This window comes from Pseudomonas fluorescens (assembly GCF_002022275.1).
GTDB classification, from domain to species: Bacteria; Pseudomonadota; Gammaproteobacteria; order Pseudomonadales; family Pseudomonadaceae; genus Aquipseudomonas; species Aquipseudomonas fluorescens_AJ.
The window spans coordinates 1-227,934 of record NZ_MSDF01000017.1 but is presented as its reverse complement, the minus strand read 5'-3'; the positions used below and the strand labels follow the sequence as shown (position 1 = coordinate 227,934).

At 60.0% G+C, this 227,934-nt stretch carries 218 protein-coding genes, 7 tRNA genes, 2 rRNA genes and 3 pseudogenes (1 of these 230 only partly in view); 108 read left to right on the top strand and 122 right to left on the bottom strand.

Annotated elements, in window-relative coordinates; all coding sequences use genetic code 11:
* A protein-coding gene (locus BFW87_RS16095; protein WP_003171811.1) for an ATP-binding cassette domain-containing protein crosses the window boundary here: on the bottom strand, positions 1-263 show its beginning. 547 nt of this gene lie to the left of the window's left edge; only the first 263 of its 810 coding nucleotides appear in the window; its start codon is at positions 261-263; its stop codon lies off the left edge, out of view.
* A gap of 310 nt (positions 264-573) precedes the next feature.
* On the opposite strand from BFW87_RS16095, the gene BFW87_RS16090 reads away from it, so the two are divergent.
* The 10 genes from BFW87_RS16090 to BFW87_RS16045 all read left to right on the top strand — a co-directional run bounded on the left by BFW87_RS16090 (position 574) and on the right by BFW87_RS16045 (position 7,625).
* Positions 574-1,548: a KpsF/GutQ family sugar-phosphate isomerase gene (locus BFW87_RS16090; protein WP_078740747.1), complete on the top strand. Its 975-nt coding sequence runs from the start codon at positions 574-576 to the stop codon at positions 1,546-1,548.
* The gene (locus BFW87_RS16085; RefSeq protein ID WP_016974285.1) at positions 1,549-2,073 is read left to right on the top strand and encodes a KdsC family phosphatase; all 525 of its coding nucleotides are present in this window, start codon (positions 1,549-1,551) and stop codon (positions 2,071-2,073) included. It abuts the gene before it with no gap.
* A gap of 8 nt (positions 2,074-2,081) precedes the next feature.
* Positions 2,082-2,654 carry an LPS export ABC transporter periplasmic protein LptC gene (gene lptC / locus BFW87_RS16080; protein ID WP_078740746.1) on the top strand — a complete coding sequence of 191 codons (573 nt, stop codon included), beginning with the start codon at positions 2,082-2,084 and terminating at the stop codon, positions 2,652-2,654.
* On the top strand, positions 2,641-3,216 hold the full coding sequence (lptA, locus tag BFW87_RS16075; RefSeq protein ID WP_078740745.1) for a lipopolysaccharide transport periplasmic protein LptA: 576 nt from the start codon (positions 2,641-2,643) through the stop codon (positions 3,214-3,216). The genes lptC and lptA overlap by 14 nt, the downstream gene beginning before the upstream one ends.
* Positions 3,216-3,941 carry an LPS export ABC transporter ATP-binding protein gene (lptB, locus tag BFW87_RS16070; RefSeq protein WP_003171806.1) on the top strand — a complete coding sequence of 242 codons (726 nt, stop codon included), beginning with the start codon at positions 3,216-3,218 and terminating at the stop codon, positions 3,939-3,941. Before lptA ends, lptB begins: the two co-directional genes overlap by 1 nt.
* Positions 3,942-4,126: 185 nt before the next feature.
* Positions 4,127-5,620, top strand: coding sequence for an RNA polymerase factor sigma-54 (locus BFW87_RS16065; RefSeq protein WP_058422990.1), 1,494 nt, complete (start codon positions 4,127-4,129; stop codon positions 5,618-5,620).
* A 75-nt stretch (positions 5,621-5,695) separates the two neighbouring features.
* Positions 5,696-6,001: a ribosome hibernation-promoting factor, HPF/YfiA family gene (gene hpf, locus BFW87_RS16060; RefSeq protein WP_078740744.1), complete on the top strand. Its 306-nt coding sequence runs from the start codon at positions 5,696-5,698 to the stop codon at positions 5,999-6,001.
* A gap of 10 nt (positions 6,002-6,011) precedes the next feature.
* Entirely contained in the window at positions 6,012-6,476 is a 465-nt protein-coding gene (gene ptsN, locus BFW87_RS16055; protein ID WP_016974290.1) for a PTS IIA-like nitrogen regulatory protein PtsN, read from the top strand.
* Between the two features lie 2 nt (positions 6,477-6,478).
* Positions 6,479-7,336: an RNase adapter RapZ gene (rapZ, locus tag BFW87_RS16050; protein WP_078740743.1), complete on the top strand. Its 858-nt coding sequence runs from the start codon at positions 6,479-6,481 to the stop codon at positions 7,334-7,336.
* A gap of 16 nt (positions 7,337-7,352) precedes the next feature.
* Complete coding sequence (locus BFW87_RS16045; RefSeq protein ID WP_078740742.1) at positions 7,353-7,625, top strand: HPr family phosphocarrier protein; 273 nt, start codon at positions 7,353-7,355, stop codon at positions 7,623-7,625.
* A gap of 40 nt (positions 7,626-7,665) precedes the next feature.
* On the opposite strand, the gene BFW87_RS16040 is transcribed toward BFW87_RS16045, so the two are convergent.
* From BFW87_RS16040 to pmbA, 6 genes are all read right to left on the bottom strand, one after another.
* A complete protein-coding gene (locus BFW87_RS16040) occupies positions 7,666-8,559 on the bottom strand; it encodes a ZIP family metal transporter (protein WP_078740741.1) in 894 nt (297 codons plus the stop codon).
* 33 nt (positions 8,560-8,592) lie between these two features.
* The gene (locus BFW87_RS16035) at positions 8,593-9,204 is read right to left on the bottom strand and encodes a superoxide dismutase (RefSeq protein WP_078740740.1); all 612 of its coding nucleotides are present in this window, start codon (positions 9,202-9,204) and stop codon (positions 8,593-8,595) included.
* A 1-nt stretch (position 9,205) separates the two neighbouring features.
* Positions 9,206-9,649 carry a hypothetical protein gene (locus BFW87_RS16030; protein ID WP_078740739.1) on the bottom strand — a complete coding sequence of 148 codons (444 nt, stop codon included), beginning with the start codon at positions 9,647-9,649 and terminating at the stop codon, positions 9,206-9,208.
* A gap of 27 nt (positions 9,650-9,676) precedes the next feature.
* Positions 9,677-11,053 carry a class II fumarate hydratase gene (locus BFW87_RS16025; RefSeq protein WP_078740738.1) on the bottom strand — a complete coding sequence of 459 codons (1,377 nt, stop codon included), beginning with the start codon at positions 11,051-11,053 and terminating at the stop codon, positions 9,677-9,679.
* Positions 11,046-11,441, bottom strand: coding sequence for a FagA protein (locus BFW87_RS16020; RefSeq protein WP_078740737.1), 396 nt, complete (start codon positions 11,439-11,441; stop codon positions 11,046-11,048). Before BFW87_RS16020 ends, BFW87_RS16025 begins: the two co-directional genes overlap by 8 nt.
* A gap of 145 nt (positions 11,442-11,586) precedes the next feature.
* The gene (gene pmbA / locus BFW87_RS16015; RefSeq protein WP_078740736.1) at positions 11,587-12,933 is read right to left on the bottom strand and encodes a metalloprotease PmbA; all 1,347 of its coding nucleotides are present in this window, start codon (positions 12,931-12,933) and stop codon (positions 11,587-11,589) included.
* A gap of 108 nt (positions 12,934-13,041) precedes the next feature.
* Here pmbA and yjgA point away from each other — a divergent pair, with 108 nt between their 5' ends.
* Positions 13,042-13,563: a ribosome biogenesis factor YjgA gene (gene yjgA, locus BFW87_RS16010; RefSeq protein WP_017738766.1), complete on the top strand. Its 522-nt coding sequence runs from the start codon at positions 13,042-13,044 to the stop codon at positions 13,561-13,563.
* Between the two features lie 44 nt (positions 13,564-13,607).
* Here the strand turns inward: yjgA and tldD are convergent, their stop codons facing one another.
* From tldD to mreB, 8 genes are all read right to left on the bottom strand, one after another.
* The gene (gene tldD, locus BFW87_RS16005; RefSeq protein WP_078740735.1) at positions 13,608-15,050 is read right to left on the bottom strand and encodes a metalloprotease TldD; all 1,443 of its coding nucleotides are present in this window, start codon (positions 15,048-15,050) and stop codon (positions 13,608-13,610) included.
* A gap of 16 nt (positions 15,051-15,066) precedes the next feature.
* Entirely contained in the window at positions 15,067-15,915 is an 849-nt protein-coding gene (locus BFW87_RS16000; protein ID WP_078740734.1) for a carbon-nitrogen hydrolase family protein, read from the bottom strand.
* A gap of 48 nt (positions 15,916-15,963) precedes the next feature.
* Positions 15,964-19,779: a YhdP family protein gene (locus tag BFW87_RS15995; protein ID WP_078740733.1), complete on the bottom strand. Its 3,816-nt coding sequence runs from the start codon at positions 19,777-19,779 to the stop codon at positions 15,964-15,966.
* Positions 19,780-19,855: 76 nt separating this feature from the next.
* The gene (gene rng / locus BFW87_RS15990; protein WP_078740732.1) at positions 19,856-21,313 is read right to left on the bottom strand and encodes a ribonuclease G; all 1,458 of its coding nucleotides are present in this window, start codon (positions 21,311-21,313) and stop codon (positions 19,856-19,858) included.
* 70 nt (positions 21,314-21,383) lie between these two features.
* Entirely contained in the window at positions 21,384-21,980 is a 597-nt protein-coding gene (locus tag BFW87_RS15985) for a Maf family protein (protein WP_078740731.1), read from the bottom strand.
* 51 nt (positions 21,981-22,031) lie between these two features.
* Positions 22,032-22,520 (bottom strand): rod shape-determining protein MreD, encoded by a 489-nt coding sequence (gene mreD, locus BFW87_RS15980; protein WP_017138250.1) that lies wholly within the window; start codon positions 22,518-22,520, stop codon positions 22,032-22,034.
* A complete protein-coding gene (gene mreC, locus BFW87_RS15975; RefSeq protein WP_078740730.1) occupies positions 22,520-23,632 on the bottom strand; it encodes a rod shape-determining protein MreC in 1,113 nt (370 codons plus the stop codon). The genes mreD and mreC overlap by 1 nt, the downstream gene beginning before the upstream one ends.
* A gap of 139 nt (positions 23,633-23,771) precedes the next feature.
* The gene (gene mreB / locus BFW87_RS15970) at positions 23,772-24,809 is read right to left on the bottom strand and encodes a rod shape-determining protein MreB (protein WP_002555108.1); all 1,038 of its coding nucleotides are present in this window, start codon (positions 24,807-24,809) and stop codon (positions 23,772-23,774) included.
* A 210-nt stretch (positions 24,810-25,019) separates the two neighbouring features.
* On the opposite strand from mreB, the gene gatC reads away from it, so the two are divergent.
* From gatC to BFW87_RS15940, 6 genes are all read left to right on the top strand, one after another.
* Positions 25,020-25,307: an Asp-tRNA(Asn)/Glu-tRNA(Gln) amidotransferase subunit GatC gene (gene gatC / locus BFW87_RS15965; RefSeq protein ID WP_078740729.1), complete on the top strand. Its 288-nt coding sequence runs from the start codon at positions 25,020-25,022 to the stop codon at positions 25,305-25,307.
* A gap of 16 nt (positions 25,308-25,323) precedes the next feature.
* Positions 25,324-26,775, top strand: a complete 1,452-nt coding sequence (gene gatA / locus BFW87_RS15960; RefSeq protein ID WP_078740728.1) for an Asp-tRNA(Asn)/Glu-tRNA(Gln) amidotransferase subunit GatA — start codon at positions 25,324-25,326, stop codon at positions 26,773-26,775.
* Positions 26,776-26,785: 10 nt separating this feature from the next.
* Entirely contained in the window at positions 26,786-28,231 is a 1,446-nt protein-coding gene (gene gatB / locus BFW87_RS15955; protein WP_078740727.1) for an Asp-tRNA(Asn)/Glu-tRNA(Gln) amidotransferase subunit GatB, read from the top strand.
* A gap of 136 nt (positions 28,232-28,367) precedes the next feature.
* Positions 28,368-28,739, top strand: coding sequence for a septal ring lytic transglycosylase RlpA family protein (locus BFW87_RS15950; protein WP_078740726.1), 372 nt, complete (start codon positions 28,368-28,370; stop codon positions 28,737-28,739).
* 58 nt (positions 28,740-28,797) lie between these two features.
* Positions 28,798-29,844 (top strand): calcium/sodium antiporter, encoded by a 1,047-nt coding sequence (locus tag BFW87_RS15945; protein ID WP_078740725.1) that lies wholly within the window; start codon positions 28,798-28,800, stop codon positions 29,842-29,844.
* Positions 29,841-30,224 (top strand): carboxymuconolactone decarboxylase family protein, encoded by a 384-nt coding sequence (locus BFW87_RS15940; RefSeq protein WP_078740724.1) that lies wholly within the window; start codon positions 29,841-29,843, stop codon positions 30,222-30,224. Before BFW87_RS15945 ends, BFW87_RS15940 begins: the two co-directional genes overlap by 4 nt.
* A 110-nt stretch (positions 30,225-30,334) precedes the next feature.
* Here the strand turns inward: BFW87_RS15940 and BFW87_RS15935 are convergent, their stop codons facing one another.
* From BFW87_RS15935 to kdgD, 5 genes are all read right to left on the bottom strand, one after another.
* Positions 30,335-31,276, bottom strand: a complete 942-nt coding sequence (locus BFW87_RS15935) for an AEC family transporter (protein ID WP_078740723.1) — start codon at positions 31,274-31,276, stop codon at positions 30,335-30,337.
* A gap of 165 nt (positions 31,277-31,441) precedes the next feature.
* Entirely contained in the window at positions 31,442-32,995 is a 1,554-nt protein-coding gene (gene garD / locus BFW87_RS15930; protein WP_078740722.1) for a galactarate dehydratase, read from the bottom strand.
* An 11-nt stretch (positions 32,996-33,006) separates the two neighbouring features.
* A complete protein-coding gene (locus BFW87_RS15925) occupies positions 33,007-34,371 on the bottom strand; it encodes an MFS transporter (RefSeq protein WP_078740721.1) in 1,365 nt (454 codons plus the stop codon).
* A gap of 179 nt (positions 34,372-34,550) precedes the next feature.
* Complete coding sequence (locus BFW87_RS15920; protein WP_078740720.1) at positions 34,551-35,996, bottom strand: aldehyde dehydrogenase family protein; 1,446 nt, start codon at positions 35,994-35,996, stop codon at positions 34,551-34,553.
* 53 nt (positions 35,997-36,049) lie between these two features.
* Complete coding sequence (gene kdgD, locus BFW87_RS15915) at positions 36,050-36,961, bottom strand: 5-dehydro-4-deoxyglucarate dehydratase (RefSeq protein ID WP_078740719.1); 912 nt, start codon at positions 36,959-36,961, stop codon at positions 36,050-36,052.
* A gap of 235 nt (positions 36,962-37,196) precedes the next feature.
* Between kdgD and BFW87_RS15910 the strand changes: the two genes are divergently transcribed.
* Positions 37,197-38,351 carry a phospholipase gene (locus BFW87_RS15910; protein WP_078740718.1) on the top strand — a complete coding sequence of 385 codons (1,155 nt, stop codon included), beginning with the start codon at positions 37,197-37,199 and terminating at the stop codon, positions 38,349-38,351.
* A 146-nt stretch (positions 38,352-38,497) separates the two neighbouring features.
* On the opposite strand, the gene BFW87_RS15900 is transcribed toward BFW87_RS15910, so the two are convergent.
* From BFW87_RS15900 to rplM, 8 genes are all read right to left on the bottom strand, one after another.
* Complete coding sequence (locus tag BFW87_RS15900; RefSeq protein WP_078740717.1) at positions 38,498-39,247, bottom strand: FadR/GntR family transcriptional regulator; 750 nt, start codon at positions 39,245-39,247, stop codon at positions 38,498-38,500.
* Between the two features lie 158 nt (positions 39,248-39,405).
* The gene (locus BFW87_RS15895) at positions 39,406-39,825 is read right to left on the bottom strand and encodes a ClpXP protease specificity-enhancing factor (protein ID WP_078740716.1); all 420 of its coding nucleotides are present in this window, start codon (positions 39,823-39,825) and stop codon (positions 39,406-39,408) included.
* 17 nt (positions 39,826-39,842) lie between these two features.
* Positions 39,843-40,460, bottom strand: a complete 618-nt coding sequence (locus BFW87_RS15890) for a glutathione S-transferase N-terminal domain-containing protein (protein WP_005784778.1) — start codon at positions 40,458-40,460, stop codon at positions 39,843-39,845.
* Between the two features lie 148 nt (positions 40,461-40,608).
* Positions 40,609-41,388, bottom strand: a complete 780-nt coding sequence (locus tag BFW87_RS15885) for a cytochrome c1 (protein WP_078740715.1) — start codon at positions 41,386-41,388, stop codon at positions 40,609-40,611.
* A complete protein-coding gene (locus tag BFW87_RS15880; RefSeq protein WP_078740714.1) occupies positions 41,388-42,599 on the bottom strand; it encodes a cytochrome b in 1,212 nt (403 codons plus the stop codon). Before BFW87_RS15880 ends, BFW87_RS15885 begins: the two co-directional genes overlap by 1 nt.
* Positions 42,599-43,195, bottom strand: a complete 597-nt coding sequence (gene petA / locus BFW87_RS15875; RefSeq protein ID WP_078740713.1) for a ubiquinol-cytochrome c reductase iron-sulfur subunit — start codon at positions 43,193-43,195, stop codon at positions 42,599-42,601. Before petA ends, BFW87_RS15880 begins: the two co-directional genes overlap by 1 nt.
* A gap of 266 nt (positions 43,196-43,461) precedes the next feature.
* Positions 43,462-43,854 (bottom strand): 30S ribosomal protein S9, encoded by a 393-nt coding sequence (rpsI, locus tag BFW87_RS15870; protein WP_003216038.1) that lies wholly within the window; start codon positions 43,852-43,854, stop codon positions 43,462-43,464.
* A 14-nt stretch (positions 43,855-43,868) separates the two neighbouring features.
* Entirely contained in the window at positions 43,869-44,297 is a 429-nt protein-coding gene (rplM, locus tag BFW87_RS15865) for a 50S ribosomal protein L13 (protein WP_003171742.1), read from the bottom strand.
* A 247-nt stretch (positions 44,298-44,544) separates the two neighbouring features.
* Between rplM and BFW87_RS15860 the strand changes: the two genes are divergently transcribed.
* A complete protein-coding gene (locus BFW87_RS15860) occupies positions 44,545-45,585 on the top strand; it encodes an NADP(H)-dependent aldo-keto reductase (RefSeq protein ID WP_078740712.1) in 1,041 nt (346 codons plus the stop codon).
* Positions 45,586-45,726: 141 nt separating this feature from the next.
* Here BFW87_RS15860 and BFW87_RS15855 read toward each other — a convergent pair whose 3' ends face one another.
* Entirely contained in the window at positions 45,727-46,863 is a 1,137-nt protein-coding gene (locus BFW87_RS15855) for an acyl-CoA dehydrogenase family protein (RefSeq protein ID WP_078740711.1), read from the bottom strand.
* Positions 46,864-47,083: 220 nt separating this feature from the next.
* Here BFW87_RS15855 and BFW87_RS15850 point away from each other — a divergent pair, with 220 nt between their 5' ends.
* A complete protein-coding gene (locus tag BFW87_RS15850) occupies positions 47,084-48,004 on the top strand; it encodes a GlxA family transcriptional regulator (RefSeq protein WP_176159758.1) in 921 nt (306 codons plus the stop codon).
* Positions 48,005-48,144: 140 nt separating this feature from the next.
* Here the strand turns inward: BFW87_RS15850 and zapE are convergent, their stop codons facing one another.
* From zapE to BFW87_RS15835, 3 genes are all read right to left on the bottom strand, one after another.
* Positions 48,145-49,239, bottom strand: coding sequence for a cell division protein ZapE (gene zapE / locus BFW87_RS15845; protein ID WP_078740709.1), 1,095 nt, complete (start codon positions 49,237-49,239; stop codon positions 48,145-48,147).
* 78 nt (positions 49,240-49,317) lie between these two features.
* Entirely contained in the window at positions 49,318-50,673 is a 1,356-nt protein-coding gene (locus BFW87_RS15840) for a tryptophan--tRNA ligase (protein ID WP_078740708.1), read from the bottom strand.
* A gap of 24 nt (positions 50,674-50,697) precedes the next feature.
* Positions 50,698-51,327 (bottom strand): alpha/beta hydrolase, encoded by a 630-nt coding sequence (locus BFW87_RS15835; RefSeq protein ID WP_078740707.1) that lies wholly within the window; start codon positions 51,325-51,327, stop codon positions 50,698-50,700.
* 147 nt (positions 51,328-51,474) lie between these two features.
* Between BFW87_RS15835 and BFW87_RS15830 the strand changes: the two genes are divergently transcribed.
* Positions 51,475-51,912, top strand: coding sequence for a YhcB family protein (locus tag BFW87_RS15830; RefSeq protein ID WP_017138275.1), 438 nt, complete (start codon positions 51,475-51,477; stop codon positions 51,910-51,912).
* Between the two features lie 183 nt (positions 51,913-52,095).
* On the opposite strand, the gene BFW87_RS15825 is transcribed toward BFW87_RS15830, so the two are convergent.
* From BFW87_RS15825 to BFW87_RS15815, 3 genes are all read right to left on the bottom strand, one after another.
* Positions 52,096-53,820: an ABC transporter ATP-binding protein/permease gene (locus BFW87_RS15825; RefSeq protein WP_078740706.1), complete on the bottom strand. Its 1,725-nt coding sequence runs from the start codon at positions 53,818-53,820 to the stop codon at positions 52,096-52,098.
* Positions 53,821-53,919: 99 nt separating this feature from the next.
* A complete protein-coding gene (locus tag BFW87_RS15820; RefSeq protein WP_003171731.1) occupies positions 53,920-54,480 on the bottom strand; it encodes a response regulator transcription factor in 561 nt (186 codons plus the stop codon).
* On the bottom strand, positions 54,473-55,735 hold the full coding sequence (locus tag BFW87_RS15815) for an ATP-binding protein (protein WP_078740705.1): 1,263 nt from the start codon (positions 55,733-55,735) through the stop codon (positions 54,473-54,475). The genes BFW87_RS15820 and BFW87_RS15815 overlap by 8 nt, the downstream gene beginning before the upstream one ends.
* Before the next feature lie 205 nt (positions 55,736-55,940).
* On the opposite strand from BFW87_RS15815, the gene BFW87_RS15810 reads away from it, so the two are divergent.
* The 10 genes from BFW87_RS15810 to BFW87_RS15765 all read left to right on the top strand — a co-directional run bounded on the left by BFW87_RS15810 (position 55,941) and on the right by BFW87_RS15765 (position 69,351).
* Positions 55,941-56,657 carry an SIMPL domain-containing protein gene (locus BFW87_RS15810; RefSeq protein ID WP_078740704.1) on the top strand — a complete coding sequence of 239 codons (717 nt, stop codon included), beginning with the start codon at positions 55,941-55,943 and terminating at the stop codon, positions 56,655-56,657.
* Between the two features lie 91 nt (positions 56,658-56,748).
* Positions 56,749-58,350, top strand: a complete 1,602-nt coding sequence (locus BFW87_RS15805; RefSeq protein WP_078740703.1) for an ABC transporter substrate-binding protein — start codon at positions 56,749-56,751, stop codon at positions 58,348-58,350.
* 258 nt (positions 58,351-58,608) lie between these two features.
* Positions 58,609-60,237 (top strand): ABC transporter substrate-binding protein, encoded by a 1,629-nt coding sequence (locus BFW87_RS15800; protein ID WP_078740702.1) that lies wholly within the window; start codon positions 58,609-58,611, stop codon positions 60,235-60,237.
* Between the two features lie 303 nt (positions 60,238-60,540).
* Positions 60,541-62,145, top strand: a complete 1,605-nt coding sequence (locus tag BFW87_RS15795; protein ID WP_078740701.1) for an ABC transporter substrate-binding protein — start codon at positions 60,541-60,543, stop codon at positions 62,143-62,145.
* A gap of 170 nt (positions 62,146-62,315) precedes the next feature.
* A complete protein-coding gene (locus BFW87_RS15790) occupies positions 62,316-63,713 on the top strand; it encodes an OprD family porin (RefSeq protein WP_078740700.1) in 1,398 nt (465 codons plus the stop codon).
* 80 nt (positions 63,714-63,793) lie between these two features.
* Positions 63,794-65,392 carry an ABC transporter substrate-binding protein gene (locus BFW87_RS15785; protein WP_078740699.1) on the top strand — a complete coding sequence of 533 codons (1,599 nt, stop codon included), beginning with the start codon at positions 63,794-63,796 and terminating at the stop codon, positions 65,390-65,392.
* 76 nt (positions 65,393-65,468) lie between these two features.
* On the top strand, positions 65,469-66,479 hold the full coding sequence (locus tag BFW87_RS15780; protein WP_078740765.1) for an ABC transporter permease subunit: 1,011 nt from the start codon (positions 65,469-65,471) through the stop codon (positions 66,477-66,479).
* A 10-nt stretch (positions 66,480-66,489) separates the two neighbouring features.
* Entirely contained in the window at positions 66,490-67,401 is a 912-nt protein-coding gene (locus tag BFW87_RS15775; RefSeq protein WP_056859205.1) for an ABC transporter permease subunit, read from the top strand.
* 10 nt (positions 67,402-67,411) lie between these two features.
* Positions 67,412-68,380 (top strand): ABC transporter ATP-binding protein, encoded by a 969-nt coding sequence (locus BFW87_RS15770; protein WP_078740698.1) that lies wholly within the window; start codon positions 67,412-67,414, stop codon positions 68,378-68,380.
* Positions 68,380-69,351 (top strand): peptide ABC transporter ATP-binding protein, encoded by a 972-nt coding sequence (locus BFW87_RS15765; protein ID WP_078740697.1) that lies wholly within the window; start codon positions 68,380-68,382, stop codon positions 69,349-69,351. The genes BFW87_RS15770 and BFW87_RS15765 overlap by 1 nt, the downstream gene beginning before the upstream one ends.
* Positions 69,352-69,462: 111 nt before the next feature.
* On the opposite strand, the gene BFW87_RS15760 is transcribed toward BFW87_RS15765, so the two are convergent.
* The 3 genes from BFW87_RS15760 to BFW87_RS15750 all read right to left on the bottom strand — a co-directional run bounded on the left by BFW87_RS15760 (position 69,463) and on the right by BFW87_RS15750 (position 71,907).
* Positions 69,463-69,723, bottom strand: a complete 261-nt coding sequence (locus BFW87_RS15760) for a hypothetical protein (RefSeq protein WP_078740696.1) — start codon at positions 69,721-69,723, stop codon at positions 69,463-69,465.
* A gap of 97 nt (positions 69,724-69,820) precedes the next feature.
* On the bottom strand, positions 69,821-70,066 hold the full coding sequence (locus tag BFW87_RS15755) for a hypothetical protein (protein ID WP_078740695.1): 246 nt from the start codon (positions 70,064-70,066) through the stop codon (positions 69,821-69,823).
* 257 nt (positions 70,067-70,323) lie between these two features.
* Positions 70,324-71,907, bottom strand: coding sequence for a peptide chain release factor 3 (locus BFW87_RS15750; RefSeq protein WP_078740694.1), 1,584 nt, complete (start codon positions 71,905-71,907; stop codon positions 70,324-70,326).
* Positions 71,908-72,239: 332 nt separating this feature from the next.
* Here BFW87_RS15750 and BFW87_RS15745 point away from each other — a divergent pair, with 332 nt between their 5' ends.
* From BFW87_RS15745 to BFW87_RS15730, 4 genes are read left to right on the top strand one after another with little or no spacing between them, the layout of a single operon-like run.
* The gene (locus BFW87_RS15745; protein ID WP_025856261.1) at positions 72,240-72,956 is read left to right on the top strand and encodes an ABC transporter permease; all 717 of its coding nucleotides are present in this window, start codon (positions 72,240-72,242) and stop codon (positions 72,954-72,956) included.
* Positions 72,957-72,976: 20 nt separating this feature from the next.
* Positions 72,977-73,870, top strand: a complete 894-nt coding sequence (locus BFW87_RS15740) for a glycine betaine ABC transporter substrate-binding protein (RefSeq protein ID WP_078740693.1) — start codon at positions 72,977-72,979, stop codon at positions 73,868-73,870.
* 11 nt (positions 73,871-73,881) lie between these two features.
* Positions 73,882-74,535 carry an ABC transporter permease gene (locus tag BFW87_RS15735; RefSeq protein ID WP_078740692.1) on the top strand — a complete coding sequence of 218 codons (654 nt, stop codon included), beginning with the start codon at positions 73,882-73,884 and terminating at the stop codon, positions 74,533-74,535.
* The gene (locus BFW87_RS15730) at positions 74,532-75,689 is read left to right on the top strand and encodes an osmoprotectant ABC transporter ATP-binding protein OsmV (RefSeq protein ID WP_078740691.1); all 1,158 of its coding nucleotides are present in this window, start codon (positions 74,532-74,534) and stop codon (positions 75,687-75,689) included. Before BFW87_RS15735 ends, BFW87_RS15730 begins: the two co-directional genes overlap by 4 nt.
* A 48-nt stretch (positions 75,690-75,737) precedes the next feature.
* Here BFW87_RS15730 and BFW87_RS15725 read toward each other — a convergent pair whose 3' ends face one another.
* A complete protein-coding gene (locus BFW87_RS15725) occupies positions 75,738-77,018 on the bottom strand; it encodes a DUF2599 domain-containing protein (RefSeq protein ID WP_254865896.1) in 1,281 nt (426 codons plus the stop codon).
* Positions 77,019-77,693: 675 nt separating this feature from the next.
* On the opposite strand from BFW87_RS15725, the gene BFW87_RS15720 reads away from it, so the two are divergent.
* Positions 77,694-78,857, top strand: coding sequence for a type III PLP-dependent enzyme (locus BFW87_RS15720; protein ID WP_078740690.1), 1,164 nt, complete (start codon positions 77,694-77,696; stop codon positions 78,855-78,857).
* Positions 78,858-78,916: 59 nt separating this feature from the next.
* On the opposite strand, the gene BFW87_RS15715 is transcribed toward BFW87_RS15720, so the two are convergent.
* From BFW87_RS15715 to BFW87_RS15700, 4 genes are all read right to left on the bottom strand, one after another.
* Positions 78,917-79,192: a type II toxin-antitoxin system RelE/ParE family toxin gene (locus tag BFW87_RS15715; RefSeq protein ID WP_078740689.1), complete on the bottom strand. Its 276-nt coding sequence runs from the start codon at positions 79,190-79,192 to the stop codon at positions 78,917-78,919.
* Positions 79,192-79,458 (bottom strand): CopG family ribbon-helix-helix protein, encoded by a 267-nt coding sequence (locus BFW87_RS15710; RefSeq protein ID WP_078740688.1) that lies wholly within the window; start codon positions 79,456-79,458, stop codon positions 79,192-79,194. Before BFW87_RS15710 ends, BFW87_RS15715 begins: the two co-directional genes overlap by 1 nt.
* 65 nt (positions 79,459-79,523) lie before the next feature.
* Positions 79,524-80,309: a tetratricopeptide repeat protein gene (locus BFW87_RS15705; RefSeq protein WP_078740687.1), complete on the bottom strand. Its 786-nt coding sequence runs from the start codon at positions 80,307-80,309 to the stop codon at positions 79,524-79,526.
* A 1-nt stretch (position 80,310) separates the two neighbouring features.
* Positions 80,311-80,991: a Fe2+-dependent dioxygenase gene (locus BFW87_RS15700; RefSeq protein WP_078740686.1), complete on the bottom strand. Its 681-nt coding sequence runs from the start codon at positions 80,989-80,991 to the stop codon at positions 80,311-80,313.
* Between the two features lie 206 nt (positions 80,992-81,197).
* Here BFW87_RS15700 and BFW87_RS15695 point away from each other — a divergent pair, with 206 nt between their 5' ends.
* Both BFW87_RS15695 and BFW87_RS15690 read left to right on the top strand, forming a co-directional pair.
* Positions 81,198-83,486 (top strand): TonB-dependent receptor, encoded by a 2,289-nt coding sequence (locus BFW87_RS15695; protein ID WP_078740685.1) that lies wholly within the window; start codon positions 81,198-81,200, stop codon positions 83,484-83,486.
* A 136-nt stretch (positions 83,487-83,622) separates the two neighbouring features.
* Positions 83,623-86,157, top strand: a complete 2,535-nt coding sequence (locus BFW87_RS15690) for a PepSY domain-containing protein (protein ID WP_078740684.1) — start codon at positions 83,623-83,625, stop codon at positions 86,155-86,157.
* 145 nt (positions 86,158-86,302) lie between these two features.
* Here the strand turns inward: BFW87_RS15690 and BFW87_RS15685 are convergent, their stop codons facing one another.
* The 4 genes from BFW87_RS15685 to ptsP form a co-directional block, all read right to left on the bottom strand.
* Complete coding sequence (locus BFW87_RS15685) at positions 86,303-87,844, bottom strand: alkaline phosphatase D family protein (RefSeq protein ID WP_078740683.1); 1,542 nt, start codon at positions 87,842-87,844, stop codon at positions 86,303-86,305.
* Between the two features lie 211 nt (positions 87,845-88,055).
* Positions 88,056-89,765 (bottom strand): PTS fructose-like transporter subunit IIB, encoded by a 1,710-nt coding sequence (locus tag BFW87_RS15680; RefSeq protein ID WP_078740682.1) that lies wholly within the window; start codon positions 89,763-89,765, stop codon positions 88,056-88,058.
* Positions 89,766-89,776: 11 nt separating this feature from the next.
* Positions 89,777-90,697, bottom strand: a complete 921-nt coding sequence (gene pfkB / locus BFW87_RS15675) for a 1-phosphofructokinase (protein ID WP_078740681.1) — start codon at positions 90,695-90,697, stop codon at positions 89,777-89,779.
* The gene (gene ptsP, locus BFW87_RS15670; RefSeq protein ID WP_078740680.1) at positions 90,698-93,556 is read right to left on the bottom strand and encodes a phosphoenolpyruvate--protein phosphotransferase; all 2,859 of its coding nucleotides are present in this window, start codon (positions 93,554-93,556) and stop codon (positions 90,698-90,700) included.
* A 294-nt stretch (positions 93,557-93,850) separates the two neighbouring features.
* On the opposite strand from ptsP, the gene cra reads away from it, so the two are divergent.
* Complete coding sequence (gene cra, locus BFW87_RS15665) at positions 93,851-94,846, top strand: catabolite repressor/activator (RefSeq protein WP_078740679.1); 996 nt, start codon at positions 93,851-93,853, stop codon at positions 94,844-94,846.
* Between the two features lie 2 nt (positions 94,847-94,848).
* Positions 94,849-95,625, top strand: a complete 777-nt coding sequence (locus BFW87_RS15660; RefSeq protein WP_078740678.1) for a TatD family hydrolase — start codon at positions 94,849-94,851, stop codon at positions 95,623-95,625.
* Here the strand turns inward: BFW87_RS15660 and BFW87_RS15655 are convergent.
* The 5 genes from BFW87_RS15655 to BFW87_RS15630 all read right to left on the bottom strand — a co-directional run bounded on the left by BFW87_RS15655 (position 95,575) and on the right by BFW87_RS15630 (position 102,125).
* Positions 95,575-96,000 (bottom strand): hypothetical protein, encoded by a 426-nt coding sequence (locus BFW87_RS15655; protein ID WP_078740677.1) that lies wholly within the window; start codon positions 95,998-96,000, stop codon positions 95,575-95,577. The two genes, BFW87_RS15660 and BFW87_RS15655, sit on opposite strands and share 51 nt — an antisense overlap.
* A 126-nt stretch (positions 96,001-96,126) precedes the next feature.
* The gene (locus BFW87_RS32625; protein WP_439848388.1) at positions 96,127-96,831 is read right to left on the bottom strand and encodes a methyl-accepting chemotaxis protein; all 705 of its coding nucleotides are present in this window, start codon (positions 96,829-96,831) and stop codon (positions 96,127-96,129) included.
* Positions 96,832-98,510: 1,679 nt separating this feature from the next.
* Positions 98,511-99,347: a regulatory signaling modulator protein AmpE gene (ampE, locus tag BFW87_RS15640; RefSeq protein ID WP_078740674.1), complete on the bottom strand. Its 837-nt coding sequence runs from the start codon at positions 99,345-99,347 to the stop codon at positions 98,511-98,513.
* A complete protein-coding gene (ampD, locus tag BFW87_RS15635; protein ID WP_078740673.1) occupies positions 99,344-99,907 on the bottom strand; it encodes a 1,6-anhydro-N-acetylmuramyl-L-alanine amidase AmpD in 564 nt (187 codons plus the stop codon). Before ampD ends, ampE begins: the two co-directional genes overlap by 4 nt.
* Before the next feature lie 61 nt (positions 99,908-99,968).
* Complete coding sequence (locus BFW87_RS15630; protein ID WP_078740672.1) at positions 99,969-102,125, bottom strand: DUF1631 domain-containing protein; 2,157 nt, start codon at positions 102,123-102,125, stop codon at positions 99,969-99,971.
* A gap of 244 nt (positions 102,126-102,369) precedes the next feature.
* Between BFW87_RS15630 and nadC the strand changes: the two genes are divergently transcribed.
* Complete coding sequence (nadC, locus tag BFW87_RS15625; protein WP_078740671.1) at positions 102,370-103,218, top strand: carboxylating nicotinate-nucleotide diphosphorylase; 849 nt, start codon at positions 102,370-102,372, stop codon at positions 103,216-103,218.
* A 42-nt stretch (positions 103,219-103,260) separates the two neighbouring features.
* On the opposite strand, the gene BFW87_RS15620 is transcribed toward nadC, so the two are convergent.
* The 3 genes from BFW87_RS15620 to BFW87_RS15610 all read right to left on the bottom strand — a co-directional run bounded on the left by BFW87_RS15620 (position 103,261) and on the right by BFW87_RS15610 (position 104,293).
* Positions 103,261-103,566, bottom strand: a complete 306-nt coding sequence (locus BFW87_RS15620; protein ID WP_078740670.1) for a DUF6388 family protein — start codon at positions 103,564-103,566, stop codon at positions 103,261-103,263.
* Between the two features lie 176 nt (positions 103,567-103,742).
* A tRNA-Thr gene (locus BFW87_RS15615) sits at positions 103,743-103,815 on the bottom strand.
* A 64-nt stretch (positions 103,816-103,879) separates the two neighbouring features.
* Positions 103,880-104,293, bottom strand: a complete 414-nt coding sequence (locus BFW87_RS15610) for a pilin (RefSeq protein WP_078740669.1) — start codon at positions 104,291-104,293, stop codon at positions 103,880-103,882.
* A gap of 203 nt (positions 104,294-104,496) precedes the next feature.
* Between BFW87_RS15610 and BFW87_RS15605 the strand changes: the two genes are divergently transcribed.
* Genes BFW87_RS15605 through yacG form a run of 4 tightly spaced genes read left to right on the top strand, consistent with a single transcriptional unit; the run spans position 104,497 to position 107,385 of the window.
* Positions 104,497-105,705, top strand: coding sequence for a type II secretion system F family protein (locus BFW87_RS15605; RefSeq protein ID WP_078740668.1), 1,209 nt, complete (start codon positions 104,497-104,499; stop codon positions 105,703-105,705).
* Positions 105,702-106,568 (top strand): prepilin peptidase, encoded by an 867-nt coding sequence (locus BFW87_RS15600; RefSeq protein WP_078740667.1) that lies wholly within the window; start codon positions 105,702-105,704, stop codon positions 106,566-106,568. The genes BFW87_RS15605 and BFW87_RS15600 overlap by 4 nt, the downstream gene beginning before the upstream one ends.
* Positions 106,565-107,188 carry a dephospho-CoA kinase gene (gene coaE / locus BFW87_RS15595; RefSeq protein WP_078740666.1) on the top strand — a complete coding sequence of 208 codons (624 nt, stop codon included), beginning with the start codon at positions 106,565-106,567 and terminating at the stop codon, positions 107,186-107,188. Before BFW87_RS15600 ends, coaE begins: the two co-directional genes overlap by 4 nt.
* Positions 107,185-107,385: a DNA gyrase inhibitor YacG gene (gene yacG / locus BFW87_RS15590; protein ID WP_003188437.1), complete on the top strand. Its 201-nt coding sequence runs from the start codon at positions 107,185-107,187 to the stop codon at positions 107,383-107,385. Before coaE ends, yacG begins: the two co-directional genes overlap by 4 nt.
* Here the strand turns inward: yacG and BFW87_RS15585 are convergent.
* Positions 107,382-107,597 carry a hypothetical protein gene (locus BFW87_RS15585; RefSeq protein ID WP_025856597.1) on the bottom strand — a complete coding sequence of 72 codons (216 nt, stop codon included), beginning with the start codon at positions 107,595-107,597 and terminating at the stop codon, positions 107,382-107,384. The two genes, yacG and BFW87_RS15585, sit on opposite strands and share 4 nt — an antisense overlap.
* 74 nt (positions 107,598-107,671) lie before the next feature.
* On the bottom strand, positions 107,672-108,361 hold the full coding sequence (locus BFW87_RS15580) for an energy-coupling factor ABC transporter permease (protein WP_078740665.1): 690 nt from the start codon (positions 108,359-108,361) through the stop codon (positions 107,672-107,674).
* 128 nt (positions 108,362-108,489) lie between these two features.
* Between BFW87_RS15580 and BFW87_RS15575 the strand changes: the two genes are divergently transcribed.
* The 3 genes from BFW87_RS15575 to BFW87_RS15565 all read left to right on the top strand — a co-directional run bounded on the left by BFW87_RS15575 (position 108,490) and on the right by BFW87_RS15565 (position 110,741).
* The gene (locus BFW87_RS15575) at positions 108,490-109,119 is read left to right on the top strand and encodes a DUF1780 domain-containing protein (RefSeq protein ID WP_078740664.1); all 630 of its coding nucleotides are present in this window, start codon (positions 108,490-108,492) and stop codon (positions 109,117-109,119) included.
* An 89-nt stretch (positions 109,120-109,208) separates the two neighbouring features.
* On the top strand, positions 109,209-109,382 hold the full coding sequence (locus BFW87_RS15570; RefSeq protein WP_078740663.1) for a DUF3094 family protein: 174 nt from the start codon (positions 109,209-109,211) through the stop codon (positions 109,380-109,382).
* 60 nt (positions 109,383-109,442) lie between these two features.
* On the top strand, positions 109,443-110,741 hold the full coding sequence (locus tag BFW87_RS15565; protein ID WP_078740662.1) for an NAD(P)/FAD-dependent oxidoreductase: 1,299 nt from the start codon (positions 109,443-109,445) through the stop codon (positions 110,739-110,741).
* 178 nt (positions 110,742-110,919) lie between these two features.
* On the opposite strand, the gene BFW87_RS15560 is transcribed toward BFW87_RS15565, so the two are convergent.
* The 7 genes from BFW87_RS15560 to rluD form a co-directional block, all read right to left on the bottom strand.
* A tRNA-Pro gene (locus BFW87_RS15560) sits at positions 110,920-110,996 on the bottom strand.
* Between the two features lie 94 nt (positions 110,997-111,090).
* A tRNA-Lys gene (locus BFW87_RS15555) sits at positions 111,091-111,166 on the bottom strand.
* Between the two features lie 5 nt (positions 111,167-111,171).
* Positions 111,172-111,248: transfer RNA gene (locus BFW87_RS15550), tRNA-Pro, on the bottom strand.
* A gap of 10 nt (positions 111,249-111,258) precedes the next feature.
* Positions 111,259-111,334: transfer RNA gene (locus BFW87_RS15545), tRNA-Asn, on the bottom strand.
* A gap of 303 nt (positions 111,335-111,637) precedes the next feature.
* Positions 111,638-114,202 (bottom strand): ATP-dependent chaperone ClpB, encoded by a 2,565-nt coding sequence (gene clpB / locus BFW87_RS15540; protein WP_078740661.1) that lies wholly within the window; start codon positions 114,200-114,202, stop codon positions 111,638-111,640.
* Between the two features lie 133 nt (positions 114,203-114,335).
* Positions 114,336-115,061 carry a peptidoglycan editing factor PgeF gene (pgeF, locus tag BFW87_RS15535; RefSeq protein WP_078740660.1) on the bottom strand — a complete coding sequence of 242 codons (726 nt, stop codon included), beginning with the start codon at positions 115,059-115,061 and terminating at the stop codon, positions 114,336-114,338.
* On the bottom strand, positions 115,058-116,020 hold the full coding sequence (gene rluD, locus BFW87_RS15530; protein WP_078740659.1) for a 23S rRNA pseudouridine(1911/1915/1917) synthase RluD: 963 nt from the start codon (positions 116,018-116,020) through the stop codon (positions 115,058-115,060). The genes pgeF (BFW87_RS15535) and rluD overlap by 4 nt, the downstream gene beginning before the upstream one ends.
* Positions 116,021-116,169: 149 nt before the next feature.
* On the opposite strand from rluD, the gene BFW87_RS15525 reads away from it, so the two are divergent.
* Together BFW87_RS15525 and BFW87_RS15520 are read left to right on the top strand one after the other, a co-directional pair.
* The gene (locus BFW87_RS15525; protein WP_078740658.1) at positions 116,170-117,195 is read left to right on the top strand and encodes an outer membrane protein assembly factor BamD; all 1,026 of its coding nucleotides are present in this window, start codon (positions 116,170-116,172) and stop codon (positions 117,193-117,195) included.
* 124 nt (positions 117,196-117,319) lie between these two features.
* A complete protein-coding gene (locus BFW87_RS15520; protein ID WP_078740657.1) occupies positions 117,320-117,553 on the top strand; it encodes a PP0621 family protein in 234 nt (77 codons plus the stop codon).
* On the opposite strand, the gene thiO is transcribed toward BFW87_RS15520, so the two are convergent.
* From thiO to pilV, 5 genes are all read right to left on the bottom strand, one after another.
* On the bottom strand, positions 117,540-118,649 hold the full coding sequence (gene thiO, locus BFW87_RS15515) for a glycine oxidase ThiO (RefSeq protein WP_078740763.1): 1,110 nt from the start codon (positions 118,647-118,649) through the stop codon (positions 117,540-117,542). The genes BFW87_RS15520 and thiO overlap by 14 nt on opposite strands.
* Before the next feature lie 62 nt (positions 118,650-118,711).
* On the bottom strand, positions 118,712-119,113 hold the full coding sequence (locus BFW87_RS15510; RefSeq protein ID WP_078740656.1) for a type IV pilin protein: 402 nt from the start codon (positions 119,111-119,113) through the stop codon (positions 118,712-118,714).
* Between the two features lie 11 nt (positions 119,114-119,124).
* Positions 119,125-119,643: a pilus assembly PilX family protein gene (locus tag BFW87_RS15505; protein WP_078740655.1), complete on the bottom strand. Its 519-nt coding sequence runs from the start codon at positions 119,641-119,643 to the stop codon at positions 119,125-119,127.
* Between the two features lie 9 nt (positions 119,644-119,652).
* Positions 119,653-120,360: a PilW family protein gene (locus BFW87_RS15500; protein WP_078740654.1), complete on the bottom strand. Its 708-nt coding sequence runs from the start codon at positions 120,358-120,360 to the stop codon at positions 119,653-119,655.
* Positions 120,357-120,842, bottom strand: coding sequence for a type IV pilus modification protein PilV (gene pilV / locus BFW87_RS15495; RefSeq protein WP_078740653.1), 486 nt, complete (start codon positions 120,840-120,842; stop codon positions 120,357-120,359). Before pilV ends, BFW87_RS15500 begins: the two co-directional genes overlap by 4 nt.
* A 205-nt stretch (positions 120,843-121,047) precedes the next feature.
* On the opposite strand from pilV, the pseudogene BFW87_RS15490 reads away from it, so the two are divergent.
* Positions 121,048-121,631, top strand: a pseudogene (locus BFW87_RS15490) (GspH/FimT family pseudopilin).
* Here the strand turns inward: BFW87_RS15490 and ispH are convergent.
* The 6 genes from ispH to murJ all read right to left on the bottom strand — a co-directional run bounded on the left by ispH (position 121,585) and on the right by murJ (position 129,109).
* The gene (gene ispH / locus BFW87_RS15485) at positions 121,585-122,532 is read right to left on the bottom strand and encodes a 4-hydroxy-3-methylbut-2-enyl diphosphate reductase (RefSeq protein WP_078740651.1); all 948 of its coding nucleotides are present in this window, start codon (positions 122,530-122,532) and stop codon (positions 121,585-121,587) included. The pseudogene BFW87_RS15490 and the gene ispH sit on opposite strands and share 47 nt — an antisense overlap.
* A 184-nt stretch (positions 122,533-122,716) precedes the next feature.
* Positions 122,717-123,154, bottom strand: coding sequence for an FKBP-type peptidyl-prolyl cis-trans isomerase (fkpB, locus tag BFW87_RS15480; RefSeq protein WP_172979541.1), 438 nt, complete (start codon positions 123,152-123,154; stop codon positions 122,717-122,719).
* 7 nt (positions 123,155-123,161) lie between these two features.
* Complete coding sequence (lspA, locus tag BFW87_RS15475) at positions 123,162-123,674, bottom strand: signal peptidase II (RefSeq protein ID WP_078740649.1); 513 nt, start codon at positions 123,672-123,674, stop codon at positions 123,162-123,164.
* Positions 123,667-126,498: an isoleucine--tRNA ligase gene (ileS, locus tag BFW87_RS15470; RefSeq protein ID WP_078740648.1), complete on the bottom strand. Its 2,832-nt coding sequence runs from the start codon at positions 126,496-126,498 to the stop codon at positions 123,667-123,669. The genes lspA and ileS overlap by 8 nt, the downstream gene beginning before the upstream one ends.
* 14 nt (positions 126,499-126,512) lie before the next feature.
* Positions 126,513-127,451 (bottom strand): bifunctional riboflavin kinase/FAD synthetase, encoded by a 939-nt coding sequence (ribF, locus tag BFW87_RS15465; RefSeq protein ID WP_078740647.1) that lies wholly within the window; start codon positions 127,449-127,451, stop codon positions 126,513-126,515.
* 119 nt (positions 127,452-127,570) lie between these two features.
* Positions 127,571-129,109 (bottom strand): murein biosynthesis integral membrane protein MurJ, encoded by a 1,539-nt coding sequence (gene murJ, locus BFW87_RS15460; protein WP_078740646.1) that lies wholly within the window; start codon positions 129,107-129,109, stop codon positions 127,571-127,573.
* A 253-nt stretch (positions 129,110-129,362) separates the two neighbouring features.
* Here murJ and rpsT point away from each other — a divergent pair, with 253 nt between their 5' ends.
* Positions 129,363-129,641, top strand: a complete 279-nt coding sequence (rpsT, locus tag BFW87_RS15450; RefSeq protein ID WP_003171647.1) for a 30S ribosomal protein S20 — start codon at positions 129,363-129,365, stop codon at positions 129,639-129,641.
* A gap of 300 nt (positions 129,642-129,941) precedes the next feature.
* On the opposite strand, the gene BFW87_RS15445 is transcribed toward rpsT, so the two are convergent.
* A complete protein-coding gene (locus BFW87_RS15445) occupies positions 129,942-130,427 on the bottom strand; it encodes an FKBP-type peptidyl-prolyl cis-trans isomerase (RefSeq protein WP_016976314.1) in 486 nt (161 codons plus the stop codon).
* On the opposite strand from BFW87_RS15445, the gene BFW87_RS15440 reads away from it, so the two are divergent.
* The 3 genes from BFW87_RS15440 (at position 130,426) to BFW87_RS15430 (ending at position 133,795) form a co-directional block, all read left to right on the top strand.
* Entirely contained in the window at positions 130,426-130,716 is a 291-nt protein-coding gene (locus tag BFW87_RS15440; protein WP_139372442.1) for a DUF3565 domain-containing protein, read from the top strand. The two genes, BFW87_RS15445 and BFW87_RS15440, sit on opposite strands and share 2 nt — an antisense overlap.
* A 79-nt stretch (positions 130,717-130,795) precedes the next feature.
* Positions 130,796-132,895, top strand: coding sequence for a phosphate acetyltransferase (gene pta / locus BFW87_RS15435; RefSeq protein WP_078740645.1), 2,100 nt, complete (start codon positions 130,796-130,798; stop codon positions 132,893-132,895).
* Positions 132,896-133,795, top strand: a complete 900-nt coding sequence (locus BFW87_RS15430; protein ID WP_078740644.1) for an acyltransferase — start codon at positions 132,896-132,898, stop codon at positions 133,793-133,795.
* A gap of 173 nt (positions 133,796-133,968) precedes the next feature.
* On the opposite strand, the gene cysN is transcribed toward BFW87_RS15430, so the two are convergent.
* The 3 genes from cysN to BFW87_RS15415 all read right to left on the bottom strand — a co-directional run bounded on the left by cysN (position 133,969) and on the right by BFW87_RS15415 (position 137,809).
* A complete protein-coding gene (cysN, locus tag BFW87_RS15425; RefSeq protein WP_078740643.1) occupies positions 133,969-135,867 on the bottom strand; it encodes a sulfate adenylyltransferase subunit CysN in 1,899 nt (632 codons plus the stop codon).
* A 9-nt stretch (positions 135,868-135,876) separates the two neighbouring features.
* Positions 135,877-136,794: a sulfate adenylyltransferase subunit CysD gene (gene cysD / locus BFW87_RS15420; RefSeq protein WP_003171640.1), complete on the bottom strand. Its 918-nt coding sequence runs from the start codon at positions 136,792-136,794 to the stop codon at positions 135,877-135,879.
* A gap of 256 nt (positions 136,795-137,050) precedes the next feature.
* Positions 137,051-137,809, bottom strand: coding sequence for a Nif3-like dinuclear metal center hexameric protein (locus BFW87_RS15415; protein WP_078740642.1), 759 nt, complete (start codon positions 137,807-137,809; stop codon positions 137,051-137,053).
* 102 nt (positions 137,810-137,911) lie between these two features.
* Between BFW87_RS15415 and algW the strand changes: the two genes are divergently transcribed.
* The 3 genes from algW (at position 137,912) to BFW87_RS15400 (ending at position 142,005) form a co-directional block, all read left to right on the top strand.
* Positions 137,912-139,066, top strand: a complete 1,155-nt coding sequence (algW, locus tag BFW87_RS15410) for a Do family serine endopeptidase AlgW (RefSeq protein ID WP_078740641.1) — start codon at positions 137,912-137,914, stop codon at positions 139,064-139,066.
* A 109-nt stretch (positions 139,067-139,175) separates the two neighbouring features.
* Positions 139,176-141,272 carry a TonB-dependent siderophore receptor gene (locus BFW87_RS15405; protein ID WP_078740640.1) on the top strand — a complete coding sequence of 699 codons (2,097 nt, stop codon included), beginning with the start codon at positions 139,176-139,178 and terminating at the stop codon, positions 141,270-141,272.
* Positions 141,273-141,285: 13 nt separating this feature from the next.
* Positions 141,286-142,005 carry a DUF4198 domain-containing protein gene (locus tag BFW87_RS15400; RefSeq protein ID WP_078740639.1) on the top strand — a complete coding sequence of 240 codons (720 nt, stop codon included), beginning with the start codon at positions 141,286-141,288 and terminating at the stop codon, positions 142,003-142,005.
* A 129-nt stretch (positions 142,006-142,134) separates the two neighbouring features.
* Here BFW87_RS15400 and hemH read toward each other — a convergent pair whose 3' ends face one another.
* Positions 142,135-143,160: a ferrochelatase gene (hemH, locus tag BFW87_RS15395; protein WP_078740638.1), complete on the bottom strand. Its 1,026-nt coding sequence runs from the start codon at positions 143,158-143,160 to the stop codon at positions 142,135-142,137.
* Positions 143,161-143,174: 14 nt separating this feature from the next.
* Complete coding sequence (locus BFW87_RS15390; protein ID WP_078740637.1) at positions 143,175-144,074, bottom strand: TIGR01777 family oxidoreductase; 900 nt, start codon at positions 144,072-144,074, stop codon at positions 143,175-143,177.
* Positions 144,075-144,273: 199 nt separating this feature from the next.
* On the opposite strand from BFW87_RS15390, the gene BFW87_RS15385 reads away from it, so the two are divergent.
* The 12 genes from BFW87_RS15385 (at position 144,274) to BFW87_RS15330 (ending at position 154,269) form a co-directional block, all read left to right on the top strand.
* The gene (locus BFW87_RS15385; RefSeq protein ID WP_078740636.1) at positions 144,274-145,260 is read left to right on the top strand and encodes an NAD(P)/FAD-dependent oxidoreductase; all 987 of its coding nucleotides are present in this window, start codon (positions 144,274-144,276) and stop codon (positions 145,258-145,260) included.
* The gene (locus BFW87_RS15380) at positions 145,257-145,472 is read left to right on the top strand and encodes a TIGR02450 family Trp-rich protein (protein ID WP_078740635.1); all 216 of its coding nucleotides are present in this window, start codon (positions 145,257-145,259) and stop codon (positions 145,470-145,472) included. The genes BFW87_RS15385 and BFW87_RS15380 overlap by 4 nt, the downstream gene beginning before the upstream one ends.
* 112 nt (positions 145,473-145,584) lie before the next feature.
* The gene (locus BFW87_RS15375; protein ID WP_078740634.1) at positions 145,585-146,544 is read left to right on the top strand and encodes a YbgA family protein; all 960 of its coding nucleotides are present in this window, start codon (positions 145,585-145,587) and stop codon (positions 146,542-146,544) included.
* 3 nt (positions 146,545-146,547) lie between these two features.
* Positions 146,548-147,477, top strand: a complete 930-nt coding sequence (locus BFW87_RS15370) for a MerR family transcriptional regulator (RefSeq protein ID WP_078740633.1) — start codon at positions 146,548-146,550, stop codon at positions 147,475-147,477.
* On the top strand, positions 147,478-148,923 hold the full coding sequence (gene phrB, locus BFW87_RS15365) for a deoxyribodipyrimidine photo-lyase (RefSeq protein WP_078740632.1): 1,446 nt from the start codon (positions 147,478-147,480) through the stop codon (positions 148,921-148,923).
* Positions 148,916-149,338, top strand: coding sequence for a nuclear transport factor 2 family protein (locus tag BFW87_RS15360; RefSeq protein WP_078740631.1), 423 nt, complete (start codon positions 148,916-148,918; stop codon positions 149,336-149,338). Before phrB ends, BFW87_RS15360 begins: the two co-directional genes overlap by 8 nt.
* Positions 149,335-150,117, top strand: a complete 783-nt coding sequence (locus BFW87_RS15355; protein WP_078740630.1) for an SDR family NAD(P)-dependent oxidoreductase — start codon at positions 149,335-149,337, stop codon at positions 150,115-150,117. Before BFW87_RS15360 ends, BFW87_RS15355 begins: the two co-directional genes overlap by 4 nt.
* On the top strand, positions 150,114-151,361 hold the full coding sequence (locus BFW87_RS15350; protein ID WP_078740629.1) for an NAD(P)/FAD-dependent oxidoreductase: 1,248 nt from the start codon (positions 150,114-150,116) through the stop codon (positions 151,359-151,361). The genes BFW87_RS15355 and BFW87_RS15350 overlap by 4 nt, the downstream gene beginning before the upstream one ends.
* Complete coding sequence (locus tag BFW87_RS15345) at positions 151,358-152,167, top strand: DUF1365 domain-containing protein (protein WP_078740628.1); 810 nt, start codon at positions 151,358-151,360, stop codon at positions 152,165-152,167. Before BFW87_RS15350 ends, BFW87_RS15345 begins: the two co-directional genes overlap by 4 nt.
* Positions 152,154-153,425: an SAM-dependent methyltransferase gene (locus tag BFW87_RS15340; protein ID WP_078740627.1), complete on the top strand. Its 1,272-nt coding sequence runs from the start codon at positions 152,154-152,156 to the stop codon at positions 153,423-153,425. Before BFW87_RS15345 ends, BFW87_RS15340 begins: the two co-directional genes overlap by 14 nt.
* A complete protein-coding gene (locus BFW87_RS15335) occupies positions 153,418-153,909 on the top strand; it encodes a DUF2878 domain-containing protein (RefSeq protein ID WP_078740626.1) in 492 nt (163 codons plus the stop codon). Before BFW87_RS15340 ends, BFW87_RS15335 begins: the two co-directional genes overlap by 8 nt.
* Before the next feature lie 54 nt (positions 153,910-153,963).
* Positions 153,964-154,269, top strand: coding sequence for a YkgJ family cysteine cluster protein (locus tag BFW87_RS15330; protein ID WP_078740625.1), 306 nt, complete (start codon positions 153,964-153,966; stop codon positions 154,267-154,269).
* A 134-nt stretch (positions 154,270-154,403) separates the two neighbouring features.
* Here the strand turns inward: BFW87_RS15330 and BFW87_RS15320 are convergent, their stop codons facing one another.
* From BFW87_RS15320 to hemA, 6 genes are all read right to left on the bottom strand, one after another.
* Entirely contained in the window at positions 154,404-154,922 is a 519-nt protein-coding gene (locus BFW87_RS15320) for an acyloxyacyl hydrolase (protein WP_078740624.1), read from the bottom strand.
* A 113-nt stretch (positions 154,923-155,035) separates the two neighbouring features.
* On the bottom strand, positions 155,036-155,830 hold the full coding sequence (gene murI, locus BFW87_RS15315) for a glutamate racemase (RefSeq protein WP_078740623.1): 795 nt from the start codon (positions 155,828-155,830) through the stop codon (positions 155,036-155,038).
* A complete protein-coding gene (locus tag BFW87_RS15310) occupies positions 155,823-156,578 on the bottom strand; it encodes a molybdopterin-synthase adenylyltransferase MoeB (protein WP_078740622.1) in 756 nt (251 codons plus the stop codon). Before BFW87_RS15310 ends, murI begins: the two co-directional genes overlap by 8 nt.
* Positions 156,572-157,402: a peptide chain release factor N(5)-glutamine methyltransferase gene (prmC, locus tag BFW87_RS15305; RefSeq protein WP_078740621.1), complete on the bottom strand. Its 831-nt coding sequence runs from the start codon at positions 157,400-157,402 to the stop codon at positions 156,572-156,574. Before prmC ends, BFW87_RS15310 begins: the two co-directional genes overlap by 7 nt.
* Before the next feature lie 12 nt (positions 157,403-157,414).
* Positions 157,415-158,497 carry a peptide chain release factor 1 gene (gene prfA, locus BFW87_RS15300; protein ID WP_078740620.1) on the bottom strand — a complete coding sequence of 361 codons (1,083 nt, stop codon included), beginning with the start codon at positions 158,495-158,497 and terminating at the stop codon, positions 157,415-157,417.
* Positions 158,494-159,783: a glutamyl-tRNA reductase gene (hemA, locus tag BFW87_RS15295; RefSeq protein ID WP_078740619.1), complete on the bottom strand. Its 1,290-nt coding sequence runs from the start codon at positions 159,781-159,783 to the stop codon at positions 158,494-158,496. Before hemA ends, prfA begins: the two co-directional genes overlap by 4 nt.
* A 183-nt stretch (positions 159,784-159,966) precedes the next feature.
* Here hemA and BFW87_RS15290 point away from each other — a divergent pair, with 183 nt between their 5' ends.
* The 19 genes from BFW87_RS15290 (at position 159,967) to BFW87_RS15200 (ending at position 174,357) form a co-directional block, all read left to right on the top strand.
* Positions 159,967-161,691 carry a tetratricopeptide repeat protein gene (locus BFW87_RS15290; protein WP_078740618.1) on the top strand — a complete coding sequence of 575 codons (1,725 nt, stop codon included), beginning with the start codon at positions 159,967-159,969 and terminating at the stop codon, positions 161,689-161,691.
* 4 nt (positions 161,692-161,695) lie between these two features.
* Positions 161,696-162,313, top strand: coding sequence for a lipoprotein insertase outer membrane protein LolB (gene lolB, locus BFW87_RS15285; RefSeq protein ID WP_078740617.1), 618 nt, complete (start codon positions 161,696-161,698; stop codon positions 162,311-162,313).
* Positions 162,314-162,362: 49 nt separating this feature from the next.
* On the top strand, positions 162,363-163,166 hold the full coding sequence (gene ispE, locus BFW87_RS15280) for a 4-(cytidine 5'-diphospho)-2-C-methyl-D-erythritol kinase (RefSeq protein ID WP_254865898.1): 804 nt from the start codon (positions 162,363-162,365) through the stop codon (positions 163,164-163,166).
* Positions 163,167-163,203: 37 nt separating this feature from the next.
* Positions 163,204-163,278: transfer RNA gene (locus BFW87_RS15275), tRNA-Gln, on the top strand.
* Between the two features lie 46 nt (positions 163,279-163,324).
* On the top strand, positions 163,325-164,266 hold the full coding sequence (locus BFW87_RS15270; protein WP_003208392.1) for a ribose-phosphate pyrophosphokinase: 942 nt from the start codon (positions 163,325-163,327) through the stop codon (positions 164,264-164,266).
* Positions 164,267-164,404: 138 nt separating this feature from the next.
* The gene (locus BFW87_RS15265) at positions 164,405-165,004 is read left to right on the top strand and encodes a 50S ribosomal protein L25/general stress protein Ctc (protein ID WP_078740615.1); all 600 of its coding nucleotides are present in this window, start codon (positions 164,405-164,407) and stop codon (positions 165,002-165,004) included.
* 167 nt (positions 165,005-165,171) lie between these two features.
* Entirely contained in the window at positions 165,172-165,756 is a 585-nt protein-coding gene (pth, locus tag BFW87_RS15260; protein ID WP_078740614.1) for an aminoacyl-tRNA hydrolase, read from the top strand.
* A 21-nt stretch (positions 165,757-165,777) separates the two neighbouring features.
* Complete coding sequence (gene ychF, locus BFW87_RS15255) at positions 165,778-166,878, top strand: redox-regulated ATPase YchF (protein ID WP_078740613.1); 1,101 nt, start codon at positions 165,778-165,780, stop codon at positions 166,876-166,878.
* A 291-nt stretch (positions 166,879-167,169) separates the two neighbouring features.
* Positions 167,170-168,120, top strand: coding sequence for a sigma 54-interacting transcriptional regulator (locus BFW87_RS15250; RefSeq protein WP_078740612.1), 951 nt, complete (start codon positions 167,170-167,172; stop codon positions 168,118-168,120).
* A 187-nt stretch (positions 168,121-168,307) separates the two neighbouring features.
* Entirely contained in the window at positions 168,308-168,517 is a 210-nt protein-coding gene (locus BFW87_RS31990) for a hypothetical protein (protein ID WP_176159755.1), read from the top strand.
* Between the two features lie 57 nt (positions 168,518-168,574).
* A complete protein-coding gene (locus tag BFW87_RS32290; RefSeq protein WP_254865893.1) occupies positions 168,575-168,940 on the top strand; it encodes a type III secretion protein in 366 nt (121 codons plus the stop codon).
* A gap of 6 nt (positions 168,941-168,946) precedes the next feature.
* Positions 168,947-169,768 (top strand): type III secretion system inner membrane ring lipoprotein SctJ, encoded by an 822-nt coding sequence (sctJ, locus tag BFW87_RS15235; RefSeq protein ID WP_078740611.1) that lies wholly within the window; start codon positions 168,947-168,949, stop codon positions 169,766-169,768.
* Positions 169,761-170,336 carry a hypothetical protein gene (locus tag BFW87_RS15230; RefSeq protein ID WP_078740610.1) on the top strand — a complete coding sequence of 192 codons (576 nt, stop codon included), beginning with the start codon at positions 169,761-169,763 and terminating at the stop codon, positions 170,334-170,336. Before sctJ ends, BFW87_RS15230 begins: the two co-directional genes overlap by 8 nt.
* Position 170,337: 1 nt before the next feature.
* Complete coding sequence (sctL, locus tag BFW87_RS15225) at positions 170,338-170,952, top strand: type III secretion system stator protein SctL (protein WP_368483947.1); 615 nt, start codon at positions 170,338-170,340, stop codon at positions 170,950-170,952.
* Positions 170,953-171,023: 71 nt separating this feature from the next.
* Positions 171,024-171,245 (top strand): hypothetical protein, encoded by a 222-nt coding sequence (locus tag BFW87_RS15220; RefSeq protein ID WP_078740608.1) that lies wholly within the window; start codon positions 171,024-171,026, stop codon positions 171,243-171,245.
* Between the two features lies 1 nt (position 171,246).
* Positions 171,247-171,639 carry a CesT family type III secretion system chaperone gene (locus BFW87_RS15215; RefSeq protein ID WP_078740607.1) on the top strand — a complete coding sequence of 131 codons (393 nt, stop codon included), beginning with the start codon at positions 171,247-171,249 and terminating at the stop codon, positions 171,637-171,639.
* A 14-nt stretch (positions 171,640-171,653) separates the two neighbouring features.
* Positions 171,654-173,792, top strand: coding sequence for a type III secretion system outer membrane ring subunit SctC (gene sctC / locus BFW87_RS15210; RefSeq protein ID WP_078740606.1), 2,139 nt, complete (start codon positions 171,654-171,656; stop codon positions 173,790-173,792).
* An 8-nt stretch (positions 173,793-173,800) separates the two neighbouring features.
* Positions 173,801-173,989 (top strand): HrpT family type III secretion system protein, encoded by a 189-nt coding sequence (hrpT, locus tag BFW87_RS32285; protein WP_439848387.1) that lies wholly within the window; start codon positions 173,801-173,803, stop codon positions 173,987-173,989.
* Positions 173,986-174,357, top strand: a complete 372-nt coding sequence (locus BFW87_RS15200) for a transcriptional regulator (RefSeq protein WP_176159754.1) — start codon at positions 173,986-173,988, stop codon at positions 174,355-174,357. The genes hrpT and BFW87_RS15200 overlap by 4 nt, the downstream gene beginning before the upstream one ends.
* Here the strand turns inward: BFW87_RS15200 and sctU are convergent, their stop codons facing one another.
* The 11 genes from sctU to BFW87_RS15145 are packed head-to-tail and all read right to left on the bottom strand — an operon-like array spanning position 174,358 to position 184,502.
* Positions 174,358-175,455 (bottom strand): type III secretion system export apparatus subunit SctU, encoded by a 1,098-nt coding sequence (gene sctU, locus BFW87_RS15195; protein ID WP_078740604.1) that lies wholly within the window; start codon positions 175,453-175,455, stop codon positions 174,358-174,360. It lies immediately after the preceding gene.
* Entirely contained in the window at positions 175,452-176,240 is a 789-nt protein-coding gene (sctT, locus tag BFW87_RS15190; RefSeq protein ID WP_078740603.1) for a type III secretion system export apparatus subunit SctT, read from the bottom strand. The genes sctU and sctT overlap by 4 nt, the downstream gene beginning before the upstream one ends.
* Positions 176,241-176,250: 10 nt before the next feature.
* Positions 176,251-176,514, bottom strand: coding sequence for a type III secretion system export apparatus subunit SctS (gene sctS / locus BFW87_RS15185; RefSeq protein WP_078740602.1), 264 nt, complete (start codon positions 176,512-176,514; stop codon positions 176,251-176,253).
* A gap of 8 nt (positions 176,515-176,522) precedes the next feature.
* Complete coding sequence (gene sctR, locus BFW87_RS15180; RefSeq protein ID WP_078740601.1) at positions 176,523-177,176, bottom strand: type III secretion system export apparatus subunit SctR; 654 nt, start codon at positions 177,174-177,176, stop codon at positions 176,523-176,525.
* Positions 177,173-178,186: a FliM/FliN family flagellar motor switch protein gene (locus BFW87_RS15175; RefSeq protein WP_078740600.1), complete on the bottom strand. Its 1,014-nt coding sequence runs from the start codon at positions 178,184-178,186 to the stop codon at positions 177,173-177,175. The genes sctR and BFW87_RS15175 overlap by 4 nt, the downstream gene beginning before the upstream one ends.
* Positions 178,183-178,641, bottom strand: coding sequence for a type III secretion system HrpP C-terminal domain-containing protein (locus tag BFW87_RS15170; RefSeq protein ID WP_078740599.1), 459 nt, complete (start codon positions 178,639-178,641; stop codon positions 178,183-178,185). The genes BFW87_RS15175 and BFW87_RS15170 overlap by 4 nt, the downstream gene beginning before the upstream one ends.
* The gene (gene sctO / locus BFW87_RS15165; RefSeq protein ID WP_078740598.1) at positions 178,638-179,066 is read right to left on the bottom strand and encodes a type III secretion system stalk subunit SctO; all 429 of its coding nucleotides are present in this window, start codon (positions 179,064-179,066) and stop codon (positions 178,638-178,640) included. The genes BFW87_RS15170 and sctO overlap by 4 nt, the downstream gene beginning before the upstream one ends.
* On the bottom strand, positions 179,053-180,411 hold the full coding sequence (locus BFW87_RS15160) for a FliI/YscN family ATPase (protein WP_078740597.1): 1,359 nt from the start codon (positions 180,409-180,411) through the stop codon (positions 179,053-179,055). The genes sctO and BFW87_RS15160 overlap by 14 nt, the downstream gene beginning before the upstream one ends.
* Positions 180,408-181,307 carry an FHA domain-containing protein gene (locus BFW87_RS15155; protein ID WP_078740596.1) on the bottom strand — a complete coding sequence of 300 codons (900 nt, stop codon included), beginning with the start codon at positions 181,305-181,307 and terminating at the stop codon, positions 180,408-180,410. Before BFW87_RS15155 ends, BFW87_RS15160 begins: the two co-directional genes overlap by 4 nt.
* Positions 181,308-181,344: 37 nt before the next feature.
* Entirely contained in the window at positions 181,345-183,432 is a 2,088-nt protein-coding gene (gene sctV / locus BFW87_RS15150; RefSeq protein ID WP_078740595.1) for a type III secretion system export apparatus subunit SctV, read from the bottom strand.
* Entirely contained in the window at positions 183,429-184,502 is a 1,074-nt protein-coding gene (locus tag BFW87_RS15145; RefSeq protein ID WP_078740594.1) for an HrpJ domain-containing protein, read from the bottom strand. Before BFW87_RS15145 ends, sctV begins: the two co-directional genes overlap by 4 nt.
* Before the next feature lie 263 nt (positions 184,503-184,765).
* Here BFW87_RS15145 and BFW87_RS15140 point away from each other — a divergent pair, with 263 nt between their 5' ends.
* The 6 genes from BFW87_RS15140 (at position 184,766) to BFW87_RS15115 (ending at position 190,253) form a co-directional block, all read left to right on the top strand.
* Positions 184,766-185,317: an RNA polymerase sigma factor gene (locus BFW87_RS15140; RefSeq protein WP_078740593.1), complete on the top strand. Its 552-nt coding sequence runs from the start codon at positions 184,766-184,768 to the stop codon at positions 185,315-185,317.
* Between the two features lie 391 nt (positions 185,318-185,708).
* Positions 185,709-185,785 (top strand) — tRNA-Met (locus tag BFW87_RS15135).
* A gap of 191 nt (positions 185,786-185,976) precedes the next feature.
* Positions 185,977-186,810 (top strand): EamA family transporter, encoded by an 834-nt coding sequence (locus BFW87_RS15130; protein WP_078740592.1) that lies wholly within the window; start codon positions 185,977-185,979, stop codon positions 186,808-186,810.
* 99 nt (positions 186,811-186,909) lie between these two features.
* Entirely contained in the window at positions 186,910-188,739 is a 1,830-nt protein-coding gene (ggt, locus tag BFW87_RS15125) for a gamma-glutamyltransferase (RefSeq protein WP_078740591.1), read from the top strand.
* Between the two features lie 24 nt (positions 188,740-188,763).
* The gene (gene pgeF / locus BFW87_RS15120; RefSeq protein WP_078740590.1) at positions 188,764-189,468 is read left to right on the top strand and encodes a peptidoglycan editing factor PgeF; all 705 of its coding nucleotides are present in this window, start codon (positions 188,764-188,766) and stop codon (positions 189,466-189,468) included.
* A gap of 470 nt (positions 189,469-189,938) precedes the next feature.
* Positions 189,939-190,253 carry a helix-turn-helix domain-containing protein gene (locus BFW87_RS15115; RefSeq protein ID WP_078740589.1) on the top strand — a complete coding sequence of 105 codons (315 nt, stop codon included), beginning with the start codon at positions 189,939-189,941 and terminating at the stop codon, positions 190,251-190,253.
* 27 nt (positions 190,254-190,280) lie between these two features.
* On the opposite strand, the gene ddlA is transcribed toward BFW87_RS15115, so the two are convergent.
* Genes ddlA through BFW87_RS15095 form a run of 4 tightly spaced genes read right to left on the bottom strand, consistent with a single transcriptional unit; the run spans position 190,281 to position 192,884 of the window.
* On the bottom strand, positions 190,281-191,375 hold the full coding sequence (gene ddlA, locus BFW87_RS15110; protein WP_078740588.1) for a D-alanine--D-alanine ligase: 1,095 nt from the start codon (positions 191,373-191,375) through the stop codon (positions 190,281-190,283).
* A 44-nt stretch (positions 191,376-191,419) separates the two neighbouring features.
* Positions 191,420-192,058, bottom strand: coding sequence for a LysE family translocator (locus tag BFW87_RS15105; RefSeq protein ID WP_078740587.1), 639 nt, complete (start codon positions 192,056-192,058; stop codon positions 191,420-191,422).
* Between the two features lie 33 nt (positions 192,059-192,091).
* Positions 192,092-192,313, bottom strand: a complete 222-nt coding sequence (locus BFW87_RS15100) for a helix-turn-helix domain-containing protein (protein ID WP_078740586.1) — start codon at positions 192,311-192,313, stop codon at positions 192,092-192,094.
* A gap of 7 nt (positions 192,314-192,320) precedes the next feature.
* Positions 192,321-192,884 (bottom strand): DUF2975 domain-containing protein, encoded by a 564-nt coding sequence (locus tag BFW87_RS15095; RefSeq protein ID WP_078740585.1) that lies wholly within the window; start codon positions 192,882-192,884, stop codon positions 192,321-192,323.
* A gap of 202 nt (positions 192,885-193,086) precedes the next feature.
* Here BFW87_RS15095 and BFW87_RS15090 point away from each other — a divergent pair, with 202 nt between their 5' ends.
* A complete protein-coding gene (locus BFW87_RS15090) occupies positions 193,087-193,908 on the top strand; it encodes an AraC family transcriptional regulator (RefSeq protein ID WP_078740584.1) in 822 nt (273 codons plus the stop codon).
* A 3-nt stretch (positions 193,909-193,911) separates the two neighbouring features.
* Here BFW87_RS15090 and BFW87_RS15085 read toward each other — a convergent pair whose 3' ends face one another.
* The 4 genes and pseudogenes from BFW87_RS15085 to BFW87_RS15075 form a co-directional block, all read right to left on the bottom strand.
* Entirely contained in the window at positions 193,912-194,487 is a 576-nt protein-coding gene (locus BFW87_RS15085) for a flavin reductase family protein (RefSeq protein WP_078740583.1), read from the bottom strand.
* Positions 194,488-194,547: 60 nt separating this feature from the next.
* Positions 194,548-194,979, bottom strand: a pseudogene (locus BFW87_RS32620) (methyl-accepting chemotaxis protein); the annotation flags it as partial.
* Positions 194,980-195,087: 108 nt separating this feature from the next.
* Positions 195,088-195,774 (bottom strand): annotated as a pseudogene (locus BFW87_RS32615) (PAS domain-containing protein); the annotation flags it as partial.
* 195 nt (positions 195,775-195,969) lie between these two features.
* Positions 195,970-196,302: a DUF2790 domain-containing protein gene (locus BFW87_RS15075; RefSeq protein WP_078740581.1), complete on the bottom strand. Its 333-nt coding sequence runs from the start codon at positions 196,300-196,302 to the stop codon at positions 195,970-195,972.
* Between the two features lie 226 nt (positions 196,303-196,528).
* On the opposite strand from BFW87_RS15075, the gene BFW87_RS15070 reads away from it, so the two are divergent.
* The 3 genes from BFW87_RS15070 to BFW87_RS15060 all read left to right on the top strand — a co-directional run bounded on the left by BFW87_RS15070 (position 196,529) and on the right by BFW87_RS15060 (position 200,256).
* Positions 196,529-197,848 (top strand): OprD family porin, encoded by a 1,320-nt coding sequence (locus BFW87_RS15070; protein WP_078740760.1) that lies wholly within the window; start codon positions 196,529-196,531, stop codon positions 197,846-197,848.
* Positions 197,849-198,190: 342 nt separating this feature from the next.
* A complete protein-coding gene (locus BFW87_RS15065; protein ID WP_078740580.1) occupies positions 198,191-198,865 on the top strand; it encodes a response regulator transcription factor PcoR in 675 nt (224 codons plus the stop codon).
* Positions 198,862-200,256 (top strand): heavy metal sensor histidine kinase, encoded by a 1,395-nt coding sequence (locus BFW87_RS15060; protein WP_078740579.1) that lies wholly within the window; start codon positions 198,862-198,864, stop codon positions 200,254-200,256. Before BFW87_RS15065 ends, BFW87_RS15060 begins: the two co-directional genes overlap by 4 nt.
* A 456-nt stretch (positions 200,257-200,712) precedes the next feature.
* Here the strand turns inward: BFW87_RS15060 and BFW87_RS15055 are convergent, their stop codons facing one another.
* The 4 genes from BFW87_RS15055 to BFW87_RS15040 form a co-directional block, all read right to left on the bottom strand.
* On the bottom strand, positions 200,713-203,847 hold the full coding sequence (locus BFW87_RS15055; protein ID WP_078740578.1) for a CusA/CzcA family heavy metal efflux RND transporter: 3,135 nt from the start codon (positions 203,845-203,847) through the stop codon (positions 200,713-200,715).
* A gap of 18 nt (positions 203,848-203,865) precedes the next feature.
* Positions 203,866-204,972 carry an efflux RND transporter periplasmic adaptor subunit gene (locus BFW87_RS15050; protein ID WP_078740577.1) on the bottom strand — a complete coding sequence of 369 codons (1,107 nt, stop codon included), beginning with the start codon at positions 204,970-204,972 and terminating at the stop codon, positions 203,866-203,868.
* Positions 204,973-204,990: 18 nt separating this feature from the next.
* Positions 204,991-206,211 (bottom strand): TolC family protein, encoded by a 1,221-nt coding sequence (locus tag BFW87_RS15045; protein ID WP_078740576.1) that lies wholly within the window; start codon positions 206,209-206,211, stop codon positions 204,991-204,993.
* A gap of 99 nt (positions 206,212-206,310) precedes the next feature.
* Positions 206,311-207,216, bottom strand: a complete 906-nt coding sequence (locus BFW87_RS15040) for a cation diffusion facilitator family transporter (protein ID WP_078740575.1) — start codon at positions 207,214-207,216, stop codon at positions 206,311-206,313.
* Between the two features lie 216 nt (positions 207,217-207,432).
* Between BFW87_RS15040 and BFW87_RS15035 the strand changes: the two genes are divergently transcribed.
* Positions 207,433-208,803, top strand: a complete 1,371-nt coding sequence (locus BFW87_RS15035) for a GntT/GntP/DsdX family permease (protein WP_078740574.1) — start codon at positions 207,433-207,435, stop codon at positions 208,801-208,803.
* A 3-nt stretch (positions 208,804-208,806) separates the two neighbouring features.
* On the opposite strand, the gene BFW87_RS15030 is transcribed toward BFW87_RS15035, so the two are convergent.
* On the bottom strand, positions 208,807-210,096 hold the full coding sequence (locus BFW87_RS15030; RefSeq protein WP_078740573.1) for an MFS transporter: 1,290 nt from the start codon (positions 210,094-210,096) through the stop codon (positions 208,807-208,809).
* A gap of 185 nt (positions 210,097-210,281) precedes the next feature.
* Here BFW87_RS15030 and BFW87_RS15025 point away from each other — a divergent pair, with 185 nt between their 5' ends.
* Positions 210,282-211,700 (top strand): short-chain fatty acid transporter, encoded by a 1,419-nt coding sequence (locus BFW87_RS15025; protein WP_078740572.1) that lies wholly within the window; start codon positions 210,282-210,284, stop codon positions 211,698-211,700.
* 23 nt (positions 211,701-211,723) lie between these two features.
* Here BFW87_RS15025 and BFW87_RS32610 read toward each other — a convergent pair whose 3' ends face one another.
* The 3 genes from BFW87_RS32610 to BFW87_RS15015 are packed head-to-tail and all read right to left on the bottom strand — an operon-like array spanning position 211,724 to position 212,347.
* Positions 211,724-211,837 carry a HepT-like ribonuclease domain-containing protein gene (locus tag BFW87_RS32610; RefSeq protein WP_439848386.1) on the bottom strand — a complete coding sequence of 38 codons (114 nt, stop codon included), beginning with the start codon at positions 211,835-211,837 and terminating at the stop codon, positions 211,724-211,726.
* Positions 211,789-212,091 (bottom strand): HepT-like ribonuclease domain-containing protein, encoded by a 303-nt coding sequence (locus tag BFW87_RS15020; protein ID WP_439848385.1) that lies wholly within the window; start codon positions 212,089-212,091, stop codon positions 211,789-211,791. Before BFW87_RS15020 ends, BFW87_RS32610 begins: the two co-directional genes overlap by 49 nt.
* The gene (locus BFW87_RS15015) at positions 212,057-212,347 is read right to left on the bottom strand and encodes a nucleotidyltransferase family protein (RefSeq protein WP_078740571.1); all 291 of its coding nucleotides are present in this window, start codon (positions 212,345-212,347) and stop codon (positions 212,057-212,059) included. Before BFW87_RS15015 ends, BFW87_RS15020 begins: the two co-directional genes overlap by 35 nt.
* A 158-nt stretch (positions 212,348-212,505) precedes the next feature.
* Between BFW87_RS15015 and acpA the strand changes: the two genes are divergently transcribed.
* The 3 genes from acpA (at position 212,506) to BFW87_RS15000 (ending at position 216,177) form a co-directional block, all read left to right on the top strand.
* The gene (acpA, locus tag BFW87_RS15010) at positions 212,506-214,206 is read left to right on the top strand and encodes an acid phosphatase (RefSeq protein ID WP_078740570.1); all 1,701 of its coding nucleotides are present in this window, start codon (positions 212,506-212,508) and stop codon (positions 214,204-214,206) included.
* A gap of 122 nt (positions 214,207-214,328) precedes the next feature.
* Positions 214,329-215,498, top strand: coding sequence for a hypothetical protein (locus BFW87_RS15005; protein ID WP_078740569.1), 1,170 nt, complete (start codon positions 214,329-214,331; stop codon positions 215,496-215,498).
* A 148-nt stretch (positions 215,499-215,646) separates the two neighbouring features.
* Positions 215,647-216,177, top strand: a complete 531-nt coding sequence (locus BFW87_RS15000; RefSeq protein ID WP_078740568.1) for an SET domain-containing protein-lysine N-methyltransferase — start codon at positions 215,647-215,649, stop codon at positions 216,175-216,177.
* Here the strand turns inward: BFW87_RS15000 and can are convergent.
* Positions 216,174-216,818, bottom strand: coding sequence for a carbonate dehydratase (gene can / locus BFW87_RS14995; RefSeq protein WP_078740567.1), 645 nt, complete (start codon positions 216,816-216,818; stop codon positions 216,174-216,176). The genes BFW87_RS15000 and can overlap by 4 nt on opposite strands.
* 139 nt (positions 216,819-216,957) lie before the next feature.
* On the opposite strand from can, the gene BFW87_RS14990 reads away from it, so the two are divergent.
* Complete coding sequence (locus tag BFW87_RS14990) at positions 216,958-217,362, top strand: serine kinase/phosphatase (RefSeq protein WP_078740566.1); 405 nt, start codon at positions 216,958-216,960, stop codon at positions 217,360-217,362.
* Positions 217,363-217,486: 124 nt separating this feature from the next.
* Here the strand turns inward: BFW87_RS14990 and rimI are convergent, their stop codons facing one another.
* Complete coding sequence (gene rimI / locus BFW87_RS14985) at positions 217,487-217,939, bottom strand: ribosomal protein S18-alanine N-acetyltransferase (RefSeq protein ID WP_078740565.1); 453 nt, start codon at positions 217,937-217,939, stop codon at positions 217,487-217,489.
* Entirely contained in the window at positions 217,932-218,675 is a 744-nt protein-coding gene (locus BFW87_RS14980) for an energy transducer TonB (RefSeq protein ID WP_078740564.1), read from the bottom strand. Before BFW87_RS14980 ends, rimI begins: the two co-directional genes overlap by 8 nt.
* A 187-nt stretch (positions 218,676-218,862) precedes the next feature.
* Between BFW87_RS14980 and mksB the strand changes: the two genes are divergently transcribed.
* The 3 genes from mksB to mksF are packed head-to-tail and all read left to right on the top strand — an operon-like array spanning position 218,863 to position 223,674.
* The gene (gene mksB, locus BFW87_RS14975; protein ID WP_078740563.1) at positions 218,863-220,140 is read left to right on the top strand and encodes an Mks condensin complex protein MksB; all 1,278 of its coding nucleotides are present in this window, start codon (positions 218,863-218,865) and stop codon (positions 220,138-220,140) included.
* Positions 220,130-220,837, top strand: coding sequence for an Mks condensin complex protein MksE (mksE, locus tag BFW87_RS14970; RefSeq protein ID WP_048724390.1), 708 nt, complete (start codon positions 220,130-220,132; stop codon positions 220,835-220,837). Before mksB ends, mksE begins: the two co-directional genes overlap by 11 nt.
* Entirely contained in the window at positions 220,834-223,674 is a 2,841-nt protein-coding gene (gene mksF / locus BFW87_RS14965; protein ID WP_078740562.1) for an Mks condensin complex protein MksF, read from the top strand. The genes mksE and mksF overlap by 4 nt, the downstream gene beginning before the upstream one ends.
* 157 nt (positions 223,675-223,831) lie before the next feature.
* Here mksF and BFW87_RS14960 read toward each other — a convergent pair whose 3' ends face one another.
* The 5 genes from BFW87_RS14960 to BFW87_RS14940 form a co-directional block, all read right to left on the bottom strand.
* Positions 223,832-226,135: a PqiB family protein gene (locus BFW87_RS14960; protein ID WP_078740561.1), complete on the bottom strand. Its 2,304-nt coding sequence runs from the start codon at positions 226,133-226,135 to the stop codon at positions 223,832-223,834.
* Positions 226,128-226,751 (bottom strand): paraquat-inducible protein A, encoded by a 624-nt coding sequence (locus BFW87_RS14955; RefSeq protein ID WP_078740560.1) that lies wholly within the window; start codon positions 226,749-226,751, stop codon positions 226,128-226,130. The genes BFW87_RS14960 and BFW87_RS14955 overlap by 8 nt, the downstream gene beginning before the upstream one ends.
* Positions 226,738-227,397: a paraquat-inducible protein A gene (locus BFW87_RS14950; RefSeq protein WP_078740559.1), complete on the bottom strand. Its 660-nt coding sequence runs from the start codon at positions 227,395-227,397 to the stop codon at positions 226,738-226,740. The genes BFW87_RS14955 and BFW87_RS14950 overlap by 14 nt, the downstream gene beginning before the upstream one ends.
* Before the next feature lie 156 nt (positions 227,398-227,553).
* A 5S ribosomal RNA gene (rrf, locus tag BFW87_RS14945) occupies positions 227,554-227,669 on the bottom strand.
* Between the two features lie 157 nt (positions 227,670-227,826).
* A 23S ribosomal RNA gene (locus BFW87_RS14940) occupies positions 227,827-227,934 on the bottom strand; the annotation flags it as partial.

Here is a 227,934-nt window from a genome sequence, read left to right as displayed (position 1 = left end):
CCCATGTGCTTGCGCGCATCGAACAGATCGCTGCGCGACAGGGTCGGCAAATTCTGCCCGTTGACCCACACTTCACCGGCGCTGGGCCGCAATTGCATGCCCATCAGGCGCAACAGAGTGGTCTTGCCGCAACCGGAAGGCCCCATGATGCCCGTGACCTTGCCGCGGGGAATGCGAATATCGACGTTATTGAAGATGCTCCGCGTCCCGCGCTTGAAGGTAAGACCCTTCAGCTCGACCGCGTAGGCGTTATCGGCACTCATCTAATCTCCTTGGGATGCAGCCTTTCACTCAGACACCATGTTTGCGACTTTCGTTTGCAACGGATGCGCAATAGTTAGCCACATGGGTTGGGCGGACGGAACTGGCGGCGAACTATATCACTGCTGATGCAGAGCCCCCAAGGCCGGAACTGTGCTCGTTCAGATTATGGACAGGGAAAAAACGTTGCCGGTTATGTTGCAAATCATGAATCTCACTGACCTGCCGCACAAAGCCTGACGAACTTACGTGAGGGAATTGATCATTACCGCTATAATCGCCGACTTTTCGTCAGGCTATACGATTTCAGACATGAGCCAATCCAGCGACCTCATTCAATCCGCACAACGCACTATCCGCCTCGAGCTTGAAGCCGTAGAAGGTTTACTGGCTCATATCGACGCGGATTTCGTACGCGCCTGCGAGATGATTCTGGCCAGCAAGGGCCGCGTTGTCGTGGTCGGCATGGGCAAATCCGGCCACGTCGGCAACAAAATCGCCGCCACCCTGGCAAGCACCGGGACCACGTCGTTTTTCGTGCATCCGGCCGAAGCCAGCCACGGCGACATGGGCATGATCACCCGGGATGACATCATTCTTGCGCTGTCCAACTCCGGTACGACCAACGAAATCGTGACCCTGCTGCCACTGATCAAGCGCCTGGGCATCCAGATGATCAGCATCACCGGCAACCCGGAGTCGACGCTGGCCAAAGCTGCCGAAGTGAACCTGAATGTCCACGTGGCCCAAGAGGCGTGCCCGCTGAACCTGGCACCGACCTCCTCCACCACCGCCGCCCTGGTCATGGGCGACGCACTGGCCGTGGCGCTGCTGGACGCTCGCGGCTTTACCGCTGAAGACTTCGCGTTCTCGCACCCGGGCGGCGCCCTGGGCCGCCGCCTGCTGCTGAAAGTGGAAAACGTCATGCACAGCGGTGAGGAGCTGCCCAGCGTGCAACGCGGCGCCCTGCTTAAAGAGGCCTTGATGGAAATGAGCCTCAAGCGCCTGGGCATGACCGCCATCCTGGAAACCGACGGCCGCCTCGCCGGCGTCTTCACCGACGGCGACCTGCGTCGCGCCCTGGACCGCAACCTCGACATTCAAACCGCCAAAATCGACGAAGTCATGACCCCGCACGGCAAAACCGCACGGCCCGACATGCTGGCGGCCGAAGCCCTGAAGATCATGGAAGACCATAAAATTCTCGCGCTGGTCGTCGTAGACCGCGACGACCGCCCGATCGGCGCCCTGAACATGCACGACTTGCTGCGTGCGGGAGTGATGTAAATGACAGCCGACCTGCTGCAACGCGGAAAAAACATCAAACTGGCGATCTTTGACGTCGATGGCGTGCTAACCGATGGCCGCCTCTATTTCCTTGAAGACGGCAGCGAATTCAAGACGTTTAACACTCTCGACGGCCAGGGCATCAAAATGTTGATGGCGGCGGGTGTGCAAACGGCGATTATCAGCGGTCGAAAGACACCGGTAGTGGAACGCCGCGCACAAAACCTGGGGATTCCTCACCTGTATCAGGGCCGCGAGGATAAACTGGTGGTTCTGGACGAGCTTCTTGGCCAACTCAACCTAAGCTATGAACAGGTCGCCTATCTGGGTGATGACCTGCCTGACCTGCCGGTGATCCGCCGGGTCGGCTTGGGCATGGCCGTCGCAAATGCTGCGGCTTTTGTTCGCGAACACGCACATGGCATCACGACTGCACGGGGCGGCGAAGGCGCTGCCCGCGAGTTCTGCGAATTGATCCTGCGTGCCCAGGGCAGCCTTGAAGCGGCCCACGCCGCCTACCTATAGAGCGTTTTATGCTGAGCAAAAAGATTCGCAACTTCCTGCTATTCGGGGTCATCGCCGCGCTGTTCCTGGCGGTGGGCTACTGGAATATCAGCCCGGAGCGCTTCCTCGACAAGCCTGTAGCCCAGGTTGACGAAGGCGTCATCGACTATTACGCAACCAATGCCTACAGCGTGCAGTTCCTGCCGGATGGCAAGGTGCAGTACGAGATGACCGCCGACAAAGTCGACCACATGAAGGCTTCCGAGGTCACTTTGCTGACCAACCCGGACATGAACCTGTACCGCGGCACCGAATTCCCGTGGCATGTCACCAGCAAACGTGGCGAGGTCAACCCGGACGGCACGCAGGTAGAATTGATCGACTCGGTTCGCGTAGCGCGCACCGACGACAAGAACCGCGACACCATTATTACCAGCAGTCGCATGACCGTTTTCCCACAACAGCAATATGCGCAGACCGAGCAAGACGTTAGAATCGACGGCGCTGGCGGTGTATCGACTGGCAAGGGAATGAAAGCGTATTTGAAAGAAAGCAGGATACACCTGCTATCGAACGTAAGAGGACAGTATGAGGCTCGTTAAAACCCTCCCTATTTTGCTCGGTCTGGGCGCAGCACTGGGAAGCGTGAGCGCCTGGGCTCTGCCGAACGATAGCCAGCAACCGATCCACATTCAGGCTGACGATGCTCAACTGGATGACAAGCAAGGTGTCGCGACCTACACGGGCGCCGTGATCATCACCCAGGGCTCGATGAAAATCACCGGTAACACGGTGACCCTCACGCGCACCCCGGCTGGCGACATTGACGTGGTGACCTCGGTGGGCAACCTGGCTTACTTCGAACAGAAGCAGGCGGCTGCAGACCCTGCTCCTATGAAAGGCTATGGCAAGACCATCCAGTACCACGCCCAGCAGAATCGCATCATCCTGATCGATCAGGCTCGGGTTGTCAGCAGTGATGGCAACACCACCGACGGTGAAAAAATCACCTATGACACCGTGAAACAGATCGCCCAGGCCGGCCGTGCCAATGGCGCGAAGATCGGTACTCCGAAGCCGCGCATCGACATGGTTATCCAGCCGAAGCAGAAAGACGCCGCCGCCCAGCCTGCGCTTAAACCCGCTGCGAAGAAGACGAATTAATGGCAACCCTCAAAGCCCAGCATCTGGCCAAGGCCTATAAAAGCCGTCAGGTTGTGCGCGACGTCAGCCTGTCCATCGACAGCGGCCAGATCGTCGGCCTGCTCGGCCCCAACGGTGCCGGCAAGACCACATGTTTTTACATGATCGTCGGGCTGGTCCAGGCGGATCAGGGCCGTGTGTTGATCGACGATCTGGATGTCAGCCACCAGCCAATGCACGGGCGTGCACGGGCAGGCATCGGCTATCTCCCACAGGAAGCGTCGATCTTCCGCAAACTGTCGGTAGCCGACAACATCATGGCAATCCTTGAAACTCGCAAGGAACTCGACCGTGATGGCCGCCGCAAGGAGCTGGAAAGCCTGCTGCAGGAATTCCACATCAACCACATTCGCGACAACCTCGGCATGAGTTTGTCGGGTGGTGAGCGTCGCCGTGTGGAAATCGCCCGGGCACTGGCCACCGCGCCGAAGTTTATTCTGCTGGACGAACCGTTTGCCGGCGTCGACCCTATTTCGGTCGGCGACATCAAGCAGATCATCCATCACCTCAAAGCCAAGGGCATCGGCGTGCTGATCACTGACCACAACGTCCGTGAGACCCTCGACATCTGCGAAACGGCGTATATCGTCAATGACGGCCAGCTGATTGCCGAAGGTGATTCCGCCACTATCCTGGCCAACGAACTGGTCAAGGAAGTGTACCTGGGCCACGAGTTCCGCCTGTAAGCAGTGTGGTGTCACGGCTGAACGCCCGTGCGCGCGGGAGTCAATAAAAACCTCGATTTTTTTATTGTTACCGCGCTCTAGGCAAAGCCCCCGATATCAGGCATATAATTTGCTTATGTTTGGCGCTCACGCGCCCTGTCGTGGATGGCGCATTGCGCCGGCGAATAAGGTGTTAAGCCCCTGCCATGAAACCATCGCTAGTCCTGAGAATGGGCCAGCAGCTGACGATGACACCGCAGCTGCAACAGGCCATCCGCCTGCTCCAATTGTCGACCCTGGACCTGCAACAGGAAATCCAGGAGGCCCTGGAGTCCAATCCGATGCTCGAACGCCAGGAAGAAGGCGACGACTTCGATAATGCAGACCCGCTGGCCGACAACATCGAGCAAAAACCCAACTCCGACGTGCAAGAGCCCTCCTACCAGGAAACCGCCCCAACGGTGGATAACCTTGAGGAAGGTGAATGGAACGAACGCATTCCCAACGAACTTCCCGTGGACACCGCCTGGGAAGACGTTTACCAGACCAGCGCCAGCAGCCTGCCGAGCAATGATGATGACGAGTGGGACTTCACCACTCGCACCTCAGCGGGTGAAAGCCTGCAGAGTCACTTGTTGTGGCAACTGAACCTGGCACCGATGTCCGATACCGACCGCCTGATCGCTGTCACCTTGATCGACTGCATCAACAACCAGGGCTACCTGGACGAAACCCTTGAGGAAATCCTCGAGGCCTTCGACCCGGAACTGGATATCGAGCTGGACGAGATCGAAGCGGTGCTGCACCGCATTCAGCAATTTGAACCCGCCGGTATCGGCGCGCGCACGCTCAGCGAGTGCCTGTTGCTGCAACTGCGCCAACTGCCAGCCAAGACGCCGTGGCTTAGCGAAGCCCAGCGCCTGGTGACCGACTATATCGACCTGTTGGGCAGCCGCGACTACAGCCAGTTGATGCGGCGCATGAAGCTCAAGGAAGATGACCTGCGCCAGGTTATCGAGCTGGTGCAGAGCCTCAACCCGCGTCCTGGCTCACAGATCGAGTCCAGCGAAGCCGAATACGTCGTGCCCGATGTGATCGTGCGCAAGGACAACGAGCGCTGGCTGGTGGAGCTGAACCAGGAGTCGGTGCCACGCCTGCGGGTCAACCCGCAATATGCAGGTTTTGTGCGCCGCGCCGATACCAGTGCCGACAACACCTTCATGCGCAACCAACTGCAGGAAGCGCGCTGGTTCATCAAGAGCCTGCAAAGCCGCAACGAAACCCTGATGAAAGTGGCGACCCAGATCGTCGAGCACCAGCGTGGTTTCCTGGAATATGGCGACGAAGCGATGAAACCGCTGGTCCTGCATGACATTGCTGAAGCCGTGGGCATGCACGAATCGACGATTTCCCGGGTAACCACTCAGAAATTCATGCATACCCCACGGGGTATTTATGAGTTGAAATACTTTTTCTCCAGCCACGTCAGCACCTCCGAAGGCGGCGAATGCTCGTCCACGGCGATCCGCGCGATCATCAAAAAACTGGTTGCCGCGGAAAATCAGAAAAAGCCATTGAGTGACAGTAAGATCGCTGGTTTACTGGAGGCACAAGGCATTCAGGTCGCCCGTCGAACCGTCGCCAAGTACCGCGAGTCCCTCGGGATCGCGCCTTCCAGCGAGCGTAAGCGTTTGATGTGACGGGCGGGCCATAGCGTTCCAGTGGTGGGTATTTCTGCCCACCGCTTTATGCACTGGCAACGAAGGAGAAGCTGTATGCAAGTCAACATCAGTGGACACCATGTAGAAGTCACCCCTCCATTGCGCGAATACGTCGAGCAGAAGCTGAAACGGCTTGAGGGTCATTTTGACAAGATCACCAATGTGCAAGTCATCATGAAGGTCGACAAGCTTCAGCAGAAAATTGAAGCGACCCTGCAGATCCCCGGTGGCGAAGTAGTCGCCAACGCCGAGCATGAAGACATGTATGCATCAATCGATGCCTTGACTGACAAGCTTGACCGCCAACTTAAAAAGCATAAGGAAAAGAATCTGCACCTGATGCAAGGTACAGGTCGTTAACTCTCCCCCCATGATCCGACTTGAAACCATCCTGACCCCCGGCCGTTCCCTTGTGAACGTGCCGGGCGGCAGTAAAAAGCGCGCCCTCGAACAAATTGCCAACCTGATCGGCCGCGAAGTGCCCGAACTGGATACGCAAGCTGTGTATGAGGCGCTTATTGCCCGTGAAAAACTCGGCTCGACCGGTTTTGGCAACGGCATCGCCATTCCTCACTGCCGCCTGCAAGGCTGTGAATCCCCGGTGAGCGCTCTGCTCCACCTGGATGCACCCATTGATTTCGACGCCATCGACGGCGCACCGGTCGACCTGTTGTTCGTGTTGCTGGTCCCGCAAGCCGCCACTGATGCGCATCTGGAACTGCTCCGGCAGATCGCCAGCATGCTCGATCGCAAGGAAGTACGCGACAAACTGCGCAGCGCCAAAAGCAATGAGGCGCTCTACCAGGTTGTATTGGATGAACAAAACGGGCAGTAATCATGCGTTTGATCATCGTCAGCGGCCGTTCCGGCTCGGGTAAAAGCACCGCCCTCAACGTCCTTGAGGACAACGGCTTCTATTGCATCGACAACCTCCCCGCCGGTCTGCTGCCGGAATTGGCGGAACGGGCACTGATCCACACCGAACTGGCGCAGCCGCTGGTCGCCGTTTCGATTGACGCCCGCAACCTGCCCAGCCACCTCTCGCGATTCCCTGAATTGCTCGAAGAAGTGCGGGCCAAGCACATTCATTGTGATGTGTTGTACCTGGACGCGGATGAAGAGACGCTGCTCAAACGCTTCTCCGAAACCAGGCGCCGTCACCCTCTAAGCAGCCCGCATCGTTCTCTGGCGGAAGCCATCAAAGAGGAGACGACGTTGCTGGGGCCGATCATTGACCTCGCAGACCTCAAGATCAACACCACCGGCCTGAACCTGTATCAGCTGCGCGATGCCATCAAGCTGCGCCTGCTGAATCAGCCTGAGCCCGGCACGGCATTTCTGGTTGAGTCGTTTGGCTTCAAACGTGGCATGCCGGTGGATGCTGACCTGGTGTTCGATGTGCGCTGCCTGCCCAATCCGTATTGGAAGCCGGAGTTACGCGACCAGTCCGGGCTGGATCAACCGGTGGCCGAGTACCTCGCAGCACAGCCGGATGTGGAAGAGATGTTCCAGGACATCTCCAGTTACCTGCTCAAATGGCTGCCGCGCTTTGCCGCGAGCAACCGGGCCTATGTCACCATTGCCATTGGCTGCACCGGCGGCCACCACCGTTCTGTCTATCTGACCGAACGCCTGGGCCAAGTGCTGCAACAAACCCTCAAGAACGTCCAGGTCCGCCACCGCGACCTTAGCTGAAAGGAACACCCCCGCGATGCCCGCTCTGGAAATTGAAATCATCAACAAGCTGGGCCTGCACGCCCGGGCTTCCGCCAAATTCGTCGGCGTAGCCGGGCAATTCCCCTGCCAGATTCGCGCCGGACGCACGCCGGAAACCATGGTCGATGGCAAGAGCATCATGGCCATGATGATGTTGGCCGCCGGTAAGGGCACCCGGATTCATTTGAAGACGGAAGGCGAGCAGGAAGATGAAGCAATGGCCGCACTGGTCGCGTTGATCAATAACTTCTTCGACGAAGGCGAATAACGCCTTGCGCAGGAGCCGCCCGCCCTGCACAGGACGGGCTTTATCCCAGCGCGGTATCCATTACCATCATTAAGCAGAACCCAATGCACAGCCCCAGGCTTGCGAGCTTTTCGTGACCATTGCGTCGCGACTCGGGGATGACCTCATGCGTCACGACCAACAGCATCGCGCCCGCAGCCAACGCCAATCCTAACGGCAATAGCACCTCGGCCAGACTCACCAGCCAGGCACAAAGCACGGCAAACACCGGCTCGACCAAGCCTGAAGCCGCGCCAATCAGGAACGCTTTGACCCGCGACATACCTGCACCGGCCAATACCAGCGCAATCACCAGTCCTTCGGGCACATCTTGCAATGCAATGCCCATGGCCAGGCTATCGGCATCTGGCATACCGCCGCCTGCCGAAACGCCCACAGCCATGCCTTCCGGGATGTTGTGGGCGATGATTGCAAACACGAACAGCCAGATACGCGGCGGGATTACCGGTTTATCCGGCGTGCCCACCCACATTTCCGGGCTCGCACCCGAGACCTTTCGATCAACGAGGTACAAGCCAAACGCCCCGAGCATAATGCCAAAACTGATCAGCCCACTGGCGCCCCAAGGCGAAAGCCCCAGGCTTTCAGCGGCTGAAATGCCCGGCACGATCAGCGAAAACGCTGTCGCCGCCAACATCACCCCGGCGCCAAACCCCAACAGCGTATCGCTCAGTGCCACCGGCATCCGGCGAATCACCAGCACCGGCACCGCGCCTAACGCCGTGCCGAGCGCGCAGATTGCACCGCCCTGCAAGGCGCGCAGAATCCGCGGTTCAAGGTCCAGCCAAGCCAGCCCGTGAGCCACCAGCAACGCAGTGCCTGCCAATAGCAACAGCGAGCCAAACGCATAACGAAACATTCGTCCGCTGCTGATCGCCAGTGTTTCAGTGCCCATAGTCGGCCTTAGATCTTGTTATAGGGGTAAATATCAGGCCAGGGCGGCCTGGTAGCGTGCAGCGACTTCCGGCCAGTTGATGACGCTATAAAAAGCGTTGATGTATTCCGGACGGCGGTTCTGGTATCGCAGGTAGTAAGCGTGTTCCCAGACGTCGAGCCCCAGGATTGGCGTGTTGCCACTCATCAGCGGGCTGTCCTGATTACCACTGCTTTCTACCACCAGGGTCTTTTGCGGGGTGACGCTCAGCCAGGCCCAGCCACTGCCGAAACGCGTCAAGGCAGCCTTGGTGAACGCTTCCTTGAAGCTGTCGTAGCCGCCGAGTTGCTCATCAACCGCCTTACCCAGCGCGCCCTCAGGCTTGCCGCCGCCTGTGGGTGACATCACCGCCCAGAACAACGAATGGTTGGCGTGCCCGCCGCCCTGGTTGATCACCGCTGCGCGCAGCTTTTCTGGCAATTGCTGGACACTGGACACCAACTTTTCCACTGGCCAACCGGCGAACTCGGTGCCCTCGACGGCCGCATTGAGGTTGTTAATGTAGGTCTGATGGTGCTTGGTGTAGTGAATTTCCATGGTTTGCGCATCGATATGCGGCTCCAGGGCATCGTAGGCGTACGGCAATGCGGGCAAGGTGTAAGTCATATCAATGAGCTCCGTAATAAGGGCTGTTGCGGGTCGACACATCCGGTTGCGTCGCAGTACCGCCCAGCAGGCGATGGGTACGTGGGTACTCGCCGTGGTCGCTGATGAAATTCAACAATTCAACGTAGGTCTTGCTGCTTTGGCGCAATGCTGCCTCACGCAATTGCGGGCTCAGGCGCGGGTCCTGCATGGTCTGTAAAAGGCGCTGATGGATCGCGCAGAGGTATTCCGCACTCTCTTCCGGCTGATTCAGGCGCAGGTGCAGGTCGGCCAGGTTGTGGTGGGAAATAACGCACGCCGCCACTGCTTCGTCGGCATCCGCCCAGCGCTCGAACAATACTTGTGCCAGGGCCAGGGCTTGCAGATAGGCCTCGCGCGCGTCGACCAATTCACCTGCCATAAAGCAGCGATTGGCTCGTTCGATCGTGCGTTTCCAGTGCTCCATGGTGAGCCTCCAAAGCAGGGTCGGTGATTACACGCCGCCGGCGGTGAGCTTTTCCGGATCCAGCAGGATCTCCAGTTGGCTGCGCGGCAAGTCCGTGTGTTCAAGGGCGACATCAATCACCGGACGCCCCTGCTGATAAGCCTTCTTGGCGATTTCAGCGGCTTTTTGGTAACCAATGATCGGGTTGAGTGCGGTGACCAGAATCGGGTTGCGTGACAGCGCTTCCTTGAGCTTGGCTTCATTGACCTTGAAGCTGGCGATGGCTTTATCGGCCAACAGGCGGCTGGAATTGGCCAGCAGTTCGAGGCTGCTGATGAGGTTCTGGGCAATGATCGGCAACATCACATTCAGCTCGAAATTACCCGACTGGCCTGCAACGGTTATCACCGTGTCATTGCCGATTACCTGAGCGGCAACCATGGCGGTGGCTTCCGGGATCACCGGGTTGACCTTGCCGGGCATGATCGAAGAGCCCGGCTGCAGGCCTTCCAGTTCGATTTCACCCAGGCCGGCGAGCGGGCCGGAGTTCATCCAGCGCAGGTCGTTAGCGATTTTCATCAGCGACACGGCAGTGGCTTTCAATTGGCCGGAGACGGCGACAGCGGTGTCCTGAGAGCCGATCAGCGCGAACAGGTTTTTGCCGGGGGTGAATTTCACGCCGGTCAAGCTGCTCAGTTGCACGCTGAAACGCGCCGCGAATTCCGGGTGTGCGTTGATCCCGGTTCCGACCGCTGTGCCGCCTTGGGCCAGCGCCTGCAGGCTTGGCAGCAAGTTTTGCAAGTGGCCGATATTGGCCTTGAGCTGCTGCGCCCAGCCGTTGAGCACCTGGCTCATGCGCACCGGCATGGCGTCCATCAAGTGCGTGCGACCCGTCTTGATAAACGGGTGGACCTCCTCAGCCTTGTGTTCAATGACCTGCACCAGATGCAACAGGGCCGGCAGCGTTTGCTCATGCAGCACCAGCGCGGCGCTGACGTGGATCGTGGTCGGGATGATGTCGTTGCTGCTCTGGCCGCAGTTCACATGGTCATTGGGGTTGACCGCCTCGCCAAGCAAACGGCTGGCGAGGGTCGCAATGACTTCATTGGCGTTCATGTTGGAACTGGTGCCGGAGCCGGTCTGGAAGATATCCACCGGGAAATGCTGCATGAAATCGCCTTCGAGCAAGCCTTGGGCAGCGTCGACGATGGCTTTGCCCTGCCCTTCGCTGATTTGCTTGAGGTCGACGTTAACCTTGGCAGCAGCGGTTTTCGCCAGGATGAGGGCGCGGATAAATTGCGCCGGCATGCGTTGGTGGCTGATCGGAAAATTGTTCACCGCGCGCTGGGTTTGGGCGCCATACAGCGCTTCGGCGGGCACTTGCAGTTCGCCCATGCTGTCGCGTTCGATACGGGTGTTACTCATCGTTAGATCCTTGCACCAAGTCAGAAACAGAAAGGGAAGGCAGCAATTCGCAGGTCGCCAATTGCCAGGCAAAGGTCTGCCAGCGCTTGAGGCGGCAGGCACAGTGAGAGAGTTTTTCCAGATCACGCAGCGGGCGCCACGCCTGATCCAGGCACAGGGAGCGCCAGTGCCAGGGCAAGGCGATATCGCTGGCGGTATCAATCAGCAGCCGAAACGACGTTTCAGCGATCGTCCACGGGTGGGTCGCCGTGCAACACGCCAGGTACCGACCTTCATTGAGGTAATGCTCGATGAGGCGCGGTTCATTGGGATCGAGCCCGCAGCGAATTTGACGACTCATCCAGCGCCAGCTTTCCAGGTACGGATCCTCATGCAGGACAGAACTCATGATCCACGCTCATTCGGTAATGATATTTATTATTAAATGATATTGAGAATCAAAACAAGCGCAGTGCATTAATCCGCTTATGGAGCGGCCAAAAAAAAGCGCGCCAGCTGAATGATGGCGCGCCTTTCTTGAAGCGTTGTGAGGGTTAGCTGCCCGCGACGGTCATCCGCTCAATCAGCACCGAACCGGTGCGAATGTTGCTGCGCAGTTCCAAATCATTACCCACGGCAACGATCTGCTTGAACATATCGCGCATATTGCCGGCGATGGTCACTTCCTGGACGGCGAATTGGATCTCACCGTTTTCCACCCAAAAACCTGCCGCGCCACGCGAGTAATCACCGGTGACCATATTCAGGCCGCTGCCCATCAATTCGGTCACCAGCAAGCCACGGCCCATGCGACGCAACAACGCCGCCTGGTCTTCGTCGCCGTGGGTGACGAACAGGTTGTGAACACCACCGGAGTTGGCAGTGCTTGGCAGGCCGAGCTTGCGGCCAGCGTAAGTACCGAGCACGTAAGACACCAATTCGCCCTTCTCGACGAATGGTTTGGCATAGGTGGCCAGGCCGTCACCGTCAAACGACGAGCTGCCCATGGCGCGCATCAGGTGCGGGCGCTCATCGATGGTCAGCCACTCAGGAAACAGCTTCTGGCCGATTGCCCCCTCAAGGAACGAAGACTTGCGGTACAGGTTGCCCCCGGAAATCGCCCCCAGGAAGCTGCCGAACAAACCACCGGCCAGTTCTGCGGAAAACAGCACCGGTACTTCACACGTCGGCACCGGGCGAGCGCCCAGTCGGCTTGCGGCGCGCTGTGCAGCCCGCTGACCAATGCTGACCGGGTCGGCCAGCAAATCGCCCTGGCGGTTCACGTCATACCAGTAGTCGCGCTGCATCTGGCCATTGGCCTCAGCGATCATCACGCAGCTCAAGCTATGACGAGTGGAAGCGTAACCGCCGATAAAACCATGACTGTTGCCATACACGCGACAGCCCTGATGGGTGCTCAACGTGGTGCCATCGGCGTTCTTGATGCGGGCATCGGCGTCGAACGCGGCCGCTTCGCAGATCAGCGCCTTTTCAATGGCTTGCTCGGGTGTGATGTCCCAGGCGTGGAACAGATCAAAGTCTTGCAGATCCTTCGCCATCAGCGCCTTGTCGGCCAAACCCGAGCTTTCATCTTCGGAAGTGTGCTTGGCGATCGCCAAGGCAGCGGCGACTGTCTCGCGAATCGCTTCAGGGCCGCTGGCCGAGGTGCTGGCCGAGCCTTTGCGCTGCCCCACGTACAAAGTGATGCCAAACCCTTGGTCACGGTTGAATTCGACGGTTTCCACTTCCCGCTGGCGCACCGATGTCGACAACCCCTGCTCCAGTGACACAGCCACTTCACAGGCACTGGCCCCCTGGCGTTTGGCCTCGGCAATGATCTGCTCGACTTGTTCCTGCAGTGCCGGTAACGCTTGCGGACCGACGCTTTGGGCTGCACTCATGGTTTTCTCCACTCAAATTCTGCTTTCGGTTAAGGCCATCGAACGACCGGGCCGGACAAGCGGCCCCCGACTGGTTATCATGGCGGCGTTTCTTTGCGGACTGCCACCATGGTTGATTCTTACGACGACTCCCTCGATGGGGAGAAAAGCAAAACCCAGGTCAAACGCGAGCTGCATGCTCTGGTTGATCTCGGCGAGCGCCTCACAACGCTCAAAAAAGACTTGATTGCAAAACTGCCACTGACCGACGAAATGCGCCGGGCGCTTGCGGACGCACCCAAGCACACCGCGAATATCGCGCGTAAACGGCACATCATGTTTATCGGCAAGCTGATGCGCGATCAGGACACTGACGCGATTCTGGCATTGCTTGATCAAACCGATGCCTCCACTCGCCAATACAACGAACGTTTCCATAACCTGGAACGTTGGCGTGACCGCCTGATCGCGGGCGATGACGCGGTGCTGGAGAAATTCGTGCTGGACTACCCGGACGCGGACCGCCAGCAACTGCGCTCCCTGATCCGTCAGGCCCAGCACGAGCAGGCGCATAACAAGGCGCCCGCCACCAGCCGTAAAATTTTCAAGTACATCCGTGAGCTGGACGAGACTCAACGCGGCCTGCGCTGATCCTCTTCCCCGGGTGGCGGCCTTCGCCACCCGAAGCTCCCGCTTTACGACCCCGTGCCACCCACGGTGATCGCATCAATTTTCAGCGTTGGCTGGCCGACACCCACCGGCACCGACTGCCCATCCTTGCCGCACGTGCCCACGCCGCTGTCCAGCGACAGGTCGTTACCGACCATCGACACCTTGCTCATGGCCTCAGGCCCGTTACCAATCAACGTCGCCCCTTTGACCGGCGCGGTAATCTTGCCGTCTTCGATCAGGTACGCCTCGCTGGTGGAGAACACGAACTTGCCGCTGGTGATGTCCACTTGACCGCCGCCGAGGTTGGCGCAGTAGATGCCGCGTTTTACCGAGGCAATGATTTCCGCCGGGTCGCTTTCGCCACCGAGCATGTAGGTGTTGGTCATGCGCGGCATCGGCAGGTGCGCGTAAGACTCGCGACGGCCGTTACCGGTACGCGCCACACCCATCAGCCGCGCGTTGAGCTTGTCCTGCATGTAGCCCTTGAGCACACCGTTTTCAATCAACGTCGTGCATTCGGTCGGTGTGCCTTCGTCGTCGACGCTCAGCGAGCCACGGCGACCGGCCAGGGTGCCGTCATCGACAATCGTGCAAAGCTTGGACGCGACCATTTCACCCATGCGCCCGCTGTAGGCCGAACTGCCCTTGCGGTTGAAGTCGCCTTCCAGGCCGTGGCCCACTGCTTCGTGCAACAAAACCCCCGACCAACCCGAACCCAGCACCACCGGCAAAGTACCTGCCGGTGCCGGAATGGCTTCAAGGTTGACCAGCGCCTGGCGCAACGCCTCACGGGCATAACCCATGGCACGGTCTTCCGCCAGGAAATAACGGTAGTCGGTACGTCCGCCGCCGCCATGGCCGCCGCGCTCACGGCGACCGTTCTGCTCGACGATCACGCTGACGTTGAAACGCACCAGCGGCCGCACATCCGCTGCCAGCCCGCCATCGGTGGAAGCCACCAGAATGCGCTCCCACACGCCAGCCATGCTGACCGTGACCTGCTGAATACGCGGGTCGAGGGCGCGGGTGGCGGCGTCGATACGCTTGAGCAAGTCGACTTTTTCAGCGCGGCTGATCACTTCCAGAGGGTTGTCCGGCGCGTAAAGCTGGGCGACGTCCTGGGTGCTGAATGCCTGCACCGTGCCATTCTGGCCGGCACGGGAAATCGAGCGCGCCGCACGAGCGGCCAGCCCCAGGGCTTCAAGGGTGATTGCGTTGCTGTAGGCAAAACCGGTCTTTTCACCGGATTGCGCGCGCACGCCCACGCCTTGATCGAGGTTGAAACTGCCTTCCTTGACGATGCCGTCTTCCAAGGCCCATGACTCGGATATCTGCCCCTGAAAATACAGATCGGCCGCATCGATACCCGGCCCGGCCAGATCGCCGAGCACGGTTTGCAAGCTTTCGATGGTCACGCCACCGGGTGCCAGGAGGTGATCACTGACTGAGGACAACAACTCGCTCATAGGTTTGGCCTTAAATTCATCGTTCCGAAGCAGGTCGCTGTGCGCCCTGCGAGAAAAAGCGCCGGTGGTTGACCACCGGCATGCGCGCCCGTATCGACGCCTGTTCACTGCTGTCGCGATCGGCAAGCAACACCGCTTCGCCTGTATCCTGTTGTGTCAGCACACGCCCCCACGGGTCGACAATCGCCGCGTGCCCATGGGTCTCGCGCGGCCCCGGGTGCACACCACCTTGCGCCGCCGCCAGCACATAGCACTGGGTCTCGATGGCCCGAGCGCGAATCAGCACATCCCAATGGGCGGCGCCGGTCACCGCCGTAAAGGCCGAGGGTGCGGTGATCAATTCAGCCCCGGCTGCGCGCAACTCGCTGTACAGCTCGGGGAAACGCAGGTCGTAACACACCGTCAGGCCCAACCGACCGACGGGCGTATCCGCCACCACCACATTGCTCCCGAAAGCATAGTCATCGGATTCCCGATAGCGACCTCGCGCATCCGCTACATCGACATCGAACAGATGCAGCTTGTCGTAACGGGCAACGACTTCACCGCGATCATCGATCAGCAGCGAGCAAGCGTTGGACTTGGCGTTCGGTTGGCCTTCTGGCGGCAACGGCAATGTGCCGGCCACTATCCATAAGGTGAGGTCGCGGGCGGTCTGTTTCAACCATGGCAGGATCGGGCCTTCGCCCAACGCTTCGGCACGGCCGATATCAGCCACGTCGCGGCGGCCCATGGCAGCAAAGTTTTCCGGCAGCACCGCAAGCTTCGCACCACCCGCCGCCGCTTGCTCCAGCAACCGCCGGGCCTGGGCCAGATTGGCCAGCACATCACTCTGGCTGACCATTTGAATTACCGCAAAGGACATGGGCCAACACTCCGTAATGGGCATGCAGCCATGCTACTCCACAGGCTCTCAGTTTGGCTTTTCAAATGGCTTGTCGAAGGTGATTTTTGGATCCTTCCAAGGCCCTTCGACTTTGTATTGAACACTGGCGAAGCGCGAAACACGGTCGCCGATCAGCTTGTCGATAAGGAACAGCGCACCACCAATGGCGGGCGCGCCGACAATCAGCGCGGCAATCGGCAGGTTGTTGGTCACCGGCAGCGTGACCAGCAGCTTGGCATCGACCCGGTCAGCCACCAGGTCCAGGGTGCCATTGAGCTCCAGATTGGTGGACGGCCCGGTCATGGTGATCGGCTCGCGGGTCACAAATACACCGTTACTGGCCGCCAACAGGCCTTTAACCCGGTCATAGCTCAGGCCCTTGCCGAGCAAGTCCGAGAAGTCCAGGCGCAGGCGGCGGCCGATCGAGTTGAAGTTAAGCAAGCCAAACACCCGCAGGGCTTGGGCGCCGCCTTCTACCTCAACAAACTGGCCTTTGCGGAACGCTGCATCCAGGCTCCCGGAAAAACGCTTGGGCCCGACCCAGGCTGGCGAACCCGGCCAACGACCGTCCACGTCCAGATGGAAGTCCTCGCTGGTCACGGTTGGCGCAAAGCCCCAACCCTTGAGCACATCGGCGATGTTCTTGCCATCCAGGCGGCCTTTGTACCAACTGCTGCTGGCACCTGGTGCGCCTTCCCAACCACCGGCGCCGTTGAGCTGCATGCCTTTGAGGCCCAGGTCCAGGTTGTTGAACGCCAGGCCCTTGGCGGTTGGCCGGATCTTCAGCGACCATGCACCTACCAGGTCCGGCCCCTGGAACAGTTGATTGATCGAGATATCCAGAGCCGGAATGTCTTTGGGATCAATGTCTGCCAATGGATCCGGCGCGTTTTCATCGGCCTGTACCGTTGGGTCCACGGCCGGCAACTTCACGTATTGCAGGTTGATCGCAATCGGCGCGCCCTTAGCGTCGGGCAGGTTGACCGAACCTTTGGCCTGCTGGCTGTCTAGCTGCAACCCCCACGCCGCCAGCTTACGGTCCATCTGCAAGCTCACCTGATCGAATTGGCTGCCAAAGCCGGTCAGCTTGCCCACCTTGAAGTCGGCACTGCTGAGGAGTTGCTTGGCACTGCCGCCCGGATCATTACCGGCGTAGCGATCTACGAGTTTTTTCCACGGATCGATGTCCAGCTCCGATAGCACGCCGCGAATACGCAAGCCTTTGGCGGCAGGCAAAACTGCATCGCCATCACCGAGGAACAGCTCTCCACGACCGTCGTTGAATTTGTCCGGAGGCGACGCAAAGGTGAAACTCGCCAGCTCGCCGTAATCAAACCAGTAACGACGCTCGGCGCCCTGCAAGGTCATGCGGAACACGCTGTCGCGGCCCTGGCTGGCGGGCATGCCAAAGGGCGCAGGCAACTCCACCGCGACGCCCTTCATGCTGGAGCTGACCATCAATTGGCTGTCGGCGCCGTCCAGGGTGAGTTGCAACTGGTACGGAATATCGCCGGACAACGGCAACGGCTGGCTGATTTTTAACCAGTCCGTCAGGCGCTTGACCGTGACCTGGCCTTTCGCGGTGACGCGCGTGCTGATCGCGCCCGGTTTGCCATCGGCCGCAATCTGCGCGGTGATGGGGCGATCAAACGCCTGCGCCGAGATGTTCTGGCCACTCAAACCCTTGGCGCTGTCGAAGCGGAAGTCGCCTTTGAGCTGTGTCAGGTCCAGGGTTGGCTCCGCCAATTGCAGACGAGCTTTGTCGGTCTGGAAGTCCACCACAATTTTGGGTTCGGTGCCCTTGGCCAGCGGGATATCAAGGTCCAGTTTGCCTTGCAGGTCACCGTCACCCTTCCAGCCGGCGAAGGTCGAACCGGTGCCGATCGGCGCTTCCTGGAGAATCTTCAGGCCATCGCCCAAGCCGCCCGCAAACCCGCCGGTGATCAGCAGATGGCTGTCTTTGCCTGCTGGCGCGTGAGGAATATTGACGTAGACATCCTTGACCTTGGTGTCGAGCAATTGGCCCTTGTTCGCCAGGATGCGCACGCCAGTCTCTTCTACAAACACCTCGCCATTGACCTTGCTCACATGCGGCCAGCCCGGCTGGAACGCCAGCTCGGCGTCGTGCACCTTGAAGAACAGGCTGATATTTCGCGCAGCCGGCAGGGCGTCGTGGTTCAACGAGCCTTGGTACTGGAAGAAACCCTGGTCAACCGCGCCCTTGAGAATCGCCGTGCGCAGCCATTCGTCCAGAGACGGGCTCAACACTGCAGGCAAGTACTTGGGCGTAAAGCGGCCATCGCCATCGACCATGCCGACCCGCAGGTCCATGTAGTCTTCCTGGCTGTGGTCAAAATGCAGGCGAATCAGGAAGTCGGCGGCGACCTTGCCCTCCTCCCCCAGCACCTTGATGTAAGGCGCGATCAGGGTGAAGCCTTCTTTATCCAGCTTCCAGGTCAGGCGCGCATTGGCCTGGATGTACTGCCAGGGCTTGGCGAAAATCGGGTACAGGTGCAGGGAAAAATCCTTGCTATCCATGCGCAACTCGCCCTGGCCCAAGTCACCGCTGATGCTGCCGGACACGTTACGCGCGGCCGGTGCGCCGAAATAAGCATCGAAACCGACACGTTCAAGGTTGGCGGCAAAGCTGACTTTCTTGTCGGAGGTGTCCTGAGGGCGAAAATCTACCAGCACGTTGCGCAACAAGCCCGTGGCTTTGAGGTGTTCGATGGTTTTGGCGAACCCGTCCGGGAGTGGCGCCAAGGCGTTCAGCAGCGGCGTAATGGGGGTAAGATCCAGGCGATCGGCCTGCAACTTCCAGACTTCCAGGTCCTTGTCGGTCGCCAGGGTCTGCTGCAGTTGCAGATGCGATTCCCAGCGGGTATCGCCAATGTTCATCGCCAGCGAATCGAGCAGCACCTTAAGGCCAGTGTCACTGCGCTGCAGGTAAGCCGTGAGGCCCAGGTTTTCGATATGAACGGGCTTGCGGTCGGCGTAGCTGCCTTTTACCTGGGGTGAGTTGAGGCGTACCACAGCGCTCTGCACGGTGCCCTTGGCCCAGTCCAGCCAGAATTCGCCACCTGCCTGGAACTGCGTGAGTTTCCATTGCCGGGTCAGCCTTGCCGGAACCCATTTGGCCCAATCGCTCTGGGGCAGGCTCAGGTAGGCGTGTATTTCAGCGTCTTTCCATTGGCTGGCGCGGATCCGGCTACTCAGGCTCAAGGCGAGTGGCTGACCGTCGGGCAACGTAAGGCGTGCATCCAGGCGCTGGCGGGTCATGCCGGTGTGCAAGCTCAGCCCCACATACGTGAGGGTCAACGGCGCCTGATCAAAGGGTTGCAAGGTGACCTGGCTGTCGAGCAACGACACGCGCTTGATCATTTGCATGCGTTTAAGCAACTGCTCCGGGTCAAGTGGCTGGTCATCCTGCACCGGCAGGCCTTGCAGCGCCCAGTGGCCGTCCTTGTCTTCCTTCACACTCAGTTGCAGGCCGCTGACTTCCAGGTGGGCGATGCGCACTTCACGCGCCATCAGGCTGGCCCAGATATCCGGCACCACTTCGACCTGGTCCAGACGCAAGGCACTGCTACCTTCACCAACCATCACATCATGGGCCAGCAATACCGGGGCGAAACCACTCCAGCGCCCTTCAAGGCTGCCTATTTGCAGGGGCATATCAGCCGCGGCCTGGGCCTTGGCTTCGATTTCGGCACGATATTCGGCCACCAGCGGGGTCAATTCACGACCCAGGCTCACGTACACTGCCGCCAATACCAGCAGCAACGCACAGAGGCCCAAGCCCCAACGGGTCAAAGCGGCAAAAAAGCGTATCAGACGCTCCATGTCAGGCGACCCTCAAAGCAGTTGGCGGACGGCAGATCAAGGTCGGCCGGTCTCGAAGAAAGAAAGCGATTGGGGATCAGAGCAGCACCACGTCGTATTGTTCCTGGGAATACATGGTTTCGACCTGAAAGCGAATCGTGCGCCCGATAAAACCCTCCAGTTCCGCGACGTTGCCGGACTCTTCATCCAGCAACCGGTCGACCACTTTCTGGTTGGCAAGCACTCTATAACCTTCGGCCTGGTAGGCACGCGCCTCCCGTAAGATTTCCCGGAAAATCTCGTAGCAAACCGTTTCCGGAGTCTTCAACTTGCCGCGGCCCTGGCAACTGCTGCAAGGCTCGCACAGCACTTGCTCAAGACTCTCGCGGGTGCGCTTGCGGGTCATCTGCACCAGGCCCAGCTCGGTAATGCCGATAATATTGGTCTTGGCGTGGTCGCGCTCCAGCTGCTTTTCAAGGGTGCGCAACACTTGACGCTGATGCTCTTCATCTTCCATGTCGATGAAGTCAATGATGATGATGCCGCCCAGGTTGCGCAGGCGCAGTTGGCGCGCAATAGCGGTAGCCGCCTCCAGGTTGGTCTTGAAGATGGTTTCTTCAAGGTTGCGATGCCCCACGAATGCGCCGGTGTTGACGTCAATGGTGGTCATCGCCTCAGCCGGGTCTACCACCAGATAGCCGCCGGACTTGAGCGGCACTTTGCGCTCCAGGGCTTTCTGGATTTCATCTTCAACGCCGTACAGGTCGAAGATCGGCCGCTCGCCCGGGTAGTGCTCCAGACGGTCGGCAATTTCCGGCATCAGCTCGGCAACAAATTGCGTGGTGCGCTGGAAGGTTTCCCGCGAGTCGATGCGAATTTTCTCGATCTTCGGGCTGACCAGATCGCGCAAGGTGCGCAGGGCCAGGCCGAGGTCTTCATAGATGACGCTCGGGGCGCCGATGGTCTTGATCTGGGCGCCGATCTGGTCCCACAGGCGCCGCAGGTAGCGGATGTCCATGAGGATTTCATCGCCACCGGCGCCTTCTGCGGCAGTGCGCAGGATGAAGCCACCGGCTTCCTTGATGCCTTCGGCAGCCACACAATCGCTGACCACCTTTTTCAGGCGCTCGCGCTCGGCTTCATCTTCGATTTTCAGGGATATGCCGACATGGGCCGTGCGCGGCATGTACACCAGGTACCGCGAAGGAATCGACAGTTGTGTGGTCAGCCGCGCGCCTTTGGAACCGATGGGGTCCTTGGTGACTTGCACCACCAGGCTCTGCCCTTCGTGCACCAACGCGCTGATGCTTTCGACCGCAGGGCCCTCGCGCAGGGAAATTTCCGAAGCATGGATAAACGCGGCGCGGTCCAGGCCAATGTCGACGAAAGCCGCCTGCATGCCCGGCAACACGCGCACCACTTTGCCCTTATAGATGTTGCCGACAATCCCGCGCTTTTGCGTGCGCTCGACGTGCACTTCTTGCAGAACACCGTTCTCTACCACCGCCACGCGCGATTCCATCGGCGTGATATTGATCAGAATCTCTTCACTCATGGCTGGGTCTCGTTCAGGCGTTTTCACAATAGTGACCGATCGCTTATGGCTGGGCGCTGGGATACGGCGTTCAGCGCGCGGTAAGGTTTTGCCAACAGGGTATGCCGAATTGGTCGAGCAGTTGCGCGGTTTCGCACACCGGCAGGCCTACCACGGCGGAATAGCTGCCATTGAGCCCAGCGACGAACACCGACCCAAGCCCCTGGATAGCATAGCCGCCGGCCTTGTCCTGAGGTTCGCCACTGTGCCAGTAGGTTGTAGCCTCTTCGACAGAAATACCGCGAAAACGTACGCGGCTGCTTACACACAACGCCTCATTGCGCTGGCCGTCAGTGAGCGCGACGGCCGTGAGCACCTCGTGTTCACGCCCTGACAGGGCCATCAACATCGCCAGGGCGTCGGCCTGATCGACCGGTTTCCCGAGGATCCGGCCATCAACGATGACGGCTGTATCGGCGCCCAGCACACAGGCGCCGGCGTTTTTTTCGAGCGCAGCAAAACCCGCCGCTGCCTTGCCGCGCGCAAGGCGTTCGACGTAGGCAACGGCGGATTCGTTTGTAAGAGGCGTTTCATCAATGGCTGCGCTGACAGCGGTGAAGGGCACACCGATCTGGGTCAGCAGTTCACGCCGCCTCGGAGAGCCTGAGGCCAGATAAAGCGAATTCATTGCAGACTCTCCCTGTGACGTTCGATAACCAGGCAGAGCCTCGCAATCCATTCAATTGATTTTATAGCGACGACGTAACCCACGCAGACCGAAACTGACCCAAGGCCACAGCAATGCACTGACCAAAGCGGGCAACACCAACGCCAGGGTTGGCTGGCGATTGCCGGTCAAGGCGCTGAGCCACAACTGCACCAACTGCGCCAAACCGAATATCACCAGAATCACCAGACACTGCTGCCACATCGGGAACATGCGCAAACGCTGCTGCAACGACAGCACCAGGAATGTAATCAGGGTGAGGATCAGCGCGTTCTGACCCAGCAAGGTGCCATACAGTACGTCTTCCGCCAAGCCCAGGCACATCGCCGTGACCATGCCGACTTTATGCGGCAGGGTCAGCGACCAGAATGCCAGCAACAGCGCCAGCCAGAGCGGGCGCAGGATTTCCATGAATTGCGGCAGTGGCGACACGCTGAGCAGCAAACCGATAGCGAAGGTCAGCCAGACGATCCAGCCATTACGCGAGTGAGTACCGGCCATTATTCTTCCCTCTGCCGCGTGGTTGCCGGGGCAGTTGCCGGAGGCTTGGCCGCAGGCGTCGTGGTAGCAGGTGTGGTGGCTGCAGGCTTGGCCGCCGGTTTAGCCGGGCGCGCGCTGTGGGCTGCCGGCTTGACTGCGGTTGCCACAGGCGCTGGCGGGGTGACGGGCGGTGCAGGCGGCCCTACAAATGCAGGCTTGGGCACCGTGGCGGGAACAATCGGCCCGGTACCGTTTTGCTTGTCTTCCGCTTCCTGCGCCTGGGCGGCGTCGTTGGCGCGCTCTTCCGGGGTGCGGTTGTCGCTGAACACCAGCAACAGGTAGCGGCTGCGGTTCAGCGCTGCAGTCGGTACGGCGCGCACAATGGCAAATGGCTGACCGGAGTCGTGGATGACTTCCTTGACCGTCGCCACCGGGTAACCCGCCGGGAACCGCTGACCGAGACCGGAGCTGACCAGCAGGTCACCTTCCTTGATGTCGGCGGTGTCTGCCACATGGCGTAATTCCAGGCGTTCCGGGTTACCGGTGCCACTGGCAATCGCGCGCAAGCCGTTGCGATTCACCTGCACCGGGATGCTGTGGGTCGTGTCCGTCAGCAGCAATACCCGCGAGGTGTAGGGCATCAGCTCAACCACCTGGCCCATCAGGCCACGGGCGTCGAGCACCGGCTGACCGAGGACCACACCGTCGCGCTCACCCTTGTTGATGATGATGCGATGGGTAAAGGGGTTAGGGTCCATGCCGATCAGCTCGGCCACTTCGACCTTCTCGTTGACCAATGCGGAAGAGTTGAGCAACTCGCGCAGCCGAACGTTCTGCTCAGTGAGGGCCGCGAGCTTTTGCATGCGCCCCTGCAACAGCAGGTTTTCAGTCTTGAGTTTTTCGTTCTCGGCGACCAGTTCAGTGCGGCTGCCAAATTGGCTGGCCACGCCCTGGTAGAGACGTTGCGGCAGGTCGGTGATCCAGTAAGTCTGCATCAACACCAGCGACATCTGGCTACGCACGGGCTTGAGCAGTGCAAAGCGGGCATCGACCACCATCAGCGCGACCGAAAGCACGACCAGCACCAATAAGCGCACGCCCAATGAGGGGCCTTTGGCGAAAAGCGGTTTAATAAGCCGCTCCTCCCAGGCAAATGTTCTCTTTATTCATACGGCATCAAACCGGCCTGGATGCAGATTGAAGAAGATAAACGCCAACAGGCAGCACTGCAAAGTGCTGCCTGCGGGCGAAGCATGAACCACCCGAGCGATCTTATTCGCTGGAGAGCAGGTCCATGGTGTGTTTATCCATCATTTCCAGTGCACGACCACCGCCACGGGCAACGCAGGTCAGCGGGTCTTCGGCGACGATCACCGGCAGACCGGTTTCCTGAGCCAGCAGCTTGTCGAGGTCGCGCAGCAAGGCGCCACCACCGGTCAATACCAGACCACGCTCGGCGATGTCGGAAGCCAGTTCCGGCGGCGATTGCTCCAGGGCACTTTTCACAGCCTGAACGATGGTGGCCAGGGACTCTTGCAGAGCCTCCAGCACTTCATTGGAGTTCAGGGTGAAGGCACGTGGAACGCCTTCGGCCAGGTTGCGACCGCGAACATCCACTTCGCGCACTTCGCCGCCCGGGTAGGCAGTACCGATTTCCTGCTTGATGCGCTCAGCGGTGGATTCACCGATCAGGCTGCCGTAGTTACGACGCACATAGGTGATGATCGCTTCGTCGAAGCGGTCGCCGCCAACGCGCACGGATTCGGCATACACCACACCGTTCAGGGAAATCAGGGCGATTTCAGTGGTACCACCACCGATATCCACCACCATCGAACCGCGCGCTTCCTCAACCGGCAGGCCGGCGCCGATAGCGGCAGCCATAGGCTCTTCGATCAGGAACACTTCACGGGCACCGGCGCCAAGGGCCGATTCACGGATGGCGCGACGCTCCACCTGGGTGGACTTGCACGGAACGCAGATCAGCACACGAGGGCTGGGCTGCAGGAAACTGTTTTCGTGAACCTTGTTGATGAAGTACTGCAGCATCTTTTCGCAGACGCTGAAGTCGGCGATCACGCCGTCTTTCATCGGACGAATGGCAGCAATATTGCCTGGTGTTCGGCCGAGCATGCGCTTGGCCTCGGTGCCGACGGCAACGACACTTTTCTGATTACCATGGGTCCGAATGGCCACAACCGATGGCTCATTCAGAACGATACCGCGCTCGCGCACGTAAATAAGGGTGTTGGCAGTGCCCAGGTCAATGGAAAGATCGCTGGAAAACATGCCACGCAGTTTCTTGAACATGGGGAAAGGACCCTAGGCAACGCGTGGGTAAAAAAGTGCGGCAAACTCTAACAACGACAGGGATTTTGGGCAAGGCGCCAATGTGCTAAATTGGCCGACTTTCTGTGCACCAACCCCCACAATCGCGGCCTTATGACCGTAGAAATGCGGTAGTGTTCCGACAATCTAACACACGGACGCCCTCCGTTCTGTTTTCCACTGGAGAATCCCATGGCGCTTGAACGCTCCGACGTGGAAAAAATCGCGCATCTGGCCTCGCTTGGCCTGAATGACGCCGATCTTCCACAGACCACCGCAGCCCTGAACCGCATTCTCGGGCTGGTTGACCAAATGCAGGCCGTGAATACCGACGGCATCGAGCCCCTGGCTCACCCGCTGGAAGCCAGCCAGCGCCTGCGCGCAGACGTCGTGACCGAGCGCAATCATCGCGAGGCCTACCAGTCCATCGCACCAGCGGTCGAAAACGGCCTGTACCTGGTACCGAAAGTCATCGACTAAAGGGAAAGAGCCTGCAATGCATCAATTGACTCTGGCCGAGATCGCCCGCGGTCTCGCCGACAAAAAGTTTTCTTCCGAAGAGCTGACCAAGACCCTGCTGGCGCGCATCGCCGCGCTGGACCCCAAGGTCAACAGCTTCATCAGCCTCACCGAAGAGCTGGCCCTGAGCCAGGCCAAGGCCGCCGACGCACGTCGCGCCAACGGTGAGAATGGCGCACTGCTGGGCGCACCGATCGCCCACAAAGACCTGTTCTGCACCCAGGGCATTCGCACCAGTTGCGGCTCGAAGATGCTCGACAACTTTAAAGCGCCCTACGACGCCACCGTGGTGTCCAGGCTGGCTGCCGCCGGGGCCGTGACCCTGGGCAAGACCAACATGGACGAATTCGCCATGGGTTCGGCCAACGAATCGAGCTACTACGGCGCGGTGAAAAACCCGTGGAACCTGGAGCACGTGCCCGGCGGTTCGTCCGGCGGTTCGGCTGCGGCCGTTGCTGCACGCTTCCTGCCGGCGGCCACCGCCACCGACACCGGTGGCTCGATCCGCCAGCCTGCGGCCTTCACCAACCTCACCGGTCTGAAGCCGACCTACGGTCGCGTTTCCCGCTGGGGCATGATCGCCTACGCATCCAGCCTGGATCAGGGCGGCCCGCTGGCACGCACCGCTGAAGACTGCGCGATATTGTTACAAGGTATGGCCGGGTTCGATAAACAGGACTCCACCAGCATCGATGAGCCGGTGCCGGACTACAGCGCCAGCCTTAACACCTCGCTTAAGGGTCTGCGCATCGGCGTGCCGAAAGAGTATTTCAGCGCCGGTCTCGACCCGCGTATCGCCGAATTGGTGCACAACAGCATCAAAGAGCTGGAAAAGCTCGGCGCGGTGATCAAGGAAATCAGCCTGCCGAACAACCAGCACGCGATTCCTGCCTACTACGTAATCGCCCCGGCAGAAGCCTCCTCCAACCTGTCGCGTTTCGACGGCGTGCGCTTCGGCTATCGCTGCGAAAACCCGAAAGACCTCACCGACCTTTATAAGCGTTCGCGTGGCGAAGGCTTCGGCGCCGAAGTACAACGCCGCATCATGGTCGGCGCCTACGCCCTGTCCGCCGGCTACTACGACGCGTACTACCTCAAGGCGCAAAAAATCCGTCGCCTGATCAAGAACGACTTCATGGCCGCCTTTGAAGAAGTCGACGTGATCCTCGGCCCAACCACGCCTAACCCGGCCTGGAAGATTGGCGCCAAGACCGGCGACCCGATCGCCGAGTACCTGGAAGACCTGTACACCATCACCGCCAACCTCGCGGGCTTGCCGGGCTTGTCCATGCCAGCAGGTTTCGTCGATGGCCTGCCGGTCGGCGTGCAATTGCTCGCCCCGTATTTCCAGGAAGGCCGCCTGCTCAATGTGGCGCACCAGTACCAGTTGAACACCGACTGGCACACCCGCACCCCTACCGGCTTTTGAGGAGAACACTATGCAATGGGAAGTTGTGATCGGGCTGGAGATTCATACCCAGCTCGCCACCCAATCGAAGATTTTCTCCGGTAGCGCCACCACGTTCGGCTCCGAGCCCAACACTCAGGCCAGCCTGGTCGACCTGGGCATGCCCGGTGTTTTGCCGGTGCTGAACGAGGAAGCGGTGCGCATGGCGGTGATGTTCGGCCTGGCGATTGACGCCGAGATCGGCCAGCACAACGTGTTCGCGCGGAAAAACTACTTCTACCCGGACCTGCCCAAGGGCTACCAGATCAGCCAGATGGAATTGCCGATCGTCGGCAAGGGCTACCTGGATATCCCGCTGGAAGACGGCACCATCAAACGTGTCGGCGTGACCCGCGCGCACCTGGAAGAAGACGCCGGCAAAAGCCTGCACGAAGAATTTCCGGGCGCGACCGGTATTGACCTGAACCGTGCCGGTACGCCGCTGCTGGAAATCGTCTCCGAGCCGGACATGCGCAGCGCCAAGGAAGCCGTGGCCTACGTCAAGACCATCCACGCATTGGTGCGCTACCTGGGCATCTGCGACGGCAACATGGCCGAAGGCTCGCTGCGTTGCGACTGCAACGTGTCGATCCGTCCAAAGGGCCAGGTCGAGTTCGGCACCCGCTGCGAGATCAAGAACGTCAACTCGTTCCGTTTCATCGAGAAGGCGATCAACACCGAAGTGCGTCGCCAGATCGAGCTGATCGAAGACGGCGGCAAGGTGATCCAGCAAACGCGCCTGTACGACCCGAACAAAGACGAAACCCGCGCCATGCGCAGCAAAGAGGAAGCCAACGACTACCGTTACTTCCCCGATCCGGACCTGTTGCCGGTGGTCATCGAGGACTCGTTCCTCAATGAAGTGCGCGCGACCTTGCCGGAATTGCCGCAGCAAAAACGCGAGCGCTTCCAGGCGCAGTTCGGCCTGTCGGTCTACGATGCCAGCGTCCTGGCCTCCAGCCGCGAACAAGCCAACTACTTCGAAAAAGTGCTGAGCATTGCCGGCGACGCCAAACTGGCGGCCAACTGGGTGATGGTTGAGCTGGGCAGCCTGTTGAACAAGCAGGGCCTGGAAATCGACGAAGCACCGGTCAGCGCCGAGCAGTTGGGCGGCATGCTGCTGCGCATCAAGGACAACACCATCTCCGGCAAAATCGCCAAGACCGTGTTTGAAGCGATGGCCGCAGGCGAAGGCAGTGCGGACGAGATCATCGAGAAGCGCGGCCTCAAGCAAGTTACCGACAGCGGCGCAATTTCGGCCGTGCTGGATGAAATGCTCGCGGCCAACGCCGAGCAGGTTGAGCAGTATCGCGCGGCAGACGAAGCCAAGCGCGGCAAGATGTTCGGCTTCTTTGTCGGCCAGGCGATGAAAGCCTCCAAAGGCAAAGCCAACCCGCAACAGGTGAACGAACTGCTCAAGAGCAAGCTCGAAGGCTGATAGCGCTGAATGATCGTTCCCACGCTCTGCGTGGGAACGCCTCACAGGACGCTCCGCGTCCGCTTTTGTGACGCGGAGCGTCACGGGCTGCATTCCCACGCGGAGCGTGGGAACGATCATTGGGGGTTATCTGAACATGAAGCGTCTACTGGGTCTTTGGACCTTGTTCTCTCTGTTGGCCGGTTGCGCCAGCGGCCTCATCGACCCCAACGGCTACGACGAAACCGGCACCGCCTCCTATTACGGCGCCAAGCACCATGGCAACAAGACCGCCAGCGGTGAACCCTTCAACCAGAACGCCCTGACCGCCGCCCATCGGCGCTTGCCTTTCGGCACGCAGGTCAAGGTGACCAATCTCGATAACAACAAATCGGTCGTGGTGCGCATCAATGATCGCGGGCCGCACACCCGCGGGCGCTTGATCGACGTTTCACGCAAAGCCGCCGAGCAACTGGGTATGCTGAGCAGCGGCACTGCGCGGGTGCGCGTGCAAGCCATGAGTAATTGATGAGGGAGGCCTGACCATTCTCGGATTAACCGCCCTCTCGGCCTGGAGCCTGATCGAACTGGTCAGCGGCCTGGCATTGCTGATCATCGGCGCCGAAATTCTGGTACGCGCCGCGGTGCGCCTGGCGGCCAGCCTGAAGGTGCGGCCACTGATCATCGGCCTGAGCATCGTCGCGTTCGGCAGCAGCGCGCCGCAGATGACTGTCAGCCTGCAAGCCACCCTCGCCGGCAATACCGACATCGCCGTGGGCAGCGTGATCGGCAGCAGCATCTTCAATATCCTCGTGACCCTGGGCCTGTCGGCGCTGATCATTCCACTGCGCGTGTCGCGCCAACTGGTGCGCCTGGATATCCCGGTGATGATCTGCGCCAGCCTGTTGGTGTTCATCCTCTCGGCCAATGAAGCACTGACGCCTGTCGACGGGCTGGTATTGCTCGTGGCCCTGGTGGCTTACCTCGCGCTGCTGCATTACCAGACGCGCCATTCCCGCCGCCCGCGCACCCTGGACACCGTGGCCAACGCGCCTTGGCTCAGCAGCGTGCTGTTGATGCTTGGCGGCTTTCTGGTGCTGGTGCTCGCCGGGCATCTACTGCTCGGCGCGGCAGTGGATGTGGCCGGTGATCTGGGCCTGTCGGAGCGCATCGTCGGCCTGACGCTGATCGGCGTGGGCACCTCGCTGCCGTGCCTGGCCACCTCGCTGATTGCCGCCCTGCGTGGCGAGCGTGAAATCGCCGTGGGCAACGTGATCGGCAGCAACCTGTTCAACCTGCTCGGGGTGCTGGGGCTGACCGCCTTGCTCGCACCGTCACCTCTGTCGGTGTCGCCCAACGCACTGGATTTCGACCTGCCGGTGATGCTTGGCGTGGTGGCGTTGTGCCTGCCGGTGTTCTACAGCGGCTACCGCGTCACACGCGCTGAAGGGCTGTTGTTTCTGGGCCTGTACCTGGCGTACGGCTTGCACGTGGTGTCATTTACCTTTGGCATGCCGCTGGCGACCAAGCTTGAACAATTGATGCTGTATTACGTCCTGCCAGCGCTGGTGGCTTTCCTGTTGTTCACCTCGCTGCGAGCCTGGCGCCGCCAACACAAGAGGGAATCGCAATGACCGATCAGAAAAAGCCCGGGGTTGAAATGCGTCGCCAAGTGATGGGCGATGTGTTCGTCGACCGTGCGCTGAACAACGCCACCGAGTTCACCCAGCCGCTGCAGGACTTTGTCAACGAACACGCCTGGGGCAGCGTGTGGAACCGCGAAGGGTTGCCGCTGAAGACGCGCAGCCTGATCACGCTCGCCGCCCTTACCGCGCTCAAGTGCCCACAGGAACTCAAAGGCCACGTGCGCGGCGCGCTGAACAATGGCTGCACCGTGGAAGAGATTCGTGAGGCGTTGCTGCACTGTGCGGTGTATGCGGGTGTGCCGGCGGCGATTGATGCGTTTCGGGCGGCGCAGGAAGTGATTGAGGCGTATCAGGCGGATAAGCAGTGACTGTCAGATAGCTATCGCAGGCAAGCCAGCTCCCACATATGACTGTATTCACAAATCTAAAATGTGGGAGCTGGCTTGCCTGCGATTGGCCCTCAAAACCACCGCAACATTCAGATCCAGCCACCCGCCTGCAACACAAAGATCCCGATATTGGTGGTCACCGCCGCCATCAAGGTGGTGATCACAATGATCGCTGCCGCCAGCTCATGATTGCCCTCAGCCGCCCTGGCCATCACAAAGCTTGCCGCTGCCGTCGGCGCGCCGAAATACAGGAACAGAATCCCCAACTCCGGCCCTCGGAAACCGAGCAGCCACGCGCCCAGCGTCGCGAATACCGGTAAACCGATCATCTTCACCAGGCTGGCACTCAGCGCCATGCTCCCGCTTTTACGCAACGCCGCCAGTGACAAGGTGCCACCGATGCAGATCAACGCCAGCGGCAAGGTCATGTCCGCCAAATACTGACCGGAAGACTCCAGCCAGCCCGGCAGGCCGATTTTAAAAATGGCGAACGGCGCAGCCACGATCACGCTGATGATCAGCGGGTTGGCCACCACACTTTTGAAAATGCTCCACGGGTCGGACTTGATCACCGGGCTGTACACCGCCAGCACGATGGTGGAGAGCGTGTTGTAGAACAGGATCACCAGCGCCGCGAGGATCGCACCGAGAGAAATACCGTAGTCGCCGTACATGCTGGCGGCCAGCGCCAGGCCGATTACCCCGTTATTGCCGCGAAATGAGCCCTGGGTGTAGATACCGCGGTCTTCACGCGGGCAGCGAAAAATCGCCCAGCCCCAGGCCAGGGCAAAGCTCAACAGCGTGGCGACGGCAAAGTAGATCAGCAAACCCGGCTTGAGCGCCGCGTGCAGGTCGGCGTGGAGGATGCCGAGAAACAGCAGGGCCGGCATGGTGACGTTGAACACCAGGGAGGATGCAGTGTGGATAAAGTTGTCGTTGATCCAGTTGATGCGCTTGAGCAGCACACCCAGGAACAGCATGGCAAACACCGGCGCGGTGATGGTGAGGGTGGTGAGGAAGATAGCCAGCATGCCGGGGAGAACCTTGGTGAGCGTCGTCAGGTGGCTAATGATAAGCCATGCGGCCCAGTGGCGTCTGGTAGGCCGCCTTCGCGAGCAAGCCCGCTCCCACATTTTGAACAGTGTTCACACATCAAATGTGGGAGCGGGCTTGCTCGCGAAGCAGGCGACTCGGTCTCAGGTGATGGGCGCCGGGTTGAACAAGGTGATGTCGTTGTGCAGCTTGTGCTGTTCAGCCCAGGTCTGCTTCTTGCCGCTGGCCACATCCAGATAGAAGTGGAACAACTCCCAGCCCAACGCCTCAATGCTCGCGCGCCCGGTGGCAATGCGCCCGGCGTCGATATCGATCAGGTCCGGCCAACGCTGTGCCAACTCGGTACGTGTCGAGACCTTCACCACCGGCGCCATCGCCAACCCGTACGGCGTGCCACGCCCGGTGGTGAACACATGCAGGTTCATCCCGGCCGCCAGTTGCAAGGTGCCACACACAAAGTCACTGGCCGGCGTCGCGCAAAAAATCAGCCCCTTGCGCTTGAACCGCTCCCCCGGGCCAAGCACGCCGTTGATCGCGCTGCTGCCGGATTTGACGATGGAACCCAAGGACTTCTCGACGATATTCGACAACCCGCCCTTCTTGTTACCTGGCGTGGTATTGGCGCTGCGATCCGCCTCGCCCTTGGCCAGGTAACGGTCGTACCAGTCCATTTCCCTGACAAGCTCCTGGGCAACTTCCTTGGTCTCGGCGCGAGACGTCAGCAGGTAAATCGCATCGCGTACTTCGGTCACTTCGGAAAACATCACCGTTGCCCCGGCGCGCAATAGCAGGTCCGAGGCATAGCCCAGTGCCGGGTTGGCGGTGATGCCGGAAAACGCATCGCTGCCGCCGCACTGCATGCCCAGGATCAGCTCGGACGCGGGCACGGTTTCGCGGCGGCGCTGGTCGAGTTTCTTCAAGCGTGTTTCGGCCAACGCCATGATCTGCTCGATCATCTCGGTAAAGCCGTGGCTGGAATCCTGTAGCCGGTACAGCCACGGCTCGCTCAGGTCGACGGAGCTGTCGTTGTCGTGCATCACCTGCCCGGCCTGCAATTTCTCGCAGCCCAGGCTGATCACCAGCGCTTCGCCGCCCAGGTTCGGGTTGCGCGCCAGGTTGCGCACCGTGCGTATCGGGATGTACGCATCCGTCGCGGTAATCGCCACGCCGCAGCCGTAGCTGTGGGTCAGCGCCACCACGTCATCGACGCGGGGGTACTTGGGCAGCAGCTCGTCCTTGATGCGCTTGACCGCATGGTCCAGCACGCCCGTGACGCACTGCACGGTGGTGGTGATGCCGAGGATATTGCGCGTGCCCACCGTACCGTCGGCGTTGCGGTAACCCTCAAAGGTAAACCCCTCCAGTGGCGCTTCGGTTTCAGGCACCTCGGTGGACAGCGGCAAGCTGTCGAGCGGTGGCGCGGTGGGCATGCGCAGTTGATCTTCCTGCACCCAACTGCCGCGCGGAATCGGCGCCAGGGCATAACCGATGGTTTGCCCGTAGCGAATGATCTGACCGCCCTCGGGGATATCTTCCAGGGTCACCTTGTGGCTCTGCGGGATGAAATCCACGGTCACCAGGCCGTCCGGAAACTCGGTGCCCGCCGGTACGCCCTGGTCATTGACCACAATCACTACATTGTCACGCGCGTGCAAACGAATGGAGCGCGGCGAGTCGGCATGTTCAATCAACTGCATTACATCGTCCCTCAGGAATGCGCTTGGGTCAGATTGGTCAGCTCAGGACCTTTGCTTGGCGGCTCTTTGAGCACCACGCGCTTGATCGGGCCGACGATGACGACGTAGCTGAACACCGCCAACAGCGCGTTGGCCCCCACAAACACCAAGGCCCATTTGAACGAGCCGGTGGTGCTGATGATGTAACCGATCACGATCGGCGTGCTGATGGAGGCCAGGTTGCCAAACATGTTGAACAGGCCGCCACTGAGGCCGGCGATCTGTTTCGGCGAGGTGTCGGACACCACCGCCCAACCCAGTGCGCCAACGCCTTTACCGAAGAAGGCCAGCGCCATGAAGCCTACGACCATCCATTCGATATCCACATAGTTGCAGGCCACGATGCTGCAAGAAATCAGCAGCCCGCCAATGATCGGCGCCTTGCGCGCGAAGGTCAGCGAATGGCCTTTGCGCAGCAGGTAGTCGGAAATGATCCCGCCCAGCACGCCGCCAATAAACCCGCAGATTGCCGGCAACGAAGCAATGAACCCCGCCTTGAGAATGGTCATGCCACGCTCTTGCACCAGGTACACCGGGAACCAGGTCAGGAAGAAATAAGTAATGCCGTTGATGCAGTACTGGCCCAAATACACGCCGAGCATCATGCGGTTGGTGAGCAGTTGGCGGATGTAATCCCACTTCGGCCCGTCGGTTTTCTGGCCGCGGGCTTTGTCCTGATCCATGTCGACCATCGCGCCATTGGCCGCGATGTGGTTGAACTCGGCTTCGTTGATCATCGGATGCTGACGCGGGCTGTGGATAACTTTCAGCCAGATCAGCGAGAACAGGATGCCGATGCCGCCCATCACGATAAACACGTGCTGCCAGCCGAAGGTGTAGACGATCCAGCCCATCAGCGGTGCAAACAGCACGGTGGCGAAGTACTGCGCGGAGTTGAAGATAGCCGACGCGGTGCCGCGTTCGGCGGTAGGAAACCACGCCGCGACAATGCGGGCATTTCCGGGAAATGAAGGCGCTTCAGCCAGGCCTACCAGGAAGCGCAGCATGAACAGCGCAACGATGGCAGTGGAGACGCCGAACTCACCGACATAGCCTTGCAGCACGGTGAACAGCGACCAGGTGAAAATGCTCAGGGCATAGACTTTTTTCGAGCCGAAGCGGTCCAGCAGCCAGCCGCCGGGGATTTGCCCGGCCACGTAGGCCCAACCGAATGCGGAGAAGATGTAACCGAGGGTGACGGCACTGATGCCAAGGTCTTTTTGCAGGCTGGAGCCGGCAATGGCGATAGTGGCCCGGTCGGCGTAGTTGATCGTGGTCACCAGAAACAGCATGAGCAGGATCAAATAGCGGACGTGAGTCGGCTTGGTCGCTTGCATGAAGATGTACTCCCACTAATTATTTTTTTTGCGGGTAATCAAATTGTGCCGTGAGCACCGCTCAATGTGGGAGCTGGCTTGCCTGCGATGACCTCACCTCGGTCACATTGAAGTACCGAGGTGCCCGCATCGCAGGCAAGCCAGCTCCCACAAGAGCCGGTGCCTACAGGTAGTACGTGTTACGAACCGATGTAGCTGGTTTTCACCACGGTGTAGAACTCTTGCGCATAGCGACCCTGCTCACGCGAACCGTAGGACGACCCCTTACGCCCACCGAACGGCACGTGATAGTCCACACCGGCAGTCGGCAGGTTGACCATCACCATCCCGGCCTGGGAGTGGCGTTTGAAGTGGTTGGCGTACTTCAGCGAGGTGGTGGCAATACCTGCCGACAAACCGAACTCGGTGTCATTGGCCATGGCCAGCGCCGCCTCGTAATCCGCCACGCGCACCACGTTGGCCACTGGGCCGAAGATCTCTTCACGGCTGATACGCATGGCGGCTTCGCTGTCGGCAAACAGTGTCGGCGCCAGGTAGTAGCCTTCGGTATCGCACGTCACCAGGCCGCCACCGCTGACCAGCCGCGCGCCTTCGCTTTGGCCGATGTCGATGTATTTCAGGTCCTGATCCAGTTGGGCCTGAGAGACCACCGGGCCGATGTCGGTGCCGCTTTTCAGGGCGTGGCCGACTTTGATCGACTTCATGCGTTCGGCCATAGCCGCGACGAATTGGTCGTGAATACCGGCGGTGACGATCAAGCGGCTGGACGCCGTGCAACGCTGGCCGGTGGAGTAGAACGCGCTCTGTACCGACAGCTCGACGGCCTGCTTGAGGTCGGCGTCGTCGAGAATGATCTGCGGGTTCTTGCCGCCCATTTCCAACTGCACTTTGGCCTGGCGCGACACACAGCTGACGGCGATCTGACGCCCAACGCCGACGGAGCCGGTGAAGCTGATGCCGTCGACTTTCGGGCTGTTGACCAGCACGTCGCCGACCACGCGGCCGCTGCCCATGACCAGGTTGAACACCCCGGCCGGGAAGCCGGCACGGGAAATGATGTCGGCCAGGGCCCAGGCGCAGCCCGGTACCAATTCCGCCGGTTTGATCACCACGCAGTTGCCGTAGGCCAGGGCCGGGGCGATTTTCCAGGCGGGAATGGCAATCGGGAAGTTCCAAGGTGTGATCAGGCCGACCACACCCAGCGCTTCGCGGGTGACTTCAACGTTGACGCCCGGGCGCACCGATGGCACGTAATCGCCGGACAAACGCAGGCACTCGCCAGCGAAAAACTTGAAGATGTTACCGGCGCGAGTGACTTCGCCGATGGCTTCGGGCAGGGTCTTGCCCTCTTCCCGCGCCAGCAAGGTGCCGAGTTCTTCGCGACGGGCGAGGATTTCAGTGCCGACTTTATCCAGCGAGTCATGGCGAGCCTGAATGCCGGACGTCGACCAGGCCGGGAAGGCGGCGCGGGCAGCATCGATGGCGGCGTTGACTTGGGCTACATCCGCCTTGGCGTATTCGCCGATCGTATCGGAAAGCTCCGACGGGTTGATGTTGGCGCAATAGTCGGCACCGGCCACCCACTCGCCGTTGATGTAGTTATCAAAACGTTTGGCTTGGGACACAAATCTCTCCTGACGCAAAAGGCCGCTGAGCGATCAGCGGCCTTGTTGATAAGTTACTGCGGACCTTGCTTGTCGATCAGCGCGGCCAGGGCTTCGTATTCTTCCGGCAGCAGGTCGGTCAACGGGGTGCGCACCGGGCCTGCGTCGTAGCCGACGATTTTCGCGCCCGCCTTGACGATGCTCACGGCATAACCGGCCTTGCGGTTACGGATGTCGAGGTAAGGCAGGAAGAAGTTGTCGATGATCTTGCCTACGGTGGCGTGATCGTCCTGGGCGATTGCGTGGTAGAAGTCCATCGCGGTTTTCGGGATGAAGTTGAACACCGCCGAGGAGTACACCGGCACGCCCAGGGCCTTGTAGGCAGCGGCGTAAACCTCTGCAGTCGGCAGGCCGCCGAGGTAGCTAAAACGGTCGCCGAGGCGACGGCGAATCGACACCATCAGCTCGATATCACCCAGGCCGTCTTTGTAGCCGATCAGGTTCGGGCAGCGCTCAGCCAGGCGTTCCAGCAATGGCGCAGTCAGGCGGCAAACGTTGCGGTTGTAGACCACCACGCCGATTTTCACCGATTTGCACACTGCTTCCACGTGGGCGGCAACGCCGTCCTGGCTGGCTTCGGTCAGGTAGTGCGGCAGCAGCAGCAGGCCTTTGGCGCCGAGGCGTTCGGCTTCCTGGGCGTACTCGATAGCCTGGCGGGTCGCACCGCCCACACCGGCGAGGATTGGCACGCTGGTGGCGCAGGTATCAACAGCGGTCTTCACCACTTGGGAATATTCGCTGGCGGCCAGGGAGAAAAACTCACCGGTGCCGCCGGCGGCGAACAAGGCGGTGGCGCCGTACGGGGCCAGCCATTCCAGACGCTTGATGTAGCCCGCCTGGTGGAAGTCACCCTGGGCGTTGAAATCGGTCACCGGAAAGGACAGCAGACCGTGGGAGAGGATGGACTTCAGTTCTTGTGGATTCATTATTCGAACACCCTGGGCGAAGACTTTCTGTCGAAAGGTTGTTGTTGGTTTGTTGATGTCGTACGTCATCGTACAACTATAAATAGATTCGTCAACTGCAATTCATCGACCTTCATGATTGGCGCGACGTTTAAATCGGGTTTCTTGACGTAGGAAATTATTCCTCTATGCTCGACATAGCTGTATATACATACAGTTATTACGGAAGATTCCTACGACATAGCAAGGAGCTAACATGTCAGGTCTTGAACTCGCTGCACCCGAAAAAAAACCACCTACCCTGCGCTTTGAAGGCGGGGAACACACGGCCATTGGCGACGATACGCTGCTGCGTTTCGTCAAGGACGCCCCGGCTATCCCAGCACGACAAGTCGAGTTACACCTGCCCAACGGGCTCGCGCTAACGTACGGCCAAGTGATCGCCCTGGGCGGTGATTTCTATGGCATTCCGGGCCAGCCCATCAGTGACGGCGCCTCCCCGGCAGATCGTGTGAAACGCTTTACCGCAGCGTTTAATTCGCTGGCAGTGTTGCCCGCTTCACGGGACGAAGCCGGGAAAATCCTCGCGGTGATGCAAAAGGAGATCAACGCAGTCAACCAGGCGATCAGGGATGGCAAACAACCCCACGAAGCCTATGACGCACTGGGTGATACGTTGTCGGAAGAGTGGAACCGCATTACCGGCGGTGGCAGCGCGGTGTCGGCGCTGATCCCCTTGGGGCGCTATTTGAAATTGGCCGCGGACAACGCCGACCACTTCGGCGAATGGGCGCTGTCGGCCTACCTGGCGGGCCACACGGCGGCGCTGCAGCAGGCAGTCGTCGCCCATCAAACCGGCACCGATCAGGCGCTGGAATTGGCCTACGCCATGAACAGCTTCGCTGATCACTTTTTGACCGATCTATTTTCCGCCGGCCATTTGCGCGTGCCGCGTAAGCAATTGGCCGCTGTGGTGACGCCGGGCGAACTGGGTTCTTTGGTCAGCCGCTTCATGCACGATGAAGACAGCAAGTTCGGGCTCAAGGTGCGCAATGCCCTGGGTGATCAATGGCACGCCTACGGGGATAAACGCTACTTCGACAGCATCGACGCGGACAACCGTGCCATGGTCAAACGCGCGGTACAGGCCTCGGCGGATGAAGTCTTCGAGACCTTTATCAGCGGCGTGGCGCCCTCCCCGGCCAGCTTCAAGGCGCCACTGTATGTGCCGGATTTGAACGCAGCGCAGAATCCGGCGAACAACTTCTCGCCGCTGTTCAAGATGGAGGGAGACAAGGTGCTGCGTCGCAAGGACGTGAATGACCTGAACGACAAGCACTGGACCAATGATTGGTGGGGATGGAGCACTTACTTGCTGCTCAAGGACTACAAGCCCAACCAGCCTGCCTGACTGATCGTTCCCACGCTCTGCGTGGGAACGCATCCCGTGACGCTCCGCGTCACCTTGCGCTGGACTCAAGCCATTCGCAGGCTTCAGGACGCGGAGCGTCCGGGGCGGCATTCCCACGCGGAGCGTGGGAACGATCGCGCCTGACTTTAACCGCGCTGTGCCTCTGCCTCTTCATGGGCATGGCGCAGCCGCTCACGGCTGTTGGTCAAGTGCAGGCGCATGGCTGCGCGTGCCGCGTCCGAATCCTGGCGGGCAATCGCCTCGTAAATCTCTTCGTGTTCGCGACTCAGGCGGCCCATGTAGTGCTGCTGGTCATCATGGGCCAGGCGCGCCGAATTCAGGCGGGTACGCGGAATGATGCTGGTGCCCAGGTGGGTCATGATGTCGGTGAAGTAGCGGTTGCCGGTGGACAGCGCAATTTCCAGGTGGAACGCGAAGTCTGACGCCACGGCATCGCCGGCGTGCGCTGCGCTTTCATTCAGGGCGTCGAGGGCAGCACGCATGGCGGCCAGTTGTTCATCGCTGCGACGCAAGGCAGCAAGCCCGGCGGACTCCACTTCCAGGCTGATCCGCAGCTCCAGAATTGCCAGCACATCACGCAACGTCACCACGGTGGCCGGGTCGATCCGGAAGCCGCTCGGGCTTGGCGTGTCCAACACAAAGGTGCCGATACCGTGGCGGGTTTCCACCTGCCCCGCTGCCTGCAAGCGCGAGATGGCCTCACGCACCACGGTGCGGCTGACGCCATGGGCGTCCATGATCGCCGACTCGGTGGGCAGTTTGTCGCCGCGTTTAAGCTGGCCGTCGCGGATTTGCTCGGACAACACCGTGACCAATTCCTGGGCAAGGCTGCGGCGCTTGCGGGGAAGACGAGGGGCGGTGTTGGCGTTATCCATAATGATCCATTTTTCTCGGCGAACTTGAGGGGGCATCATAGCCCATGGCGGTTGTACGATCACCGTTCTGACACGACTTTCATCCACATCCAGCGCGCAAAAAAATGCCCCGGCACAGGCCGAGGCACTTTTGAGGCTTACCCGAAGGTAAAAGCCGGTTACTTCACCACTTTCAGGCTCGGCCGACCGCTGGGGCGCGGTGGCTCGGCATCCGGTGGCGGCACGTCATCACCGCCTTCGCCTTCGATCGCTTCGTCTTCCTCGAAAGGCGACTCCAGATCAAACACCATGCCTTGGCCGTTCTCCCGGGCATAAATGCCGAGGATGGCGCCAATCGGCACGAACAGCGTGTGCGGCACGCCGCCGAAACGTCCTTCGAAGCTGACTGCTTCGTTGTCCATGTGCAGGTGGCGCACGGCACTGGGTGATACGTTCAGCACGATCTGGCCATCACTGGCAAAACCCTGCGGCACGTCAACCTTGGGGAATTCAGAGTTGACCAGCATGTGCGGGGTGCAATCGTTGTCCACAATCCACTCATAGAGCGCGCGGACCAAATAGGGTCGACTGGAGTTCATCAGCGGCTCCTTAAGCCTTAGCGCATATCGCGTTCGACACCAGACAGACTCGCCTGGAAAGCCTCACGCGCAAACTGGCGCTCCATGTAATCAAGCAACGGCTTGGCCGGCCGCGGCAGTTCAATACCGAGAATCGGCAAGCGCCAGAGTATCGGTAATAGGCAGCAATCCACCAAGCTTTGTTCCTCACTGAGGAAAAAAGGTTTATCGGCGAACAAAGGCGAAACACCGGTCAGGCTCTCGCGCAATTCCTTACGCGCCTGCACACGTGCCGCTTCTTTACTGCGTGAATCCAGAATCACATCCACCAGCCCGCACCAGTCACGCTGGATCCGATGGATCAGCAGGCGGCTGTTGGCACGCGCCACCGGGTACACCGGCAGCAAAGGCGGATGCGGGTAACGCTCATCCAGGTATTCCATCACCACGGTTGACTCCCACAACGCCAGGTCACGATCGACCAGGGTGGGCAAGCTGCCGTAAGGGTTCACTTCGATCAGTTTCGGCGGGTGACGACCTGCCTCCACACTGATGATCTCTGCGCTGACACCCTTCTCTGCGAGCACGATGCGTACTCGGTGGGAATAGTGGTCGGCGGGGTCGGAGTAACAGGCCAACCGGTTGGTCACGCCCATGGCGGTCCTCCTCGCTTGTTGAAATTATCGAAAGCTCAAAAACGAGCGCGCCCAGAGAGCATCTCTGCAGCGTCAGGAAAACCCGACCGCTACGTGTTCAGAGATGCCGCTGGGCGCGCAAGATTAACAGCAATTGCTTACGGTTGGATCAATGCACATCCTTCCAGTATTCGCGTTTGAGCAGATAGGCGAATACGAAGAAGAAAGCCAGGTAAAGCAAGACGTACGTACCGATGCGCTGGTGCTGCAGTTTGACCGGGTTGGCCGAGTAGGCCAGGAAGGTCACGAGATTTTTTACCTTCTCGTCGAACTGCTCTTCATTCAGCGTGCCGGTCTTGGGCACGATGGTCAGTTGATCGCACGCTTCATGGGTCAAAGGCGTACCGGTCAACGGGTCATATTGCTTCTTGCCGTCTTCAACGACCTGAACCTGCTTGCATCCTACCACTTGGCGCCCCTGCAGGCCGACCAGAACGTTGGGCATACCGACGTTCGGGAAGACTTTGTTGTTCACGCCATACGGGCGCGCAGGGTCTTCGTAGAAGGATTTCAGGTAACCGTAAAGCCAGTCGGTGCCGCGCACACGGGCCACCAGGGTCAGGTCCGGCGGTGCAGCCCCGAACCAGGTCTTGGCGTCGGCCGGTTGCATGCCGATGGTCATGTGGTCGCCGATCTTGGCGCCGGTGAACACCGAATGGCTGAGCATCACGTCATGGGGAATGCCCAGGTCGTCTGCCACACGCTCATAGCGCTGGAACTTGGCGCTGTGGCAGCCCATGCAATAGTTGGTGAACGTGCGCAGGCCATCCTGCATGGCGGCTTTGTCGGAGACGTCGATATCGACTTTTTCCAGTTCCGGACCATGCTCGGCGGCGAAGGACAGTAGCGGCAGAGCCGCAAGCATCAATGCTACGAATAATTTTTTCATCAGCCAGTCACCCTTTCCGGTACCGGTTTGGTCTTCTCGAGCCGGGTATAGAACGGCATCAGAATGAAGTAGGCGAAGTACAGGAAGGTGCAGACCTGCGACAGCAACGTGCGCTCAGGGGTTGGCGCCAGTACGCCCAAAATACCCAGAATCACGAACGAAATGCAGAACACCCACAGCCAGATCTTGCTCAGCCAGCCCTTGTAGCGCATGGACTTGACCGGGCTACGGTCGAGCCAGGGCAGCACGAACAGCACCGCAATCGCCGCGCCCATGGCGATGACGCCCATGAGCTTGTCGGGGATCGCCCGCAAGATCGCGTAGAACGGCGTGAAGTACCAGACCGGGGCAATGTGCTCAGGTGTCTTGAAGGCGTTGGCCTGTTCGAAGTTAGGCTTCTCCAGGAAATAACCCCCCATCTCCGGGAAAAAGAACACGATCGAGCAGAACACGAACAAGAACACGACCACGCCGACAATGTCTTTCACGGTGTAGTACGGATGGAACGGAATGCCGTCCAGCGGGATGCCGTTTTCGTCTTTGTGCTTCTTGATGTCCACCCCGTCCGGGTTGTTCGAACCCACTTCGTGCAGCGCCAGGATGTGCAGCACCACCAGGCCGAGAATCACGATCGGCAGGGCCACTACGTGCAGCGCAAAGAAGCGGTTCAGGGTGATGCCGGAAATCAGGTAGTCACCGCGAATCCACTGCGTCAGGTCGTTGCCAATCACCGGAATCGCACCGAACAGCGAGATGATCACCTGGGCGCCCCAGTACGACATCTGACCCCACGGCAGCAGATAACCCATGAAGGCTTCGGCCATCAGCGCCAGGTAGATCAGCATGCCGAAGACCCACACCAGTTCACGCGGCTTCTGGTACGAACCGTAGAGCAGGCCACGGAACATATGCATATAGACGACGATGAAGAACGCCGACGCGCCGGTGGAGTGCAGCAGGCGCAGGATCGAGCCGTACTCGACGTCACGCATGATGTACTCGACGGAGGCGAACGCCTCTTCCGCCGACGGCGTGTAGCTCATCGTCAGCCAGACACCAGTGACGATCTGGTTGACCAGCACCAGCAGTGCCAGGGAACCGAAGAAGTAGAAGAAGTTGAAGTTTTTTGGCGCGTAATATTTGCTGAGGTGGTCTTCCCACATTTTGGTAGCGGGGAAACGCGCATCCACCCAATCCATGAACTTGCTCATCAGGCTTTCTCCCCCTCGTTTACGCCAATGACAATGACATCGTCAGTCTCGTAGTGATGTGGCGGAACTGGCAGGTTCAAGGGGGCGGGTTGCGACTTGTAGACGCGGCCGGCGAGGTCGTAGTGAGAGCCGTGACAAGGGCAGAAATAGCCACCAACCCAGTCTTTGCCAAGGTCGGCAGGCGCCACTTCCGGGCGGAAGGTAGGCGAGCAACCCAAGTGGGTGCAGATACCGATCAGCAGTAAAATCTCTGGCTTGATCGAACGAACTTCCTTGTCGACGTAAGCGGGTTGGTCGGAGTTCTTCGAGTCGGGGTCAGACAGCTGGCCCTCGATTTTCTTCAGATTCCCCAGGATTTCCTCGGTACGGCGAACAATGAATACGGGCTGACCGCGCCACTCAGCAATCATTTGCTGGCCTGGGTCGATCTTGCTGACATTCACCTTCACCGGTGCACCTGCGGCTTTCGCCTTGGCACTGGGAAACCATGACCCCACGAACGGGACCGCAGCCCCCACCGCTCCTGCAGCACCCACCACGGATGTGGCTGCTACCAAGAAGCGACGCCGGCCTGCATTCACGCCGTCATTGCTCATTCAGTCCTCTCCCATCAGCTTTTTGGCCTGTTAAATCAGGCGTCTACTAAGTATTGAAGCTTTGCTTATAAAAATTTTGTCGGATGGTAATGAAAAGCCCCACGGATGACAAGGGAATTGCCCGAGCCCCGGCCTCCAAGCCTTGTAGTATAGGGCGTCTACGGATGTGGCAAGTTGTCACGGCGAAATTTGTGCATAAATCGCAGGCAATAAAAAACGCCCAGCTCCGTGAGGAGGCTGGGCGTTTTTGTGAAACGTAAAGCGAATTAACGCTTCGAGTACTGCGGACGCTTACGCGCTTTACGCAGACCGACTTTCTTACGTTCAACTTCACGGGCATCGCGAGTAACGAAGCCAGCTTTGCGCAGAGCGCCACGCAGGGTTTCGTCGTACTGCATCAGAGCGCGAGTGATACCGTGGCGGATTGCGCCAGCTTGACCACTTACACCGCCACCGATAACGGTGACGTAGATGTCGAACTTCTCAACGGTCTCGGTCAGTTCCAGCGGCTGACGAACTACCATGCGGGCAGTTTCGCGACCGAAGAAATTTTCCAGAGTGCGGTTGTTGATCGAGATGTTACCAGTGCCCGGACGCAGGAAAACGCGTGCGGTTGCGGTTTTGCGACGGCCAGTGCCGTAATTTTGAGTCGCCGACATAATGAACTATTCCGTTAAAACTTCAGTTCTTGGGGCTGCTGAGCAGCATGAGGGTGTACAGCGCCCGCATAGACTTTCAGCTTGCGAAACATATCGCGACCCAGTGGGCCCTTAGGCAGCATGCCTTTGACCGCGATTTCGATCGGGGCTTCAGGCTTCTTGGAAATCAGACCTTCGAAGTTCGAAGACTTGATACCGCCTGGGAAACCGGAGTGACGGTAGTACATTTTGTCTTGCGCTTTGTTGCCGGTAACACGTACCTGCTCAGCGTTGATGATCACGATGTAGTCACCGGTATCAACGTGAGGGGTGTACTCAGGCTTGTGCTTGCCACGGAGACGGCTGGCGACTTCAGTGGCCAGACGACCCAGGGTCTGACCAGCGGCGTCGACGACAAACCAGTCGCGCTGAACTGTTTCCGGTTTTGCAGTAAAAGTTGTCATTCTTTAATAGCCTCAGGGGCCGCCCTGTAAATTAGACGGCGGATCTTACTGAATAGTGCGTACTTTGACAAGTCAAAGGCAGCCGGATACAGACGCTATCGGGGGCTCGGGTCGGCGCGTCCGTTCAACGGCAAGATTCTTCGGCAGGCGGCGCATCACTTCCACTGCAGAAAGAGGTGGGCAATTATGCAGATTGCGAAAAAAAATTCAACCTGCTTTTATGATTGTTTTCCCGAAGGAGTACCCGATGGATTATCGACAGCTGGGCCGTACGGATCTGAACGTGAGCGCGATAGCCTTGGGCACCATGACCTGGGGCGAGCAGAACAGCGAGGCAGAGGCCTTCGCACAGATCGAACGAGCCAAGGCAGCAGGGATCAACTTCCTCGACACGGCAGAAATGTACCCGGTGCCGCCCAAGGCCGAGACCTATGCCACCACCGAGCGGTATATCGGCAACTACTTCAAAAGCCGTGGCGACCGCGCCGACTGGATCCTCGCCAGCAAGATCGCCGGCCCCGGCAATACCATTGACTACATCCGCGACGGCCACCTGCGCCACAACCGCAAGCACATCGTCGAAGCCCTCGACGCCAGCCTCAAGCGCCTGCAAACCGACTGGATCGACCTTTACCAGCTGCATTGGCCGGAGCGCAGCACCAACTTTTTCGGCCAACTGAGCTACAAGCACAAGGACGAAGACAACCTGACCCCGCTGGAAGAGACCCTCGAAGTGCTGGACGAGCAGGTGAAAGCCGGCAAGATCCGCCACATCGGCCTCTCCAACGAAACCCCGTGGGGCACCATGAAGTTCCTGGCCCTGGCCGAAGCCCGTGGCTGGACCCGCGCGGTGTCGATCCAGAACCCCTACAACCTGCTCAACCGCAGCTTTGAAGTGGGCTTGGCGGAAGTCGCGATACGTGAACAGTGCGGTTTGCTGGCCTACTCGCCCCTGGCGTTCGGCATGCTCAGCGGCAAGTACGAGAACGGCGCACGCCCGGCCAAAGCGCGCCTGACGGAATACAGCCGCTTCAGCCGTTACTTCAACCCGCAGTCGGAAGCGGCGTGCAGCCGTTACGTGGCGCTGGCGCGCGAACACGGCCTGGACCCGGCGCAGATGGCGCTGGCGTTTGTGACGCAACAGCCGTTTGTGACCAGCAACATTATTGGGGCCACGTCGCTTGAGCAGCTGGACAGCAACATTGCCAGTGCTGAGTTGAAGCTGTCAGCCGAGTTGTTGGCGGGGATTGAGGCGATTCAGAAGGATCATCCGAACCCAGCACCTTGATTAGCCCGCAATGATCATTCCCACGCTCCGCGTGGGAATGCATCCTGTGACGCTCTGCGTCACGACCTTAAAGCGGACGCGGAGCGTCCAGTGCCGCATTCCCACGCGGAGCGTGGGAACGATCGGCACACCACAAAACCTTCAAAGCGCCCGCGCAATGATCTCCTTCATGATCTCATTGGTCCCCGCATAAATCCGCTGCACCCGCGCATCCGCCCAGGCCCGCGCAATCGGGTATTCCCACATAAAGCCGTAGCCGCCGTGCAACTGCACGCACTCATCGAGTACCTTGCACTGCAGGTCCGTGGCCCAGTATTTGGCCATCGCCGCCGTGGGCACATCGAGCTTGCCCTCCAGGTGCAGCGCCATGCACTTGTCGACGAACACGCGGCCAATCTGAATCTCGGTGGCCATCTCCGCCAGCTTGAACCGGGTGTTCTGGAAATCCGCAATCGCCTTGCCGAACGCCTTACGCTCGCGGGTGTACTCCAGCGTCCATTCCAGCGCCGCCTCGGCGGATGACACGGCGCCAATCGCCACGGTCAAGCGCTCCTGCGGCAGCTCCTGCATCAAATAGGCGAAACCCATGCCCGCCTGGCCCAGCAGGTTTTCCTTGGGCACGCGTACGTCCTGGAAGAACAGCTCGGACGTATCCTGGGCCTTCATGCCGACCTTCTCCAGGCGCTTGCCCTTGTCGAAGCCCGGCGTGTCGGCCTCCACCAGAAACAGGCTGGTGCCCTTGGCGCCGGCCTTGGGGTCGGTCTTGGCGACGACAATCACCAGTTCGGCGAGGTAGCCGTTGGTGATGAAGGTCTTTGAGCCGTTGATCACATACTCATCGCCGTCCAGCACCGCCGTGGTTTTCACGCCTTGCAGGTCAGACCCGGCGCCCGGCTCGGTCATCGCAATCGCCGTGACCATCTCGCCGGAGATCAACTTGGGCAAATACTTTTGCTTCAGCGCCTCGCTGCCGTAATGCAGGATGTAGGGCGCAACAATGTCCGAATGCAGCGAAAAACCGATCCCGGTCAAACCCAGGCGACTGATCTCCTCGATCACCACCGCGCTGTACAAAAAGTCCGCGCCCAGCCCGCCGTATTCCTCGGGCAGGTGGGAGCACAGCATCCCCGCCTCCCCCGCCTTGCTCCAAAGCCCACGGTCGATATAGCCCTGTTTTTCCCATTGCCCATGGAACGGCGCGGCATGTTTTTCGAGGAAAGTGCGCACGCTCTCGCGAAAGAGTTCGTGCGAAGGGCTGTACAAGGTTCTGGGGATCATGGGGCACCTGCGTGGATTGTCGGACAAAAACAAGCCCACAGAGCCTATGCCCCGATGGCGTCACGGGACACTGGACACATGCGACAAAAAATAAGACGATCCAGCCGTCTGGTGACCACTTTCCCCTATAAGAATAAATGAAATTATGTCTAACCAAATCTCCACGCCGTTGCGGCGCGTCAGCATTTTGGCCATTGATCGGGTATTCGCTTCCACCCTCATGCAAGCCAAGGATTTCTTCCACCTCGCCAGCCTGCGTTACGGCAAGCAACAAGGCCTGGGCCTGACCCCAGCCTTCGAAACACGCCTGGTCAGCCCCGACGGGCAATCGGTGCGCAGCTTCAGCGATGTAATCATGCCGGTGGACGGCGGCCTGGAAGACGCCGACATCATCGTGCTGCCCGCCTTCTGGGACGACTTCGACGCCCTCTGCACCCGCTACCCGCAAGTGCTGCCGTGGCTGCGCGAACAACACGCGCGCGGCGCCGTGCTCTGCGGCGAAGCCACCGGGGTGTTCTGGCTGGCCGAAGCCGGCTTGCTCGATGGCAAGGAGGCGACTACCTACTGGCGCTTCTTCAACGCTTTCAGCGAACGCTTCCCGAACGTCCAGCTCAACGAGGACAAGCACCTCACCGACGCCGACAACCTCTACTGCGCCGGCGGCACCACCTCGGCGTGCGACCTCTACATTTATCTGATCGAACGCTTCTGCGGCGCCACCATCGCCCAGGCTGTGGCCCGTGACATTCTCTACGAAGTGCAGCGCAGCTATGCGCCCGGGCGCATCGGGTTTGGCGGGCAGAAGCTGCACCAGGACGTGATCATCCTGCAGATCCAGCACTGGCTCGAAGAGCATTTCGCCGACAAGTTCCGCTTCGAAGACGTCGCGCGGGAACACGGCATGAGCATCCGCAACTTCATGCGCCGCTTCCAGACCGCGACGGGCGACAAGCCCCTGCATTACCTGCAACGCCTGCGAATCGAGACGGCCAAAGGCCTGCTCTCGGCCAGCCGCAAGAGCATCAAGACCATCAGTTATGAGGTGGGGTATGACGATGCGAGTTTCTTTGCGCGGCTGTTCAGGCAGCACACAGAGCTGTCGCCGAACCAGTATCGGCAGCAGTTTCAGCAGGCTGCATAACCCGAGCTAAACACAAAACCAATGTGGGAGCTGGCTTGCCTGCGATAGCGGTGTATCAGCCAGCAGATAAGCTGACTGACAGACCGGCATCGCAGGCAAGCCAGCTCCCACAGTTGATCTCCATTGTTTTGGAGATTGGCTTAGGGCTTGTGGCCGCGCGACAGGAACTCGTGGGACTGCATTTCGAGCAAACGGCTCAGCGTGCGCTGGAACTCAAAGTTCAAGCGGCCGCCTGTATAGAGATCCTTAAGCTCGACTTCCGCCGAGATGATCAGCTTCACGTTACGGTCGTAGAACTCGTCGACCATGTTGATAAAGCGCCGCGCGATGTCGTCGGTGGTGACGCTCATCTGCTCCACGCCGCTCAGGATCACCGCGTGGAAGATCTTGCCGAGTTCGATGTAGTCGTTCTGGCTGCGTGGGCCGTCGCACAGTTGGCGGAATTCGAACCAGGCCACGTCGTCGCAGGTGCGCAGTGCGATGATTTCGCGGTTCTCGATCATCAGCTTGTCGTTTTCCACCGCCTTCGTGCATTCCGGCGTCAGCGCGCGGAAGCTTTTCTTCAGGCTGTCATGCGCCGCTTCGTTCAGCGGGAAGTGGAACAGCTCCGCTTGCTCCAGGTGACGCAGGCGGTAGTCGACGCCGCTGTCGACGTTGACGATGTCGGTGTTCTGCTTGATCAGCGCGATGGCTGGCAGGAAGCGTGCGCGTTGCAGGCCGTCCTTGTACAAGCCGTCGGGCACGATGTTCGAGGTGGCAACCAGGGTCACGCCGTTCTTGAACAGCTCTTCCATCAAGGTGCCGAGGATCATGGCATCGGTGATGTCGGAGACGAAGAACTCATCAAAGCAAATTACCCGCGCTTCGTCGGAGAAGCGCTTGGCGATGATGGTCAGCGGGTTTTTCTCACCCGGCAACGTCTTCATTTCTTCGTGCACGCGCTTCATGAAGCGGTGGAAGTGCGTACGGACCTTTTCCTTGAACGGCAGCGCTTCAAAGAAAGTGTCGACCAGGTACGTCTTGCCCCGGCCGACGCCGCCCCAGAAGTACAGGCCCTTGACCGGGGTGTGGTCTTTCTTGCCAAACAGCTTGCTGAACATCCCTGGCTTGCTTTGCGAGGCCGCGACCAGGTCGTCGTACAGGCGCTGCAAATGACGCACCGCGTTTTCCTGGGCAGCGTCATGGAAGAATTCAGGGCGTTTCAGATCAGCTTGATATCGTTCTAGGGGCGTCATAATTCGTTAGCAAGGCAACAAAAACGGGCCGCCACTGTAACGACGGCCCTGATTAATGGCAATCAACCCTTGGTCGGGTTAATCCTCGATTGGGGTCAACGCAACGCGCAAGGCGGTGATGGCGGCGTCGCGCGACGCTTCGTCGGCAAACGCGGCGCTGTCGGCCACGGCGGCACCGTCAAGCCATACGCTGAAGCTCAAGGCTTCGTTGCGCACATCCAGCGCGTCGCCGTTTTGCAATTGTTTGGTCACGGCACCCGCGGCTTTACCGTCGGCAAAGTTGCGCGACAACAGCAGTTGCTCGCCATCGGCAGCCAACAGGCGGAAGCGGAAGCTGCCGTCGTCTTCACGGAAGCTCACAAAGCGCGCAGCTTTTGCGGCTTTCTTTTTCGCTGCAACCGGTGCTGCGGCTTGCTCGACGAACGAACGCAGACCAACGGCCTCACGCAGCTCAGCCAGGAACGGTGCCGCCACGGCGCGGGCTTTTTTGGCGCCGATCAGCAGCAGGTCTTCCATGTCCGAAGGACGCGACATCAGTTGATGGTAACGCTCACGCGCCTCACCCAACTGACCGTCCAGCAGCTGGAACAGACGGCTCTTCGCCTCGCCCCAACCCAAACCTTGCAGCAGTTCTGCTCGGAATTCTTCTTCCTGAGCCTTGCTGGCAAACGCCTGGAACAAGGTGAACAGGTGCGAGTTGTCCGGGTCCTTGGCTTCGCCCGGCGCGCGGGAATCGGTGACGATGCGCGAGATGGCGTCTTTCATGTCCTTGGCGCTGGTGAACAACGGGATGGTGTTGTCGTAGCTCTTCGACATCTTGCGGCCATCCAGGCCTGGCAAGGTCGCGACGCTTTCTTCGATCAGCGCCTCGGGCATGGTGAAGAATTCTTTACCGTTGCCAAACAGGTGGTTGAAACGCTGGCCAATGTCGCGGGCCATTTCCACGTGCTGGATCTGGTCACGGCCGACCGGCACTTTGTGCGCGTTGAACATCAAAATGTCCGCCGCCATCAACACCGGGTAGCTGTACAGGCCCATGCTGATGCCCGCATCCGGGTCTTCGCCGGCTTCGACGTTTTTGTCCACCGAGGCCTTGTAAGCATGGGCGCGGTTGAGCAAGCCCTTGGCGGCAACGCAGGTCAGCAGCCAGGTCAGTTCGGGGATTTCCGGGATGTCGGACTGGCGATAAAACGTCACCCGGTTCACATCCAGGCCACCGGCCAGCCAGGTCGCGGCGATTTCCATACGCGAGCGCTGGATGCGCTGCGGGTCATCGCATTTGATCAGGGCGTGGTAGTCGGCCAGGAAGTAGAAGGAGTCGGCATTGGCGTCCTGGCTGGCGAGGATCGCCGGGCGGATCGCACCGGCGTAGTTGCCCAGGTGCGGCGTGCCGGTGGTGGTGATGCCGGTGAGGATACGGGTACGAGTCGTCATGGGTAATCGCTTATCAGACTGCTATCAATTCGAGAGACGCGGCAGCACCAGATCCTTGAGATCGGTGAGCTTGCCATGAAAAAAGTGTCCGCATTCTGCCACTTTCAGCAGCTCATGGGGGCGATTCAGGGCCGCCGACCAGTCGTAGACGAGTTGCGGGTCGACCACTTCGTCGGTTTCTGGCTGAATCAGGGTCAATGGGCAGCCTTGAGGCAACAGATCGTTATCACTCAGACGCATCACCGCGGCCGCGACCATGAACAGATGTGACAGTTTTTCGCCCTTGGCTTCCAGACGGCCGCCGAGGCTGGCAGCCACGTATCCACCAAAGGAGAAGCCGAGCAGGGTGATCGGCAGGTCGGGGTGTTTTTCCCGCAGCCAGGTGGCGGCCGCTTCGGCATCGTCCACTTCACCAGTGGCCATATCGTGAGTGCCGGCACTCGCACCGACGCCACGGTAATTGAAACGCAATGTAATCAAACCGGCATCGCGGGCGGTGCGTTGCAGGGTCGATACGACTTTATTGAGCATGGTCCCACCCTGCACCGGGTTAGGGTGGCAGATCAGCGCCAGGCCACGGGGCTCGGGGTGATCCAGGTACAGGGCTTCCAATTGGCCTACCGGGCCATCGATCAAAACGGGGGTTTCACGCATGAGCAAGGAATGAACTCCGTGACCTCACAAAGGGTCGACTCGTCTAGCTAAAAGTCTGTGCATGGCATCATTGCGAGCTTAATCGCGGTATACAGCGCAGGTCCGAGCCGTTAACGTAAAGCAAAGCCGTTTATAGAGGAAGGACTCGTGGAACACTCGCTCTTAGTTTGGTTGTTGCCGACTCTTGCCCTGGTTGCCGGTGTCGCCATTGGATTCCTGGTTGCTCGCCTGCTGCCGAATGCCGCGCCTAACCGCACGCAGCGTCAGCTGGATGACATTCAGGAACGTTTTGACAGTTACCAGAACGAGGTGGTTACCCACTTCAACAGCACCGCGACCCTGGTCAAGAAGCTCACTCAGAGCTATCAGGAAGTACAGGATCACCTCGCCGATGGCGCTAACCGCCTGGCCCTCGACGACATCACCCGTCAGCGTCTGCTGGCCGCGCTGCATTCCGATGCACCGCAAGCTCCACGGGAACGCCTGACCCCACCCCGGGAAAATCAGGAACCGCCACGGGACTACGCGCCAAAAACGCCGAACGCCCCGGGCATGCTGGATGAGCATTACGGCTTGAAGAAGTAAGTCATTTTCAAGCGTTAAAAAAGCCCGGCTGATCAATGATCAGCCGGGCTTTTTTCTTTCAGACGACACCGGTCAAATGTGGGAGCTGGCTTGCCTGCGATTGCAGTCGGCCAGTTGATACACCTGCGGCTGACACACCGCCATCGCGGGCAAGCCCGGCTCCCACATGGACCGCATACGACCTTAAGCCGGTTGTTGTTCCTGCAACAACCCACCCTCGATCCGCACATGCCGCCCATGGAAGCGCTTGAGACTGCTGCGATGCCCAACGCTGACAACGCTCAGCCCCGGCAGCTCATCGATCAACGCCTGATACAACGTCGCCTCATCCTCTTCATCCATGGCCGACGTCGCTTCGTCCATGTACAGCCACTGCGGCGCAAACAACAACGCACGGGCAAACGCCAGACGCTGCTGCTCACCCGGCGAGAGCATGCGCTGCCAATGGTTCGCCTCATCCAGACGCGAGACCAGGTGCGGCAGGCGGCAGGTTTCCAGCACCTGTGCATAACGTTCTGCCGGGTAAACGCTGTCGTCCTGTGGATAACTCAGCACCGCCTTCAATGTGCCAATCGGCAGATAAGGCTTCTGCGGCAGAAACAGGTAACGCGCAGCCGGCACGCGAATGCTGCCGTGGCCCGCCGGCCACAAGTGCCCCATGGCCCGCAGCAGCGTACTTTTGCCGCTGCCCGAGCGCCCGCTGAGCATCAAACGCTCGCCAGACTCGACAGTCATGTCGGCGTCGGTGAGCAGGTGACGACCATCGGCCAGGTCCATGCCCAGGCCCTGCACCACCAGACGCTCGCCCTCATCGCGCACATCAATCGCAGCAGGGCGCTGTTCGTTTTCGCTCATGGCCTGCTGGAAGCTCAGCAGACGGTCACTGGTAGCGCGCCAGCTCGCCAGGTCAGAGTAAGCGCTGATAAACCAGCTGAAGTTGCCCTGCACGTTGCCGAAGGCCGAGTTGATTTGCATCAGCTCGCCCAACTCGATCTTGCCGGCGAAATAGCGTGGGGCCGCCACGATAAAGGCAAAGACAATGGCGATTTGTTCGTAACCGGCGGTGAAGAACGTCAGGCGCTTGGACACTTTCATGATGTCCCAGTAGTTCTGCCAGACCTTGCCGAACCGCGTGCTCAAGCGTTGCTTTTCATTCGGCTCGCCGTTGTACAGGGCGATGCTCTCGGCGTTCTCACGTACACGTACCATGGAGAAACGCAGGTCTGCTTCGAAGCGTTGTTGTTGGTTGCTCAGGCCGATCAAGCGACGGCCAATCAGGTGAGTCAGCCAGCTGCCAACCGCGGCATACAGCAGTGCGCACCAGAACATATAGCCGGGAATGGTGATCCCAAACACTTCGATGCTGCCCGACACTCCCCACAAAATAATCGAGAACGACACCAGGCTGACAACGTTGCGCAGCAGGCCCAGGCCAAGGCTCAAGGTGGTCGAGGTGAAGTTGTTGAGGTCTTCGGAAATCCGCTGGTCCGGGTTATCGGTGTAACCGCCCTGCTCCAGCTGGTAATAGTTTTTGTTGCCGAGCCAGCGCGTGAAATGCTTTTCGGTGAGCCAGGCGCGCCAGCGGATGGTCAGCATCTGGGTCAGGTACAGGCGGTACACAGCGCCAAGGATAGCCACGGTGGCGATGCCACAGAAATAGCCGATCAGTTGCCAGAAGGCCTCGGTGTCCTTCTTCTCCAGGGCGTTGTAGAAATCCTTGTACCAGTGGTTGATCCACACGGAAATAGCCACGCTGAACAGTGACAGCGCGATCACCGCTGCCAGCAACATCCAGGCCTTGCCCTTCTCTTCACTGCGCCAATAGGGCGTGATCATCGCCCAGGTTCGGCGAAAGAAGTGCCCACGCACCGCGTCATTGACCGCGGAGTACTCAGCGTTCTGATTCATCGTTCAGGCTCTGTAAGAAAATGTGACAGGCGTTTGAACCGATCATAGACGATCGGTTCGGGGCTCCGTGCAGCCTGAAGCAAATTGTTCAGTCAGGGTTCAGCGCCGTACCGGGCGTTTCTGCAACTTGCGCTGCAACGTACGGCGGTGCATGCCGAGGGCGCGGGCGGTGGCGGAGATGTTGCCTTCGTGCTCGGTCAGCACGCGCTGGATGTGTTCCCACTGCAGGCGGTCCACCGACATCGGGTTTTCCGGCACCAGGGTGTCGAGGTCGGCGTGCTCGGAGAGCAAGGCGGCCAGCACGTCGTCGGCATCGGCCGGTTTGCACAGGTAGTTGCAGGCGCCGCGCTTGATGGCCTCGACAGCCGTGGCGATGCTGGAATAACCCGTGAGGATCACCACGCGCATCTCCGGGTCGAGTTCGAGCAACTTGGGCAACAGCACCAGGCCCGAGTCGCCGTCCATTTTCAGGTCGAGCGCGGCATAGTCCGGCAGGTCTGCCTGGGCGATCGTCAGGCCCTCTTCGGCCGAGCCTGCGGTGCTTACGCGAAAACCCCGGCGGCTCATGGCACGCGCCATGACGCGGGTAAAGGTGGCGTCGTCATCTACCAGCAACAAATGCGGCAGTTCTTCGCCTTCGACTTGGATCTCGTCACTCATCGATATCTCCTCGTGCGACACGTGGCAGGCGCAGCTCGGTAAGCGTACCGCCTTCCTCATGACTATAGAGTTTCACTGAGCCGCCCGCGCGGGTCACGCTGGCCTTGCTCAAAAACAGGCCCAGGCCGAAGCCTTTGCCCTTGGTGGTAAAGAAGGGTTTGCCGATCTGCTCGGCAATGGCCAGCGGCACGCCCGCGCCGTGGTCACGAATGCTGATGGTCACGTTTTCCGCGTCCCAGTCCAGCTGCACACCCAGGCCTTCGGGGCAGGCGTCGGCGGCGTTGTTCAGCAGGTTGAGCAGCGCTTGGGTCAGGTCCGGCGGCGGCGCCATGCGTGGCACGCTGCCCTGGCCTAATAGATGAAAGCGGTAGCTGGCTTCGGGGCGCATCAGGTGCCAGCGATTCAGCGCTTCGTCGAGCCACCGGGTCACGTCCTGCATGTCCACCGCGAGGCGGCGATTGGCTTCGGCGGCGCGCACCAGTTGCTGCAAGGTGTGCTTGCACTGCTTGACCTGTTCCTGCAGCACGCTGAGGTCATCTTGCAGGGCCGGGTCAGGATGATCCTGGACCATCTCATTGAGCAGCACACTCATCGTCGCCAACGGTGTGCCCAATTCATGGGCGGCGCCGGCGGCCTGGGTGGCGACGGCGAGCAGTTGCTGGTCACGCAAGCCTTCTTCACGGCGAATCGCGCGTAGTTCTTCCTGGCGACGCAACTCTTCAGCCATGCGCGCGGCGAAAAACGTGATCACCGCAGCCGACAGCGCGAAGCTCAGCCACATCCCGTAGATCTGCAGGTTTTCACGGGCGATGGGAAATGTCTGCAACGGGTAGAACCTGGCCAGCAACAGGGTGTACAGGGCCAGCGCGATACCCGACAGCACCACCGAGTAGCGCCACGGCAAGGTCACGGCGGCGATGGTCAGTGGCACCAGGTAATAGGACACAAAGGGGTTGGTGGAACCACCCGAGAAATAAAGCAACACACTGTGGATAAACAGGTCGCAGGCCAGTTGCAGGGCATATTCCAGCTCGGTCACTGGCCATGTTGTGCGCAGCCGGATAGCGGTAAACACACACAGAACAATGGAGAAACCGAGGGTTACACCCAATTGCAGCCACGGCAGTGGCAACAGGTCGAACCAATAGGCGAGCCCGACGGAGCCGGCCTGCGCGGCCAGTACCAGGGTGCGGATGAACGTCAGGCGCCAGAGGTTCTGGCGTGTGGCGGAAGTCAGTTTTACGGCGGCGAGCATGAGCTCTCCCGGTGAGCGCTGCAGGCGGATCGGCACGAGTATAAACGAAGCAGACCCGCCGCCACGGCCTGTGTGGCTCTTTGACGCAGGCACGGCAGATGACCGTTCGTCGGCGGCGCCATGACTTGTAGGTAATGTGTAAACCCGAAGAACCCGATGCCACCGTCTACAGTCATACCGAACACGAATACCTTAAGGAGCTTCCATGTCTCGTTTCACTCGCAGTGCCGCTGTTATCACCCTCAGCGTCGGCGCCCTGGCCAGCCTGCCGGCGCTCGCCGCCGATGCGCTGAACTACAACCAGATTTCCCTGCGCGCCGAGGTCAGCCAGGAGGTTGCCCGCGACAAGATGATCGTGACCCTTTACACCGAGTCCCAGAACAGCGACCCGGCCAAGCTTGCCGCCGAAATCACCAACACCATGAACAAGGCGCTTGGCGAGGCCCGCGAAGTCAAAGGCGTGACCCTGCGTCAGGGCAGCCGTAACAGCTACCCGATCTACGACAACAAAAACCAGAAGATCACCGGCTGGCGCGAGCGCGCCGAGCTGCGCCTGGAAAGCGCCGACTTCCCGGCCTTGTCCAAGCTCACCGGCGACCTGCTGAATACCCTGAAAATGGAAAACATGGACTTCGCCATTGCCGACAGTACGCGCAAGTCCAGCGAAGACGCGCTGCTCAAGGACGCCGTCGCCGCTTTCAAGGCCCGCGCCCAATTGGCCACCGACGCTCTCGGCGGCAAGGGCTACAAAATCGTCAACCTGAACTTCAACACCAACGGCTACCCGATGCCCTACGCACGTAATGGCGGGATGATGATGAAAGCCGCCATGGCCGATTCGGCGCCCACGCCTGAAGTGGAAGCCGGCACCAGCCAGGTCAACATGAGCGCCGATGGCGTGATTGAAGTGCTGATGCAGTGACCCCTACCTGACAAACCTGAACGGCGGTAACCTCGGTGACCGCCGTTTTCGTTTGGGCAGCGTTTATATGCCTGCCACTTCAGGGGTCTCCATGGAAAGAATCGCCTTAAAACCGCTCCTCCTCGCCGCAAGCCTGCTGGCGTTTATGCCGATGGCCCACGCCGCCACCACCCTGGTCTATTGCTCCGAAGCCAGCCCCGCCGGTTTCGACCCCAGCCAGTACACCAGCGGCACCGATTTTGATGCCTCGGCCGAAACCGTGTTCAACCGCCTGACCCAGTTCAAGCGCGGTGGCACTGAAGTCGAACCCGGCCTGGCGACGAGCTGGGATGTGTCCAAAGACGGCCTGACCTACACCTTCCACCTGCGTGACGGCGTCAAGTTTCACACCACGGATTACTTCACCCCGACCCGCGACTTCAACGCGGAAGATGTGCTGTTCACCTTCAACCGCCTGCTGGACGCCGACAGCCCTTTTCGCAAGGCCTACCCGTCCGAGTCGCCGTACTTCACCGACATGGGGTTGAACACCACGATCAAGAGCGTCGAGAAAGTCGACGAGCACACCGTGCGTTTCAACCTGAATAACGTCGACGCCTCGTTCGTGCAGAACCTGGCCATGAGCTTTGCCTCGGTGCAGTCCGCGGAATACGCCGCCCAGCTTTTGAAGGAAGGCAAAGCCGAAGAGATCAACCAGAAACCGGTGGGTACCGGCCCGTTTGTGTTCAAGCGTTACCAGAAAGACTCGCAGATTCGCTACGTCGCCAATAAGCAGTATTGGAAACCTGAAGACGTGAAGCTCGACAACCTGGTGTTCGCCATCACCCCGGACGCCGCCGCGCGCCTGCAGAAACTCAAGGCCGGCGAATGCCAGGTCAGCGGTTATCCGCGCCCGTCGGACATCGAGATCATGAAGCAGGACCCCAACCTGCGCGTGCTGCAACAGGCCGGTTTCAACCTGGGCTTCCTGGCTTACAACGTGACGCATCCGCCGCTGGACCAGCTCAAAGTGCGCCAGGCATTGGACATGGCCATCGACAAGCCAGCCATTATCAAGGCTGTGTACCAGAGCGCCGGGCAATTGGCGCAGAACGCACTGCCTCCGGCGCAGTGGTCTTATGACCCGAACATCAAGGACGCCCCGTACGACCCGACCAAGGCACGGGCGCTACTAAAAGAAGCAGGGGTTGCACCAGGTACCACCATCAACCTGTGGGCGATGACCGTTCAGCGCGCCTCCAATCCGAACGCGCGCATGTCGGCGCAAATGATCCAGCAGGATTGGGAAAAAGTCGGCATCAAAGCCAACATCGTCAGCTATGAGTGGGGTGAATACATCAAGCGCGCCAAAAATGGCGAGCATGACGCGATGATTTATGGCTGGACGGGCGACAACGGCGACCCGGATAACTGGCTCGGTGTGCTCTACAGTTGTGCTGCGGTCAAGGGCAGCAACTACGCCAAATGGTGTAACCCGGCCTACGACAAACTCGTGCAGCAGGCCAAGGTCAGCAATGACCGTGAGCAGCGTATCAAGTGGTATCAACAGGCGCAGAAAATCCTTAAGGATCAGGTACCTATAACGCCTATTGCGAACTCGACGGTTTTCCAGCCACTTCGCAAGGAAGTGCAGGACTTCAAGATCAGCCCCTTTGGCCTCACGCCGTTCTACGGTGTCAGTCTAGATAAGTAACAAGCCCGCCCCAACCGAGTGCGCCAGACGCCTCGGTTGGTCATTTTTGGTGCGCCCTACGCACCGAAAAAAGCCTCTAAATATATGCATTTATGTCGAAACTTTCATAAATGCGACATTCCTGTACGTTCGTACCACACTTTGACCCTCACGACGGTTCAACATCTTGCAATGGGTATGGCGCCTGCATAAGTATCCGCAGGCCGACTCACGAGGTCGCCCTCACCACCAAAAATGACAACAAATCATGAGGCCAACATGCTTAAACACGCAGTCCTTCCGCTTCTAGTGAGCGCTGGCCTTATGGCCGCAGCTCCTTTCGCCCAAGCGGCGAGCAACCTGGTGTTCTGCTCCGAAGGGAGCCCGGCCGGTTTTGATCCAGGCCAGTACACCACCGGAACAGACTTCGATGCCTCGGCCGAAACCATGTTCAACCGTCTGACCCAGTTCGAACGCGGCGGCACCGCTGTGATTCCTGGGCTGGCCACCAGCTGGGACGTGTCCCCGGATGGCCTCACGTACACGTTCCACCTGCGCGACGGCGTGAAGTTCCACACCACCTCGTACTTCAAGCCGACCCGTACCTTTAATGCCGATGACGTGTTGTTCACGTTCAACCGCATGATCAACAAGGACGATCCGTTCCGCAAAGCCTACCCAACCGAGTTCCCGTACTTCACGGACATGGGTATGGACACCAACATCAAGAACATCGAGAAAGTCGATGACCACACCGTCAAGTTCACCCTTGGCACCGTGGACGCCGCCTTCATCCAGAACCTGGCGATGAGCTTCGCGTCGATCCAGTCCGCCGAATACGCCGCGCAACTGTTGAAGGAAGGCAAAGCGCCGGACATCAACCAGAAGCCAATCGGCACTGGCCCGTTCGTGTTCAAGAGCTACCAGAAAGACTCGAACATCCGTTACACCGGCAACAAGGACTACTGGAAACCTGATGACGTGAAGATCGATAACCTGATCTTCGCTATCACCACCGACCCGTCGGTGCGCATCCAGAAGCTCAAGAAAAACGAATGCCAGATCACCCTGTTCCCGCGTCCGGCCGACCTCAAGGCGCTGGGTGAAGACAAGGACCTGAAACTGCCGCACCAGGCCGGTTTCAACCTGGGCTACATCGCTTACAACGTCATGCCGGTTCTCAAAGGCCAGACCGCCGCCAACCCGCTGTCCGACCTGCGTGTACGTGAAGCGCTGGACATGTCGGTGAACAAGCAGCAGATCATCGACTCCGTGTACCAGGGCGCAGGCCAACTGGCCGTCAACGCCATGCCGCCGACCCAGTGGTCCTACGACACCACCATCAAGGATGCGCCGTACGACGTGACCAAAGCCAAGGCTTTGCTCAAGGAAGCGGGCGTCAAGGAAGGTACCGAGATCACCCTGTGGGCCATGCCGGTTCAGCGTCCGTACAACCCGAACGCGAAGCTGATGGCTGAAATGCTGCAGAACGACTGGAAACAGATCGGTCTGAAAGTGAACATCGTCAGCTACGAGTGGGGCGAGTACATCAAGCGTTCCAAAGGCGGCGAGAACCAGGCCATGATCATTGGCTGGAGCGGCGACAATGGTGACCCGGACAACTGGCTGAACGTGCTGTTCGGCTGCGACTCGCTGGCCGGTAACAACTTCTCCAAATGGTGCGACAAGAAATTCGACGGCATCGTAAAAGAAGCCAAGGCCACATCGGATGTCGCCAAACGCACCGAGCTGTACAAGCAGGCGCAACATATCCTCAAAGATGCAGTCCCGATGACACCTATCGCGCACTCGACGGTGTATCAACCCATGCGCAACACCGTGCAGGACTTCAAGATCAGCCCGTTTGGCTTGAACTCCTTTTACGGCGTGAGCGTAAGCGGCAAGTAAGGATCAGTAACGGCGACGTTTCATAACGTCGCCGTTATTACATCTGCCTAGACCGTAGGAAACAGAGCACAAGCGCAACCATTGCCGTCCTACAGCAATGAGCCGCGACCTGTGCATCCGTTGCCTACAAGGTCAGTCAGTTTTCGCGCATTTACTGCGAAGTCCGTGACCCATAACGTCGCAGGACTGCAGCCGCGCCTATCTGAAGGGCACTTGCTGTGAGTGGGATCAGTGATGTTTTCCGGGCTTTTTGCCCGGGAGATTGCTCGCTGATGACAACTACAAACAAGGATCGGGATCGTCATGCGCCATACCACTGTTCTATCCGCAATTTTTGGCACCAGCCTGCTGGCTGCGGCCTCAATGGGCCAAGCCGCCGAGAAGAAGAGCCTGGTGTTCTGCTCCGAAGGCAGCCCGGCAGGTTTTGACACCGCGCAGTACACCACCGCCACTGACAACGATGCAGCGGAGCCTTTGTACAACCGCCTGGTTGAGTTCGAAAAAGGCGCGACCAATGTGGTGCCTGGGCTGGCAACCCAGTGGGATATTTCGCCAGACGGCCTGACCTACACCTTCCACCTGCGACAAGGGGTGAAATTCCACAGCAACAAGGAATTCAAGCCGACGCGCGACTTCAACGCCGACGACGTGCTGTTCACCTTCAACCGCATGCTTGACCCCGAGTACCCGTTTCGCAAGGCCTACCCTACCGAGTTTCCGTACTTCAACGGGATGAGCCTGAACAAGAACATTGCCAAGGTCGAAAAAACCGACCCGCACACCGTGGTGATGACCCTGAACACGGTCGACGCCGCGTTTGTACAAAACATCGCCATGAGCTTTGCCTCGATCTTGTCGGCTGAATATGCCGAACAGTTGCTCAAGGAAGGCAAGCCCAGCGACATCAACCAGAAGCCGATCGGCACTGGCCCGTTTGTGTTCCAGCGCTACCAGAAAGATTCGCAGATCCGGTACGTGGGCAACAAACAGTACTGGGACCCGAGCCGGGTCAAGCTTGACCAACTGATTTTCGCCATCAACACCGACGCGTCAGTACGTGTGCAGAAGCTCAAGGCCGGCGAATGCCAGATCACCCTGCACCCGCGCCCGGCTGACGTCGATGCGCTCAAGGCCGACCCGAACCTGCAGTTGCTGACCAAGCCCGGTTTTAACCTGGGTTACATCGCCTACAACGTGCGTCACAAGCCCTTCGACCAACTCGAAGTGCGCCAGGCGCTGGACATGGCGGTGAACAAGCAGAGCATCCTGAACGCTGTGTACCAGGGCGCCGGGCAACTGGCGGTCAACGCCATGCCGCCGACCCAGTGGTCTTACGACGACACCATCAAGGACGCACCCTACAACCCGGAAAAAGCCAAGGAATTGCTCAAGGCCGCCGGCGTGAAGGAAGGCACTGAAATCACCCTGTGGGCGATGCCGGTACAACGTCCGTACAACCCCAACGCCAAGCTGATGGCCGAGATGCTGCAAAGCGACTGGGCCAAGATCGGCCTCAAGGTCAAGATCGTCAGCTACGAGTGGGGCGAGTACATCAAGCGCACCAAGAACGGTGAGCACGACATCAGCCTCATCGGCTGGACCGGTGACAACGGTGACCCGGACAACTGGATGGGCACCCTTTACAGCTGCGACGCCATCGGCGGGAACAACTACTCCATGTGGTGTGACCCGGCGTACGACAAGCTGGTCAAGCAAGCCAAGGTCGTGACCGACCGCGAACAAAGGACTGTTCTGTACAAACAGGCGCAGCAACTGCTCAAGCAGCAGGTGCCGATCACGCCAGTCGCCCACTCGACGGTCAACCAGCCGTTAAGCGCCAAAGTTGAAGGGTTCCAAGTCAGCCCCTTCGGCCGCAACGTGTTCTCGGGCGTCAGTCTCAACCCATAAGAAAATAACCGGATGGTGGAGGGCGAAGTCGGCTCTCCAGCAAACGTGCAGCCTTTTGTTGGGAATTTTCCTACGGCAAACGTTTGCAAAAGCTTGAACGAGTTACACACCCAATAGCCGGTTCACCTAAAAAGACCGGCATTAAAAAGAGAACCAAAGGAGCTCCACCCATGAAACTGAGCAGCAAAGCGCTTCTGGCCCTGGCCATCAGCAGCATCACGGCAACCGCCTTCGCTGAAACCCAAAGCCAGGACTTCGTTCCTACCACATTGGCCGGCACCAGTGCCCAAAGCGAGGCCAAAGGCTTTGTCGATGGTGCAAGCCTGGGCGGTACCACCCGTAACTGGTTCTCCAACGAACAGAAGTTCCGCGGCGGCAAGTTCACTTACCAGAAGCACGGCGAAGCACGTACCGACGCATATCGTACTAACTGGGTACAGGGCACCATCCTGAACCTGAGCTCGGGCTTTACCCAAGGCACCGTAGGCGTTGCGACCGAAGTGGCGGCTTACAACGCCATCGTGCTGGACAGCAGCAAGCGTGACATCAAGGGTGGTTCCAACCGTACCCTGGCCGACTCCGACGGCGACGCAGTTGATCAGTGGAGCAAACTGGGCCTGGCCAACGTCAAGTTCCGTGTGTCGAACACCACCTTGACCGCCGGTCGCCAGAACTTCAGCAGCGGCATCATCGACACCATCGGTAACCGTGCCCTGCCGTCGAGCTTTGAAGGTTTCGCCCTCAACAGCGAAGAGTTCAGCAACCTGTCGTTCCAGGGTGCTTACTTCGACCGCGTGTCGCCACGTACCGAACAGAGCCTGTCGAAATTCCGCAGCGAGTACGGCAATGGCCAGCAGGAAGCTGACCACGTCTACACCGCCGGTGTGAACTACCAGCCGTTCAAGAGCCTGAAAACCAGCTTCTTCGGCGCTCAAGTCAAAGACTTCTGGAACCAGTACTACTTCGGCGCTACCCACGAACTGGGTGACAGCCAGCAACTGAGCCTGACCACCGGCCTGAACTACTACAAAACCGTCGACGAAGGCAAAAAGTTGATGGGCAAGATCGACAACGACACTTACTCGCTGTCGCTTGGCCTGACTCACCAGGCTCACAGCCTGACCTTCTCGTACCAGGAAGTGAACGGTAACGAGTACTTCGACTACCTGCACGAAACCAACGGTATCTACCTGGCCAACTCCCTGACGTCCGACTTTAACGGTCCGAACGAGAAATCGTTCCAGATCGCTTACGGCATCAACATGGCCGAATACGGCGTGCCAGGCCTGAAGTTCAACATCTACTCGGCTCGCGGCTGGGGCATCGACGGTACTCACTACACCGGCGACGGCGGCCGTGCCGGCTTCGCTTACAACGGTATCCAGGCCCAGGACGGCGAGAAACACCAGGAATACGGTATCGGTACTTCCTACGCGGTTCAGAGCGGCGCACTCAAGGCCACCACCATTCGTGGTACCTACGTGACTCACCGCGCCACTGCCAACCAGGCTGACGGCAACATCCGTGAGTTCCGCCTGGTCACCACCATCCCGTTCAACATTCTTTAATTAGCGCCAGGTAGACGGCGGGCTCATCACGAGCCCGCCGTCTACGCTTGTCTGGTTCCATCGATTGCAGAGGGCTCTGAATGAAAATGCTCCCGCTACAAGCCGCCATTGCTGCTGCGCTGTTGAGCGTGGCGATCGGCGTTTCGGCCAAACCGCTGGTGGTCTGCACCGAAGCCAGCCCGGAAGGTTTTGACCCGGTTCTGTACACCACGGCGGTCACCTCTGACGCCGCCGCTGAAACCATGTTCAACCGCCTGGTCGACTTCAAGCCCGGTACCACCGAAGTGATTCCCGCGCTGGCCAAAGACCTGCCGGAAATCAGCGCCGATGGTTTGACCTACACGTTCCACCTGCGTGACGACATCAAGTTCCACACCACCGACTACTTCAAACCCACGCGCAACATGAATGCCGACGACGTGCTTTGGAGCTTCCAGCGCCAGCTGGACCCGAATCACCCTTGGCACAACAAGTCCAACGTGGGCTACCCATACTTTGAAAGCATGGGTTTCAAGGAACTGCTCAAGAGCGTCACGAAGACCGACGATCACACTGTCGTCTTCACGTTGACCCGTCCTGAAGCACCGTTCCTGGCCGACCTGGCCATGGCATTCTCTTCGATCCACTCCGCCGAATACGCCGATCAGTTGCTCAAGTCCGGCAAGACCGATGACCTGAACGCCAAGCCGATCGGCACCGGCCCGTTCATCTTCACCCGCTATGCCAAAGACGCCCAAGTGCGTTTCAAGGCCAACCCGGACTACTTCCGTGGCAAGCCGCCGGCTGACCCGCTGATCCTGGCGATCACCACCGACAACAACGTGCGCCTGCAAAAGCTGAAGGCCAACGAGTGCCAGATCGCGCTGTATCCGAAACCGGATGACGTGCCGAGCATGAAGGCCGACCCGAACCTGAAGGTAACGGAATTGGCGGCGATGACCACCGCCTACACCGCGCTGAACACTACGCACAAGTACATGAGCGACGCCCGCGTTCGTCACGCGATCAACATCGCGTTCGACAAAAAAGGCTACAACGAGTCTCTGTACGGCAAAGGCAACGCCGTGGATGCCACCGGCCCGTTTCCGCCAACGCTGCTGGGTTTCAACGATAAGCTGAAAAACCCGCCACGTGACCTCGACAAAGCCCGCGCCCTGCTTAAAGAAGCCGGCGTACCAGAAGGCACCGAATTCACCCTGTTCACCCGTAACGGCGGCGGCCCGACCAACCCTAACCCGTTGCTCGGCGCCCAGCGTATGCAGGCGGATCTCGCCCAGATTGGTCTTAAGGTCAATATCAAGGTTATGGAATGGGGCGAAATGCTCAAACGCGCCAAAGCCGGCGAGCCCGACATGGTTTCGGCCGGTTGGGCAGGGGATAACGGGGACCCGGATAACTTCCTCACACCAAACCTGAGTTGCGATGCAGCGAAAAACGGCGAAAACTACGCGCGCTGGTGTAACAAAGAGTTTCAGGACTTGATCGACAAAGCGCGCGCCATCGAGGAACCCTCGAAACGGGCCGCACTCTACGAACAAGCCATGGATGTCTTCGAAAAAGACCAACCGTGGATTCCGATGGCTTACCCGAAAATGTTTACCGCCATGCGCAAGAACGTCGAAGGCTTTACCCAAAGCCCTCTGACTACAAATAACTTCGCCACTACCCAGGTGAAGTAAATAAGAGAAACGCTCGGCACCGTCGACATTGACGGTGCCGAACCTGCCTAACCGGCTGATTGAGGTACACAACAAGATGTTTAGTTTTATTGCCCGCCGATTGGGGTTACTGATCCCCACGTTTTTCGGCATCACGTTGCTGACGTTTGCGTTGATTCGCATGATCCCCGGCGACCCCGTCGAAGTCATGATGGGCGAACGACGAGTCGACCCCGAGATGCACGCACAGGCAATGGAACGCCTTGGCCTTAACAAGCCGCTGTATGCGCAATACTTTGACTACGTAGGCAAACTCGCCCATGGCGACCTCGGCGAATCGCTGCGCACACGCACCAGCGTGTGGACCGAATTCACCGCCCTCTTCCCGGCGACCCTGGAACTGTCCATGGCCGCCCTGCTGTTCGCCGGTATCCTGGGCCTGTTGGCCGGGGTGATCGCGGCCCTGAAACGAGGATCCCTGTTCGACCATGGGGTGATGGGCATCTCCCTCGCGGGATATTCGATGCCGATCTTCTGGTGGGGCCTGATCCTGATCATGTTCTTCTCGGTGAGCCTGGGCTGGACCCCGGTTTCCGGGCGTATCGACCTGCTCTACGACATCGAGCCGCGCACCGGCTTCATGCTGATCGACACCCTGCTGGCTGACGAGCCGGACGCCTTCTTCGACGCCCTGCACCACCTGATCCTGCCGGCCATCGTGCTCGGCACCATCCCGCTGGCGGTAATCGCGCGGATGACCCGTTCGTCGATGCTCGAAGTATTGCGCGAAGACTACATCCGTACCGCCAAGGCCAAAGGCCTGTCGCCGGCGCGCGTGGTATTCGTGCACGGCCTGCGTAACGCGCTGATTCCGGTCCTCACCGTGGTCGGCCTGCAAGTCGGCACCCTGCTGGCCGGTGCGGTTCTGACCGAAACCATCTTCTCGTGGCCCGGCATCGGCAAATGGCTGATCGAAGCCATTGGCGCGCGGGACTACCCGGTGGTGCAAAACGGCATCCTGCTGATCGCCTGCCTGGTGATCCTGGTGAACTTCGTGGTGGATATCCTCTACGGCTTCGCCAACCCACGCATCCGTCACCAGCGCTGAGATCATGACCATGACCACACCTACTCAAGTGTCAGCAGTCGATCAAAGCCTGCTGTACCCGTCCCCGTACAAAGAATTCTGGCAAGCCTTCTCCAAGAACAAAGGCGCGGTTGCCGGCCTGTTGTTCATGTTGCTGGTGGTGTTTTGCGCGCTGTTCGCCCCTTGGGTGGCACCGCATAACCCGAGCGAGCAATACCGTGACTTCCTGCTGACCCCGCCAGCCTGGCTGGAAGGTGGGCAGATGCAATTCCTGCTCGGTACCGACGAACTGGGCCGTGACTTGCTCTCGCGCCTGATCCAGGGTTCGCGCCTGTCGCTGCTGATCGGCTTGTCGTCGGTGGTGATGTCGCTGATTCCGGGCATCCTGCTGGGCCTGTTCGCCGGCTTCTTCCCGCGCATGCTGGGCCCAACCATCATGCGTTTGATGGACATCATGCTGGCCCTGCCGTCGCTGCTGCTGGCAGTGGCCATTGTCGCGATCCTCGGCCCTGGCCTGATCAACACCGTGATTGCTATCGCTATCGTCTCGTTGCCGTCCTATGTGCGCTTGACCCGCGCGGCGGTGATGGGCGAACTGAACCGCGACTACGTGACCGCCGCCCGCCTCGCCGGCGCCGGCCTGCCGCGCCTGATGTTCATCACCGTGCTGCCCAACTGCATGGCGCCGCTGATCGTACAGGCCACCTTGAGCTTCTCCTCGGCGATTCTCGATGCCGCGGCCCTGGGCTTCCTCGGCCTTGGCGTACAACCGCCAACCCCTGAGTGGGGCACCATGCTGGCGTCGGCCCGTGACTACATCGAACGCGCCTGGTGGGTAGTGAGCTTGCCTGGTTTGACCATTTTGCTCAGCGTGCTGGCAATCAACTTGATGGGCGACGGCTTGCGCGATGCGCTGGACCCGAAACTCAAGAACGCCGCCTGAGGAGATTCCCATGTCACTGTTAGAAATCAAGAATCTCAATGTGCGCTTCGGCGACAAGACCGCCGTACCGGTGGTCGATGGCCTCGACATCTCCGTCGACAAAGGCGAAGTACTGGCGATCGTTGGCGAGTCGGGCTCGGGTAAATCCGTGACCATGATGGCGCTGATGGGCCTGATTGAGCACCCCGGCATCGTCACCGCCGACGCCCTGAACTTCGACGGCAAGGACATGCTCAAGCTGAGCAACCGCCAGCGCCGCCAGATCGTAGGCAAAGACTTGGCGATGGTGTTCCAGGACCCGATGACTGCGCTGAACCCCAGCTACACCGTGGGTTTCCAGATTGAAGAAGTGCTGCGCCTGCACCTGAAAATGTCCGGCAAGCAAGCGCGCAAGCGGGCCATCGAACTGCTCGAAAAAGTGGAAATCCCGGGCGCTGCCAGCCGTATGGATGCCTACCCGCACCAACTGTCCGGCGGTATGAGCCAGCGTGTGGCAATCGCCATGGCGATTGCCGGCGAGCCGAAACTGCTGATCGCGGATGAGCCGACCACGGCGTTGGACGTGACCATCCAGGCGCAGATCATGGAACTGCTGCTGGCCCTGCAAAAAGAGCAAAACATGGGCCTGGTGCTGATCACTCACGACCTCGCGGTGGTGGCTGAAACCGCCCAGCGCGTGTGCGTGATGTACGCAGGCCAAGCCGTGGAAGTCGGCCAGGTGCCGCAGTTGTTCGACATTCCGGCGCACCCGTACAGCGAAGCGCTGCTCAAGGCGATCCCCGAGCACAGCCTCGGCGCCACGCGCCTGGCCACGCTGCCGGGTATCGTGCCTGGTCGTTATGACCGCCCGCAGGGCTGCCTGCTGTCGCCGCGCTGCCCGTATGTGCAGGAATCCTGCCGTACTCAACGGCCTGGCCTTGACCCGAAAAGCAACAGCCTCGCGCGCTGCTTCTACCCCTTGAACCAGGAGGTGGCGTAATGGCCGTCGTTCTTACCGCCCGCGACCTCACCCGTCACTACGAAGTGTCCCGTGGCCTGTTCAAGGGCCACGCCCTGGTTCGTGCGCTTAACGGTGTGTCGTTTGAACTGGAAGCCGGCAAGACCCTCGCCGTGGTTGGCGAGTCGGGTTGCGGCAAATCCACCCTGGCCCGCGCACTGACGCTGATTGAAGAACCGTCTTCGGGCTCCTTGAAAATCGCCGGCCAGGAAGTCGCCGGCGCCGACAAGGCCCAGCGCAAGCAATTGCGCAAAGATGTGCAGATGGTGTTCCAGAGCCCGTACGCCTCGCTGAACCCACGGCAGAAAGTCGGTGATCAACTCGGCGAGCCGCTGTTGATCAACACCAACCTGTCCGCCGCCGAACGCCGCGAGAAAGTGCAGGCGATGATGAAGCAAGTGGGCCTGCGCCCTGAGCATTATCAGCGCTACCCGCACATGTTCTCCGGTGGCCAGCGCCAGCGCATCGCCCTGGCCCGCGCCATGATGCTGCAACCGAAAGTGCTGGTGGCGGATGAACCGACTTCGGCACTCGACGTATCGATCCAGGCCCAGGTGCTCAACCTGTTCATGGATTTGCAGCAGGAATTCAACACGGCCTACGTGTTCATTTCCCACAACCTCGCGGTGGTGCAACACGTCGCCGATGACGTGATGGTGATGTACCTCGGCCGCCCGGTGGAAGTCGGCCCCAAAGACGACATCTACGCGCGCCCGCTGCACCCGTACACCCAGGCGCTGCTGTCGGCCACCCCGACCATCCACCCGGACCCGAACAAGCCGAAGATCAAGATCGTCGGCGAGCTGCCCAACCCGCTGAACCCGCCGCCAGGCTGTGCTTTCCACAAGCGCTGCCCGTACGCGACCGCGCGCTGCAGCAGCGAGGAGCCGCTACTGCGGGCGCTGGATAACCGCCAAGTGGCGTGCCACTACGCGGAGCAATTCGTCGCCTGACCTGCAATAAAAAATGCCCTGGGTTATCAAGCCCAGGGCATTTACAGCGTTCTACCGCCCTGCCCGCCGGATTGCGCATCAGTCCGGCCGGCGGGGCTTTTTTATGGCGACTCAGGTATCGCTGTCACCTTCAGGGGTGTCATCGTCATCCGGCGGCGCTTGCTGGTCGTCATCATCCTTGCTGCCGCCCTGGTCCTCATCACCGGGTTCGGCTTCCGACTTGGCCAGCTGCAAGCCCTTGCCCTGTGTCTGCACCGCCGAAAAGCCCGCCTGGCTGCCCTGCGCCGGAGCATGCGCCCAGGCCGTCGACATCCCCAACGACAACAGCACCAGCACTTTGATCAACAGCACTACACGTTGAAAAATACTCATGGTCGATTTCCGTCCAGTCAGTAGATGAATCCCGCACGACAGCCTTTTACCGTCGCCAGGGTAGACGCTAGTCCTAATGCCGGGTTTATGCCAGACCTCACTTATTGCCGTCGTCATAGGTTTCGCTGTCTTCCCCTTCGTTGTAGGGGTTTTCTGCATCCTCCTTGGGGGCAGGCTGGGCCTGTGGCTGCCAGCCGCCGGAGTTGACCTCCTTCTGCTTTTTCTTGGTGACCGGGCCGGTGTCTTTCCACTGGGGGGTTCCGGCGCCGGCCAGCGCTGAGGTGCTCGCCAGCCCCAGGCACCCCAGCAGCACCAAATGGATGACGCGTTGAGTTATACGCAAGATCGCCTCCTGATCCGTCGGTGAATGGGTGGAATAGTCCAAACGCTAGCCCGGATGTGGGGTTAGCGCCAATGCTGCCGACTGAATGAAGATCAAATGTGGGAGCTGGCTTGCCTGCGATGGCCTCAACCGGATGCACCTGATGTACCGAGGTGCCAGCATCGCAGGCAAGCCAGCTCCCACAGTTTTGGCTTTGTGGCAGGCATGAAAAAGGGCGAAGCCATAACAGCTTCGCCCTCTTGTCTACCGCTCAGACCTTAATGGTGTTCGCGGGTCGCGCGGAATTTCACGTCCGGCCAGCGCTCTTCCATCAGCGCCAGGTTGACCCGGGTCGGCGCCAGGTAGGTCAGGTGACCACCGCCATCCACCGCGAGGTTTTCCACGGCCTTGTTGGAGAACTCTTCCAGTTTCTTCTTATCGCTGCACTCAATCCAGCGCGCGGAGTACACGGTGATCGGCTCATACGAGCACTCCACCTTGTATTCCTCTTTCAAGCGGCTGGCGACCACATCGAACTGCAGCACACCCACGGCGCCCAGAATGATGTCGTTGCTGCGCTCGGGGAAGAACACCTGGGTGGCGCCCTCTTCCGCCAATTGCTGCAAGCCTTGGCGCAGTTGCTTGGATTTCAGCGGGTCGCGCAGGCGTACGCGGCGGAACAGTTCCGGGGCGAAGTGCGGGATACCGGTAAAGCCCAGCGCTTCGCCTTCGGTGAAGGTGTCGCCGATCTGGATGGTGCCGTGGTTGTGCAAACCAATGATGTCGCCGGCAAAGGCTTCTTCGAGCTGTTCACGTTCAGAGGAGAAGAACGTCAGGGCGTCGCCGATGCGCACGTCCTTGCCGGTGCGCACATGGCGCATCTTCATGCCTTTTTCGTATTTGCCGGAGCAGATGCGCATAAAGGCGATACGGTCGCGGTGTTTCGGGTCCATGTTCGCCTGAATCTTGAACACGAAACCGGTGAATTTCTCTTCGACCGGCTCAACCGTACGCTCGTTGGCAACACGCGCCAAAGGCTTCGGCGCCCAGTCCACCACGGCGTCGAGCACGTGGTCCACACCGAAGTTGCCCAGTGCAGTCCCGAAGAACACTGGCGTTAGCTGGCCGTCGAGGAATTCCTGCTGGTTGAACTCATGGCAGGCGCCCTGCACCAGTTCCAGCTGGTCGACAAAGCGGTCGTACTCGTCACCCAGGTGGGCGCGAGCTTCGTCCGAATCAAGCTTCTCGATGATCTTGGTTTCGGTGCGCTCATGACCGTGGCCGGCGGTGTAGACAATGATGTAGTCATCGGCCAGGTGGTACACGCCCTTGAAATCGCGGTAGCAACCGATCGGCCAAGTGATCGGCGCGGCCTTGATCTTCAGGACGGCTTCGATTTCATCCAGCAGCTCGATCGGGTCGCGGATATCGCGGTCGAGTTTGTTGATAAAGCTGACGATCGGCGTGTCACGCAGACGGCAGACGTCCATCAGCGCGATGGTACGTGGCTCAACGCCTTTACCGCCGTCGAGCACCATCAGCGCCGAGTCCACCGCGGTCAGGGTGCGGTAGGTGTCTTCGGAGAAGTCTTCGTGGCCCGGGGTGTCGAGCAGGTTGACCATGTGGTCGCGATACGGGAATTGCATGACCGACGTGGTAATGGAAATACCCCGTTGTTTTTCCATTTCCATCCAGTCGGAGGTGGCATGGCGGTCGGATTTGCGGGATTTCACCGTGCCGGCCACAGCGATTGCCTTGCCCATCAGCAACAGCTTCTCGGTGATGGTGGTTTTACCGGCATCGGGGTGGGAAATAATGGCGAAAGTGCGGCGTTTCGCGACTTCGGCGGCCTGGTGGGTCATGGGAAATCGCCTGGCAGGTGAGTCAAAAAAGGGCGGCGAGTATAGCGCAAACCCCGGGCGCCGGACCACCGTTCACCCGATTGGGGGTGGCTAAATGCTGCCAAGTGTGGAACCTTTTAAAAGGTCGAGACGTCCACTCCCCTGCTACCGCACTCGGAACAGGGGCTGATAAATCAGCAAGTTAGCCTGACGAGGCTGCGCTCATGGCTCGATCGCATACCGCGTTGCCGGTATCGGCGAGCTGCATTTCGCGACCACATTCGCCGACAGCCAGGAATGGCATTGCCGCTCGGAAATGTGTTCGCCGACAGAAGAAAAAAAGGAGTCCGCCTGTGGCTATTCGCTATGGCAAAGGGCTGATAGGAGGAGCGGTTGTCGTCGCTCTCCTGGCCCTGCTGGTCCACTGGATTGGCATCAACACGATCGAACTGTACCGCGACGATTTGTTGTTTTACCTGCAAGCACACCTGATCCTCGTTCTTGTCTCCATGCTGGCTGCCCTCGTTGTAGGGATCCCCGCCGGTATCCTGCTCAGCCGACCGAACATGGTCGGGCGCGCAGAACGCTTCATGCAGATCTTCAACATCGGCAACACCGTCCCGCCCCTGGCCGTACTGGCCATCGCCCTCGGCGTCCTCGGCATCGGCAGTGGCCCGGCCATCTTCGCGCTGTTCCTCGCCTCCCTCCTGCCCATCGTGCGCAATACCTACGAAGGCCTGAAAAACGTTCAGGGTTCCCTGAAAGAAGCCGCCACCGGCATCGGCATGACACCGCGCCAGGTGCTGTTTCGCGTGGAATTGCCCAACGCCGTGCCGATCATCATCGGCGGTGTGCGTGTGGCCCTGGCGATCAACGTCGGTACCGCACCGTTGGCCTTCCTGATCGGCGCCAACAGCCTGGGCAGCCTGATTTTCCCCGGCATCGCTCTGAACAATCAGCCGCAATTGCTGCTCGGCGCCGCGTGCACCGCGCTGCTGGCCTTGCTGCTAGACGGCCTGGTGACCATGGCCAGCCGCCTCTGGCTGGAACGCGGGCTGCGTCCGTCTTAAGGCTTGGCAAAGGAAATCACATGAAAAAGCTGACATTGATACTGAGCTGCGTCCTGCTGTTCGCAGGTTTTGCGCAAGCCGCTGAAAAACCGGTGATCCGCATCGGCGCCCGGGTGTTCACCGAACAGACCCTGCTCGCCGAAATCACTTCCCAGTACCTGCGCACCAAGGGCTACGACACCCGCGTGACCGGCGGCCTGGGCAGCAACCTGGCGCGCAGTGCCCAGGAAAGCGGGCAACTGGACATGCTCTGGGAATACACCGGCGTGTCGCTGGTGGCTTACAACCATGTCGACGAGAAACTCGACAGCGCACAAACCTACGCCCGCGTGAAAGAACTCGACGCGAAGAAAGGCCTGGTCTGGCTGTCGCCGTCGAAATTCAGCAACACCTACGCGTTGGCGCTGCCCGACAACGTGGCCAAGGAATTCCCGCAGATCAACAGCATCAGCGACCTGACCAAGGCCCTCGCCGAGGACAGCAAACAAAACCGCCTGGTGGCCCTGGACACCGAGTTCGCCAACCGTTCCGACGGCATGGGTGGCATGGTCAAGCTGTACGACATGAACCTCACGCGCAAAAACACCCGCCAGATGGACGCCGGTCTGGTCTACACCGCCCTGCGTAATGGCCAGGTGTTTGCCGGCTTGGTCTACACCACCGACGGTCGCTTGAATGCCTTCAAATTGAAGCTGCTGGAAGATGACAAGCACTACTTCCCGGACTACACCGCAGCACCGGTGGTGCGTCAGGTGTACCTCGACGCCCACCCGCAGCTGGCCGCCGACCTCAAGCCGCTGGCCGACCTGTTTGACGACGAAACCATGCGCCAGCTGAACGCGCGGGTCGACGTCGACCATGAAAGCCCATCCGCCGTGGCCGCAGACTTCCTGCGCCAACACCCCATCAACTAAGAGGAGAAGACATGGAATTCCTGAACGCCTTTTCCCATCTTGATTGGGCCCAAGTCCTGCACCTGACCTGGCAGCACATCACCCTGGTCGGCATCGCCGTAATCCTGGCAATCGTCGTAGGCGTGCCCCTGGGCGTGCTGATGACGCGCTTCCCAACCTTGGCCGGCCCGCTGCAGGCCAGCGCCACGGTGTTGCTGACCGTGCCGTCCATCGCGCTGTTCGGCCTGCTGCTGCCGTTCTACTCCAAGTTCGGCCAGGGCCTGGGGCCGATGCCGGCGATCACCGCCGTGTTCCTGTATTCCCTGCTGCCGATCATGCGTAACACCTACCTCGCCCTGACTGGCGTGGAGGCGGGCATTCGCGAAGCCGCGCGCGGCATCGGCATGACCTTCGGCCAGCGCCTGCGCATGGTCGAACTGCCGATTGCCGTGCCGGTAATCCTCGCCGGTGTGCGCACCGCCGTAGTGATGAACATTGGTGTGATGACCATCGCCGCCACCATCGGCGCCGGTGGTCTGGGTGTACTTATTCTGGCTGCCATCAGCCGCAGCGACATGTCGATGCTGATCGTCGGCGCCGTACTGGTCAGCCTTCTGGCCATCTTCGCCGACCTGCTTTTGCAATGGCTGCAACGCTCGCTGACTCCAAAAGGACTGCTCAAATGATCGAACTTCAAAACCTGACCAAGACTTTTCAAAGCAACGGCAAGACTGTTTCCGCCGTAAACGACGTAAGCCTGACCGTCAACGAAGGCGAAATTTGCGTATTTCTCGGCCCGTCGGGCTGCGGCAAGAGCACCACGCTAAAAATGATCAACCGCCTGATCAAGCCCACCTCGGGCAAGATTCTGATCAACGGCGAAGACACCACCGACCTCGACGAAGTGACCCTGCGTCGCAACATCGGCTATGTGATCCAGCAGATCGGCCTGTTCCCGAACATGACCATCGAGGAAAACATCGTGGTCGTGCCCAAGCTCCTCGGTTGGGACAAACAAAAATGCCACGACCGCGCCCGCGAGTTGATGAGCATGATCAAGCTGGAACCCAAGCAGTACCTGCATCGCTACCCGCGTGAATTGTCGGGCGGCCAACAACAGCGGATCGGCGTGATCCGTGCACTGGCGGCCGATGCGCCGCTATTGCTGATGGATGAACCCTTCGGTGCGGTCGACCCGATCAACCGCGAAATGATCCAGAACGAATTCTTTGAGATGCAACGCGCGCTGAACAAGACCGTGATCATGGTCAGCCACGACATCGACGAGGCCATCAAGCTGGGCGACAAGATCGCGATCTTCCGCGCCGGAAAGCTGCTGCAGATCGACCACCCGGATACCTTGCTGGCCCATCCGGCTGATGAATTTGTGAGCAGCTTTGTGGGCCAGGACAGCACCCTCAAGCGCTTGCTGCTGGTGAAAGCTGAAGATGCGGCGGATAACGCCCCGTCGGTGAGCCCGGAAACCCCGGTGGCCGAAGCGCTGGAGCTGATGGACGAACTGGACCGCCGTTACGTGGTGGTCACCTGCGCCGAGAATAAAGGCCTGGGTTATGTACGACGTCGCGACCTGCACCGTCAGACCGGTACGTGCGGCCAGTACTTGCGCGAGTTCAACGCCACGGCGGCGTACGACGAGCACTTGCGCATCCTGTTGTCGCGCATGTACGAGTTCAACCGTTCGTGGTTGCCGGTGATGGATGCCGAGCGGGTGTTCTTGGGGGAAGTGACTCAGGAGTCGATTGCCGAGTACCTGAGCTCTGGTAAGTCGCGTGGGGGCAAGACCAGTATTGTGTCGCCTGCGGAAACCGCACTGGCCTAATGCTCAAGCGTTGCTGCCAAGCCTTGGCTCGGCAGCAATTGGCCCGCTTTATTTCAGCTGCGGGTTACAGCCCTGGGCAACCGCTTCTGCTTGAGAAACATAAGGACGATCCGGTTCCAAATTCCAAGTCTCTTTGCCTGCGGCAATGCTGGGTGTTGCAACATGGCATACAAACTGTCGGCGCATACTGGTGCCCATCCGGTCGAGATTCCACGAAGGATGGTTGGCTGCCTTAAGCGCCAGCTCTGCGAAAGCCACGTCGGTTTTTTCTGGACCAATAGTCCTGCCGCACGCAGTAGGCGTGACCTGCAGAGACGGGATGGTTTTCTTGGCGACCGGCTCGTAGTAGTTGTTGTTCCACTCCGCCTTTTCGATGTAGCTGTCGCAGGAGCCTTTATCCGCGTCGCCAGGGGGTACTTTCTGATCACCCGGAAGGTAGGTAAAAGTGGCATCGTCCGCCGTCGACGCCGGCATTTTCATATCGATTACCGGGATGAAAGCCCCTTTTCCCAGTCGAATCTGGGTGTCTTCAGACCATCTGCGTTGGTCGTCTTGCGCCAGCGTGCGACCTGCAAACGACTTCCCGTCAGCGTCAGGACGGCCTTTGATTCCGGTATAAATCCACGCCAGGATGGGAAGGTTTGAGTTGTCTGGCCACACCGCCAGCCGGGCCTCGGTCTGGGTCTTTATTTCTTCGTCCTTGATTAACTTTCTCGCTTCAATCGCAGCATTAAATGCGTCAGCCTTATTAAAACTTCCGCAATCTTTGACCGTATCAAAAATACATTGCTTTCTGTGATCGTTCCCGACGCTTCTATAATTAGCCAACCACGCAGCAGGTGTTTTCACACCTGCCTCCTGACACGTCTTTTCCACTTCAGCCGATGCCTTATAGTCAGCACAACCTGCATCAGTTCGATTATCTGTCCAGGCATCTACGGGCGCCATACACAGTGTTTTAACTTTGAGTTCACCCGGCGCAATAAAATCGTTGGGCTTTAATACAAATCCATTATTTTTAAGAAGACCCAGATCCTGATATTCAGAATCGATTCTGAAATACGAAACCGAAACCCCGCCGCTGACCTTTGAAGCAGGGCTTACATTCCATACAACGAAGGTCTTTCCGCTGTCAGTACCCCGCAGATAAAGGCCTGAACATTCTGAAGCCAGCCTGCCTGGCCCACAATCTCTTGCGGTGTGTTTATAAAAGTACGTCATCAGTGTAACGGCATCTGAGCCAGCACTGGCGTGAACGCCGGATGAAAACGCAACAATACTCATCACCCACAGTTTCACCCACAGTCCCATAAATCCATATTTTTTCATGACAGCCTCACAAGAAATTAACTTCTCAACTAAGCAGCCACTGCCTGACCGCACACTTATAAGCGCGCAGTTAAATACCTGCCCACGGGCAAACCCATGCGCATACAGCAAGCATTAGCCGCAATTAACAGCCGTATGAAAAGTTAACTTTCCCGCTTTAGTATTCTCAAAAACACCTTGTATGACTACTGTCAAACCTCACAGGTTTTCAGTGATTTTTTATACTGCTTCCTACTTACAAGGGTTCATTTAATTCCGAAATGGATCTATCGAACCTGCCTTGCGGAGGCGCAAAGCCTCCCGTAGCCGGATCACAACGGTTTCAGAACGTGAACGCGTTCCTGTGGAGCACCTTGGGGGAACATCTGCCTGTCATGCAGGTCGGTTAAACAGGACCTGAACGCGATGCCGCGACGAACGCGTGCAAAAACGCGACATTTTTAGTTGATCTCAAGCCCCTCACGTCCTAAAGTTCGCGCCGAACGTCCATGCTGGAAACGATCCATCCGGCTCAAGTACTGACGACGAGACAGCAAGGCCAAGGGAAGCGGTTATTCCCATGGCCTTTTTGCTTTCGGCGACATGCCTTGGGAAGTAGGCGAACCAAAGTGGGGATACGGAGGACGTTCATTTGCACCCATTGATCAAATTTGTTTGCCCTTAGGAGTTCCCAGCATGTCGATCAACGTCGAAGATTATTTCGCGCGCGCCACTTTTGACAAAATGAAGGCGTTCGCCGACAAGCAAGAAACCCCGTTCGTGGTGATCGACACCGCGATGATCAGCCAGGCCTACGATGACCTGCGCGCCGGTTTCGAATTCGCCAAAGTCTATTACGCGGTCAAGGCCAACCCTGCCGTCGAGATCATCGACCTGTTGAAAGACAAGGGTTCGAGCTTCGACATCGCCTCGATCTACGAGCTGGACAAGGTCATGGACCGCGGCGTCAGCCCGGACCGTATCAGCTACGGCAACACCATCAAGAAATCCAAGGACATCCGCTACTTCTTCGAGAAGGGTGTGCGCCTGTTCTCCACCGACTCCGAAGCCGACCTGCGCAACATCGCCAAGGCCGCACCGGGCTCGAAAGTCTATGTGCGCATCCTCACCGAAGGCTCGACCACGGCTGACTGGCCTTTGTCGCGCAAATTCGGCTGCCAGACCGACATGGCCATGGACCTGCTGATCCTCGCCCGCGACCTGGGCCTGGTGCCGTACGGCATCTCGTTCCACGTCGGCTCGCAACAGCGCGACATCAGCGTGTGGGACGCAGCAATCGCCAAGGTCAAAGTGATCTTCGAACGCCTCAAAGAAGAAGATGGCATCCAGCTGAAGCTGATCAACATGGGCGGCGGCTTCCCGGCCAACTACATCACCCGCACCAACAGCCTGGAAACCTACGCGGAAGAAATCATCCGTTTCCTCAAGGAAGACTTCGGCGACGACCTGCCGGAAATCATCCTGGAGCCGGGCCGTTCGCTGATCGCCAACGCCGGCATCCTGGTCAGCGAAGTGGTATTGGTTGCGCGTAAATCCCGCACCGCCGTCGAGCGTTGGGTGTACACGGATGTGGGCAAATTCTCCGGCCTGATCGAAACCATGGACGAAGCCATCAAGTTCCCGATCTGGACCGAGAAGAAAGGCGAGATGGAAGAAGTGGTCATCGCAGGCCCGACCTGCGACAGCGCCGACATCATGTACGAGAACTACAAGTACGGCCTGCCGCTGAACCTGGCGATTGGCGATCGGATGTACTGGTTGTCGACCGGTGCGTACACCACCAGCTACAGCGCGGTTGAATTCAATGGCTTTCCGCCGCTGAAGTCTTACTACGTGTAAGAACGCCGCACACAAAAAACCCATGACATTTCATGGGTTTTTTTATGGGTGTCTATCAATCAACGATCTTCGCGCACATGCCACAAACGCAAAATATAAATTGTTGACTCTTGAATTTCGTAGCGCATTTCGTAACGGCCAACCAAGAGTCTTCTTACGTCTCGCGGTTCGAATTCTTCAACCCGTTCGCCTATGCGCGGATTATTCAACAAGCTCATAGGTGCTTGGAAAAGTGACTGCACTGTACGCGCCGCGGCCATACGATTTACAACGGCGAGAAAGTCGAAAAGTCGAGCCAGGTCTGATAAAGCCTTACTGGTCCACTTCAACTCCATCAGCGAGGTACCGGCAGCGGCGTATCGGTACTCAAACTGTCTGCCCAGGCTTGAACTGCCTGTTGATCAATCACACGACCGGCATCGACATCGGCCATTGCCTCACGTGTCAGTCGACTGCGTTCTTCCTCAATATCGACCCAATCGGCGAGGGCTTGCTTAACGATCCAGCCACGCGAGCGGTCCATTCGCGCCGCCATTTGATCGACTTTTTGCGCCAGTGCCGTGGGGACGTGAGCTGTCAGTACTTTTGTGTCGGCGCCCATAAATCCTCTCTTCGCAACATCACGAAATATCTGATTAAAACTGAATCAGCTTCAATCATAGTGATTTAGAGTTGTACAGCAACAGGTACGTCAGGCCGCTCATCGCTTAATTGAGCAACTCGTTGCTCGAAATCATCCGACAAGGATCTGATTTCTGGCTGCGATGCACTCAACAACGCCTTGTGCGCAGTGCGTAAAAACTTCAAATTCCCCCCCGCCAGCGCCTTGCGCAGCCACTCCAGCGCAACATCAATCTGGCCTCTATCCGCCAGCACCGCGGCATAACTGAACTGCCCGCGAAAATCTCCGCCCTCGGCTGAGCGGCGATACCACTCCACCGCTGCTTCCAGATCCTGTGGGCAAACCTGCCCGTCTTCCAGATAACGCCCCACCAGATTCATGGATTTGGCGTGGCCCTGCTCTGCCGCCTGGCGATAAAAGGCCAGCGCTTGCGGCCGATCCTCAGTCACGCCACGGCCAGTGGCCAGCAAGTTGGCGTAGTTGTACTGGCCCCAATCCAGGCCGGTCTCTGCCGCAAGGCGATATTCCCGCGCCGCCGCCGCTTCATCCACAGCACAACCCCAACCATGTTCCAGGCAACGCCCAGCCATGTTGCGCGCCATCAGATGCCCGCCATTGGCCGCAATCTGGAACCAGCGCAACGCCAAAGCTTCATCACGTGAAATACCGCGCCCTTCCAGCAGGATCTGCCCAAGCAAGGCCTGGGCATCCACCACGCCTTCTTTGGCCGCCACTAGAATCGCCTGGGCGGCGCGTACCGGGGAGTCATCGAGCATGGATTGCAATTGCTCGACGTTGAGCACTTCTTCACGGCGCAACAAGAAGCCCATCTCAGACCTCAACCCAGCGGCGCAGCAGGTTGTGGTAAGTGCCGGTCAACTGGATCAGCGCCGGATGATCCGGCACATCGCGGGTCAATTGCTGGATGGCACCGTCCATCTCAAACAGCAAGGTGCGCTGGCTGTCTTCGCGCACCAGGCTTTGGGTCCAGAAGAACGAAGCGTAACGCGCGCCGCGGGTCACGGCGTTGACTTTGTGCAAGCTGGAACCGGGGTACAGCACCATGTCACCGGCCGGCAGCTTGACGCGTTGCAGGCCGAAGGTGTCCTGGATCTCCAGTTCGCCGCCGTCGTATTCCTCCGGGTCGCTGAAGAACAAGGTGGACGACAAGTCAGTGCGCACCCGCTCGTGGCTGCCCCGGGCCTGGCGCACGGCGTTGTCGATATGGAAGTCGAAACTGCCGCCTGCGGTGTAGCAATTCAGCAGCGGCGGGAAGACTTTGTGCGGTAACGCCGCCGACATAAACAGCGGGTTTTTCCACAACCGCTCCAGCATTGCCGCGCCGACTTCCTTGGCCAACGGGTGGCCTTCGGGCAATTGCAGGTTGTGTTTGGCCTTGGCGGACTGATGCCCGGCGGTGATTTTGCCGTCAGCCCACTCGGTATTTTCCAGCGCCTGGCGAATGCGCAGCACCTCCTCGCGAGAGAACAGGCCGGGAATGTGCAGCAGCATGGGGCAGTACCTGAAATCAGAGAGATGCCAATGGTATTGATTCTTATCCGCTCTGTAAAACGCGGGAGACGAACGAGTTCGTAAAAACCGTAAGGCAAAAGTGTAAAGAATGTAAATTCCTCACGAATAGCAATGTATCGCAATTGATAGAAAGTCTTGTTCACCCTATATTCCGCGGCCTCACCTCCTTGGGGAAAGGACAACTCATGTCGCGCACCATACAAAAAACACCTGCCAGTTCACCTCGCATGCTGGCTTCGGCCATCGGCGTTGCCCTCAGTGCCAGCTCTGCCGCCCAATTGGCGCAAGCGGCCGAAGACACCGAACCAAAAGGCCAGCGCAACAGCATCTCCCTTGGCGCCACCAGCATTACCGGTGAGGCACAGGACAACACGTCTTACCAGGTGGAAAAAGCTTCGTCGCAGAAGTACACCGCGCCACTGGTAGACACCCCACGCTCGGTCACCGTGGTGCCGCAACAAGTGTTGAAAGACACCGCCGCCACCTCGTTGCAGGACGCCTTGCGCACCGTGCCCGGCATCACCTTCGGCGCCGGTGAAGGTGGCAACCCCCAGGGCGACCGCCCGTTCATCCGTGGTTTTGACGCCCAGGGCGACACCTACCTGGACGGCGTACGCGACACCGGTGGGCAGAGCCGCGAGATTTTCGACATCGAATCGATTGAAGTCAGCAAAGGCCCTAACTCCTCCTTTGGCGGTCGCGGCTCGGCCGGCGGCAGCATCAACCTGGTCAGCAAGACGCCCCAAGCCCGGGACTTCACCAACGGCGGTTTCACCTACGGTTCCGACCAGACGCGCCGCTACGTGCTCGACGTCAACCGTCAGTTCCTCGACGACAGTGCCGCGTTCCGCCTGAACCTGATGAGCCACGAGCAAAACGTCGCCGGCCGCGATGTAATCGACTACGACCGCTGGGGCGTGGCGCCGTCTCTGACCTTCGGCCTGGGCACGCCGACCCGCGTGAACTTCAGCTACTACCACGTGGAAAGCAATGACCTGCCGGATTCGGGGATTCCGTATGGCTACGGCTCGCCGACAGCCACCGCCCACGTGCACGACAAACCCACCGACGGCGGCGACAGCAACAACTTCTATGGTTTGAAAGACCGTGATTTCCGCAAAACCCGCGCCGATATCAGCACGTTCTCCATTGAGCACGACCTGAACGACAACATGACGCTGAAAAACACCCTGCGCCACGGCAGCACGGGCCAGGATTACGTGCTCACCCAGCCGGATGACAGCCAGCGCAACGTCAACCGTTTCGGCACCGTGTGGCGCCGCGCAAATACCCGGGTTTCCACCACCGAAACCACGACCAACCAGACCGACCTGTTCGGCAATTTCCAGCTGGCAGGCATGAAGCACTCGTACTCCACCGGCCTGGAATTCACCGGCGAAGAAACCCGCGTCAGCGGCTACACCGTCAGCCCGAACGCCAACCCGACCTGCACCGTGGCCAAAGGCAGCCTGGGCGGCCAGTGCACTTCGCTGAGCAACCCAACGCCGGATGACGCCTGGGCGGGCAGCGTCGCGCGTAACTACAACGGCACCAACACCAAAGCCACCAGCCGCGCCGCGTATGTGTTCGACACTATTGAACTGGACCCGAAATGGCTGCTGAACGTGGGCTTGCGCTACGACACCTTCGACACCGAGGCCAACACCAACGCAGTACCGACGTCCACCGTGAAGGCGCGCAGCAAGATCAAGGACGACAGCCAGTTCTTCAACTGGCAGGCGGGTCTGGTCTGGAAGCCTCTGGATAACGGCAGCATTTACACGTCCTACGCCACCTCGGCAACTCCCGCTGGCGGCTTAGTGGGTGAAGGTGCAGAAACCAACCCTCTGAGCAGCGACCTGCAGCCCGAAGAAACCGTCAACTACGAGCTGGGCACCAAGTGGGACCTGTTCCACAACCGCCTGTCCCTGACCGGCGCGATCTTCCGCACCGAGAAAAAGAACACGCGCATCCTGGTCGATTCCAACACCTACGAAACCGCAGGCGAATCGCGCGTCGATGGCCTGGAGCTTTCGGCCAGCGGCAAAATCACCGATCAATGGCAAGTGTTCGCCGGCTACAGCTACCTGAAAAGCGAGCTGGTTGATCCGGGCAAAAACGGCAACCGTCAGGGTGTCGTGACCGCCGGTTCCAACAAAGGCAACCAAATGCCCAACACGCCGAAGAACACCTTCAGCCTGTGGACCACGTATGACATCACACCAAAACTGACCATTGGCGGCGGCGCGTTCTACGTCGACGAAGTTTACGGCGACGCAGCCAACACCGTGTACGTGCCGTCCTACACCCGCTACGACGCCATGGCCAGCTACAAGTTGACCAAGAACGTTGACCTGCAATTGAACGTGCAAAACCTGACCGACAAGTCCTACTACGACAAAGCCTACGCGGCCCACTTCGCCAACCAAGCGGCCGGTCGTACAGCCCTGTTAACCACCAGTTTCCACTTCTAAACACGGTCAACCTTCGACCAGAAGCCCCACGCATCGGTTGCGCGGGGCTTTTGCGTGTAAAACAGAATATTTCTCGTTAACCCACGGCATAATGCGCGCCGTGACGTATCTATCCAGCTGAGCGAGGCGGTCCGACGTGTTGAAGAAAACCCTGTTCCAGTTGCACTGGTTCTTCGGCATTACTGCCGGGCTGGTGTTGGCGTTGATGGGGATCACCGGGGCCACGGTCTCGTTTCAGGATGAAATTCTGCAGGCGCTCAACCCCACCGTACTGAGCGTGCAAAAACGCGAAGCCGGCGTGCTGCCGCCTGCGGAACTGGTGCGCAAGCTGGAAGCTACCGAAGGCAAGACCGTCTCCATGCTCTGGGTGGAAAGCGAGAGCGGCAACGCCGCGCGCGTGTTTTTCACCGCCCCGCCCGGCGAGCGGCGTGGCCAGATGCGCTACTTCGACCCCTACACCGGCGATTATATGGGCGACGCCGTCGGCCAGGACGTGTTCGGCTTTATCCTGCAGTTCCACCGCTTCCTGGTCATGGGCGATGTCGGGCGCAACATCACCGGCGCCTGCACGCTGATTCTGGTGTTTTTCTGCCTGTCCGGCCTGTACCTGCGCTGGCCGCGCCAGGTGGCGAGCTGGCGTGCCTGGTTGACGCTGGACTGGCGCAAAAAAGGTCGCAGCTTCAACTGGGAACTGCACTCAGTGTTCGGCACCTGGTGCCTGCTGTTTTATCTGTTCTCGGCGCTGACCGGCCTGTATTGGTCTTACGACTGGTACAGCCAGGGCCTGAACAAACTGATGTCCGACGCCCCGCAAAACGAGCGCGCGCGCAAACGTGGCCCGGCCCCCGAAGGCCCCGCGCCCGTGGCTGATTACGACGCCATCTGGAGCAGTATCTACAGCAACGCCGGTCCCGAGCTGAGCGCCTACAACATCCGCATGCCGGCCGTCGCCGGGCAGCCGGCTATCGTGTATTACCTGCTCAAATCATCGCCCCACGACCGCGCGCTGAACCAGATCAACCTCGACCCGGCCACCGGTGAGGTCAAGTCCCAGGACCGCTACGCCAGCAAGAGCTTCACGTCCCAGCTGCTCACCAGTATTTACGCGCTGCACACCGGCAGTTACTTCGGCCTGCCGGGGCGGATTATCCTCACCGTCAGTTCGTTGATGATGCCGCTGTTCTTCATCACCGGCTGGCTGCTGTACCTCGACCGTCGTCGCAAAAAACGCCAGGTGCGCGACGCCCGTAAAGGGCTTGGCGCCAACCAGAGTCATGCGCCTGCGTGGCTGATCGGCTTCGCCAGCCAGAGCGGTTTCGCCGAACAGCTGGCGTGGCAGACGGCGGCGCAACTACAGGCCGCGGGCCTGCCAGTGAAGGTGCAGCCGCTGGGCAGCGTCAGTCAAAGTGACTTGAGCCAGTCAGAAAATGCGTTGTTCGTGGTCAGCACGTTCGGCGACGGCGAAGCCCCCGACAGCGCCCGGGGTTTCGAACGCAGCGTACTCGGCCAGGACCTGTCTCTCAAAGGCCTGAACTATTCGATGCTGGCCTTGGGTGACCGCCAATATGAACATTTCTGCGGCTTTGCCCGACGCCTGCATTTCTGGCTGACAAACCAGGGCGGCAACGCGCTGTTCGCCCCGGTGGAAGTCGACAGCGGCGACACCCTGGCGTTGCAGACCTGGCAACAGCAACTGGGCCAACTCACAGGCCACGCACCCGCAACCGTCTGGCAGCCGGCGCAGTACGAAAACTGGACGCTGAGCCAACGCACCCTGCTCAACCGCGGCAGTGTCGGTGCAGACGTTTACCTGCTGGGTCTCACGCCGCCCTCTGCGCAGACCTGGCTGGCCGGCGACCTGGTGGAAATCCTGCCGCGCAATGGCCCGTGGGCTCTCGAGCACTTCCTCGCCGGTTTGGGCCTGACCGGCAGCGACGGCGTGCTGGTCGACGACCTGCCGCAAACCCTCAACCAGGCCTTGACCACCCGCCAACTGCCGGATAACCGCGCCCATCTGGTTGGCTTGCATGCTCAAGCGCTGGTCAACGCACTGGTGCCGTTGGGCATGCGCGAATACTCGATTGCCTCGATTGCCTCGATTGCCAGCGATGGCGTGCTGGAACTGATCGTGCGCCAGGAACGCCACCCGGACGGCAGCCTCGGCCTGGGCTCTGGCTGGCTGACCGAACACGCCACGCTCGGTTCGGGCATCAGCCTGCGCCTGCGCCGCAACAGCGGCTTCCACCTGCCACAGGCGCCGGTGCCATTGATTCTGCTCGGCAACGGCACCGGCCTCGCCGGGTTGCGCAGCTTGCTCAAGGCGCGCATTGCCGACGGCCAGCAACGCAACTGGTTGCTGTTCGGCGAACGCAATATCGCCCACGACTACCTGTGCCAGGACGAGCTGCAAGGCTGGCTCGCCAGCGGCGACCTCGCCCTGCTGGACCTGGCGTTTTCCCGCGATCAGGAAGAGAAAATCTACGTGCAGGACCGCCTGCGTGAATCGGCGGATGTGCTGCGTAAATGGCTGGCGGACGGCGCCGCGATTTATGTGTGCGGGAGTTTGCAGGGGATGGCAGCGGGGGTGGATCAGGCGCTGCACGACATCCTTGGCAGCGAGGCGGTGGAGCGGTTGATCGAGCAAGGCCGTTATCGCCGGGATGTGTACTAAGCCCCCCTAAACACCGCGGGGCAAAGTTGGGAGCTGGCTTGCCTGCGATGCAGACACCCCGGTGTGTCAGTCACACCGCAGTGATGCTATCGCAGGCAAGCCAGCTCCCACACAAGCCCACATACAGTTTTGATTACAGTCCAGGTCAGACGGGCTGCAGCTTTTGCTCAAACACCGAAACCCCATCCAGATCCCGCAACACCACAGTCAACTCCGCGGTCTGCCCATCAATCTGCACCTCGCCAAAAAACTGAAACCCGGCCAATGGCGAGCTGTTCTGCACCGTCGGCGCCTTCTGGAAAACCACCTCGGGCCCGAACGTCTTATCCAGCTTATTCGGCCCAAAACTCCCGGCGTTCAACGGCCCGGCCACAAACTCCCAAAATGGCTCGAAATCCTGAAACGCCGCACGGTCCGGGTGATAGTGATGCGCGGCACAGTAATGCACATCCGCCGTCAGCCACACATGGTTGCGTACCTCTTGCGCGCGCAAAAAACCCAGCAGTTCGGCGATCTCCAGCTCACGCCCCTGCGCCGGGCCGGGGTCACCGTTGGCGATGGCTTCCCAGCGCGGCACACCCGGGCTGACTTCGCCGTCGGGCACACCAAGGCCGATAGGCATGTCGGCAGCGACCACTTTCCACTGAGCCTGTGACGCTTTGAGTTCGCGCTTGAGCCAGTCCAGTTGCTCACGGCCCATGAAGGGTTTTTCGCCGCCCAGATTGTCATCGTTGGGGCCGCGATAGCTGCGCATGTCCAGCACGAACACATCCAGCAACGGGCCATAACTGAGCTTGCGGTAAATCCGCCCGCCACCGTCGGCGGCTTGCCGGCGCATCGGCGAGTATTCCAACCAGGCCTGGCGCGCGCGGCCGACCAGGGTGTTGATCTCTTTGGTCTGATAACGCTCATCGAGCTGCTTGCTCGGCGACCAGTTATTCACCACTTCGTGGTCGTCCCACTGCCAGATCTGCGGCACTTCGGCATTGAAGCGGCGCACGTTTTCATCAAGCAGGTTGTAGCGGTAGTTGCCGCGATATTCATCCAGGGTTTCAGCGACCTTGCTCTTGGCCTCGGTGGTGATATTGCGCCAGATGCGCCCGTCTTCGACGGTGAGCTGCGCGGGCACCGGGCCGTCGGCGTAGATGGTGTCGCCGCTGTGGATAAAAAAGTCCGGCAGGCGCAGGCGCATGGCTTCATAGATGCGCATGCCGCCGATGTCCGGGTTGATGCCGAAGCCCTGGCCGACAGTATCGCCACTCCACACAAAACGGATGTCACGGCGCTGCTGCGGCACGCTGCGCAGGTGGCCGAACCACGGCTCGCTGGCGACGCCGGTCTGGGCGTCTTCGAAATGCACGCGGTAGAAAATCGCCTGGTCGGCGGGCAGCCCGGTGAGCTCGACGCGGGCGGTAAAGTCGGTACGATTGTCGGCCAGCGGCGAGATGAATTTACGCGGGTTGCTGAACACGCTGCGGGTGTCCCACTCCACCACCATGCGCGCGGGGCGGTCGTTGCGGCTCCAGATCATCGCACGGTCGCCGAGCAAGTCGCCGGACTGCACACCGTCGGTGAGTTGCGGGCGGTCCTTCACCGAAGCAATCACCGCCGGGGCCAAACCCGGCAACAACAGGCCCGCGCCGACGGCTTGCATCACACGGCGGCGGCCGAGATCGAAGTGGCTCATGCAGGTTCCCTCTTGAGCGTCAAAAGGGAAACTTAAGCATGGGCGGATGAAGCCCATGTGACACCCGTCTCAATGACAATGAAGATCAAAGGTGGGAGCTGGCTTGTCGAATCGTCGCACCGCTGCGATGCAGACACCTCGGTGTATCAGTTACACCCTGTTGATGCTATCGCAGGCAAGCCAGCTCCCACACAAGCCAGCTCCCACATTTTTAAACCGTGACTGCCAACTCGACCGCTTCCGGGCGTTTGATCAACGCGTACACCAACCCCGTCAGCAGGCTGCCGGCCACAATCGCCAGCAAATACAACAGCGCATGGTTCATCGCATTCGGGATGATCAACACAAACAACCCACCGTGCGGCGCTGCGAGTTTGCAGCCAAAGTACATCGACAGCGCCCCCGTCAGCGCGCCCCCGGCGATGCTGGCCGGGATCACCCGCAGCGGGTCTTTGGCGGCAAACGGAATGGCGCCTTCGGAGATAAAGCACAGGCCAAGAATCATCGCGGCCTTGCCGGCCTCGCGTTCGGTCTGGGCAAACTTGCGTCGCGCCAGGAACGTGGCAATGCCCATGCCGATTGGCGGCACCATCCCGGCGGCCATGGTCGCGGCCATCGGCGCACCGCTGGACGCCGCCAGCAAGCCGACGGAAAACGCATAGGCCGCCTTGTTGATCGGCCCGCCCAAATCCACGCACATCATGCCGCCCAGCAGGATCCCCAGCAGCACTGCGTTGGTGGTGCCCATGGTGCTGAGAAAGTCTGTCAGGCCGGTGAGCAGCCGCGCAACCGGCGGCCCGACCAGATAAATCATCGCAAGGCCGGTGAACAAACTCGCCAGCAACGGAATGATCAGGATCGGCTTGAGCGCCTCCAGGCTTTGCGGCAACTTCACCGCGCGGGTGATCAGTTTGACGCAGTAACCCGCGAGGAAACCGGCGAAAATGCCGCCGATAAAGCCCGCCCCCAAGGTGCCCGCCAACAAGCCGCCGATCATGCCGGGCGCGATGCCAGGCCGGTCGGCAATCGAGTAGGCGATATAGCCCGCGAGCAACGGCACCATCAGCATGAAAGCCTGATCGCCGACGGTCTTGAGCGCTGCCGCCAGAGTGCCCTTTTCTTCAAAAGCATGAATGCCGAATACAAACGACAAGGCGATGAGCAACCCGCCCGCCACCACCATCGGCAACATGAACGACACGCCGGTGAGCAGGTGTTTGTAGACGCCGGTTTTTTCTTTCTTCGCCACCACGCCGCTGCCCGCGCTTTCCACCGCGCCTTCGGCCAGGGCCTTGTTGAGGGTGGCTTCGGATTGCTTGAGGGCAATGCCAGTGCCGCAGCGGTAAATCTTCTTGCCGGCGAAGCGCTCAGTGGCGACTTCGATATCGGCGGCCAACAACACCACGTCGGCATCGGCAATGGCTTGGGGACTCAATGGCGTACGCGCGCCCACCGAGCCCTGGGTTTCGACCTGCAAGTCGTAGCCCAGGCGTTTGGCGGTTTGCTGCAAGGCTTCGGCGGCCATGAAGGTGTGGGCCACGCCCGTCGGGCAGGCAGTAATTGCGACGATACGCGGGGCGTTCTTCGCAACCGCCGGTGCCGCGCTGGCGACATACACCTGAGCCTCTTCGGCACCGCGACGCAGTACTGCGTCGACATCCGCCAGCGCCTGGGCCGGCGTGCTCTGGAACACGCGCTTGCCGACAAACCGCTGCATATCGACCGGCGTGCTGCTGACCAGCAAGACCCATTCGGCGTCATCAAGGGTGGCCTGGGACAACTGGCGTTCCGGGCGCTGCACGTCAACCACTTCGACGCTGGTGCGTAAGCCCATGCGTTGCGCGGCGGCGTCCAACAAGCGGGCGCACAGCACACTGGTGACCATGCCGTTCGGGCAGGCGGTAACAATGGCTAACTTCATCACAAACCCTCTTATTGTTCTGTGAGCGCGCGCACATCGACGCCGCTTTCGAGACGCGCCAACTGCGCGTCATCGCTGATGCCGAAACCGATTTGCGTGACTGCCATGGCGGCGATGGCCGTGGCGCGGCGCAGGGTTTTCTCGGGCGCATCGCCACTGAGCAAACCGTGGAGCATCCCGGCGAGCAGCGAATCACCCGCCCCCACGGTGCTGGCGACCACAACCTTCGGCGGCGTGGCATGCAAGGCCGACCCCGGGCTGTACCAGTTCACCCCGGCAGCGCCGTCGGAAACCACCACATGTTCCACGCCTTGCTGATGCAGGCGGTTGATTGCGTCCGGGGAGTTACCCAGGGCTTCGGCCAGCTCTTCGGTATTGGGTTTGACCATCCACGGGCCTGCTTGCAAACCGGCGCGCAGCGCTTCGCCACTGGTGTCGAGGGCGACTTTCAAACCGAGGCTCTTCAATTGCTCCAACAACCCTTGAAACCACTGCGGGCTGACGCCGCGCGGCAAGCTGCCGGCAACCACCACCGCATCGAATTCAGGGCCGACCACCGCGAGCAGCTTGAGCAGCTTTTTTTGTGCCTGCTCACTCACCTCAGGCCCCGGCGCATTGATATCGGTGACCCGGCCGTCCTGCTCGGCAATCTTGATATTGCTTCGGGTTTCGCCCGGCACACGAATGAACGAGTCACCGAACCCACGGCGGGCGATCAGCGCCTCGAAGGCCTGGGGGTTGGCCGCACCAAGAAAGCCGCCCACGCTCACGTGATGACCCAGATCCGCCAACACCTGCGCCACATTCACGCCCTTGCCGGCAGCATGGGTCAGCACGGTTTGGCTGCGGTTGACTTCACCCGGTTCCAGGCGCTCAAGGCGTACTGTCAGGTCCAACGCCGGGTTCAGCGTCAGGCATAAAATGTTCGCCATTTACACGGCCTCCACAAGGGCACGCACTTCGGCGGGCGAGCCCACCGTCAGTGCTTTTTGCGCCAGGCCCTGTGCCTCGCTCAGACTGAATTCACGCACCCGCGCCTTCACTTCAGGAATGCTGCGGGCCGACACGCTCAACTCATCCACACCAAGGCCAATCAGCACCGGCACGGCCAGCGGGTCGGCTGCCAGCTCGCCGCACACGCCCACCCATTTACCATGGGCATGGGCAGCGCGCACGGTGATGTCGATCAGTTGCAACACCGCCGGGTGCAGGCCATCGGCTTGGGCAGACAGCGTCGGGTGACCACGGTCGATGGCCAGGGTGTACTGGGTCAGGTCGTTGGTGCCGACGCTGAAAAAATCGACCTCTTTGGCGAGCACCGGCGCGAGCAAGGCCGCCGATGGCACCTCGATCATGATGCCCAGTTGCAAGTCGGCCACCGGAATTTCCAGGCGCAGGCGCTCGGTCATGTCGCGGGCCGCGCGCCATTCATCAACGCTGCCGACCATGGGGAACATGATGCGCAGCGGGCGGTTGTCCGCCGAGCGCAGCAGCGCGCGCAATTGCGCTTCCATGATCTTGGGGCGCTGCAAGGTCAGACGAATGCCGCGCACGCCGAGGAAGGGGTTTTCTTCCTGGGCGATGGGCCAATATGGCAGCGGTTTGTCACCGCCGACGTCGAGGGTACGCACCACCAGCGGGCGACCACCGAGACCGTCGAGCACGCGACGGTATTCGGCTTCCTGGGTGGCTTCGTCCGGCGCTTGCGGGTGGGCCATGAAAATCAGTTCGGTACGCAACAAGCCGATGCCTTCGGCGCCCTGCTCCACCGCAGCGGCAACGCCTGCGCTTTCGCCGATATTGGCGAACACTTCCACGGCGTGGCCGTCGCGGGTCAGGGCCGGTTGATGGCGCTGGGCCGAGGCGGCTTGCAAGCGTTGTTCGCGGGTGTCGCGCTCGACGGTGGCGCGTTGCAGGGTGGCGGCGTCAGGGGACACATGCAGGCGACCGCGCTGGCCGTCGAGCAACAAGGGCGTGCCGGCAGTAAGCAGCAAGACGCCTGCGCCGGCGCCGACCAGCGCCGGAATGCCCAGGGCACGGGCGACGATGGCGCTGTGGGCCGTAGCGCCGCCACGGGCAGTGAGAATGCCGGCGACGCGGGTCGGGTCGAGGCGTGCAACGTCCGACGGACCGACTTCGTCCATCACCAGAATGTAAGGTTCACTCGGCTCCTGGGCGGTTTCAACGCCGCAGAGTTGCGCCAGCACGCGGCGGCCAATGTCACGCAAGTCGGCAGCGCGCTCGGCGAGCAAGGCGTCCTGCAACGCCTCTTGCTGTTTGGCGGCGGCTTCGATCACGCTCATCCACGCGGCCTCAGCGCTTTCGCCTTGTTTGAGCCGGGTGTCGACTTCGTCGGTCAGTTCCGGGTCGTCGAGCATTTCCTGGTGGGTGATGAAGATCTCGCGAATAGCTTTGGACGTGCTGCGCTCGATCAGACCCTGGATGTCAGCGCGTACATCAGTGAGTGCTGCATGCAGGCGCTGGCGTTCAATGGCAGAGGATTCACCGCGCAGCGGGTAATCGAACACCTGTTGAATCTGGATATGCGCCGGGCCGATGGCAATACCTGGCGCGGCGGCGATAGCCTGGAGTTGGCTGCCGGCCAGTGGCGCGCTGGCCACCGGTTCACTATCGACGGCTGCGGGTTGAGCGCTGGCGGTCGGCAACGACTCGACTTCTTCGCCGAGCCCTTCTTCCACCGCCGCCAACAGCGCGGGCAGCGCATCCCCGGCAATCGTCGGCTCGGCCACAAACTCCAGCACCTGACCGCGACGCGCGCCGAGGCTCAGCAACTTGCTCAGGCTTTTCACCGACACCGCGCCCGCCGGGCCATCGACAACGCGCACGCGGATATCGCCGTCAAAACTTTTCGCCAACTGCGCGAGAATCTTCGCCGGGCGCGCATGCAGGCCGTGGGCATTGGCCAAGGTAATGCGTGCGCTCGGCCAGTCGGGAGGCAGTTCGCCGCCAAGCACTTCCAGCACGGCGCGGCTGCTGGTGGCACGCCCCAGTTCCTGGCCGCGCCCTTCAATCAGCAATGCACAGAGACGTTCGAGCAAGGTCTGGTGCGCCTCACCCAGGCTCGCCAGGCAGAACAAGCCGTTCAGCGGCTGGCCGAGGTAACGCATGGGCTTGTCGGGGGTGACGAATGCCAGGCCCGGACGCTTGACCGTCTGCTCGCTGTGCAGCCACCACAGGCCGTCGCCCAGGGGCAGCGCGTCGACTTGCTGCAACACGGCGGCGAAACCATTGCTCACGCAATCGGCCTGGCGCAGCAGGCGTGCCCCTCGCCATACCAGCTCTTCAAAATCGTCGGCAGACACGCCCAGGCTGATCATCTGCGCATCCAGTGCCAGTTCCTGCGGCGCGCCTTGCAGCAGTTTCAGCAAGGCTTCGGCGGTCCCGGCACGGCGCAGCGCCTGGCCCAGGTCGGTTTCACCGAGGGCACGGGTCAGCAGTTGCAGCAGGCGCAGGTGTTCGTCGGATTTGGCGGCAATGCCAATGGCCAGGTAAACGATCTGGCCGTCACCCCAATCCACCCCTTCGGGGAACTGCAGCAGGCGCACGCCGGTGGAAAATACCTGGTCACGGGTTTCGGGGGTGCCGTGGGGAATGGCGATGCCTTGGCCAAGGAATGTCGAGCCTTGGGCCTCACGGGCTTGCAAGCCACTGAGATAACCTTCGGCGACCAGGCCGTCGGCCACCAGTGTGTCAGCGAGCAGGTGCAAGGCAGCAGATTTATCCACAGCCACCTGGCCCATGGAAATCTGCTCTACAGTGAGCTCAAGCATGCCGTTCTCCTAGTTAGTGCCATGGGGGCACTAGGTATTGTTTTGAATAAATCAGCGCAAAGGTGTTCAGAAATAGCTGACCGAGTGGTCAATTGGCAGTAGCTACTCGGTGACGAACATCGTGAAAATACGCCTGCTGAAACGTTTAATCTAGAATTTATGGAAGGTTACGCGTTAATTTCGCACACTTGAAGGGCCACTCGGCGCTTGAGTTCAGACATGGGTCCTGTGCAGGAATCGGTTACGATTGGACAAAATGTCGGGGCAAGCTCTAAAAAACAAGGAAATCCCGGTTTGAAACTCAGTGATATCGCCCGTCTGGCCGGTGTGTCCGTTACCACCGCCAGCTATGTCATCAATGGCAAGGCCGAACAGCAACGCATCAGCACCGCGACCGTCGAGCGGGTGCGTGCGGTGGTCGAGGCCCATGGTTTTACCCCCAACCCCCAGGCGGCCGGGCTGCGCAGTCGGCATACGCGCACCTTGGGTTTTATTTTGCCGGACCTGGAAAACCCCAGTTACGCACGCATCGCCAAGCTGTTGGAGCAGGGTGCACGGGCGCGAGGTTATCAGTTGCTGATTGCCAGCTCCGACGACGAGGCCGACAGCGAACGCCAACTGCTCAAACTGTTCCGCGCGCGGCGCTGTGATGCGCTGTTTGTCGCCAGCTGCCTGCCGGCCAGCGATGACAGTTACCGCGAGCTGCAAGACAAGGGCCTGCCGGTGATTGCCATCGACCGGGTCATGGAGCCGGGCCAGTTCTGCTCGGTGGTCAGCGACGACCGCCAGGCGTGCCAGCAACTGACGAGCAGCCTGTTGCAGCCGCAGCCCAAGCAAATCGTGTTGATTGGCGCACGCCCGGAGCTGAGCATCAGCCAGGAACGCGCCGCCGGGTTCCACGAAGCGCTGCAAGGGTTCGCCGGTGAAGTGATCGTCGAACACGGCGAAGCCTTCAGCCGTGATTGCGGCCGACAGTTGATGGAGCAACTTCTACAACAACTCGGGCATTTGCCTGACGCGCTGGTGACCACGTCCTACGTGCTGCTGCAGGGCGTGTTTGACGCGCTGCACGATTACCCCCTCAAATCGCGGCCGCTGCGCCTGGGCACGTTTGGTGACACACAGCTGCTGGACTTCCTGCCGTTGCCCGTCAACGCCATGGCCCAGCAACATCAGTTGATCGCCGACACCGCCCTGCGCCTGGCCCTGGCCGCGATTGAAGAAGAACACTACCAGCCCGGTGTGCATGCGATTGGCCGAACCTTCAAGCAGCGCATTCACGAGGCTTGAGCGTGGAGCTGATCGACACCCACACCCATCTGGACTTCCCGGACTTCGATGACGATCGCCGGGACGTCCTCGCCCGCAGCCGCCAACTCGGCGTAACACGCATGGTCGTGTTGGGGGTGTATCAGCACAATTGGCAACGCGTGTGGGATCTGGTGCAAGAGGATGACGGACTATTCGCCGCCTTCGGCCTGCACCCGGTGTACCTGGATGAGCATCGCCCCGCCGACCTGACCGAACTGGGCGAGTGGTTGACGCGCCTGCACGGCCATCGGCAGCTGTGTGCGGTCGGCGAAATCGGCCTGGATTACTTCCTTGAGCATCTGGACCGCGAACGCCAGCAAGTGCTGTTTGAAGCGCAACTGAAACTGGCCGCGGACTTCCACTTACCGGCCCTGCTGCATGTTCGTCGTAGCCACGCCGCTGTTATCGCAACGCTCAAACGCATTCGCCTGCCACGCGGCGGCATCATTCACGCCTTCGCCGGCAGCGTTGAGGAGGCCCGCGAGTACATCAAGCTTGGCTTCAAACTGGGCCTGGGCGGCGCGCCCACTTGGCCCCAGGCGCTGCGCATGCACAAGGTTCTCGCCCAATTACCGCTTGACGCCGTGGTGCTGGAAACCGACTCGCCGGACATGGCGCCTGCCATGTACCCCGGGCAGCGCAACAGCCCGCAACACTTGCCGGACATCTGCACGGCCTTGGCCGAATACATGGGCATCAGCCCTTCATTACTGGCTGAGGCGAGCACGCGCAATGCGTGTGAGGTGTTCAACTGGTAGTGGGCGAACCGCTTGCAGATTCACCGTCACCCGCTGTCGATAGCGGACATGACGCAACACCAGAAAGTGCACCAGCAGCACCATCAGCGAAATATTCAGTTGCCCGATTACACCGAGCAGGCCCACCCACTCCGCCACCAACGCAACGATCAGCACCACGCAGGTGAACACCACCATGCCCGGAGGGACCATCGCCCAGTGGTCCAGCGCCTTGAACTGACGCTGTTGCCGGGGGCAGTTCAAGTGCAGGGGCTGGTGGCAGTACGGGCATGCAAAGGGCTCATGAATGGCAATGGCATTCATCTGCCAGGGCTTGAGCGCAAAAGTGATGCCGCAGTGGGCGCAGTGCCCTTTGATACAGATCGCAGCGATCATCGCTGTGCCTCCCTTGGACGGTGACGGGTTGAAACAAATTTTCACCCATTCACGCCATGAAAAAAGACTCACAGGGAAATCAGGACACGCACCACACCCGTCGACGACAGGTCCTACTCGCCAGTCCTACACGCGAAACGCTCCGATCAACTGCTTCAGCTCGATGACCTGCATCGACAGCTGCCGGCTCGCGGCCTCGGTCTGATGCGCGCCCCTGGCGGCGTGTTCACCTGCACGGTTGATTTCGACGATGTTCTGGTCGATATCGTGGGCCACCGCGGTTTGCTGCTCCACTGCCGCGGCGATCTGCTGATTCTGGTCGACGATCATGCCTACAGCGCCGAGGATATTTTCCAGGGCCTGCTGGACTTTTTCCGACTGCCCCACGGTGCCATTCGCCATGGCGTGACTGCTGCCCATGGCTTTCACCGCCGCCCCTACACCACTGTGCAAGCGGCTGATCATCTGTTCGATTTCCTCGGTGGAGTGCTGGGTGCGCCGCGCCAGGGTGCGCACCTCATCGGCCACCACCGCAAAGCCACGCCCTTGCTCACCGGCGCGCGCGGCTTCGATCGCAGCGTTAAGCGCCAACAGGTTGGTTTGTTCGGCGATGCTCTTGATCACTTCCAGCACACCGCTGATGGACTGGCTGTCGGCAGCCAATTGATTGATAACCCGCACCGACTCATCAATCTCCGACGCCAGGCGCGCGATGCTGACTTGCTGGGATTGCACCAGGCCACGGCCATGGACGGTTTCGTCATTGACGCTGTGGGCGCTGCTCACCGCCGCCGCCGCGCTGCGTGCCACTTCCAGGGCAGTGGACGACATCTGGTTCATGGCCGTCGCCACCTGTTCGATCTGGCTGCGCTGACCGGACACCGCCTGATTGCTGTGGGCCGACACCGCCTCAACCTGACCAGCTTGCAGCTCGACCTGGCTGACGGTGTGCCCGACCCGTTCGATCAAGTCATGGATCTTCGCCACGGTGCTATTGAACACCTGCCCCAGTTCCCCCAGCTCATCGCGGCTCTGGGCGACAAAGGAAACGGTCATGTCGCCGGCCGCCACCTTGTCCATCATCGCCCCCAAGCGTCGAAGTGTGGTGCGGGTGGAGGCGTAGAAACCGGCGTACAAATAGAAGATCAAAAAGAACACCGCGCTCAGGGCACACACCAGCAGCACCATGTGCGTGCGGTTCTGCGCCAGGCGTTCTTCCAACTGCTGCCCGAGGAAGATCAGGGTCGCCTCATTGAGCTGATAGGTCTGGGCCATCAACTGACTGACCGTGTCATAAAATGCCGGCCACGGAGCGTCGAGGGTCTCGGCCATCACCACCTGTTCTTCGAACACTTCACTGCCACGCTTGAGGCTGGCAGCACTGGCCTGGGCCAACGCGTCGAGCGCTGCGTGCGCGGCTTTGCTGGCACCCAGAGCATCCTGCAGTTTCAAGCCATATTCGGCCTGAAGTTTTTCCAATTGCTGCTGCAACTCTTCAAAGCGCGTGCTCGACGATGAATTGAGAAAGCCCTGGCCCAATGAGTACGCGCCCATGGCCCGCCCTTCGCCGAGGGTTTGAGTGACCTGTGGAGTGACGCTGATGACCAGTTCACTGAGTTGGCGCAGATCGCTTTGGGAGTCTCGGCTCAAACCCGACTGGCTGGCGATAATCTGGCTCAGCATTTGAGCCTTGTTGAGTAACTTGCCGATCAACGCGCTTTTGCTCAGCAGCGAAGTTTCCAGTTGCTGAGCCTTGAACGCGGCAATCAACTCATCGCGCTTGGCTTCGAACGCGGCGATTTGCTCCGGGTCGGTGGCCATCGCGCCAAGACCTTGCAGGCGGCTCAACACGCTCTGCTCCAGGGTGCTGATTTTGGCCTCAAGGTCGCCGGCCTTGCCGGCCTGGCCGAGAGTCGCGTTGATCTGCACCTGGTTGTTCAGGGTTTCCAGGTCGCGACGCAGGGCCAGGCTGTTACCCAGCAGGTCCAGGCTTTGCAGCTCGATACGCGTGCCCTGAAATTCACGCCAGGAATCGCGCACCAGAAAATAGTTGGTCGCCAGCATCGGCAGCAGGAACAGCACGCTGATCAGGCTGAATTTCATGCCGAAACTCAGGCGATTCATCAGCGCGACGGCGGGATAGAGCAAGCTCTTCACGGGTGAACTCCCTTTCTATTATTTTTATTGGGCGCAGGGCTGCGGCAGAAAGCCACTATCTGTTGGCGCTCTGACTGTATAGCTCAATTCGAAAGGGAGTTTTGTAACGTAAGGTTAACGACATGTGGAAGCTGGCTTGCCTGCGATGTTGATCGTTCCCACGCTCTGCGTGGGAATGCCGCCCTGGACGCTCCGCGTCCCGAAGTCGGCGGGTAATTAAGGTCCTGCGCCAGGTGACGCAGAGCGTCACAGGATGCATTCCCACGCAGAGCGTGGGAACGATCGGCAAAAGAAGGTTTGGGGGCTTCCCCCAAACCATAGAATCTCCCACATTTTTGATCGTGTTCTCGCAGTCAGGGCAGCACGGTCCAGATGGCGAACCCGGCATACCACAGCACCGCCGCGCGCAGCAGCAGTTCCCATAGGCGATCCAGGCTGTTGATGCCGTCAGCCCCCACCACCGGCGGCGGGATTTCCGCTGCCACCAGGCCGACTTTTTCCACCAGCTGTGCAGCGCTGATGTCCCAGCTCAACAACTCATGGAGCATCACCCGGCCCACCGCGACAAAGTTGCCGACCAAGGCAAAGCTGGCCGCCAGCAGGCGCACCGGTAGCCAGTCGAACGCGTGCCGCAGTTGCCCGGCGCGCTCGGCCACCAGTGGGTTCTGGCTGTGCTCGCTGGCCAGCGCCAACAGGCGATACGCCAGAGCCGCGACGGGGCCGAGCAGGAAGTACCAGAAAATCACCGCAAAGAAGCTTTGGTAGGCCTGCCATAACAGATGGCCCTGGACACGCTCCAGCAATTGCTCGCCGCTGTCGGCCGAGATGTTCAGGTCGCGCTCGGCCACATGTTCGGCGGCTTGCAGGTCACCGCGCCGCCACGCATCACGAAACGGTCCGAGCCCGGCCAGCAGGTCGCCACGGCCCAGGCTGTAAATCACTATCAGCAGGTGCACCGGCAACGCCAGCAGGCCGTAAGCCACGGGCTCCAGCACCAGCAGCAAGAGCGCCAGCAAGGCCACCGGCAACAGCACCAACAACGCCAGGATCAGCCAGGGCTGCTTCCCCATGCGCGGGCTGGCTTCCAGCTTCGCCAGTTCACGCAACCATCCGCCGTCGCGCTGCAACCTGTGGCGCAAGGCCGAGAATTTCTCGATCCACACTGCCAGCACCAACACCAGGAAACTCATTGTGCGTGTCCTCCATCCTGCAGGGCGCTGCGAAAGCGCCTCCAATCAAAAGCCGGGCCCGGATCGGTCTTGCGTCCCGGAGCGATATCACTGTGACCGCAAATGCGCTGGCAAGTAATGCCAGGGTAGGCGGCCAAAAGTTGGCGTGTCAGGTCGATCAGTGCCGCATATTGGGCATCGGTAAACGGCAATTCGTCCGTCCCCTCAAGCTCGATGCCCAGGGAAAAATCATTGCAGACTTCTCGCCCCTCGAAGCTGGACACCCCGGCATGCCAGGCGCGGTCCCGGCATGACACAAATTGCGTGACCGTACCGTCGCGTTCAATCAGAAAATGCGCTGACACCCGTAGGTCGGCAATCCCTTCAAAGTAGGCATGTTCCGTGACGTCCAGGCGATTCTGGAAAAACGCCTGCACCTTGCCCGTGGCGAATTGCCCCGGGGGCAGGCTGATGTTGTGCACCACCAACAGCGAGATTTCGCCTGCGGGGCGCTCGTTGAAGTTGGGCGAGGGGCAATGCGCAATGCCCTGGCACCAACCGCTGGCGGGGTCCAACTGCATACAGGTTCCTGAAATAAGACGAAGTGTTACCAGTATGCCGCGTTCGGCCCTGCGGTTGCGATCACTTGCCGCGATTGAGTTGACGCAAGTTGCTGACCACGGCGGCCAGCGCACGGTCGAACAGCAGCCCATCGTCCAGGGGGTGCAGTGCACCACGCTTGAAGGCCATCGCCAATTGACCCGCGCTGTTGTCCTGCACTTTGAGCCCCATGCGGCTGACAAAAATATAGGTGTTCGCCGGCGCCATGATGGCCGTCAACTTGGCGCGCAAGGGGGTGGTTTCGTCCGGCTGGAACTCAAACCAACCGCCAATGCGCATCTGGTAAGCCTTTAACAGGTGCGGATCGTCACTCGGCAGACATTCGTTTAAGTCAGGTGAGCCGCTATCGAGGACAAAGGGTTCACGCACTTCGATCAGCGTATTAAGGCCCTCGCCGTCGAGGGAATGAGCCTGCATGGCCTGTAGCCGCACAAAAAACTCACGCGTACTGAAGGAATCAAACGCTGCGCCCGCCAAGCCATCGCGCAGTGCCTTGAGCAAACCGGGCAACTGCTCCAGCAGATGGCGACCCGCCTCGGTGTCTTTCTGCAGGCCCACGCTCCAGATCAACTCATCCATGGTGCGCAGCCCTGCCTGCCATTGCACCGACTGTTCGCCGTGCTTGAGGCTGGCGAGCAAGAGTACCTGGCTCCACGCCTGCTGGAGAAACTGCACCACAGCCTGCGGTAAAACCTTGCCCAGCAACCGTCGGTTGAGCACATCGGCTACACGCTGGCGGGCGGCTTGCGTACGCACGCGCCCCTCTTCGGCGTCATAGGTGTGTTGTTCAAGCAATTCGCTGCGGCGTCGCTCCTCGGCACAAAATGCGATGAACTGCGTCAGTAGCTGGGAAAAAATCGCCTGATCTTCAACAAACTCACTGAGCAAACGCTCCACTATGTGCTCGACGCGCAGGTACAGGCCGTCGCGCCGATAGTCATCGCGAGGGCTCCAGCCAATGACGGCGCGCGCGATTTCATTGAGTAATCGTCGCGCCGGATGACTGGGGCGGCTGAAAAAACTCTTGTCCAGCACCGCCACTTTCAACAACGGGATCTGCAGACGCCCCATCAGCGCCTTGAAGGCGTCCGGCACGCTGCGGTCATTGAGGATGAACTCGAACAGCAAGGCGACCAGGTTAATCACGTCCTCGTCAGCCTCCTCAATCACACGGGACTTGCCGCTTTTGACGCTGACCCGGGTCAACAGCTGCTCAAGCTGGTTGCGCACGTCGAAATCGTCTTCGGCCTCAGGCTCCGGCACATACTGTTGCAAATGAGAAAGCAGGCGCAGCAAGTCGCGACTGGCAATGGGGAGCGGTTCAGCGCTGGCTTCCAGGGTGGGCGCAACGCTGCCGCGTACGGCGGCCAGCAGTTTCTGCAACACGGCGAACGCTTCCTGGCCATTTTCATCCAGTGGCGGGTCGACGTCTGGCTGGCGGTCGTCGCGTTGTTGTTCACGCGCAGCACGCCCTCCCGGACGACGTGACGGCGCCGCCTTGAGCTCGGGCAAAACCCCGGTGGCGATCAGCAACTGGTTGGCCTCGCCGAACAGTTGGTCGGCGTCACTGAGCACGTATTTCTCAAACAGCTTGAGCATGATCAACTTGACGCGGATTTCCACCCCCAGGCTGCGCCCGGCGCGCAAAAAGAATTCGCACAGCAGCGCCGGGCCCAAGGGGTTATCACGCTCATCCAGCGGTTTGTCGAGCACCGCGCCCAAGCGTGCGGTGAGTTGCCCCAACGACAGACCATCGCGGTGCCTGACCCGACCGAGCATCGCCTCCAGCGCCACCGCCTTTTCCAGGTCGTCGCGGGCAGTACCCGCGGTCGCCTCATAAGACACCACCGGCATCAGGTGCAGCTCTCCCCGCACGGTCTGGCCCAGGTTGGCGAACGCTGCGAAGAGTTGCTCCATGAACACGCGCTCGAAATTCTTGCGCTTGAGGCGCAAGTCACGCATGGCTTCAAAGAAAATATGGTGGTCGGCATTGCTGCGGGCCTTGTCGGCCATTTCGAACAAGGTGTCGTCAGCGTTATCGAACAGTTCCTGCAAACCTTGCTGCAACTGCTGGGCAGCCTTGTCACGTACCTGCAGCAACACTACCGGCAGGCGCGCGAGCGGCGATGGCGTGGTCTGTGCCTTGTTGATGGGCACCACCTTTCCGTCAATGTGCATCCTGGCCTCCTGAAACGGCGGTGTCTGTTCGGGGAACGATTGGCTGCAGGCCAACGGGCACTGCCAATAACCGGTTACCACTTGGACGTCAAAGCTATGACGCCAATTGCAAGGCGCGAGATTATCTGGCAAATGGGGGCGGTTGCGCCAGCAAACTCTGTCATCGCGCGGTAATTGGGTGGTGAGTCTGGGTTCAACGGCGCACTGCCCCTATAATCGAGGCACTTTGTTTGTGGAGCCCGTTATGCCGAATCTCCGTCTTGCCGACCTCACCGCCGAAATCGAAGCCAACGTGCGCCGCGCACTGCTGGAAGACCTCGGCAGTGGCGACATCACTGCGCAATTGATCCCGGCCGAACGCCTGGCCAAAGCCACCATCATTACCCGCGACGCCGCCGTAATTGCGGGTACAGCTTGGGTGGACGCGGTGTTTCGCCAGCTGGACCCACGGGTAGCGGTGCATTGGCAGGTCGCCGACGGTGAGCGCGTCAGCCCCAACCAGGCGTTGTTTCACCTCGAAGGCCCGGCCCGCTCACTGCTCAGTGGTGAACGCTGCGCGCTGAATTTCCTGCAACTGCTGTCCGGCGTAGCCACCCGCGCGCACTACCTGGCGGACTTTGTCGCCAGTACCCAGGTCAAGCTGCTCGACACCCGCAAAACCCTGCCAGGCCTGCGTCTGGCGCAGAAATACGCGGTGACGTGCGGCGGCTGCCACAACCATCGCATCGGTTTGTATGACGCGTTCCTGATCAAGGAAAACCATATCGCCGCGTGTGGCGGAATTGCCCAAGCCATTACCGCCGCCCACAAAATCGCCCCGGGCAAGCCGGTGGAAATTGAAGTGGAAAGCCTGGAAGAACTGCGCGAGGCACTGGCGGCAGGCGCCGACATCATCATGCTTGACGAGTTGAGCCTGGATGACATGCGTGAAGCCGTGCGCCTGAACGCGGGCAAGGCCAAGCTGGAAGCCAGCGGAGGGATCAACGAAACCACCCTGCTGCCGATTGCGCAAACGGGCGTGGACTACATCTCCATCGGTGCGATGACGAAGGATGTGAAGGCGGTGGATCTGTCGATGCGGCTGAGTATCTGAATGTGTGGAAGGAGCCGGATTGCCGGCTCCTTCAACGGCGTTTCAGACCACCAGATTATTCATCTCGCAGTACTCGTTCCACTCCACGCCCAGTACTTCAGCCGCCTCTTTGTGCAAGACCAGCCGCGCGGCTTCGAACTCTTCCGGCGTCGAGGTGTACTTGAGGGTCAGCTCCCAAGGCTGCAAGCCCTGGCTCTCGGCCTCATCTTCAAATGCCCACTGGACTTGATCGCGCTGGTCATCAGCGCTCAGGTCCTTGATCTCTTCTTTAAGCTGCGGCGATTCCTTGAGGTATTTCTCGAGGGCTTCTTCGTGCCGGGCTTCCTGGGTCTTTTCAGTCGTGGTCATGTTGTTCTCTTAGATCTGGGAATGGGGATGCATCTGGGTCATCAAGGTTGCGCAGATACAAAAGAGTGGGCACGAATGCCGCCTCGTCTGGCCTTCAGAACCATTCTGGGATCATCTGAAAACGTTGCCTTTGGAACATGCCGTTGAAACATGCCGTTGAAACAGTGTTGCCCTTTTGCCCGAGACAGGAATCGAACCTGCGACCTTCGCGTTACGAGTGCGCTGCTCTACCGGCTGAGCTACACGGGCGGTGGGCTAAAGCTAGCACCGCATTGGGCATGCGGCAACTAACTCGCCTACCGCCCGGCAGCCGTTATGCGCCGTCGGCGCCGCAACCCTTGGCGATGTACTGCGCATCAGCCGTAGTGGCGCATTTCCAACCCGTGGTGGCACTGCGCGTCAACGTGATGGTCTTGCCCAATACAGGCGCCGGCGCATCGAGCATTTCACAGCTGATGGAACCGGCGCCGGTGGCGACATCCCCGGTCACGTCGATCTTGCAGTGGGCGGTAGGGCTGGTGCCGCCGATCAGCGCAAGGGTGGGCACCGTGCCTTGATTGATCGTGTCTTCATAGCCGGCCTTGAGCGCTGAAATTTCAGCCAGGCCCGCCGTGAACTTGGCCTTGGCCTGGTGCTTGGTGTACATCGGCAAACCGATGGTGGCCAAAATGCCGATGATTGCCACGACGATCAACAACTCGATCAATGTAAAACCTTTCTGACGCATCACTTTCACTCTCCAGAAATAAAACCCAAGACAGGGCGCGTCCTGCGCCCCGCAATTTGCAGCGGCGCCAGTGTACTCATCCGTGAGCAGCCCATCGTGCTCGAGACGCACAATCTGACATTTTATCCAGCGCCAGCCACCTGCCCAAATCGGTCTTCTGACTAAGCTATAAATCTTCCACTACCGGTGTGCGGGCAGTTGCCATGAACGACGCTTCAACGATCTACGCCTGGGAAGGCATCAACCGCAAAGGCCGCAGGGTATCCGGGCAAACCTGCGGGCACAGCCTTGCGCTGATCAAGGCACAACTGCGCCAGCAAGGGATCTGCCCCGGTCGGGTGCAGAAGGCAGCCCGACGCCTGCCGCGCTTTGCCCCGCCGATCAAGCCTGTGGATATTGCTCTGTTTACGCGTCAACTGGCCACCCTGCTGCGCGCCGGCATACCACTGCTGCAGGCCTTTGACATCATTCGCGAAGGCACCGACCACCGCCGGATGCGCGAGCTGGTACAGGGACTTAAACAGGCGATCGCCGGCGGTCATAATTTATCGCAAGCACTGCGCAAACACCCCCGCCACTTCGATGACTTGTACTGCAACCTGATCGCCGCCGGCGAGCAGGCCGGCGCCCTGGAAACCCTGCTGGAGCGCGTGGCCATTCACCTGGAGAAGAGCCAGCAGCTAAAAGCCCGCATCAAGAAGGCCATGACTTACCCCATTGCCGTCATTGTGGTTGCGTGCCTGGTCAGCACGGTGTTGCTGATCCATGTGGTGCCGCAGTTTCAGAGCCTGTTTGCCGGGGTCGGCGGCAAGCTGCCAGGCTTCACGCTGGGCGTCATCGCGCTGTCCGAATTCCTGCAACGCGCCTGGTGGGTGGTTGCACTGGGCGTGTTTGCCGGGTTTGCAGGGCTCAGACAGGCGCATCAACGATCTCCCGGTGTGCGCCATTGGGTGGACGCCGGTTTGTTGAACCTACCGCTGGCAGGCACACTGCTGAAAAAATCCGCCGTCGCCCGCTATGCCCGCACGCTTTCGACAACCTTTGCAGCGGGCGTGCCCCTGGTACAGGCGTTGGACTCCGTGGCGGGCGCAACGGGCAATGGGCTGTTCAAACAGGCGATCGAACATATGCGTCACGATGTATCCACAGGCATGCCTCTGCATCAGTCCATGACCCGCAGTGGCGTGTTTCCTGGCATGGCGATCCAGATGACCGCCATTGGCGAAGAATCAGGCACCCTGGACCACATGCTGGAAAAAGTGGCCAATCATTACGAGGCTGACGTGGATCACCTGGTCGATAACCTCACGAGCTTGATGGAACCACTGATCATGGTGGTACTGGGCGGCATCGTCGGCGCCCTGGTCATCGCCATGTACCTGCCGGTTTTCCAGTTGGGTACGGCGTTTTGAGCCTGCTTTTGAGTGAGCGACCGTGGCTGTTTGTCGGTATGGCGTTGGTGCTGGGGCTGATCGTCGGCAGCTTCCTCAACGTGCTGGTGTGGCGTTTGCCCAAGATGCTTGAGCGTGAATGGCGTGCCCAGGCCCGTGAAATTCTCGGCTTGCCGGCTGACCCCGCAGGCCCCACTTACAACCTCGCGCGGCCCGACTCCTGCTGCCCGAATTGCAACCAGCCGATTCGTGCCTGGGAAAATATCCCGCTGCTCAGTTATGCGATGCTCAGAGGCCGCTGCGCTCATTGTCGTGAACCTATCAGCGCCCGTTATCCCTTTACGGAACTGGCCTGCGCGCTGATCTCGGCAGTGGTGGCCTGGCACTTCGGCTTTGGCTGGGAAGCCGGTGCGGTGATGATGCTGAGCTGGGGCTTGTTGGCGATGAGTCTGATTGACGTGGACCATCAACTGCTCCCGGACGTGCTGGTGCTGCCGCTGTTGTGGCTGGGGCTGATCGGCAACAGCTTCGGCTTGCTGGCAACGCTGCCCGATGCGCTGTGGGGCGCGGTGGTTGGCTATATGAGCCTGTGGACGGTGTTCTGGCTGTTCAAATTGGTCACCGGCAAGGACGGCATGGGCCATGGCGACTTCAAATTACTGGCGCTGCTGGGTGCCTGGGGCGGCTGGCAGATTCTGCCGATGACACTGCTGATGGCGTCGCTGCTCGGCGTATTTACCGGGTTGATTCTGCTGCGTTTGCGCAAGCACCAGACATCGGCGCCAATGCCATTTGGACCCTGCCTGGCGATTGCCGGCTGGATTGCATTGCTCTGGGGTGGTCAAATAACCGACTTCTATTTGCAGTCTGTCGGTTTCAAATGACCACTTCTGTTGCAACACCCTGGATTCTTGGCCTCACCGGCGGCATAGGCAGCGGCAAAAGCGCGGCTGCCCAGCATTTTATCGACTTGGGCATCGACCTGGTCGACGCCGACCACGCCGCGCGCTGGGTAGTAGAGCCCGGCCGGCCTGCCCTGGCACGCATCGCCGAGCATTTCGGTGGCGGCGTGTTACAGCCCGACGGCCAACTCGACCGAGCGGCCCTGCGAAAGCTGATCTTTGAGGTGCCCGAAGAGCGCCGCTGGCTGGAAGCTTTGTTGCACCCGTTGATTGGCGAGGAAATTCGCAGCCACCTGGCACGCGCCCGTTCGCCTTACGCGATTCTGGTATCACCGTTGCTGATCGAATCCGGCCAGTCCAGCATGACCCAGCGCGTCCTGGTGATCGATGTGCCGCAATCGCTGCAGATTCAGCGTACCCTGCAGCGCGACGGCATCAGCGAGCAACAGGTGCAAGCGATTCTCAAGGCCCAGTTCAGCCGGGAAGACCGCTTGAACCATGCCGATGACGTGCTGGTCAACGACAAGGACCTCGCCTGGCTGCACAGCGAGGTCGAGCGACTGCACCACTTTTACCTTACTTTGCGTGGAGGCCGATCATGAGCCAACCCTTGACCGTCGACTGCCCAACCTGCGGAGCACCCGTGGAATGGAAAGCGACCAACCTCAACCGGCCGTTCTGCTCGGACCGCTGCAAACTCATCGACCTCGGCGCTTGGGCGGCCGAGGAACACAAGATCCCTGTGGCCCCGGATGCTGAAGACGAGCTGTTTTCCGAAGACTTGCCGCCGCGCCATTAAGGCCGCATAAAGGCGTATTCCTGCTGGTCGTCGAGATTCTCTGCCAAGTATTGCAGCTCGTCGGCCAAGTCTTCAAACGTGCGCACACCCTTGCTCTGCTGCACGACCGCGCTGAGCATGGCGCGCAGGGTCAATCCCGGGTCAAAGCCGATTTCCTGCGCTGCGTCCTGGCTTCTGCGCAACTCCTGCCGTGCCCACTCATACACACTCATGCTCCGTGCTCCCGTCTGCTCAGAAAAGTTTCGCGGAGCATGGGCCTGCACAGCCTCCCGGGATTTGATCTGGATCAACGCTGCGAATCGTCATCCTTCCAGGGCGCCGAGAGGTAGCGCGTACGGTTGAAGGTTTCCAGCCATTCAGGGCAAAACACCACCAGTGCACTGACGATCATGCCGTTGATAAAGGCTTCAGGGAATACGATCAGCCACAGGTAGCCGACGAAGTCTTCCAGCCATTCGGGCATTGCGAAACGGCCGTCGAACCACAGCAATCCAAGCCCGACCAACAGGCAAAGCAAGGCCGACAGCGCGGCGGCAAAGAAACCGGAGCAGAAGATATACACAAAGGGGTTTCGCGGTTTGGCTCTTTCTACCAACACCGCGCATGCTTCCGTGACCAGCACCGGCAGCCCAATCAGCAGCAAGCCGTTGACCCCGACGGCCGCCAGATCCTGGCGCCCCAGCAACACCAAACCGGCCTGCGCAACCAGCCCCCCGACGATTGCCAAGGGCCAGTCGAGCAACAGAGTGACAGCCGTCATGCCGATAAAATGGTAAGAGACGCCGGTATCGAAATCACGCCGTACCAACCACAGCAGGAACAGCGCAAACACCGTGCCGAACAGCAAGTGCTGGCGCCGCCGGTCAGCGAACAGCTCGACCCACGGCGAGCGCAGGATTGCCCACATCACCACCGGCATGTAAAGCAGCCAGCCGATTCCGAGGGTTTCCGGCGCCAATACCGCGGCACTGATCACGGGCGTTGTCCCCTTTCGTAAAACTTCATTTCGCACCTCATCCCTGGGTGGCTGCCGAATGGCCAGTCTACACCGGCGTTTTTAAGCAAGACTTCCTGCGGTCATCATTTGAACGCTAAGCTGGCACTATGGATGACTCAGATTACTTGCGCCTGCTCACCGTAGCGGCCGAACAAGCCAACGCGTTTTTGTCCAATGCCCGCAAATGGGAGCGTGAGCGTTGGGTCTGCCAGCGCCTGCTGCAAGGCTTGAATGTGCCCTACCGCGCCGAAGAGTTTCACCCTGCCGGCCAGGAACCGCCGGATGTGCTGTTTCGCGATGCCAGTTTCGAGGTGTTTTTTGTGCTCGATGAGGGCCGTCGCCTTAACGATGAGTGGCGCGACGAACTGCTGCGTCGGCGCAGTGCGTTTTCCCTGAGTCAACTGGTGCGGCGCGAAGCCAAGCCGCGGAGAATCCCGGCGCATGAGTTTTTGCTGCGCCTGGCGCCGACCTTGCGCAAAAAGGCGCATAACTACAAAGAACGCGGGATGGACCTGGGCGAACTGGACCTGATCGCCTTCAGCAGCCTCAAGCGCGAAGTGCTGGACCTCAATAGCCATTTTCCGCCGCCCACCGAATACCTGCGCCAGGGCTGGCGCTCGTTGTCGTTGGTGGGGCCAACCTTTGCCCGCGTGCTGTTCGCCCACCCGGACGCGCCGGACTTCTTGCGCAACAACCTGGGGCGCAGCATAGTATTCGACGTGGGCATCAGCCTGTGACGCGGGCACAGGCTACGCTTGTGGCGATACCGCCAACCCCCTGACTGTAACGTGGCGCCCTTTTGCAACGTCTACCTGACGAGGCCTTTATGACCAGCCGCCTGAAACCCGATGACCAACAGCGTGTCGAAGAGTATCTGCAACTCTCCCAGAACCGAGTCGAGCGCAAGCCTTTCAGGCCGTGGCTGCTCCTCGTTATGGTGCTGGTGGCAGTGATCGGGCTCGGTCTGCTGAGCCGCCTTTTGAGTTACCTGACGCTATGAGCTGCCTGGCGCTCGCGGGGGTAACTGCTCCGATTTCTTTTAGCCTTGCGAGATATCCCCATGACCCATCGTATTATTATCGTCGGCGGCGGCGCCGGCGGCCTGGAGTTGGCTACCCGCCTGGGTAAGACTCTGGGCAAGCGCGGCACCGCCAGCATCACGCTGGTGGACGCCAACCTGACCCACATCTGGAAACCGCTGCTGCACGAAGTGGCCGCCGGCTCGCTGAACTCATCGGAAGACGAACTCAATTATGTCGCCCAGGCCAAATGGAACCACTTCGAGTTCCAACTGGGGCGCATGAGCGGGCTTGACCGTGAGCAGAAGAAAATCCAGCTGGCTGCGACGCTCGATGAAGAAGGCCGCGAACTGGTGCCTGCGCGCGTACTCGGTTATGACAGCCTGGTGATTGCGGTCGGCAGCACCACCAATGACTTCGGCACCGAGGGCGCGGCGCAGCACTGCCTGTTCCTCGACACCCGCAAGCAGGCCGAGCGCTTCCACCAGCAACTGCTCAACCACTACCTGCGCGCCCATGCCGGGCAGACCGATGTGGAAGAGAACATCAGCGTTGCCATCGTCGGCGCCGGCGCCACCGGTGTCGAACTGGCCGCCGAGCTGCATAACGCCGCTCACGAGCTCGCCGCTTACGGCCTGGACCGCATCAAGCCGGAAAACATGCACATCACCCTGATCGAAGCCGGCCCACGGGTTTTGCCTGCGCTGCCCGAGCGAATTGGCGGGCCTGTGCATAAAACCCTGGAGAAACTGGGTGTGACCGTGCTGACAAACTCGGCAGTCAGTGAAGTCACGGCAGACGCACTGATCACCAGCAGCGGCCAAGTCATTCCAGCCAGCCTGAAGGTATGGGCCGCCGGCATTCGTGCGCCGGGCTTCCTCAAGGACATCGATGGCCTGGAAACCAACCGCATCAATCAGCTGCAAGTGCTGCCGACGCTGCAAACCACACGCGATGAAAACATTTTTGCCTTCGGTGACTGCGCGGCCTGCCCGCAACCTGGCACTGATCGCAATGTACCGCCACGCGCCCAGGCGGCTCACCAGCAGGCGTCGTTGCTGGCCAAATCGCTGAAATTGCGCATCGAAGGCAAGGAGTTGCCGACCTACAAGTACACCGACTACGGCTCGCTGATCTCGCTGTCGCGCTTCTCGGCAGTGGGTAACTTGATGGGCAACCTGACCGGCAGCGTAATGCTGGAAGGCTGGCTGGCGCGGATGTTTTATGTGTCGCTGTACCGCATGCACCAGATGGCGCTGTATGGTTTTTTCCGCACGGCCATGTTGATGCTGGGCAGCAAGATCGGGCGGGGTACTGAGCCAAGGCTCAAATTGCACTAACCACACGCACCCGTGTGGGAGCGGGCTTGCCCGCGATGGCGGCGGATCAGCAGCAAATATGTTGGCTGACAGACCGCTATCGCAGGCAAGCCAGCTCCCACATTTTTTTTGCGTCGCATTTGAGATTTTCAACAAGTAAAAAAAATCCCCGTATCTTTCGATACGAGGATTTTTAATATGGTCGGGGTAAGGGGATTCGAACTCCTGACATCCTGCTCCCAAAGCAGGCGCGCTACCGGACTGCGCTATACCCCGGTAAAAAAAAGGCGACCTTTCAGTCGCCTTCTTCGATCAGCGCTTTTGGCCTCTGATCTTAAGATTCGATTCCAGCATTAACTGGTCTCAAAAATGGTGGGTCGTGTGGGATTCGAACCTACGACCAATTGGTTAAAAGCCAACTGCTCTACCAACTGAGCTAACGACCCAAATATGGTCGGGGTAAGGGGATTCGAACTCCTGACATCCTGCTCCCAAAGCAGGCGCGCTACCGGACTGCGCTATACCCCGGTTTTGAAATTGGCTCCGTGACCAGGACTCGAACCTGGGACCCAATGATTAACAGTCATTTGCTCTACCGACTGAGCTATCACGGAACTACATATTTCAAATGTGCAACTTTTACCGCTATGTAACCTTCTCTTCGACTTGCCCGTATCGCTACGTTCATGTGTCTGAGGCGCGCTATTCTACAATCTTAAAAACCCCTGTCAACCCTTTAAATTGCTTTTAAGACAATGATTTGCGCTTGTTTCTGATTTCTTCTTGGGGAGAAGAAACCCGTGGGCTGACGTTGCTGCGGGGCGCACTTTACAAGCCTTTGCCTTACAGTTCAACGCCCTATCGAAAAAAAAGGCCCCGCAATGCGGGGCCTCCTCTTATCGCCATACAGGCCGGGCTCAGTGGAAGACGATTTCGTCGTTTTCCACCGTTGCTTCCACGCTGGTGCCCGGCATAAAGCTGCCCGACAGGATCAACTGGGCCAACGGGTTCTCGATCCAGCGCTGGATCGCACGCTTCAACGGCCGTGCGCCATACACCGGGTCGTAACCCACCGCGATCAGCTTGTCCAACGCCTCGCTGCTCAGTTCCAGGTTCAGTTCGCGCTCCGCCAGGCGGCCACGCAGGCGGCCCAACTGGATCTCGGTGATGCCCGCGATCTGATCCCGCGCCAAGGGCTCGAAGATCACCACTTCATCAACCCGGTTGATAAATTCCGGGCGGAAGTGCGACGTCAGCGCGTCCATCACCGCCGCACGCTGACCTTCGCGATCACCGACCAATTCCTGGATCTGCGCCGAGCCCAAGTTGGACGTCATCACAATCACCGTATTACGGAAGTCCACGGTACGCCCGTGGCTGTCGGTCAAGCGGCCATCTTCCAGCACCTGCAGCAGGATGTTGAACACATCCGGGTGGGCTTTCTCGACTTCGTCCAGCAGGATCACCGAGTAAGGCTTGCGACGCACAGCCTCGGTCAGATAACCGCCTTCTTCATAGCCCACATAGCCCGGAGGAGCGCCGATCAAGCGAGCCACCGAGTGTTTCTCCATGAACTCGGACATATCGATCCGCACCATGGCCTCTTCAGTATCAAAGAGGAACTCGGCCAAGGCCTTGCACAGCTCGGTTTTACCCACGCCGGTCGGGCCGAGGAACATGAACGAGCCGCTCGGACGGTTCGGGTCGGACAAACCGGCCCGCGAACGCCGCACCGCGTTGGACACCGCCACTACCGCCTCTTCCTGGCCGATCACACGTTGGTGCAACAGGCTTTCCATCTTCAACAGCTTGTCGCGCTCGCCTTCGAGCATTTTCGACACAGGAATCCCGGTCCACTTGGAGACAACTTCGGCAATTTCCTCCTCGGTCACCTTGCTGCGCAGCAACTGGTTCTCGCTTTTGCCGTGCTGATCGACCATCTGCAGGCTGCGCTCCAGGTCCGGGATCACCCCATACTGCAACTCGGCCATGCGGTTCAGGTCGCCTTTACGGCGCGCGGCTTCCAGTTCCTGGCGGGACTGCTCGATCTTTTGCTGGATCTGCGCAGAACCCTGCACTTCGGCTTTTTCCGAAGTCCAGATTTCCTCAAGGTCCGAATACTCGCGTTCCAGACGGACGATTTCTTCCTGAAGTTTTTCCAGGCGTTTCTTCGCCGCGTCGTCTTCTTCTTTCTTCAGGGCCTGGGACTCAACTTTCAGCTGAATCAGGCGCCGGTCCAGACGGTCGAGCACTTCCGGCTTGGAATCGATCTCCATGCGAATGCGGCTGGCCGCTTCGTCGATGAGGTCGATGGCCTTGTCCGGCAACTGACGATCAGTGATATAGCGATGGCTCAATTTGGCCGCCGCAATGATTGCCCCGTCAGTAATCGCTACCTTGTGGTGAACCTCATAACGCTCTTTCAAGCCACGCAGGATCGCAATGGTGTCTTCTTCGCTCGGCTCTTCCACCAGTACTTTCTGGAAGCGACGCTCAAGGGCGGCGTCCTTTTCAATGTACTGGCGGTACTCGTTGAGCGTGGTCGCACCGACGCAATGCAGCTCGCCCCGCGCCAAGGCTGGCTTGAGCATATTGCCCGCGTCCATCGAGCCTTCGCCCTTACCGGCGCCGACCATGGTGTGCAGTTCGTCGATAAACAGAATGATCTGCCCTTCCTGCTTCGACAGCTCATTGAGCAGGGATTTCAGGCGCTCTTCGAACTCGCCACGGAACTTGGCACCGGCGATCAGCGAACCCATGTCCAAAGACAGCAGGCGCTTGCCCTTCAGGCCGTCCGGCACTTCACCATTAATGATGCGCTGGGCCAGGCCCTCGGCAATCGCGGTTTTACCCACGCCAGGCTCACCGATCAGCACCGGGTTGTTCTTGGTCCGGCGTTGCAGCACCTGGATGGTGCGCCGAATTTCGTCGTCACGGCCGATCACCGGGTCAAGCTTGCCCTCTTCGGCACGCTTGGTCAGGTCGACAGTGTATTTATCCAGAGCCTGGCGCGACTCCTCGTGGTTAGGGTCATTCACCGCGTCGCCACCGCGCAGGTTGTTGATGGCATTTTCCAGGGCTTTCTTGCTCACGCCCTGGCCCAGCAGCAACTTGCCGAGCTTGCTGTTCTCGTCCATCGCGGCGAGCAATACCAGCTCGCTGGAGATGAACTGGTCACCTTTCTGCTGTGCAAGGCGGTCCGCCTGATTCAGCAGGCGCGCCAGATCCTGCGACATATTCACGTCGCCGGTCGGGTTTTGGATTTTAGGCAGTTGGTCGAGCTCTTTGCTCAACTCCTTGCGCAGGCTGTTGATGTCAAAACCCACCTGCATCAGCAAGGGCTTGATAGAACCACCTTGCTGTTCAAGTAATGCCTGCATCAGGTGCGCAGGCTCAATGGCCGGGTGGTCGAGGCCCACCGCCAACGATTGAGAGTCAGATAAAGCCAACTGTAATTTGCTGGTTAAACGATCAATACGCATTAGTCACCTTCCTTTTGAGCAGGCCGGAGCTATAAACACACATCCTGAATGAAGAAACCTGCCAGATACCCCTATAGATGTGGCCGATTCTGGAAGATTCAAGCTGTGGATAGTTGACGCAGGTCAGGAGAGTCTAGCGTTCAAGCCAGATTAAGGAGGCGAAGCGACCGGTGCGAGGGCTGCGGCGGTAGGAAAAGAAACGCGGGTCGGTCACGGTACAGAAACCGCCACCGTAAACTGCCGTAACACCTTTCTCTGCGAGGCGCAGGCGCGCCAGCTGGTAGATGTCAGCCATGTACTTGCCGGGATTACGGCTGGGTACAAAGGCTTCGGCGGTACTCGGCAGTTGCTGCATGAACGCTTCACGCACTTCCGGGCCGACTTCAAAGGCTTGCGGGCCGATTGCCGGGCCCAGCCAGACCAAAACATCAGCTGGCTCAGCGTCCAGACTGTCAAAGGCAGCTTCCAGAACTCCCGCTGCCAAGCCACGCCAACCGGCGTGCGCAGCTGCCACACGTGTGCCGGCACGGTTGCAGAACAACGCGGGCAGGCAATCGGCGGTCATTGATGTGCAGGCGACTCCAGGGGTGCTGGACCAGCTGCCATCGGCTTCGACGGTGCGCGACGGATCAGCCTCGACCACGGTTACCCCATGGACCTGGCGTAACCAGGCGGGCTGAATGGCGAATGCATCGGTAAGACGACGGCGATTTTCAAGGACAGCTTCAAGGCTGTCCTCGACATGATCGCCCAGGTTGAGGCTGTCGAACGGCGCCAGACTGACGCCGCCCGCTCGGGTGGTAACGCAGGCTTTCACCCCGGCCGGCGCGGGCCAGTCAGGAATCAGCCAGTCACTCATCCGATAAACGCCTCACGATCCTGCTTGAGCAGCGACAACAACCAGACCAAATCGTCTGGAAGAGGCGATTCCCAGCTCATCCGCTTACCGCTCGTCGGATGATCCAGCTCCAGGAAGCGTGCGTGCAGCGCCTGGCGAGGGAAGGTTTTCAGCGATTCAACCATGGTCAAGCTCGCCGCCGGCGGAATACGGAAGCGGCCACCGTAGGCCGGATCTCCGACCAACGGGAAGTTGATGTGCGCCATGTGCACGCGAATCTGGTGCGTACGGCCGGTTTCCAGCTTGACCCGCACATGGGTGTGGGAGCGAAAACGCTCCAGCACACGGTAGTGGCTGACGGCCTGCTTGCCGCCTTCCATCACCGCCATACGCTGGCGTTGCTGGCCGTGACGACCGATCGGGGCGTTGATTTTGCCACCGGCCACCACGACGCCGATCACGATGCACTCGTAGATCCGGCTGACGCTGCGACTCTGCAATTGTGTGACCAGCTGCGTCTGGGCCTGAATAGTCTTGGCCACCACCATCAGACCGGTGGTGTCCTTGTCCAGGCGGTGCACGATGCCGCAGCGCGGGACATTGATGATGTCCGGCACGTGGTGCAACAGGGCATTGAGCAAGGTGCCATCAGCGTGCCCGGCGGCCGGGTGAACCACCAGGCCTGCGGGTTTGTTGATGACGAGGATGTCGTCGTCTTCATAGACGATGTCCAGCTCGATGTCCTGGGCAACCCATTCTCCTTGGGCTTCCTGCTCGGCAGTCAGCTCAAGAATCGCACCGCCATGAACTATGTCTCGCGGGCGTATAACCGCCCCATCCACAGTCAGGCGGCCGTCTTTGATCCAGGCGGAAAGGCGCGAGCGCGAGTGCTCAGCGAATAATTGTGCGGCGACTTGATCGAGGCGTTGGCCGCCCAATTCGGACGGCACCTCTGCGCGAAGTTCAATTTTATCGGACATGCTCAGACTAGGCGTGGCACAGCCTTTGGTTTCGGCTGCGCGCTTGTGGTTAAATACGGCGTCTTTTGCCCCGAGGCTTTCAACGGGGCGCTCATCATAACAGGACGGCCCCGCCCAAGACAGCGGCCGTCATAGGGACGCAAGCCGCCATGCAAGTGAAACACCTGCTGCTGATCGCCATCCTCGCCATGACTGCTGCTTGCTCGTCAACAAAGGAAGTCGTCGACGAAAACCTGAGCGAAGTCGAGTTGTATCAACTGGCTCAGAAAGACTTGGACAATAATAGCTACACCAGCGCCACAGCGAAGCTGAAGGCCCTGGAGTCGCGTTATCCGTTCGGGCGCTACGCCGACCAGGCCCAACTTGAGTTGATCTACGCCAACTACAAGAACGCCGAGCCGGAAGCCGCCAAGTCTGCCGCCGAACGTTTTATCCGCCTGCACCCGCAGCACCCGAACGTCGACTACGCCTACTACATGAAGGGCCTGACCTCGTTCGACCAGGACGTTGGCCTGCTGGCGCGCTTCCTGCCGCTGGACATGACCAAGCGTGACCCGGGTGCTGCCCGCGACTCCTACAACGAGTTCGCCCAGCTGACCAGCCGCTACCCGAACAGCCGCTACGCGCCGGACGCCAAGCAGCGCATGATCTACCTGCGCAACCTGCTGGCTTCCTACGAGATTCACGTAGCCGACTACTACCTGACCCGTCAGGCCTATGTAGCCGCCGCCAACCGTGGTCGTTACGTAGTGGAAAACTTCCAGGAAACCCCATCCGTGGGTGACGGCCTGGCGGTGATGACCGAGGCTTACCAGGCACTGCACCTGGACGCATTGGCAGCTACCAGCCTGGAAACCCTGAAGCTTAACTACCCGGACTCCCCAAACCTGAAAGACGGCCAGCTCGTGCCTCGGGTTGCCGAAGCCGACAACCGTTCGTGGCTGAGCAAATACACCTTGGGCCTGATCAGCTCCCGTCCACCGTTGCCACCGGGCGAAACCCGCGCCAACCAGGACGTGATGAAGCAGTTCCAGGACGCCAAGGAAGCCATTCCTTCGGAGCTCAAGCCGCATGACGCCAATGGCGACGTGATCCAGGAAGAAGCACCACAGGCCCTCGGCAACAACGAAGACCGCTCGTGGTTCAGCTACATGACCTTCGGCATCTTCGACTGATCTGTCGACGCGTTAAAAAAAGGGAGCCCTCGAGGCTCCCTTTTTTGTGGGCCAGCATATTGCTCTGTGCGCCCGTCGCGTCCTTGGCTAAACTGGCGCATTCCTTGTCGAGAAACCCCCCATCATGGTTCGTCTACTGTTCTGGATTGCCGTTATTGCTGCCGCGGTTTGGTTCTGGCGCAAATTCAAAAGCCCGGCCGCTAAACAGCAACGTTCCGGCGAGCCCGATGCGGCCTTGATGGTGCGCTGCGCACACTGCGGCGTGCACCTGCCGCAGGACCGGGCACTGAGCTCACGCCAAGCGTGGTACTGCAGTCAGGCACATCTGGAACAAGGGCCGAAGTCTATCCAGCGTTGAGCCGACCTTCAGGGGCATAAGGCGCCGGGTCGATAATCGGCGCATTCCCCAGCAACAGGTCGGCAAACAACTGACAGGACGCCGGCGCCAGCACCAGGCCGTTGCGGTAATGCCCGCAGTTGAGCCACAACCCCTTGAAGCCCGGAACCTCGCCGATATAGGGGATACCCTCGGGCGAGCCGGGACGCAAACCTGCCCAATGGCCGACGACCTCGGCACCCGCCAACGCGGGAATCAACTCTTGCGCCGACGCCTTGAGGCTTTCCAGCGCCGAGTCGGTCGGGGTCTTGTCGAACCCCTCATGCTCCAGCGTACTGCCAATCAGAATGTGCCCGTCACGTCGCGGGATCGCGTAACGCCCTTTGGCCAGGACCATGCTCGAGAGGAAATCCGATGCACACTTGTACAAAATCATTTGGCCTTTGACCGGCTCCACAGGCAGTTCCAGGCCCAGTTTTCCGAGCAATTCACCGCTCCAGGCACCTGCCGCCAAAACGACCTGATCCCCCATGACCGGCCCCGTGGCCGTGTCCACACCCACTACGTGATCGCCATCGAGAACAAACCCGCGCACTTCGCACTGTTCGTGGACGGTTACGCTTGGCAGCGCCAACAGCGCCGCCTTGAGGGACTTGACCAGACGCGGGTTACGCACATTGGCCACATCCGCCATGTAGATTGCCCGGGAATACCCCCCGCCCAGCACAGGCACCGCATCATGGGCGGCTGATACATCCACCTTGCTCAACGGCCGGCCCTCACGCGCAGCCCAAGCCAACGCCTCAGCCTCATCGTCCAGGTCCAGCCAATACAGGCCAGTGGTGTGCACCTCTGGATCAACACCGGTAGCCGCAAACAAGCGCTCGGCCAATTGTGGGTAAAAATCCTGCGACCAGTGGGCCAGCGCAGTGACCGCCGGGCTGTAGCGCCATGGATACAATGGCGAAACAATCCCGCCGCCGGCCCACGAAGACTCCTGCCCTAGCCCGGAACGTTCCAGCAGCACGACCGCCTGCCCCTGGGTCGCCAGGTTGAACGCCGTCAACAAACCAATAACGCCGCCGCCGACAATCACCACTTGCTGTTGCTTAGCCATCATTTGTTCCAGCCGATAGAGGGGGAAAAGCGCACCCGGCGCCAGATCATGCTGCACGCTCATCACTGACCCCAGCACGCCTGACGCGACATTTCAGGTGCCGCACCCGGGTTGCTTCGCACGCCGGAACTGGTCAGCCTGAACTCGCTGCAAGGGTCGCCCCACATCACAGAGCCGGCGATTGGCGTGGCCAGCAGACTGAAAGCCTGTGGGTTCAATGCAGCGCTGATTCTATAGCGATCATTGCCCTCACTCACGCCGCTTGCATCAATAAAAGTGCCGTTGCGCGTGTAAAAACGCTCCAGGTGCTGAGCTTGATCCAAAAGCAGCCCTACGATTTCTGCACGGTAGGCCCTTTTCACATGCCGTTCATAGCCGGGGTAAGCGATCCCGGCCAGAAATGCGACGATCGCTACTGCGATCAATAACTCGATCAACGTAAAACCTCGGCAATCCTTGCCCATGGGTGTGCTCCTTATTGAAGTTGACGCCATACAACCCGCCGAAATTTCACTCCGTTCTCACCTTCTACCCGTGCATATACCGTCTCCAGAACCGTACGCGACGGGCCAATGAGCCCGACCGACGTCACTCGGTATAAAGCAGCCGGTTTGTCAGTGGGCCGATCAACCCGTCCCAGCGACTGGATGCCATACAGGCCACCTTTGGAGGAAACCCACATGACCGCCGAAACCGGATTCATCCCGGCGCCCAGCACCGAATACGCTTCTTGCGGCGGCACGCAGGCGCTGATCGACGGGCACAACGGCAACGCGGCTCCGGTGTTGCGGACCGTCGTCTCCCCCAGCCGCAGGCCGCTTTCCGCAGCTTGAAATGACTGATTTCGGTGCCAGAGGCTGCCGGCAATTTTTTGCTGGAATACAGCCCCCTGCATCGATGCCAGGCCGATCAAGGAAAGCGCCAGCAGAAACACCAGGCTGATCAGCAGAACCATGCCTTTTTGCGGCCAACGAATGCCGTCATAACGCGCCATGCTCGCCCCCTAGCCCAACCGGTTACGCAGCGCCGCTACGACGCTGTAGACCTGATTTTTCACGCGCCCCGTCGGGTCGCGCAGCGTCATTTGGAGGCGTACGCTGCGTATCAGCGATTCATCGGCCGGGGTGGATTCATAGCGCTGCACACCCGCCGCCCCCACCCTGGCCGCCATGCCGAAACTGATATCGAATGCTTCAACGTTATCGACCAATACCGCCCTGGCTGGCGCGGCAGGCGTGCTGACTCTCAGTTGGCCCGCCTCAAAGGAATAGGTGAGCTGACGTATCGCAAATCGAACCTCGCCAGGCCCCGGCACTGGCCCGTTGCCCGCATAGGCTCGGGCAGTGCTGCGGCAATCGGAAAGCACGGTCCAGTCGGGCGTGCCACCCTCACTGCCGACGTCGGCGGTGACCAGTGTCAGCGACCTGGAGCCCCCTGAATCACTCCAACCGACAGGCCGATCGAACGCTGCCGGGGCGTTTTCGATGGAGGCCACATCAAGGCAGCCAAACATCCCGGCCTGACGAATATCCTGAGTCAGCTTGCCCAGCACGAAACGGGCATCGTCCTGAAGCAACATCGCAGCCTGCTGGGCGGCATGGGTCATCCGGGAACTGATTGCCACCTGGCTGATACCGAGTATGAGCAACAGCCCGACAGCCAGCGCCAGCAATAACTCCACCAGGCTGAAACCTCTTGCAGAACGATTCATGGCCCCACCCCCGACTCACTGGCCATGCGACTGGTGAGCGTGAACGTTTCCCGTGCGCCGGGGGTATTCGCCCCTCTGTCATCATCCCAACTGATGCTGACAGTCACCTCACCGCCACTGACGGCCACGGAGCCTCTGGCGCTCTCCCCCGCAAACTCGGCGATGTTCGCCTCAAAGTCATGCAGGTCGAGGTCTCGCACGCTGGCGCCTGCCGTGCCGCTCAGCGTTTGCGCGGTCTGACTCCAGGAATAATCGACCCCTGCGTTGGCGCGAACCCGGTCGAGCATGTCGTAAGCAATGAAACTGGCCTGACTGATCATCCTTGAGCTGTCGGTGTACTTGAGGGCATTGAGCTGAATGACCGCAGCACCGAGCAGGCCCACCGCCAGAATCAGCACCGACACCATCACCTCGATCAAGGTCATGCCGGATTGCTCGCGAGGCAAGGTGCAGGGGGAACGCGTGTTCGGGGATGCAAACATTACCGTCGTCGTCCTTGTCGAAGGCCAAAAAAAACAGCAGAAACCTGCTGCGTGGCCCAAGACTAGCGTCCGATTTCGGCTGGCGCTGCTCCCGGAACAAAGGGAAATACTTTGGACATAAAGGCCATCACTCAACCCAGGAAGCGCCGGGCTATACCTAAGTCGACCTGTTGAAAAAACCACCACGTCCACGGAGGGACGGCCTATGAAACAGCGAGGTTTCACCCTGATCGAATTGCTGCTCAGCCTGCTGCTGAGCTGCCTTCTGGCTCTAATGGCAGCCCCCGGTTTCAAGGGGCTCCTGGCATCACAACAGCGAAACAGCGCAGCAAACGCACTGGCGGACGGCCTGCGTTTCGCGCGCGTCGAAGCCATCGTGCGCAATCGCGCCGTAGTGATGCATGCATTGGAGGACGACTGGAGTCGAGGCTGGCGAGTGATTGCCGACGTCAGCGGCCGCGGCCATCTCGACGACGACAACCCGGTGCTGCTGGAGCGTCAGGACAGCGGGCGTGTTGCGATTGCCGGCAACGGGCCGGTCAAGACTCAGGTGCGCTTCAGCGGATTGGGTGAGCCGGTGTTTGCCGGAGGCAGTTTTCGCGCCGGCACCGTGCATGTATGCGACACGGAGCAGGCCAGAAGCGTGTACCAGGTGGTACTGGCCCCCAGCGGGCGGATCAGCCTGCGCAGTGATAACACTGAACAGGCTTTATGCCGTAGCTGAACCTGGGGGTTTAAGGGATCAAAGCAGCGAGCGAACCCGCAGCTCTTTGGGCATGGAGAACGTGATGTTCTCTTCACGGCCGGCCAATTCATCGGCCCCCGTGGCACCCCAAGCCTGCAGTTGCTGGATCACACCGCGCACCAGCACTTCCGGGGCCGAAGCACCTGCGGTAATGCCGATACGCTCGACGCCATCGAACCAGCCGCGCTGCAGGTCTTCGGCGCCGTCGATCAGGTAGGCCGGTGTTGCCATACGCTCAGCCAGCTCGCGCAAGCGGTTGGAGTTGGAGCTGTTCGGGCTGCCGACCACCAGTACCACATCGCACTCGTTGGCCAGTTGCTTGACTGCATCCTGACGGTTTTGCGTGGCGTAGCAGATGTCGTCCTTGCGCGGGCCGCCAATGGCCGGGAAACGCGTGCGCAGGGCATCGATTACGCGGCTGGTGTCGTCCATGGACAAGGTGGTCTGCGTCACGAAGGCCAGACGCTCGGGGTTTTGCACCTGCAGGTTGGCGACGTCTTTCTCGTCTTCCACCAGATAGATCGCACCGCCGTTGCTGCCGTCGTATTGGCCCATGGTGCCTTCGACTTCCGGGTGACCGGCATGGCCGATCAGGATGCACTCACGACCGTCGCGGCTGTAGCGCGCAACTTCGATGTGCACCTTGGTCACCAGCGGGCAGGTCGCGTCGAATACTTTCAGGCCACGGCCGGCCGCTTCGGTGCGCACGGCCTGAGAAACACCGTGGGCGCTGAAGATGACGATCACGTCGTCCGGCACCTGGTCGAGCTCTTCGACAAAGATGGCGCCGCGAGCGCGCAGGTCTTCGACCACGAATTTGTTGTGGACCACTTCATGGCGCACGTAAATCGGCGGCCCGAAGACTTCCAGGGCGCGGTTGACGATTTCGATCGCACGGTCCACGCCGGCGCAGAAGCCACGGGGGTTGGCGAGTTTGATTTGCATGCTGTGCCTCGTGTCTTGCAGCGCAAGAAATTAGATCAACTCAACCCTTGCAGGAACCGGCTTTTGTGGGAGCTGGCTTGCCTGCGATTGCATCGCCGCGGCGTACTTGCTGTACCGCGTCGTCTGCATCGCAGGCAAGCCAGCTCCCACAGAAGCCAGCACCTGCGCGAGCCGGCTCTGTCAGTCAGAGCGCTTTAACGTCGAATATTTCAACATCAAAGGTCAAGGTTTTACCGGCCAGCGGGTGGTTGAAGTCGATGGTCACTTGCGCGTCATCGAAAGTTTTCACCACACCTGGCAATTCAGTATTGGCCGCATCGTTAAAGATCACCAACAGGCCTTCCGACAGCTCCATGTCCTGGAACTGCGAACGCGGGATGATCTGCACGTTTTGCGGGTTGGGCTGGCCAAAGGCGTTTTCCGGCAGGATCTGCAGGGTGCGCTTGTCGCCGGCCTTGAAACCGAACAGGGCCGCTTCGAAACCCGGCAGCAGGTTGCCGTCGCCGACCTTGAAGGTGGCCGGGGCTTTGTCGAACGTGCTGTCGACCGTGTCGCCATTCTCCAGGCGCAGTGCAAAATGCAAAGTGACTTCCGTGTTCTGGCCGATGCGTTGCTCAGCCAATACCTGATCAGTCATTGACGGTCTCTCCGGTTTTCTTGCTTTTGAACATGTCCAACGCCAGCATGATTGCACCGACGGTGATGGCGCTGTCGGCAAAGTTGAACGCCGGGAAATACCAGCGGTTCTGCCAATGCACCAGAATGAAGTCGATCACATGGCCGAGGGCAATGCGGTCGTACAGGTTGCCCAGCGCGCCGCCCAGCACCAGGGCCAGGGCGATGGCAAGCCAGGTGTCATCGCGACCAAGACGCTTGAGCCACACGACCAGCACCGCACTGACCACCACGGCGATCAGGGCGAACAGCCAGCGCTGCCAGCCGCCGCCATCAGCGAGAAAGCTGAAGGCCGCGCCGGTGTTGTAGGCCAGGGTCCAGCTGAAATAGTCCGGAATGACCACAATCTGCTGGTACATCTGCAAGGCGCCCTCGAAATGAGCCTTGCTGAGCTGATCAATGATCAGCACCAGCACGCTCAATACGAGCCAGCCCAGGCGTCCAAAACGGCCGGCTGCGTTAGGCATAGTGGCGAACCTCGCCAGCACCGCTGATGTTGTCGACGCAACGACCGCAGATTTCCGGGTGCTCCGGGTTCACGCCGACGTCTTCACGGCAGTGCCAGCAACGGGCACATTTAGGGAAGGCCGACTTGACCACTTTGAGTTTCAGGCCCGGTACTTCGGTAGCCAAGGCATCCGCCGGGGCCTGGGCAAACGGTGCCAGGCTTGCGGTGGAGGTGATCAACACGAAGCGCAGTTCGTTGCTCAGCTTGGCCAAGTCGGCGGTCAGGCCTTCCTCGGCAAACAGAGTGACTTCGGCTTGCAGGTTGCCACCGACGGCCTTGGCCGCACGCTGAACTTCCAGCTCCTTGTTCACCGCAACCTTCACGGCCATCACGCCTTCCCAGTACTCGCGGCCCATTTCGAAGTCGGCCGGCAGTTCGGTCAGGCCTTCGTACCAGGTGTTGAGCATCACGGACTCGTTACGCTCGCCCGGCAGGTATTCCCACAGCTCGTCGGCGGTGAACGCCAGGATCGGTGCGATCCAGCGCACCAGCGCTTCACTGATGTGGTACAGCGCGGTCTGCGCCGAACGGCGGGCCTTGCTGTTGGCGCCGGTGGTGTACTGGCGGTCCTTGATGATGTCGAGGTAGAAACCGCCCAGTTCCTGCACGCAGAAGTTGTGGATCTTCGAGTACACGTTCCAGAAGCGGTATTCGCCGTAGCTTTCCTGCAACTCGCGCTGCAGCAACAGGGTACGGTCCACGGCCCAACGGTCCAGGGCGAGCATGTCCTCGGCCGGCAGGATGTCGGTGGCCGGGTTGAAACCGGTCAGGTTCGACAGCAGGAAGCGTGCGGTATTACGGATGCGGCGGTAGGCATCGGCGCTACGGGCCAGGATCTGGTCCGACACGGCGATTTCACCCGAGTAATCGGTCGAAGCGACCCACAGACGCATGATGTCGGCGCCCAAGGTGTCGTTGATTTTTTTCGGCTCGATCACGTTTTTCAGCGACTTGGACATCTTGCGGCCCGTCTCGTCGACGGTGAAGCCGTGGGTCAGCAATTCGCGGTACGGCGCGTGGTTGTCGATGGCGCAACCGGTCAACAGCGACGAGTGGAACCAGCCACGGTGTTGGTCGGAGCCTTCTAGGTACAGGTCGGCACGCGGGCCGGTTTCGTGGCCCATCGGGTGCGAGCCGCGCAGCACATGCCAGTGCGTGGTGCCGGAATCGAACCACACGTCGAGGGTGTCGCTGATCTTGTCGTACTGCGGCGCTTCATCGCCCAGCAGTTCGGCAGCGTCCAGCTTGAACCAGGCTTCGATGCCTTCCTGTTCAACGCGCTGGGCCACTTCTTCCATCAGTTCAACGGTGCGCGGGTGCAGTTCGCCGCTTTCCTTGTTCAGGAAGAACGGGATCGGCACGCCCCAGTTGCGCTGACGGGAGATGCACCAGTCCGGACGGTTGGCGATCATCGAGTGCAGGCGCGCCTGGCCCCAGGCCGGGACGAACGTGGTCTCTTCGATGGCCTTGATCGCACGGTTGCGCAAGGTGTCGCCGCTGGTCGGCTCTTTGTCCATGCCGATAAACCACTGCGCGGTGGCGCGGTAGATCAGCGGGGTCTTGTGGCGCCAGCAGTGCATGTAGCTGTGCTTGATGATGTCGGTTTGCATCAGTGCACCGACTTCACGCAGCTTGTCGATGATCGGCTGGTCGGCTTTGAAGATGAACTGGCCGCCGAAGAATTCCAGCGACGGTACGTACACGCCGTTGCTTTGCACCGGGTTGATGATGTCGTCGTTGACCAGGCCGTACTTCTTGCAGATCACGAAGTCGTCCACGCCGTAGGCAGGCGAGCAGTGAACCACGCCGGTGCCCGAACCCAGTTCAACGTAGTCAGCCAGGTACACCGGCGACAGACGGTCATAGAACGGGTGACGGAAGTTGATCAGTTCCAGCGCGGAACCGGTAGTCGTCGCGATCACCGAACCTTGCAGCTCGTAACGGGCCAGACAGGCTTCAACCATTTCCTCGGCGAGCACTAGCAGGCGGTCACCGACGTCCACCAGGGCGTAGGTGAATTCCGGATGCACGTTCAGCGCCTGGTTGGCCGGGATGGTCCACGGGGTGGTGGTCCAGATCACGATGGCTGCTGGCTTGCTCAGGCTTGCCAGGCCGAAAGCCTGGGCCAGCTTGGCCTCGTCGGCGATCGGGAAGGCGACGTCGATGGTCGAGGACTTCTTCTCTTCATACTCGACTTCGGCCTCGGCCAGGGCCGAACCGCAGTCGAAGCACCAGTTCACAGGCTTGAGGCCCTTGAACACGAAACCGCCCTTGACGATTTCGGCCAAGGCACGGATCTCACCGGCCTCGTTCGTGAAGTTCATGGTTTTGTACGGGTTGTCCCACTCGCCCAGCACGCCCAGACGGATGAATTCGGACTTCTGCCCTTCGATCTGCTCGGTGGCGTAGGCACGGCACAGTTCACGGGTTTTATCCGCGCCCAGGTTCTTGCCGTAGGTCACTTCGACTTTGTGTTCGATCGGCAGGCCGTGGCAGTCCCAGCCCGGAACATAAGGTGCGTCGAAGCCCGACAGGGTTTTCGAGCGCAGGATCATGTCCTTGAGAATTTTGTTCAGCGCATGACCGATGTGAATCGTGCCGTTGGCATAAGGAGGGCCGTCGTGCAGGACGAACTTCGGACGATCCTTGCCAATTTCGCGCAACTTTCCGTACAGGCCAATACTGTCCCAGCGCTGCAGGATCTGCGGTTCGCGCTGTGGCAGGCCGGCCTTCATTGGGAAGGCGGTGTCCGGAAGGTTTAGCGTGGCTTTATAGTCGGTCATTTAAGGCTCTTCGGTTAGCGATGGGCGCTAGGTGCGGCTAGTGCACGGGCGGCGGCGACATCCGCATTGATCGCCGTTTTCAACGCCTCAAGCGAGGCGAAACGCTGCTCTTCACGCAGCTTCTGGTGGAAAACCACCGTCAAACGCCGGTCATACAAATCACCGGCAAAATCCAAAAGGTGAACTTCCAGGTGGGCCTTGCCATCACCTGCAACCGTGGGCCTGACGCCTATGTTGGCGACTCCCGGCCACGGTTGGCCATCGATGTCGACGCTGACCAGGTAAACCCCGGTGAGCGGTACGCGACGGCGCTTGAGTTGCACGTTGGCCGTTGGCGTGCCCAGTTGGCGCGCCAGCTTCTGGCCGTGCAAAACCCGCCCGGCAATGCGGAACGGGCGACCGAGCAAACGCTCGGCCAAGGCGAAGTCGGCAGCGGCCAGGGCGTTACGCACCTGGGTACTGCTCACGCGCAGGCCGTCCAGTTCGACGGTTTGCGCGGCTTCGACGGTAAAACCCTGGTTGACGCCGGCGTGTTGCAGGAAATCGAAATCGCCCACGCGGTCGCAACCAAAACGGAAGTCGTCGCCGACCTCCAGATGCTGCACGCCCAGGCCATCCACCAGAATACGGTCGACGAACTCGGCGGCACTGAGGCTTTGCAGGCGCTGGTTGAAGGCCAGGCAGAGGACACGGTCCACGCCTTCTTCAGCCAGCAGCTGCAGCTTGTCCCGCAAGCGGGCCAGGCGTGCCGGCGCCGTCTCGGGGGTGAAGTACTCACGCGGCTGTGGCTCGAAAATCACCACGCAGCTGGGCACGCCCAACTCGACCGCACGTTCACGCAGCCGGGCCAGGATAGCCTGGTGGCCACGGTGAACACCGTCAAAGTTGCCAATAGTGGCGACGCAGCCCCGATGCTCGGGGCGCAGGTTGTGGAGACCTCGAACCAGCTGCATAACGCGCTTCTTGCTCATAAAGTGGTCGATTATAACCACACCCGGCCCCGGACGACAGGCAACAGCGCAGGCCAAATGGATCGAATCGATAAAACAACCGTTTTATCGCTGTAAAGTCTCTAGCCGAGGGACTTGCGATTGAAATCCCGCAGGCGGAAGCCTTGCAGCAGCAACATCCCGAAGTACACCACCACACCGGCCACGACCAGAATGCCAAGGCGCATGAAGCGTTCGAGCATATGCCCCTCGTCCCAGGCGGGCATGAAGTGCATCAGCCCCAGCAACACGGCCGACATCATCGCCACCGCCACCAGCAATTTGATGGCAAACATCCCCCAGCCTGGTTGCGGCTGAAACATTTGCTGTTTGCGCAGTTGATAGAACAGCAGGCCCGCATTGATGCAGGCGCCTGCGCTGATGGCCAAAGCCAAGCCGGCGTGGGCCAGCGGGCCGATAAACACCAGGTTGAGCAATTGAGTGACGACCAGGGTAAAAATCGCGATTTTCACCGGTGTGCGGATGTTCTGCTGGGCGTAGAAGCCCGGCGCCAGCACTTTGATCACGATGATGCCGAGCAATCCGACGGAATAGGCGATCAGCGCGCGCTGGGTCATCGACGCGTCAAACGCGCTGAATTGGCCGTACTGGAACAGCGACACGGTCAGTGGCTCGGCCAGGATCCCCAAGGCCAGGGAGCACGGCAGCACCAGCACAAAGCACAGGCGCAGGCCCCAATCGAGGATGCGCGAGTATTCCTGGCGGTCCTTGCTGGCGTAGGTGCGCGACAGGGTCGGCAGCAAAATGGTACCGAGGGCTACGCCGAGCACGCCGGACGGCAACTCCATCAGGCGGTCGGCGTAGTACATCCACGACACCGAGCCCGAGACCAGCAACGAGGCGAATGCCGTGTTGATGATCAAGGAAATCTGGCTCACTGAAACGCCGAGGATGGCCGGCAGCATGTTGCGCATCACGCGCCATACGCCGGTGTCCTTGAGGTTCAGACGCGGCAGCACGAGCATGCCGATTTTTTTCAGGTGCGGCAGTTGATAGAGCAATTGCGCCAGGCCACCGGCCAGCACTGCCCAACCCAGCGCCATGACCGGCGGGTCAAAGTACGGCGTCAGGAACAGCGCGAAAATAATCATGCTGACGTTGAGCAGGGTCGGCACGAAGGCGGGCACCGAGAAACGGTTCCAGGTATTGAGGATCGCCCCGGCGAGGGACGACAGGGAAATCAGCAATATATAAGGAAAGGTCACCCGCAGCAGATCAGTGGTCAGGGCGAATTTTTCCGGCGTGTTGGCAAAACCGGGCGCCGTGGCCCAGATCACCCAGGGCGCGGCGAGCATGCCGGCGATGGTCACCAGCATCAGCACGAGGGTCAGCAGGCCCGACACATAGGCAATAAAGGTGCGGGTCGCTTCTTCGCCCTGCTGGCTCTTGTATTCGGCCAGGATCGGCACGAACGCCTGGGAAAATGCGCCTTCGGCGAAGATCCGCCGCAGCAGGTTGGGCAATTTAAAGGCAATAAAGAACGCATCCGTGGCCATGCTGGCGCCAAAAATACGCGCCAGCAGGGTGTCACGCACAAACCCCAAAACCCGGGAGATCATCGTGATAGAGCTGACGGCAGCCAACGATTTGAGCAGATTCATTGAAAGAGTTTGCGCCTTTAGATAAAGAGCAGGCGAACAAAGCGCCTGTTTATGCGATACTGCGCGCCTGCAACAGCACAGAGCCAAAGCTCGCGAGTTTACAGGTCAAGCGCCGGAAATAAATCACCCGCCTCTTCAGATCGACCACTCAGCAGTTCGCATCAGCCGCCCTTGACAACCCATCAAGTCATCGGCATGATTCGCGGCCTATTTTGTTTGCTATTTCCTAAAAAGTCTTTCGAGGAGCTCGACGGTGGCCAACACACCTTCCGCCAAAAAACGTGCAAAACAGGCTGAGAAGCGTCGCAGCCACAACGCCAGCCTGCGTTCCATGGTTCGTACCTACATCAAGAATGTAGTTAAAGCCATCGACACCAAAGACGCTGAAAAAGCTCAAGCAGCTTACGTTCTGGCTGTGCCAGTTATCGACCGTATGGCCGATAAAGGCATCATCCACAAGAACAAGGCCGCTCGTCATAAGAGCCGCCTGAATGGCCACATCAAGGCTCTGAACGTCGCTGCAGCAGCCTAAGTGGTAACAACTGCCGCGTAACCCAGGTTACGCAACAGTTAAGAAATGCCCCGGATCGAAAGGTCCGGGGCATTTTTGTTTGTGCCTGATTTATGGACTGTACAGATCCCAATGTGGGAGCGGCGGTGCGACGATTCGACTTGCCCGCGATGAGGGCGTGTCAGCCACCTTATACATCGCTGACCCACCGCAATCGCGGGCAAGCCCGCTCCCACATTCGGACCGTGTACATTCTTTAGGCACAAAAAAACGCCCCGATCCAGTCGGGGCGTTTTTGCTAGCAACTGATCATTACATCAATCAGTGCTGATGACCGCCTTCACCGTGGACGTGGCCGTGGGCCACTTCTTCCTGGGAAGCGTCGCGGATGGCAACGATCTTCACCTGGAAGTTCAGGCGCTGGCCAGCCAGCGGGTGGTTACCGTCAACCGTCACGTCGTCGCCGTCCAGATCACGGATGGTCACGATCTGCATTTGGCCGTCCGGCGCGGAAGCGTGGAACTGCATGCCCACTTCCAGCTCGTCTACGCCTTCGAACATGCTGCGGCTCAACGTGCTGACCAGCTCAGCGGAGTATTCGCCGTAGGCATCTTCAGGTTCTACGGCAACAGTCAGTTCATCACCGACGTTTTTGCCTTCCAGAGCCTTCTCCAGGCCCGGGATAATGTTACCTGCGCCTTGCAGGTAGACCAGCGGCGCGCCGCCGGCGGAGCTGTCGATGACCTCACCAGCGTCGTTGGTCAGGGTATAGTCGATGGAGACAGCCTTGTTAGCGGCGATCGTCATGGGGCGAGACCTTTTGCATAAGAATGAAGAACGGACAAGTCTAAACAAGGATTTGCCCGAAAGCGAACAGAACCCGGACGGACGGAGCCGATCAACGGCAACCTTCATCATCGGCTTCCACACGGACGAAGACCGGCACTGGGTGGCCGAGCTGTCCTGCGGCCACACCCAACACCTGCGCCACCAGCCGCCCTGGCAGTCTCGCGCCTGGGTGCTTGACCCCGCGCAACGCCTTGAAAAAATAGGCCAACCCTTTGCTTGCGGCTGGTGTGCGCAAGCACGCGAATAACGATAACCTTGGCACCTGATTCGCGGTAGGCACTCAGCCATAGAGCGCCACCCAAGCCATGCACCTCCAGAGAATTCGCATGCAGACTTTTTTTATCGCGCCCACCGATTTTGGAGTGGGTCTGACCTCCATCAGCCTTGGGCTGGTGCGTACCCTTGAGCGAGCCGGGCTGAAAGTCGGCTTCTTCAAACCGATTGCCCAGCCGCATCCCGGCGACACCGGCCCCGAGCGCTCCACCGAGCTGGTGGCGCGCACCCACGGTTTGAAACCGCCGCAACCACTGGGCCTGGCCCATGTTGAGCGCATGCTCGGCGACGGCCAGCTCGACGAGTTGCTCGAAGAAATCATCACCCTGTACCAGCAGGCCGCCGTGGGCAAGGACGTGCTGATCGTCGAAGGCATGGTGCCAACGCGCAGCGCCAGCTATGCGGCGCGGGTCAACCTGCACCTGGCCAAGAGCCTGGATGCGGAAGTGATTCTGGTCTCCGCCCCGGAAAACGAAGTGCTCACCGAGCTATCCGGCCGCGTGGAGTTGCAGGCCCAACTGTTCGGCGGCCCGAAAGACCCGAAAGTGCTCGGCGTCATCCTCAACAAAGTGCGCACCGACGAAAGCATGGAGGCATTCTCGGCGCGCCTCAAAGAGCATTCGCCATTGTTGCGCAGCGGCGATTTCCGCCTGCTCGGCTGCATCCCTTACCAGCCCGAACTCAATGCGCCGCGTACCCGTGACGTGGCCGACCTGATGGGCGCGCAGATCCTTAATGCCGGTGATTACGAAACCCGGCGCATGACCAAAATCATCATCTGCGCCCGCACCATGCGCAACACCGTGGAGCTGCTCAAGCCCGGCGTGCTGGTGGTGACTCCGGGCGACCGTGACGACATCATCCTCGCGGTCAGCCTGGCCGCGATCAACGGCGTGCCCCTGGCCGGCCTGCTGCTGACCAGCGACACCCTGCCCGACCCGCGCATCATGGATCTGTGCCGTGGCGCCTTTCAGGCCGGGTTGCCGGTGTTGTCGGTGAGCACCGGCTCCTACGACACCGCCAACCAGCTCAACAGCCTGAACAAGGAAATCCCGATTGATGACCGCGAGCGCGCGGAGATCATCACCGACTTCGTCGCCAGCCACCTCGACGCGCGCTGGTTGCACCAACGCTGCGGCACGCCACGGGAGATGCGCCTGTCGCCGGCGGTGTTCCGTTATCAGTTGATCCAGCGCGCTCAGGCCGCCAACAAGCGCATCGTGCTGCCCGAAGGCAGCGAGCCGCTGACCGTGCAGGCCGCCGCCATCTGCCAGGCGCGAGGCATTGCGCGCTGCGTGCTGCTGGCCAAGCCGGCGGATGTGGAAGCAGTGGCCCGCGCCCATGGCATCGAATTGCCCGAAGGCCTGGAAATTCTCGACCCAGACCTGATTCGTCAGCGCTACGTCGAACCGATGGTCGCCCTGCGCAAGAGCAAAAGCCTCAACGCGCCGATGGCCGAGCAGCAACTGGAAGACACCGTGGTGATCGCCACCATGATGCTCGCGCTGGATGAAGTGGACGGCCTGGTCTCCGGCGTCATTCACTCCACCGCCAACACCATCCGCCCGGCCCTGCAGCTGATTAAAACCGCGCCGGGCTGCACGCTGGTCTCGTCGGTGTTCTTCATGCTGTTTCCCGAGCAAGTGCTGGTGTATGGCGACTGCGTGATGAACCCGCACCCGAGCGCCGCCGAGCTGGCGGAAATCGCCCTGCAAAGTGCCGACTCGGCCGCCGCGTTCGGGATTACCCCGCGCGTGGCGATGATCAGCTATTCCAGCGGTGATTCAGCCAGCGGTGAGGAAGTGGAGAAAGTCCGCGAAGCCACCCTGCTCGCCCACGAGCAGCAAAGTTCGCTGCTGATCGACGGCCCCTTGCAGTACGACGCCGCCGCCAACGAAACCGTGGCGCGGCAACTGGCGCCCAACAGCCAGGTGGCTGGCAGGGCCACGGTGTTTGTGTTCCCGGACCTGAACACGGGCAACACCACCCACAAAGCCGTGCAACGCAGCGCCGATTGCGTAAGCCTGGGGCCGATGCTCCAGGGCCTGCGCAAACCGGTCAACGACCTGCCCCGTGGCGCCCAGGTAGACGACATTGTGTACACCATCGCGCTGACTGCGATTCAAGCCGCCAACCGACCTATGGATATCTAAATGCTGGATTTTCTGCCTGCCGCCGTACGCGGGGTGATCGCGTCCTTGTTGTTGGCGCTCAATACCATTCTGCTGTGTTCGTTTCTGTTTATCGTCGCGCTGTTCAAGGCGCTGCCGTTTGCCAAGCGTTTCAGCGAATGGCTGATGAACCACACCCACGAAGCCTGGGTGACCAACAACAAGGGCTGGATGAACCTGGTGCGGCGCACACGCTGGCACCTGACCGGTCTTGAAGGGCTGGACTATGAGCACTCGTACCTGGTGACCAGCAACCACCAGAGCTGGGTCGACATCATGGTGCTGCAATACGTGCTCAACCGCCGGATTCGCCCGCTGAAGTTCTTCCTCAAGCAAGAGCTGATCTGGGTGCCGGTGATTGGTCTGGCATGGTGGGCGCTGGGCTTTCCGTTCATGAAGCGCTACTCCAAGGCCTACCTGGAGAAACACCCGGAGAAGAAAGGTAAAGACCTGGAAACCACGCGCAAGACCTGTGCGAAGTTTCGCGACAACCCGGTGGGCATTTTCAACTTTGCCGAGGGCACACGGTTTACCCCGGGCAAGCATGCGCAGCAGAAATCGCCGTTTCGCTATCTGCTCAAGCCCAAGGCTGGCGGTATCGCGTTTGTGTTGGATGCGATGGGTGAGCAGTTGAAGTCGCTGGTCAATGTGACCATTCACTACCCTGCCGGGCGCCCAGGATATTGGGATTTGCTGTGCGGGAATGTAAAGGATGTAGTGGTGCAGTTTGAAGAGGTGCAGATTCCGGCCGGGTTTATTGGCAAGAATTATGAGCAGGATGATGAGTATCGGACGGCGTTTCAGGGCTGGATCAATAAGCTGTGGGAAGACAAGGATCAGTTGCTGGAAAAACTGCACACACAATTTCCAGGCAAAAGGTAATCACCCTGTGGGAGCTGGCTTGCCTGCGATAGCGGTGGGTCAGCTGCACATGTATCAACTGGCAGGCAGCTATCGCAGGCAAGCCAGCTCCCACATGGATTGAGTCCAACCTTGGGAATGGAAAAAGCCCGCCACCGAGTGATCGGTGGCGGGCTTTTTAGTGGCGGCTAGGTTTAGATCGCGCCGCGCTGACGCAACAGCTCCAGCACTTGCTTGACGCTGTCTTCCAGCGACAGGGCCTGAGTGTCGATCACCAGATCGGCGTTCAACGGCACGTCGTACGGGAAGGATTCGCCAGGGATGTTATCCCCACCGGCAGCGTACAAACCTTGCGGATCACGCTCGGCGCATACCAGCGGCGACGCCTGCACGTACACGGTCAGCAGGCGGTCGCTGCCGATCAAGGCTTTGGCCTGTTCACGCCCTTCGGCATCCGGGGCAACGAATGCGGCCAGGGTCAGCAAGCCCGCTTCGTTGAACTGACGCGCCACGTGAGCAGCACGGCGCCAGTTCTCGGTACGCCCGGCACGGTCCTGCGGCAGCCCTTTGTTCAGGTCGTGGCGCAGGTTCTGGCCGTCCAGTACAAACACCGCACGGCCCATGTCGAACAGCTTGCGCTCAACCGCATAGGCCAGGGTGCTTTTGCCCGCGCCCGACAAGCCGCTGAACAACACGGTGGCTGGCTGCTGGCCGAAGCGCTGGGCACGCTCTTCGGTGGCGACATGCGCGAGGCTGCCGTGTTGCCCGGAACCGCCATGGTTAACCGGCGGCGCGATGATCATGCCCGCGGCCACGGTGCCGTTGGTCAAACGGTCGATGACAATAAACGCACCGGTGGTGCGGTTGCTGTCGTAACCGTCCAGCGCGATGGCGGCATCGAGGCTGACCTTGACCCGGCCGATCTCGTTCAACTGCAGCGAACTCGCCGGGCCTTCGGCCAGGGTGTTCACGTCCACACGGTGCACAATGCTGGTGATGGAACCCGGCACGTGGCTGGTGGCGCGTTTGATGTCGTATTTCTTGCCCGGCAACATCGGTTCTTCGGCCATCCACACCAGCATGGCATCGAACGCGTCGGTCACTTGCGGCACGTTGTCGGCGTGTACCAACAGGTCGCCACGGGAGATGTCGATCTCGTCTTCCATGGTCAGGGTCACGGCCTGGCCTGGGCCGGCGTGTTCCAGTTCACCTTCAAAGGTGACAATGGATTTGACGCGACTGCTCTTGCCCGACGGCAGCACCACGACTTCGTCGCCCTTGTGCACGATGCCGCTGGCCAGGGTGCCGGCGAAACCACGGAAGTTCAGGTTCGGACGGTTGACGTACTGCACCGGGAAACGCAGGTCGGTGTAGTTGCGGTCGTTGGCGATCTCGACGGTTTCGAGGATCTCCATCAGCGACTGGCCGGTGTACCAGGGCGACCGCTCGCTCTTGTTCACCACGTTATCGCCCTTGAGCGCTGACATCGGCACGAAGGCCATGGTGCTCGGCTTGAACGCGATGCCATCGGCGAACTTCAGGTAATCGGCCTTGATCTGCTCGAAAACGCTCTGATCGAAGCCATTGATGTCCATCTTGTTGACGGCCACCACGATATGTTTGATGCCCAGCAACGAGGCGATAAAGCTGTGGCGGCGGGTCTGGGTCTGCACGCCGTAACGGGCGTCAATCAGGATAATCGCCAGGTCACAGGTGGAAGCACCGGTGGCCATGTTGCGGGTGTACTGCTCATGGCCGGGGGTGTCGGCAATGATGAATTTGCGCTTGGCGGTGGAGAAGTAGCGGTAGGCAACATCAATGGTGATGCCCTGCTCGCGCTCGGCCTGCAGGCCGTCGACCAGCAACGCCAGGTCGATGTCATCGCCGGTGGTGCCGGATTTTTTCGAATCGCGGGTGATGGCTTCCAGGTGATCTTCGTAGATCATCTTGGAGTCGTGCAGCAGGCGCCCTATCAGGGTGCTCTTGCCGTCGTCGACGTTGCCACAGGTCAGGAAGCGCAACATTTCCTTGCGCTCGTGCTGGCCCAGGTAGGCGAGGATGTCCTCGCTGATCAAATCAGATACGTGCGACATGACAACCCCTTAGAAATAACCCTGACGTTTTTTGTCTTCCATCGAGCCTGCACCATCGTGGTCGATGACACGGCCCTGGCGCTCGGAAGTTCGCGTCAGGAGCATTTCCTGAATGATGTCCGTCAGCGTCTCGGCTTCGGACTCCACCGCGCCCGTCAACGGGTAGCAGCCAAGGGTACGGAAACGTACTTTCTTTTTGACGATTCGGGCTTTGTCTTCGTCGGACAAGTGCTCAAGGATGCGGTCGTCGTCGATCATGATCAACGTGCCGTTCTTCTCGATCACGTCGCGCTCGGCGGCGAAGTACAGCGGCACAATCGGGATGCCTTCCAGGTAGATGTACTGCCAGATATCCAGCTCGGTCCAGTTGGACAGCGGGAACACGCGGATGGATTCGCCCTTGTTGACGTTGCCGTTGTAGACGTTCCACAGCTCCGGGCGCTGGTTTTTCGGGTCCCAGCGGTGCTTGCTGTCGCGGAACGAGTACACGCGCTCTTTGGCGCGGGATTTCTCTTCATCGCGACGGGCACCGCCGAACGCTGCGTCGAAACCATGCTTGTCCAGGGCCTGTTTGAGGCCTTCGGTCTTCATGATGTCGGTGTGCTTGGCGCTGCCGTGGGTGAACGGGTTGATGTTCTGCGCCACGCCGTCCGGGTTGATGTGGGTGATCAGGTCCAGGCCCAGCTCTTCGACCATTTTGTCGCGGAACTTGTACATCTCCTGGAATTTCCAGCGGGTGTCGACGTGCATCACCGGGAACGGCAGTTTGCCCGGGAAGAAAGCCTTGCGCGCCAGGTGCAGCATCACGGCGGAGTCTTTACCGATCGAGTAGAGCATCACCGGGTTATCGAACTCGGCGGCGACCTCGCGGATGATGTGGATGCTTTCCGCCTCCAGCTGTTTCAGATGCGTCAGTTTGTCGACCATGGCTACTCACGGAAAAACGATCTTATGGACGGCCAGCGGGCCGTGTTCGAGCGGGGCATGCTAGCACAGCACCTTCTTCTATTCAGGGCGCGGGCTAGATCGAAACGGTATATGAATATACCGCCCGGTTTGGCTTGTGGAAGCTGGCTTTTGTGGGAGCTGGCTTGCCTGCGATACAGGCACCTCGGTCATTCAGGCAAACCAAAGTGATGCAATCGCAGGCAAGCCAGCTCCCACATTTGAGCCTTGGTGTTCTTTAGATCGGGTTCGGGCAATCGATGAATAAATGCTCCAGCGCAAAGCGCCGTGCCAGGTAATCGCCCAGCGCCTGCACGCCGTAGCGCTCGGTGGCGTGGTGGCCGGCGGCGATAAAGCTGATGTCGTTTTCGCGGGCGCTGTGGAAGGTTTGCTCGGACGCTTCGCCGCTCAAAAACAGGTCAACGCCGGCGGCAATCGCCTGATCGATGTAACCCTGGCCACCACCGGTGCACCAGCCGACGCGGCGGATCATTTCGCTGCCTTCGATCAGCAGTGGCTCGCGGCCCATCACTTCCTGCACGCGGCGCGCGAAGTCGCGGGGCGACAAAGGCTCCGCCAGCGAGCCGACCAGGCCGACGATTTTCGGGTTGTTCGGGTCCAGCGGGCCTTCGACGGTAATGTCCAGCTGGCGAGCCAATTGAACGTTGTTGCCCACGTCGGCATGCAGGTCCAGCGGCAGGTGATAGGCCAGCAAACTGATGTCGTGCTTGAGCAGGGTTTTCAGGCGGCGCTGCTTCATGCCGGTGATGCACGGGTTTTCGCCCTTCCAGAAATACCCGTGGTGCACCAGGATCAGATCGGCCTGGGCTTCGACCGCCGCATCCAGCAACGCCTGGCTGGCGGTGACGCCGCTGACGATGCGCATCACCTGCGGGCGCCCTTCCACTTGCAGGCCGTTGGGGCAGTAATCGGCAATTTTTGCGCTGCCGAGGTAGCGGTCCGCTTCCTCGACGAGGGTGCTAAGGGGGACGGCCATAAAAGACTCCTAAATATCCCGTTCCGAGGCGCTCGCAGCCTCGTATAATGCGCGACATTATGGGCGCTCTCCCGCCCCCTGCAACCTGTCAGGACTTACTTGATGCTCAAGGCACTGCGTTTTTTTGGATGGCCATTGTTGGCTGGCGTGCTGATCGCGACGCTGATTATTCAGCGCTACCCCCAGTGGGTGGGCTTGCCCAGCCTGGATGTGAACCTGCAACAGGCCCCGCAAACCAACTCGGTGGTGCAAGGCCCGGTGACCTATGCAGACGCCGTCGTCATCGCAGCGCCGGCGGTGGTCAACCTGTACACCACCAAGGTCATCAACAAACCGGCGCATCCTTTGTTTGAAGACCCGCAATTTCGCCGCTATTTCGGTGACAACGGGCCCAAGCAGCGCCGTATGGAATCGAGCCTCGGTTCCGGGGTGATCATGAGCCCGGAAGGCTACATCCTCACCAACAACCACGTAACCACGGGCGCCGACCAGATCGTGGTGGCCCTGCGTGACGGCCGCGAAACCCTGGCCCGTGTGGTCGGCAGCGATCCGGAAACCGACCTCGCGGTGCTGAAAATCGATTTGAAAAGCCTGCCGTCGATCACTATCGGCCGCTCCGAAGCCTTGCGCGTGGGTGATGTGGCGTTGGCCATCGGCAACCCGTTTGGCGTCGGCCAGACCGTGACCATGGGCATCATCAGCGCCACCGGGCGTAACCAGCTGGGCCTTAACAGCTACGAAGACTTTATCCAGACCGACGCTGCGATCAACCCGGGCAACTCCGGCGGCGCGCTGGTGGATGCCAATGGCAACCTGACCGGCATCAACACGGCGATCTTCTCCAAGTCCGGCGGCTCCCAAGGCATCGGTTTCGCGATCCCGGTGAAATTGGCGATGGAGGTGATGAAGTCGATCATTGAGCACGGCCAGGTCATTCGTGGCTGGCTGGGTATTGAAGTGCAGCCGCTGACCAAGGAACTCGCCGAGTCGTTTGGCCTGACCGGGCGCCCGGGCATTGTGGTCGCCGGGATCTTCCGCGACGGGCCGGCGCAGAAAGCCGGCCTGCAATTGGGCGACGTAATCCTCAGCATCGACGGCGAACCGGCCGGCGATGGCCGCAAGTCGATGAACCAGGTGGCGCGGATCAAGCCGACCGACAAGGTGGCGATTCAGGTGATGCGCAACGGCAAAGAGATCAAGCTCTCGGCGGAAATTGGTTTGCGTCCGCCGCCTGCGCCGGTCAAAGAAGAGGAATAACCGCGTGAAGGAGCCCGGCGGCGGGCTCCTGTAACCTAATGTTTCAACGGAAATTCATTCTCATTAGTCATGTTATATTGTTTCAATATCGCTATTGGAACGCTCTATCATGCCGTCTCGAAGAATTGCCCCCATGGCTGGCCTGGCCTTGGGTTTGCTGCTCGACCCCGCCTACGCCGAAGACAACACCGTTGAACTGGACACCATCAGCGTCACCTCCGACGCCTACGAGTCCGCCACCGGCCCGGTCAAAGGTTACCGCGCCACCCGTTCCGCCAGCGCGACCAAAACTGACACCGCAATTCGCGACATCCCACAAGCCATCAGCGTTATTCCCGCCACCGTCCTCAAAGATCTGGGCAGCACCAGTGTGGAACGCGCCCTGGAATTTGCCGGCGGCGTGTCCAAACAAAACAACTTTGGCGGCCTGACCCTCTACGAATACAGCGTGCGCGGCTTCACTACCTCGGAGTTCTATCAGGACGGTTTCAGCGCCAACCGTGGCTACCCAAGCACGCCGGACGCGGCCAACATCGAGCGTATTGAAGTGCTCAAGGGCCCCGCCGCCAGCCTCTACGGGCGCGGTGATCCAGGCGGCACGGTGAATATCGTCAGCAAAAAGCCGCAGCCGGAAGCCTTCACGACACTGCAGACCAGCGCCGGCAGCTGGGACCGTTACCGCACCGCCCTGGATGTAAACACCCCGCTCGACAGCGAAGGCCGTGTGCTCTCACGGGTAAACCTGGCGGTGGAAGACAACCACAGCTTTCGCGATCACGTAGACGCCAGGCGCGTGTTCGTCGCGCCATCGTTCAGTTGGCAATTGGACCCGGACACAACCCTGCTGGTGGAAAGCGAATTCGTGCGCCACAGCTCCACGTTCGACCGAGGCATCGTTGCGCCGTACGGCATGTCCCGCTCGACCTTCTTGGGCGAGCCCAACGACGGAAACATCCGCAATCACAACAACCGCCTCCAGGCCACCCTCGAACATCACCTTAACGACGCCTGGAAACTGCGCCTGGCCAGCCACTACAAACAGGGCAGCCTGTGGGGCGATGCTTCGGAAAACCGCGCGATGAATGCCGACGGCCACACCGTCAACCGCCGCTACCGCGAGCGTTCCACCGGTTGGCATGACAGCATCACCCAGCTGGAACTGCGTGGCCTGTTCGACATCGGCACTTGGCAGCACGAACTGCTGATCGGCACTGAATACGAGGACTACCGCAAAAAAGAACGGGTGACCGCGATTGCCGGCAGCCCCTACGCCATCGACATCTACAAGCCGGTCTACGGCCAGCCCAAACCCAATGGCGCACGCTCCGGCACTGACATTTATGAGCAGGTCAAAAGCCAGGCGCTGAACCTGCAAGACCAGATCATCTTCACCGACCGCCTGCGCGGCATGCTCGGTGCGCGCTTCGAGCATTTCGATCAGCGTACCGATGACTTCGCGCGCAACCACGCCAAAAGCCGGCAAACCCACGACGCCTTGACACAACGCGCCGGCTTGCTCTACCAACTGACGCCGCACGTCGGTGTGTTCGCCAACGCGTCTACCTCGTTCAAACCCAACAATGGCCTGGACGCGGGCGGCAAGTCCTTCAAGCCCGAAGAAGGCGTGGGTTATGAAGTGGGGATCAAGAGCGAGCTGTTTGACGACCGTCTCAGCGCCACCCTCGCGGCCTTTCATATCGAAAAGGAAAATGTGCTCGCCCTCGACCCGGCCACCGACACCTCACGCGCCATGGGCAAAGCGCGTAGCCAGGGTTTTGACCTGCAACTGACCGGGCAAGTGACCGAAGCCGTACGCGTGATCGGCGCCTTTGCCTACATCGATGCCGAAGTCACCAAGGGCGACAAAGCCATTCCCGCCGGTAGCCGGATTCTCGGCGTAGCCAAACGCAGCGGCAGCCTGTTGGGGGTGTATGAATTCCAGGACGGCGCGTTGCGCGGTTCAGACGTCGGCGCAGCATTCACCTACGTGGGCGACCGTTCCGGCGAAGCGGGCGGCAGCTTCGAGTTGCCGGCCTACCACACCGTCGACCTGCTGGCGCATTACAAGGCCACGGACAATGTGACCGTGGGCCTGAACCTCAACAACCTGTTCGATGAAAAGTATTACGAGCGCTCCTACAGCAATTACTGGGTCAACCCCGGCGAGCCGCGCAATTTCACCGTCAGCCTGACCCTCAACCTGTAACAGGACGTCACCCATGCACCTTCTCAAACCCCTGGCCCTGATCGGCCTGCTGTTCGCCACCCAGGCGTCGGCCCATGGCCTTTGGACCGAACAACGTCGCGGCAATATCGAGGTGATCTACGGCCACGGCGCTGAAGACAATGCGTTCAAAGCCCAGAAAATCAGCGGCGCCTGGGCGTATGACGCCAGCGGCAAGATGATTCCGGTGACCGTGGAACGTCTGGCCGACCATGCACGCTTGAAACCGCTCAAACCACCGGCGGTGCTGGCGGTGGCGCTCGATAACGGCATGTGGTCGCAGAACGCGGATAAAAAGTGGATCAACCAAGGGCGCAGCAAGGTCGAGGGGGCGATTGCGTCGACTCAGACCTTCAAGTACAGCCTGGCGATTTACCAACCGGGGGCGAAGTTGCCGAAACTGGATCAGATCAGGCTGATTATTGTGCCGGAAGTTGACCCACTGACTGTAGGACCGGGCAAGTCACTGCCGGTGCGCGTGCTGCTGGATGGCAAGCCGGCTGCGGGGGTCAAGTTGGTCGGCGACTATCGCAATATGCCGAACACCTTGAGCACGGAGACTGACAAGGATGGCCGCGCTAAGGTGCTGGTGCGTAATGAGGGGTTGAATGTGATCGCTGCGCAGGTGGAAGTGCCGCTCAAGGACAATCCGGATGTGGCGACGCAGGGTCTGTTCACTTCGCTGACATTCTTGGGCGAACCTCATCACGAATAAACACCACAAAACAATGCGGGAGCTGGCTTGCCTGCGATGCAGACACCGCGGTGTATCAGTGACACCGCGATGATGCTATCGCAGGCAAGCCAGCTCCCACAGTTGATTGCTGTCATTTCGACAATCGGGTTACAGCGCCAACGGCGCCCGCTCGCACAGGGTATTCAGCGCCGCCGCCCACTGCGGATCATCATTAAGGCACGGCACCAGCACCAACTCCTCGCCCCCCGCTTCACGGAACTGCTCCAGCCCGCGATCACCGATCTCCTCCAGCGTCTCGATGCAATCGGCGACAAACGCCGGGCACATCACCAGCAGCTTTTTCACGCCTTGCTGAGCCAGTGCTTCAAGGCGCGCCTCGGTGTAGGGTTCGATCCACTTCGCCCGGCCCAGGCGCGACTGGAACGCCACCGACCACTTACCTTCCGGCAGCCCCATGCGTGCGGCAAATTCCCGCGCCACGCTGAAGCATTGCGCGCGGTAGCAGGTGGCAAGCACTTGCGGCGAGGCGTTCTTGCAGCAGTCCGCATCCTTGAAACAGTGCTGGCCTGTCGGGTCGAGCTTGGTCAGATGGCGTTCGGGCAAGCCGTGGAAACTCAGCAGCAGGTGATCGAAATCCTGCGCCACATAAGGCCTGGCACTCTCCACCAGCGCATCGAGGTATTCCGGCTGATCGTAAAACGGCTGCAGGATCGAGAATTGCACGTTGAGCTTTTTGTCGCGCACCACCCGTTTGGCTTCCTCAATCACCGTGGTCACGGTGCTGTCGGCAAACTGCGGATACAACGGCGCCAGGGTGACCTTTTGAATGCCTTGGGCCGCGAGGCGCGTGAGGGTCGTTTCAAGCGACGGCTCGCCATAACGCATCGCCAGTTCCACCGGGCCCTGGGTCCACTGCGCAGTCATTTGCTGTTGCAAGCGGCGGCTGAGCACCACCAGCGGCGAACCCTCTTCCCACCAGATCGACGCGTAGGCATGCGCCGACTGCTCGGGGCGCTTGATCAGGATCAGCGACACCAGCAAGCGCCGCACCGGCCATGGCAGGTCGATCACATAAGGGTCCATCAGAAACTGATTGAGGTAGCTGCGCACATCGGCCACCGAGGTGGACGCCGGTGAGCCCAGGTTGACCAGTAACAACGCGTGATCCGTCATGCAACATCCTATTTCTAGAGGCGGCTGGACAAGTCTTCCAAAGCCGCGTGCAACTCAGTGAACTGAAAAGTGAAACCGGCGGCCAGCAGCCGTTCAGGCACCGCCTTTTGCCCGCCCAGTAACAACCCGGACAATTCGCCCAACCCGACCTTCAAGGCAAACGCCGGCAGTGGCATAAAGGAAGGACGGTGCAAGACCTTGCCCAGAGTCTTGGCGAACTCGCTGTTGCGCACCGGGTGTGGCGCGCACGCATTATAAGGACCGCTGGCGTCGGACTTGTGCAGAAGAAAATCAATCAGGGCGATTTGATCCTTGATATGCACCCACGGCATCCACTGCCGACCATTGCCGATAGGCCCGCCCAACCCCAGTTTGAACGGCAGCAGCATGCGCGACAAAAAGCCGCCCTTGGCCGCCAGCACCAGGCCCGTGCGCACCAGCACCACCCGCACACCCAACGCTTCGGCGCGCAGGGCGGTTTCTTCCCAGGCGATGCACAGTTGGCTGGGGAAATCGTCTTGCACCGGGCCGCTCGCTTCGGTCAATTCGCGCTCGCCGCCGTCGCCGTACCAGCCTACGGCGGAACCGGAAATCAATACCGATGGCTTTTGTTCCTGGCTTTCGATCCACGCCAGCAAGGTTTCGGTGAGGCTGATGCGGCTGCTCCACAACAACGCCTTGCGCTTTTTGGTCCAGGGACGATCGGCGATGGGCGCGCCGGCAAGGTTGACCACCGCATCCACATGGCCGATCACATCCTGCAACCGCCCGACGCCGAGCACGTCAGCACCGCACCAGTGAGCCACGGTGTCCGGCTCACGACTCCACACGGTCAAGCGATGGCCCTGGGCGAGCCAGTGCAGGCAAAGCTTGCGGCCAATCAGACCCGTACCGCCGGTCAGCAAAATGTGCATGGGATCCTCCTCATGTAACGTTCGCCGCCCGCCGTTAGTCTATTTTATAAGCAGGGATCATTTGTAATCGGGCGTGGCCTGTCGTTTAACCATAGGCCACGCCGTTAGAACAGGTACGCCAAAACTTATACCAAAAAACAATATTGTACAGCTATTGGTGTCGGCGTAGTCTGTACCCAACGGTAAAACGAGGCCCCTCATGACTGTTCCCATCGCGATCATCGGCACCGGCATCGCCGGTCTCTCCGCCGCCCGAGCGTTACGAGACGCGGGGCGCGTTGTACAACTCTTCGATAAAAGCCGCGGCAGCGGTGGCCGTATGTCGAGCAAGCGCAGCGATGCAGGCGCACTGGACATGGGCGCGCAATACTTCACCGCCCGCGACCGGCGCTTCGTCAACGAGGTGCAACGCTGGCAAAGCAACGGCTGGGCCGAGCAGTGGAAGCCGCAGCTGTACAACTTCAAGTCCGGCCAACTCACCCCCTCCCCCGATGAACAGATCCGCTGGGTCGGCACGCCGCGCATGAGCGCGATCACCCGCGCCTTGCTCGACGATTTACCGGTGGAATTCGGTTGCCGCATCACCGAAGTGTTTCAGGGCAAACAACACTGGAACCTGCTGGATGCCGACGGCGGCAACCACGGCCCGTTCAGCCATGTGGTCATCGCCACGCCGGCACCGCAAGCCACCGCCCTGCTGGCCGCCGCGCCCAAATTGGCGAGTGCCGCAGCCGGGGTAAAAATGGACCCGACCTGGGCCATCGCTCTGGCCTTTGACAAGCCACTGGATACGCCAATGGAAGGCTGTTTCGTGCAAGACAGCCCGCTCGACTGGCTGGCGCGCAACCGCTCTAAACCAGGGCGCGACAACACCCTCGACACTTGGGTGCTGCACGCCACCAGCACCTGGAGCAAGGCCCACCTGGACCTCTCCAAAGAGGCCGTAATTGAACACTTGCACGGCGCCTTCGCCGAACTGCTGCACAGCGCCATGCCCGCGCCCTCCTTCAGCCTGGCCCATCGCTGGTTGTACGCGCGACCGTCCAGCAGCCATGAGTTCGGCGTACTGGCTGATGCGGACCTGGGCTTGTATGTATGTGGCGACTGGTGCCTGTCGGGCCGGGTCGAAGGTGCATGGCTCAGTGGGCAGGAAGCCGCGCGACGCTTGATCGAACACCTGCAATGAACCGCATCAACCCCGCCAAATTGCTGCTGTCGAAGTGGACAGCAGCGCGCCCCCGAAACAAGGAAAAACATTTCCTGGTCACCGAGTTGTTTCGTGACGAGGAAGGCACCGTGCTCGAAATCGAACTGCAAGCGGTCATGACCCGTCGCGGCGAACGCCTGGCATGGCAAGCCCTGCAAAACGCTGAAGACTGGCGAATCGGCTGGAAATAGCGGCACCGAAAATACTTGTACAAAATATTTGACTTGTACAGCATCAAACCTATGATGAGGTTTAGTTGTACAAGTTTTAAGGCTTGTACAGGAATCTTGCAGAGGTTCGGCCATGTCCAGCACCGTGAAACCGAAGATCGCCATCAGCGCCTGCCTATTGGGCGAGAACGTGCGCTTCAACGGCGGGCACAAACAATCCCTGCTGTGCAGCCAGACCCTCGCCGATTATTTCGACTTCGTGCCGCTGTGCCCTGAGGTTGCCATTGGCCTGGGCATCCCGCGTGAGCCGATCCGCCTGGTGGGCGACCCCGCTCACCCGCAGGCAATTGGCACCGTGAACCGCGAACTCAACGTCACCCAGCCGCTGGACGACTACGGCCAGCAAATGGCGGCGGAACACACCGACTTGTGCGGTTACATCTTTATGCAAAAGTCGCCGTCGTGCGGTTTGGAACGGGTCAAGGTCTACCGCGAAAACGGCACGCCGGTCGACGGCGGAGGTCGAGGCATTTACGCCCAGGCCTTTTGCGCGCGCCACCCCAACCTGCCGGTGGAAGAGGACGGTCGCCTGAACGACCCGGTGTTGCGGGAAAATTTCCTGACCCGGGTTTTCGTCTACGCCAGTTGGCAAACATTGCTGGCCGAAGGCCTGACCCGCCACCGCCTGCTGGCCTTTCATTCGCGCTACAAATACCTGTTGATGGCCCACAGTCCAGTGCACTACAAAAGCCTTGGCCATCTGCTGGGAAGCATGGGCAAGGGCATCAACCTGGATGAACTGGCCGCCGGCTACTTCAGCGACCTGATGACCGGCCTGAAAAAATGCGCCACCCGTGGCACTCACACCAACGTGTTGCAACACATCAGCGGCTATCTCAAGCAAGCCATCAGCACCGACGACAAGCAGGAAATGCAAACCGTGATCGGCCAATACCGCCACGGCATCGTGCCACTGGTGGTGCCGCTGACCTTGCTCAAGCATCACTTTCGCCAACATCCGGACCGCTACATCGCGCAACAGGCCTACCTGCAGCCGCACCCGGAAAACCTCAGCCTGCGTAATGCGATCTAACCTATGAAGCCTGCCCTGCAAGACGAACCCGGCGAAGACATCGCCCAAGCCCTTGAAGATGGCTGGTTGCCGATTCGCGAAGTCGCGCGCCAGACCGGCGTCAACGCCGTGACCTTGCGCGCATGGGAGCGCCGTTACGGCCTGATCGTGCCCCAGCGCACGCCCAAGGGCCATCGGCTGTTCAGCGCCGAACATGTGCAACGCATCCACACCATCCTTACCTGGCTCAACCGTGGCGTACCGGTCAGCCAAGTCAAAAACCTGATTGATTCTGCCCAGACCAGCCCCGACAGCGTGGAAAACGAATGGCACGCGCTGCGCCAGAACCTGATCAATGCGATCAGCGAGCTGGCCGAGCGCCGAGTCGATGATGCGGTTAACCAGGCCATGGCGCTGTACCCGCCGCGCACGTTGTGCGAGCAACTGCTGTTGCCGCTGCTTCAGGAGCTGGAGCAACGCTGGCAGGGCCAGTTCGGCGCACAGATGGAGCGGGTGTTTTTCCTCTCATGGCTGCGCAGCAAATTCGGCGCGCGCATTTACCACAACAACCGGCAACTGCACGGCGCGCCGCTGCTATTAGTCAACCATTCCGATTTGCCGCTGGAACCGCACCTGTGGCTCAGCGCCTGGCTGGCCAGCAGTGCCGATTGCCCGGTGGAAGTGTTCGACTGGCCGCTGCCGACCGGCGAACTCGCCCTGGCGGTTGAACACCTGCAACCGCGCGCCGTGCTGCTGTATTCGAGCAAGTCCCTCCATTTGTCGGCAATCCCCAAACTTCTGGGTGGCATCCGTTGCCCAATTCTGATTGCCGGACCAACGGTATGCATCCACCAGGCCGAGTTAGCCGTATTAACCCGTGACACCCCTGAATTGTTCGTGGCCGAAGACCCCTTGTCGGCCCACCAGATACTGATCCAGCGTGGAATCGTTTAAATGCACTTGATCTGGCTGCGCACCGACCTGCGCCTGCACGACAACACCGCCCTGACCGCCGCGAGCCAGCGGGGCCCGGTCGCCGCTGTTTTCCTGATAACGCCCGAGCAATGGCTGGCCCACGATGACGCGCCGTGCAAAGTCGACTTCTGGCTGCGCAACCTGGAAAGCCTGCGCCACACGCTTGGCGAACTGAATATTCCCCTGCTGATCCGCACGGCCCCGACCTGGGACGACGTGCCGGATGAACTGGGCAAACTGTGCCGGGAACTGGCGGTGGAATCGGTACACGTCAACGAGGAATACGGCATCCACGAGAGCCGTCGCGACGCGGCCGTGGCCAAAGCCCTTGAAGCTGACGGCGTCACTTTCCACAGCTACCTTGACCAACTGTTCTTCCAACCCGGCAGCGTGCTGACCAAGACCGGCACCTACTTTCAGGTCTTCAGCCAGTTCCGCAAAGTCTGCTACACCCGCTTGCACAGCGCCTTGCCGCGCACAGTGGCGGCTCCCAAAGCCCAGGCGCCGATTGAGCTGAAAAGCGACCCGATCCCGAATACCGTCGAAGGCTTCGAGCCACCGAGCGAAACCCTGCGCGCGCTCTGGCCGGCCGGTGAAGACGAAGCCCGTCGCCGCCTCGACGCCTTCGCCGACCAGCAGATCAGCTACTACAAGGACGAACGCGACTTCCCGGCCAAGCCCGGCACCAGCCAGCTGTCGGCCTACCTCGCTGCCGGGGTGGTGTCGCCACGCCAATGCCTGCACGCCGCGCTGCAAACCAACGGCGGCGAATTCGAAAGTGGCGACATGGGCGCCATCACCTGGATCAACGAACTGCTGTGGCGCGAGTTCTACAAACACATTCTGGTGGGCTACCCACGGGTGTCCCGCCACCGCGCGTTCCGCCCCGAGACAGAAGCCGTGGCCTGGCGCAATGCGCCAAAGGATCTGGCCGCCTGGCAGGAAGCGCGCACCGGTTTGCCGATCATTGATGCGGCCATGCGCCAACTTCTCGAAACTGGCTGGATGCATAACCGCCTGCGCATGGTGGTGGCGATGTTCCTGACCAAAAACCTGCTGATCGACTGGCGCGAAGGCGAGCGCTTTTTCATGCGCCACTTGATCGACGGCGACCTGGCCGCCAACAACGGCGGCTGGCAGTGGAGCTCGTCCACCGGCACGGACTCGGCGCCGTATTTCAGGATTTTCAGCCCACTGAGCCAGTCGGAGAAATTCGATGGCGAAGGCGTTTTTATCAAGCACTGGCTGCCGGAACTGGCGGCGCTGAATAAAAAGGAAGTGCACAACCCCGAGGCGGTCGGCGGACTGTTTGGCGTGGCGGACTACCCCCGCGCAATCGTCGATTTGAAGAAGTCCCGCGAACGTGCGCTGGCAGCCTTCCGCAGCCTGCCTTCCCGTGAAGCGGTCGGGGGTGTGCATGAGTGACTTCCTGCGCCGGTTTGCCCAGGCCTTCTCCACGCTGGACAAGCACAACCTGCACCTGCTCGACAGTTTGTACAGCAAGGACATTGCCTTCGCCGACCCGCTGCACGAAGTCCACGGCCTGCCCGCAATGCACCACTACTTTACCGAGCTGTACAGCAACGTCAGCCAGTTGCGCTTCGACTTTCACGGCTTCGACCAAGTGGCCGAAGGTGAAGGCTACCTGCGCTGGAAAATGAGCTTTTGCCACCCGCGTCTGGCCAATGGAAACGTGATCCGGGTGGAAGGCTGCTCGCACCTGATGTGGCGCGACAAGGTCTACCGCCATCGCGACTATTTCGATGCCGGTGCCTTGCTCTATGAACACCTGCCGGTCCTCGGCCGAGTCATCAGTTGGTTGAAAAGGAGAATGGGATGAGCAGTACACCTCCCCGCCGTTATTGGCTGACCGGCGCCAGCAGTGGCATCGGCGCGTCTCTGGCCGTGGAATTGCTCAACAGCGGCGCCCATGTGGCGCTGAGCTCACGCACCAAGGGCCCGCTGGAAGCCCTCGCCCACAGGTACCCCGGGCAAGTGCTGGTGGTGGCGGGCGACTTGACCAATAGCCAGACCGTGCGCGAAATCGGCGAGCATATCGGCGTGGTCTGGGGCTCGGTGGACACGGTGATTCTGAACGCCGGCACCTGTGAATACGTCGACGCCAAGCAATTCGATGCCTCGATCGTCGAGCACGTGGTGCGCACCAACCTGCTCGCCAGCAGTTACTGCATTGAAGCTGCGCTGCCGTTGTTGCGTGCCGGGCACACGCCGCACCTGGTGGGCGTGGCCAGTGCCGTCACCTACTTGCCGATGCCGCGCGCCGAAGCTTATGGCGCGTCCAAGGCCGGGCTGCGTTACCTGTTTGAATCCCTGCGCATCAGCCTGTCGCCGGAGAATATTGACGTCACGGTGATCAGCCCGGGGTTTGTCGACACACCACTGACTGAACGCAATGACTTCCCGATGCCCCTGAGCTGGTCTGCCGACAAAGCGGCACGGCATATCTTCGCCAAGCTGGAAAAACGCCCACTGGAAATTGCCTTCCCGGCCCTGTTCATCGCCACCCTGTGGCCGCTGTCGAAGCTGCCTAACCGTGCGCAATTGATCATCGGCAAACGCATGCTACGCAGCCCGCCGCCGCACAAGGACAACCTGTGAAGATCGCCATTATCGGCAGCGGCATCGCCGGGCTGACCAGCGCCTATCTGCTCAGCCGCCAGCATGAGATCACGCTGTTCGAAGCGGGTGACCGCATCGGCGGGCACACCCATACGGTCAACGTGACCGTCGACAGCAAAAGCTATGCGGTGGATACCGGCTTTATCGTGTTCAACGATTGGACCTACCCCAATTTCATTCGCCTGCTGGGGCAGATTGGCGTGGCCTTCAAACCCACCGAAATGAGCTTTTCGGTGTGCGACCAGAACGCAGGGTTCGAATACAACGGCAATAACCTCAACAGCCTGTTCGCCCAGCGTCGCAATATTCTGTCGCCGGGGTTCTGGGGCATGTTGCGCGACATTTTGCGCTTCAACCGCCAGGCGCCGCTGGACTTGCAGGAACAACGCATCAGCGCCGAGATGACCCTGGGCGATTACCTCGAAGCCGGCGGCTACGGCGAGCGGTTTATCCGGCATTACATCGTGCCGATGGGCGCGGCGATCTGGTCGATGTCGCTTAAGGACATGCTCGGTTTTCCGCTGCAATTCTTCGTGCGTTTCTTCAAAAACCACGGTTTGTTGTCGGTGAACAACCGGCCGCAATGGTGCGTGATCGAGGGCGGGTCGAGTAGCTACATCGAACCGCTGACCCGCAGCTTTCACAAACAGGTTCGCCTCAATTGCCCGGTGCATCTGGTCGAGCGCGACGCCGAGGGCGTGGTGATTCACAGCGCCGCCGGCACCGAAGCCTTCGACAAAGTGGTGTTCGCCTGCCACAGCGACCAGGCGCTGGCCTTGCTCGGCGACCCGAGTGCGGCTGAACAGCAGATCCTCGGCGCCCTGCCCTACGCCGACAACGACGTGGTGCTGCACACCGACACCCGCCTGCTGCCCGACCGCAAACTGGCCTGGGCCAGCTGGAATTACCGGCTGATCGGCAAGGCGCAAACCCAGGCTGCCGTCACCTACGACATGAACATCCTGCAAGGCATCGACAGCGCCACCACCTTTTGCGTCAGCCTCAACCAGACGCCAATGATCAACCCGCTGAAAATTCTCGCGCGCTACACCTACGCCCATCCGCAATACAGCCTCGCGGCGGTGGCGGCGCAGAACCGCTGGGAAGAATTGCACGGCACGCGCCATACCTTTTATTGCGGTGCTTACTGGGCCAATGGTTTTCACGAAGACGGTGTAGTCAGCGCCCTGCGTGTGGCCCAGGCTTTTGGGGAAACCCTGTGAACAGCGCCCTGTACAGCGGCTGGATTGCCCATCGCCGGTTCTCGCCCAAGGCCCACGCCTTTCGCTACCGCATCGGCCTGCTGTACCTGGATTTGAGCGAACAGGACGAAGTGCTCGGCCTGTCGCCATTGGCCGGCGCAAGTCGCCTGGCACCCTTTGGTTTTCGCCAGCAGGATTACCTGCGTGAATTGACGCGCCACGGCATGAGCTTGACCGATGCCGTGCGCCAGGAAGTCGGCAAGGCGCTGGGGCGTACGCCCCAGGGCGTTATCTGCCTACTGACCCAGGCCCGCAGTTGGGGCCTGGCTTTTAATCCGGTGAGTTTCTTCTACTGCTTCGAGGCCGACGGCAGTCTGGCGGCGATCCTGTGTGAAGTGACGAACACCCCGTGGCGTGAGCGTTATCACTACGTGCTGCCGGCCCAGGCCCTTGGCGCGGATGAGCATCAGCATTTCGCCGTAGCCAAGGCTTTTCATGTGTCGCCGTTTTTGCCGCGCGACCTCGAATACCGCATGAGCTTCAGCCCACCCGCCGCCAAACTCGGCGTGCACATGGCCGATTGGCAAGGTGCGCACAAAGTCTTCGACGCCACCTTGAGCCTGCAAAGGGAAGCGCTGAACCGCGCCACCCTGCATCGCTACCTGTGGCGTTTTCCGTGGATGACCGCCAAGACGTGCCTCGCGATTTACTGGCAGGCCATGCGCCTGCTGCTCAAACGCACACCGATTTTTTCCCACAGGGCCGCCGATGGCGCCTCTCGCACCGCAGTCGGGTATACCAAGGATCGCCGCCATGAAAACCCCTAGCTTATCGGTCAAGGCCAACCGCCTGAACGTCAACGGCCTGACCACCACGCTGCTGCGCAAGGCCGTGCTGCGTCAACTCAGCCAGTTGCGTCACGGTCAACTCGTGGTGATTGAGGACGGCGAGCGCCAGGTCTTCGGTGCCCGCGAAGCGCACCTGCTGGGGGAAATCCAGATCCTGGATTCGGCGGTGTGGGGCCTGGTGGCGGCCAATGGTTCGATCGGCGCGGGCGAAGCGTTTATCCACGGTTACTGGAGCAGCCCGGACCTGACCGCCGTGGTGCGCGTGATGGTCAGCAACCTGGACGTGCTCGATGCGATGGAAGGCGGCCTCGCGCGCCTGGCACGCCCGTTCACCCAGGGCCTGCACTGGCTTAATCGCAACACGCGCAAAGGCTCGCAGAAAAACATCGCTGCTCACTATGACCTGGGCAACGACCTGTTCGAGGAGTTTCTCGACCCGACCATGATGTATTCGGCGGCGCAATTTCTGACGCCCGACGACAGCCTGGAACAGGCGCAATTGAACAAGCTGGAACGCATCTGCCAAAAGCTCGCGCTCAAGCCCACTGACCATCTGCTGGAAATCGGCACCGGTTGGGGCAGCATGGCGTTGTACGCGGCGCAGCAGTACGGCTGCAAGGTCACCACCACGACGCTGTCCAAAGAGCAGTTCGCCTACACCGAAAAACGCATCGAGGCGCTGGGGCTGCAAGGCCAGGTCACTCTGTTGTTGCAGGATTATCGTGACCTCACCGGCGAGTACGACAAGCTGGTGTCCATCGAAATGATTGAAGCGGTGGGCCATCGTTTCCTGCCAACCTACTTCAAACAGTGCGCGCAGTTGCTCAAGCGCGACGGCCTGATGCTGCTGCAAGCCATCACCATTCGTGAGCAACGCTTCGAACAAGCCAAAAACAGCGTCGACTTTATCCAGCGTTACATTTTCCCCGGTGGCGCCCTGCCGTGTGTGCAAAACATGCTGCAGATTGTCAGCCGCGACACCGACATGAACCTGCTGCACATGGAAGACTTCGGCCTGCACTATGCGAAAACCCTGCGCCTGTGGCACGAGAACTTTCGCCGCGCCCATAGTCGTCTCGCCGAGCTGGGCTACGATGAGTACTTCCTGCGCTTGTGGGAATTCTACTTGTGCTACTGCGAAGGGGGATTCATGGAACGGACGATCGGCACCGCGCAGTTGCTGCTGGCCAAGCCGGCGGCGATGAACCCGCCGTTGCTCGGGCGCTTCAGTGCTTAAACCGTTGGCGAACGCCGTGCTGTTCCAGTGCGGCTGGTTTGCCTGCGTGCTCGGCGGTGACAGCCGCTGGCTGCTGGTGGGGTTGGCGGTGCTGGCTATCCACCTGCTGTGGATAAGTGCGTGGTCGGCCGAGGGGCAAGTGATCCTCGCCGTGACCCTGCTGGGCACGGTGGTCGACACCTCGTTGCGTACCTTTGGCGTGTTTCATTTCAGCTTTCCAGGGCCCCTGATTCCTTTTTGGCTGGTGTTGCTGTGGGCGTTGCTCGCGACCACATTGCGCCACTGCCTGGCCTGGAGCGCACAGCCCTGGTGGCGTGCCAGCCTGTTGGGCGCAGTGGGCGGGCCGCTGTCTTACTACGCGGGCAGCCAACTGGCCGGGGTGAGTTTCGGCTACGGCACGGCGCCCACCCTGATCGGGCTGGCGCTGCTGTGGGCCCTGCTGTTTCCGCTGCTGCACTGGATCGCCCGGCAACTGGGGCACTGACGTCCGTCAGAGCATTCATACGCGCACAACGCGCTTGCCTTACACTGCGCGCCTATGACAAACATCCCTCTCACCGAGATTCCCGAACCCGCCGTGACCTGCTCGACGTGCGCGGCCTGTTGCTGCCAGCTGGAAGTGATGCTGATCACCGACACTGGCGTGCCGGAGCGCTATATCGATACCGACGATTGGGGCGGCGAAGTGATGCTGCGCCTGGATGACGGCTGGTGTGCGGCGCTGGATCGGGACACGATGATGTGCACGATTTATGAGCGACGGCCGCTGATTTGCCGGGAGTTCGAGATGGGTGCGCCGGAATGTCTGACCGAGCGTGAAGGCATTGCGACGGCCTATCGCTGATTCCAAATGTGGCGATAATCCCTGTGGGAGCTGGCTTGCCTGCGATAGCATCACCTCGGTGTAACTGATAGACCGAGGTGCCTGCATCGCAGGCAAGCCAGCTCCCACATTGGATTTTGCATGGGGCTCTGGATTTACAGCGGCAAGGTGTAGTGCAACGAGTAACTTTCTACCCCGTCGTTGTTACTGCTGATCCCCGCGTTGGAATAATGCGTCGCGCGAATCCCCACTTCATGCCCACCGGCAAAGCGCAGGCCAAAGCCCAAGCGGTCTTCGAACTGGAAGGCCTGGCCGATGTTGTTGTCTTCAAGGCGTGTACGCGAAAACACCGCCACACCGATACCGGCCTCGATGTAGGGCTTCACCGACTGCCCGGCAAACTCATACACAAACACCGGCGAGAACGACAGGCTGCTGGCGCCCGCGCGCTTGTCACCGTCCCAGTAGGTGTAGGCGCCGCTCCAGTAACCGGTCAACCGGCCCGTATCGCTCTGCCACCAGCTTTTGTCCCAGTCCGATGTCAGCCCCAGACGATAAGTCAGGGTCGAATCGCTGGTGCTCCCCACACCCAATTCCAGGCCAGCGGCCTGGGCCGAAACCGAGTGTCCCACCACTACGGCCGCAATCGCAGCCAAACAGAACAAGCGCTTCATAAGAAACATCCTTTCCAAACGAAGTTATAGGGTTTTGTGCAGGCTATCTCGCTATAGGAAGCTGGCGTGAAGACAGAAGTTCCAGCTTATAACGCCGGTATTTCACGAATTTTTCACGCGTCGAAGCTTCGCACAACGCCGGGGTATTTCCATAGTGTCGGTAGGATATTTCTGAGGTGATCAGCATCACCGCTGGTCCAGAGCTGTGCCGGCTCAGGATTGCCGGAGGCCAACAGGTCACGCTCGCCCAGCAAACGCTTGAGTTGACGCGCCACGGCGGCGCCGGTGTCGATCAGGATGATGCTGGGGGGAAGCATCTGCGCCAGGAGTGGCTTGAGGAAGGGGTAATGGGTGCAGCCGAGAATAATGGTGTCACACCCTGCGCTGAGCAGCGGCTCGACGTAACCCTGCAACATCGTGCGTAACGCAGGGCTATGCAGGTCGCCGGTTTCGATCAACTCGACCAGGCCGGGGCACGGCTGGGTGATAACCCGTACATCGAGGGCGAAGCGGTCCAGCAAGGCGGCGAACTTGGCGCTTTGCAGAGTCCCGGTAGTCGCAAGCACACCGACCACACCGCTGCGAGTTGCAGCGGCGGCAGGTTTGACAGCGGGCTCCATGCCCACCAAAGGCCAGTCGGGATAGTCCTTGCGCAGGTCCGCAACAGCGGCGACCGTCGCGGTGTTACAGGCGATGACAAAGGCCTTGGCACCCCGCTCGCGGAAAAACTCGGCGACTAAACGCGAGCGTTGCAGAATAAACGCCGGAGTTTTCTCGCCATAGGGGATATGCCCGCCATCGGCGACGTACAGCAGGGACTCATGGGGCAATAGCTGCTGGATTTCATCCAGCACCGACAAGCCGCCGACACCGGAGTCGAACACACCAATGGGCGCGTCCTTAACCATGTTGCGTCCCGCATACGGCGCAGCCGGGGTCGCGTTTGACGCGCAACTCGCGAAAACGCGTGGTCAGCGCATCGATCAGCAACAGGCGGCCCACCAACGGCTCGCCAAAACCGGCGAGCAGTTTCAAGGCTTCCAGCGCTTGCAGGCTGCCGACCAGCCCCACCAGCGGGCCGACCACGCCGGCTTCACTGCAAGTCAGTTCGGTGTCGCTGCCGTGCCCGTATAAACAGTAGTAACACGGGCTGTCGGCGCGACGCGGGTCGAACACCGACAACTGGCCTTCAAGACGAATCGCCGCGCCGCTGATCAATGGTTTGGCGGCGGCCACACACGCGGCGTTGACGGCCTCGCGGGTGGAGAAATTGTCGCTGCAATCGAGCACCACATCCACTGCCGACACGGCTGCCGCGAGTGAGTCGGCATCCAGTGCACTGCGATGGGCAACCAAGGTGATTTCAGGGTTGATCGCGGTCAGACGGCGCAACGCCGAATCAACCTTGGTCTGCCCGACGCTGTCGGTGTCATGAATGATCTGGCGTTGCAGGTTCGTCAGGTCGACCGTGTCGAAGTCGGCGACGTGCAACTCGCCCACACCTGCTGCGGCCAAATAAAGTGCGACTGGCGCGCCCAGGCCACCAAGGCCGATGATCAGTGCGCGGCTGTTTTTCAGGCGCAACTGGCCGTCGATGTCGACATGCTGCAACAGAATCTGCCGGCTATAGCGCAACAGCTCCTGATCGGTTAGCACGGGCGGCGTCCCAGGGTGATGCGTTCGTGGCCGCCGAGGTCGAGGCGGCTTTGAACGTCTTCAAAGCCCTCGCTCGTCAACAAATTACGCACCGCCGCCGCCTGGTCGTAACCATGCTCGAGCAACAACCAGCCCCCGGCATTCAGGTGAGCCGGGCTCTGCGCGATGATCACGCGCAAATCATCCAGACCATCATGGCCCGCCACCAACGCACTGGCCGGTTCGAAGCGCACATCACCGGCCACCAGGTGCGGGTCGTTGTCGGCGATGTAGGGCGGGTTGCTGATGATCAGGTCAAAGGCGTGACCTTGCAGGGCACTGAACCAATGGCTGTTCAGCACCGTGGCGTTTTTAAGGTGCAGGCGCTGGCGGTTGCGTTCGGCCAGGGCCACGGCTTCCAGCACGCGGTCCACGGCCGTCACCTGCCAGGCCGGGCGTTCGCTGGCCAGGGCCAGAGCGATGGCGCCGCTGCCCGTACCGAGGTCGAGCACCTTGGCGGGCGTGGCCGGCAGCAATTCCAGCGCAGCTTCCACCAGCAGCTCGGTTTCGGGACGCGGGATCAGGGTGTGCGGCGCGACCTCCAGGTCGAGTTTCCAAAAGCCTTGCTGGCCGAGGATATAGGCCACCGGCTCACCGCTGCGGCGGCGCTGCAAGTAGTTGGCAAACGTCAGCGCGTGTTCGCTGCTGACGATTTTTTCCGGCCAGGTGTGCAAGTAGCTGCGCGGTTTGCCCAAGGCAGCGGCGAGCAGTAACTCCACGTCCAGACGCGCAGTAGGCGAGTCCGGCAGGTCGGCGGCGCGCAACAGGCTGGCGATAATGGTCATTTATTCACCTGTTTATTCACCAATCGCCGCGAGTTGATCGGCCTGGTATTCGGCGAGCAACGGCTCGATCACCGCATCCACGCCGCCGGCGAGAATCTCGTCGAGGGAGTAGAGGGTGAGGTTGACCCGGTGGTCGGTGACCCGGCCCTGGGCAAAGTTGTAAGTACGAATGCGCTCCGAGCGGTCGCCCGAACCCACCAGCAATTTGCGTTCGCTGGCAATCGCGTTGGCGGCGGCGCTGGTCTGCTGATCGTTCAGCTTGGCCGACAGCCAGGACATGGCCCGCGCGCGGTTCTTGTGCTGGGAACGTTCTTCCTGGCACTCCACCACGATGCCGGACGGCAAGTGGGTAATACGAATCGCGGAATCGGTCTTGTTGACGTGCTGACCACCGGCGCCCGACGAGCGGTAGGTATCGACACGCAAGTCTGCCGGGTTGATCTCGATGGCTTCCTGCTCGTCTGGCTCCGGCAACACAGCCACGGTGCACGCGGACGTGTGGATACGGCCCTGGGATTCAGTCGCCGGAACCCGCTGCACGCGGTGCGCGCCGGACTCGAACTTGAGCTTGCCGTAGACATTCTCGCCTTCGACCCGCGCGATGACTTCTTTATAGCCGCCGTGTTCGCCTTCGTTTTCGGAAAGAATCTCGACCCGCCAGCCACGACGCTCGGCGTAACGCGAATACATGCGAAACAGGTCGCCGGAGAAAATCGCCGCCTCGTCGCCGCCGGTGCCGGCACGGATTTCGAGGAACACGTTGCGCCCGTCGTTCGGGTCTTTGGGCAGCAACATGCGCTGCAGGGCACCTTCCAGCTCGATCAGCTTTTCCTTGGCCTCGCGGACTTCTTCCACGGCCATTTCGCGCATGTCCGGGTCGCTGTCCTTGAGCAGCGCCTGGGCACCTTCAAGGTCGGCCTGGGTTTTGAGCCACTGGCTGTAGGTCGTCACAATCGGCTCAACTTCCGCGTATTCCTTGGAATAGGTGCGGAATTTGGTCTGATCGGAGATGACTTCGCCATCGCCGAGCAAGGCGGTCAGTTCTTCGAAACGGTCCTGGAGCACGTCCAGTTTATTGAGCAGTGACGCTTTCATTGCGGTTTTTTATCCGAAGAGCTGTCTGACGCGCCCTCACCGAGGGCAAAGAGTTCCTGGGCCATGGCCAGCGCATCGAGGCGGCCTTCGGCAGTCAATTTTTTAAGCTGCACACTGGGTGCATGGAGCAATTTGTTGGTCAGGCCACGCGCCAACTGCATCAGCACCTCTTCGGCGCTGCTGCCGTTGGCGAGCATCCGCTGGGCCTTGGTCAACTCCTCGTCGCGCAGGCGTTCGCCCTGCTGACGATAGGCCTTGAGCACATCCACCGCCGCCAGCTCACGCAGGCGCACCATGAAGTCTTCAGCGCCGGTGCTGACCATTTCCTCGGCGGCCTGGGCAGCGCCCTGACGACTTTTGAGGTTTTCGGCGACGACTTCGTGCAAATCGTCGACGCTGTAGAGGTAAACGTCGTCCAACTCGCCGACTTCAGGCTCGATATCGCGCGGAACAGCGATATCTACCATGAAAATCGGTTTGTGCTTGCGCAGTTTCAGCGCGCTTTCCACCGCGCCCTTGCCAAGAATAGGCAATTGGCTCGCGGTGGAACTGATCACGATATCGCTGCGCACCAGCTCCGCCGGGATGTCCGACAGCAGCACCGCGTGGGCGCCGAACTGCTCGGCGAGGATGCTCGCGCGCTCCAGTGTACGGTTGGCGACCACAATACGCTTCACGCCCAAGTCGTGCAGATGGCGGGCGACCAGGGTGATGGTCTCCCCGGCGCCAATCAGCAGGGCCTGGCTGCGTTGCAAGTCGCTGAAAATCTGTTTGGCCAGGCTGACGGCAGCAAACGCCACGGACACCGGGTTTTCGCCGATGGCCGTGTCGGTGCGCACCTGTTTGGCGGAATTGAACGTGGCCTGGAACAGCCGACCCAGCAGTGGGCCGACAGTGCCGGCCTCGCGAGCCACGGCGTAGGCGGATTTCATCTGGCCGAGAATCTGCGGCTCGCCCAACACCAGCGAATCGAGGCCTGAGGCGACGCGCATCATGTGACGAACTGCCGCATCCTCTTCATGCACGTAGGCACACGAACGCAGCTCATCGAGGCTCAAATGGTGGAAATCGGCCAGCCAGCGCAGCACCACATCCGCCGAAAGATGTTCCTGCTCTATATAAAGCTCACTGCGATTGCAGGTCGAAAGGATCGCAGCTTCGCGGCTGTCGGTGATCCGGCAGAGCTGCTGCAAGGCCTCAACCAACTGCTCTGGCGTAAACGCAACGCGCTCGCGCACGTCTACGGAAGCAGTCTTGTGGTTAATACCGAGTGCGAGGAAGGCCATTCAATATCGCTGATGATGTCGGGAAGCCGACAATTGTCCTACTTCGAATGATTCAGAACAACCACCGTAGGCTATTGTCCTAATGCCTTGTGCCTATTAAAGGCATCCACTGAGTCTCGGTTATGTTTGGCCGAAGGCTTGTGTCATGATGATCCGACCGCAGGTTAGTCGTCCTCTTCCTATATGAATAGATCTTCCGCGTTGCTCCTCGCTTTTGTCTTCCTCAGCGGCTGCCAGGCCTTGGCCCCCGTGTCGCCGGACGGTACGCCGCCGGTCGAAGACAGCACTCCAGCCCCTGAAAAGCCCAAGGTTTATTCCTCGTTCAGCGAAGAAACGGTCTATAGCCTGTTGACTGCCGAACTGGCGGGCCAGCGCAACCGTTTCGACATTGCGCTGGATAACTACGTGACCCAGGCCATCAATACGCAGGATCCGGGCATTTCGGAGCGGGCGTTTCGCATCGCCGAGTACCTGGGCGCCGACCAGGCTGCGCTGGATACGTCGCTGATCTGGGCGAAAAACGCCCCGGATGATCTGGAAGCGCAACGAGCAGCCGCCGTTCAACTGGCGCGCGCCGGGCGCTATGACGACTCCATGGTGTATATGGAGAAGGTCCTGCAGGGCAAGGGCGACACGCATTTCGACTTCCTCGCGCTGTCGGCTGCCGACACCGACCAGGACACGCGCAACGGTTTGATGAAGAGTTTCGACCGTCTGCTGCAAAAGCACCCTAAGAACAGCCAGCTGATTTTCGGCAAGGCCTTGCTGTTGCAACAGGATGACGAGGCCGACGCGGCACTCAAGCTGCTGGAGCAAAACCCGCCGGAAGACGGTGAGATCGCGCCGATTCTGCTGCGCGCACGCCTGTTGCAGAACCTCAATCGCGGCAAGGAAGCGATTCCGCTGCTGGAAAAGAACATCAAGAAGTACCCGGACGACAAACGTCTGCGCCTGACTTACGCGCGCATGCTGGTTGAGCAGGACCGCATGGAAGACGCCAAAGTGCAGTTCGCCAACCTGGTCCAGCAATACCCGGATGACGATGAATTGCGCTACTCCCTGGCGCTGGTGTGCCTGGAAGCCAAGGCGTGGGACGAGGCGAAGGGCTATCTGGAAGAGCTGATCCAGCGCGAAAGCCATGTGGACTCGGCGCATTTGAACCTCGGCCGTATCGCCGAGGAGCGCAACGACCCGCAAGGTGCCTTGCTCGAATACGCCAAGGTCGGCCCCGGCAATGATTACCTGCCGGCGCAGTTGCGCCAGGCCGACATTCTCATGAGCAACGGCCGCACCGACGAGGCGGAAAAACGCCTGGCTGCGGCGCGTGATGCCGAACCGGACTACGCGATCCAGCTGTACCTGATCCAGGCCGAGACCCTGTCGGCCAACAATCAGGGCGAGCGCGCCTGGAAGTTGCTGCAACAAGCCTTGCTGCAATACCCCGACGACTTGAACCTGCTGTACACCCGCGCCATGCAGGCGGAAAAACGCAATGACCTGGCGCAGATGGAAAAAGACCTGCGCCTGATCATCAAGCGCGACCCGGACAACGCCATGGCGCTGAACGCCCTGGGTTACACCCTGTCTGACCGAACGACGCGTTACGCCGAAGCCAAGGTGCTGATCGAGCAAGCCCACAAGCTGAACCCGGAAGACCCGGCCGTACTCGACAGCCTCGGCTGGGTGAATTACCGCCTGGGCAACCTCGATGAAGCCGAACGCTTGCTGCGCCAGGCGCTGGAGCGCTTCCCCGATCAGGAAGTCGCTGCCCACTTGGGCGAAGTGCTGTGGGCCAATGGCAAGCAGCGTGAAGCGCGACAAATCTGGGAAAAATTCCTCAAGGAACAACCCGAAAGCCCAATTCTGCGCGGCACCATCAAGCGCCTGACCGGATCCGAGACCCTTTAAGCTTATGTTTTTGCGCCATGTCATTGTTTTCAGTTTTATCGCCCTGCTCGCCGGTTGCGCGGGCATAGGCAGCCGTGAATCCGTTGAAGGCCAGGGCAACCCGGCGCAATGGCAACAGCACAAGGACCAGCTCAGCAGCATTGATGGCTGGCAGATCGAAGGCAAGGTCGGGGTTCGCGCGCCGAAAGATTCCGGCAGCGGCACCTTGTTCTGGTTGCAACGCCAGGACTATTACGACATTCGCTTGTCGGGCCCATTGGGTCGCGGCGCGGCACGCCTGACCGGTCGCCCGGGCCAAGTGAGCCTTGAAGTGGCCAATCAGGGCCGCTATGAAGCGGCCTCGCCGGAAGAATTGCTGGAACAGCAAATGGGCTGGAAGCTGCCCGTTTCACATTTGGTCTGGTGGGTGCGCGGTTTGCCCGCGCCGGACAGCAAAAGTCGCCTGAGCCTTAATGGCGACAGCCGCCTGGCCACGCTGGAACAGGACGGCTGGCAGGTCGAATACCTGAGCTACGTGCAGCAAGGCAATTACTGGCTGCCCGAGCGCATCAAGCTGCACGGCACCGACCTGGACGTCACGCTGGTGATCAAGGACTGGCAACCGCGCAAGCTGGGGCAATAACGTGACCGCCACAACGCTGACCCTGCCCTCCCCGGCCAAACTCAATTTGATGCTGCACATTCTGGGTCGCCGTGAAGACGGCTACCACGAGTTGCAGACGCTGTTTCAGTTTCTCGACTACGGCGATGAACTGACCTTCGCCGTACGCGACGATGGTGTGATCAAACTGCACACCGAATTCGAAGGCGTGCCCCACGACAGCAATCTGATTGTGAAGGCGGCGAAAAAACTTCAGGCGCAATCCGGCTGCTCGCTCGGCATCGATATATGGATCGATAAAATCCTGCCTATGGGCGGTGGCATCGGAGGCGGCAGCTCGAATGCTGCGACCACGCTGCTCGGCCTGAATCACTTGTGGCAACTGGGCTGGGACCACGATCGCCTGGCTGCGCTGGGCCTGACGCTGGGCGCCGACGTCCCGGTTTTCGTGCGCGGGCACGCGGCTTTTGCCGAGGGCGTGGGCGAGAAACTCAGCCCCGAATACCCCGAAGAGCCGTGGTATGTCGTGCTTGTTCCGCAAGTATCTGTAAGTACAGCAGAAATTTTTTCAGATCCACTGTTGACACGTAACTCTCCTCCCATTAAAGTGCGCCCCGTTCCCAAGGGAAACAGTCGAAATGACTGCTTACCGGTTGTAGCAAGGCGTTATCCAGAGGTACGTAACGCTTTGAATTTGTTAGGTAAATTTACCGAAGCAAAATTAACCGGAACTGGAAGTTGTGTGTTTGGGGGCTTCCCAAGCAAAGCTGAAGCTGATAAAGTCTCGGCCCTTCTTACAGAGACCCTTACAGGGTTTGTAGCAAAGGGAAGCAACGTTTCGATGTTGCATCGCAAGCTGCAAAGTCTGCTCTAAAAGGAATCGAGTGTTAGGCACTCGTTGCAACAAATACAGGGGCGTCGCCAAGCGGTAAGGCAGCAGGTTTTGATCCTGCCATGCGTTGGTTCGAATCCAGCCGCCCCTGCCATTTTCTAATACTCATCCAGGTTACCCTCAGCCTCTAGGTACTGCGCGTGTCCAAGATGATGGTCTTTACGGGGAACGCTAACCCCGATCTGGCTCGACGTGTCGTACGTCAGCTGCATATCCCTCTCGGTGACATCTCTGTCGGTAAATTCTCCGACGGCGAAATTACAGCCGAGATCAATGAAAACGTCCGCGGTAAAGACGTCTTCATTATTCAGCCGACTTGCGCTCCGACCAACGATAACCTGATGGAACTCGTCGTGATGGCTGATGCCTTCCGCCGCTCCTCAGCGACTCGAATCACAGCTGTAATCCCTTATTTTGGTTATGCCCGTCAGGATCGCCGTCCGCGTTCCGCACGTGTGGCCATCAGCGCGAAAGTCGTTGCTGACATGCTGACCGTGGTAGGCATCGACCGTGTTCTCACGGTTGACCTGCACGCTGACCAAATCCAGGGGTTCTTCGATATTCCGGTAGATAACATCTACGGCTCCCCGGTATTGGTGGATGACATTGAAGACCAGCGCTTTGAAAACCTGATGATCGTGTCCCCGGACATTGGTGGCGTCGTGCGTGCACGGGCTGTTGCCAAATCCCTGGGCGTGGACCTCGGGATCATCGACAAACGCCGTGAGAAAGCCAATCACTCTGAAGTGATGCATATCATCGGTGATGTCGAAGGGCGTACCTGTATTCTGGTTGATGACATGGTCGACACCGCCGGCACCCTGTGCCACGCGGCGAAAGCCCTGAAAGAGCACGGTGCAGCAAAAGTCTTCGCCTACTGCACACACCCTGTGCTGTCGGGCCGAGCGATCGAGAACATCGAGAACTCAATGCTGGACGAACTGGTGGTGACTAACACCATCCCGTTGTCCGCAGCAGCTCAAGCCTGTTCGCGTATCCGTCAACTGGATATCGCACCGGTAGTTGCCGAAGCGGTTCGCCGCATCAGCAACGAAGAATCGATCAGCGCGATGTTCCGTTAAGGGTCAAACCTTCGGTACACCTCACTGACGAAAAGCGCCCCGCCCCAGCATTCTGTTGGGGCGGGGCTTTTTTGCCCATATCGCCTTTAGCGCTGGTCGCAAACGCTAGGGCGAATGTGGTTATTTTGGAGATACAACATGAACGATTTTACTCTGAATGCTGAAGCGCGTTCCGACCTGGGGAAAGGTGCGAGCCGCCGCCTGCGTCGTCTCGCAAGCCTGGTTCCAGCTGTAGTTTACGGTGGCGACAAAGCCCCTGAATCCATCAGCATGCTGGCCAAAGAAATCGCCAAACTGCTCGAAAACGATGCTGCTTACAGCCACGTTATCGAACTGAACGTTGGCGGCACCAAGCAAAACGTGATCATCAAAGCTCTGCAACGCCACCCGGCCAAAGGCCACGTGCTGCACGCTGACTTTATCCGTGTTGTTGCTGGTCAGAAACTGACCGCTATCGTTCCAGTGCACTTCGTTGGCGAAGCTGCTCCGATCAAGAAAGGCGGCGAAATCTCGCACGTTACTTCTGAAATCGAAGTGACCTGCCTGCCGAAAGACCTGCCTGAGTTTATCGAAGTCGACCTGGCTAACGCTGAAATCGGCGACATCATCCACCTGTCCGACCTCAAAGCCCCTAAAGGCGTTGAGTTTGTTGCACTGGCTCACGGTGATGACAAAGCTGTTGCAAACGTACACGCTCCACGCGTTGCACCAGAAGCTGAAGAAGGCGCTGCAGAGTAATTCACTCTGTATTGCCGGAGCTTGAGGAAACATCGCGGACCGGAACGTAGCGAGAAAGCGGGCGATAACGCGACGTTTACTCTTGAGTAAATGAGCTACTGTTGTCCACTTTCGCCGCACCAAGGTCAGGCGATGTTATCCACAACTCCAAAGGAAGGGCCCCTGTCGTGACTGCCATTAAACTGATCGTTGGCCTGGGAAATCCAGGCGCCGAATACGAACAGACCCGGCATAACGCGGGGGCCCTTTTTGTTGAGCGTATCGCCCACGCGCAAGGTGTGAACCTTGTGGCCGATCGCAAATATTTTGGCCTGACCGGGCGCTTCTCGCACCAGGGTCAGGATGTTCGTCTGCTGATTCCCACCACCTACATGAACCGCAGCGGCCAGGCTGTCGCGGCGCTTGCGGGCTTCTTTCGGATCAAACCCGAAGAAATCCTGGTGGCCCATGACGAACTGGACCTGCCACCCGGTGTTGCCAAGCTCAAGCTGGGCGGCGGACATGGTGGGCACAACGGTCTGCGCGACATCATCGCGCAGATGGGTAATCAGAATAATTTCTACCGTCTGCGGCTTGGCATTGGCCACCCGGGCGTTGCCAGTATGGTTTCAAATTTCGTCCTGGGTCGTGCGCCACGCGCCGAACAGGAAAAACTCGATGCCAGCATCGACTTTGCCCTCGGCGTGCTGCCGGATATCTTCGCCGGGGAATGGAACCGCGCGATGAAAAACCTGCACAGCCAGAAGGCCTGACTCTTACCGAGGGGAAACACCATGGGATTCAATTGCGGCATCGTCGGCCTGCCCAACGTCGGCAAATCCACCCTGTTCAACGCCCTGACCAAGTCAGGTATTGCAGCGGAGAACTTCCCCTTCTGCACCATCGAACCGAACACCGGTATCGTGCCGATGCCCGATACACGCCTGGACGCCCTGGCGGCCATCGTGAATCCAAAGCGCATCCTGCCGACCACCATGGAGTTCGTCGACATCGCAGGGCTGGTTGCCGGCGCCTCCAAAGGTGAAGGCCTGGGCAACAAGTTCCTCGCCAACATCCGTGAGACCGATGCCATCGCTCACGTGGTCCGCTGCTTCGAAGACGAAAACGTGATTCACGTCTCCAACAGCGTCGACCCGAAACGCGACATCGAGATCATCGACCTGGAACTGATCTTCGCCGACCTCGACAGCTGCGAGAAGCAACTGCAGAAAGTTGCGCGTAACGCCAAAGGCGGTGACAAGGACGCAGTCGTCCAGAAGGCCTTGCTGGAGCAGTTGATCGCTCACTTCACCCTGGGCAAGCCGGCACGCAGCCTGATGAAGAGCATGAGCGCCGACGAAAAGGCCGTGATCAAGGGCTTCCACCTGCTGACCACCAAGCCGGTGATGTACATCGCCAACGTGGCTGAAGACGGTTTCGAAAACAACCCGCTGCTCGACGTGGTCATGGCCATTGCCGAAGAAGAAGGCGCCATCGTTGTTCCGGTGTGCAACAAGATCGAAGCGGAAATCGCCGAGCTCGAAGACGGCGAAGAAAAAGATATGTTCCTCGAGGCCCTGGGTCTGGAAGAGCCTGGCTTGAACCGTGTGATCCGCGCCGGCTACGAAATGCTGCACCTGCAGACCTACTTCACCGCCGGTGTTGAAGAAGTCCGCGCCTGGACCGTCAAAGTCGGCGCCACCGCGCCACAGGCTGCTGGCGTGATCCACACTGACTTCGAAAAAGGCTTCATCCGCGCTGAAGTCATCGCCTACAACGACTTCATCCAGTACAAGGGCGAAGCCGGTACCAAGGAAGCCGGTAAATGGCGCCTGGAAGGCAAGGAATACATCGTCAAGGATGGCGACGTGATGCACTTCCGCTTTAACGTATAAAGATCCCCTGCGGTAGTTACCGCAAACAAATAGCCGATGCATTGCATCGGCTTTTTTGTGGGCGCTGTTATTGCCTGCAACTAAAAACCGCTGATTAATTCGTAAAACTTTAAGTTTAGTCCTACACAAAAAACCGGAACTTACAGACTTAAACACTTGAACATTCAGACTTATTATAACCTTCAGTAAATACAAGATTTTTCTTACTTAAACAACCGTGACAGCACGGATAAATTACGTTTTACTTCGGCCCCGCAGAATAACGTCCTATTACAGTGAAGTGATTGCACAATGTCGTCCGCCTACCCACAGGAAAGTGAATCAGACGTCCCATTGATTGAAGATATGGAGATTGAAAACACACTCAATTCCACAGCCGCACTCAATGTCGACATCTTGCTTCTGGGGGAAACAGGTACCGGCAAGGACACCTTGGCGCAGCGGATCCATCGCATGTCTGGTCGGCGGGGCAACTTCGTTGCTGTCAACTGTGCCGCCATCCCGGAAAGCCTCGCAGAGAGTCAACTCTTCGGTGTAAACAGCGGCGCGTATACGGGTGCAGTGCAGTCCCGGGCAGGCGTGATCGAAACCGCCCACCTCGGCACGTTGTACCTGGATGAAATCGACAGCATGCCGCTCTCCCTGCAGGCCAAGCTATTGCGAGCACTGGAGGCCCGCGGAGTGGAGCGCCTGGGGTCGACCCGCTTCATAGCGGTTGACATGCGCGTCATCGCATCGGCCCAGCAGTCCCTGCATGACATGGTCGAGCAAGGCACTTTCCGGCGTGACCTGTACTTTCGCTTGAGTGTCGTGAATATAGGATTGCCCGCCCTGCGCCACAGGCGGGAGCGCATCACACCGATGTTCTTGAGCATGGTCCGGCAGGAAGCAGATTACTTCAGGTGCCCTGCACCACATCCGTCCAGTGCCCTGCTGCAAGAATTGCTGTGCCACCCGTGGCAGGGCAATGTCCGCGAACTTCGTTCCAGCGCCAAACGCTTCGTGCTGGGGCTTCCTCCCCTGTCAAAACAGCTGCCTGCGCTTAAACAAGAAGACAAAGGTCTGAAAGAACGTTTGCAAGAAATTGAAAAGTCACTGATTGAAGATTCGCTGCGCCGTCATGACTATAACGTGGACGCAGTAAGCCTTGAGTTGGGCATGGCCAAGCGTACGCTTTATTACCGAATGAAACAGTTAGAAGTACTGCTTGCCGCCTCTCTCAGTGCAAAAGCCCATGAGTGAACGCCTCGATACAATTAGAAACAACGAGATAAGCAGTATCCGGAACTGGTGTCTCTCTAATGACCACGCACTATATGCAAAAAGTTATTTCAGCCTTGAGACGACTTGATGCATGGGTACGCACTGAATACTCGGTACGTACCAGAAAACAATGGTTTCAGATCATCAATTGAAGTGGAGTAAACCTATGTCTGGTGTAAACGGCCTCGGCGGTCTTGGCAATCTCTTTAACTCCCTGGGTTCTGGCTCCTCGGGTTCCGGCGGCTCGGGCGACTCCGTATCACAGCTGCGCGCCATCGGTGAGCAGCAAGTCAAGGACTCTATCGAAACAGCCGAAGTAAAACGCAAAGTAACTTTTGGCCAAGGGCTTAAAGACGCTTACGGTACCGCACGATAACAAGATGGCCTCTTCCATTGTTAATGGAAGAGGCCATTTCCTGTAGAGAGACTCACCATGCAAATAGACCTGCAGAAACAGTCGACATCATTGTCTTCTACGCGTACACCCCATGAAAATGACACCGCCGGGCGGACGGCCGATATAAATTTTTTTGACGCCGCATTGTCCACTGGCAATACGTCTAAAACCGCTTCAAATCAAGAAAACCTGTCAAACCTTTTAACGATGGCCTCAGAGCAACTGGATTTATCGAAGAAACGCATGGCTAAAAGCATGCGGGCGTTAAGTACAGGGAAAGATGAGAAGGCCAAAGGCGACTATCCGCTGATGGTGTCCAACGCTCTGTTGACGACTCAGGTCCTGGTAAAAAGCTGTGGCTCAGTGATTCAGTGTGTTGAAAAGATATCCAACCTGCAGTAGGTAACCATGACTCGTCCCCTGTTCAGCGCCTTTCTCTTATTGTTGGTAAGTCTATTGACCGGCTGCGGCGATAGCGTCGAACTTCATCGTCAGCTCTCGGAGCAAGAGGCCAATGAAATCATCGCAGAACTGGCGGACAAGCATATCCGTGCGCAAAAAGTGCCTGCCAAGGATGGAGTTATTGTGCGCGTCGAGGCTGCCGATATCGGCGGCGCAGTGCGTATATTGGATGCTGTAGGGCTACCCAAGCCCAAACGCGCCACCATGGGAGATACCTTTCGAAAGGAGGGTGTGATTTCGACGCCTCTCGAGGAACGAGCCCGTTATATTTACGCCCTGTCTCAAGAGCTTGAAGCCACCCTGTCCAACATAGACGGCGTCATTGTCGCCCGCGTGCACGTCGTGCTGCCTGAGCGCATAGCCCCTGGCGAGCCCGTACAACCTGCATCTGCATCCGTATTTATCAAACACGACCCGCGTCTTGAGCCGGACAACATTCGTGGCCGCGTACGCAGAATGGTGGCCAGCAGTATTCCAGGCATGGCGACGGCAGTAGACAACTCACAAAAGCTGACCGTGGTATTTGTGCCTGCGACGGCGCTCCAGGAACAGCAACGCCTGATCCACTTCGGGCCGTTCCTGATGCCGGAGAACCAGTTCGGCTTTTGGCGTAACGCCGCACTGTTGTTGTTACTCGCTTTAGTTGCGGGTGTGGCTGCCGGCGCAGTGATCTGGCAAAAACGCAAACAGCGACTGTCGCGCGAAGAGGACGGTGCCCAACCCTCTGCGCCCGTCTCGGCCTCTGCACCCCCGTCGCTTTATGACTGACGCTTTGGCGTGGGCTCAATGGTGGGCTTTTCCCTGGCGCACTGCACACGCAGATTGGGGAAACTTCTCACACGAGGCGCTTTATCGCAGTTGCCACGTTGCGGCCAGTGCAACGCTTGGCATATCACCTTGCCTGGCTCCGCCGCTCAGTATCACAGTGCTGCGGCTGACCCAGGTATCAGAGCAAACACTTGTCCGGGCACTGGCGCTGGTTGACCACATAAGCCACAGCACAGCTGCAAGCTTTCTGCCCGAAGGCGAGCAACTCTGGTGCAGGCGCTTTTCAAAAGCGCTTCCCCCCAACACGCTGCCGCTTGATGACGATGCCGCGTTGCAGCTATTGCGCCTATGGGTCGAGCCCGCGATTTGGCAACGCCTGAGGTTGCGTTTTGCGCGCCAGAGGGTGCTTGAACTGGAAAAGAACGAACGTTTTTTCCAGGACACGCGCAGCCGACTCGACACGCTCTGGCAAGCGGTGGTGTGGCGTATCACGACACTGCCAGGAAGCGACGCCCCCACTGATTCAAACAGGTTGGATACAAACGATGTTATGCCACCGAACACTTGAATTGCACACCCCGCCATCCTCGGTGCCACCCACCCTTATTCCTCGCCAGATGCTCGAAGAGAGTGACCAGGCCACCTCGTTGTTGAATCGCGCAAAGGCCCAGGCCGAAGAATTTTTGCGCCAGGCCGAGCAGCAGCGCGAAGCCCTGCTTGAAGAGGCCAGCGTAGAGTTCTGGCGACGTGCCGAGGCTCAACTCGACCGTTGGGAAGGTGAGCGCAGAGCGATGAGCAACGCACTGGAACAGTACGCGACCACCGTCACAAACACTGTGATCCGTTACCTGCTCGACGAGGTGCCCAACCCGCAACGACTGACAGTCATGCTCAAACAGCTGTTGGCGAGTCAACTGCCACCCGTTGAAGCGACGCTGCTCTGCCATCCCGATGAGCTGAACGCCCTGGAATCACTCCTCGCGCCCCCACACGCCACCTTGTGGACGCTTCGCGGTGACGAAACGATCCAGCCCCAGACACTGGTGCTGAAAACCGATGAGGGCGATTTTCGTATCGATTGGGCCTCAATGTTCAGCTTATTGCTGGCACAGCAGAAAAATACTGCGCCCGAGACCACATCCGACCCGGACGTTTATGAATGGCAAGCCCCTCAAAATAGTTGAACAACAGAAACACTCTGGAACTAATAAACCTTCACTGACCACCCAGCTCAAACACAGCCGGAGTAACTGTAATGACTGAATATGCCACGTTGAGAAAACAGATTGTGGGCGATGTAAAAATCAATAAAAACCAGTATGACTCGATGTTAAACGACCCTGAAATAGCTTCAGGTGACATACGCTCTTTTTATGAGTCTTACTATAAATTGCACAACGCCCACAATGCGCTGTTTGAGCATGACCGCGCCAACCATCTTATTATAAAAACGGCCATCGATAGTTTGCGAGGCTGATGTGAGCGAGCTGGTTATTCGTTGGGCGCAAGGCACGCAAGTAGAGCTCACGTTGTATGAAGGCAACAACAAGATCTCATTGCAACGTCATACCGACGTACTTCTGCTCAGCGCCCAATTGACTGCACAGCCGCCCAGCCCTTCACAGTTGCACACCTGGATGCGCCTGGGGTGCAGCAGCCTGAACCATTTCAAGGGAGCGCTCGCCATTGCACCGGAGGGTGGTGCGCTCTGGCTGCTGCAAACCCTGCCGTCAGGGTGCAGCCATGAACAGTTACTCGAAGACCTGGAGGCACTGCTCAACCAACGCGACACCTGGCGAGCCGTCACCGCACGCCTGACAAGACCTGCCCATACATCCGTTCCCAGGCTCCTGAGCCCGCAGCCGTACTAATCCGAGAAAACGCTATGTATAACGAGAACCACAAGCCCCCTCGCTTGCGCACGGGCTCGCCTGCTGGCATCCACCGCCGAACCGGCTGGCGATCCCTGCTGATGCTGCCTTGCCTGTTTATTCCATGGGAAAGTCCCAAGGCCGCCATTCCCTCCGAATGGAAGCACACCGCCTACGCCTATGAAGCCCAGTACAAGCCGCTGCGAGAAGTACTGGAAGATTTTGCCCAGACCTTTGGCATCCAGCTTCAAATTGAAGGCCTGCTGGAGGGCGTCGTGAATGGCAAAATACGCGCGAACACCCCGCAGTCAATGCTCGACAGGCTGGGCGTCGAACACCGCTTCCAGTGGTATTTGTACAACAACACGCTGTATATCAGCACCCTGGACCAGCAGGAGTCGGCACGCCTGGAGGTCTCCTCCGAGACCATCTCCGACCTCAAGCAAGCCCTGACTGATATCGGCCTGCTCGACAGCCGTTTCGGCTGGGGCGAATTGCCTGAAGACGGCGTCGTGCTGGTCTCAGGCCCCAAGCGCTATATCGAACAGATCAAGCAGTTCAGCAGCCAGCGCCGTACACCGGATGAAAAGCAGAACGTATTGACCTTCCCGCTGAAATTCGCCAACGCGGCCGACCGCGTCGTGGATTACCGCGGCGAAAAGCTGACCATCCCCGGCATTGCCAGCATGTTGCGTGGGCTGCTGGAGCCACGTACGGCCTCCGAGCCCTCAGGCACAAACCGATCTCCCGGTGCGCAATCACCCAACGCCATGGCTACGCCAAACCTTGCGCGGCTGGGCAACCCGCTGCTGGACCAGATGATGGGGGCTTCAGGCAACTCAGGGCAGTTGGCAACCGGTGCCACACTGACCCCGCGCGCATCGGTGGGAACCAGTCGAATCAGGGTTGAGGCGGATGTACGCAATAACGCCATTCTGATTTACGACCTGCCCGAGCGCCAAACGATGTACCGCGAGCTGATCACTCAACTCGACGTGGCACGCAAGCTTGTGGAGATCGACGCAATCATCCTCGACATCGAACGCACACAGTTGAACGAGTTCGGGGTCACCTGGGGTTTTCAAAACAGCCGTTTCCGCGGTGCCAGCGTCGCTCCCGGCGCCACATCACAGTTGCTCATTGCCAACCGCGACGGTTTCATCGCGGCCGTACGCGCCCTGGAAGCCCGGGGCCTGGCGACGCTGGTCTCCAACCCGTCGGTGCTCACCCTCGAAAACCAACCGGCCGTTATCGACTTCAACCGCACCCGCTATCTGGAGGCCGGCACAGAGAACGCGACCATCTTGCCTGTCACCGTCGGTACCAGCTTTCAAGTGGTGCCCAGGGTCATTACCAGCCGCGGCAGCCACCAGATCAATCTGGTGGTGGACATCGAGGACGGCAATTTTGACGACGCCACTCCCTCATTCCGCGACCTGGATGTGCGCCGGGGCAAGGTCAGCACCCAAGCGGTGATGGCGGAAAAGCGCTCATTGGTGGTGGGTGGGTTCCACGTAACGAACAACACCGACAAGCAAACCAAGGTGCCACTGCTGGGGGACATTCCATTGCTGGGCAAGGCGCTGTTCTCCACGGCTGAACGACAGAACAGCCGGCGTGAACGCTTGTTCATCATTACGCCACGCGTCATCGGCGATCAGTCCGACCCTTCGCGTTATTTGCCTCAGGACGATCAGGCTGAATTGCAGGCGGCCCTCAAACCCCTGGCTCGCCGCCTGGCCCCTCACCAGCCGGAAATCAAACGCAGTGACATCACCGGCACGCTGGCGCGTCTTGTCAGCGGGCAAGTACCGGATGGCTTCAAGGCCGGGCCGATGCCCTTGGCGTTGAACACCTTGTGCACCACGCGCGACGTGCTGGCACTCAACACCGAACGCAGCCAATGGTACGAAGGCTCACAGTTCAACGTGGCGGTCGTGGTGCTGCGTAACCAGATCAAACGTAATGTTCGCATCGATGAGAAGGAGTGCAGCAACTCGCAGACCCTGGCCGTCAGCGTCTGGCCACGCGCCTGGCTCAAACCGGGTGAAGAGGCCGAAGTCTTCATCGTTATGCGTCCCGTCGTGAAAGATGAACACATCGGCGTCACGCGCCCCTCCCTCCTCACCCCAATCGAGAAAACCACCCCATGAAAGCGTTGATGTGCCCCCTTCTGCTCGGCGCGGTATTGCTGCTTGCCGGCTGTACCCCTACCTGCAAGGGCGACTCGTGCTCGCGCCCGCAATCGAGCGCGGACAAACTGGTGGTTTGGTGGCCACCACAGATGCATGTGGATTCGGGCCCAAGCGGAGAACGCGCGGACTACCATACGGTGTCACTGGAACGATGAGCACTCTGGGGTTGCCGGGCAGCGACGTGAGTCGCCAGGCGTTTCTGGACAGCCTGGTGAGCGGCGAGGCCGCTCACCAGCAGCTCTGCCCGGGGATCCAGTTGTGCATGGCGAACGCCGGCGCACGCCAAGGGCTGTGCGTACAGATAGCCCGTGAAGCGTTACGACCCGGGCAGTTGCAGCGCCTACTGGAACGGCGCTTTGAGCAGGCGGTGGCGTTCGACGGCTGCTTTGCCTACCTCGATAATCAGGGTGCACTGGTGATCTGGCACCCCCTGCCCACCCAACGCAGCGCACTTGAGCAGACACTCAGCCGAATGCTTTCGCTCGCAGATCTCGAAGCCTTCGACGAGCGCCTGCTTCGCTGATCAGCGTCGCTCAAGCTCCGGCAACTCCAGGGTTTCACGCTTGGCTTCATCATCCAGCTCGCGCAGCGTGCGGTAGATCACCGCCACGGCCTGCAAGGTATCGCGAGGAATGCCCGCCCCCAGCTTTTTCTCGTACAACGTACGCGCCAGCCACACACACTGGATCACGGGGACGTCGGCAGCCTTGGCACGCAAGATAAGCTTCCGGGCGTCTGCGTCCGTCCCCTTGTCAATCAGCAACGGCAGCGGCGTTTCACCGGGCCGGTAATACAAGGCCACGGCAAAGTGCGTCGGGTTGACCACCAGCATGTCGGCCTCCTCAAGCTTGGGCAGCTTGACCTTCGGTTCTTCCTGAGCCAGTTGCTGCGCCAGTTGGCGCCGCTGTCCCTTGACGTGGGGGTCGCCTTCCATGTCCTTGTATTCTTTAACCACCTCGACCTGAGTCATGCGCATGCGCTGGGCAAAGAAATACTTTTGCATCGCCAGGTCAATCAGCGCCAGTACCAGCAACACCCCCAGGCACGCATGCAGCAAATGGCGAAACAGGGTGATCAGCGCCAGGATGTAACTCTGCAGGTCGCTGTTGGCAAGGTTGATCAGCGCACTCAACGACGGGCGGATGACCACGTACAGAATCACGCTCAGCAGCACCGCCTTGACGATGCCCATCAACATGTTCATCAACGACTGCTTGGAGAACATCTGCTTGGCCTGGTTGAGCGGGTTGAGGCGGTTGAAATCCAGCTTCAGGGTTTCCGGGGCGAACAGCAGCCCGAACTGCATCCAACTGCTGATCAGTTTTATCGCAATCGCGACTGAGACCATCAACAGGGCGAACGAGAAAAACACCACCAGCGCTTCCATCAGCACTTCTTCCAACGCGCGAACAAACGGCTGGTCGAACCGCGACATCGGCAACACCATCAATTGCTGAAAACGTTGCATGCTGCTGTCAGCGGTGAACAGCGCAATCTCACTCAGGGCCGTCAGTACCAATAACTTGGGCACATCCTGGCTCTGCGCGACCTGCCCCTTCTTGCGCTGGTCGCGCAGCTTCTTGGCACTCGCCGGGTGCTTTTTTTCACCTGAATCGCTCATGGTGCCGGCACCCTGAACATCAAACCCAGCGCGTGTTTGAGGTCACCCAACAGCGCCATGCGCCCGACGATCAAATCCTGCAGCAACGCAAAGTAAAGTATCAAAATACCAATGCCCGCCAGGCATTTGACCGGCGGGGCCAGCGTGCTCACCTGCAGCTGCGGGCTGTAGAGCCCAAGCAAAGCGATGCCGAACTCCAGCAACAGCAACACGGCGATAAAGGGCGCGGCGTAGAGCATCATGTGCGTGAACGTGTCACCCAGCAGCCCGATGAAGGTACTGAACCCATTGGGCCCCACCACCGGAAACCAGAGAGTCGGCGGCCAAATCTGGTAGCTGTCCCAGATCACTTGGGTCAGCGCACCCAACCCCAGAGTGACCATCAATAGAAAGATCGCCAGCTCCTTGAACAAATGGCCGATGGGTGTCGCGTCCGGGCCAAGCGAGGGGTTGAGCTGGCCACCGGCCAAGGCGCCACGCTGGTTATCCAGCAGCGCGCCCACCGCCTCAAACATCCAGAACGGCATCGACAACAACACGCCCAGCAAGACCCCCAGCGCGACTTCCTTGATCATCAGCCCGGCAAGCGCGAGTGCCGAGTAGTCAGTGCCGACGAGCGCCGCGTAGATACCGGGCGCGGGTATCAATGCCAGGACCATCACAATCGTGTGCCGGGTCATACCGCGCACGTGCTGGAAACAGAACGCCGCCACCAGCAGTGCGCAAGGGTAAATACGCGCCATCCCCAGCAACAAACTGGGCAGGTACTCAAGGTATAGCAACACAGGCAGGACCTCAGTTCAGCGCCGAGCGGGCGATCATGTCAAAGGTCAGGTTGATCAGCTGGATCAGTTCCACACCAATCCAGCGCCCCGTCACAGCGAGGGTGATACCCACCGCCACCAGCTTGATACCAAACGGCAAGGTCTGGTCCTGGATCTGCATCAGGGCCTGCACCAGCGAAGTCAGCACGCCGACGATCACTGCCCCGATAAGCGGCGGCGCCGACAGCACAACCACCAGCAACATGCCCTGTTTGAACAGCACGATCGGGTCCATAAAGGGGCTCAGAGATAAGAAAGAAACAGGCTGTCGAGTAACCGCGACCATCCGGAGACGAGCACAAACAACAGTAATTTGAGGGGCAGGGAGATGGTCATGGGCGAGACCATTTGCATGCCCAGCGCCAGGAGCAGGTTGGAGACAATCAGGTCGATCACGATGAACGGGATATAAATCAGAAACCCAATCTCAAACCCTGACTGCAACTGCGACAACACAAACGCCGGAATCAGCAGGATGAGATCCTCGCGCTGAACCTCCTGCGCCATCTGCGCCGGCCACATGCGTGCGGTGTTTTCCAGCAGATGGGTCAGTACGTCCGGGTCCACGTTGCGAAGCATGAACGCACGCAACGGCTTTATCGCTTCAAGCCCGGTCTGTTGCATCGTCTGCACATTGGCCAGGTCGAGCGGCGTGACCTTGACGATCTGAGCAATTTCATAGCCCACCGGCGCCATGATGAAAAGCGTCGCCGCCAGCGCGATAGCGTTGATCGCCATGCTTGGCGGCACTTGCTGCACACCAATGGCGTTGCGCGTGATCATCAGCACAATCACGATCTTCAGGAACGCCGTGCACACAATCAGCAGCATGGGCATCAACGACATCGCCCCAAGGAGCAACGCAAGAACGAGGGGATCTACCCCCTGGAAACTCATTTGGAAAACATCACACGGGTCAGTTGCAGGCCGAGCCGCCCGTACACTTCGACCAACTGCCCCTGGCCAATAGGGCGATCGCCGTAATAGAGCCCGGCCATACCAGGCGCATACCCGGAGATACCCAGCACCGCGCCGGGGGCCAAATTGCGCAGCTCCCCGAGCGTCAGGTTCAGGGTGCCGCAACGCACATTCAGCGCCATGCTCAACTCATCGAATGGCTCTTGACCGAATACATCCTCCACCGGTTCATGGTCTTCCTGCCCAAGGTAATTGGGCTCTGCAAAATCCTTATCCACATTTGTGTCCTCAATAGAAGTAAGGGTCAGGCGCAACAGCCCGGACTCATCATCAATACGCCCGTGCAGGCGTTTGCCGCCGACCTGTACATAGCCGTCGCCCTGTGCCTGGAAAAAACTCTGCTCAAGCATCAGCACATCGCCTTCAGCCAGGCGGTTTACCTGCGTGACGGGCAACTGCAAACGCCCAAGCACAACGGCAACAGCCACTTGAAACAGCGCGGGCAACGGCCCGGCGGTGGGGCGCCAGGGCCCCGCTTCGCACAGTGCGAGAAAACTCTCGGGGGCCAGCCACAGATAACCCGCAGCCCTCGAACCGCCCAAGGTCACAGTGAGGCGGCAGCCAAAGCTCGAAGGGCGAGCCGTCACCAGCAAACGCAGGTCACCCAACAGCTCGCGCACTTGCGGGCTGAGGTGGTGCTGGAACAGCTCCCAGATCCATGCATGCGGGTCGTTGTCAGCCGGCGCCAGTGTCACCGGGCACTCGCCCAGCAGGCTGAACAAGGGCCCCGGTTCGGAGAACGCCAGGACCCCGCGCGCGGTTTCGAAGCACATGGGTTTGACCCCGATCGGAGCATGGCCGGGTTCAAGCAGTAGATCACCGTGCTCACCGGCTACCTGAAACGGCATGCGTAAACCGCGCCCCAGACGACGGCGTGCCGCAACCGACTCCTCCTTGATCGTTGGCAAGGTCAGCAGCGAAGCCATCATGCCAAGCCCGCATTGGCCAGGCTCACGCTGACAGGCGCGCCCAGACTCTGTTCGAGACTGTCCTGCAAGCGTTGGCGCACACCACCGAGCCACTGCACGGTGGGTTCCTCCTCCGCAGCCAGATCGATGCTCCACTCGCCCGGCTCGCGACGGACAGTCGTGTTGATCCGCCCGAGACGCGGCAAGTACAACACCGCAACCAATGGCCACTGCGAGCCGCCCAAAATCCGTGGCACCAATTGCTCGGTCAACGCCTGGATCATGGCGATATGAGTCGGAGCCTTGATCGCCGTCAGGGACGCCCCGCTCCCGGCGCCATCACCGCTGTCGTCAAACATCTGGGCAAACACACGGGCGTGCTCCCACGGCACCACCGGCGCATGCCCACGTGGGGTTTCGGTGCGCGGTTCACGCAGGCGCGGGCGCTTGGGCGGGCTGCTGGATACCTTCGTCATGTCGGCTCCTGAGCCAGCAAAATGGACAATTCCTGAAGCTTCTCGACTTGACGCAGGCACAAGGTCACCTGTTTCTGGGCGCTGCCAATTTCAATGTCCTGCTGTTCACGCTGGCCATGCAGGGCCTGCAATTGGCCTTCTTCGCGCCGCGTGCTGGCCGTCAATGTTTGCTCCTGCACACCCCAGGATTTCAGCGCCTGGAAGGTGAGCACCTGGCCCTGATGCTCATTGAGCAATTGCGCACTTTGCTGCGCCTCCTCCAGCCGGGTTTGCTCAAGCGCGTCCTGCGCCTGACGAATAGTTGCGAGCAAGGTTTGCTGGGTCCTCTTTGCCTCACGCAAGGCTCGCTCGGCACGGTCGGCCCGGTGCCTGCGCAAACGCCGCAGCGTCTCGATTTCACCCAGCAGCGAATCAGAAGGGGACATACGCGGTCAGCTCCGTCAGTTGCTCCAGGGTGTCGGCCATGGGCGTGGGCTCACGCAAGTCCTGGCGCAGGAAGCCATCGACCGCCTGGCGGCTGTCCACCGCCATGTCGGTCAAGGCATCGCTGCCCGGTTGGTACTCACCCAGCTTGAGCATCAACTCGATTTGCTGATAAGCCGACAGCAGGCGGCGCAACGCCGTACCGGCCTGGATATGTTCACGCTCGGCGACGTTGCTCAGAATTCGCGAAAGGCTGGCCAACACATCGACGGCCGGGTAATGGCCGCGCTCGGCCAGCTTGCGTGACAGCACAATGTGGCCGTCGAGCAGCGAGCGCACTTCATCCGCCACCGGGTCGCTCATGGAGTCTTGCTCGATCAGCACGGTGTAGATCGCCGTGATCACACCGTCACGGGTCAGCCCGGCGCGCTCAACCAAACGCGGCAGCAGGCTGTAAACCGACGGCGGCAAACCACCCCGGCCGAGCGGCTCGCCGGCAGCCAGGCCGATTTCGCGCTGGGCCCTGGCAAAACGTGTCAGGGAGTCGATCAGCAGCAGCACGCGCTTGCCCTTGCGGCGAAAGCCTTCGGCCAGCGCCGTCGCCGTAAAGGCCGCCCGGGCACGCTCCCTGCTGGAACGGTCGGACGTGGCGCACACCAGCACGGCTTTAGCGCGCAACTGGTCATCGAGTTCATGGTCCAGAAACTCACGCAGCTCACGGCCCCGCTCGCCGATCAGGCCGAACACAATGACATCGCACTCAACGTTACGCGCGATTTCCGCAAGCAACGTGGTCTTGCCGCACCCGGCGCCTGCAAACAGGCCAACGCGCTGGCCTTCGCCCAGGGTCAGCAGGCCGTCGATCGAGCGTACGCCCGTCGCCAGGGCACGGCTGATTCTCGGCCGCTCCGTGGGCAACGGCGCCTCGCACAACACCGCGCTGGCGTCAGCGCTGTCGGTCTCGGCAAACGCAGCGTGACCGTTTCCCGCAATCGGTCGGCCAAAACCGTCCAGCACCTGGCCGAGCAAATCATCACCGACCCTCACCCGATGCGGCACACCCAACCGCTCCACGCTGGCCCCCACGCGCACGCCCTCCAGGTTGCCCAAGGCACTGAGCACGGCATCCTGCTGATCGAACCCGATGATTTCCGCGAGCATGGTGTCGCCAGGCGATTTCTCAACCCTGCACAAGTCGCCGATGCGCGCCTCGGGCAACCGGCATTGCAGCAGCATGCCGTTGACGCGCTGAATGCGACCGCGCTGGGTCACCGGCGTAAAGCGGGCCAAGGCCTGTGACTGTTGCTGCTGCCAGGCTTGCAGGCGTTCTTGCAGGTTATCGCTCACCAGCGCACCTCATAGCGTTGCGCTCCGTCGAACACCACTTTGTTGTTATCGATCAGCACCAGGCGCACGCCATCCACTTCATCACCAACGAACAGCCGGCTGCCGGTTTCAAGGACCACGTGGCCATTCGGCCCGCCGACAATTTGCAAAATTTTGAAGGGCAGCGTGCCGTCGCTGGCGCGCACACGGCTGAGTACCGGTACGACCGTGTCGAACTGCTCACCAAAACGGCCGAGCATGCGCGTCACCAACTCCACATCGTCCTGGGGCACTTCGCCGTCGAGTACGATCTGGCCATTGACCACCTGCAAGCTGACTTTCTGCCCCAACTCACGCTCACCGAGCATTTTCAGCAACTGCTGGCGCACCTCGAACGGCGAACCCAACTCGTGCTTCTGTTCGGCCAGCGGCATCAGCGACGCCTGCGCTTCGCGATCACCCGTGGAGGCAATGCCCACAGCAACGAGGATCACGGCACACACCAGCGCCAGGCTGATCAAATGCTTCTGCCGTGAAGGTGAAATGGACGACAACGTCAGCGCCAAAGCCGCCTTGCTCTCGGCGGCGGGTGTGACTGGCTGAGTGACGGGCGCCTGGGGCCAGGGCTGATCGGCCGGCGTGACGCACAGGCGCACCATGCCGATCGAAAAAGGCGTATTGAGTGGCAGGTCGTTGATTTGCGCCAGAATCAGCCCGTCAGCGCCCTGAATCAGCCCGGCCTCGGCCTGGACCAACCAGCTACCCGCGATGAGTCGCAGACGCGCATGCTGCTCGGCAATGCCGGTGTCCTCGAGCAAAAGGTCTGCATCGGCATGTGCGCCGATACTCCATTGCTCCCCGAATAACGGCAGCGCGGCACCCTGGTGCAAACCACTCAACACCCGAAGCTCATACATCATCGAGCTCCTTCTGGCGCCGGCCATATTGACGAGATCATGCGGCGGCTCCGCGCATCAGCTCATCCTGGCCCAAGTCGAAACGGCCCAGCACCTTGACCTTGGAGGTGCTGCCCAACTCGGCAAACGACAACACCGGCACATGGTTGAACTCTTCAAGCAACAAGGTGCGCAAAGGGCTGCGCAGATCCTGTGCAACCAACATCACGCTTTTGGACTTGGGGCGCAGGGTAAAGGCTTGGTTGAGCAGGTTGATCAAGGCTGCGCTGCTGTCGTTATCGAGCGCGAAGAACACCCCGGTCTGCGTCTGGCGCAATGCTTCACGCAGAATGTTTTCAGTCTGCGGCGCCAGCAGCCAGGCATGCAGGCCGTCGGCTTCGCTGTACTGATGGAAGATCTGCGACTTGAGGGCGATACGCGCGTAGTCGGCCAAGGCATCGGGTTCACGCTCATGCTGGCCATATTCGATCAGCGACTCGACGATCAAGCGCACGGCACGCAATGGCACGCCCTCACTTGCCAGGCGCTGCAGCACTGCGGAGAAGCGCGAGAGCGGCATGATGCGCTGAAGCTCCTGGACCAGCTCCGACTGGTTGTGCTCAAGCCAGCCGAGGATAGACTTGCTCTCCTGGATGCCGAGAAATTGCGGCCCGCTGAGCATCATCGAATGGGTCATGCGCTCAATAATCAGGCTCAGCGCACTGAAGCGCTCAATGGCCGGGTCATCGAGCAGCGGGTCATCAGCAGCCAGCCACACCCAGTCCTGTTCATCACGCTCGGACAGGCCTGGCACACCCTGTTCCGGGTCGCCCTTCAAAGACGCACGGGCCACGGCCACCGCGTGGCCATGGGTGGCTTTGACCATCGGGACTTCGTGTACACAAAAGCGCATTTCGTCGCTGGCGAGGGCGGGGCTGAATTCCACTTCAAACGGCGGCAGCGTCAAGCCGATCCGAGCAACGATGCCATTACGTGCCTTGCGAATCTCGTGCACGATTTCCATCACCGAATCACTGCCTCGCAACTCGGCAGGAAACTGTAAAAGGTAAGGCCGCGAAGGGTCGAACCCGCGCAGGTCCTCAGCGCCGTTTTCCTCCGGCGCAATTTCAACCGCGCCGCCCACTTCGGCTTTTTCCTGGCGCTGACGCATCAGGTAATACCCCAGGCCGCCGGTGATCAACGCGATCAGAATGAACACCACCGTGGGCATGCCCGGCAATGCCGCAAAGGCGAGCATCCCGACCGAAGCGATCATCCAGCTCTTGGGCTCGCTGGTCATTTGCCGGGCAATTTCGGCGCCCATGTTGCTGACGCCCTTGCGGCCGTCCGGCGCCACACGGGTGATGATCATGCCGGCGGTCAGGGAGATCAGCAGTGCGGGAATCTGCGCGATCAAACCATCGCCGATGGTCAGCACCGAATACAACGCCATGGAGTCGGCTGCGCTCATCCCATGCTGGAACATGCCGGTGGAAAAGCCGCCCAGCAAGTTGATCAACACGATCACCAGGCCGGCAATGGCATCGCCTTTGACGAACTTCATGGCGCCGTCCATGGCGCCGAACAATTGGCTCTCACGGGACAACTGGTCGCGTTTGTCACGCGCCTGGATGCCGTCGATCAGGCCGGCGCGCAAGTCGCTGTCGATAGACATCTGCTTGCCAGGCATCGCGTCCAGGCTGAACCGCGCGGCCACTTCGGCGACACGCTCGGAACCCTTGGTGATGACCAGAAAGTTCACCAGGGTCAGAATCATGAAGATCACCAGCCCCACTGCCAGGTTGCCGCCTACAACGAAATTACCGAACGCCTCGACGATATCGCCGGCGTCCTGTTCCAGCAGGATAAGGCGCGTGGTGGCAATCGACAGCGCCAGGCGAAACATGGTGGTCAGCAGCAGAATCGAGGGAAACGAAGAAAACGCCAAGGGGCCGGGCAGGTACAGCGCCAACACAATCAACAGGCAGGAAATACAGATGTTGAGCGCGATCAGAATGTCCACGAGCCAGGTGGGCAGCGGCACAATAAAGATAAACACGATAGCCAGCACCACCACCGCGCCAAGCACTTCGGCACGCTGCGCAGCTTTTAACAGCCAGCGGTTGAGGGTTGCCAGAACGTTCACGCGAACGTCCTCGGCTCACTGCCGAACCGGGCTGGGCCTTTCTCCAGGCGGGTGAATTCGTCCATCACCAGCAAAAAGGTGTGCAGGCCTTCCTGGCGCCCACGGGTATCGCGCCACAGCGCCATCGGCAAACTTTTAACCAGCGGGTAGATGGCGTTCAGAGACGTCAGCTGGCTGGCCACTGCTTCGTCACCGGCCAGCTCATTTGCCAGCCGCTGCACTTCGGGGGCGCCAATGCCGTTGCCGGCGTAACCCAGCAGGCGCTGCAACAGGATGACCGCGTCGTGCTCGACTTGCAGACGGTCGATCAACCCATGACAACTGGACAAAACACCGCCCAGTTGCCCGCAGCTTTGCAACCCCAGCAACAGCGTGCGCAACTTGGCCGTCGGAATAGACGACGCCAGAGCCGCCACATCGTCCGCCAAGGCTCGACGCATGATGTTGAGCCCATCGGCAAACCGCTCGCCACCGTACATGCCGAGCAACGCCTGCATCATGTTCGCCAGCGATTGGCGCACCACCACATTGGCGTAATACAAGGCGCGTACCGCCTGGCGCTCCTGGGGATCACCACTGGCGGCCTGTAGCGTCACGGCGATATTCAGGCCCGCCTGGATCTCCCGCCGGTGACGCATTTCCAGCCGGGCCAACGCATCCCGCGCCAGCGCAGCCTCGGTTTTGCGCAGTTCGGCTTCCGCCTGGGCGGTGATCTGACGCAGCACCACATAGGTACGCGCCGGGTCGCCGCCCGTAAGCTTCAACAGGTCCTCGACACTCGGCTGCTTCTTTAACGCCTGCCTGGCTTGCTGGGTGAGGGACGCCAGACTTGCCTGGGCCGGATGGCCCAACTGGTCATAGAGTTGCGCAAGCTGCTCGGTGGGCGTCATCAGAACGCCCATCGAGCGCTGGTTCAGGGTTTTGCTGATGAACGCCACTTCCCGGCTGAAAGCGTTGGCGAGCTCATCCAGGCCCGTGGCCGCTTGAGTGCGAACCTGGGCAACCTTCTCGGGGACAGGCTGCTCCAAGCGCTGGATTTTGTGCAGATCGGGGCTGGATTCGACTTTCATGGGCGTGCCGGGACAGGAAGTTTGTGTCCCTATGTGGCAGGCGTGCGCCGTACAGTTCCATCGAAATCCGTCGCCCATGGCCTATTGAAAATACCCGCAAAAACGATCAGGGACTTTTGCTAAAAGTTGCGCAAAATCGCTTCATTTCAAGATATTTATATATTTATATCAACTAGTTACACGTTTCTTTTCCTTGGCACAGCCAGTGCAAAAGGGGTTCTCGTCGAAACCATTTCGACAGCGTCTACCCTGAGGAAAACATCGTGAATATCCCCATTGAAGCTTTAGCGCACCTTGTTGGCAGCTCGCCTCAATTCATGCTCCAACTGACGGACGATCAGCAAAAGAAACTTCGGCGTTTTATTCATAAACGCGTACTCAACCCCGAAGATGCAGATGACATCCTGCAACTGACTTACTTGGAGGCCTGGCGAAACAGGGAACGCTTCGGCGGCCAGGCCACACTCAGCACCTGGATGTGCGGCATCGCGCAAAACTTGATCCGCAACCATTTCCGGCGCATGTATGCCAAACCGGTGCACTGCGAATTCGACGAATCGCTGTGGCACGGCCAGGAGGACAATAAAAATCTGGATTGGGAATTCGAAATCAACCGCAGGCTGGAGAAAACCTTGAACGCCATCGACGACCTGCCGGCGGAAATGCGCAAAACGCTCTACGCCTCGCTGGAGACCGACGGCAGTTACCAAGACACCGCCGACGTTTTGGACATTCCTATCGGCACCGTTCGCTCACGCCTCTCGCGCGCGCGTGAACAGCTCAAACGCGTTACGCACACCCCGTCACAACCGTAAGGCCGCCGAGAGGCAATTGTTGGGCGGCAGGGATATCTGCCCAACTGAATCGCCCTCAGCTTCGAATTCGCTCAGCGCTTTCCCCCTTGAACCAAAGCACTACCGTCCTCAACTGTAGCGACGACCTGCGGGCCCTTGAACGCGTCTGAAAGCACTGCAAACCCAATGTGGGAGCGGGCTTGCCCGCGATAGTGCCGTGTCAGCCAGCACACCTGCCAACTGAACCACCGCCATCGCGGGCAAGCCCGCTCCCACATTGGATCTTCACGGACCGCACACCGCCGCCCGTCGGCGTTTAGCCGGTTTTTCGTTAAACAGTTGAAAGCGTAGAAAAAAGTTCGAGAAAAGTGCTTGACGCATTCCCGTTCTACGCGAATAATGCGCGCCACTTGGCTACATAGCTCAGTTGGTTAGAGCATAGCATTCATAATGCTGGGGTCCGGGGTTCAAGTCCCTGTGTAGCCACCAAGTACTAAAAACGGCTTACCGAAAGGTAGGCCGTTTTTTTATGCCTCAAGAAAAGTGCTCAGGCATATTCGCCCCCAACCACAAGGAGGCGATACATAAAACTTCACGCCGCCCGCCCCTCCCACGCTCGCGACCTGCAGGCGTATCTGATACAAAACCGTGCCCACCCGCAACCTTGGACACCCTGACGCATGAGCCTCGACGTCTTCGCAGTCATCATGCTCGGCGCGCTCCTTCACGCCACCTGGAACGCCGTGGTCAAGGGCGGCAGCGACAAGCTGTTGACCACCTGCACGATCACGTCGGTGGCGGCGTTGATTGCGTTGGTGGTTATTCCGTTTCTTGAGCTCCCGGCGAAAGAGAGCTGGCCATTTATCGGCGCGTCGGTGGTGCTGCAAGTGGTGTATTTCGTGCTGGTCGCTTCGACGTACCGCATCGCCGACATGAGCCAGACCTACCCCATCATGCGTGGCACCGCGCCTCTGCTGGTGGCCACGGTCAGTGTGTTTCTACTCTCCGAAAAACTCTCTGCGTTCGCATGGCTCGGTATTGCGGTGATCTCTCTCGGAATCCTGAGCATGGCGGCAGCGCCTTCGGCAGGGCAAAGAAAGGGCCTGATTCTGGCATTGATCAACGCGGGGGTGATCGCGGGTTACACCCTTGTCGACGGGCTGGGCGTGCGCAAATCCGGCGCGCCAGCGGCCTATACGTTATGGATTTTTCTGCTGACCGGCATCCCCCTTGCCGCGTGGGCGTTGACCACCCGGCGCAGGTTGTTTTGCAGCTACATAACCCGTAACTGGCAGGTGGGCGTCGTCGGGGGCGTAGGGACAATAGCCTCATATGGCCTGGCACTGTGGGCGATGACAGCGGCGCCCATCGCCACTGTTTCGGCCCTGCGAGAAACATCGATTCTGTTCGGCGTGGTGATCTCGGCCTGGGTTCTGAAAGAGCACCTGACGCGCGTGCGTATCATCGCGGCGTGCATCATTGCTGCCGGTGCGATGGTGCTGCGTCTGGGTTGAGGGCGACCGCGTGATCATCTCGGGCGACGCGGTGCTCTACCCGCAAGGCACGATTTACCTGTAAAAAGAACAGCCCAAGGACAACAGATCATTCTCACAATGAACGGAGTTCAGCGCGTGTTTTCGATTTCCCGCCGTCAACTGTCGGCGATTGCCGCCGCCCTCGCCCTGGCTGGCTGTCACAGCCCGATCAATGAACAGCCTCCGGCACCGGAGCTGGGTTCGGGTTATCGCACCGACCTCACCACGCAGCACGCCGAAAGGCACATGGCCGCCGCCGCCAACCCGCTGGCAGCCGAGGCCGGGCGTGAGATGTTGCGCCAGGGCGGTTCGGCGATCGATGCGGCCATTGCGATGCAGGCCGTATTGACCCTGGTGGAGCCGCAGTCTTCCGGCATCGGTGGCGGCGCATTCATCATGCTGTGGGACGGGAAAAACGTGCATGCGTATGACGGTCGCGAAACGGCGCCAGCCGGTGCGACCGAGCGGTTATTCCTTAAGGCGGACGGCACACCGATGGCGTTCCCCGAGGCGCAGATTGGCGGGCGTTCGGTCGGCACGCCGGGCGTTTTGCGAGCACTGGAGATGGCGCATAAAAAAACCGGGCACCTGCCATGGGCCAAACTGTTCGAGCCGGCGATTCGTCTGGCGGAACAAGGTTTCGCGATTTCCCCACGCTTGCACAGCTTGATCGCGGCCGACCGCTACATCCCTCAGTCGCCCGACATGGCCGCCTACTTTCTGAACACCGATGGCACGCCGAAAGCCACCGGCACGTTATTGAAAAACCCGGCGCTGGCCACTGTGTTCAAACGCATCGCCAAGGAGGGCCCGGACGCGTTGTACCACGGGCCGATTGCCGATGAGATCGCGCGCAAGGTCCAGGGTCATCGCAATGCGGGCAGCCTGTCGCAGGCGGACCTTTCGGGTTACACCGCCAAGGAGCGCGCGCCCCTGTGCACCGACTACAAGCTATACCGCGTGTGTGGCATGCCGCCGCCGTCGTCGGGCGGGATCGCTGTCGCGCAGATACTGGGCACGTTGCAAGCACTGGAGAACCGCGACCCGGCACTGGCCATCTCAACGATGAAACCCGTGAAGAGCCCATCACCCGCAGGCTTTGAGCCCACGCCCGAGGCCGTGCACCTGCTCGCCGAAGCCGGTCGCCTGGCCTTCGCCGACCGCGGTTTGTACGTGGCCGACGCCGACTTCGTGCCGGTGCCAGTCGCAGGCTTGGTCGCCCCGGACTACCTGGCCAAACGCGCCACATTGATCGGCGAGCGCAGCATGGGCATCGCCAAGCCGGGCCAGCCAGCCGGTATTCAGGTCGCCTATGCGCCAGACCGCTCGCCGCTGCGCATCTCCACCTCGCAAGTGGTTGCAGTCGATGACGAGGGCGGCGCCGTGTCGATGACCACCACCGTGGAAGCGGCGTTCGGCTCGCACCTGATGGTCCAGGGCTTTTTGCTGAACAACCAGATGACCGACTTCTCGTTCATTCCCGAAGAAAACGGCCAACCCGTGGCGAACCGCGTCGAACCCGGCAAACGTCCGCGCTCGGCGATGGCGCCAACCCTGGTATTCGACCGCGCAAGCGGTGAATTACTCGCCACTGTCGGTTCGCCGGGCGGCTCGCAGATCATCGAATACGTGAGCAAATCCCTGGTGGCCATGCTCGACTGGAAACTCGACCCGCAAGCGGCCATCAACCTGCCCAATTTCGGCAGCCGCAACGGTGCCACTGAGCTGGAAGCGGGTATGTTCAGCCCGGCGCTCAAGCAAGCCCTCAGAGACAAAGGCCACGCGCTGAGTGAAATCGACATGACCAGCGGCATCCAGGCCATCGTGCGCACTCGGGATGCACAGGGCAAGGTGTCACTCAATGGCGGCGCCGACCCTCGGCGTGAAGGCGAAGCGGTCGGCGACTGAACCTTAATCAACGGAGAGCGCAACGTGCAGCAGGCAGACAATCTCGGCGCCATCCCCGGCGTCGACCATGGCTTTTGTTCGATCAATGACCCCTTGCGCCCGGATCAGGTGTTTTTCTGCAAGCAGGTGCACAGCGCGTCGGTGATTGAATGGCAGGCGGGCCAGGTGGCCAATACCCTCGAGGCCGACGGTGTATTCACCCGGTCGCTGCAGCCGGTTGCGGTGATTACCGCTGATTGCCTGCCAATCCTGATCGCCTCGAAAAACGGTGAAATCGTCGCGGCTATGCATGGCGGTTGGAAGGGGCTGCAAGGAGGGATTGTCGCGAACGCGGTGCAGCGCTTTACCGACGACGGGATAGCCGTGGACCAGTTGCAGGTGGCGATCGGGCCTTCGATCAAGCCGTGCTGTTATGAAGTCAGCGAAGGGTTTGTTGCGCAGTTTCAGGCGGACCAGCAGCACCTGTGGCATCACACGCAACCGGCGCCGGTGCTAGCGCCGGAAATGGCTCCGCCCCATGCCAGGCAAACCGGCAGTGCGTGGTTTGATTTGAGTGGGTATGGGGTGATGCTGTTGCTGGCAGCGGGGGTCAAGCGGGAGCAGATTGAGGTGAGTGACGTCTGCACTTATTGCTCGTCACCAACGTTTGCCAGCTACCGCAGGAGGACACACAACCCGCAGGAGGCGAAGACGTTGATTTATTCGTGGATTGCTCGCACAGGTCGTTGAGAGCGAACCTACAAACCACTCAGCCAAGCTCCTACCATAGGTGCAGCAAACAAAGTGCCATGTCATTTTTTGCGATAAAAAGTCCCTTGAGCTGCCGCTTTTCTCCTGCGATTTTCTGGCCCGCCCTTTCTTGCCAGAAGCTACGTCAAAGACGTAGAATTTCGTGTGCTGACGATCATAGAATCTCCGCTGTTCAGCAGGCTTTGGCCTGATTATTGGACGGAGGAGGAAAAGGTATTTTCATGGCTTTTTTAGCCAACTGCCCTGAAGCCGGAGCTGTCGTTCCAGGCTCAGGTGGCTGCCGAAAGGTACGCTGGAGCCTGGAGGGCAGAGGCAAGAGCGGGGCGGTGAGAATCATCTACACCACACACCTGGCTTGCGGGCTCTGGTAGCGCTGCTGATTTATGGAAAGGGCGCAACCGAGAATATTCCAGCGCATACCCTGTACAAAATCGCGAAGGAAATGAACCATGCCACTCACTGAGAAACAGCTGAAGGCGCGTGACTCCAAACGCAATATCGGCGATGAGCTACTGGCCGCCGTCAAGGATGTCAAAGCGGGACGTTACGGTACGGTGAACCAGGTTGAGATGACTCAAGCCGCGGAAGCAAGAAGCAGAACAGGCTTGTCCCAGCCCAAGTTTGCTGAGCTTTTGGGGGTTTCGGTAAGAACCCTTCAAGAGTGGGAACAAGGGCGTCGATCCCCCTCTGGGGCAGCACGCTCGCTACTGCACATTGCGGCCACAAGACCAGACGTTTTTCGGGAAGTACTCAGTAACGCCTAATGGCGTCACTGAGCCGTTGGGCGATCGTCAGCGGCTGATCTTCAGCCCCTTGCGCCCCGCATGCCGCTCCTGCGCCAGTTCAATCAACCGGCTCACCAGCTCGCTGTAACTCATCCCCGCCGCCTGCCACAGCTTGGGGTACATGCTGATGCGGGTGAAGCCGGGCAGTGAGTTGATTTCGTTGATCAGCACTTCGCCGTCGTCGGTCAGAAACACATCCACCCGCGCCAGCCCGGCACAACCCAGGGTCTCAAACGCTTCAATCGCCAAGCCGCGAATGCGCTCGCTGGCTTCATGGCTGATAGCTGCCGGCACCACCACTTGGGCGGCCTGGTCATCGATGTATTTGCTGTCGTAGGAATAGAAGCCGCTGCTCACTACGATCTCGCCGCAACCACTGGCGATGGGGTTTTCGTTGCCGAGTACGGCGCATTCGATCTCGCGCCCCTTGACGGCGGACTCCACCAGCACTTTCTCATCAAAGCCCAAGGCCAGTTCGACGGCGGCGTGATAACCGGCTTCGTCGGCAACTTTGCTCACGCCCACCGAAGAACCCTGGTTGGCAGGTTTGACAAACATCGGCAAACCCAGCTTGCTCACCGCCGTATCAAACGAAGTCCGCGCCGCATTGCCACGGGTCAGGGTGATGAACGGGGTCACGGCAATACCCGCGTCGCGCAGCAGGCGTTTGCTGATGTCCTTGTCCATGCACACCGCCGAGCCGAGCACGTCGGAGCCGACAAACGGCAGGTCGGCCATACGCAGCAGACCTTGCAGGCAGCCGTCTTCGCCGAGGGTGCCGTGCACGATCGGGAAGATTACGTCGATGTGTTGCAGCAGGCCCTGGCCGGACGTTTCAACCACTTGCTGGCTGGCCTTGCCCGGCACCACCGCCAGTTCGCGGTTGGACTGATTGAGCGCGATCAGCGCCGGGTTTTCCTGGTTGATCAGGAAATTCGACGTGTCGTTGAGGTGCCAGTGGCCGGCCTTGTCGATACCGATCAGCACCGGCTCGAAGCGCGAACGGTCCAGCGCGTCGACGATATTGCGCGCCGATTGCAGCGAGACTTCGTGCTCAGCCGAACGGCCACCAAAAATAATACCTACACGCACCTTGCTCATGACCCGGCCTCACTGTTGAAAGTAAGGCTTCTTACCACGGGCGATCAGCGATTCGCTACCAGATGTGCACCGAACAATACGTAACAACCACCGGCGAAGCGATCAAGCCACTTGCGCGAACGGCTGTAGAGGTTGGCCATGCGCTCGCTGGAAAACACCAGGGCAACGCTGGCATACCAACTGAACGACAAGGTGGCCATGACGATCACCGCCAACGCCAACAACATCGGTGATGGCGAAGGTGGCATGGTCGAAGCGAAAATTGTCGCGACAAACAGCGCAGACTTGGGGTTGGACAAATTGCCAAGCAACCCCAGTCGCCAAGCCGAAAACATCGAACGCCGAGGCTCATCCGGCAACAGGCTGCCGCCGCTGGCAGGTGCCGAACGCTTGAACAGTTTGAGCCCCAGGTAAATCAGATAGCAGCCGCCGATAATCTTGAACGCCAGGTACAACATGGGCGCAGCGGTGAACAACGACTTGATCCCCAGCCCACCCGCCAACCCCCACAGGATCGTCCCCGATGCGACGCCCGCCGAAGCCGCCACCCCATGCCGACGCGAACCGTTGGCTGCCAATTGAGCAATGTTGAAAAAGTTGGGGCCCGGCGTCACTACCGCGACGGTCCAGAGCAACGCCAACGATAACAACGGAGCGACGTATGGCAGGTTGGAGAACAGCATCGAATCATCTCTCTTTTTAACGTTGATAAACCGCTATTGCCGGGTTTCGGGCTCAGGCACGTGCACCAGCAGATCACCCGGCTGGCACTCGAGGTAGGCGCAAATCGCATCCAGCGTACCCAGCCGAATACCCTTGACCTTGCCTTGTTTGAGCAACGACAGATTCTGTTCGGTAATCCCGATGGCTGCAGCCAGATCCTTGGATTTGACCTTGCGCCGGGCAAGCATGACGTCCAGCTCAATCACAATGGGCATATCGATCTCAAACAAAAGTACGGTTTTCAGAATCCACTTCACTGGCCTGCCACAGGATACGCGCGATTACCGCGATGCAGGCGGCCAGAAACAGCGCCACGAAGCTGGGCATGGTCACACTCAGCGTGATCAACCGGTGGCCGACCGGTTCATTCATTGTCACCCAGACACTCAACAGGGGCTCACATAAAAAGTCCAGCAAGACCCAAATCGCCACAGCCTTGCCTACCTTGCCCAGGTGCGAGGCTGCCTTGCAGGAAAAATACTCGCCCCGTGCATAGCTCTGGAACAGCTTGCGCAGGTGGTTCAAACCGAGCGCCAGCGCCAGCAAAGGCACACTGGAGAGCACGATTGCACCCAGGATCTGCCACAGGGGAAACAAGGCAACCTGATCGACGCGCCCCTGGATCAGGCGGTCACTCAGTGCAAAGTTGAACCCAATCCCTTCGGATGAAGAACCCAAAACAGGGAACAGCCACCCGGCAGCGTTAAGGGCCAGCATGCTGATAATCAGCAACAGCGTGACCACTGACATGCGTTGGCTGAGCAGGGCAAGACGTTGGGTATTCATGGACGGCCTCTCTGATGGGGTGTGGAGGCAAAGTAGCGGATGAATTATCGTAAAACAATCATTTTTTATCGATAAATGATGTTTTTATGTAACCCATGGATATTGTCCCGCCCGACGGCGCTGCACAATCGTACAAGACCCCACCAGACAACCCACGCAGACTGGGTTAACGTGTTTCCATCTCTACATGTGACAAGCAACCATGGGCAATCCGACCCCTACCCTCGACTGGCTGCACCGCGCTCCGCACGCCAGCGGCCTGGACCGTATCGAGGCCTATTTCGCCGGCTTTGCGTTCGATCCCCATCGCCATGACACCTACGCCATCGGGCGTACGTTATTCGGTGTGCAGAGTTACCATTACCGCGGCTGCATGACCCACAGCCTGCCCGGCACGACCATGGTGATTCATCCCGATGAAAGCCATGACGGCCGCGCCAGCAGCGTGGAAGGCTTCAAGTACCGCATGATTTATGTGGAGCCGGCGCTGATCCAGCAGATTCTCGGCGGTAAACCGTTGCCGTTTATTCCCAACGGGCTGTCCACCGACCCACGGCTGTTCCGCGCCAGCGAAGTGCTGCTGCAAGGCCTGGATTGCCCGATTGATCCCCTGCAAGAGCAGGACGCGATGTTCGACCTCGCCCAGGCATTGAGCACTACGTCGGGGGAAATCATCAGCCGCAAATCCTTCGATTACGTGGCCGCCGAGCGCGCCCGGGAATTCATCCACAGCGCGCTGGGCCGCAGCATCACCCTGGATGAAATCGCCGACCATTGCGGCCGTGATCGCTGGGCGCTGTCACGGGATTTTCGTTTATTGTTCGGCACCAGCCCCTATCGCTACCTGACCATGCGCCGGCTTGACCTGGTGCGCAGCCTGCTGGCCCAGGGCCAATCGCTGGTAGACGCGGCGATGACCGCAGGCTTTACCGACCAGAGCCATATGACCCGGCAATTTCGCAGCACGTACGGCATGCCACCGTCGCGCTGGGTGAAGATGTCAGGTCGCTATCAGCGCGGGTAAGGGTTACAACTGACGCCCGACTACCGGCTCACCGATGGTCAGGAAGTTGCCGCCCGCCACATGGTGCAACGTGCGCAGTTCATCATGGCCATCAAAGTGCCAATGCCCCTCGCTGAACACACGCTCGTCGGCATAAGCCGCCACCACTTCACCGAGAAACAGATCGTAGGTCTGCTGGTTGTGAGGCTCAGGCAGCAGCCGACACTCAAGCCACGCCACGCAGCCTTCCAGCAACGGCGCTTCGGTGTGTTCGCCGTTGAAGGTGTGCAGGCCATACGTGGCGAATTTGTCGGTGTCGGCGCCGGTGATGTTGCCGACCGTTTGCACAAGGTCAGCCTGGGCAACGCAAGGCACCTGAAGCACAAAGGTGCCAGCGCCTTCCAGCAGTTGGCGGGTCCAGGTGGCCTTGTCCAGCACCACCGCGACTTTCGGCGGTTCGAAATCCAGTGGCATCGCCCAAGCGGCCGCCATGATATTGCGCTGGCCGTTGTGCGCTGCGCTCACCAGCACGGTCGGGCCGTGGTTGAGCAAACGGTAGGCCTTGGACAACGGAACGGGGCGACGGTGAGTAGGGCTCATGGAGGATCGGCTCTTCAAGCGAGAAAAAACCTACGATACCTCAAGCATGAGCCCCACGGGTCAGCTCGACAGCTGATTGGCGAACTGCCCCACTGCGCTGACGACTTTTTGCGCACCGTCCTGAATCTCCACAATCACCGTGCCCGCCTCAGCCGCCAGGGCAAGCCCGTGCTCGGCTTGCAGACGGCCATCCGTCATCAACGTGACGGCGTCGCGCGCCATGTCCTGGTTCTGACGGACCACGCCGACAATTTCCTCGGTGGCTTTGCTGGTGCGCGAGGCCAATTGGCGAACCTCATCGGCCACCACCGCAAAACCACGCCCCTGTTCCCCGGCGCGGGCGGCTTCGATCGCCGCGTTGAGCGCCAGCAGGTTGGTCTGCTCGGCGATGCCGCTGATGGTTTTGACGATGCTGCCGATCACTTGAGACTGGGCATTCAACGCTTCGATGCCTTCACCGGCCTGCTGCATGTGCTTGGCAAGATCACGCATCACATCCACCGCCTGGGTCACCACGGTGGTGCCTCGCTGGGCACTGCTGTCGGTTTGCAATGACGTGCTGTAAGCGATGTTCGCGGCTTCGGCCACCGCCTGCTCCTGGTTGACCTGATCGGTGATCACGGTGGCGAATTTGACCACTTTGTACAGCCGGTCCGTCGCGTCCAGCACCGGGTTATAGGTCGCCTCCAGCCACACCACGCGGCCATGACTGTCGACACGTTTGAAGCGCGACGCCACGAATTCACCGGCGTTCAGACGCTTCCAGAAGTTCTGGTACTCGGCACTGTTGTACTCCTCCGGATCGCAGAACATGCGGTGATGCTTGCCCTGGATCTGCGCCAGGCTGTAGCCCATGCCGGCGAGGAACCGATCGTTCGCGTTGAGTACGTGACCACCGAGGTCGAACTCGATGACCGCTGTGGAACGCACCAGCGCGGTGATCAGGTTTTCATGCTCGCGGGACGCCTCGATCGTGCGCGTGAGGTCGCTGGAGTAAATCGAAAAGTGCTTGATGCGCGCGTCCGGGCCCCGCACCGGCTGCACGATCGAACGCAACCACGCTTCCTTGCCGTTGCCGCGCATGATCCGCACGGTGCCGGCGAAATGTTCACCGCGCACCAGGGCATTCTTGAAGCGCTGCTGGAATTCATCCTGACGCAGGTGCGCCGGCACCAGCTCATCAATGTGGCGCCCCACGATGTTCGTCGACTGATAAGCCAGTTCCTGCAAGAAGTTGGCGTTCGCCCACTCCACCCGGCCTTCGGCGTCCAGCGTCAGGCACAGCATTTCGCTTTCCAGGCTCTCCTTGACCTGTTGCAAGCTGGACAATTCTTCGCGAAGAGCCGACAGCTCCTGCTTCAAACGGGTGTTGAACATGGGGCACCGATGGTCATTTGGGGAGATGGATCTGACCTGCATCGGCGCTGCCGGCATTTTCTGAAGAGCAATTCAGGCCTGCGCCCAACTCTTTTTTTGGATCCATTAACCGCCATTGTTTCGGCACACGCCCATCACTTGGTATTCAAGGGTATTGAGCGTGCCGCTGGAGTCTTCATAGGTCATGCGCGACGGCACCGGATTGCACGAACGGATCGGCGGCGTGACGTTGACCACCTTGGCAATGTCCAGCGTCATGCCGTAGCGATAGACCTGCACTTGAGGTGCCGGTTGGCCCTTTTTTTCGGCGTAAGCCGCCATGGCTTTCTCATTGCGCTCCATCATCAAGGCAAAGGTGCGATCCCCACCGCCTTCGGCCAAAGCGCCAAATGACAGCAGCGCCGCGAATACACCCAAAGCTAATTTGTAAAAGTTCATCTCAAGTTCCTCGACTGAAAAGTTCAGTGCCGAGACTAACGAGCGAACCCTGACGTAATGTTCACTAAAACATTACTTATCTGTTAGGTGGCCGTGAGTTTCCAGAATTGTAATGTTTGCGCAACTTCGCTGTTATCCGCCGTTTGCAACTATCAGCCCGGGCCAAATCAATAAGAACGCCCGCCTCTATAAGAAGCTGATCACTGCCAAGACCAAGGAGCGAAACATGCGTATTCGTCATTACACCCTTCCCTTTTCCCTGATCGTCGCACTGCCCATGGCAGCCACCGCCGCAGAAGAAAAACCTGAAGGCTTTATCGAAGGCAGCAGCGTGAACGTGCTGGCGCGTAATTTTTACTTCAATCGCGATGACCGCAAGGGCCAGTCCAGCCCCACCGGCAATGGTTATTCCGAAGCCTGGGCCCAGGGTTTGATCGGCAAGTTCGAATCCGGCTTTACCAGCGGCACGGTGGGGTTCGGCCTGGACGCGTTTGCCATGTACGGCCTGAAACTCGACTCGGGCACCGGCCGCAGCGGCGGCAAGGGCTCGTTCGGGGTGCTGCCGGTGGACAGCGACAACCATCCCGAAAGCGGCTACAGCAAATTCGGCGGCGCCGCAAAATTGCGCGTGCTGGACACGGTCATCAAGGCTGGCGATGTGTTTCCCGTCGTGCCGGTCGTGGCCGCGGGGGACTCGCGTTTACTTCCGGAGAGTTTCCGCGGGTTCACAGCGCAGAACACCAGCCTTGAGGGCCTGAGCCTGCAAGCCGGACGCTTGAGCGGCATGAGCCAACCCACCCAAAGTGGCATGAACAAAGGCTTCGCCACCTTTTATGCGGGCAAGGTCGATTCGCCATGGGTCGGCTACTTCGGCGGCGATTACCAGCTCAACAAACACCTCAGTGTCAGCCTGTACAGCAGCCGTTTGAAAGACGCCTGGGATCAGTACTATTTCGGCAGCGCCGCCAGCTACCCGCTCAACGATGACGTCTCACTGTTTGGCGACTTCAACTACTACAAAGCCGTCGATGAAGGCAAAAAGCTGCTGGGCGAATTCGACAACAACATCTGGAGTGGCAGGGTTGGCGTCAAGGTCGGCGCCCACAGCCTGGCCCTCTCGCACCAACGCAACAACGGCAATGACGACTTCGATTACCTGCGCCAATCGGATTCGATTTTCCTCAATAACTCAATCCAGTACAGCGACTTCAACTCGCCCAAGGAGCGCTCGTGGATGCTGCGTTACGACCTCGACATGCAGCCATTCGGCATTCCCGGCCTGTCGTTCATGACCCGCTACGCCAAGGGCACCGGCGCTGACTACAGCAATGCCAACGCGGTCTATATGCGCCGCGACGCAGCGGGTAACCCGCTGACCGATCAGCGCCGCTGGGAGCGGGATATCGAGGCCAAATATGTCGTTCAAAGTGGCAGCCTGAAGGATCTGTCGCTGCGCTTGCGCCAGGCCACCGTACGCTCCAGCGCTTTTGAATCCGACTTGGAGGAAGTTCGTGTGATTGTCGAATACCCGCTAGTGGCACTGTGAGCGATTACATTCGTTCGCCGTTAACTAACATCTGTTCACAAATAGCCAGTTATCAAAACTGTAACATTGAGCCCAGCTTCTCGTTAAGTTGAACTTTCTATACTCGCGTCAACTTATCTGCACTGAGCAACATTCATCTCTGAAGCTTTTTTGTAGCTCCTTTGGAAAGAGATGAATTTTTTACGCCCCACTGGGGCGTTTTTTTTGCGCGCCGACTTCAGTCGCGACCAATGGTCGCAGTTGACCCTGAAGCTACTTCACGGTTCAGAATTTTCCTACTCTCAAAACACTTGATTCCATAAGGAAATGGACCCTTCTCAATTCAGTAAAAGGTAAACCCCCATGCGTATCCTTGTGGTTGAGGACGAGCAGAAAACCGCCGACTACCTGCAGCAGGGCCTGAGCGAAAGCGGCTATGTCGTCGACTGCGCCTCGAATGGCATCGACGGCTTGCACCTCGCCGGGCAACACGCCTATGAGCTGGTGATTCTCGACGTCAATTTGCCAGGCAAAGATGGCTGGGAAGTGCTGGAACAACTGCGCCGCAACGGCACCCAACGCGTGATGATGCTGACCGCCCGTGGCCGGCTGGCCGACAAGATCAAAGGCCTGGACATGGGCGCCGATGATTACCTGGTCAAACCCTTCGAATTTCCCGAGTTACTGGCGCGGGTGCGCACGCTGTTGCGGCGCAGCGAGCATATCCCCCAGCCGGAGGTGTTCCGCGTTTCGGACCTCGAATTGGACCCCCGTCGCCATCGTGCCTACCGCGGCACCCGGCGTATCGACCTGACAACCAAAGAGTTCGCCCTGCTTCAGGTGCTGATGCGCCAAACTGGCGAAGTGCTGACGCGTACGCAGATCATTTCCCTGGTGTGGGACATGAATTTCGACTGCGACACCAACGTGGTAGAGGTCTCCATCAGCCGCCTGCGCGCCAAGGTGGATGACCAGAGCGAGGTCAAGCTGATCCACACCATTCGCGGCGTGGGCTACGTGCTGGAAGCACGTCAATGAGGACCAGCAGCCTGTCGATGCGCCTGGGTTTGACAGTCAGCGTGATGGGCGCGGGTTTGGTGCTGCTGCTGGCAACCCTGGCCTATCTCGCCCTCACCCATGAGCTGGAAAAACTGGCGCGCAAAGGCCTGGAAAGCAAGATGGAACAGATCCAGCACAGCCTCGCCCAAGGCCTGGACGCCCACGCTATCCGCGCCCGCCCGCATTCGCTGATGGACCTGGTGATCGGCCATGACAATTTCTACCTGACCATCGTCGGCACCGCGCCCGATGAAGCCGTTCTGCTGAGCATCGGTGCCAAACCTCAAGAGCCCTTGCTGACCAACTTTTCACCGCGAGAAACCCTGGGTTACCTGAACTGGACCGACAGCTATGACAACCGTGTGCTCAGCGCCTCCAGCCTGATGCGTCTGGCCAGTGGCGAACGTGTCCGCGTGTTGCTGTCCCTCGACCGCATGGACGACCAGGCGCTGCTCAGCGCTTACCTGCGCGCCACCGTGATCGCGCTGCCGATGCTGCTGATTTTGATCGGCATGGGCGCCTGGTGGCTGGTGCAACGAGGGCTCGCGCCATTGAAGCAGTTCAGCCATGTGGCGGCCAAAGTCACCACCCAGGACCTGACCCATCGTTTGTCGGTCGACAACCTGCCCCAGGAACTGGGCGAGTTGGCACAGGGCTTCAACGTGATGCTCAACCGGCTGGACGCGGGGGTGCAGCGGCTGTCGCAGTTCTCTGACGACCTCGCCCATGAACTGCGCGCGCCCCTGACCAACCTGATGGGCAAAGCCCAGGTCACGCTGTCACGCCAGCGGCCGCCGGAAGAATACAAAGCAGTGCTGGAATCCAACACAGAGGAATTGGAGCGCCTGGGGCGTATCGTTTCCGACATGCTGTTTCTGGCGCAGGTCAGCCACCCGGCGGCCCGGGCGTCGTTCATAGAGGTGTCGCTGGCAGATGAAGCCCATCGGGTGATGGAGCTGTTTGCCCTGAGTGCCGAAGACAAACAACTGACCCTGACCTTAAGTGGCGATGCCAACGTACAAGGCGATCGCTTGATGATTCAGCGCGCCCTTTCCAACCTGCTGTCCAACGCCATTCGTCATACACCAGCAGGCTCACACATTTCTTTGCTGGTGGAGGCCTATGGCGACTGCGTGTCGGTGACAGTCAGCAACCCGGGCCCCGGGATTGAAGCACAGCACCTGCCGCACCTGTTCGAGCGCTTCTATCGTGTCGACAGCAGCCGCGCCCGCACCGAAGGCGGCACCGGCCTGGGCCTGGCCATCGTGCGCTCGATCATGACCTTGCACCAAGGCCAGGCTGACGTGCGCAGCCTGCCCGGCGGGTTCACCTTATTTCGCCTGGTATTTCCTCTGATGCCAGTGGGTTAAAGCTCAACAGCTTTCTCTCACATTTGAATTGAAGTGCCCTCTCAAGACAGATGCAGTTCCTGTGGGAGCCGGGCTTGCCCGCGATGGCGGTGGAGCAGTCAGCAATGATGTAACTGATAGACCGCCATCGCAGGCAAGCCAGCTCCCACAGTAGATTTGTGTCGCCGGGTAAATCGCGCCCGACTTAAGGTCTATCGGTGCACAGAAATTCAACAAACACCACCAATCAAATGTGGGAGCCGGGCTTGCCCGCGATGGCGGTGGAGCAGTTAGCAATGAGGTGACTGATAGACCGCCATCGCAGGCAAGCCAGCTCCCACAGTAGATTTGTGTCGCCGGGTAAATCGCGCCCGACTTAAGGTCTATCGGTGCACAGAAATTCAACAAACACCACCAATCAAATGTGGGAGCCGGGCTTGCCCGCTCCCACAGTGGATCGTGGGTGTTCAACGGGGATCACTCTTCCTTGCGATGCGCCCATTGATACAACGCCGGCAGCACCAGCAAGGTCAGCAAGGTTGAAGAAATAATCCCGCCGATTACCACTGTCGCCAATGGACGCTGCACTTCGGCGCCGGTGCCGGTGGCCAGGGCCATGGGGATGAACCCGAGGGATGCCACCAGCGCCGTCATCAATACCGGGCGCAGGCGGGTCAGCGCGCCTTCATTGATCGCCACCGACAACGAGCGCCCTTCCTCGCGCAGGTTGCGGATAAAGGCAATCATCACCAGTCCGTTCAGCACTGCCACGCCAGACAGCGCAATAAAACCTACCCCCGCCGAGATAGACAGCGGAATATCGCGCAGCCACAGCGCCATGATCCCGCCGGTCAGCGCGAACGGAATCCCGGTAAACACCAGCAGACCGTCCTTGAGGTTGTTGAACATCATGAACAGCAACCCGAACACCAGCAGCAACGCCACCGGCACCACAATGCGCAGACGCTCGGAGGCTTCCTTCAACTGTTCGAACTGCCCGCCCCAGGTGGTCCAGTAACCCGCCGGCACTTTCACCTGAGCGGTGATCGCAGCCTCAGCCTCTTCCACAAACGAACCAATATCGCGCCCGCGCACGTTGGCGCTGACGATCACCAGGCGCTTGCCGTTTTCACGGCTGATCTGGTTCGGGCCCAGCACGAGGTCAAGGCTGGCGACCTGGGACAAGGCGATAAAGCCCAGCTGCCCGGACGCGTTGCCTGCCAGCGCCGGTACGGGAATCAATAACCGCGACAGCCCGTCGATGTCCGTGCGCAATGCGTCGGACAAGCGCACCACCATGTCGAAACGCCGGTCACCTTCGTACAACGTACCGGCCTGACGTCCACCCACCGCAACGGCAATGGTGTCTTGCACATCGCCCACATTCAGACCAAAACGCGCGGCCTTGTCGCGGTCGATATTGATGGTCAGCACTGGTAAACCCGATGTTTGCTCCACCTTCACTTCCGAGGCGCCACCGAGTTTTTGCAAGGTCTCGGCGATTTCCCCGGCGGTCTTGTTCAGCACCGCCATGTCATCACCAAACACCTTTACTGCTACATCGCTGCGTACGCCGGAAATCAGCTCGTTGAAGCGCAGCTGAATCGGTTGCGACAGTTCGTACGCACTGCCCGGCACAATCGCACTGGCGCGCTGGATATCGGCGATCAGCATTTCGCGGGACTTCTTCGGGTCCGGCCATTGGTCCTTCGGCTTCAGCATGACGTAGCTGTCGGAAATATTCGGCGGCATCGGGTCCGAGGCGATTTCCGCAGTGCCGGTACGCGCAAAGACCCGCTCGATTTCCGGCACCTGGGCCATCAAGGTTTTTTCCAACTGCTGCTGCATCTGCACCGACTGCGTAAGGCTGGTGCCCGGCACGCGCAGCGCCTGCTGGGCGAAGTCACCTTCACTCAGACTGGGGATAAATTCGCTGCCCATACGGCTGGCGACCAACCCCGAGGCGACGATGGTCAGTACCGCCAGACCAAACACCAGCGGGCGGCGTGTCATGACCCAATCCAGCACGGGCGCATAGGCCCGGCGTGCGGTGCGCATTACCAGGTTTTCTTCTTCCTTGACCTTGCCGGTCACAAACAGCGCAATCGCGGCCGGCACGAAAGTCACCGACAAAATCATCGCGCCAAGCAGGGCAATGACTACCGTGAAAGCCATCGGGTGGAACATTTTCCCTGCCACGCCGGTGAGGGCAAAAATCGGCAGGTACACGACCATGATGATCAACTGCCCGAAGATCAGCGCGCGCCGGGCTTCCTTGGCCGCCGCGAACACTTCGTGCAGGCGCTCGCTGCGGGTCAACAACCGCCCGTGACGTTGCTGCGCATGGGCCAGGCGGCGAATGGCGTTCTCGACGATTACCACCGCACCGTCGACGATGATGCCGAAGTCCAGCGCGCCAAGGCTCATCAGGTTGGCGCTGACCTTGTTGGTGAACATGCCGGTAAAGGTGAACAGCATCGCCAACGGAATCACCATCGCGGTGATCAGCGCCGCGCGGATGTTACCGAGGAACAGGAACAGCACGGCGACCACCAGCAGCGCGCCTTCGAAGAGGTTTTTCTTGACGGTGGCAATGGCTTTTTCGACGAGGTTGGTGCGGTCGTACACCGTGACAGCCACCACGCCTTCGGGCAGCGAACGGTTAATTTCCTCAAGCTTTTTGGCCACCGCCAGGGACACGGTGCGGCTGTTTTCGCCGATCAACATGAACACCGTGCCAAGCACCACTTCACGGCCATTTTCAGTGGCGGCGCCGGTGCGCAACTCACGGCCGATTTCGACCTGCGCCACATTGCGCACCCTAATCGGCGTGCCGTCCGAGGTGGTGATGACAATGTTCGCAATGTCATCGATGGACGCCACTTGCCCCGGCGCGCGGATCAACAGTTGCTCGCCGCTGCGCTCGATGTACCCGGCGCCGACGTTGGCGTTGTTGCGCTCCAGCGCCGTGACCAAATCACCCAGGGTCAAGTTGTAGGCCGCGAGGCGCTTGGGGTCCGGCGCGATCTGGTATTCCTTGGCGAAGCCACCAATAGTGTTGATCTCGGCCACACCCGGCACGTTGCGCAGTTGCGGCTTGATGATCCAGTCCTGGATTACGCGCAAATCGGTCGGCGTGTAGGCCGTGCCGTCATCCTTCAGCGCGCCGTCTTCGGCTTCCACGGTCCACAGGAAAATTTCCCCAAGCCCGGTGGAGATCGGCCCCATCGCGGTCTCGATGCCGATGGGCAATTGCTCGCGCGCATTTTGCAGGCGCTCGTTAACCAATTGGCGGGCGAAGAACAGGTCGGTACCGTCCTTGAAAATCACCGTGACCTGGGACAATCCGGAGCGCGACAACGAACGTGTCTGCTGCAAACCCGGCAACCCGGCCATGGCGGTTTCGATGGGAAAGGTAATGCGTTGCTCGGTCTCCAGCGGCGAAAACCCGGCCGCCGCCGAGTTGATCTGCACCTGCACATTGGTAATGTCGGGCACCGCGTCGATGGGCAGCTTCTGGTAACTGGCGATGCCGACACCGGCCATCAACAGCACCGCCAGCAGCACGATGATGCGCTGCTCGATGGCAAATTGGATAAGGCGCTCAAACATGGGGAATCACTCGCAGGATCAATGGGCGTGTTCGGCCGAGCCTTTGCCCAGTTCGGACTTGAGGATGAAGCTGCCGACGGTGGCCACCTGCGCCCCGGCGTCGAGCCCCTTGCGCACTTCGACGTAGCCGTTTTCACTCACGCCCAGTTCAAGGTGGCGCGTGATGAAACCTTCGGGGGTGCGCACAAATACCGAGGGCTTGTCCTCGACGGTCTGGATCGCGGTTTGCGGGACAGTGACCTTGGCCTGATAGGTGTCGGTGGCCACCTGCACTGTCACAAACAGGCCCGGGCGCCAGGCGTCATCGGGGTTGGGCACGGTCACGCGCACGCTCGCGGTACGCGTTTGTTCGCCGAGCAAATTGCCGACGTAGGCCACTGTGCCAAGCACTTCCGTGCCCATTTCCGTGGAACTGACCTTCACCGGTTTGCCCACGCGAACCTTGTTCAAGTCCTTGGGAAACACGCCGAACGTGACCCACACCTGGGACAGGTCCGAGAGCGTAAAGGCGTTGCTGGTTTCGCTAACCACCTCACCGACGCCGAGATGCTTTTCCACCACGATGCCGGGGAACGGCGCGCGCAATTCATAGCGATTGCCGCCGGCCGCTACCGCGCTGCCACTGAGCGCGGTCATTTTTTGGCGAGCGTTATTCAGGGCGATTTCAGCCTCTTGCAAGGTCTGGCGCGCCAGCAGGTAATCCTGCTCGGCGGATATTTCGGCTTCCCACAATTGGCGCTCGCGCTGGAAGGTGGTACGCGCCAGCTCGACCCGCCGCGCACTGGCGGCCAGCTCGCTGCGCTGATCGGAAATCTGTTGGCTGGAAATCACCGCCAGCACGTCGCCCTTTTTCACCGATTGCCCGAGATTGACCTTTACCGATTCCACCACGCCCGCCGCACGCGGGACGATGTGCGAGGTGCGGTCTTCGTCAAAGCGCACTTCACCGGGCAGCGTCAGCATCGTACTGATCGACCGGGGTTGAGCCTGGGCGAGTTCAATACCGGCAGCCTGGATCTGCTGCTCGGTGAGTTCGAGTGCACCCTCTTCCTCGTCAGCCCTTACAAAGCCGGACAGCATCAGGCCCAGGGCGATGGCAAGCGCCACGCCGTGTGTGTTGTTCATAGAAGACTCCTGGAAAATTCAAAAGCGGGCGAGGTCGCCGTAAATCCGTTCGATGCGCACCCAGGCGTCAGTGGCCTGGGCGGTCGCTGCGAGGTATTGGGTGCGCGCCGCGATCAAGGTGCGCTGGGCGTCGAGTACATCGATGAAGTTGAACTTGCCCATCTCGAAGCCACGGGTGGCGCTGTCTACCGCGCTTTGGGCGGCAGGCAGGATCTGCCCGTTGAAGGCCTGCACCTCGGTGTTCGCGGTTTGCCACAGGTCGAGGGCCTGGCGGGTTTCAGTGCGCAGGCGCAATTCAGCGGCGTTGCGCAGGTCGCGGGACTGGTCGGCGCGACGGCTGGCGGCGAGCACGTTGCCCTGGTTGCGGTTGAACAGCGGGATCGGCATCGACACGCCCACCAGATTCACCCGCTCGCGCACGCTGGCGTCGTACTGGCTGCCGATGGAGACATCAAGATCAGGAATGCGCTGGGCTTTTTCCAGGCCGACGCTGGCTTCACTTTGCAGGATCTGCAGTTCGGCCAGACGCAGCTCGGTGGTTTGCTCAAGGCGCGCCAGCAACTGCGCCGTGGGCGGCAACGGTGGCGCCGATTGGCTCGGTGTGGCGACGGATTGAAAGTCGGGAGCCGCGCTGCCGGTGCTCGCGGCGAGGCGGCGATACGCATCGGTGAGGCCGATCTGCGCCCGGTTGAATTCCAGGCGGATTTCCGACACCTGCACTTGCGCGCGGGTGGCTTCCACAGGCGAAGCCTTGCCAGCGGTAACACGCCCCTTGGCGACCACCAACCCACGCTCAGCCAATGCCAGGGAGCGCTGCGCCAGCTCCAGTCGTTCCTGGGCACGAAGGGCACCGTAATAGCCGTCGATCACATCAGCACGCAGGCCGTTTCGGCGCTGCTCCAAGGTCAATGCCGCCGCGTCCTGGCCGCGCTCGGCCACCTCAATCCGTGCACCGCGCTTGCCGCCCAGTTCCAGGGTCTGGCTGAGCTTGATGGAGGTGGTGCGCGAATTGCGGCGGGTGTCTTCAGCGTCCCAGGAGGCGACCGGGTTGGGGATCAACCCGGCCTGCTGGCGTCCGCCCTGCGCGATATCAATTTCCCACTGCGCGGCCGCCAGGTCCGGGTTGTTGGCGAAAGCGGTTTGCAGGGCCGAATCGAGGGTGAGGGTTTGTGCCTGGGCGGCGCTTGCGACGCACCACAATGCCATCGCCCCCAACAGTGTTCTAACGGAAAGTGCCATAACGAAAATTCCACGCCCATGAAGTCGCTGAGGTTTCCCAGCGGGGGCAATGTAGCTTTCGGTACTTATCGGGGCGGTGGAGGGAAGATTACAAATCCGTCAGGCATGCACCTCGTCATGGTCGTCATGCTGAAAACCTTCGCCTTCGACCTGAAGCGTTGCGTGGGAAATATCGAATTGTTCGTGCAGCAATTCCGTCACCAGCGTGAGGATTTGTGGCTCGGTGCCTTGGGACGAATCCGCGACCAGGTGCGCACTCAGTACGTTCTTACCGCTGGTCAGGGCCCAGATGTGCAAATCGTGCACGTCTTTGACACCAGGCACACCGCGAATCGCCTGCTCGACCTGATCGATATCAATCCCGTCCGGCACGCCTTGCAGCAACACGTTCATGCTCTCCTTGAGCAGCGTCCAGGTACGCGGCAGCACCCAGAAACCGATGGCCGCCGCCACCACGGAGTCGACCCAACCCCAGCCGGTGAGCATGATCACGACCGCTGCGATGATCACGCCAATGGAGCCAAGCATGTCGCTCCAAACCTCCAGATAGGCGCCCTTCACGTTCAGGCTCTCGCCACTGGCGGCACTGAGCATACGCATGGAGATCAGGTTGACGATCAGCCCCAGCACGGCAATCACCAGCATGCCGGTGGACTGGATTTCAGCCGGCGCCTGTAGCCGTTGCCAGGCCTCGTAGAGGATGTAGAACGCCACGGCGAACAGCAGCAGCGCATTGAAGGCCGCCGCCAGAATCTCGAATCGTGCATAACCAAACGTGCGTTTGCGGTCGGCCGGGCGCTTGGCAACCTGGATGGCGACGAGGGAAATCGCCAGGGCCAGGGCGTCGGTCATCATGTGCGCAGCGTCGGACAGCAGCGCCAGGCTGCCGGTGACGAAGGCGCCGATGACCTCGGCAATCATGAAACTGCCGGTCAGCCCCAGGGCCATCCATAACTTGCGTTCGTGGCCAGCGCGTACTTGGGCGTGGCTGTGTCCTGCGCTCATGAAAAGTCCTCGTGTTAAGTAGTCCGTTGATCATAGAGCTATAGGCCAAATACCTGGGCACAGGTTGCAAACTTGTCATCCGCCCGCCAGCGCGCCGTTAAATTGATCGCACCAAAATCGCACAAGAGCGCGCTGAGACGGTTCTATCAGGTATGCTTTTCAGGCAGGAAACAAAAAGAAACAATTTAGCCAACCTGTTCGATAAGGAGTCCCGTTTTGGAGTTATCGACTGCCGCGTGGATGGTTCACGACACCCGCCTCATGTTTTGTGTATTACTGGCCATCGTCAGCATCATCGTGCTGATCAGCGCGACCAAGCTGCCGCCGTTTCTGTCGATTCTGATCGGTACGTTTATCGCCGGTGTGGGCGCTGGCCTGCCACCGGAAGAGGTTGCCAAGGCTTTCAGCAAGGGCGCCGGGGCAATCCTCGGTGAAGCCGGGATCATCATTGCCCTGGGCTCGATGCTCGGCGCGCTGATGGCCGAATCCGGCGCGGCTGACCGCATTGCCACCACCCTGCTGGGGTTGGGCAAGGGCAAGTCATTGCCGTGGGTGATGGCGCTGGTGGCGATGGTGATCGGTTTGCCGCTGTTCTTCGAAGTGGGCCTGGTGATGATGGTGCCGATCATCTTCGTCATGGCCAAACGTTCGAACCAGCCGCTGCTGAAAATTGCCATTCCGGCGCTGGCGGGCATGACCACCCTGCACGCGTTGATGCCGCCGCACCCGGGGCCGCTGATTGCGGTGAGCGCGTTGCACGCCGACTTGGGCCTGACCATGTTGCTGGGCTTCTGCCTGGCGGTGCCTGCGGTGATTCTCGCGGGCCCGATCTACGGCAATTGGCTGTCCAAGCGCTTGCATGTGGATGAACCCGCCGACATCGGCGCGCTGTTCAGCGCGCCGCCCAAGGCACCGCGCCAGCCGAGCTTCGGCGTTTCCTTGCTGATTATTTTGTTGCCGGTGATTCTGATGCTCGGCAGCACCTTGGCCAAGGTCGCTATGTCGCCGGAAAACCCGCTGGCACTGACCTTGAAATTCCTCGGTGAACCCTTGATCGCCCTCGGCCTGGCGGTGATTGCCGCCGTGATCTGCCTGGGCTGGGCAGCCGGCATGCCGCGCGCAGAGGTCGGCAACACCCTGCGCAAGGCCCTCGCGCCGATCGCCGTATTGTTGCTGACCATCGGTGCCGGTGGCGGCCTCAAGCAAACCCTGCTGGACGCCGGCGTGAGCCAAACCATCAGCAAGGTCGCTGAAGGCGCGCACATGCCGTACCTGCTGCTGGCCTGGTTGATCGCCGTGGCGTTGCGCCAGGCCACGGGTTCGGCCACTGTCGCCACGACCACCACGGCGGGGATTCTCGCGCCGATGATGGCCGGGCTGGCGGCGACGCAAAGTTCATTGGTAGCGCTGGCGATCGGTGCAGGCTCGGTGTTCTTCTGCCACGTCAACGACGCCGGCTTCTGGATGGTGCGTGAGTACTTTGGTTTGCAGCTGAAACAGACGATCTGGGTGTGGTCGGTGTTGCAGACGATTGTGTCCGTGGTCGGCCTGATCGGCACGCTGCTGCTCTGGCACTTTTTGACGTAACCCTCAGGCGGCCAAGGTGTGGCGCTTGCCAAACAGCGCCACACTCGCCACCCCCACCGCCCCCATCACCACGCAATAGCCCACGCAAATCCACGGACTGGTCGGCATCAACGCAATCAAGAGCAACGGCGTGGTACTCGCCCACAGCGCGTAGGCAATGTTGTAGGTGAAGGAAATCCCTGACACCCGCACCTGTGCCGGGAACAGCCCGACCATCACCGACGGCACCGCGCCGACGACCCCGCAACTCAAACCCGCCACGGCATACGCCGCGCCCAGCCACACGCCACCGCTGATCAGGCTTGCGTACAGAACCGCAATGCCCACCGGCAGCAACAGGCTGTAGACCAGCACCGCGCGCCAGGCGCCGATCCGGTCCACCAGCAGGCCGGCCAGTACGCAACCAATGTTTAGAAAGACGATGCCCAGCGCGCTCAAGGCGAAGGTGTGGCTGGGGGTCATGCCGAAGGTCTTTTGCATCATGGTCGGCGTGATGACCACAAGCACCACCACGGCGGAAGTCAGCACACAGGTCAGGATCATCGCTGGCAGCAGCACGGCGCGGTGGTCGCGCAATACCGTGCGCAGTGGCATTTCGGCGGCGGCCTGGCGGCGGGCCTGCATTTCCAGGAACACCGGGGTTTCGCTGAGCCAGCGGCGCAGCCACACGCCGATCACGCCAAATACGCCACCGAGAAGGAAGGGAAAACGCCAGGCATAGTCGAGGATTTCGGCCGGGGTGAAGACTTGCGCCAGCAAGGTCGCGGTGAGTGCACCGAGCAGGTAGCCAAAGGTCAGGCCGGCTTGCAGAAAGCCCAGGGCGTAGCCGCGATGGTTGCGCGGTGCGTGTTCGGCGACAAAGGTCCAGGCGCTCGGCACTTCACCGCCGACCGCCGCGCCCTGCAGCACGCGCAGCGCCAGCAGGATCAGCGGGGCAAAATAACCGATGTGCGCGTAGGTCGGCATGATCCCGATCAGCAGGCAAGGCAAGGCCATCATCAGGATGCTCAGGCTGAACACCCGTTTGCGCCCCAGGTGATCGGCGAAATGTGCCATCAGGATGCCGCCCAGTGGGCGCGCCAGGTAGCCGGTGACGAAGATGCCGAAGCTTTGCAGCAGGCGCAGCCATTCGGGCATTTCCGGCGGAAAGAACAGTTGGCTGAGGGTCAGCGCGAAGAAGACGAAGATGATGAAGTCGTAGATTTCCAACGCACCGCCGAGGGCGGCCAGGCCCAGGGTTTTGTAGTCGGAGCGGGAAAAACGCTGCGCCTGTGGGGAAAAGGTGGCAGTCATGTGAAGGCTCGGCAGACAAACAAAATGGCGTGCAGGTTATGAGTTGAGCCAGATGATGGCAATCGCGGCAGATATATTTGTTTTCCTCATGGATCGATGAAGATAACTGCATTCCCATATCAATGGCCGTAGCGGAACATGCCGGAAAACTGCCAACACCCTAATAAATACAAGAGGTAGAACCTGTGGCCGATGCTATCGAAGAAAGCCGCTATGCCCGATTTGCCCTGCGCTGTTCCAACTTTGCCGAGCGCTGGTTTCCCGACTCCTGGGTGTTTGCCGCCCTCGCCGTGATCATCGTCGCCGTGGCGACCCTGGGCATGGGCGCCGCGCCGACTGAAGCCGCCAAAGCCTTTGGTGACGGGTTCTGGAGCCTGATCCCGTTCACCATGCAGATGGCCTTTGTGGTGATCGGTGGTTATGTGGTGGCCAGCTCGCCGCCTGCGGTGAAACTGATCGACCGTTTGGCACGCATCCCGAAAAACGGCCGCTCGGCCGTGGCTTGGGTCGCGTTGATTTCCATGGTCGCGTCCTTGCTCAACTGGGGCTTGTCCCTGGTGTTCGGCGGTTTGCTGGTGCGCGCACTGGCCCGCCGTACGGATTTGCGCATGGATTACCGCGCGGCCGGTGCCGCGGCATACCTGGGGCTTGGCGCGGTGTGGGCGCTGGGGCTGTCGTCGTCGGCTGCGCAATTGCAGGCCAACCCGGCGAGTTTGCCGCCGTCGATTCTGTCGATCACCGGGATGATCCCCTTCACCGAGACCATCTTCCTGTGGCAATCCGGCGTGCTGTTGCTGGCGCTGATCGTGGTGTCGCTGATCATCGCCTACGCCACCGCGCCGGGCCCGAACAGCGCGCGTGATGCCAAGGCCTGCGGCGTCGACCCGGCGTTCAATCTGCCCAAGATACAAGCGCCGACCCGCCCGGGCGAATGGCTGGAACACAGCCCGTTGTTGACCATTTTGCTGGCGCTGCTGGCCGCCGGCTGGCTGTTCCATGAGTTCTCGACCAAGCCGGCGATCAGCGCCATCTCGGGGCTCAACACCTATAATTTCCTGTTCATCATGGTAGGCGCCCTGCTGCACTGGCGCCCGCGCAGCTTCCTTGATGCCGTCGCCCGCGCGGTGCCGACCACCACCGGCGTGCTGATCCAGTTCCCGCTGTACGGCTCGATCGCCGCATTGATGACGGTGGTCAAGGGCGGCGACGGCCAGACCCTGGCGCACCATATCTCGCTGTTCTTCACCTCCATCGCCTCCCACGACACTTACGCGCTGTTAATGGGCGTGTACTCGGCGGTGCTCGGCTTCTTTATTCCGTCGGGCGGCGGCAAGTGGATCATTGAGGCGCCCTACGTGATGCAGGTGGCCAATGACCTGCAATACCACCTGGGCTGGGCGGTGCAGATCTACAACGCCGCCGAGGCGCTGCCGAATTTGATCAACCCGTTCTATATGCTGCCGTTGCTGGGCGTATTGGGGTTGAAGGCGCGGGATTTGATCGGGTTTTCGTTTGTGCAGTTGCTGGTGCACACGCCGTTGGTGCTGTTCTTGCTGTGGGCGTTGGGGACGACGTTGAAGTATTTGCCGCCGGTGATGCCGTAATCAACCGCTGAAAGCAGATGCTTTCAGGCTGGAGAGCCAGGAAGGCGCTCCAGCAAATCAGGCAATGCGCTTTGGATGGTTTCCCAGACTACGTCGAGGTTGATATCAAAGTAACCATGGGCGATCCGGTTGCGCATACCACGCATGCTGCGCCAAGGGATTTGCGCATGACTGGCAGCGAAATCCGGAACTGATCCATGATCTTGGTGGATGCCTCGCCAATGATGATCAAGCTCATCACCACCGCTTGCTGGGTGCGCCTGTCTTCCAGAAACGCTTCTTTGCTCAAACCCTCAACAAAGCAGATCGCGTCAGTAGTGGCTTGCCTGATGTGCTCCAGATAATGCGGCTGATTGTCATACTGGCCGCGCCTCTGCCAACACTGCCGCACGAAACTTTACAGGCAACTCAGCCGGTGTCAGTAAGTCCACACTGACTCCGAGCAAATCCTCAAGCTCGACCTGAAGGCCACCCAGATCAAACAGCGTGGTTCCCGGCGGAGCATCGACCAAAAGATCCAGATCACTGCCTTCCTGATCTGTGCCCGTCAGAACAGACCCAAACACTCTTGGATTTGAAATACGAAAACGGCACACGACTTCTCTGACAGCAGCTCTTTGCAGATCAAGGGCGGTTGAAGGCTTCACGGTTCACCTCGGTGACATCCAATATTGGGTGAGTCTAGCAGTGCAGGGGGCGGCTCGACACGTCCCCGACGATCACGCTACTGTCTTGTTTTCGTCACATTCCATTGCTACCGTCCCGAGAAATATTTTGAAACAACCACCCCGCAGGAACTCACAGCATGAGTGATGAGCACGAAGACCGCCCTTCCACCGATTCCGCTACCAAGGCGCCGGTAGATACCAGCCGCCGACGTTTTCTGGGGGGCGCGGCGGTGCTGGGGGTCGGCGCGACGCTGAGTGCTTGCGGCAATACCAGTGAAGCGCCGGGCAAACCGGTGACGCGGCCACTCACGCCTGAGGAACTCGACAAGGCCCTGCATGACCAGGTGAAAACCGTGGTGGTGATCTACGGTGAGAACCGCAGCTTCAACAACCTGTTTGCCGACTTCCCGGGTGTAGAAAGCCCATTGTCCGCACTCAAGCCCGCTGACTACCAGCAACGCGACCGCGACGCCAGCCTGCTGGATACACTGCCGCAAGTGTGGGGTGGCGTGACTCAGCTTGGGCCGCAGACGATTGACGGGGTGGTTTACCCCAGCGCCACTCAATACCAGGAACACTTGCCGAACGCGCCTTATGCACTCAAAGGCCCGAGCGGCGAAGACCTGCCATTGAGCCTGGTGACCCGCGACCTGTGGCACGTGTTTTATCAGAATCAAATGCAGATCAATGGCGGCAAAAACGATTACTTTGTTGCCTGGGCCGACTCGGGCGCACTGACGTTCGGTCACTACCCGCAAACCCGCTACTCATTGCGCCTGTGGGACGTCGCCAAGGAGTTCGTGCTCTGCGACAACTTCTTCCAGGGCGCCTTTGGCGGCTCGTACCTCAACCACCAGTACTTGATCAGCGCGCAAGTGCCGTTTTACCCGGACGCCGCCAACTCGGTGGCCAAATCGCAGATCGCCACGCTGCAAAGCGACGACCCGACCGACACGCGTCTAAAACCTTTGGACAAGTCACCGGCGAGTGCCATGGACGGCCCGCCACAATTCGGCCCCAGCGCACTGACGCCGGACGGCTATGCGGTGAACACCATGGCGCCACCGTATTGGCCGACCTGGATCCGCGACCCGGAACGCCCGGATTACGCCAAACCTGACTTGCCCAGCGTGCTGGTGCCGCAGTCCCACGAACATATTGGCGACAAGCTGTCGAAGAAAAACGTCGACTGGGCCTGGTACGGCGGTGCCTGGCAGGCAACGATCGACGAGCACAAGGATTCGCTGGCGATTCCGAAAATTCCAAGCTTTCAGTATCACCACCAGCCGTTCAACTATTTCACGCAACAAGGCCCGGAAAACCCGGTGGAGCGCAAGAAGCGCCTGCGCGATGGTGGCCTTGGCGATGAGCCGAGCACCAACCGTTTCATGGCCGATGCACAAGCCGGAACGCTGCCGGCGGTGACCTTCTACAAGCCCCAAGGCAACCTCAACATGCACGCCGGTTACGCCGACGTGGCCTCGGGCGATCGCCATATCACCCGTGTCTTGAAGATGCTGCAGGAAAGCCCGCAATGGAAAAACATGGTGGTGATCATCACGGTCGACGAAAACGGCGGCTGGTGGGACCACGTCGCACCGCCCAAGGGCGACCGTTGGGGCCCGGGTACGCGGATTCCGGCAATCGTGGTCTCACCCTTTGCGCGCAAGGGCACGGTGGACCATACGGTTTACGACACGGCGTCGATCCTGCGGCTGATCACCCGGGTGTTCCAGTTGGAGAAACTGGACGGCCTCAAGCTGCGCGATGACGCGATGAGCGCACGCGGCCAGAAGCCCATGGGGGATTTGAGCAACGCGTTGCAGTTCAACCGGTAGGTTTTCTTATCCAATAGCGACATCGACGGCGATTTAGCACGCGGTTTTCCTGGTCAACCGCTACTGTGTGCACGTGGGCCTTCACCCCGCGCAGACGGGCTTTCGCTGACAAGGAATCAAGCATGTTCAAACCGACCAGGTTGTCTTTCACCCTGGCCGCACTGCTGGCCAGTGCGGTCGTACAGGCCGACATCGAAGTGCCACTGGGCAGCACACAACGTGTCACCCAAGTGTTCGCGTTCCCCAATAACTGCAACGTGATCTGCTTCCGGCCCTGGACGCTGGAGCAGACCGCCGAGCATTATTTGACCCAAAGCCTGCAGCGCGACGGCTACAGCCGCGCCAAAGTCAGCGTGAAAACCCACGACGGCCAGGTGTCGGCGACCTTCACCGGCGTGCCCGACGGCTATGGTCAGCCCCTGACCGCGTTGCTCAATACCGCCGACCTGGCCTACCAGGGCGCCAGCAAACTCAACAGTGACGGCAAATGGGCCTATAACTGGTACCTGTTCCTGCCGCTGGGCATGGCCCTGGAAAACCGCAAAAGCATTGAACTGCTGCACTTTCCGCCGGATTACTCTCTGACCCAGGCCCAGGATTACCTGGAATCGGCTACCACCGACCGCTGGGCGACTTTGCTCACCGACAATGGCATCCCGGCCACCGAAACGCCGGCCTACCAGACCATCATCGATATCGCGCCGATTGCCGCGCCGTCCAATGCGGGCAAGGATCTGGAAGCCGTCTACGGCTACTTCACCGACTACCAGACGCGCATGGTCAAGGAGCTGAGCCTGCACGCCGGCGGCTCATTGCCGATGGTGGCGTTCGGCGCGCCGGTGCGTAACTGGATCAAGCAACAGTATGGCCAGACAGTGAACGTATTGAGCCTGGCGCAAATCAGCCCGGTGGCGGGCAAAACCGTGTCGGTTTTGGGCGCCAACCACCCGAGTTACATCTGGTATGCGGCAGACCCGGCCACCTATGACGGTAACGAGCAGAAGGCCGACGAGGCCGGTTTGAAAGTCATGGGCCAGGATTTGAGCGCGGCTTGCTGGCAAGCCGGAATGGGACAGAAACCGGCCAGCGACCCGAACGTATTGCTCAAGGCGTGCATGAACACCTGGCAAGTCACGCGCAAGGAACAGACCTGTGAACTGTTCTATACCTCAGTGCGCAACCAGACCTCGGTGCAGGCCAACGCCAAATGCGCCACACCGGTGATAAAAACTCAGCTGAAACAACTGAGGGACACCGCCCCGGCGCCCGTCATCGCGGCGCCGGCGCTATAAGTCGCAAAAAAAACCGCCGATATCGACTGTCAACATTGACAGTAGATATCGGCGGTTTCTTCAGCGAGTCTTGAGGCGGGCCCATCCGCTGCAAGACTGGTAGTCAGACATTATTCGCAGGTCGATGCAGCCCACCCCAAGGAGAGTGATGAAAACTCGAGCCATGGATAAGGCTACCGGCGCTGACAGTGAAAACGACAGTCTGTACCCCTTCGCAACCACGCTGGTCGAGTCAGGCTACCCCTCGACGCGCCAGTTTGAGGTCGTGCGCGATAAAAACGGTGAAACCGTCGGTATCAAATCCCGCGTCGATTTCGACAACCGCACCCTCGTAGCCAGAGTATTCGGGTATGCCTTGAACGACTGTCGCCCTCATACCTTCCAGATTTCCGCACGAATTCGGCTGTATGACCCTTGGTTCTGCGGCCAACTGCACCATTCCTGTGAGCCGAACCTGTATTTCGACACAGCTTATCTGCAGCTGTGGACAATCAAATCGATCGCCGCCAACACATGGTTGACCATCGATTTCGCCAAGACGGGCGACGTACTGCCCCAACAGTTCGCCTGCCAGTGCGGCTGTTCGATCTGTCGGGGCTGGATCAAAGGTCCAGAGGAACAACTGAGCCCGGATGGCTATTTGTTCTTCAATCAGCTGGACTGCCTCAGCCGCCCTTAAACTTCACCCAGCGGGCGCAAGCGATACTGCGGCGGCAGTTGCTCAAAGCCACTGATGGTGGTGTTCAAGCTCTTCCAGCGGCCATCCTTGATGCCATAGATGCAGCCATGGATCGACAGGTTCTGCCCGCGGTGCCAGGCGTTTTGCACAATGCTGGTGTGGCCGACGTTGGCCACTTGCTGAATCACATTCAGCTCACACATGCGGTCCACACGCTCTTCTTCGGTCGGCAGCTGGGCCAGCACGTCGCGGTTTTCGTAGTAGAGGTCACGGATGGTGCGCAGCCAGCCGTCGATCAGGCCGAACTGGCGGTCCTGCATCGAGGCGCGCACGCCGCCGCAGCCATAGTGGCCGGTAACCAGGATGTGTTTGACCTTGAGCACGTCCACCGCGTACTGGATCACCGACAGGCAATTGAGGTCGGTGTGCAGCACCACGTTGGCCACATTGCGGTGCACAAACAGGTCACCCGGCAGCATGCCGACGATTTCGTTGGCCGGTACGCGGGCGTCTGAACAGCCGATCCACAGGTATTCCGGGGTTTGCTGGCGGGCCAGCTTGGCGAAGAATTCGGGATCTTCCTGTTTGATCGCGTCCGCCCAGCGTTCGTTGTTATCAAGCAGGTCTTGTAGTTCGTTCATCAGGGTAAGCCTCAGGAATGATGCGCAGCTGTGTGACAGACGACCGCTCGTCCGGGTCACGCCGGGCGCGAATTAGCTTGAATCTTTAGGGCGCCGAGCCTGTCCACACACTATAAGCCCCACAGTATGAGGATTGGCCATGACTGAATCACGACGCCCCTTCGGCGCTACGCAGCCCGAACCGATTGATGACAACGAAGACCGCATGGGCTCCATGCGTGAGCTGGATTTTGACGAGGAAGAACCGACGGCGGAAATCGGCGATGAGATCCCTGCACGTGAGCGCGAGCACTTGTTGCCCGACGAGCGGGTGCGCGAGGCCGGGCTGACCGGGGCTTCCACCGCTGACCATGAACCGACCGATGACGATATGAGCCCGGAGACGCTGATCCATGAGGATGGCGCGCGGGATGCGCGGGAGGAAGGTGAAGATAATCCGGCGGATTATGATCTGAGCATCGTCGATGAAGACGAGATTGGCGGCGGGAATGGGCTGGATGAGGCCGAACTGGCGGATATTGATCCGGTGGACGGTAATCGCTGAGATTCATTGTAAAACCGGGAACCTGTGGGAGCTGGCTTGCCTGCGATAGCGGTGGTGAATGACACACCGCCATCGCGGGCAAGCCCGGCTCCCACAGGGATCAGCTATTACAGAAGGATTGAGGTCAGTCGACGAGCGTGCAGGCCATCACGACCGCGTCTTCACGCCCACCCACGGCGGGGTAGTAATCCCGACGACGGCCAATTTCGTTGAAACCATAGCGCTCGTACAAGCGGAATGCCCCGGTATTGCTGTCGCGGACTTCCAAAAAGCACTCCCGCGCGTTGGCGGCATACGCGCGCGACATCAGCTGCTCCAGCAACGCCAGGCCCAGGCCACGCCCCTGATTTTCCGGCTTGACGGTGATGTTCAGCAAATGCGCTTCATCGAGGATGATTTGCACCACGCCGTGCCCCACCTGCTGCTCACCTTCAAACATCAGCCAGATCTGGTACTTGCCCAGCCCGTCGAGAAAAATCCCGCGCGTCCAGGGGTGGCTGAACGCCGCGTATTCGATTTTCAGCACGGCGTCGAGGTCAGCCTCGGTCATCGGGCGGAAGGTTAAAGCCTCACTCATCGGTTGTTTTCCAGCGCGCCATCAGCCGGCGCATGGCTTGCCAGACATCAGCCTTACGCTGTGGCTCTTCCATTAATAATTCCAGGCCCGGCAGGGCCCATACCGAACCCAGGCCTTCGACCTGCAGTTCGCGGTACCAGGCTTCGGCGTTGGCTTCACCGGCAAAACGCACGGCGGGCAGGCCGACCAGCCACAGGCACACGCAGGGTTCGTCTTCCAGGCGCGCCGACACAAAACCTTGCACAAAATCCCGCGCGGCTTCCGGGCCCTGGTCCATGGTGCCGCGCGCGAGCAACGGCCAACGAACAGGGTCACCGATGATTTGCGGGCTGTCGGGCAGGCCGGCGGCGCGCAGCATGTCTTTGAGCAGCATGTAGGCCGGGTCGCGGGTCTGGAAGCGCTCGCCAGTGGGCAACTCGACCAGCAGCAGGCAGCGCCCGGCGCGGAGCAATTGCAGGGCAAAACGCGGCGGCGGGGTCACGACGGCCTTGGCGACCGGGGCAGCCTTTTCAGCCACAGGGGCTTTGGCGATGGGCGACGGGCGTGGTACTTCGATTTTCGCCCGTTCTACAACAGGGCGTACTTCGGGCGCGGGCTTGACCACCGCCACCGGCGCAGCCGCCTCCTCCCCCGACACCACGATGGCCTCATAGGGCTCAAGCGCTTCGAGCAGCTCAGGCCGCGACGGCGCGGCAAACGGCAGTTCGGTGCGGGGCAGCCAGTTGACCACCTGCATGGCGGTCAAGTAAGCGCGACGTCGGGACTCGATAAGCACAGCTCGGCCACTTGTGGATAAGTTAAGAGCGGGGATTCTACCGCTGTTCGGCAACAATCGCCCACTGCGCACTGACCGGCTGTGGATAAATCCCACTCCCGATGCAGTACAATCGCGACTTTTAATCGCCAACCAGCTGGCCATTCCGATGATCGAACCCAAGCGCGTCTTGCGCGCCCTCGCCGAACACTGGGCCCTGCTTGAGCCACTGTGCGAACACTTCGACCAAGGCACCTTGAGCCTGAGCGAATTGCGCGCACAACTGGCGGCCCAACAACTGGACAGCACGCCACAGGACATCACCAGCCTGCTGGACGTGTGGATTCGCCTGGATATCCTGGTGCCTGTCGCCAAGAGCCCGAACCGTTTCGAGCTCAACGCGCAGATCCACGACTTCCTCGCCTATCTTCGCAAGGAGCACCGGCTTGGCCTGTGCCTGGAAATCGAAGCCTACCTGCGCCACCTCGAGCGCCTGGCCGGTTATATCCAGGACGCTTTTGACATCCGTGATGGCCACGACCTCGCCCGTCAACTGCGCTTGCTGGATATGCGCGTGCGGGACGTGCTGAAAAAACTCGCCAACGACGAACAGGCCCTCGCGGCCGTGGCCGATCGCGCCAAGACCAGCGATCGGCAGATCCCGTTGCGCCAGCGTTATGCCGAGGTATTGGCGACCTGGGACGAATACGTCGAACCGATGATCCAGCTGGTGAACGCCGACGGCGCCTTCGAACAAGGCGTGCGCAAGGTCGAGAACGTGCTGTTGCGCATGCTCACCGAGCAACAGCGTCTCGGCCATTTGGTCGACGACGACATGCTGCTGCGCACCCACGCGCGCATCCTTGAAATGCAGACCAGTGCCCAACTGACCTTGCGCCATGCGCGCGAACTGCTGCTGCCGCTGCGTGAAGAAGCGCGCCGGCACAACGCCGTAACCCGTGGCGCGGCGCTGGCGCTGTCGGCTATTCGTCGTAAGGGGCTGGACGCGGTGCCGCAGGCTGCGATGCCGATGTTCACCCGGCCGCAAAGCACCTTCCTCGGCAGCGCGAGCCAGGTGGAAGCCTATGTGTACGCCCTGGCGAATTTCGAGCCGAAACCGGCGCGTTTCCCCAAGGCGCACAAGTCCCACAAGGGCGAAGCCCAGCGTGCACCGCGCACGGTCAAGGAAATGCTCGAGCGCTGCGAAGACGCACTGCCGATGCCGGACCTGATGACCTGGCTGCTGGAGCAGGAACCGGACGGCGCCACCGACGAATTGCTGTACTGGTTCTCGCGACTCTCGCGTGAAAAACGCTTCAAGCGTGAACGCCTGGAACGCCGCGACTACCACACACACGAGCACCAGGTCAGCCTGCGCTCATTCGCCCTGCTCCCGGCCAGCAGCGACGCCGCCGAGAATTCCGCGAGTATTCCTCATGCATCTTGATCTATCCGAACTGTCCCAGCTGGCGCCGATCTTTCGCGAGCTGTTCAAGGGTTACCACGTCAGCCGCCGCGACCCGGAGCTGTACGCGCAACTGTCGAACTTCCAGGACCAGTACCGCACGCTGTTCAAGGCCCTGGGCTTTGAGTTGGTGTGCGATACCCGTGGCTTCTATTACTTCGTGCCGGATTCCGCGATTGCCAGCGCGCAGGTGAACAAGACCGCGCAACGCCTGGCGTTGTTCACCTTCATCATCGTTGAGCATTTGGCCGATCAGGGCCGCGACCCGATCGCCGTACTCGATGGCGGCAGCCTGGGCCGCGATGAGTTGCCTTCGTTGCTGGAAAAATACCGCGACCTGTTTATCCAGGCCGAAGTGCAGACCCAGGAAGAACTCGAAGAAAAAATCATGCGCCGCATGACTCAGTTGGGTTTTGCCAGCGAAGACAACGGCATTTATCGCTTTCTGCCGCCGATGCACCGCTTCCTCGACGTGTGCCTGTCGGTGCAACAAGACCGCGATCTCGCGGCCAGCGTGCACAGCGTGTTGCCACTGCCGGCGCCGGTGATCATCGACGAAGACAGCGATGAAAAACTGCTGAAAACCGATGACCCGCTGGACCTGAGTGACTTCGAAGAAGAAAGCGAAGAAGACGCCATGGCCCGCGCCATTGCCGAAGAACAGGAGACTGATGCATGAGCAAGGAACGCTACGGCATCCGCCGCTTCGCCCTATTGAACACCGCCGGTTACAGCCTGGGTTTGTTCCCGCTGGAAGAGCCGCTGTCGGTGTATGGCGCGAACAACCTGGGTAAATCCGCGTCGATCAACGCCCTGCAATTCCCGATTCTGGCGCGCATGTCGGACATGAGTTTCGGCAAGTACACGCTGGAGCAGTCGCGGCGCTTCTACTTTGCCACCGACACCAGCTACATCCTCGTGGAAGTCTCGCTGCCTCACGGCCCGCACGTGATTGGTGTGGTCGGACGCGGCCCGGGCGGCGGTTTTGGTCACCAGTTCTTTGCCTATGCAGGCAAGCTGGACCTGGCGCACTACCAGAAGAACGACACCTGCCTGCGCCAGAAAGAGCTGTTCACCAACCTTGAACGCGAAGGCCTGAAAGCTTACGAACTCAAGCCGGATGAACTGCGTCGTTTGCTGGTGGGCGGTCACACCTCGATCCCGCTGGACCTGACGCTGATTCCGCTGCGTTCCACCAGCGAGCAGAGCCTGAAGACGTTCCGCGCGCTGTTTATCAACCTGCTGCACATGCGCGAAATCACCGCAGCCAAGCTCAAGCAACTGTTCCTCGATGCCTTCGAACACAGCCTGCGTTCCGGCAGCGTGGATTACATCGCTGCGTGCGAAGAAGCCTTCCGCGATGTACGACGCATGGAGCAGGACTACAACTCGCTGGTCGCCGCCGGGCCGTTGGTTGAAGCCTTGGCCAACGGTGTTCGTCAGCGCGACAGCTTGCGCGGCAAGCTGCATCGTCTGTCGCCACTGCTGGATTCGTTGCTGGGCACCTGGTCGGACTACGCCGGTGCGCGTAAGGAAGAGCTGACCATTCAGGCCGAGCACTACCGTAATGAACAAGACGCGCTGCAAAACGACCAGCGCGGTGGCACCCAGGAGCTGATGCGCCTGGAGCGGGAAATCAGCGGCATTCAGCGTTGGTTGGGCGAGCTGTCTGTGCTCAAGCATCGCTTTGCGCTGGTGGATGACGTCAAAGTGCTGGAGCAGCAACTACTGGCGGCCAAGGACGCTCACGATGAGTTGGCCGGCGCATTGGCGCAGTCACGGCAGTTCAGCGCCGAGGACTTGGACGAGCGTTTGCGCGACCTGGAAAAACGCCTGAAGTCGGTCAAGCAGCAACTCGACCACGCGGACAACAACAGCTACGCCAAGCTGCGCGAAGAATTCTCACAGCCGGATGTCGAGCGTCTGATGCGCCTGTTCAACAGTTCGCTGTTCAGCCTGCCGTTGGGCGCGCATGGCATCACGCTGGACGAGGAAGGCCTGTGGGTTAAATCCCTGGAGCAAATCCTTGATAGTTTCAAGGGCGAGCGCTTTGAAGTGCCGGGGCTGTCTATCGACATCTCGCACATCGAGCCGCCGGCGCTGCAAGCCCTGGCGGATCGCGCAGCGTTGCGCGACCAGAAAGAGCGTCTGGAAAAAGAACTCAAGCAGCTGAAAACCCAGCAGGCCGTGGCCTCTGACCGTGCAGCGAGCAAGACCCAGACCGAGGCGCTGTACCAGCAGGTGCTGGATGCGCAGAAGGCCCTGGAAGATTTCCGCCGCGCGCAAACCCTGAGCGCCGAGGAAGGCGAAAAGCTGGAAAACCTGGCGCAGATGGAAGCCGCGCAGGACGAATTGAAACGCTCCAGCGATGCGTTTACCGAACGCGTGCAACAACTGTCGGCCAAGCTGCAACTGGTCGGCCGCCAGATCGGTGATATGGAAGCCAAGCAGCGCACGCTGGATGACGCGTTGCGCCGTCGCCAGTTGCTGCCGGCGGACTTGCCGTTCGGCACGCCGTTCATGGACCCGGTCGACGACTCCATGGACAACCTGCTGCCGCTGCTCAATGACTATCAGGACAGCTGGCAGGGTCTGCTGCGTGCCGATGGCCAGATCGAAGCGCTGTACGCTCAGGTACGCCTCAAGGGCGTGGCCAAGTTCGACAGCGAGGATGACGTGGAGCGTCGCCTGCAACTGCTGATCAACGCCTATGCGCACCGTACCGATGAGGCGCTGACCCTCGGCAAGGCACGCCGTGCGGCGGTCACCGATATCGCGCGGACGTTGCGCAATATCCGCAGCGACTACGACAGCCTTGAGCATCAATTGGCGCTGTTCAACCGCGAGATCAACAAGCGTCAGGTGTCCAACCTGCAAAGCTTCCGCATTGTGCTGGCGCCGAACAAGGAAGCGCTCAAGCATATCGACCAGATCATCCACAGCGCCGGTCAGTATGAAGAAGGCGAAACCCTGTCTGTGTTCGACCTCAGCCAGAGCGCCGAGCAGGACAACAAGAACGAAGAGGCCAAGGAATACCTGGCCCGTCTTGTTGCGGCCAACCATAACCAGTTGGGCCTCAAGGATTTGTTCGAACTGGCGTTCGAGATCACCAAGGTCAACGGCCAGCCGATCATTCACACCGACATTGATGGCGCCGCGTCCAACGGCACTACCATGACCATCAAGGCGCTGACCAACATGTATTTGTTGCTGCACTTGATGGACCGCGACCAGGCCGGGCGTGTGCGTCTGCCGTATTACCTCGACGAGGCGGCGGACATTGATGAGAAGAACCAGGCGGCGCTGCTGGAAACCAGTTTGCAATTGGGCTTTGTGCCGATTCTGGCGAGTGTGAAGCCGCAGGTGTCGGCGCAGGTGGCGATTGACCTGGAAGGTGGCAGTGGGCCGAACGGTATCTACATTGATGAGGCGGATTGGAAGTACATCCGCCGTCATGATGTGGTGAAGGCGACGGTGAATGTGCAGGCGGATGAGCCAGAGCTGGATGAGGTTTGATCGGCTGTATTGAAATGTAAAAAGGCCCCTGGATGAGAGTCCAGGGGCCTTTTTTGTGTTGCCTGTGCGGGCCTCTTCGCGGGCAAGCCCGCTCCCACAGGTGACCGCGGCGATCAACTGTGGGAGCCGGGCTTGCCCGCGATGGCCTCGCCTCGGTCTATTTGCCGAGTGGGATTTTAGGCGCCCAAGTCAGCCACTCATCCTCAAACTTGTCGAACAGTGGAAAGGTCTGCTGCGGCCGCGCCGCATTGCCCATGCGATCACCATCCGGCGTAGCGAACGCAATACCACCGGCCACCAATGTCTCCAGCGATTCAGTGCGCACCGTCGCGCCTTTGAACAAGCCGAAGTCGAGACCAAACCCGCTGGTATTCCAGAAGCGACTGCCACTGCGCACCAACGTTGCGTACTTGGGTTCAATCAGGATGTGGATCAGCACGCGGTCGGCGGTCTGGCCCAGCTCGTAACCGGTGACTTTGCCGACGGTAACTTCGCGGTAGGTCACCGGTACGCCTTCTTTCAGCGAACCACGACGTGCGGCGCTGAGTACCAGGCTGAGGCCTTCTTCTTTATGAACGGCCTCCGGGGGCTGATCCAGGGCAACAAAACTTTTTTGCGGACCGGCGCTTTTCGCAGCCGGCTGCACTTCAATGTATTGGCCGGTTACCAGGGTTTCCAGATTGGCGGTTTTCATCAAGCCCAACTCAGGCTTGACCACCCAGAACTGGCTGCCGGTGCGAGCGATGCGGTCGGCCACTTGAGTGATACGCGCGCTGAGCAGCACTGACTGCATATCGGCGCTGAGGTCGACGTGCTCGATCTTGCCCACGTCCAGGCCTTTGAAGCGCACGGGCGTGCCGACACTCAGGCCATCGGCGCGATCAACCTTGATGGTCACGAGGGTGCCATGTTGGTTGGCGGCTTCACGGTCGGCGAAAAGACGGAAACGCGGGATGCGCTTCTTCAACGGCACATTCGGTTCCGGGGTTTCGAAGGCGATGCCGCCGGCCATCAGACTGGCCAGGGATTCACTCTTCACCTGGATGCCGCCGGTGAGGCCGCCGGTCAGGGTGACGCCGCTGGCATTCCAGAAGCGCGTCGAACCGTTGACCAGGTTTTCGTATTCCTTCTCGATGTGAACGCCGATCACCAGTTGCTTGTTCTTGCGCGAAAACTGGTAGCTCTGTACCGAACCGACTTTGACCTGCTTGTAGAGGATCGGGCTGCCGACATCCAGGGAGCCCAGGGTGTCGGTGAGCAACACCATGTGCAGGCCCGGGGAGCGCAGGTCCAAAGGCGGCGCTTTGGCACGCGCCACGTATTCGCGCTGTGGCGGGGTGCCTTTGTCACCAGGACGAATGGCGATGTAGTTGCCTTTGACCAGCGCCTCAAGCCCGGTGATACCTGCCAGGGAAATTGAGGGTTTGACCACCCAGAACTGCGTGTCTTGCACCAGGTAATCTTCGGCCAACGGGTCGAGCGTCAGTTCAGCGTTTGCGCTCGACAAGTCCGGGTTGATCTTCAGCGTCTTCAGGCTACCGACCTGGATGCCTTTGTACATCACCGGTGTACGTCCAGCCTGCAAGCCTTCGAAGTCGGTGAGTTTGACCTTGACCTTGATGCCCGCTGCGGCGGCGTCGAAATCTTCGTACAAGCGAAAGGGCAGGCTCGGGTCGGTCGGTGGGCTGTCTTTGCGATTCTCCGGCGTAGCGAAGGCGATACCGCCGGCGACAATGCTGGAGAGGGACTCGCTGCGCACTTTCACGCCGGAAAGGTTGGCGTCGATGCTGATGCCGCTGGCGTTCCAGAAGCGTGTGTGTTTGCGCACCAGGTTGGCGTAGGTCGGCTCAATGTAGACTTTGATCTCGACCGTGCTCTGGTCTTCAGACAGCAGGTAGCTTTTGACTTGGCCGACTTGAATCTGCTTGTAGAACACCGGGCTGCCACGGTTCAGCGAGCCGAGGCGGTCGGCTTTGAGGGTCAGATGCAGGCCAGGTTTGGCGTCGGATAACGGTGGCTCTTCGGAGAGCGCCTTGAATTTGCGCGAGGGCTCGCCGTCGCCGGGGCTGGCCGCGATGTAGTTGCCGGAGACGAGGGTTTCCAGGCCGGTGATGCCGGCGAGGCTGACGCTGGGCTTGACCAGCCAGAACCGCGTGTTGGTCTTGAGGTATTGCTCCACGTCCTTGTTCATCTCGATGGTGGCAATCACCCCGCGATTGTTGCCCTCATCGTCCAGGGCCAAGGCTTTGACCTTACCCACGGGCATGCCTTTGTAGACCACTTCGGTCTTGTTGACCTGGATGCCTTCGCCGCTTTCAAAGCGCACCTGAATCTCGATGCCTTGTTGGGAGTAGGCACGCCATCCCAGCCAGCCGCCAATGATCAGGGCGATCAGGGGCAGCACCCAAATGGCGGACCAGTTGGAGGCAGGGCGGGTTTTAGCTTTAGGCAAATCACTCATGGTCGTCGTCCGACTCCGTGTTATCCCAAATCAGTCGGGGATCAAAAGTTACTGCGGCAAGCATCGTCAAGATCACCACACTGGCGAACGCTGCCGCGCCGAGATTGGCCTCGACGCTGGCAAGTCGCCCAAAGTTTACGACCGCCACCAGGATGGCGATCACGAAGATATCCAGCATGGACCAGCGCCCAATGAATTCGATAAAGCGGTACATCACAATCCGTTGTTGCGCGGACAGCGGTTGGTGACGCTGCACCGAGAACAGCAGCAGGCCGATGCCGACCAGCTTGAAAGTCGGCACCAGGATACTGGCGATAAACACCACGGCTGCGATGGGGTACATGCCGTGCTGCGCGAGCTGGATCACGCCGGCCATGATGGTACTGGGATCGCCCTGGCCCAGGGAATTGATGGTCATGATTGGCAACAAATTGGCAGGGATATACAGAATTGCGGCTGTGATCAGCAAAGCCCAAGTGCGCGCGAGACTGTTGGGGCGACGGGCATGAATCAGTGCACCGCAACGGGTGCAGAGTTGTTCGTCGGTATCCGGTTCCTGCTTGTTGAGCTCATGGCATTCGGTACAAACCAGAATGCCCGCATCAATCGCCCGCATGGTCATCCTCCCCAGACAGCGCCTGCCAGATCTGGTGGGGCGACATCACCACCTCCAGCAGTACCTGAACCATTAATAAACTGATGAAGCAGACCAGGCCCAGGCCAATTGTGATGGACGCCATGTCCGCGAGTTTGACGATCGCGACAAGCACGCCCATCAGGTAGACCTCCAACATCCCCCAGTCCTTCAGGTGATGGTAAATGCGGTAGAACAACAGTCCGAAGCTGCGGCCAACCTTCCAGCGAATACTGAGCAACACCGCCAATTGGCAGAGCAACTTGAGCAGGGGAATACCCATGCTGCACAGGAATACAACGGCCGCGACGCCTTGCATGCCTGTGTCGAACAGACCCACCACGCCACTCCATACGGTGTCCTCCGAGGACTGCCCGAGTAGATTGAGCTGCATGATGGGTAAAAAGTTCGCTGGGACGTACAGCAACAGCGCGGCGATCACCAAAGCAAGACTGCGCTCCACGACATTGTGGCGGTGAGCATAGAGCTCATAACCGCAGCGTGGGCATTGAGCTTTTTCACCTCGAGCAAGCGCGGGCTTGCGCATCAGCAAATCGCACTCATGGCATGCCACCAGGTCATCCAGGGGTAAATTCGACACCTCGAGGGTATCAACCGGATCGGGCATAGATAGGGCTCTGACTCTAAAAAAGGTTAGGCGCCTATTCTAGTGGTCTGGTTCATAAATAACTGTGCAAATTTGTCGGCAAGCGCTGGCGATACTTTTCCATCGCCCAAAACAAAACCCCTGTTTGCGTTAGCAAACAGGGGTTTCGGAATTTAATCTTGACGATGACCTACTCTCACATGGGGAAACCCCACACTACCATCGGCGATGCATCGTTTCACTACTGAGTTCGGGATGGGATCAGGTGGTTCCAATGCTCTATGGTCGTCAAGAAATTCGGGTACTGAGTCGTGACCAGTTGGTCTCGCTTCAGCAAATTGGGTATGTGATAGCTTTCGGTGTTTTGTGAGCGTCGAACTTTCGGTTCATCTCGTCTTCACACACCGCAATCTGATGCTCGTTAGAGTAGTCAAATTGCTTGGGTGTTATATGGTCAAGCCTCACGGGCAATTAGTATTGGTTAGCTCAACGCCTCACAGCGCTTACACACCCAACCTATCAACGTCGTAGTCTTCGACGGCCCTTCAGGGAACTCAA

Excerpts from the sequence above, each read along its gene's own strand:
- BFW87_RS16090 (WP_078740747.1), top strand. The coding sequence starts at position 574 with ATGAGCCAATCCAGCGACCTCATTCAATCCGCACAACGCACTATCCGC.
- BFW87_RS16085 (WP_016974285.1), top strand. The coding sequence starts at position 1,549 with ATGACAGCCGACCTGCTGCAACGCGGAAAAAACATCAAACTGGCGATC.
- lptC (WP_078740746.1), top strand. The coding sequence starts at position 2,082 with ATGCTGAGCAAAAAGATTCGCAACTTCCTGCTATTCGGGGTCATCGCC.
- lptA (WP_078740745.1), top strand. The coding sequence starts at position 2,641 with ATGAGGCTCGTTAAAACCCTCCCTATTTTGCTCGGTCTGGGCGCAGCA.
- lptB (WP_003171806.1), top strand. The coding sequence starts at position 3,216 with ATGGCAACCCTCAAAGCCCAGCATCTGGCCAAGGCCTATAAAAGCCGT.
- BFW87_RS16065 (WP_058422990.1), top strand. The coding sequence starts at position 4,127 with ATGAAACCATCGCTAGTCCTGAGAATGGGCCAGCAGCTGACGATGACA.
- hpf (WP_078740744.1), top strand. The coding sequence starts at position 5,696 with ATGCAAGTCAACATCAGTGGACACCATGTAGAAGTCACCCCTCCATTG.
- ptsN (WP_016974290.1), top strand. The coding sequence starts at position 6,012 with ATGATCCGACTTGAAACCATCCTGACCCCCGGCCGTTCCCTTGTGAAC.
- rapZ (WP_078740743.1), top strand. The coding sequence starts at position 6,479 with ATGCGTTTGATCATCGTCAGCGGCCGTTCCGGCTCGGGTAAAAGCACC.
- BFW87_RS16045 (WP_078740742.1), top strand. The coding sequence starts at position 7,353 with ATGCCCGCTCTGGAAATTGAAATCATCAACAAGCTGGGCCTGCACGCC.
- BFW87_RS16040 (WP_078740741.1), bottom strand. The coding sequence starts at position 8,559 with ATGGGCACTGAAACACTGGCGATCAGCAGCGGACGAATGTTTCGTTAT.
- BFW87_RS16035 (WP_078740740.1), bottom strand. The coding sequence starts at position 9,204 with ATGACTTACACCTTGCCCGCATTGCCGTACGCCTACGATGCCCTGGAG.
- BFW87_RS16030 (WP_078740739.1), bottom strand. The coding sequence starts at position 9,649 with ATGGAGCACTGGAAACGCACGATCGAACGAGCCAATCGCTGCTTTATG.
- BFW87_RS16025 (WP_078740738.1), bottom strand. The coding sequence starts at position 11,053 with ATGAGTAACACCCGTATCGAACGCGACAGCATGGGCGAACTGCAAGTG.
- BFW87_RS16020 (WP_078740737.1), bottom strand. The coding sequence starts at position 11,441 with ATGAGTTCTGTCCTGCATGAGGATCCGTACCTGGAAAGCTGGCGCTGG.
- pmbA (WP_078740736.1), bottom strand. The coding sequence starts at position 12,933 with ATGAGTGCAGCCCAAAGCGTCGGTCCGCAAGCGTTACCGGCACTGCAG.
- yjgA (WP_017738766.1), top strand. The coding sequence starts at position 13,042 with ATGGTTGATTCTTACGACGACTCCCTCGATGGGGAGAAAAGCAAAACC.
- tldD (WP_078740735.1), bottom strand. The coding sequence starts at position 15,050 with ATGAGCGAGTTGTTGTCCTCAGTCAGTGATCACCTCCTGGCACCCGGT.
- BFW87_RS16000 (WP_078740734.1), bottom strand. The coding sequence starts at position 15,915 with ATGTCCTTTGCGGTAATTCAAATGGTCAGCCAGAGTGATGTGCTGGCC.
- BFW87_RS15995 (WP_078740733.1), bottom strand. The coding sequence starts at position 19,779 with ATGGAGCGTCTGATACGCTTTTTTGCCGCTTTGACCCGTTGGGGCTTG.
- rng (WP_078740732.1), bottom strand. The coding sequence starts at position 21,313 with ATGAGTGAAGAGATTCTGATCAATATCACGCCGATGGAATCGCGCGTG.
- BFW87_RS15985 (WP_078740731.1), bottom strand. The coding sequence starts at position 21,980 with ATGAATTCGCTTTATCTGGCCTCAGGCTCTCCGAGGCGGCGTGAACTG.
- mreD (WP_017138250.1), bottom strand. The coding sequence starts at position 22,520 with ATGGCCGGTACTCACTCGCGTAATGGCTGGATCGTCTGGCTGACCTTC.
- mreB (WP_002555108.1), bottom strand. The coding sequence starts at position 24,809 with ATGTTCAAGAAACTGCGTGGCATGTTTTCCAGCGATCTTTCCATTGAC.
- gatC (WP_078740729.1), top strand. The coding sequence starts at position 25,020 with ATGGCGCTTGAACGCTCCGACGTGGAAAAAATCGCGCATCTGGCCTCG.
- gatA (WP_078740728.1), top strand. The coding sequence starts at position 25,324 with ATGCATCAATTGACTCTGGCCGAGATCGCCCGCGGTCTCGCCGACAAA.
- gatB (WP_078740727.1), top strand. The coding sequence starts at position 26,786 with ATGCAATGGGAAGTTGTGATCGGGCTGGAGATTCATACCCAGCTCGCC.
- BFW87_RS15950 (WP_078740726.1), top strand. The coding sequence starts at position 28,368 with ATGAAGCGTCTACTGGGTCTTTGGACCTTGTTCTCTCTGTTGGCCGGT.
- BFW87_RS15940 (WP_078740724.1), top strand. The coding sequence starts at position 29,841 with ATGACCGATCAGAAAAAGCCCGGGGTTGAAATGCGTCGCCAAGTGATG.
- BFW87_RS15935 (WP_078740723.1), bottom strand. The coding sequence starts at position 31,276 with ATGCTGGCTATCTTCCTCACCACCCTCACCATCACCGCGCCGGTGTTT.
- garD (WP_078740722.1), bottom strand. The coding sequence starts at position 32,995 with ATGCAGTTGATTGAACATGCCGACTCGCCGCGCTCCATTCGTTTGCAC.
- BFW87_RS15925 (WP_078740721.1), bottom strand. The coding sequence starts at position 34,371 with ATGCAAGCGACCAAGCCGACTCACGTCCGCTATTTGATCCTGCTCATG.
- kdgD (WP_078740719.1), bottom strand. The coding sequence starts at position 36,961 with ATGAATCCACAAGAACTGAAGTCCATCCTCTCCCACGGTCTGCTGTCC.
- BFW87_RS15910 (WP_078740718.1), top strand. The coding sequence starts at position 37,197 with ATGTCAGGTCTTGAACTCGCTGCACCCGAAAAAAAACCACCTACCCTG.
- BFW87_RS15900 (WP_078740717.1), bottom strand. The coding sequence starts at position 39,247 with ATGGATAACGCCAACACCGCCCCTCGTCTTCCCCGCAAGCGCCGCAGC.
- BFW87_RS15895 (WP_078740716.1), bottom strand. The coding sequence starts at position 39,825 with ATGAACTCCAGTCGACCCTATTTGGTCCGCGCGCTCTATGAGTGGATT.
- BFW87_RS15890 (WP_005784778.1), bottom strand. The coding sequence starts at position 40,460 with ATGGGCGTGACCAACCGGTTGGCCTGTTACTCCGACCCCGCCGACCAC.
- BFW87_RS15885 (WP_078740715.1), bottom strand. The coding sequence starts at position 41,388 with ATGAAAAAATTATTCGTAGCATTGATGCTTGCGGCTCTGCCGCTACTG.
- BFW87_RS15880 (WP_078740714.1), bottom strand. The coding sequence starts at position 42,599 with ATGAGCAAGTTCATGGATTGGGTGGATGCGCGTTTCCCCGCTACCAAA.
- petA (WP_078740713.1), bottom strand. The coding sequence starts at position 43,195 with ATGAGCAATGACGGCGTGAATGCAGGCCGGCGTCGCTTCTTGGTAGCA.
- rpsI (WP_003216038.1), bottom strand. The coding sequence starts at position 43,854 with ATGTCGGCGACTCAAAATTACGGCACTGGCCGTCGCAAAACCGCAACC.
- rplM (WP_003171742.1), bottom strand. The coding sequence starts at position 44,297 with ATGACAACTTTTACTGCAAAACCGGAAACAGTTCAGCGCGACTGGTTT.
- BFW87_RS15860 (WP_078740712.1), top strand. The coding sequence starts at position 44,545 with ATGGATTATCGACAGCTGGGCCGTACGGATCTGAACGTGAGCGCGATA.
- BFW87_RS15855 (WP_078740711.1), bottom strand. The coding sequence starts at position 46,863 with ATGATCCCCAGAACCTTGTACAGCCCTTCGCACGAACTCTTTCGCGAG.
- BFW87_RS15850 (WP_176159758.1), top strand. The coding sequence starts at position 47,084 with ATGCAAGCCAAGGATTTCTTCCACCTCGCCAGCCTGCGTTACGGCAAG.
- zapE (WP_078740709.1), bottom strand. The coding sequence starts at position 49,239 with ATGACGCCCCTAGAACGATATCAAGCTGATCTGAAACGCCCTGAATTC.
- BFW87_RS15840 (WP_078740708.1), bottom strand. The coding sequence starts at position 50,673 with ATGACGACTCGTACCCGTATCCTCACCGGCATCACCACCACCGGCACG.
- BFW87_RS15835 (WP_078740707.1), bottom strand. The coding sequence starts at position 51,327 with ATGCGTGAAACCCCCGTTTTGATCGATGGCCCGGTAGGCCAATTGGAA.
- BFW87_RS15825 (WP_078740706.1), bottom strand. The coding sequence starts at position 53,820 with ATGAATCAGAACGCTGAGTACTCCGCGGTCAATGACGCGGTGCGTGGG.
- BFW87_RS15820 (WP_003171731.1), bottom strand. The coding sequence starts at position 54,480 with ATGAGTGACGAGATCCAAGTCGAAGGCGAAGAACTGCCGCATTTGTTG.
- BFW87_RS15815 (WP_078740705.1), bottom strand. The coding sequence starts at position 55,735 with ATGCTCGCCGCCGTAAAACTGACTTCCGCCACACGCCAGAACCTCTGG.
- BFW87_RS15810 (WP_078740704.1), top strand. The coding sequence starts at position 55,941 with ATGTCTCGTTTCACTCGCAGTGCCGCTGTTATCACCCTCAGCGTCGGC.
- BFW87_RS15805 (WP_078740703.1), top strand. The coding sequence starts at position 56,749 with ATGGAAAGAATCGCCTTAAAACCGCTCCTCCTCGCCGCAAGCCTGCTG.
- BFW87_RS15800 (WP_078740702.1), top strand. The coding sequence starts at position 58,609 with ATGCTTAAACACGCAGTCCTTCCGCTTCTAGTGAGCGCTGGCCTTATG.
- BFW87_RS15795 (WP_078740701.1), top strand. The coding sequence starts at position 60,541 with ATGCGCCATACCACTGTTCTATCCGCAATTTTTGGCACCAGCCTGCTG.
- BFW87_RS15790 (WP_078740700.1), top strand. The coding sequence starts at position 62,316 with ATGAAACTGAGCAGCAAAGCGCTTCTGGCCCTGGCCATCAGCAGCATC.
- BFW87_RS15785 (WP_078740699.1), top strand. The coding sequence starts at position 63,794 with ATGAAAATGCTCCCGCTACAAGCCGCCATTGCTGCTGCGCTGTTGAGC.
- BFW87_RS15780 (WP_078740765.1), top strand. The coding sequence starts at position 65,469 with ATGTTTAGTTTTATTGCCCGCCGATTGGGGTTACTGATCCCCACGTTT.
- BFW87_RS15775 (WP_056859205.1), top strand. The coding sequence starts at position 66,490 with ATGACCACACCTACTCAAGTGTCAGCAGTCGATCAAAGCCTGCTGTAC.
- BFW87_RS15770 (WP_078740698.1), top strand. The coding sequence starts at position 67,412 with ATGTCACTGTTAGAAATCAAGAATCTCAATGTGCGCTTCGGCGACAAG.
- BFW87_RS15765 (WP_078740697.1), top strand. The coding sequence starts at position 68,380 with ATGGCCGTCGTTCTTACCGCCCGCGACCTCACCCGTCACTACGAAGTG.
- BFW87_RS15760 (WP_078740696.1), bottom strand. The coding sequence starts at position 69,723 with ATGAGTATTTTTCAACGTGTAGTGCTGTTGATCAAAGTGCTGGTGCTG.
- BFW87_RS15750 (WP_078740694.1), bottom strand. The coding sequence starts at position 71,907 with ATGACCCACCAGGCCGCCGAAGTCGCGAAACGCCGCACTTTCGCCATT.
- BFW87_RS15740 (WP_078740693.1), top strand. The coding sequence starts at position 72,977 with ATGAAAAAGCTGACATTGATACTGAGCTGCGTCCTGCTGTTCGCAGGT.
- BFW87_RS15735 (WP_078740692.1), top strand. The coding sequence starts at position 73,882 with ATGGAATTCCTGAACGCCTTTTCCCATCTTGATTGGGCCCAAGTCCTG.
- BFW87_RS15730 (WP_078740691.1), top strand. The coding sequence starts at position 74,532 with ATGATCGAACTTCAAAACCTGACCAAGACTTTTCAAAGCAACGGCAAG.
- BFW87_RS15725 (WP_254865896.1), bottom strand. The coding sequence starts at position 77,018 with ATGAAAAAATATGGATTTATGGGACTGTGGGTGAAACTGTGGGTGATG.
- BFW87_RS15720 (WP_078740690.1), top strand. The coding sequence starts at position 77,694 with ATGTCGATCAACGTCGAAGATTATTTCGCGCGCGCCACTTTTGACAAA.
- BFW87_RS15715 (WP_078740689.1), bottom strand. The coding sequence starts at position 79,192 with ATGGAGTTGAAGTGGACCAGTAAGGCTTTATCAGACCTGGCTCGACTT.
- BFW87_RS15710 (WP_078740688.1), bottom strand. The coding sequence starts at position 79,458 with ATGGGCGCCGACACAAAAGTACTGACAGCTCACGTCCCCACGGCACTG.
- BFW87_RS15705 (WP_078740687.1), bottom strand. The coding sequence starts at position 80,309 with ATGGGCTTCTTGTTGCGCCGTGAAGAAGTGCTCAACGTCGAGCAATTG.
- BFW87_RS15700 (WP_078740686.1), bottom strand. The coding sequence starts at position 80,991 with ATGCTGCTGCACATTCCCGGCCTGTTCTCTCGCGAGGAGGTGCTGCGC.
- BFW87_RS15695 (WP_078740685.1), top strand. The coding sequence starts at position 81,198 with ATGTCGCGCACCATACAAAAAACACCTGCCAGTTCACCTCGCATGCTG.
- BFW87_RS15685 (WP_078740683.1), bottom strand. The coding sequence starts at position 87,844 with ATGAGCCACTTCGATCTCGGCCGCCGCCGTGTGATGCAAGCCGTCGGC.
- BFW87_RS15680 (WP_078740682.1), bottom strand. The coding sequence starts at position 89,765 with ATGAAGTTAGCCATTGTTACCGCCTGCCCGAACGGCATGGTCACCAGT.
- pfkB (WP_078740681.1), bottom strand. The coding sequence starts at position 90,697 with ATGGCGAACATTTTATGCCTGACGCTGAACCCGGCGTTGGACCTGACA.
- ptsP (WP_078740680.1), bottom strand. The coding sequence starts at position 93,556 with ATGCTTGAGCTCACTGTAGAGCAGATTTCCATGGGCCAGGTGGCTGTG.
- BFW87_RS15655 (WP_078740677.1), bottom strand. The coding sequence starts at position 96,000 with ATGATCGCTGCGATCTGTATCAAAGGGCACTGCGCCCACTGCGGCATC.
- BFW87_RS32625 (WP_439848388.1), bottom strand. The coding sequence starts at position 96,831 with ATGTCGTCCACTGCCCTGGAAGTGGCACGCAGCGCGGCGGCGGCGGTG.
- ampE (WP_078740674.1), bottom strand. The coding sequence starts at position 99,347 with ATGAGTTTCCTGGTGTTGGTGCTGGCAGTGTGGATCGAGAAATTCTCG.
- ampD (WP_078740673.1), bottom strand. The coding sequence starts at position 99,907 with ATGCAGTTGGACCCCGCCAGCGGTTGGTGCCAGGGCATTGCGCATTGC.
- BFW87_RS15630 (WP_078740672.1), bottom strand. The coding sequence starts at position 102,125 with ATGCACATTGACGGAAAGGTGGTGCCCATCAACAAGGCACAGACCACG.
- nadC (WP_078740671.1), top strand. The coding sequence starts at position 102,370 with ATGCCGAATCTCCGTCTTGCCGACCTCACCGCCGAAATCGAAGCCAAC.
- BFW87_RS15620 (WP_078740670.1), bottom strand. The coding sequence starts at position 103,566 with ATGACCACGACTGAAAAGACCCAGGAAGCCCGGCACGAAGAAGCCCTC.
- BFW87_RS15610 (WP_078740669.1), bottom strand. The coding sequence starts at position 104,293 with ATGCGTCAGAAAGGTTTTACATTGATCGAGTTGTTGATCGTCGTGGCA.
- BFW87_RS15605 (WP_078740668.1), top strand. The coding sequence starts at position 104,497 with ATGAACGACGCTTCAACGATCTACGCCTGGGAAGGCATCAACCGCAAA.
- coaE (WP_078740666.1), top strand. The coding sequence starts at position 106,565 with ATGACCACTTCTGTTGCAACACCCTGGATTCTTGGCCTCACCGGCGGC.
- yacG (WP_003188437.1), top strand. The coding sequence starts at position 107,185 with ATGAGCCAACCCTTGACCGTCGACTGCCCAACCTGCGGAGCACCCGTG.
- BFW87_RS15585 (WP_025856597.1), bottom strand. The coding sequence starts at position 107,597 with ATGAGTGTGTATGAGTGGGCACGGCAGGAGTTGCGCAGAAGCCAGGAC.
- BFW87_RS15575 (WP_078740664.1), top strand. The coding sequence starts at position 108,490 with ATGGATGACTCAGATTACTTGCGCCTGCTCACCGTAGCGGCCGAACAA.
- BFW87_RS15570 (WP_078740663.1), top strand. The coding sequence starts at position 109,209 with ATGACCAGCCGCCTGAAACCCGATGACCAACAGCGTGTCGAAGAGTAT.
- BFW87_RS15565 (WP_078740662.1), top strand. The coding sequence starts at position 109,443 with ATGACCCATCGTATTATTATCGTCGGCGGCGGCGCCGGCGGCCTGGAG.
- clpB (WP_078740661.1), bottom strand. The coding sequence starts at position 114,202 with ATGCGTATTGATCGTTTAACCAGCAAATTACAGTTGGCTTTATCTGAC.
- pgeF (WP_078740660.1), bottom strand. The coding sequence starts at position 115,061 with ATGAGTGACTGGCTGATTCCTGACTGGCCCGCGCCGGCCGGGGTGAAA.
- rluD (WP_078740659.1), bottom strand. The coding sequence starts at position 116,020 with ATGTCCGATAAAATTGAACTTCGCGCAGAGGTGCCGTCCGAATTGGGC.
- BFW87_RS15525 (WP_078740658.1), top strand. The coding sequence starts at position 116,170 with ATGCAAGTGAAACACCTGCTGCTGATCGCCATCCTCGCCATGACTGCT.
- BFW87_RS15520 (WP_078740657.1), top strand. The coding sequence starts at position 117,320 with ATGGTTCGTCTACTGTTCTGGATTGCCGTTATTGCTGCCGCGGTTTGG.
- thiO (WP_078740763.1), bottom strand. The coding sequence starts at position 118,649 with ATGGCTAAGCAACAGCAAGTGGTGATTGTCGGCGGCGGCGTTATTGGT.
- BFW87_RS15510 (WP_078740656.1), bottom strand. The coding sequence starts at position 119,113 with ATGGGCAAGGATTGCCGAGGTTTTACGTTGATCGAGTTATTGATCGCA.
- BFW87_RS15505 (WP_078740655.1), bottom strand. The coding sequence starts at position 119,643 with ATGGCGCGTTATGACGGCATTCGTTGGCCGCAAAAAGGCATGGTTCTG.
- BFW87_RS15500 (WP_078740654.1), bottom strand. The coding sequence starts at position 120,360 with ATGAATCGTTCTGCAAGAGGTTTCAGCCTGGTGGAGTTATTGCTGGCG.
- pilV (WP_078740653.1), bottom strand. The coding sequence starts at position 120,842 with ATGTTTGCATCCCCGAACACGCGTTCCCCCTGCACCTTGCCTCGCGAG.
- ispH (WP_078740651.1), bottom strand. The coding sequence starts at position 122,532 with ATGCAAATCAAACTCGCCAACCCCCGTGGCTTCTGCGCCGGCGTGGAC.
- lspA (WP_078740649.1), bottom strand. The coding sequence starts at position 123,674 with ATGCCTAACGCAGCCGGCCGTTTTGGACGCCTGGGCTGGCTCGTATTG.
- ileS (WP_078740648.1), bottom strand. The coding sequence starts at position 126,498 with ATGACCGACTATAAAGCCACGCTAAACCTTCCGGACACCGCCTTCCCA.
- ribF (WP_078740647.1), bottom strand. The coding sequence starts at position 127,451 with ATGCAGCTGGTTCGAGGTCTCCACAACCTGCGCCCCGAGCATCGGGGC.
- murJ (WP_078740646.1), bottom strand. The coding sequence starts at position 129,109 with ATGAATCTGCTCAAATCGTTGGCTGCCGTCAGCTCTATCACGATGATC.
- BFW87_RS15440 (WP_139372442.1), top strand. The coding sequence starts at position 130,426 with ATGGGGCGAGACCTTTTGCATAAGAATGAAGAACGGACAAGTCTAAAC.
- BFW87_RS15445 (WP_016976314.1), bottom strand. The coding sequence starts at position 130,427 with ATGACGATCGCCGCTAACAAGGCTGTCTCCATCGACTATACCCTGACC.
- pta (WP_078740645.1), top strand. The coding sequence starts at position 130,796 with ATGCAGACTTTTTTTATCGCGCCCACCGATTTTGGAGTGGGTCTGACC.
- BFW87_RS15430 (WP_078740644.1), top strand. The coding sequence starts at position 132,896 with ATGCTGGATTTTCTGCCTGCCGCCGTACGCGGGGTGATCGCGTCCTTG.
- cysN (WP_078740643.1), bottom strand. The coding sequence starts at position 135,867 with ATGTCGCACGTATCTGATTTGATCAGCGAGGACATCCTCGCCTACCTG.
- cysD (WP_003171640.1), bottom strand. The coding sequence starts at position 136,794 with ATGGTCGACAAACTGACGCATCTGAAACAGCTGGAGGCGGAAAGCATC.
- BFW87_RS15415 (WP_078740642.1), bottom strand. The coding sequence starts at position 137,809 with ATGGCCGTCCCCCTTAGCACCCTCGTCGAGGAAGCGGACCGCTACCTC.
- algW (WP_078740641.1), top strand. The coding sequence starts at position 137,912 with ATGCTCAAGGCACTGCGTTTTTTTGGATGGCCATTGTTGGCTGGCGTG.
- BFW87_RS15405 (WP_078740640.1), top strand. The coding sequence starts at position 139,176 with ATGCCGTCTCGAAGAATTGCCCCCATGGCTGGCCTGGCCTTGGGTTTG.
- BFW87_RS15400 (WP_078740639.1), top strand. The coding sequence starts at position 141,286 with ATGCACCTTCTCAAACCCCTGGCCCTGATCGGCCTGCTGTTCGCCACC.
- hemH (WP_078740638.1), bottom strand. The coding sequence starts at position 143,160 with ATGACGGATCACGCGTTGTTACTGGTCAACCTGGGCTCACCGGCGTCC.
- BFW87_RS15390 (WP_078740637.1), bottom strand. The coding sequence starts at position 144,074 with ATGCACATTTTGCTGACCGGCGGTACGGGTCTGATTGGCCGCAAGCTT.
- BFW87_RS15385 (WP_078740636.1), top strand. The coding sequence starts at position 144,274 with ATGACTGTTCCCATCGCGATCATCGGCACCGGCATCGCCGGTCTCTCC.
- BFW87_RS15380 (WP_078740635.1), top strand. The coding sequence starts at position 145,257 with ATGAACCGCATCAACCCCGCCAAATTGCTGCTGTCGAAGTGGACAGCA.
- BFW87_RS15375 (WP_078740634.1), top strand. The coding sequence starts at position 145,585 with ATGTCCAGCACCGTGAAACCGAAGATCGCCATCAGCGCCTGCCTATTG.
- BFW87_RS15370 (WP_078740633.1), top strand. The coding sequence starts at position 146,548 with ATGAAGCCTGCCCTGCAAGACGAACCCGGCGAAGACATCGCCCAAGCC.
- phrB (WP_078740632.1), top strand. The coding sequence starts at position 147,478 with ATGCACTTGATCTGGCTGCGCACCGACCTGCGCCTGCACGACAACACC.
- BFW87_RS15360 (WP_078740631.1), top strand. The coding sequence starts at position 148,916 with ATGAGTGACTTCCTGCGCCGGTTTGCCCAGGCCTTCTCCACGCTGGAC.
- BFW87_RS15355 (WP_078740630.1), top strand. The coding sequence starts at position 149,335 with ATGAGCAGTACACCTCCCCGCCGTTATTGGCTGACCGGCGCCAGCAGT.
- BFW87_RS15340 (WP_078740627.1), top strand. The coding sequence starts at position 152,154 with ATGAAAACCCCTAGCTTATCGGTCAAGGCCAACCGCCTGAACGTCAAC.
- BFW87_RS15330 (WP_078740625.1), top strand. The coding sequence starts at position 153,964 with ATGACAAACATCCCTCTCACCGAGATTCCCGAACCCGCCGTGACCTGC.
- BFW87_RS15320 (WP_078740624.1), bottom strand. The coding sequence starts at position 154,922 with ATGAAGCGCTTGTTCTGTTTGGCTGCGATTGCGGCCGTAGTGGTGGGA.
- murI (WP_078740623.1), bottom strand. The coding sequence starts at position 155,830 with ATGGTTAAGGACGCGCCCATTGGTGTGTTCGACTCCGGTGTCGGCGGC.
- prmC (WP_078740621.1), bottom strand. The coding sequence starts at position 157,402 with ATGACCATTATCGCCAGCCTGTTGCGCGCCGCCGACCTGCCGGACTCG.
- prfA (WP_078740620.1), bottom strand. The coding sequence starts at position 158,497 with ATGAAAGCGTCACTGCTCAATAAACTGGACGTGCTCCAGGACCGTTTC.
- hemA (WP_078740619.1), bottom strand. The coding sequence starts at position 159,783 with ATGGCCTTCCTCGCACTCGGTATTAACCACAAGACTGCTTCCGTAGAC.
- BFW87_RS15290 (WP_078740618.1), top strand. The coding sequence starts at position 159,967 with ATGAATAGATCTTCCGCGTTGCTCCTCGCTTTTGTCTTCCTCAGCGGC.
- lolB (WP_078740617.1), top strand. The coding sequence starts at position 161,696 with ATGTTTTTGCGCCATGTCATTGTTTTCAGTTTTATCGCCCTGCTCGCC.
- ispE (WP_254865898.1), top strand. The coding sequence starts at position 162,363 with ATGCTGCACATTCTGGGTCGCCGTGAAGACGGCTACCACGAGTTGCAG.
- BFW87_RS15265 (WP_078740615.1), top strand. The coding sequence starts at position 164,405 with ATGAACGATTTTACTCTGAATGCTGAAGCGCGTTCCGACCTGGGGAAA.
- ychF (WP_078740613.1), top strand. The coding sequence starts at position 165,778 with ATGGGATTCAATTGCGGCATCGTCGGCCTGCCCAACGTCGGCAAATCC.
- BFW87_RS15250 (WP_078740612.1), top strand. The coding sequence starts at position 167,170 with ATGTCGTCCGCCTACCCACAGGAAAGTGAATCAGACGTCCCATTGATT.
- BFW87_RS31990 (WP_176159755.1), top strand. The coding sequence starts at position 168,308 with ATGTCTGGTGTAAACGGCCTCGGCGGTCTTGGCAATCTCTTTAACTCC.
- BFW87_RS32290 (WP_254865893.1), top strand. The coding sequence starts at position 168,575 with ATGCAAATAGACCTGCAGAAACAGTCGACATCATTGTCTTCTACGCGT.
- sctJ (WP_078740611.1), top strand. The coding sequence starts at position 168,947 with ATGACTCGTCCCCTGTTCAGCGCCTTTCTCTTATTGTTGGTAAGTCTA.
- BFW87_RS15230 (WP_078740610.1), top strand. The coding sequence starts at position 169,761 with ATGACTGACGCTTTGGCGTGGGCTCAATGGTGGGCTTTTCCCTGGCGC.
- BFW87_RS15220 (WP_078740608.1), top strand. The coding sequence starts at position 171,024 with ATGACTGAATATGCCACGTTGAGAAAACAGATTGTGGGCGATGTAAAA.
- sctC (WP_078740606.1), top strand. The coding sequence starts at position 171,654 with ATGTATAACGAGAACCACAAGCCCCCTCGCTTGCGCACGGGCTCGCCT.
- hrpT (WP_439848387.1), top strand. The coding sequence starts at position 173,801 with ATGTGCCCCCTTCTGCTCGGCGCGGTATTGCTGCTTGCCGGCTGTACC.
- BFW87_RS15200 (WP_176159754.1), top strand. The coding sequence starts at position 173,986 with ATGAGCACTCTGGGGTTGCCGGGCAGCGACGTGAGTCGCCAGGCGTTT.
- sctU (WP_078740604.1), bottom strand. The coding sequence starts at position 175,455 with ATGAGCGATTCAGGTGAAAAAAAGCACCCGGCGAGTGCCAAGAAGCTG.
- sctS (WP_078740602.1), bottom strand. The coding sequence starts at position 176,514 with ATGGACCCGATCGTGCTGTTCAAACAGGGCATGTTGCTGGTGGTTGTG.
- sctR (WP_078740601.1), bottom strand. The coding sequence starts at position 177,176 with ATGAGTTTCCAGGGGGTAGATCCCCTCGTTCTTGCGTTGCTCCTTGGG.
- BFW87_RS15175 (WP_078740600.1), bottom strand. The coding sequence starts at position 178,186 with ATGATGGCTTCGCTGCTGACCTTGCCAACGATCAAGGAGGAGTCGGTT.
- BFW87_RS15170 (WP_078740599.1), bottom strand. The coding sequence starts at position 178,641 with ATGACGAAGGTATCCAGCAGCCCGCCCAAGCGCCCGCGCCTGCGTGAA.
- sctO (WP_078740598.1), bottom strand. The coding sequence starts at position 179,066 with ATGTCCCCTTCTGATTCGCTGCTGGGTGAAATCGAGACGCTGCGGCGT.
- BFW87_RS15155 (WP_078740596.1), bottom strand. The coding sequence starts at position 181,307 with ATGTATGAGCTTCGGGTGTTGAGTGGTTTGCACCAGGGTGCCGCGCTG.
- BFW87_RS15145 (WP_078740594.1), bottom strand. The coding sequence starts at position 184,502 with ATGAAAGTCGAATCCAGCCCCGATCTGCACAAAATCCAGCGCTTGGAG.
- BFW87_RS15130 (WP_078740592.1), top strand. The coding sequence starts at position 185,977 with ATGAGCCTCGACGTCTTCGCAGTCATCATGCTCGGCGCGCTCCTTCAC.
- ggt (WP_078740591.1), top strand. The coding sequence starts at position 186,910 with ATGAACGGAGTTCAGCGCGTGTTTTCGATTTCCCGCCGTCAACTGTCG.
- BFW87_RS15115 (WP_078740589.1), top strand. The coding sequence starts at position 189,939 with ATGCCACTCACTGAGAAACAGCTGAAGGCGCGTGACTCCAAACGCAAT.
- ddlA (WP_078740588.1), bottom strand. The coding sequence starts at position 191,375 with ATGAGCAAGGTGCGTGTAGGTATTATTTTTGGTGGCCGTTCGGCTGAG.
- BFW87_RS15105 (WP_078740587.1), bottom strand. The coding sequence starts at position 192,058 with ATGCTGTTCTCCAACCTGCCATACGTCGCTCCGTTGTTATCGTTGGCG.
- BFW87_RS15100 (WP_078740586.1), bottom strand. The coding sequence starts at position 192,313 with ATGCCCATTGTGATTGAGCTGGACGTCATGCTTGCCCGGCGCAAGGTC.
- BFW87_RS15095 (WP_078740585.1), bottom strand. The coding sequence starts at position 192,884 with ATGAATACCCAACGTCTTGCCCTGCTCAGCCAACGCATGTCAGTGGTC.
- BFW87_RS15090 (WP_078740584.1), top strand. The coding sequence starts at position 193,087 with ATGGGCAATCCGACCCCTACCCTCGACTGGCTGCACCGCGCTCCGCAC.
- BFW87_RS15085 (WP_078740583.1), bottom strand. The coding sequence starts at position 194,487 with ATGAGCCCTACTCACCGTCGCCCCGTTCCGTTGTCCAAGGCCTACCGT.
- BFW87_RS15075 (WP_078740581.1), bottom strand. The coding sequence starts at position 196,302 with ATGAACTTTTACAAATTAGCTTTGGGTGTATTCGCGGCGCTGCTGTCA.
- BFW87_RS15070 (WP_078740760.1), top strand. The coding sequence starts at position 196,529 with ATGCGTATTCGTCATTACACCCTTCCCTTTTCCCTGATCGTCGCACTG.
- BFW87_RS15065 (WP_078740580.1), top strand. The coding sequence starts at position 198,191 with ATGCGTATCCTTGTGGTTGAGGACGAGCAGAAAACCGCCGACTACCTG.
- BFW87_RS15060 (WP_078740579.1), top strand. The coding sequence starts at position 198,862 with ATGAGGACCAGCAGCCTGTCGATGCGCCTGGGTTTGACAGTCAGCGTG.
- BFW87_RS15055 (WP_078740578.1), bottom strand. The coding sequence starts at position 203,847 with ATGTTTGAGCGCCTTATCCAATTTGCCATCGAGCAGCGCATCATCGTG.
- BFW87_RS15050 (WP_078740577.1), bottom strand. The coding sequence starts at position 204,972 with ATGAACAACACACACGGCGTGGCGCTTGCCATCGCCCTGGGCCTGATG.
- BFW87_RS15045 (WP_078740576.1), bottom strand. The coding sequence starts at position 206,211 with ATGGCACTTTCCGTTAGAACACTGTTGGGGGCGATGGCATTGTGGTGC.
- BFW87_RS15040 (WP_078740575.1), bottom strand. The coding sequence starts at position 207,216 with ATGAGCGCAGGACACAGCCACGCCCAAGTACGCGCTGGCCACGAACGC.
- BFW87_RS15030 (WP_078740573.1), bottom strand. The coding sequence starts at position 210,096 with ATGACTGCCACCTTTTCCCCACAGGCGCAGCGTTTTTCCCGCTCCGAC.
- BFW87_RS32610 (WP_439848386.1), bottom strand. The coding sequence starts at position 211,837 with ATGCGCAACCGGATCGCCCATGGTTACTTTGATATCAACCTCGACGTA.
- acpA (WP_078740570.1), top strand. The coding sequence starts at position 212,506 with ATGAGTGATGAGCACGAAGACCGCCCTTCCACCGATTCCGCTACCAAG.
- BFW87_RS15005 (WP_078740569.1), top strand. The coding sequence starts at position 214,329 with ATGTTCAAACCGACCAGGTTGTCTTTCACCCTGGCCGCACTGCTGGCC.
- BFW87_RS15000 (WP_078740568.1), top strand. The coding sequence starts at position 215,647 with ATGAAAACTCGAGCCATGGATAAGGCTACCGGCGCTGACAGTGAAAAC.
- can (WP_078740567.1), bottom strand. The coding sequence starts at position 216,818 with ATGAACGAACTACAAGACCTGCTTGATAACAACGAACGCTGGGCGGAC.
- BFW87_RS14990 (WP_078740566.1), top strand. The coding sequence starts at position 216,958 with ATGACTGAATCACGACGCCCCTTCGGCGCTACGCAGCCCGAACCGATT.
- rimI (WP_078740565.1), bottom strand. The coding sequence starts at position 217,939 with ATGAGTGAGGCTTTAACCTTCCGCCCGATGACCGAGGCTGACCTCGAC.
- BFW87_RS14980 (WP_078740564.1), bottom strand. The coding sequence starts at position 218,675 with ATGCAGGTGGTCAACTGGCTGCCCCGCACCGAACTGCCGTTTGCCGCG.
- mksB (WP_078740563.1), top strand. The coding sequence starts at position 218,863 with ATGATCGAACCCAAGCGCGTCTTGCGCGCCCTCGCCGAACACTGGGCC.
- mksE (WP_048724390.1), top strand. The coding sequence starts at position 220,130 with ATGCATCTTGATCTATCCGAACTGTCCCAGCTGGCGCCGATCTTTCGC.
- mksF (WP_078740562.1), top strand. The coding sequence starts at position 220,834 with ATGAGCAAGGAACGCTACGGCATCCGCCGCTTCGCCCTATTGAACACC.
- BFW87_RS14960 (WP_078740561.1), bottom strand. The coding sequence starts at position 226,135 with ATGAGTGATTTGCCTAAAGCTAAAACCCGCCCTGCCTCCAACTGGTCC.
- BFW87_RS14955 (WP_078740560.1), bottom strand. The coding sequence starts at position 226,751 with ATGCGGGCGATTGATGCGGGCATTCTGGTTTGTACCGAATGCCATGAG.
- BFW87_RS14950 (WP_078740559.1), bottom strand. The coding sequence starts at position 227,397 with ATGCCCGATCCGGTTGATACCCTCGAGGTGTCGAATTTACCCCTGGAT.